This window comes from Mycobacterium simiae (assembly GCF_010727605.1).
Lineage (GTDB): Bacteria > Actinomycetota > Actinomycetes > Mycobacteriales > Mycobacteriaceae > Mycobacterium > Mycobacterium simiae.
In genome coordinates this window covers 2,466,514-2,697,199 of record NZ_AP022568.1, presented here as the reverse complement: position 1 = coordinate 2,697,199, position 230,686 = coordinate 2,466,514, and the positions used below count along the sequence as shown (strand labels likewise).

217 protein-coding genes, 4 tRNA genes and 2 pseudogenes (2 of these 223 running past the window's edge) are annotated in these 230,686 nt (G+C 66.4%); 138 read left to right on the top strand and 85 right to left on the bottom strand.

From position 1 onward, the window contains the following. Nucleotides 1-106, bottom strand: the 5' end (the start) of a protein-coding gene (locus tag G6N33_RS12530) for a hypothetical protein (protein WP_044509072.1). The gene continues 404 nt to the left of window position 1, outside the view; 106 of the gene's 510 nt are visible here — the first part of the coding sequence; the start codon lies at nt 104-106; its stop codon lies off the left edge, out of view. Nucleotides 107-130: 24 nt separating this feature from the next. Continuing rightward, nucleotides 131-1,585 (bottom strand): CCA tRNA nucleotidyltransferase, encoded by a 1,455-nt coding sequence (locus G6N33_RS12525; RefSeq protein ID WP_101528603.1) that lies wholly within the window; start codon nt 1,583-1,585, stop codon nt 131-133. Nucleotides 1,586-1,777: 192 nt separating this feature from the next. On the opposite strand from G6N33_RS12525, the gene G6N33_RS12520 reads away from it, so the two are divergent. The 8 genes from G6N33_RS12520 (at nt 1,778) to G6N33_RS12485 (ending at nt 12,796) form a co-directional block, all read left to right on the top strand. Beyond that, nucleotides 1,778-2,518, top strand: coding sequence for an NUDIX hydrolase (locus G6N33_RS12520; RefSeq protein WP_044509073.1), 741 nt, complete (start codon nt 1,778-1,780; stop codon nt 2,516-2,518). Then, nucleotides 2,515-4,914, top strand: coding sequence for a hypothetical protein (locus G6N33_RS12515; protein ID WP_044509074.1), 2,400 nt, complete (start codon nt 2,515-2,517; stop codon nt 4,912-4,914). The genes G6N33_RS12520 and G6N33_RS12515 overlap by 4 nt, the downstream gene beginning before the upstream one ends. Continuing rightward, the gene (locus tag G6N33_RS12510) at nt 4,911-8,519 is read left to right on the top strand and encodes a murein biosynthesis integral membrane protein MurJ (protein ID WP_044509075.1); all 3,609 of its coding nucleotides are present in this window, start codon (nt 4,911-4,913) and stop codon (nt 8,517-8,519) included. Before G6N33_RS12515 ends, G6N33_RS12510 begins: the two co-directional genes overlap by 4 nt. A gap of 61 nt (nt 8,520-8,580) precedes the next feature. Continuing rightward, nucleotides 8,581-9,252, top strand: coding sequence for an RNA polymerase sigma factor SigM (gene sigM, locus G6N33_RS12505; protein ID WP_044509076.1), 672 nt, complete (start codon nt 8,581-8,583; stop codon nt 9,250-9,252). Then, nucleotides 9,212-9,988 carry a hypothetical protein gene (locus tag G6N33_RS12500; RefSeq protein WP_408632775.1) on the top strand — a complete coding sequence of 259 codons (777 nt, stop codon included), beginning with the start codon at nt 9,212-9,214 and terminating at the stop codon, nt 9,986-9,988. The genes sigM and G6N33_RS12500 overlap by 41 nt, the downstream gene beginning before the upstream one ends. Before the next feature lie 92 nt (nt 9,989-10,080). Continuing rightward, complete coding sequence (gene trxB / locus G6N33_RS12495) at nt 10,081-11,091, top strand: thioredoxin-disulfide reductase (protein WP_044509078.1); 1,011 nt, start codon at nt 10,081-10,083, stop codon at nt 11,089-11,091. Further along, the gene (trxA, locus tag G6N33_RS12490) at nt 11,088-11,441 is read left to right on the top strand and encodes a thioredoxin (protein WP_044509079.1); all 354 of its coding nucleotides are present in this window, start codon (nt 11,088-11,090) and stop codon (nt 11,439-11,441) included. Before trxB ends, trxA begins: the two co-directional genes overlap by 4 nt. A gap of 134 nt (nt 11,442-11,575) precedes the next feature. Next, nucleotides 11,576-12,796 (top strand): N-acetylmuramoyl-L-alanine amidase, encoded by a 1,221-nt coding sequence (locus G6N33_RS12485; RefSeq protein ID WP_044509080.1) that lies wholly within the window; start codon nt 11,576-11,578, stop codon nt 12,794-12,796. Here G6N33_RS12485 and G6N33_RS12480 read toward each other — a convergent pair. The 9 genes from G6N33_RS12480 to rpmH form a co-directional block, all read right to left on the bottom strand. Next, nucleotides 12,793-13,545: an acetyltransferase gene (locus tag G6N33_RS12480; RefSeq protein WP_044509081.1), complete on the bottom strand. Its 753-nt coding sequence runs from the start codon at nt 13,543-13,545 to the stop codon at nt 12,793-12,795. The genes G6N33_RS12485 and G6N33_RS12480 overlap by 4 nt on opposite strands. A gap of 294 nt (nt 13,546-13,839) precedes the next feature. Beyond that, nucleotides 13,840-14,823 (bottom strand): ParB/RepB/Spo0J family partition protein, encoded by a 984-nt coding sequence (locus tag G6N33_RS12475; protein WP_044509082.1) that lies wholly within the window; start codon nt 14,821-14,823, stop codon nt 13,840-13,842. Between the two features lie 22 nt (nt 14,824-14,845). Beyond that, nucleotides 14,846-15,772: a ParA family protein gene (locus G6N33_RS12470; RefSeq protein ID WP_081662365.1), complete on the bottom strand. Its 927-nt coding sequence runs from the start codon at nt 15,770-15,772 to the stop codon at nt 14,846-14,848. A 41-nt stretch (nt 15,773-15,813) separates the two neighbouring features. Beyond that, nucleotides 15,814-16,554 (bottom strand): 16S rRNA (guanine(527)-N(7))-methyltransferase RsmG, encoded by a 741-nt coding sequence (gene rsmG / locus G6N33_RS12465; protein ID WP_044509083.1) that lies wholly within the window; start codon nt 16,552-16,554, stop codon nt 15,814-15,816. Nucleotides 16,555-16,613: 59 nt separating this feature from the next. Further along, nucleotides 16,614-17,186 (bottom strand): Jag family protein, encoded by a 573-nt coding sequence (locus tag G6N33_RS12460; protein WP_044512573.1) that lies wholly within the window; start codon nt 17,184-17,186, stop codon nt 16,614-16,616. Between the two features lie 77 nt (nt 17,187-17,263). Beyond that, on the bottom strand, nt 17,264-18,388 hold the full coding sequence (yidC, locus tag G6N33_RS12455; protein ID WP_101528604.1) for a membrane protein insertase YidC: 1,125 nt from the start codon (nt 18,386-18,388) through the stop codon (nt 17,264-17,266). After that, complete coding sequence (yidD, locus tag G6N33_RS12450) at nt 18,372-18,725, bottom strand: membrane protein insertion efficiency factor YidD (protein WP_081662121.1); 354 nt, start codon at nt 18,723-18,725, stop codon at nt 18,372-18,374. The genes yidC and yidD overlap by 17 nt, the downstream gene beginning before the upstream one ends. A gap of 2 nt (nt 18,726-18,727) precedes the next feature. After that, on the bottom strand, nt 18,728-19,090 hold the full coding sequence (rnpA, locus tag G6N33_RS12445; RefSeq protein ID WP_044512575.1) for a ribonuclease P protein component: 363 nt from the start codon (nt 19,088-19,090) through the stop codon (nt 18,728-18,730). Nucleotides 19,091-19,113: 23 nt separating this feature from the next. Next, a complete protein-coding gene (gene rpmH, locus G6N33_RS12440) occupies nt 19,114-19,257 on the bottom strand; it encodes a 50S ribosomal protein L34 (protein ID WP_003874369.1) in 144 nt (47 codons plus the stop codon). A 588-nt stretch (nt 19,258-19,845) separates the two neighbouring features. Between rpmH and dnaA the strand changes: the two genes are divergently transcribed. From dnaA to G6N33_RS12390, 10 genes are all read left to right on the top strand, one after another. Beyond that, complete coding sequence (gene dnaA / locus G6N33_RS12435) at nt 19,846-21,375, top strand: chromosomal replication initiator protein DnaA (RefSeq protein WP_044512577.1); 1,530 nt, start codon at nt 19,846-19,848, stop codon at nt 21,373-21,375. Nucleotides 21,376-21,878: 503 nt separating this feature from the next. Next, the gene (dnaN, locus tag G6N33_RS12430) at nt 21,879-23,078 is read left to right on the top strand and encodes a DNA polymerase III subunit beta (protein WP_044509085.1); all 1,200 of its coding nucleotides are present in this window, start codon (nt 21,879-21,881) and stop codon (nt 23,076-23,078) included. 10 nt (nt 23,079-23,088) lie between these two features. Beyond that, entirely contained in the window at nt 23,089-24,252 is a 1,164-nt protein-coding gene (gene recF / locus G6N33_RS12425) for a DNA replication/repair protein RecF (RefSeq protein WP_044509086.1), read from the top strand. Further along, nucleotides 24,249-24,812, top strand: coding sequence for a DUF721 family protein (locus G6N33_RS12420; RefSeq protein WP_044509087.1), 564 nt, complete (start codon nt 24,249-24,251; stop codon nt 24,810-24,812). Before recF ends, G6N33_RS12420 begins: the two co-directional genes overlap by 4 nt. 266 nt (nt 24,813-25,078) lie before the next feature. After that, nucleotides 25,079-27,112, top strand: a complete 2,034-nt coding sequence (gyrB, locus tag G6N33_RS12415; protein WP_163771520.1) for a DNA topoisomerase (ATP-hydrolyzing) subunit B — start codon at nt 25,079-25,081, stop codon at nt 27,110-27,112. 85 nt (nt 27,113-27,197) lie between these two features. Beyond that, complete coding sequence (gene gyrA, locus G6N33_RS12410; protein ID WP_044509089.1) at nt 27,198-29,714, top strand: DNA gyrase subunit A; 2,517 nt, start codon at nt 27,198-27,200, stop codon at nt 29,712-29,714. 134 nt (nt 29,715-29,848) lie between these two features. After that, the gene (locus tag G6N33_RS12405; RefSeq protein ID WP_044509090.1) at nt 29,849-30,730 is read left to right on the top strand and encodes a DUF3566 domain-containing protein; all 882 of its coding nucleotides are present in this window, start codon (nt 29,849-29,851) and stop codon (nt 30,728-30,730) included. Nucleotides 30,731-30,792: 62 nt separating this feature from the next. After that, nucleotides 30,793-30,866, top strand: a tRNA-Ile gene (locus G6N33_RS12400). A gap of 163 nt (nt 30,867-31,029) precedes the next feature. Next, nucleotides 31,030-31,102: transfer RNA gene (locus G6N33_RS12395), tRNA-Ala, on the top strand. Between the two features lie 97 nt (nt 31,103-31,199). Continuing rightward, nucleotides 31,200-31,502, top strand: a complete 303-nt coding sequence (locus G6N33_RS12390; protein WP_044509091.1) for a CDGP domain-containing protein — start codon at nt 31,200-31,202, stop codon at nt 31,500-31,502. 12 nt (nt 31,503-31,514) lie between these two features. On the opposite strand, the gene G6N33_RS12385 is transcribed toward G6N33_RS12390, so the two are convergent. Together G6N33_RS12385 and cwsA are read right to left on the bottom strand one after the other, a co-directional pair. Then, nucleotides 31,515-31,727 (bottom strand): excalibur calcium-binding domain-containing protein, encoded by a 213-nt coding sequence (locus G6N33_RS12385; RefSeq protein ID WP_044509092.1) that lies wholly within the window; start codon nt 31,725-31,727, stop codon nt 31,515-31,517. 131 nt (nt 31,728-31,858) lie between these two features. Beyond that, nucleotides 31,859-32,296 (bottom strand): cell wall synthesis protein CwsA, encoded by a 438-nt coding sequence (cwsA, locus tag G6N33_RS12380; RefSeq protein WP_044509093.1) that lies wholly within the window; start codon nt 32,294-32,296, stop codon nt 31,859-31,861. A gap of 137 nt (nt 32,297-32,433) precedes the next feature. On the opposite strand from cwsA, the gene G6N33_RS12375 reads away from it, so the two are divergent. After that, entirely contained in the window at nt 32,434-32,982 is a 549-nt protein-coding gene (locus tag G6N33_RS12375; protein WP_044512578.1) for a peptidylprolyl isomerase, read from the top strand. A gap of 26 nt (nt 32,983-33,008) precedes the next feature. Here the strand turns inward: G6N33_RS12375 and G6N33_RS12370 are convergent, their stop codons facing one another. Continuing rightward, a complete protein-coding gene (locus G6N33_RS12370; protein ID WP_044509094.1) occupies nt 33,009-33,443 on the bottom strand; it encodes a PH domain-containing protein in 435 nt (144 codons plus the stop codon). A gap of 155 nt (nt 33,444-33,598) precedes the next feature. Continuing rightward, on the bottom strand, nt 33,599-33,880 hold the full coding sequence (gene crgA, locus G6N33_RS12365) for a cell division protein CrgA (RefSeq protein ID WP_044509095.1): 282 nt from the start codon (nt 33,878-33,880) through the stop codon (nt 33,599-33,601). 118 nt (nt 33,881-33,998) lie between these two features. On the opposite strand from crgA, the gene G6N33_RS12360 reads away from it, so the two are divergent. Together G6N33_RS12360 and G6N33_RS12355 are read left to right on the top strand one after the other, a co-directional pair. Further along, a complete protein-coding gene (locus tag G6N33_RS12360) occupies nt 33,999-34,742 on the top strand; it encodes a DUF881 domain-containing protein (RefSeq protein ID WP_044509096.1) in 744 nt (247 codons plus the stop codon). 49 nt (nt 34,743-34,791) lie between these two features. Further along, entirely contained in the window at nt 34,792-35,487 is a 696-nt protein-coding gene (locus G6N33_RS12355; protein WP_044509097.1) for an aminodeoxychorismate/anthranilate synthase component II, read from the top strand. Here the strand turns inward: G6N33_RS12355 and pknB are convergent. The 7 genes from pknB to G6N33_RS12320 all read right to left on the bottom strand — a co-directional run bounded on the left by pknB (nt 35,465) and on the right by G6N33_RS12320 (nt 45,414). Beyond that, a complete protein-coding gene (pknB, locus tag G6N33_RS12350) occupies nt 35,465-37,336 on the bottom strand; it encodes a Stk1 family PASTA domain-containing Ser/Thr kinase (RefSeq protein WP_044509098.1) in 1,872 nt (623 codons plus the stop codon). The genes G6N33_RS12355 and pknB overlap by 23 nt on opposite strands. Next, complete coding sequence (locus tag G6N33_RS12345; RefSeq protein WP_101528340.1) at nt 37,333-38,664, bottom strand: serine/threonine-protein kinase; 1,332 nt, start codon at nt 38,662-38,664, stop codon at nt 37,333-37,335. The genes pknB and G6N33_RS12345 overlap by 4 nt, the downstream gene beginning before the upstream one ends. Beyond that, nucleotides 38,661-40,139 carry a D,D-transpeptidase PbpA gene (gene pbpA, locus G6N33_RS12340; protein WP_044509101.1) on the bottom strand — a complete coding sequence of 493 codons (1,479 nt, stop codon included), beginning with the start codon at nt 40,137-40,139 and terminating at the stop codon, nt 38,661-38,663. Before pbpA ends, G6N33_RS12345 begins: the two co-directional genes overlap by 4 nt. After that, entirely contained in the window at nt 40,136-41,545 is a 1,410-nt protein-coding gene (locus G6N33_RS12335; RefSeq protein WP_044509102.1) for an FtsW/RodA/SpoVE family cell cycle protein, read from the bottom strand. Before G6N33_RS12335 ends, pbpA begins: the two co-directional genes overlap by 4 nt. Continuing rightward, nucleotides 41,542-43,050: a PP2C family protein-serine/threonine phosphatase gene (locus tag G6N33_RS12330; RefSeq protein ID WP_044509103.1), complete on the bottom strand. Its 1,509-nt coding sequence runs from the start codon at nt 43,048-43,050 to the stop codon at nt 41,542-41,544. Before G6N33_RS12330 ends, G6N33_RS12335 begins: the two co-directional genes overlap by 4 nt. 132 nt (nt 43,051-43,182) lie before the next feature. Then, complete coding sequence (locus G6N33_RS12325) at nt 43,183-43,650, bottom strand: FHA domain-containing protein FhaB/FipA (RefSeq protein ID WP_044509104.1); 468 nt, start codon at nt 43,648-43,650, stop codon at nt 43,183-43,185. A 108-nt stretch (nt 43,651-43,758) separates the two neighbouring features. After that, nucleotides 43,759-45,414, bottom strand: coding sequence for a DUF3662 and FHA domain-containing protein (locus tag G6N33_RS12320; RefSeq protein WP_044509105.1), 1,656 nt, complete (start codon nt 45,412-45,414; stop codon nt 43,759-43,761). 254 nt (nt 45,415-45,668) lie between these two features. Here G6N33_RS12320 and G6N33_RS12315 point away from each other — a divergent pair. Beyond that, nucleotides 45,669-45,754, top strand: a tRNA-Leu gene (locus G6N33_RS12315). A 73-nt stretch (nt 45,755-45,827) separates the two neighbouring features. Further along, entirely contained in the window at nt 45,828-46,700 is an 873-nt protein-coding gene (locus tag G6N33_RS12310; RefSeq protein WP_049919067.1) for an AbiJ-related protein, read from the top strand. Between the two features lie 290 nt (nt 46,701-46,990). Here G6N33_RS12310 and G6N33_RS12305 read toward each other — a convergent pair. Both G6N33_RS12305 and G6N33_RS12300 read right to left on the bottom strand, forming a co-directional pair. Further along, nucleotides 46,991-48,242 (bottom strand): annotated as a pseudogene (locus G6N33_RS12305) (IS30 family transposase). A gap of 491 nt (nt 48,243-48,733) precedes the next feature. Beyond that, nucleotides 48,734-48,991, bottom strand: a complete 258-nt coding sequence (locus tag G6N33_RS12300; protein ID WP_081662366.1) for a hypothetical protein — start codon at nt 48,989-48,991, stop codon at nt 48,734-48,736. Nucleotides 48,992-49,566: 575 nt separating this feature from the next. Here G6N33_RS12300 and G6N33_RS27190 point away from each other — a divergent pair. Beyond that, nucleotides 49,567-49,839: a hypothetical protein gene (locus G6N33_RS27190; protein ID WP_155945917.1), complete on the top strand. Its 273-nt coding sequence runs from the start codon at nt 49,567-49,569 to the stop codon at nt 49,837-49,839. A gap of 9 nt (nt 49,840-49,848) precedes the next feature. On the opposite strand, the gene G6N33_RS27455 is transcribed toward G6N33_RS27190, so the two are convergent. From G6N33_RS27455 to G6N33_RS12275, 4 genes and pseudogenes are all read right to left on the bottom strand, one after another. Further along, nucleotides 49,849-50,409, bottom strand: coding sequence for a hypothetical protein (locus tag G6N33_RS27455; protein WP_049919069.1), 561 nt, complete (start codon nt 50,407-50,409; stop codon nt 49,849-49,851). Between the two features lie 298 nt (nt 50,410-50,707). Continuing rightward, nucleotides 50,708-51,235 (bottom strand): annotated as a pseudogene (locus G6N33_RS12285) (recombinase family protein). 258 nt (nt 51,236-51,493) lie between these two features. After that, nucleotides 51,494-52,852 (bottom strand): alpha/beta hydrolase family protein, encoded by a 1,359-nt coding sequence (locus G6N33_RS12280; protein ID WP_044509107.1) that lies wholly within the window; start codon nt 52,850-52,852, stop codon nt 51,494-51,496. 38 nt (nt 52,853-52,890) lie between these two features. Then, entirely contained in the window at nt 52,891-53,640 is a 750-nt protein-coding gene (locus tag G6N33_RS12275) for an MBL fold metallo-hydrolase (protein WP_232069470.1), read from the bottom strand. Nucleotides 53,641-53,739: 99 nt separating this feature from the next. On the opposite strand from G6N33_RS12275, the gene G6N33_RS12270 reads away from it, so the two are divergent. The 4 genes from G6N33_RS12270 to G6N33_RS12255 all read left to right on the top strand — a co-directional run bounded on the left by G6N33_RS12270 (nt 53,740) and on the right by G6N33_RS12255 (nt 56,933). Next, complete coding sequence (locus tag G6N33_RS12270) at nt 53,740-54,672, top strand: fumarylacetoacetate hydrolase family protein (protein ID WP_044509108.1); 933 nt, start codon at nt 53,740-53,742, stop codon at nt 54,670-54,672. Continuing rightward, nucleotides 54,669-55,346, top strand: a complete 678-nt coding sequence (locus G6N33_RS12265; RefSeq protein ID WP_049919070.1) for a TetR/AcrR family transcriptional regulator — start codon at nt 54,669-54,671, stop codon at nt 55,344-55,346. The genes G6N33_RS12270 and G6N33_RS12265 overlap by 4 nt, the downstream gene beginning before the upstream one ends. 240 nt (nt 55,347-55,586) lie before the next feature. Then, a complete protein-coding gene (locus G6N33_RS12260) occupies nt 55,587-55,919 on the top strand; it encodes an O-methyltransferase (protein ID WP_155945919.1) in 333 nt (110 codons plus the stop codon). Nucleotides 55,920-56,045: 126 nt separating this feature from the next. Next, nucleotides 56,046-56,933, top strand: coding sequence for an SCO6745 family protein (locus tag G6N33_RS12255; RefSeq protein ID WP_044509109.1), 888 nt, complete (start codon nt 56,046-56,048; stop codon nt 56,931-56,933). A gap of 9 nt (nt 56,934-56,942) precedes the next feature. Here G6N33_RS12255 and G6N33_RS12250 read toward each other — a convergent pair whose 3' ends face one another. The 5 genes from G6N33_RS12250 to G6N33_RS12230 form a co-directional block, all read right to left on the bottom strand. Further along, entirely contained in the window at nt 56,943-58,316 is a 1,374-nt protein-coding gene (locus G6N33_RS12250) for a PPE family protein, SVP subgroup (protein ID WP_044509110.1), read from the bottom strand. Nucleotides 58,317-58,660: 344 nt separating this feature from the next. Then, entirely contained in the window at nt 58,661-59,002 is a 342-nt protein-coding gene (locus G6N33_RS12245; protein ID WP_044509111.1) for a GNAT family N-acetyltransferase, read from the bottom strand. Further along, nucleotides 58,989-59,978 (bottom strand): pirin family protein, encoded by a 990-nt coding sequence (locus G6N33_RS12240; protein ID WP_044509112.1) that lies wholly within the window; start codon nt 59,976-59,978, stop codon nt 58,989-58,991. The genes G6N33_RS12245 and G6N33_RS12240 overlap by 14 nt, the downstream gene beginning before the upstream one ends. A 48-nt stretch (nt 59,979-60,026) precedes the next feature. Next, nucleotides 60,027-61,409 carry an acyl-CoA dehydrogenase family protein gene (locus G6N33_RS12235; RefSeq protein WP_044509113.1) on the bottom strand — a complete coding sequence of 461 codons (1,383 nt, stop codon included), beginning with the start codon at nt 61,407-61,409 and terminating at the stop codon, nt 60,027-60,029. Between the two features lie 92 nt (nt 61,410-61,501). Further along, entirely contained in the window at nt 61,502-61,918 is a 417-nt protein-coding gene (locus tag G6N33_RS12230; protein ID WP_044509114.1) for a WhiB family transcriptional regulator, read from the bottom strand. A gap of 143 nt (nt 61,919-62,061) precedes the next feature. Between G6N33_RS12230 and G6N33_RS12225 the strand changes: the two genes are divergently transcribed. The 6 genes from G6N33_RS12225 to G6N33_RS12200 all read left to right on the top strand — a co-directional run bounded on the left by G6N33_RS12225 (nt 62,062) and on the right by G6N33_RS12200 (nt 66,313). Next, a complete protein-coding gene (locus G6N33_RS12225; protein WP_044509115.1) occupies nt 62,062-62,847 on the top strand; it encodes a helix-turn-helix domain-containing protein in 786 nt (261 codons plus the stop codon). Further along, nucleotides 62,844-63,665 carry a C40 family peptidase gene (locus G6N33_RS12220; RefSeq protein ID WP_101528343.1) on the top strand — a complete coding sequence of 274 codons (822 nt, stop codon included), beginning with the start codon at nt 62,844-62,846 and terminating at the stop codon, nt 63,663-63,665. The genes G6N33_RS12225 and G6N33_RS12220 overlap by 4 nt, the downstream gene beginning before the upstream one ends. 28 nt (nt 63,666-63,693) lie before the next feature. Further along, nucleotides 63,694-64,056 (top strand): DUF4226 domain-containing protein, encoded by a 363-nt coding sequence (locus G6N33_RS12215; RefSeq protein WP_044509118.1) that lies wholly within the window; start codon nt 63,694-63,696, stop codon nt 64,054-64,056. Between the two features lie 134 nt (nt 64,057-64,190). Next, nucleotides 64,191-65,642, top strand: coding sequence for a DUF4226 domain-containing protein (locus tag G6N33_RS12210; protein WP_044509119.1), 1,452 nt, complete (start codon nt 64,191-64,193; stop codon nt 65,640-65,642). Between the two features lie 45 nt (nt 65,643-65,687). Further along, complete coding sequence (locus G6N33_RS12205; protein WP_044509120.1) at nt 65,688-66,005, top strand: ESX-1 secretion-associated protein; 318 nt, start codon at nt 65,688-65,690, stop codon at nt 66,003-66,005. Beyond that, entirely contained in the window at nt 66,002-66,313 is a 312-nt protein-coding gene (locus G6N33_RS12200) for a DUF2694 family protein (RefSeq protein WP_044509121.1), read from the top strand. The genes G6N33_RS12205 and G6N33_RS12200 overlap by 4 nt, the downstream gene beginning before the upstream one ends. Here the strand turns inward: G6N33_RS12200 and G6N33_RS27060 are convergent. Continuing rightward, nucleotides 66,310-66,453 carry a hypothetical protein gene (locus G6N33_RS27060; RefSeq protein WP_169717156.1) on the bottom strand — a complete coding sequence of 48 codons (144 nt, stop codon included), beginning with the start codon at nt 66,451-66,453 and terminating at the stop codon, nt 66,310-66,312. The two genes, G6N33_RS12200 and G6N33_RS27060, sit on opposite strands and share 4 nt — an antisense overlap. Nucleotides 66,454-66,601: 148 nt before the next feature. Between G6N33_RS27060 and G6N33_RS12195 the strand changes: the two genes are divergently transcribed. The 7 genes from G6N33_RS12195 to G6N33_RS12165 all read left to right on the top strand — a co-directional run bounded on the left by G6N33_RS12195 (nt 66,602) and on the right by G6N33_RS12165 (nt 76,430). Then, complete coding sequence (locus G6N33_RS12195; RefSeq protein ID WP_049919076.1) at nt 66,602-68,122, top strand: DUF5631 domain-containing protein; 1,521 nt, start codon at nt 66,602-66,604, stop codon at nt 68,120-68,122. Between the two features lie 112 nt (nt 68,123-68,234). After that, complete coding sequence (locus tag G6N33_RS12190; RefSeq protein ID WP_101528344.1) at nt 68,235-68,591, top strand: hypothetical protein; 357 nt, start codon at nt 68,235-68,237, stop codon at nt 68,589-68,591. 166 nt (nt 68,592-68,757) lie between these two features. Then, nucleotides 68,758-69,087: a DUF2710 family protein gene (locus G6N33_RS12185; protein ID WP_101528357.1), complete on the top strand. Its 330-nt coding sequence runs from the start codon at nt 68,758-68,760 to the stop codon at nt 69,085-69,087. 51 nt (nt 69,088-69,138) lie between these two features. Beyond that, nucleotides 69,139-70,635: a type VII secretion protein EccB gene (gene eccB, locus G6N33_RS12180; RefSeq protein ID WP_044509125.1), complete on the top strand. Its 1,497-nt coding sequence runs from the start codon at nt 69,139-69,141 to the stop codon at nt 70,633-70,635. Between the two features lie 7 nt (nt 70,636-70,642). Continuing rightward, nucleotides 70,643-74,722, top strand: coding sequence for a type VII secretion protein EccC (locus G6N33_RS12175; protein ID WP_044509126.1), 4,080 nt, complete (start codon nt 70,643-70,645; stop codon nt 74,720-74,722). Nucleotides 74,723-74,910: 188 nt separating this feature from the next. Continuing rightward, complete coding sequence (locus tag G6N33_RS12170) at nt 74,911-75,216, top strand: PE family protein (protein WP_231382519.1); 306 nt, start codon at nt 74,911-74,913, stop codon at nt 75,214-75,216. Nucleotides 75,217-75,224: 8 nt separating this feature from the next. Then, on the top strand, nt 75,225-76,430 hold the full coding sequence (locus G6N33_RS12165) for a PPE domain-containing protein (protein ID WP_101528345.1): 1,206 nt from the start codon (nt 75,225-75,227) through the stop codon (nt 76,428-76,430). 4 nt (nt 76,431-76,434) lie between these two features. On the opposite strand, the gene G6N33_RS12160 is transcribed toward G6N33_RS12165, so the two are convergent. Next, on the bottom strand, nt 76,435-77,208 hold the full coding sequence (locus G6N33_RS12160) for a TIGR03084 family metal-binding protein (RefSeq protein WP_044509127.1): 774 nt from the start codon (nt 77,206-77,208) through the stop codon (nt 76,435-76,437). An 11-nt stretch (nt 77,209-77,219) separates the two neighbouring features. Next, complete coding sequence (locus G6N33_RS12155) at nt 77,220-78,515, bottom strand: MFS transporter (RefSeq protein WP_044512594.1); 1,296 nt, start codon at nt 78,513-78,515, stop codon at nt 77,220-77,222. 143 nt (nt 78,516-78,658) lie between these two features. Between G6N33_RS12155 and G6N33_RS12150 the strand changes: the two genes are divergently transcribed. After that, nucleotides 78,659-79,264, top strand: a complete 606-nt coding sequence (locus tag G6N33_RS12150; RefSeq protein ID WP_044509128.1) for a YqgE/AlgH family protein — start codon at nt 78,659-78,661, stop codon at nt 79,262-79,264. Here G6N33_RS12150 and G6N33_RS12145 read toward each other — a convergent pair. The 3 genes from G6N33_RS12145 to G6N33_RS12135 all read right to left on the bottom strand — a co-directional run bounded on the left by G6N33_RS12145 (nt 79,251) and on the right by G6N33_RS12135 (nt 81,905). After that, on the bottom strand, nt 79,251-80,267 hold the full coding sequence (locus G6N33_RS12145) for a bile acid:sodium symporter family protein (RefSeq protein ID WP_044509129.1): 1,017 nt from the start codon (nt 80,265-80,267) through the stop codon (nt 79,251-79,253). The two genes, G6N33_RS12150 and G6N33_RS12145, sit on opposite strands and share 14 nt — an antisense overlap. Nucleotides 80,268-80,306: 39 nt before the next feature. After that, complete coding sequence (locus G6N33_RS12140) at nt 80,307-80,657, bottom strand: hypothetical protein (RefSeq protein WP_044509130.1); 351 nt, start codon at nt 80,655-80,657, stop codon at nt 80,307-80,309. Nucleotides 80,658-80,735: 78 nt separating this feature from the next. Next, on the bottom strand, nt 80,736-81,905 hold the full coding sequence (locus G6N33_RS12135; protein WP_101528346.1) for an LpqN/LpqT family lipoprotein: 1,170 nt from the start codon (nt 81,903-81,905) through the stop codon (nt 80,736-80,738). A 187-nt stretch (nt 81,906-82,092) separates the two neighbouring features. Here G6N33_RS12135 and leuS point away from each other — a divergent pair, with 187 nt between their 5' ends. After that, on the top strand, nt 82,093-85,011 hold the full coding sequence (gene leuS / locus G6N33_RS12130; RefSeq protein WP_101528358.1) for a leucine--tRNA ligase: 2,919 nt from the start codon (nt 82,093-82,095) through the stop codon (nt 85,009-85,011). Here the strand turns inward: leuS and G6N33_RS12125 are convergent. The 14 genes from G6N33_RS12125 to G6N33_RS12060 all read right to left on the bottom strand — a co-directional run bounded on the left by G6N33_RS12125 (nt 84,995) and on the right by G6N33_RS12060 (nt 98,734). Then, nucleotides 84,995-85,675 (bottom strand): SDR family oxidoreductase, encoded by a 681-nt coding sequence (locus tag G6N33_RS12125; protein ID WP_044509132.1) that lies wholly within the window; start codon nt 85,673-85,675, stop codon nt 84,995-84,997. The genes leuS and G6N33_RS12125 overlap by 17 nt on opposite strands. A gap of 57 nt (nt 85,676-85,732) precedes the next feature. Next, entirely contained in the window at nt 85,733-86,239 is a 507-nt protein-coding gene (locus G6N33_RS12120) for a MarR family winged helix-turn-helix transcriptional regulator (RefSeq protein ID WP_044509133.1), read from the bottom strand. Between the two features lie 64 nt (nt 86,240-86,303). Further along, nucleotides 86,304-87,044 (bottom strand): amino acid ABC transporter ATP-binding protein, encoded by a 741-nt coding sequence (locus tag G6N33_RS12115; RefSeq protein WP_044509134.1) that lies wholly within the window; start codon nt 87,042-87,044, stop codon nt 86,304-86,306. Beyond that, nucleotides 87,041-88,834 carry an ABC transporter substrate-binding protein/permease gene (locus tag G6N33_RS12110; protein ID WP_044509135.1) on the bottom strand — a complete coding sequence of 598 codons (1,794 nt, stop codon included), beginning with the start codon at nt 88,832-88,834 and terminating at the stop codon, nt 87,041-87,043. Before G6N33_RS12110 ends, G6N33_RS12115 begins: the two co-directional genes overlap by 4 nt. Nucleotides 88,835-88,885: 51 nt before the next feature. Further along, nucleotides 88,886-89,626: a GntR family transcriptional regulator gene (locus tag G6N33_RS12105; protein ID WP_044509136.1), complete on the bottom strand. Its 741-nt coding sequence runs from the start codon at nt 89,624-89,626 to the stop codon at nt 88,886-88,888. Between the two features lie 112 nt (nt 89,627-89,738). Then, a complete protein-coding gene (locus G6N33_RS12100) occupies nt 89,739-90,554 on the bottom strand; it encodes an LLM class F420-dependent oxidoreductase (RefSeq protein WP_044512599.1) in 816 nt (271 codons plus the stop codon). 27 nt (nt 90,555-90,581) lie between these two features. Beyond that, the gene (locus tag G6N33_RS12095; protein ID WP_044512601.1) at nt 90,582-91,496 is read right to left on the bottom strand and encodes an alpha/beta fold hydrolase; all 915 of its coding nucleotides are present in this window, start codon (nt 91,494-91,496) and stop codon (nt 90,582-90,584) included. 11 nt (nt 91,497-91,507) lie between these two features. Continuing rightward, a complete protein-coding gene (locus G6N33_RS12090) occupies nt 91,508-92,716 on the bottom strand; it encodes a DUF1214 domain-containing protein (protein WP_044509137.1) in 1,209 nt (402 codons plus the stop codon). 2 nt (nt 92,717-92,718) lie between these two features. Continuing rightward, nucleotides 92,719-93,519 (bottom strand): sugar phosphate isomerase/epimerase family protein, encoded by an 801-nt coding sequence (locus tag G6N33_RS12085; protein ID WP_044509138.1) that lies wholly within the window; start codon nt 93,517-93,519, stop codon nt 92,719-92,721. A gap of 4 nt (nt 93,520-93,523) precedes the next feature. Further along, the gene (locus G6N33_RS12080; RefSeq protein WP_101528347.1) at nt 93,524-94,693 is read right to left on the bottom strand and encodes a sulfotransferase family protein; all 1,170 of its coding nucleotides are present in this window, start codon (nt 94,691-94,693) and stop codon (nt 93,524-93,526) included. After that, nucleotides 94,690-95,817: an LLM class flavin-dependent oxidoreductase gene (locus tag G6N33_RS12075; protein WP_044509139.1), complete on the bottom strand. Its 1,128-nt coding sequence runs from the start codon at nt 95,815-95,817 to the stop codon at nt 94,690-94,692. Before G6N33_RS12075 ends, G6N33_RS12080 begins: the two co-directional genes overlap by 4 nt. Before the next feature lie 132 nt (nt 95,818-95,949). Next, nucleotides 95,950-97,047 (bottom strand): inositol-3-phosphate synthase, encoded by a 1,098-nt coding sequence (locus G6N33_RS12070; RefSeq protein ID WP_044509140.1) that lies wholly within the window; start codon nt 97,045-97,047, stop codon nt 95,950-95,952. A 128-nt stretch (nt 97,048-97,175) separates the two neighbouring features. Beyond that, nucleotides 97,176-97,718, bottom strand: coding sequence for a PadR family transcriptional regulator (locus G6N33_RS12065; protein ID WP_044509141.1), 543 nt, complete (start codon nt 97,716-97,718; stop codon nt 97,176-97,178). A gap of 143 nt (nt 97,719-97,861) precedes the next feature. Next, nucleotides 97,862-98,734, bottom strand: a complete 873-nt coding sequence (locus G6N33_RS12060) for a DUF1707 SHOCT-like domain-containing protein (RefSeq protein ID WP_101528348.1) — start codon at nt 98,732-98,734, stop codon at nt 97,862-97,864. A 100-nt stretch (nt 98,735-98,834) separates the two neighbouring features. On the opposite strand from G6N33_RS12060, the gene G6N33_RS12055 reads away from it, so the two are divergent. The 21 genes from G6N33_RS12055 (at nt 98,835) to dnaB (ending at nt 119,591) form a co-directional block, all read left to right on the top strand. Beyond that, nucleotides 98,835-99,269 carry a DUF5318 domain-containing protein gene (locus G6N33_RS12055; protein WP_044509143.1) on the top strand — a complete coding sequence of 145 codons (435 nt, stop codon included), beginning with the start codon at nt 98,835-98,837 and terminating at the stop codon, nt 99,267-99,269. A 160-nt stretch (nt 99,270-99,429) separates the two neighbouring features. Then, nucleotides 99,430-101,856: a transglycosylase domain-containing protein gene (locus G6N33_RS12050; RefSeq protein ID WP_101528359.1), complete on the top strand. Its 2,427-nt coding sequence runs from the start codon at nt 99,430-99,432 to the stop codon at nt 101,854-101,856. Beyond that, nucleotides 101,853-103,517 (top strand): glycosyltransferase family 87 protein, encoded by a 1,665-nt coding sequence (locus G6N33_RS12045; protein WP_044509144.1) that lies wholly within the window; start codon nt 101,853-101,855, stop codon nt 103,515-103,517. The genes G6N33_RS12050 and G6N33_RS12045 overlap by 4 nt, the downstream gene beginning before the upstream one ends. Beyond that, a complete protein-coding gene (locus G6N33_RS12040) occupies nt 103,514-104,155 on the top strand; it encodes a DJ-1/PfpI family protein (protein WP_081662124.1) in 642 nt (213 codons plus the stop codon). The genes G6N33_RS12045 and G6N33_RS12040 overlap by 4 nt, the downstream gene beginning before the upstream one ends. A 188-nt stretch (nt 104,156-104,343) precedes the next feature. Beyond that, nucleotides 104,344-105,306, top strand: a complete 963-nt coding sequence (locus G6N33_RS12035) for a phosphate/phosphite/phosphonate ABC transporter substrate-binding protein (RefSeq protein ID WP_084951494.1) — start codon at nt 104,344-104,346, stop codon at nt 105,304-105,306. Further along, nucleotides 105,303-106,091: a phosphonate ABC transporter ATP-binding protein gene (gene phnC / locus G6N33_RS12030; RefSeq protein WP_044509145.1), complete on the top strand. Its 789-nt coding sequence runs from the start codon at nt 105,303-105,305 to the stop codon at nt 106,089-106,091. Before G6N33_RS12035 ends, phnC begins: the two co-directional genes overlap by 4 nt. Further along, nucleotides 106,088-107,722 carry a phosphonate ABC transporter, permease protein PhnE gene (gene phnE, locus G6N33_RS12025; protein WP_044509146.1) on the top strand — a complete coding sequence of 545 codons (1,635 nt, stop codon included), beginning with the start codon at nt 106,088-106,090 and terminating at the stop codon, nt 107,720-107,722. Before phnC ends, phnE begins: the two co-directional genes overlap by 4 nt. Before the next feature lie 94 nt (nt 107,723-107,816). Continuing rightward, the gene (locus G6N33_RS12020; protein WP_044509147.1) at nt 107,817-108,569 is read left to right on the top strand and encodes a GntR family transcriptional regulator; all 753 of its coding nucleotides are present in this window, start codon (nt 107,817-107,819) and stop codon (nt 108,567-108,569) included. Next, complete coding sequence (locus G6N33_RS12015; RefSeq protein ID WP_101528349.1) at nt 108,562-108,996, top strand: phosphonate C-P lyase system protein PhnG; 435 nt, start codon at nt 108,562-108,564, stop codon at nt 108,994-108,996. The genes G6N33_RS12020 and G6N33_RS12015 overlap by 8 nt, the downstream gene beginning before the upstream one ends. Next, entirely contained in the window at nt 108,993-109,589 is a 597-nt protein-coding gene (phnH, locus tag G6N33_RS12010) for a phosphonate C-P lyase system protein PhnH (protein ID WP_049919078.1), read from the top strand. Before G6N33_RS12015 ends, phnH begins: the two co-directional genes overlap by 4 nt. Continuing rightward, nucleotides 109,589-110,701 carry a carbon-phosphorus lyase complex subunit PhnI gene (locus G6N33_RS12005; RefSeq protein WP_044509149.1) on the top strand — a complete coding sequence of 371 codons (1,113 nt, stop codon included), beginning with the start codon at nt 109,589-109,591 and terminating at the stop codon, nt 110,699-110,701. The genes phnH and G6N33_RS12005 overlap by 1 nt, the downstream gene beginning before the upstream one ends. Then, nucleotides 110,698-112,521: an alpha-D-ribose 1-methylphosphonate 5-phosphate C-P-lyase PhnJ gene (locus tag G6N33_RS12000; protein WP_101528350.1), complete on the top strand. Its 1,824-nt coding sequence runs from the start codon at nt 110,698-110,700 to the stop codon at nt 112,519-112,521. The genes G6N33_RS12005 and G6N33_RS12000 overlap by 4 nt, the downstream gene beginning before the upstream one ends. A 4-nt stretch (nt 112,522-112,525) precedes the next feature. After that, nucleotides 112,526-113,263, top strand: a complete 738-nt coding sequence (locus tag G6N33_RS11995) for an ATP-binding cassette domain-containing protein (RefSeq protein ID WP_044509150.1) — start codon at nt 112,526-112,528, stop codon at nt 113,261-113,263. Beyond that, a complete protein-coding gene (locus G6N33_RS11990; RefSeq protein ID WP_101528351.1) occupies nt 113,260-114,453 on the top strand; it encodes an alpha-D-ribose 1-methylphosphonate 5-triphosphate diphosphatase in 1,194 nt (397 codons plus the stop codon). The genes G6N33_RS11995 and G6N33_RS11990 overlap by 4 nt, the downstream gene beginning before the upstream one ends. After that, nucleotides 114,450-115,289, top strand: a complete 840-nt coding sequence (locus G6N33_RS11985) for an inositol monophosphatase family protein (protein WP_101528352.1) — start codon at nt 114,450-114,452, stop codon at nt 115,287-115,289. Before G6N33_RS11990 ends, G6N33_RS11985 begins: the two co-directional genes overlap by 4 nt. Beyond that, nucleotides 115,286-115,819, top strand: coding sequence for an HD domain-containing protein (locus tag G6N33_RS11980; protein WP_049919080.1), 534 nt, complete (start codon nt 115,286-115,288; stop codon nt 115,817-115,819). Before G6N33_RS11985 ends, G6N33_RS11980 begins: the two co-directional genes overlap by 4 nt. A 132-nt stretch (nt 115,820-115,951) precedes the next feature. Continuing rightward, the gene (rpsF, locus tag G6N33_RS11975) at nt 115,952-116,242 is read left to right on the top strand and encodes a 30S ribosomal protein S6 (protein WP_044509152.1); all 291 of its coding nucleotides are present in this window, start codon (nt 115,952-115,954) and stop codon (nt 116,240-116,242) included. Nucleotides 116,243-116,368: 126 nt separating this feature from the next. Beyond that, on the top strand, nt 116,369-116,881 hold the full coding sequence (locus G6N33_RS11970; RefSeq protein ID WP_044509153.1) for a single-stranded DNA-binding protein: 513 nt from the start codon (nt 116,369-116,371) through the stop codon (nt 116,879-116,881). Nucleotides 116,882-116,933: 52 nt separating this feature from the next. After that, nucleotides 116,934-117,188 (top strand): 30S ribosomal protein S18, encoded by a 255-nt coding sequence (gene rpsR / locus G6N33_RS11965; RefSeq protein ID WP_025738217.1) that lies wholly within the window; start codon nt 116,934-116,936, stop codon nt 117,186-117,188. A gap of 32 nt (nt 117,189-117,220) precedes the next feature. After that, nucleotides 117,221-117,679, top strand: a complete 459-nt coding sequence (gene rplI, locus G6N33_RS11960) for a 50S ribosomal protein L9 (protein WP_044509154.1) — start codon at nt 117,221-117,223, stop codon at nt 117,677-117,679. A 535-nt stretch (nt 117,680-118,214) separates the two neighbouring features. Then, nucleotides 118,215-119,591 carry a replicative DNA helicase gene (gene dnaB, locus G6N33_RS11955; protein ID WP_044512616.1) on the top strand — a complete coding sequence of 459 codons (1,377 nt, stop codon included), beginning with the start codon at nt 118,215-118,217 and terminating at the stop codon, nt 119,589-119,591. A 563-nt stretch (nt 119,592-120,154) separates the two neighbouring features. Here dnaB and G6N33_RS11950 read toward each other — a convergent pair. Then, on the bottom strand, nt 120,155-120,847 hold the full coding sequence (locus G6N33_RS11950; protein WP_044509155.1) for an SDR family oxidoreductase: 693 nt from the start codon (nt 120,845-120,847) through the stop codon (nt 120,155-120,157). A gap of 268 nt (nt 120,848-121,115) precedes the next feature. Beyond that, nucleotides 121,116-121,706, bottom strand: a complete 591-nt coding sequence (locus G6N33_RS11945) for a winged helix-turn-helix transcriptional regulator (protein ID WP_081662128.1) — start codon at nt 121,704-121,706, stop codon at nt 121,116-121,118. 533 nt (nt 121,707-122,239) lie between these two features. Here G6N33_RS11945 and G6N33_RS11940 point away from each other — a divergent pair. The 11 genes from G6N33_RS11940 to G6N33_RS11890 all read left to right on the top strand — a co-directional run bounded on the left by G6N33_RS11940 (nt 122,240) and on the right by G6N33_RS11890 (nt 133,318). Then, on the top strand, nt 122,240-122,623 hold the full coding sequence (locus G6N33_RS11940) for a tautomerase family protein (RefSeq protein WP_044509156.1): 384 nt from the start codon (nt 122,240-122,242) through the stop codon (nt 122,621-122,623). A gap of 124 nt (nt 122,624-122,747) precedes the next feature. Then, nucleotides 122,748-123,062 (top strand): tautomerase family protein, encoded by a 315-nt coding sequence (locus tag G6N33_RS11935; protein WP_231382520.1) that lies wholly within the window; start codon nt 122,748-122,750, stop codon nt 123,060-123,062. A gap of 240 nt (nt 123,063-123,302) precedes the next feature. Next, nucleotides 123,303-123,473 (top strand): hypothetical protein, encoded by a 171-nt coding sequence (locus G6N33_RS11930; RefSeq protein ID WP_155945920.1) that lies wholly within the window; start codon nt 123,303-123,305, stop codon nt 123,471-123,473. Between the two features lie 52 nt (nt 123,474-123,525). After that, nucleotides 123,526-124,548: an alpha/beta hydrolase gene (locus tag G6N33_RS11925; RefSeq protein WP_269210873.1), complete on the top strand. Its 1,023-nt coding sequence runs from the start codon at nt 123,526-123,528 to the stop codon at nt 124,546-124,548. Beyond that, complete coding sequence (locus tag G6N33_RS11920; RefSeq protein ID WP_044509159.1) at nt 124,548-125,405, top strand: SDR family NAD(P)-dependent oxidoreductase; 858 nt, start codon at nt 124,548-124,550, stop codon at nt 125,403-125,405. The genes G6N33_RS11925 and G6N33_RS11920 overlap by 1 nt, the downstream gene beginning before the upstream one ends. Nucleotides 125,406-125,417: 12 nt before the next feature. Beyond that, entirely contained in the window at nt 125,418-126,338 is a 921-nt protein-coding gene (locus G6N33_RS11915; RefSeq protein ID WP_044509160.1) for a reductase, read from the top strand. A gap of 9 nt (nt 126,339-126,347) precedes the next feature. Continuing rightward, entirely contained in the window at nt 126,348-127,832 is a 1,485-nt protein-coding gene (locus G6N33_RS11910; protein ID WP_044509161.1) for a flavin-containing monooxygenase, read from the top strand. 9 nt (nt 127,833-127,841) lie between these two features. Then, on the top strand, nt 127,842-128,651 hold the full coding sequence (locus G6N33_RS11905; protein WP_044512621.1) for a MerR family transcriptional regulator: 810 nt from the start codon (nt 127,842-127,844) through the stop codon (nt 128,649-128,651). A 697-nt stretch (nt 128,652-129,348) separates the two neighbouring features. Further along, on the top strand, nt 129,349-129,780 hold the full coding sequence (locus tag G6N33_RS11900) for an MmpS family transport accessory protein (RefSeq protein WP_044512623.1): 432 nt from the start codon (nt 129,349-129,351) through the stop codon (nt 129,778-129,780). Further along, a complete protein-coding gene (locus G6N33_RS11895; RefSeq protein WP_044509162.1) occupies nt 129,777-132,650 on the top strand; it encodes an MMPL/RND family transporter in 2,874 nt (957 codons plus the stop codon). Before G6N33_RS11900 ends, G6N33_RS11895 begins: the two co-directional genes overlap by 4 nt. Continuing rightward, nucleotides 132,647-133,318: a TetR/AcrR family transcriptional regulator gene (locus tag G6N33_RS11890; protein WP_044509163.1), complete on the top strand. Its 672-nt coding sequence runs from the start codon at nt 132,647-132,649 to the stop codon at nt 133,316-133,318. The genes G6N33_RS11895 and G6N33_RS11890 overlap by 4 nt, the downstream gene beginning before the upstream one ends. Nucleotides 133,319-133,415: 97 nt before the next feature. Here the strand turns inward: G6N33_RS11890 and G6N33_RS11885 are convergent, their stop codons facing one another. Both G6N33_RS11885 and G6N33_RS11880 read right to left on the bottom strand, forming a co-directional pair. Then, the gene (locus G6N33_RS11885) at nt 133,416-134,735 is read right to left on the bottom strand and encodes an NAD(P)/FAD-dependent oxidoreductase (protein WP_163771518.1); all 1,320 of its coding nucleotides are present in this window, start codon (nt 134,733-134,735) and stop codon (nt 133,416-133,418) included. Nucleotides 134,736-134,922: 187 nt separating this feature from the next. Continuing rightward, nucleotides 134,923-135,381, bottom strand: a complete 459-nt coding sequence (locus G6N33_RS11880; protein WP_044509164.1) for a MarR family winged helix-turn-helix transcriptional regulator — start codon at nt 135,379-135,381, stop codon at nt 134,923-134,925. 65 nt (nt 135,382-135,446) lie between these two features. Between G6N33_RS11880 and G6N33_RS11875 the strand changes: the two genes are divergently transcribed. From G6N33_RS11875 to G6N33_RS11865, 3 genes are all read left to right on the top strand, one after another. Then, on the top strand, nt 135,447-135,815 hold the full coding sequence (locus G6N33_RS11875; protein ID WP_044509165.1) for a VOC family protein: 369 nt from the start codon (nt 135,447-135,449) through the stop codon (nt 135,813-135,815). A gap of 329 nt (nt 135,816-136,144) precedes the next feature. After that, nucleotides 136,145-136,567 carry an Hsp20/alpha crystallin family protein gene (locus G6N33_RS11870; RefSeq protein ID WP_044512626.1) on the top strand — a complete coding sequence of 141 codons (423 nt, stop codon included), beginning with the start codon at nt 136,145-136,147 and terminating at the stop codon, nt 136,565-136,567. Nucleotides 136,568-136,580: 13 nt separating this feature from the next. Continuing rightward, nucleotides 136,581-136,904: a hypothetical protein gene (locus G6N33_RS11865; protein WP_044509166.1), complete on the top strand. Its 324-nt coding sequence runs from the start codon at nt 136,581-136,583 to the stop codon at nt 136,902-136,904. A 283-nt stretch (nt 136,905-137,187) separates the two neighbouring features. Here the strand turns inward: G6N33_RS11865 and G6N33_RS11860 are convergent, their stop codons facing one another. Then, nucleotides 137,188-138,219: a fused (3R)-hydroxyacyl-ACP dehydratase subunits HadA/HadB gene (locus G6N33_RS11860; protein WP_044509167.1), complete on the bottom strand. Its 1,032-nt coding sequence runs from the start codon at nt 138,217-138,219 to the stop codon at nt 137,188-137,190. A gap of 303 nt (nt 138,220-138,522) precedes the next feature. Then, nucleotides 138,523-139,005: a MarR family winged helix-turn-helix transcriptional regulator gene (locus tag G6N33_RS11855; RefSeq protein ID WP_044509168.1), complete on the bottom strand. Its 483-nt coding sequence runs from the start codon at nt 139,003-139,005 to the stop codon at nt 138,523-138,525. A 100-nt stretch (nt 139,006-139,105) separates the two neighbouring features. Here G6N33_RS11855 and G6N33_RS11850 point away from each other — a divergent pair, with 100 nt between their 5' ends. The 4 genes from G6N33_RS11850 to G6N33_RS11835 all read left to right on the top strand — a co-directional run bounded on the left by G6N33_RS11850 (nt 139,106) and on the right by G6N33_RS11835 (nt 143,689). Then, nucleotides 139,106-139,729 (top strand): NADPH-dependent F420 reductase, encoded by a 624-nt coding sequence (locus tag G6N33_RS11850; protein WP_101528353.1) that lies wholly within the window; start codon nt 139,106-139,108, stop codon nt 139,727-139,729. Nucleotides 139,730-139,807: 78 nt separating this feature from the next. Further along, a complete protein-coding gene (locus tag G6N33_RS11845; protein ID WP_044509170.1) occupies nt 139,808-140,707 on the top strand; it encodes a TIGR03619 family F420-dependent LLM class oxidoreductase in 900 nt (299 codons plus the stop codon). Between the two features lie 140 nt (nt 140,708-140,847). Beyond that, on the top strand, nt 140,848-141,858 hold the full coding sequence (locus G6N33_RS11840; protein ID WP_044509171.1) for an alpha/beta hydrolase: 1,011 nt from the start codon (nt 140,848-140,850) through the stop codon (nt 141,856-141,858). Between the two features lie 340 nt (nt 141,859-142,198). Continuing rightward, nucleotides 142,199-143,689 carry an amidase gene (locus G6N33_RS11835; protein WP_101528354.1) on the top strand — a complete coding sequence of 497 codons (1,491 nt, stop codon included), beginning with the start codon at nt 142,199-142,201 and terminating at the stop codon, nt 143,687-143,689. A 45-nt stretch (nt 143,690-143,734) separates the two neighbouring features. Here G6N33_RS11835 and G6N33_RS11830 read toward each other — a convergent pair whose 3' ends face one another. Beyond that, a complete protein-coding gene (locus tag G6N33_RS11830) occupies nt 143,735-144,208 on the bottom strand; it encodes a chorismate mutase (protein ID WP_231382521.1) in 474 nt (157 codons plus the stop codon). Nucleotides 144,209-144,629: 421 nt separating this feature from the next. Here G6N33_RS11830 and G6N33_RS11825 point away from each other — a divergent pair, with 421 nt between their 5' ends. From G6N33_RS11825 to gyrB (G6N33_RS11775), 11 genes are all read left to right on the top strand, one after another. Continuing rightward, nucleotides 144,630-145,529: a fatty acid desaturase gene (locus G6N33_RS11825; protein WP_231382522.1), complete on the top strand. Its 900-nt coding sequence runs from the start codon at nt 144,630-144,632 to the stop codon at nt 145,527-145,529. A 4-nt stretch (nt 145,530-145,533) separates the two neighbouring features. Then, the gene (locus tag G6N33_RS11820) at nt 145,534-146,382 is read left to right on the top strand and encodes a transporter substrate-binding domain-containing protein (RefSeq protein WP_231382523.1); all 849 of its coding nucleotides are present in this window, start codon (nt 145,534-145,536) and stop codon (nt 146,380-146,382) included. A 145-nt stretch (nt 146,383-146,527) separates the two neighbouring features. Beyond that, complete coding sequence (locus G6N33_RS11815) at nt 146,528-147,253, top strand: class I SAM-dependent methyltransferase (RefSeq protein WP_231382524.1); 726 nt, start codon at nt 146,528-146,530, stop codon at nt 147,251-147,253. 114 nt (nt 147,254-147,367) lie between these two features. Next, entirely contained in the window at nt 147,368-147,571 is a 204-nt protein-coding gene (locus tag G6N33_RS11810) for a cold-shock protein (protein WP_044509173.1), read from the top strand. Nucleotides 147,572-147,858: 287 nt separating this feature from the next. Beyond that, nucleotides 147,859-148,374, top strand: coding sequence for a DUF5994 family protein (locus G6N33_RS11805; protein WP_044509174.1), 516 nt, complete (start codon nt 147,859-147,861; stop codon nt 148,372-148,374). Beyond that, nucleotides 148,371-148,616 carry a hypothetical protein gene (locus G6N33_RS11800; RefSeq protein WP_044509175.1) on the top strand — a complete coding sequence of 82 codons (246 nt, stop codon included), beginning with the start codon at nt 148,371-148,373 and terminating at the stop codon, nt 148,614-148,616. Before G6N33_RS11805 ends, G6N33_RS11800 begins: the two co-directional genes overlap by 4 nt. A gap of 407 nt (nt 148,617-149,023) precedes the next feature. Next, nucleotides 149,024-150,019, top strand: coding sequence for a glycoside hydrolase family 6 protein (locus tag G6N33_RS11795; protein WP_044509176.1), 996 nt, complete (start codon nt 149,024-149,026; stop codon nt 150,017-150,019). Between the two features lie 66 nt (nt 150,020-150,085). Next, nucleotides 150,086-150,964, top strand: a complete 879-nt coding sequence (locus G6N33_RS11790; protein WP_044509177.1) for a formylglycine-generating enzyme family protein — start codon at nt 150,086-150,088, stop codon at nt 150,962-150,964. Nucleotides 150,965-151,199: 235 nt separating this feature from the next. Next, on the top strand, nt 151,200-151,901 hold the full coding sequence (locus G6N33_RS11785; RefSeq protein ID WP_081662370.1) for a GntR family transcriptional regulator: 702 nt from the start codon (nt 151,200-151,202) through the stop codon (nt 151,899-151,901). Between the two features lie 62 nt (nt 151,902-151,963). Next, entirely contained in the window at nt 151,964-153,316 is a 1,353-nt protein-coding gene (locus tag G6N33_RS11780; protein WP_044509179.1) for an arylsulfatase, read from the top strand. A 12-nt stretch (nt 153,317-153,328) separates the two neighbouring features. Continuing rightward, nucleotides 153,329-155,269: a DNA topoisomerase (ATP-hydrolyzing) subunit B gene (gene gyrB / locus G6N33_RS11775; protein WP_163771517.1), complete on the top strand. Its 1,941-nt coding sequence runs from the start codon at nt 153,329-153,331 to the stop codon at nt 155,267-155,269. A gap of 68 nt (nt 155,270-155,337) precedes the next feature. Here the strand turns inward: gyrB (G6N33_RS11775) and G6N33_RS11770 are convergent, their stop codons facing one another. Together G6N33_RS11770 and G6N33_RS11765 are read right to left on the bottom strand one after the other, a co-directional pair. Beyond that, a complete protein-coding gene (locus G6N33_RS11770; protein ID WP_044509181.1) occupies nt 155,338-155,694 on the bottom strand; it encodes a DUF202 domain-containing protein in 357 nt (118 codons plus the stop codon). Next, nucleotides 155,694-156,044, bottom strand: coding sequence for a YidH family protein (locus G6N33_RS11765; protein ID WP_231382525.1), 351 nt, complete (start codon nt 156,042-156,044; stop codon nt 155,694-155,696). The genes G6N33_RS11770 and G6N33_RS11765 overlap by 1 nt, the downstream gene beginning before the upstream one ends. 271 nt (nt 156,045-156,315) lie before the next feature. On the opposite strand from G6N33_RS11765, the gene G6N33_RS11760 reads away from it, so the two are divergent. The 9 genes from G6N33_RS11760 to G6N33_RS11720 all read left to right on the top strand — a co-directional run bounded on the left by G6N33_RS11760 (nt 156,316) and on the right by G6N33_RS11720 (nt 164,680). Then, a complete protein-coding gene (locus G6N33_RS11760) occupies nt 156,316-157,785 on the top strand; it encodes an ABC transporter substrate-binding protein (RefSeq protein ID WP_044509183.1) in 1,470 nt (489 codons plus the stop codon). A 35-nt stretch (nt 157,786-157,820) separates the two neighbouring features. Next, nucleotides 157,821-158,699: an ABC transporter permease gene (locus G6N33_RS11755; protein WP_081662132.1), complete on the top strand. Its 879-nt coding sequence runs from the start codon at nt 157,821-157,823 to the stop codon at nt 158,697-158,699. Next, nucleotides 158,696-159,472, top strand: coding sequence for an ABC transporter ATP-binding protein (locus tag G6N33_RS11750; protein WP_101528684.1), 777 nt, complete (start codon nt 158,696-158,698; stop codon nt 159,470-159,472). Before G6N33_RS11755 ends, G6N33_RS11750 begins: the two co-directional genes overlap by 4 nt. Next, nucleotides 159,469-159,882, top strand: coding sequence for a hypothetical protein (locus G6N33_RS11745; RefSeq protein ID WP_044509186.1), 414 nt, complete (start codon nt 159,469-159,471; stop codon nt 159,880-159,882). The genes G6N33_RS11750 and G6N33_RS11745 overlap by 4 nt, the downstream gene beginning before the upstream one ends. A 42-nt stretch (nt 159,883-159,924) precedes the next feature. Beyond that, entirely contained in the window at nt 159,925-161,442 is a 1,518-nt protein-coding gene (locus tag G6N33_RS11740) for a SulP family inorganic anion transporter (RefSeq protein ID WP_044509187.1), read from the top strand. Nucleotides 161,443-161,543: 101 nt separating this feature from the next. After that, nucleotides 161,544-162,395 carry a transglutaminase-like domain-containing protein gene (locus tag G6N33_RS11735; protein WP_044509188.1) on the top strand — a complete coding sequence of 284 codons (852 nt, stop codon included), beginning with the start codon at nt 161,544-161,546 and terminating at the stop codon, nt 162,393-162,395. A 45-nt stretch (nt 162,396-162,440) separates the two neighbouring features. Further along, a complete protein-coding gene (locus G6N33_RS11730) occupies nt 162,441-162,770 on the top strand; it encodes a DUF1330 domain-containing protein (protein WP_044509189.1) in 330 nt (109 codons plus the stop codon). Between the two features lie 364 nt (nt 162,771-163,134). Beyond that, complete coding sequence (locus tag G6N33_RS11725) at nt 163,135-163,953, top strand: formate/nitrite transporter family protein (protein ID WP_044509190.1); 819 nt, start codon at nt 163,135-163,137, stop codon at nt 163,951-163,953. A 118-nt stretch (nt 163,954-164,071) separates the two neighbouring features. Then, a complete protein-coding gene (locus tag G6N33_RS11720; protein WP_231382526.1) occupies nt 164,072-164,680 on the top strand; it encodes a hypothetical protein in 609 nt (202 codons plus the stop codon). A gap of 4 nt (nt 164,681-164,684) precedes the next feature. On the opposite strand, the gene G6N33_RS11715 is transcribed toward G6N33_RS11720, so the two are convergent. Together G6N33_RS11715 and G6N33_RS11710 are read right to left on the bottom strand one after the other, a co-directional pair. Then, nucleotides 164,685-166,016 (bottom strand): cytochrome P450, encoded by a 1,332-nt coding sequence (locus G6N33_RS11715; protein WP_044509191.1) that lies wholly within the window; start codon nt 166,014-166,016, stop codon nt 164,685-164,687. 104 nt (nt 166,017-166,120) lie between these two features. Continuing rightward, a complete protein-coding gene (locus tag G6N33_RS11710) occupies nt 166,121-166,696 on the bottom strand; it encodes a helix-turn-helix domain-containing protein (protein WP_044509192.1) in 576 nt (191 codons plus the stop codon). Between the two features lie 261 nt (nt 166,697-166,957). Here G6N33_RS11710 and G6N33_RS11705 point away from each other — a divergent pair, with 261 nt between their 5' ends. Beyond that, complete coding sequence (locus G6N33_RS11705; RefSeq protein ID WP_044509193.1) at nt 166,958-168,013, top strand: ketopantoate reductase family protein; 1,056 nt, start codon at nt 166,958-166,960, stop codon at nt 168,011-168,013. Here the strand turns inward: G6N33_RS11705 and G6N33_RS11700 are convergent. Both G6N33_RS11700 and G6N33_RS11695 read right to left on the bottom strand, forming a co-directional pair. Continuing rightward, nucleotides 167,994-169,481: an FAD-dependent oxidoreductase gene (locus G6N33_RS11700; RefSeq protein WP_044509194.1), complete on the bottom strand. Its 1,488-nt coding sequence runs from the start codon at nt 169,479-169,481 to the stop codon at nt 167,994-167,996. The genes G6N33_RS11705 and G6N33_RS11700 overlap by 20 nt on opposite strands. Continuing rightward, the gene (locus tag G6N33_RS11695) at nt 169,478-169,885 is read right to left on the bottom strand and encodes a hypothetical protein (protein WP_044509195.1); all 408 of its coding nucleotides are present in this window, start codon (nt 169,883-169,885) and stop codon (nt 169,478-169,480) included. Before G6N33_RS11695 ends, G6N33_RS11700 begins: the two co-directional genes overlap by 4 nt. A gap of 95 nt (nt 169,886-169,980) precedes the next feature. Here G6N33_RS11695 and G6N33_RS11690 point away from each other — a divergent pair, with 95 nt between their 5' ends. The 3 genes from G6N33_RS11690 to G6N33_RS11680 all read left to right on the top strand — a co-directional run bounded on the left by G6N33_RS11690 (nt 169,981) and on the right by G6N33_RS11680 (nt 171,939). Next, complete coding sequence (locus G6N33_RS11690; RefSeq protein WP_044509196.1) at nt 169,981-170,538, top strand: TetR/AcrR family transcriptional regulator; 558 nt, start codon at nt 169,981-169,983, stop codon at nt 170,536-170,538. A gap of 4 nt (nt 170,539-170,542) precedes the next feature. Beyond that, the gene (locus G6N33_RS11685) at nt 170,543-170,956 is read left to right on the top strand and encodes a nuclear transport factor 2 family protein (RefSeq protein WP_044512638.1); all 414 of its coding nucleotides are present in this window, start codon (nt 170,543-170,545) and stop codon (nt 170,954-170,956) included. A gap of 101 nt (nt 170,957-171,057) precedes the next feature. Then, on the top strand, nt 171,058-171,939 hold the full coding sequence (locus tag G6N33_RS11680; RefSeq protein WP_044509197.1) for a TIGR03854 family LLM class F420-dependent oxidoreductase: 882 nt from the start codon (nt 171,058-171,060) through the stop codon (nt 171,937-171,939). Nucleotides 171,940-171,963: 24 nt separating this feature from the next. On the opposite strand, the gene G6N33_RS11675 is transcribed toward G6N33_RS11680, so the two are convergent. Next, nucleotides 171,964-172,536, bottom strand: coding sequence for a hemerythrin domain-containing protein (locus tag G6N33_RS11675; RefSeq protein ID WP_044509198.1), 573 nt, complete (start codon nt 172,534-172,536; stop codon nt 171,964-171,966). Further along, nucleotides 172,515-173,975 (bottom strand): MFS transporter, encoded by a 1,461-nt coding sequence (locus G6N33_RS11670; protein WP_081662133.1) that lies wholly within the window; start codon nt 173,973-173,975, stop codon nt 172,515-172,517. Before G6N33_RS11670 ends, G6N33_RS11675 begins: the two co-directional genes overlap by 22 nt. A gap of 128 nt (nt 173,976-174,103) precedes the next feature. On the opposite strand from G6N33_RS11670, the gene G6N33_RS11665 reads away from it, so the two are divergent. Next, nucleotides 174,104-174,823 (top strand): NUDIX hydrolase, encoded by a 720-nt coding sequence (locus G6N33_RS11665; RefSeq protein WP_044512642.1) that lies wholly within the window; start codon nt 174,104-174,106, stop codon nt 174,821-174,823. Here the strand turns inward: G6N33_RS11665 and G6N33_RS11660 are convergent, their stop codons facing one another. Then, complete coding sequence (locus G6N33_RS11660) at nt 174,824-175,903, bottom strand: LLM class flavin-dependent oxidoreductase (protein ID WP_044509199.1); 1,080 nt, start codon at nt 175,901-175,903, stop codon at nt 174,824-174,826. It lies immediately after the preceding gene. 422 nt (nt 175,904-176,325) lie between these two features. Between G6N33_RS11660 and G6N33_RS11655 the strand changes: the two genes are divergently transcribed. After that, nucleotides 176,326-177,216: an SAM-dependent methyltransferase gene (locus G6N33_RS11655; protein WP_044509200.1), complete on the top strand. Its 891-nt coding sequence runs from the start codon at nt 176,326-176,328 to the stop codon at nt 177,214-177,216. A gap of 90 nt (nt 177,217-177,306) precedes the next feature. Next, entirely contained in the window at nt 177,307-178,248 is a 942-nt protein-coding gene (locus tag G6N33_RS11650; protein WP_044509201.1) for an alpha/beta hydrolase, read from the top strand. Between the two features lie 19 nt (nt 178,249-178,267). Here G6N33_RS11650 and G6N33_RS11645 read toward each other — a convergent pair whose 3' ends face one another. Continuing rightward, the gene (locus G6N33_RS11645) at nt 178,268-179,515 is read right to left on the bottom strand and encodes an MFS transporter (protein ID WP_081662134.1); all 1,248 of its coding nucleotides are present in this window, start codon (nt 179,513-179,515) and stop codon (nt 178,268-178,270) included. A gap of 226 nt (nt 179,516-179,741) precedes the next feature. Between G6N33_RS11645 and G6N33_RS11640 the strand changes: the two genes are divergently transcribed. Next, the gene (locus G6N33_RS11640; RefSeq protein WP_044509202.1) at nt 179,742-180,032 is read left to right on the top strand and encodes a hypothetical protein; all 291 of its coding nucleotides are present in this window, start codon (nt 179,742-179,744) and stop codon (nt 180,030-180,032) included. On the opposite strand, the gene G6N33_RS11635 is transcribed toward G6N33_RS11640, so the two are convergent. Next, nucleotides 179,981-180,946, bottom strand: a complete 966-nt coding sequence (locus G6N33_RS11635; protein ID WP_044509203.1) for a 2-hydroxyacid dehydrogenase — start codon at nt 180,944-180,946, stop codon at nt 179,981-179,983. The genes G6N33_RS11640 and G6N33_RS11635 overlap by 52 nt on opposite strands. 119 nt (nt 180,947-181,065) lie before the next feature. Between G6N33_RS11635 and G6N33_RS11630 the strand changes: the two genes are divergently transcribed. Continuing rightward, nucleotides 181,066-182,001: an alpha/beta hydrolase gene (locus G6N33_RS11630; RefSeq protein WP_049919095.1), complete on the top strand. Its 936-nt coding sequence runs from the start codon at nt 181,066-181,068 to the stop codon at nt 181,999-182,001. 52 nt (nt 182,002-182,053) lie between these two features. On the opposite strand, the gene G6N33_RS11625 is transcribed toward G6N33_RS11630, so the two are convergent. Beyond that, nucleotides 182,054-183,271 carry a GNAT family N-acetyltransferase gene (locus G6N33_RS11625; RefSeq protein WP_044509204.1) on the bottom strand — a complete coding sequence of 406 codons (1,218 nt, stop codon included), beginning with the start codon at nt 183,269-183,271 and terminating at the stop codon, nt 182,054-182,056. 123 nt (nt 183,272-183,394) lie between these two features. Between G6N33_RS11625 and G6N33_RS11620 the strand changes: the two genes are divergently transcribed. The 4 genes from G6N33_RS11620 to G6N33_RS11605 all read left to right on the top strand — a co-directional run bounded on the left by G6N33_RS11620 (nt 183,395) and on the right by G6N33_RS11605 (nt 188,547). Next, nucleotides 183,395-184,498: an LLM class flavin-dependent oxidoreductase gene (locus G6N33_RS11620; RefSeq protein ID WP_044509205.1), complete on the top strand. Its 1,104-nt coding sequence runs from the start codon at nt 183,395-183,397 to the stop codon at nt 184,496-184,498. Between the two features lie 288 nt (nt 184,499-184,786). After that, complete coding sequence (locus G6N33_RS11615) at nt 184,787-185,986, top strand: LLM class flavin-dependent oxidoreductase (protein ID WP_044509206.1); 1,200 nt, start codon at nt 184,787-184,789, stop codon at nt 185,984-185,986. A gap of 19 nt (nt 185,987-186,005) precedes the next feature. Next, on the top strand, nt 186,006-187,400 hold the full coding sequence (locus G6N33_RS11610; RefSeq protein WP_044509207.1) for an NtaA/DmoA family FMN-dependent monooxygenase: 1,395 nt from the start codon (nt 186,006-186,008) through the stop codon (nt 187,398-187,400). A 25-nt stretch (nt 187,401-187,425) separates the two neighbouring features. Next, nucleotides 187,426-188,547, top strand: coding sequence for an LLM class flavin-dependent oxidoreductase (locus G6N33_RS11605; protein WP_044509208.1), 1,122 nt, complete (start codon nt 187,426-187,428; stop codon nt 188,545-188,547). Here the strand turns inward: G6N33_RS11605 and G6N33_RS11600 are convergent. The 4 genes from G6N33_RS11600 to G6N33_RS11585 form a co-directional block, all read right to left on the bottom strand. Further along, nucleotides 188,511-189,725 carry an MFS transporter gene (locus G6N33_RS11600; RefSeq protein ID WP_044509209.1) on the bottom strand — a complete coding sequence of 405 codons (1,215 nt, stop codon included), beginning with the start codon at nt 189,723-189,725 and terminating at the stop codon, nt 188,511-188,513. The two genes, G6N33_RS11605 and G6N33_RS11600, sit on opposite strands and share 37 nt — an antisense overlap. 167 nt (nt 189,726-189,892) lie before the next feature. Next, nucleotides 189,893-190,324: a hypothetical protein gene (locus tag G6N33_RS11595; protein WP_044509210.1), complete on the bottom strand. Its 432-nt coding sequence runs from the start codon at nt 190,322-190,324 to the stop codon at nt 189,893-189,895. Between the two features lie 9 nt (nt 190,325-190,333). Continuing rightward, nucleotides 190,334-191,545 carry an acyl-CoA dehydrogenase family protein gene (locus G6N33_RS11590; protein WP_044509211.1) on the bottom strand — a complete coding sequence of 404 codons (1,212 nt, stop codon included), beginning with the start codon at nt 191,543-191,545 and terminating at the stop codon, nt 190,334-190,336. A 25-nt stretch (nt 191,546-191,570) separates the two neighbouring features. Then, nucleotides 191,571-192,182, bottom strand: a complete 612-nt coding sequence (locus tag G6N33_RS11585) for a TetR/AcrR family transcriptional regulator (RefSeq protein WP_044509212.1) — start codon at nt 192,180-192,182, stop codon at nt 191,571-191,573. 158 nt (nt 192,183-192,340) lie between these two features. On the opposite strand from G6N33_RS11585, the gene G6N33_RS11580 reads away from it, so the two are divergent. The 4 genes from G6N33_RS11580 to nrfD are packed head-to-tail and all read left to right on the top strand — an operon-like array spanning nt 192,341 to nt 198,675. Continuing rightward, entirely contained in the window at nt 192,341-193,228 is an 888-nt protein-coding gene (locus G6N33_RS11580; RefSeq protein ID WP_044509213.1) for a fructose bisphosphate aldolase, read from the top strand. A gap of 23 nt (nt 193,229-193,251) precedes the next feature. Further along, nucleotides 193,252-196,635: a formate dehydrogenase gene (fdh, locus tag G6N33_RS11575; protein ID WP_163771510.1), complete on the top strand. Its 3,384-nt coding sequence runs from the start codon at nt 193,252-193,254 to the stop codon at nt 196,633-196,635. Beyond that, nucleotides 196,610-197,593 carry a 4Fe-4S dicluster domain-containing protein gene (locus tag G6N33_RS11570; RefSeq protein ID WP_101528376.1) on the top strand — a complete coding sequence of 328 codons (984 nt, stop codon included), beginning with the start codon at nt 196,610-196,612 and terminating at the stop codon, nt 197,591-197,593. Before fdh ends, G6N33_RS11570 begins: the two co-directional genes overlap by 26 nt. Continuing rightward, complete coding sequence (nrfD, locus tag G6N33_RS11565) at nt 197,590-198,675, top strand: NrfD/PsrC family molybdoenzyme membrane anchor subunit (protein WP_044509215.1); 1,086 nt, start codon at nt 197,590-197,592, stop codon at nt 198,673-198,675. The genes G6N33_RS11570 and nrfD overlap by 4 nt, the downstream gene beginning before the upstream one ends. 2 nt (nt 198,676-198,677) lie before the next feature. Here the strand turns inward: nrfD and selD are convergent, their stop codons facing one another. Beyond that, a complete protein-coding gene (gene selD, locus G6N33_RS11560) occupies nt 198,678-199,655 on the bottom strand; it encodes a selenide, water dikinase SelD (protein ID WP_044509216.1) in 978 nt (325 codons plus the stop codon). A gap of 105 nt (nt 199,656-199,760) precedes the next feature. Between selD and G6N33_RS11555 the strand changes: the two genes are divergently transcribed. From G6N33_RS11555 to G6N33_RS11530, 6 genes are all read left to right on the top strand, one after another. Further along, nucleotides 199,761-199,856: transfer RNA gene (locus G6N33_RS11555), tRNA-Sec, on the top strand. Nucleotides 199,857-199,886: 30 nt separating this feature from the next. Beyond that, nucleotides 199,887-201,227 carry an L-seryl-tRNA(Sec) selenium transferase gene (gene selA / locus G6N33_RS11550; protein WP_101528377.1) on the top strand — a complete coding sequence of 447 codons (1,341 nt, stop codon included), beginning with the start codon at nt 199,887-199,889 and terminating at the stop codon, nt 201,225-201,227. A 38-nt stretch (nt 201,228-201,265) separates the two neighbouring features. Further along, complete coding sequence (selB, locus tag G6N33_RS11545; RefSeq protein WP_101528378.1) at nt 201,266-203,047, top strand: selenocysteine-specific translation elongation factor; 1,782 nt, start codon at nt 201,266-201,268, stop codon at nt 203,045-203,047. Between the two features lie 43 nt (nt 203,048-203,090). Continuing rightward, a complete protein-coding gene (locus G6N33_RS11540) occupies nt 203,091-204,035 on the top strand; it encodes an NAD(P)/FAD-dependent oxidoreductase (RefSeq protein WP_044509219.1) in 945 nt (314 codons plus the stop codon). A 101-nt stretch (nt 204,036-204,136) separates the two neighbouring features. Continuing rightward, on the top strand, nt 204,137-205,465 hold the full coding sequence (locus tag G6N33_RS11535; RefSeq protein ID WP_044512648.1) for a sensor histidine kinase: 1,329 nt from the start codon (nt 204,137-204,139) through the stop codon (nt 205,463-205,465). 312 nt (nt 205,466-205,777) lie between these two features. Then, nucleotides 205,778-207,295 (top strand): SulP family inorganic anion transporter, encoded by a 1,518-nt coding sequence (locus G6N33_RS11530; RefSeq protein ID WP_044512650.1) that lies wholly within the window; start codon nt 205,778-205,780, stop codon nt 207,293-207,295. Nucleotides 207,296-207,297: 2 nt separating this feature from the next. On the opposite strand, the gene G6N33_RS11525 is transcribed toward G6N33_RS11530, so the two are convergent. After that, a complete protein-coding gene (locus G6N33_RS11525; protein ID WP_044512652.1) occupies nt 207,298-208,203 on the bottom strand; it encodes a LysR family transcriptional regulator in 906 nt (301 codons plus the stop codon). Between the two features lie 76 nt (nt 208,204-208,279). Between G6N33_RS11525 and G6N33_RS11520 the strand changes: the two genes are divergently transcribed. The 5 genes from G6N33_RS11520 (at nt 208,280) to G6N33_RS11500 (ending at nt 214,607) form a co-directional block, all read left to right on the top strand. Continuing rightward, entirely contained in the window at nt 208,280-210,646 is a 2,367-nt protein-coding gene (locus G6N33_RS11520; protein WP_101528379.1) for a CehA/McbA family metallohydrolase domain-containing protein, read from the top strand. A 145-nt stretch (nt 210,647-210,791) separates the two neighbouring features. Then, nucleotides 210,792-211,841: an ABC transporter substrate-binding protein gene (locus G6N33_RS11515; RefSeq protein ID WP_232069469.1), complete on the top strand. Its 1,050-nt coding sequence runs from the start codon at nt 210,792-210,794 to the stop codon at nt 211,839-211,841. A 74-nt stretch (nt 211,842-211,915) separates the two neighbouring features. Next, entirely contained in the window at nt 211,916-212,644 is a 729-nt protein-coding gene (locus G6N33_RS11510) for an ABC transporter ATP-binding protein (RefSeq protein ID WP_044512654.1), read from the top strand. Further along, complete coding sequence (locus tag G6N33_RS11505; protein WP_231382530.1) at nt 212,641-213,504, top strand: ABC transporter permease; 864 nt, start codon at nt 212,641-212,643, stop codon at nt 213,502-213,504. Before G6N33_RS11510 ends, G6N33_RS11505 begins: the two co-directional genes overlap by 4 nt. Next, nucleotides 213,501-214,607, top strand: a complete 1,107-nt coding sequence (locus G6N33_RS11500) for a hypothetical protein (RefSeq protein ID WP_044509220.1) — start codon at nt 213,501-213,503, stop codon at nt 214,605-214,607. Before G6N33_RS11505 ends, G6N33_RS11500 begins: the two co-directional genes overlap by 4 nt. Here G6N33_RS11500 and G6N33_RS11495 read toward each other — a convergent pair. The 3 genes from G6N33_RS11495 to G6N33_RS11485 all read right to left on the bottom strand — a co-directional run bounded on the left by G6N33_RS11495 (nt 214,585) and on the right by G6N33_RS11485 (nt 218,172). Next, entirely contained in the window at nt 214,585-214,863 is a 279-nt protein-coding gene (locus G6N33_RS11495) for a hypothetical protein (protein WP_163771508.1), read from the bottom strand. The genes G6N33_RS11500 and G6N33_RS11495 overlap by 23 nt on opposite strands. Nucleotides 214,864-215,038: 175 nt before the next feature. After that, nucleotides 215,039-216,391, bottom strand: coding sequence for an aromatic ring-hydroxylating oxygenase subunit alpha (locus G6N33_RS11490; RefSeq protein ID WP_044509222.1), 1,353 nt, complete (start codon nt 216,389-216,391; stop codon nt 215,039-215,041). A gap of 11 nt (nt 216,392-216,402) precedes the next feature. Beyond that, on the bottom strand, nt 216,403-218,172 hold the full coding sequence (locus G6N33_RS11485) for an N-acyl-D-amino-acid deacylase family protein (protein WP_044509223.1): 1,770 nt from the start codon (nt 218,170-218,172) through the stop codon (nt 216,403-216,405). Between the two features lie 300 nt (nt 218,173-218,472). Here G6N33_RS11485 and G6N33_RS11480 point away from each other — a divergent pair, with 300 nt between their 5' ends. The 5 genes from G6N33_RS11480 (at nt 218,473) to G6N33_RS11460 (ending at nt 222,932) form a co-directional block, all read left to right on the top strand. Further along, nucleotides 218,473-219,591 (top strand): catalase family peroxidase, encoded by a 1,119-nt coding sequence (locus G6N33_RS11480; RefSeq protein ID WP_331271340.1) that lies wholly within the window; start codon nt 218,473-218,475, stop codon nt 219,589-219,591. Then, complete coding sequence (locus G6N33_RS11475; protein WP_044509224.1) at nt 219,588-220,187, top strand: cytochrome b; 600 nt, start codon at nt 219,588-219,590, stop codon at nt 220,185-220,187. Before G6N33_RS11480 ends, G6N33_RS11475 begins: the two co-directional genes overlap by 4 nt. 85 nt (nt 220,188-220,272) lie before the next feature. After that, on the top strand, nt 220,273-221,109 hold the full coding sequence (locus G6N33_RS11470) for a helix-turn-helix transcriptional regulator (protein WP_044509225.1): 837 nt from the start codon (nt 220,273-220,275) through the stop codon (nt 221,107-221,109). A 402-nt stretch (nt 221,110-221,511) separates the two neighbouring features. After that, the gene (locus G6N33_RS11465) at nt 221,512-222,345 is read left to right on the top strand and encodes an MFS transporter (protein ID WP_081662136.1); all 834 of its coding nucleotides are present in this window, start codon (nt 221,512-221,514) and stop codon (nt 222,343-222,345) included. After that, a complete protein-coding gene (locus G6N33_RS11460; protein ID WP_155945922.1) occupies nt 222,342-222,932 on the top strand; it encodes an MFS transporter in 591 nt (196 codons plus the stop codon). The genes G6N33_RS11465 and G6N33_RS11460 overlap by 4 nt, the downstream gene beginning before the upstream one ends. 396 nt (nt 222,933-223,328) lie before the next feature. On the opposite strand, the gene G6N33_RS11455 is transcribed toward G6N33_RS11460, so the two are convergent. After that, nucleotides 223,329-223,709 (bottom strand): hypothetical protein, encoded by a 381-nt coding sequence (locus tag G6N33_RS11455; RefSeq protein ID WP_231382531.1) that lies wholly within the window; start codon nt 223,707-223,709, stop codon nt 223,329-223,331. Between the two features lie 420 nt (nt 223,710-224,129). Beyond that, nucleotides 224,130-224,729 (bottom strand): TetR/AcrR family transcriptional regulator, encoded by a 600-nt coding sequence (locus G6N33_RS11450; RefSeq protein ID WP_044509227.1) that lies wholly within the window; start codon nt 224,727-224,729, stop codon nt 224,130-224,132. A gap of 205 nt (nt 224,730-224,934) precedes the next feature. Here G6N33_RS11450 and G6N33_RS11445 point away from each other — a divergent pair, with 205 nt between their 5' ends. The 3 genes from G6N33_RS11445 to G6N33_RS11435 are packed head-to-tail and all read left to right on the top strand — an operon-like array spanning nt 224,935 to nt 228,807. Further along, a complete protein-coding gene (locus G6N33_RS11445) occupies nt 224,935-227,160 on the top strand; it encodes an acyl-CoA dehydrogenase (protein WP_044509228.1) in 2,226 nt (741 codons plus the stop codon). Nucleotides 227,161-227,181: 21 nt separating this feature from the next. After that, a complete protein-coding gene (locus G6N33_RS11440; protein ID WP_044509229.1) occupies nt 227,182-228,390 on the top strand; it encodes a thiolase family protein in 1,209 nt (402 codons plus the stop codon). A gap of 3 nt (nt 228,391-228,393) precedes the next feature. Further along, a complete protein-coding gene (locus G6N33_RS11435) occupies nt 228,394-228,807 on the top strand; it encodes a Zn-ribbon domain-containing OB-fold protein (RefSeq protein WP_044509230.1) in 414 nt (137 codons plus the stop codon). Nucleotides 228,808-228,850: 43 nt separating this feature from the next. Here G6N33_RS11435 and G6N33_RS11430 read toward each other — a convergent pair whose 3' ends face one another. After that, on the bottom strand, nt 228,851-230,023 hold the full coding sequence (locus G6N33_RS11430) for a sulfotransferase family protein (RefSeq protein WP_044509231.1): 1,173 nt from the start codon (nt 230,021-230,023) through the stop codon (nt 228,851-228,853). Beyond that, nucleotides 230,020-230,686 carry the 3' portion of a DUF1214 domain-containing protein gene (locus G6N33_RS11425; protein WP_101528382.1) on the bottom strand. 455 nt of this gene lie beyond the right edge of the window, so only the last 667 of its 1,122 coding nucleotides appear in the window; its start codon lies off the right edge, out of view; its stop codon occupies nt 230,020-230,022. Before G6N33_RS11425 ends, G6N33_RS11430 begins: the two co-directional genes overlap by 4 nt.

The following is a 230,686-nucleotide window of genomic DNA, read 5'->3' as shown; positions in this document are numbered from 1 at the left end:
TATCCAGTCCGATTGATTCGGGCCGGCCATCATGGTCGAGGTCGAGGTCGGGTTGTCCGTGCCAGATTGCCGCGGAGCCGTCACCGCTGGAAAGGCAATAGTCCATGCGGGTTCTGACGCCCGATCGCCGCTACCCGTTCCCGCGCGCCTTCCACCAGGCCAGCAGCTGCGCGGTTGCCTCTTCTTCGGTGAGCGGCCCGCGGTCCAGTCGGAGCTCCTTCAGAAACCGCCACGCCTCCCCGACCTGCGGACCCGCCGGAATGTTGAGCAACTCCATGATCCGGTTGCCGTCGAGGTCCGGGCGGACTCGGGCCAAATCCTCCTGGGCGGCCAACTCCGCGATGCGCGCCTCGAGGCGATCGTAGTTCGCCTGCAGCCGGGCGGCTCGGCGCTTGTTGCGGGTGGTGCAGTCGGCGCGCACCAGCTTGTGCAACCGGGGTAGCAGCGGCCCGGCGTCGGTGACGTAGCGGCGCACCGCCGAATCGGTCCACTTACCGTCACCGTAGCCGTGGAATCGTAGGTGCAGATAGACCAGCTGGGACACGTCGTCGACCATCTGCTTGGAGTATTTGAGTGCCCGCAGCCGTTTGCGGACCATTTTTGCGCCGACGACCTCATGGTGGTGGAAGCTGACACCACCGTCCGGCTCGTGGCGTCTGGTCGCCGGTTTGCCGATGTCATGCAGTAGCGCGGCCCACCGCAGCACCAAGTCCGGGCCCCCCTCAGGAGGTGGGTCTTCCAGGGCGATGGCTTGGCGCAGCACCGTCAGCGAATGCTGGTAGACGTCCTTGTGCTGGTGGTGTTCGTCAATGGCCATCTGCATGCCACCGACCTCGGGTAGTACAACGTCACCCATTCCGGTCTGCACGACCAGGTCGATCCCGGCCACCGGGTCGGTGCCCAACAGCAGCTTGTCCAGCTCGACGGCCACCCGTTCGGCGCTGATCCGGGCCAGCTGCGGCGCCATCTCCTCGATCGCCGTCCGTACCCGCGGGGCGACGGTGAATCCGAGTTGTGCGACGAACCGCGCCGCCCGCAGCATCCGCAGTGGGTCATCGCCGAAGGAAACCTCGGGAGCGGCCGGGGTGTCGAGCACCCGGGCGCGCAGCGCGGCCAAACCGCCCAGTGGATCGACGAAGTCGCCCGGGCCGGCAGCGGTGATACGCACCGCCATCGCATTGGCGGTGAAATCCCGTCGCACCAAATCGTCCTCGAGGCGGTCGCCGAACCGCACCTCGGGATTCCGCGACACCTGGTCGTAGCTGTCCGCGCGGAAGGTGGTGATCTCGAGCCGGAGGTCACCCTTACCGACCCCCACGGTGCCGAACGCAATGCCGGTGTCCCACACCGCGTCGGCCCACCCCCGCACGATGTGCTGGACCTGCTCGGGGCGGGCACCGGTGGTGAAATCCAGATCGGGACTCAGCCTGCGCAGCAGGGCGTCTCGCACCGAACCGCCGACCAGGTACAACTCATGCCCCGCGGCCTCGAACAATGCCCCCAGCTCGCGCAGCACCTCGGCATGCCGGTTCAGGGTGACGGCGGCTGAAGCCAGCAGCTCCACATCTTGGGCGGCGTCGGACACGTTCGGTCAGCCTAGTCGGGTGACGATGCGGGCCGGGACGGCCCGCGCAGGAACCCGACCATCCAACACCCCCGGGTGACGATGCGGGCCGGGACGGCCCGCATCGTCACCCGACCATCTAGCGCCACCGCCTCGCGCCGTCGGCGGCGAGTATGTCTGGAAGACCACTTCGTGCCAGCTACTATCGCTTGGGTGTCGGATGGCGAACAGGCCAAACCACGTCGGCGCCGCGGGCGCCGTCGCCGTCGTGGCGTCGCCAAAGCGTCAGACAACGACTCGGAAGCCAAGGTAACCGCCAGCCCTCCGGCCAGTAAGACGAGCAACCGACGTCGGTCTCGCACGCAACGTGGGGTGCCCGAGCGGCTGCGCACCGTGCACGAAACCTCCGCGGGCGGCCTGGTCATCGATGGCATCGACGGACCCCGTGATTCACAGATGGCCGCCCTGATCGGCCGCATCGACCGACGCGGACGGATGCTGTGGTCGCTGCCCAAGGGGCACATCGAACTCGGCGAGACCGCCGAGCAGACCGCTATTCGTGAGGTTGCCGAAGAGACCGGGATCCAGGGCAGCGTGCTCGCCGCGCTCGGCCGTATCGACTACTGGTTCGTCACCGAGGGCCGGCGCGTACACAAGACTGTGCACCATTATCTGATGCGATTCTCCGGCGGCGAGCTATCCGACGAAGACCTCGAGGTCGCCGAGGTCGCATGGGTGCCGATGCGGGAGCTACCGTCGCGGCTGGCCTACGCCGACGAGCGCCGCCTAGCCCAGGTCGCCGACGAACTGATCGGAAAGCTGCAGAGCGACGGGCCCGCCGCGCTGCCGCCGCTGCCGCCCAGCGCGCCACGGCGCAATCCGCAAACGCACTCGCGCACTCGACATTCCGACAAACCCCCCGGCCGGCACAACGGCCACGGGCCGGGGTCGTGACCGCGCCGCGCATCCGCTGGGCCGGCTTGTTGCGGCTGGCCGCCGTGGTCGCCCTGGTGGCCGGATGTACCGTGCTGCTCACCGGACCCGTCGGTGTGCCGCGCGCCGGCGCCGACGAGCCCGCGTCGACGCCGTTCATCCGCGTCCGCATCGATCAGGTCACCCCGGACGTGGTGACCACAACCAGTCCGCCCGTCGTCACCGTCAGCGGGATGGTGGCCAACATCGGCGACCGACCCGTACGGGACGTGATGGTCCGGCTCGAACACGCCGCCGCGGTGGACACTTCGGCGGGGCTGCGCACGTCACTGGACGGCGCCACCGATCAGTACCAACCGGCCGCCGACTTCCTGACCATCGCGCCCGAACTGCAGCGCGGGCAGGAGGCCGGCTTCACCCTGTCCGCGCCGCTGCGCTCGTTGAGCAAACCGTCGCTGGGCATCAACCAGCCGGGCATCTACCCGTTACTGGTCAACGTCAACGGCACACCCGATTACGGCGCCCCGGCCCGGCTGGACAATGCGCGGTTCCTGCTGCCGGTGATCGGTGTGCCGCCCGACCGCGCCGACTCCCTGGAATCCGCGGTGGCACCTGACACCTCGAAACCCGTCTGGGTGACCATGCTGTGGCCGCTGGCCGACCGTCCCAGGCTGGCTCCAGGCCAACCCGGCGGCACCGTTCCGGTTCGGCTGATCGACGACGACCTGGCCAGCTCGCTGGCCGCCGGGGGCCGACTCGACATCTTGTTATCCGCCGCCGAGGTCGCCACCAGCCACGACGTCGACCCGGACGGTGCCGTGGGCCGCGCGCTGTGCCTCGCCGTCGACCCGGATCTGCTGGTCACCGTCAACGCGATGACGGCCGGTTATGTCGTATCCAGCTCCCCCGACGGTCCCGCTCAGCAGCCGGGCACGCCCACCCACCCGGGCGCCGGACAGGGCGCCGCGACCGCCTGGATGAACCGGTTGCGGGCGCTGGCGCACCGCGTCTGCGTGACGCCGCTGCCGTACGCGCAAGCCGACTTGGACGCCGTGCAGCGGGTCAACGATCCGCGGCTCAGCACCATCGCCACCACTAGCGTCGGCGACATCGTCGATCAGCTGCTCGACATCGCGTCCACCCGCGGTGCCACGCTGCTGCCCGACGGTCCACTCACCGCCGGAGCGATCGAGCTGCTCAACGCCAACAACAGCACCGTCGCGGTCGCCGCGGCCGATTTGGTCGCCGAGGACTCGCAGTCCTCGGTCGACGGACCCCGCAGTGTCGACACCACTCCGCGACGGCTGTCCCCGCAGGTGGTGATGGCGCCCTTCGATCCCGCCGTGGGTGCGGCGCTGGCCGGGGCGGGTAATAACCCCACCGTGCCCACCTATCTCGACCCGTCGCTGACGGTCCGGCTCACCCACGACTCCAACACCGCGCGCCGTCAGGACGCCCTTGGGTCCATGTTCTGGCACGCCCTGGACCACGACGCCCCACCGCGCACGCAGCTGCTCGTCCCGCCGGCGACCTGGAACCTGCAGGCGGACGACGCGCAGGTCATCCTCACGGCGCTGGCCACCACCATCCGATCCGGGCTGGGCGTGCCCCGCCCGCTCGGGGCCGTGATCGCCGAAGCCGCCGCCCGGACCGAGCCGGGCGCACCGCCCACCGTCCCGGCCCCGGGCCGCGGCCGCTTCAGCGAAACCGTCACCACCGACATCAACGGGCAGACCGGCCGGCTGTCGCGGCTGACCTCAGCGCTGACCACCGATGAGCGCACCGGATTGACCGGCGTCCAGTACACCGCTCCGTTGCGCGAAGACATGCTGCGCGCATTGAGCCAATCGGAGCCTCCCGACGGCCGCAACGAGTTGGCGAAGCAACGGTTGCAGGTAGTCGGTAACACGATCAACGACTTGTTCGGCGCGGTGACGATCGTCAATCCGGGCGGTTCCTACACCCTGGCGACCGAGCACAGCCCGTTGCCGCTGGCCCTGCACAACGGCCTCGCCGTGCCGATCAAGGTGCGCCTGCAGGTCGACGCGCCGCCCGGGATGACCGTGACCGACGTCGGGCAGATCGAGCTGCCCCCCGGCTATCTGCCGTTACGCGTCCCAATCGAAGTGAACTTCACCCAGCGCGTCGCCATCGACGTCACGCTACGCACCCCCGACGGCACCCGGCTGGGCGAACCAGTGCGCTTGTCGGTGCACTCCAACGCCTACGGCAAAGTGCTCTTTGCGATCACCCTGACCGCGGCCGCGGTGTTGTTTGTCCTCGCCGGCCGGCGGCTGTGGCACCGATTCCGCGGCCAACCCGACCGTGCCGACCTGGACCGACCCGACCCGCCCCACCACCAGGCCGCCGACCCGCACGGCGTGGCCATCCGCGTGGACGAAGAGCACCGAGTATGAACCCCGCCTACCGGCGGCCCCATGCACACCAGCCGCCGCGGCGGCACCAGCCGCCACCGACCGGACCGCTGCCACCGGTAACCGAGCTGCCCACGCGGCGGGTGGAGCTGTCCGACTCCGCGCTGGTCTCCCGGTCGTGGGCGATGGCCTTCGCGACGCTGATCAGCCGGATCACCGGTTTCGGCCGGATCGTGGTGTTGGCCGCCATCCTGGGGGCGGCGCTGTCCAGCGCGTTCTCGGTGGCCAACCAGCTGCCGAACCTCGTCGCCGCGCTGGTGCTGGAAGCAACGTTCACCGCGATCTTCGTGCCGGTGCTGGCCCGCGCGGAGCAGAGCGATCCCGACGGCGGTGCGGCGTTCGTACGCCGGCTGGTGACGGTCACGACGACGCTGCTGTTGTTCGCGACCGCGGTGTCGGTGGTCGCCGCGCCGCTACTGGTTCGGTTGATGCTCGGCCACAACCCGCAAGTCAACGAGCCGCTCACCACCGCGTTCGCCTATCTGCTACTTCCCCAGGTGCTGGCCTACGGCCTGACCTCGGTCTTCATGGCAATCCTGAACACGCGCAACGTCTTTGGGCCCACGGCATGGGCCCCGGTCGTTAACAACGTCGTCGCGCTGCTGACACTGGCGGTGTATCTGCTCGTCCCCGGGGAACTCTCGGTCGATCCCGTCCGAATGGGCAACGCCAAGCTGCTGGTGCTCGGCATCGGCACCACATTGGGCGTGTTCGCACAGACCGCGGTGTTGCTGGTAGCGCTGCGGCGCGAACGCGTCAGCCTGCGGCCGCTGTGGGGCATCGATGAGCGGCTCAAGCGGTTCGGCACCATGGCCGCGGCCATGGTGCTCTACGTGCTGATCAGTCAGCTCGGCCTGGTGGTGGGCAACCAAATCGCCAGTACTGCAGCGGCTTCCGGCCCGGCCATCTACAACTACACCTGGCTGGTCTTGATGCTGCCATTCGGCATGATCGGGGTGACCGTGCTGACCGTGGTAATGCCGCGGTTGAGCCGCAACGCGGCGGCCAACGACACCGACGCCGTGCTGGCCGACCTGTCGCTGGCCACCCGGCTGACGTTGATCACGCTGATTCCGATTGTGGCGATCATGACCGTCGCCGGGCCCGCGATCGGCAGCGCATTGTTCGCCTACGGCCACTTCGGCGGGACCGACGCCGGCTATCTGGGCGCCGCGATCGCGCTGTCGGCGTTCACGTTGATCCCCTACGGCCTGGTGCTGTTGCAGCTACGCGTCTTCTACGCGCGCGAACAGCCCTGGACGCCGATCGTGATCATCCTCGTCATTACCGCCGTCAAGATCGCCGGCTCGGTGCTGGCCCCGCACGCCACCGACGACCCGCAGCTGGTGGCGGGTTTCCTTGGGCTGGCCAACGGCATCGGCTTTTTGGCCGGCGCGATCGTCGGCTATGTGCTGCTGCGTCACGCGCTGTTGCCGGCCGGCGGCCATCTGATCGGACGGGCGGAGGTACGGACGATCCTGGTGACGATCGTCGCGTCGATGCTCGGCGGCCTGATCGCACACGTCGTCGATCGACTGCTGGGGCTGGCCGACTTGACGGCGCGCGGTGGTGCGGCGGGTTCGCTGCTGCGGCTGTTGATACTCGGCTGCCTCATGTTGCCGATCATGGCGACGGTCATGGTCCGCGCCCAGGTGCCCGAGGCGCTGGCGGCGCTGGCCGCGGTGCGCCGCCGGGTCGGCGGCCGCTCCCGCATGGCATTGCAATCCGGTCCGCCGGCGACGCCCCGGGGATCGTCTCACCGCGGCCCGGTCACGTACCCTGAGCAGAGGAATTCGTCCCCGCCGGGGGTTGATGCGGTCCAGGAGCCGATCCGGCGTAGGCCTCCGGAACGAGCAGGCAATGCCCGGCTGATGAAAGGACCGGAGGTGACCGATCGCCCCGTCGAAAGCGCCGCACCCGGCCCCGGCGGCGACCGGCCGCGCGCCACTGCCGATGACTTCCAGCCGGACATGCCGACCGCGCGGGAAGCCAGCCCTTCGGTGCCGCGCCCGCCGGAGCAGCGCAACGGTGGCGCCCCCGGGGAGTCGACCCGCGGCGCGATCCCGGTCGATGCGTCCCGCGATCGCGGTGCGGATTCACGCGGCGACGATCCGCACTTGGTTCCCGGCGCCCGCATCGCCGGCGGCCGGTACCGGCTGCTGGTCTTCCACGGCGGTGCCCCGCCGCTGCAGTTCTGGCAGGCGCTCGACACCGCCCTGGACCGCCAGGTGGCGCTCACCTTCGTCGACCCCGACGGCAGTTTGCCCGCCGACGTCCTGCAGGAGATCCTGTCTCGCACGCTGCGGCTCAGCCGCATCGATAAGCCTGGCATCGCGCGGGTGCTCGACGTCGTCCACAGCCAGCAGGGCGGCCTGGTGGTTGCGGAGTGGATTCGCGGCGGTTCCTTGCAAGAGGTGGCCGACACCGCTCCCTCACCACTGGGCGCGGTCCGCGCCATGCAGTCGCTGGCCGCTGCTGCGGACGCCGCTCACCGTGCCGGCGTCGCCCTGTCTATCGACCACCCCAGCCGCATCCGGGTCAGCATCGACGGCGACGTCGTGCTGGCCTACCCGGCGACCATGCCCGACGCCAATCCCGAGGACGACATCCGCGGCATCGGTGCCGCCCTGTACGCCCTGCTGGTCAACCGCTGGCCACTGCCCGAGTCCGGAGTGCGCAGCGGGCTCGCACCGGCCGAGCGCGACGCGTCCGGCCTTCCCGTCGAGCCCAGCACCATCGATCGCGACATCCCCTTCCAGGTCTCGGCGGTAGCCGTCCGAGCGGCGCAGGAGGACGGCGGAATTCGCAGTGCTTCAACACTTTTGAACCTTCTACAGCAGGCCACCGCGGTCGCCGACCGGACCGAAGTGCTGGGGCCGATCGATGATTCGCCGCCCCCGCCCGCCGCCGCGCCGGTCGAACGCGACAACTATGCGACGCTTGCGCGGCGACGGCGCAACCTGCTGATCGGCGGCGCCGCGGCGATCGCCGTGATCGTGGTCGCACTGCTGGTGCTGGCCTCGATTGTCAGCAAGATCTTCGGCAACGTCGGCGGTGGTCTGAACAAGGACGAGCTCGGGCTCAACGGACCGAGTTCGTCGAGCGCGTCGTCGTCGGCGAGTGCCGCGCCGTCGGGAAGCGTCATCAAACCCACCCGCGCCACGGTCTACTCCCCCGACGGCGAAGCCGACAACCCGGGGCAGGCGGCCATGGCAATCGACGGTAACTCCACGACGGGCTGGCAGACCGACATCTACACCGACGCCGTACCGTTCCCCAGCTTCAAGAACGGCGTCGGGTTGATGTTGCAGTTGCCTAGCCCGACGGTCGTTGGCGCGGTGTCCATCGACACCCCCAGTACCGGCACCAAGGTGGAGATCCGCTCCTCGTCCTCCGCGTCGCCGGCCCGGCTGGAAGACACCTCCCTGCTGGTCTCGGCCACCCCGCTCAAGCCCGGGCACAACACCATCCCGGTGCGCTCGGGCGCGCAGACGTCGAACGTCTTGGTGTGGATCACCACCTTGGGCAACACCGACGGGAAGAACCGCTCGGAGCTTTCGAACATCACCATTCAGGCGGCCTCCTGAGGCTCACAACCGTACGGGCAAGTGAAGTGCCGGCGAACGACCGATTGGTTACTGTCCGGCGGTGGGCATCGGCGCAGAGAGACGGCAGCACCGCAGTGACGCCGAGCTGCTCGCGGCCCATGTCGCCGGCGACCGGTATGCCTTCGGCGAGCTTTTCCACCGTCATCGACGCCAGCTACACCGCCTGGCCCGGCTGACCAGCCGCACTCCCGAAGATGCCGAGGACGCGCTGCAGGAGGCCATGCTGTCGGCGCACCGGGGCGCCGGATCCTTTCGCTACGACGCCGCGGTCGGCAGCTGGCTGCACCGGATTGTCGTCAACGCCTGCCTGGATCGGCTGCGCCGCAGCAAGTCTCACCGCACCGTCCCACTCGAGGACGTGTACCCCGCGCCGGACCGCACGGGTCAGGTCGAAACCGCCATTGTGGTGCAACGGGCGTTGCTGCGGCTGCCGGTCGAGCAGCGGGCCACCATCGTGGCGGTCGACATGCAGGGCTACTCGATCGCCGACACCGCGGCGCTGCTGGGTGTCGCCGAAGGCACCGTCAAAAGCCGGTGCGCCCGCGGACGGGTGCGACTGGCCCAGCTGCTCGGTTATCTCGACGCCGACATCCACCCCTCGGCGCGTCCCGCCGGCCAGCTCCCAGGACCGGGGCCCACCCTCGCGCTGCGCATGACGGAGACTGGGGTGGATGGGCGACACGGAAAACCCCCCGAACCAACCGGAGACTGAACAGCCGGAGCCGCACGGGCGGCCGGGGTCGGAACCGGTGCCAGGCGTGGAACTGCTTGCCGACCTGCAGGCCGGTCTGCTGGATGATGAGTCGGCGGCCCGGGTGCGCCGGCAGGTTCGCGACGACCCGGACGCCCACCGCGTCCTGCAGGCTTTGCACCAGGTGCGACGCGACGTCGCCGCGGTCGGCGCGGATCCGGAATCCGCGCCGGAGCCACCCGCCACCACGACCGCCCGCATTGCCGACGCGCTGCGCGCCGAGCGCACCGGCACGGCGACCCACTCCGCCCGCCCCGGCGTCCGCCCCGGCAAAATCCTGGCGGGGGCGGCGGGCATCGGCGCGGTCCTCGCCGCGGCGGGCTTCGGTACCGCTGCCCTGCTGCACGAGCCGCCCTCGGCACCGAGCACACCGACGACTATCGAACACATCACGGTGTCGACACCGCCGATGGCGATTCCCCTGTCGGCAGCCGAGATCAGCGGGCTGCTCGGTCGCGTCCCCGACTACGGTCCGCTGGCTGACGCCTCCCGGCGGGCGTCGTGCCTGGCCGGCCTCGGGTATCCCGCTGCCACGCAGGTGCTGGGGGCGCGGGCGATCGAGATCAACGCGCGCCCTGGCGTACTACTGGTTCTGCCCGCCGATACACCGACCGACCTGGTGGTCTTCGCGGTGGCCCTGAACTGCAGCGCAGCCGATACCGGGCTGTTGGCCAGCACCCAGATTCCACGCCCTTAGAGTGGTGCCACGTGTTGCGCGACACGGCCGGGAACAGCCGCGCCTACGCTGGCGTTCGACACGGTTGAAGAACCTGCATCGGAAAGGCGCCCATGAGCGAGACCGCACATGACACAGTTCACGACGTCATCATCATCGGTTCGGGCCCGGCCGGGTACACAGCGGCTCTGTACACCGCGCGCGCGCAGCTGGCACCGCTGGTCTTTGAGGGGACGTCTTTCGGCGGGGCGTTGATGACGACGACCGAGGTGGAGAACTACCCCGGTTTCCGGGATGGCATCACCGGGCCCGAGCTGATGGACCAGATGCGCGAGCAGGCCCTGCGCTTCGGCGCGGATCTGCGGATGGAGGACGTGGAATCGGTGTCCCTGCAGGGCCCGGTCAAATCGGTCACCACCGCCGAGGGTGAAACTTTCAAGGCGCGTGCGGTGATCTTGGCGATGGGTGCTGCCGCGCGGTACCTGCAGGTGCCTGGCGAGCAGGAATTGCTGGGCCGCGGCGTGAGCGCGTGTGCCACCTGTGACGGATTCTTCTTCCGCGACCAGGACATCGCGGTGATCGGTGGCGGTGACTCCGCGATGGAAGAGGCGACGTTCTTGACCCGCTTTGCCCGCAGCGTGACTCTGGTGCACCGCCGCGACGAGTTTCGGGCCTCCAAGATCATGTTGGACCGCGCCCTTTCCAACGACAAGATCACGTTCATGACGAACCAGAGCGTGGTTGCGGTGGAGGGCGAGGCAACGGTTACCGGGTTGCGGTTGCGTGACAACCTCACCGGTGCGGAGACCGTGCTGCCGGTAACGGGTGTGTTCGTCGCGATCGGTCACGATCCGCGGTCGGCTCTGGTGCGCGACGTCATCGACGTCGACGCCGACGGCTACGTCCAGGTCAAGGGGCACACCACACACACCACGATCGAGGGTGTGTTCGCCGCCGGCGACTTGGTCGACCGTACTTACCGCCAGGCGGTCACTGCCGCCGGAAGTGGTTGTGCTGCAGCGATTGACGCCGAGCGCTGGTTGGCTGAACACGACGAAGCCGAAGCCGGCCAGCCGGAAGCAGGGAATGCGGACAGTACCGATCTGATTGGAGCACCACGATGACCGACGCCGAAAAAGCCGGAGCCACAAAGGAAGTCTCCGACGCGTCCTTCTCCACCGAAGTCTTGTCCAGCGAAAAGCCTGTGCTGGTTGACTTTTGGGCGACATGGTGCGGACCCTGCAAGATGGTCGCCCCGGTGCTCGAGGAGATCGCGGCCGAGCGCTCGGATCAACTGACCGTCGCCAAGCTCGACGTCGACGCCAACCCGGAGACTGCGCGCGACTTTCAGGTCGTGTCAATCCCGACGATGATCTTGTTCAAGGACGGCCAGCCGGTCAAGCGAATCGTCGGTGCCAAAGGCAAGGCGGCGCTATTGCGTGAGTTGTCGGACGCGGTCCCCAACCTGACCTGACAACTATCGCTTTTTAACGGCGGTGCCCCGCCGTTCAGCCTGGCGTTTTCCGGAAATCAAGAAGTATCTGCGACAATACCGGTTAGCTGTAATGCGTTTGTCAGCCTGTCAGTTTGTCCCGGAGGGCCCTTGGTATGTCGAGTCCGCGCCGCGAAAACGGCGACGCGTTGCGCTGTGGTGACCGCAGCGCAGCTGTGACCGAAATCCGGGCGTCCTTAGCCGCTTTGGGGCTATTGGACAATTCCGAAGACGACTTACGCACCGGCCGTCAAGTGGCGTCCGACGTCTTCGATTCCCAACTCGACCAGGCCGTGCGGGCTTTTCAGCAGCACCGCGGCCTGCTCGTGGATGGCGTCGTCGGCGAGGCCACCTACCGAGCCCTCAAGGAAGCCTCCTACCGGCTCGGCGCGCGCACCTTGTACCACCAGTTCGGGGCCCCGCTCTACGGTGATGACGTCGCTACGCTACAGGCCCGGCTGCAAGATCTTGGTTTCTACACCGGCCTGGTCGACGGACATTTCGGTTTGCAAACGCACAACGCGTTGATGTCCTACCAGCGCGAGTACGGTCTGTCCGCCGACGGAATCTGCGGCCCGGAAACGTTGCGCTCCTTGTACTTTCTGAGTTCACGAGTCAGCGGCGGTTCGCCCCACGCCATCCGCGAAGAAGAACTGGTCCGACGGTCGGGTCCGCGCCTGTCCGGCAAGCGGATCATCATCGATCCGGGTCGCGGCGGCGACGATCACGGGCTGATCGCGCAAGGTCCTGCCGGACCGATTAGTGAAGCAGATATCTTGTGGGACTTGGCCAGTCGGCTCGAAGGGCGGATGACTGCCATCGGCATGGAGACTTTCCTGTCCCGGCCGACCAACCGCAGCCCGTCGGATGCCGAGCGGGCCGCGACCGCCAACAACGTCGGCGCGGACCTGATGATCAGCCTTCGCTGCGAAGCGCAGGTCAGCCCTTCGGCAAACGGTGTGGCTTCGTTTCACTTCGGCAACTCGCACGGCTCGGTGTCGACGATCGGCCGCAATCTCGCCGACTTCATTCAGCGTGAAGTGGTGGCCCGCACCGGTTTACGCGATTGCCGAACCCACGGACGTACCTGGGATCTGCTCCGCCTGACGAGGATGCCCACCGTCCAGGTCGACGTCGGTTACATCACCAACCCCGGTGATCGGGAGCGGTTGATCTCGACCCACACCCGGGACGCGATCGCCGAAGGTATTCTCGCCGCGGTCAAGCGGCTTTACCTGCTGGGTAAGAACGACCGGCCCACTGGCACATTCACCTTCGCCGAGTTGCTTGCCCACGAATTGTCGGTCGAGCGGACCACCCGCCTCGGCGGGTCTTAGCCATTCTTCTTGTTCTGCAACGTGTTTCCCGCTGCTGACCCAGCTCCGACCGGCTGTTGCAGCTGAGCATTCGCCAGCAGGCGCTCCAGCGCGGCCTCGACCTCGGCCTTCCAACCGAGGCCCTTGTCCAGCTCGAGCCGCAGCCGCGGGAAGTACGAATGGGGCGCCACCACAACGAAACCCACGTCCTGCAAGAATTCGGCGTCGATGATGCAGCGCTCCACCGAGCAGTCGCAGATGGACTCCAGCACTGGCCGGGTTGCGGTGTCGGCCAGCCGTGGATCGGACAACTCCGACACGGCCGGGGTTCGGCCGAAGGCTTCCAAGGCCCGGACGCCGCGGCGCATCAATTCGTCGATCACCTGGACAAGCAGGCTGTGCGCCAAGTCATCTGCGGCATTTCCGGGTTCGATGCCCATGGACGTCAACAGCACGGCGTCGGCCGAGACCGGTGCGGTGGGGAACCGACGCGCACGCGGTACCGCACCGGGCGGCGCATAGAGCACATACCCGAGGCAGGGCGGCTCGGCCTGACTGCGCTCGTCGGGAATCGCCGTGGCAACCTGGCCGCACGAGCCCCACTCGAGCATCACCATCGACAGCCAGGCTTCCTTTTCGAACTCGGGATCGGCCAGGTGGTCCTGGTCGCCAAGCGTCGCGGGATCGACCTCCCAATACACGCACCGGCGCGCATGTTTGGGAAGCTGCTCGAAAGCCTCGAGCCGCAGTGGCGTGATTCGAGCAGACACTAGCCTCCTGGCCTCCGTGCGTACCGCGGCCGATCGCCGCGGACCGGCTGTTTCCAGCCCGACGTGCACCACGAACCTCTCCAGGATAGGAGAGTTTGTCGGTCCCCGGCCAGTGTTGGCCCTGCCACGTCGCCCCGGCCGCCAAGTTGGCCGGGCGCACGTCGCGGTGCGCTGCGAAGGCGCGGAATCGTTTGCCGCACAGTAGATCTCCGTCTGATCGCGGGCTTCGGGGCAGGATCGCCCGCCCACCAGTCCCGGCTGTGTCACAGTGACGTAATTACAGCGGGTGGCGGGTCACGCCTTAGGCGGGTCTATCGCGTCGACAATTCGCTGCAGATCCTCGACCGAGGCGAATTCGACGACGATCTTCCCCTTGCGCTTGCCGAGGCTAACCGTCACGCGGGTATCGAACGCATTCGAGAGCCGGTCGGCGACATCTTGGAGCCCGGGCATCTGAATCGGCTTGCGCCGCGGCGCTGGGGGCGTTGCCGTGTCGCCGCGGTTGGCCAGCGTTACCGCTTCCTCGGTGGCGCGCACCGAAAGCCCCTCGGCGACGATACGGCTCGCCAATTCCTCCTGCGCCTCCGGGCCGGCCTCCAACGACAACAGTGCGCGGGCGTGGCCGGCGGACAACACCCCGGCCGCGACGCGCCGCTGCACCGGAATCGGGAGCTTGAGCAATCGGATCATGTTGGTGATCAACGGTCGCGACCGGCCGATGCGGGCCGCCAGTTCGTCGTGGGTGACCCCGAACTCGTCGAGCAACTGTTGGTATGCCGCCGCCTCTTCCAAGGGATTGAGCTGTGCACGATGAATATTTTCCAGCAGGGCGTCGCGCAACAGATTGTCGTCGGTGGTCTCCCGCACGATCGCCGGCAGGGTGGCCAGCCCCGCCGCCTGCGCGGCCCGCCAGCGGCGCTCCCCCATCACCAGCTGGTAACGGGCGCCGCCGGGCGACCCAGATACCGCCCGCACCACGATGGGTTGCAAGAGGCCGAACTCGCGGATCGAGTGCACCAACTCGGCCAGTGCCTCGTCGTCGAACACCTGGCGTGGCTGCCGCGGGTTGGGCTCGATGTCGGACGGCGCGATCTCGCGATACACCGCACCCATTTCATTCACGCTCGGCGCGGGTCCGCCGATCAGCACGTCGGCGGCTGCGTCGCCCATTCGGGGACCCAGCGTCGCGGGACCCGAGTCCCCTTCGGCGGGGCCGGTGGGAATCAGCGAAGCCAGGCCCCGGCCGAGGCCACCCTTCCTACGTGATGGGTGTGTCATTGTGGTCCCTTCCCGGATGGGGTTAATCACGCTGTGCGAGTTCACGACTCGCGTCCAGGTAACTCATTGCCCCGCGCGACCCGGGGTCGTAGTCGATGATTGTCATGCTGTAGCCCGGCGCTTCGGAGACTTTCACGCTGCGCGGGATGACGGTCCGCAACACCTTGCTGCCGAAGTAGCGGCGGACCTCCTCGGCGACTTGGTCGGCGAGCTTGGTGCGGCCGTCATACATGGTGAGCACCACGGTGGTGACGTCGAGCTGGGGATTGAGGTGCGCCTTCACCATCTCGATGTTCCGCATCAGCTGGGACACGCCCTCGAGGGCGTAGTACTCGCACTGGATCGGAATCATCACTTCCGGGGCAGCGACAAGCGCATTGATTGTCAGCAGTCCCAGCGACGGCGGGCAGTCCACGAAGACGTAGTCGAAGTCGAAACCCTCGAGCTGTGCGAGTGCGGTGCGCAGCCGGTTCTCCCGGGCGACCATGCTAACCAATTCGATTTCGGCGCCGGCCAGATCGATGGTGGCCGGGACACAGTACAGGCGGTCGCTGTGTGGACTGCGCCGCAACGCGGATTCCAGCGTCTCCTCCCCCAGCAATACCTCGTAGGACGAGGGGGTACCCGATTGCCGTTCGGTGATGCCCAGCGCCGTGCTGGCGTTGCCCTGCGGGTCGAGGTCGATGACGAGAGTCTTGAGCCCTTGCAGCGCCAGCGCAGCCGCCAGGTTCACTGCGGTGGTTGTCTTACCGACGCCGCCTTTCTGGTTCGCCACGGTGAACACCCGTCGGTGGGACGGCTTGGGTAGCGGTGGATACGTAGTGTGCAGCACCCGCATCGCCCGCTCCGCCGCGGCGCCGATCGGGGTGTCGAATTCGTTCGATGTTTCACGTGAAACATCCGTGGCCCGTGCCGTCGTGTGCGGCGGCACCGTCGGCGGGGATTGCATGCCTTGCGGCGTCTCGCTGTCGGCCCAATCCTGAGGCGAGCTCACGGCCTTCTCCTGTCCGCCCGCGGTGTCGTGACCCGCCGCGGCCGTGCTGCGCGCTGCGCTACCACCACGGTTGCGGGCGGACACAAATAGCTCGCGCCACATGTCACCACCCTGACATCAACTGAGTCCAGCGCCGTCATCACACGCCGGTGCTCCTCTACTTCCTCGGGGGCGCGCTCCCCCTTGATCGCGATCATCCGTCCGCCGGGGCGTAGCAACGGCATGCTCCACTTCGTCAGCTTGTCCAGTGCGGCCACGGCACGGGATACCGCGGCATCGCGGTCTCCGCACTCACTGCGCACCAACGGCTCTTCGGCGCGACCGCGGACCACCTCGACGGTCAACCCTAGTTCCGCGACCACCTCTTTGAGAAACTCGCTGCGGCGCAGTAGCGGTTCGATCAAGACGACCGACAGATCAGGTCTCGCGATCGCCAGCGGTATCCCCGGCAGTCCGGCTCCGCTGCCGATATCTACCACGCGCTCACCGTGGCCGAGCAGCTCGGCCACGGCAGCGCTGTTCAGTATGTGGCGGCTCCAGATTCGCCCTATTTCACGCGGTCCCAACAGGCCTCGTTCCACCCCCACGGTCGCGAGCACCTCCGCATAGTGGGCGGCGATCCGGACGCGGGTTCCGAAAATTTCCGTCGCCGCAACCGGCGGGGGCCCTGCCTCCATCGCGCCACCGCTCGTCCCGTCCTCCGGATCGGAACCCCCGCCATGTTTCACGTGAAACATTCCTCCGGTCTTGGGGATTAACCGTGCGAACGAACTACACCGCTGTAATCCTCGGGCGGTTAGTCGTGCAGGACAACGACCCGGCGCGAAGGCTCCACGCCTTCACTCTCGCTGTGCACCCCGTCGACGGCGGCAACGGCATCGTGCACGATTTTCCGCTCGAACGGCGTCATCGGCTTGAGCTCCTCGCGCTCCCCTGTTTCCAGCACGCGTCGGGCGACCTTGTCGCCCAAGGCGGCTAGTTCCTCGCGGCGGCGGCGGCGCCAGCTCGCGATATCGAGCATCAGCCGACTGCGCACACCGGTTTTTTGATGCACTGCCAGCCGCGTCAACTCCTGCAGCGCATCGAGCACCTCGCCGCCGCGACCAACCAACTTATTCAGGTCGTTGCTGCCGTCAATGCTCACGACCGCTCGGTTGCCTTCGACGTCGAGATCGATGTCGCCGTCGAAGTCCAACAGATCTAACAGCTCCTCGAGATAGTCGCCGGCGATTTCGCCCTCGGCAACCAAGCGCTCCTCGAGGTCGTCGCTCTCGTCGGCGCCACCCAGCGCCGCGTCGGTCTCCTCGTTTACATCCTCGACCGCCGGCTGTGGCTCCACGTCCCGCTCGGTGGTGTCAGCATCCGTCATTTTCTCTCCCTCATCCATGGGTCCGCCCCTGTCTCTTTCGAGTCACTCTTCGGCGACGGCCCGGTAAAGCTGTGGCGCTAGCGCTTCCGTTTCTTGGGTCGGGCACCCGGTCTGGGTGTCCGGTTCGCCGCACTATTACTGCCCCGCGCTACGTCCGGGGCGGCAGCGCTCCCCGTCGACTTTCCGTCGGCTCCATCGGCATCCGGCGCGGACGTCTGGCCCCCGGCCGTCTGCTCGGCCGCGGTCTCATCGCCAGGCGGGGCGCTGCCGTTCGCCGGCGCGCCCTTCCGTTTCGGCTTCGCGCCCGGCTGCGGAGCATTCGCCGCGCGCCGCTGCAGAGTCTCCTGTTTCTTCGCCTCGTCCTCTTTCTCGATCATGCTGAACACGTAATGCTGCTGCCCGAACGTCCAGATGTTGTTCGAGAACCAGTACAGGATGATCGCTATCGGAAGGAACGGACCGCCGACCACCACACCGAGCGGAAAAACGTATAGCGCAAGCTTGTTCATCATCGCCGTCTGCGGATTGGCCGCAGCTTCCGCACTTTGCCGCGCAATCGATGCCCGGCTGTTGAAGTACGTCGCGATGCCCGCCAAAATCATCACCGGCGCGCCTACCGCGATCACTGCCGGGCGGCTGAAATCGATGAAGGCATCCAACCCGGTGCGCTGTGTCATCGACGCGCCGATCGGGGCGCCGAACAGGTTCGCATCCAGGAAGTGCCCAACGTCGACCGGGCTGAACATATAGTTGCCCGTGGCACGGTTCTGCGCCACCGACATCTGTGGCTGGCCGAATCCACCCGTGGTGCGGTTGAACGAACGCAACACGTGATAGAGCCCAAGGAACACCGGGATCTGCGCAAGCATCGGCAAGCACCCCAGGATCGGGTTGAACCCGTGTTCGCGCTGCAGCTTCTGCATCTCGAGCGCCATCCGTTGGCGATCCTTGCCGTACTTCTTCTGCAGCGCCTTGATCTGAGGCTGGAGTTCCTGCATTTGTCGGGTGGTGCGGATCTGGCGCACGAACGGCTTGTACAGCAACGCCCGCAGGGTGAACACCAGGAACATCACTGACAGGGCCCAGGCGAAGAAGTTCGACGGCCCCAGCAGGGCCCCGAAGAGCTTGTACCAAACCCACATGATCCACGACACCGGGTAGTAGACGAAGTCGAGGCTGAACACGTCAAACAAAAGATCCACTCTCCCCTCGCGGCGCCAGGACATTCCCGACGGCGCTGGTGCCTTCACCGTTCACCCGACAAGTCCCGTCTGCGGAGCCGCGCTCGGGTATTGGATCCCATCCTCCCCGATGCCACGGTCCGCACTTGGCGAGCCTGACTATCGCCAACCAACTTCCCCGCAACAAGCCGTACTCGGTGAGTACTTCGACCGCGTACTGACTACAGGTCGGCATGAACCGACACGTCGGCGGGCGCAACGGCGACACCAGGTGGCGATACAGCTGAATCACGAACACCAGCCCGCGCACGATGGTCGCGCCCGCACCGGCGACGCGCTGGCGTCCCGGCACCGTCACGCTCAACGGCTCGACCCCGCTTGTTCAAGAACCCGCCGTAGACCGCGTCGCAGTTCCTGCTCGAGTCGGGCCGACGATGCTTCCCGGCTACCCGGCAGCGCACGAATCACCATCCGGTCGTTGTGTTCGAGGTCGGTTAGCATCCCGCGAGCGGCGTGCCGCAGCCGGCGCGAAACGCGATGCCGGTCGACGGCCGAACCCACCGACTTGCCGACAATCAGCCCGACGCGCGGCCCCGGCCCTGTCTCGTCTTCGGTGTCTCGCCGCATATGGACAACAAGATCGGGCTGCGCCGCACGCACCCCATATTTCACCGTCGCGTCGAATTCCCGTGACCGCCGCATGCGGTTACGCGCGGGAAGCACCGCCAACAAGCCTGTCGGTCAGATCAGGCAGAGAGCGCGCGGCGACCCTTGCGGCGACGGCCAGACACGATGGCACGCCCGGCCCTGGTCCGCATCCGCAGGCGAAAGCCATGCACGCGGGCGCGGCGGCGGTTGTTCGGCTGGAAAGTCCGTTTGCCCTTGGCCACGGCGTTCTCCTCGTTGTGTCTCGCTAGAAGCTTTCCCAGCCCTCCGGCCGGGTCACGTTTGGCTCAGCCAGATTGCTTCGTGTCGGTCGGAACGTGGTCTTGCTGCTGGCCGGCGCGGTCCCCGGGGAACTTAACTCCTGGGTCGCAGCCGTATCGCCGACTTTCGGGCGACTGTATGAGGGTACTGACGCAGATTCGCTGGGTCAAACTTGGCCTGTGCCAACAAGACGCGGGCTCAATCCTGCACCGACCCTGCACCCACGCACCGCCGCGCGGCACTTCGCCAGCTTGACCCTAAAGAACGTGATTGGAATGCAACAGAACTGTTGGCAGCCGAACGGAAAACTGTTAGCTTCGGGCAATGCCGTTTCAGACCTGGGACGGCGCTCGACAACGAAGCATGATGGCGGATCTACTGGCCGTGTAGGTGACCTAGCCCGGGTTATCTCCGGCCCGAAGGTTGCGAGCTGTCACCGATAGGTTGCGGCCCGCATCCGTCTATCCTGTCCACACCTGTGTATAACTATGTGGACAGTCGCTTTGTCGGCAAATGGTTAGGGTTTGACGTCGGACCAGGGAGATGCGTCGTTGACCGATGACCCCGGTTCTGGTTTCACGACCGTGTGGAACGCGGTCGTCTCCGAACTCAACGGCGATTCCGACGGAGACGGTGCAGCAAGTAACCGCACGACACTCGTCACTCCGCTGACCCCGCAGCAGCGTGCGTGGCTCAATCTCGTCCAACCGCTGACCATCGTTGAAGGTTTCGCGCTGCTGTCGGTGCCGAGCAGCTTTGTGCAAAACGAAATCGAACGCCACCTGCGCACCCCGATCACCGACGCACTCAGTCGTCGGCTCGGGCAACAGATCCAACTCGGAGTGCGCATCGCGCCGCCGGCCGACGACACCGAGGAACTGCCCCATCCGCAAGGCGACACCTTCGCCGACGACCCCGGGCAAGAAACGTCAAGTGACGTCGACGAGGCTTACGAAAGCAGCGAGAACGGCGAAGTCGTCGGGGCCGAGCAGAACTGGCCCAACTACTTTGCCGAACGGCCACTGGCCGCCGACACCGGCGCTGCGGGCGGCACCAGCCTCAATCGGCGCTACACGTTCGAGACTTTCGTCATCGGTGCCTCCAATCGATTCGCCCATGCGGCGGCCCTCGCCATTGCAGAAGCGCCGGCCCGCGCCTACAACCCCCTGTTCATTTGGGGCGAGTCGGGCCTGGGCAAGACTCACTTGCTGCATGCCGCAGGCAATTACGCGCAGCGGCTGTTTCCCGGGATGCGGGTCAAGTACGTCTCGACCGAGGAATTCACCAACGACTTCATCAACTCGCTGCGCGACGACCGCAAGGTCGCGTTCAAGCGCAGCTACCGCGATGTCGACGTGCTGCTTGTCGACGACATTCAGTTCATCGAGGGCAAGGAAGGTATCCAGGAGGAGTTCTTCCACACCTTCAACACGTTGCACAACGCCAATAAGCAGATCGTGATCTCGTCGGACCGGCCGCCCAAGCAGCTCGCGACGCTGGAAGACCGGCTGCGAACCCGGTTCGAATGGGGCTTGATCACCGACGTCCAACCGCCCGAGCTGGAAACCCGCATCGCGATTCTGCGCAAGAAAGCACAGATGGAACGCCTCGCGGTCCCCGACGACGTCCTCGAATTGATCGCCAGCAGCATTGAACGCAACATCCGTGAACTCGAAGGCGCACTGATCCGGGTTACGGCGTTCGCGTCCTTGAACAAGACGCCGATCGATAAATCGTTGGCCGAAATCGTGCTGCGGGACCTGATCGCCGATGCCAGCACCATGCAAATCAGCGCGGCGACGATCATGGCCGCTACCGCGGAGTACTTCGACACCACCGTCGAGGAGCTGCGCGGCCCCGGCAAGACTCGAGCGCTGGCCCAGTCGCGCCAGATCGCCATGTACCTCTGCCGCGAACTGACCGATCTCTCGCTACCGAAGATCGGCCAGGCGTTCGGCCGTGACCACACCACGGTCATGTACGCGCAACGAAAAATCTTGTCGGAGATGGCCGAGCGACGTGAAGTCTTCGATCACGTCAAAGAACTCACCACGCGGATCCGACAGCGCTCCAAGCGCTGAACCGCCCCGACGCGCCGCATCTGGCGGCGAATCACCAACTATTTTCCCAAAAACTTCTCGCTCATTTGTAACTCCAACCACACCGCCGACATGTGCGCAGCGTTGTGCACAACCGTGCCAACTGTCGGTGCAGTACTCGGCACCGACGTGCACACGCCCGCCTCATCCCCAGTAGCCCAACATCGGCTGCACAGGTGTCAAGACAGTCATCCACAGGGCGCCCACCGCGCTAGCTGCAGCAAGTCGCGGCTGTCCCCAAACTGCACAGGCCTTAATACTGGTACTGAGATCTCTGGGTTGTTTCTTCTTTGAAGAACAGCCTTGGGGACGCGTCGCTGCACAGCGCGCTCTCGTCGTCACCCACTCGGGTTGTCGGCCTTTGCGATTAGCTTTCAAGATGGGCGCGGAAGCTCTACGGTTGTTGTTCGACTGCCGTTGTGGATGTCGTGGCGCGGCGCAGAGGCAAGCCGCCGATTTCGGATTTGGGTAGGTGAAGGGACGCTATGGACGTGGCGACGACGAATGCTGGCCTCACCGACCTGAAATTTCGGCTGGTCCGAGATTCTTTCGCCGATGCCGTGTCATGGGTGGCGAAGAACCTGCCCTCCAGGCCTGCGGTGCCGGTCCTCTCCGGCGTGCTGTTGACGGGCTCGGATGAGGGCCTGACCGTCTCTGGATTCGACTACGAAGTCTCCGCCGAGGCGCAGATTGCAGCCGAAATTGCTTCTCCCGGAAGTGTTTTGGTGTCGGGACGGCTGCTGTCGGACATTGTCCGGGCGTTACCGGACAAGCCGATCGATTTTTATGTCGACGGCAACCGGGTGGCATTGACCTGCGGTAGTGCGAAGTTTTCGTTACCGACGATGGCCGTCGAGGATTACCCGACGTTGCCGACGCTGCCGGAAGAGACCGGCAGCTTGCCGTCGGATTTGTTCGCCGAGGCGATCAGTCAGGTTGCGATCGCCGCCGGTCGGGATGACACGCTGCCGATGTTGACCGGTATTCGGGTCGAGATCTCCGGCGAATCGGTCGTTTTGGCGGCCACCGACAGGTTCCGTCTGGCCGTCCGGGAACTGACCTGGTCGGCATTGTCGCCGGATATCGAAGCGGCTGTGCTGGTGCCGGCCAAGACCCTGGCGGAGGCCGCGAAAACCGGCACCGACGGTTCCGATGTGCGGCTGTCGCTGGGCAGTGGTTCGGGCGTCGGCAAAGACGGGCTGCTGGGCATCAGCGGCAACGGCAAGCGGAGTACCACCCGGCTGCTGGACGCCGAATTCCCCAAGTTCCGCCAGCTGCTGCCGGCCGAACACACCGCGGTGGCCACCATCAACGTGGCCGAACTGACCGAGGCGATAAAGCTTGTCGCGTTGGTCGCGGACCGGGGCGCACAGGTGCGGATGGAATTCTCCGAGGGGACGTTGCGGCTGTCCGCTGGCGCCGACGACGTCGGTCGGGCCGAGGAAGAACTCGCCGTCGACTTCGCCGGCGAACCGTTGACCATCGCGTTCAACCCGACTTACCTGACCGATGGACTCGGATCGGTACACGCCGACCGCGTGTCGTTCGGCTTCACCACCCCCGGAAAGCCGGCGTTGCTGCGGCCGGCATTCGATGCGGATAGCCACCCCACGGGCGCCGGCCCGTTCTCGGCGTTGCCCACGGATTACGTCTACCTGTTGATGCCAGTCCGGTTGCCCGGATAGGGCCGAGTAGGTGTACGTCCGGCATTTAGGGCTGCGCGATTTCCGGTCCTGGGCGCACGCCGACGTTGATCTGGCGCCAGGCCGCACGGTGTTTGTTGGGCCTAATGGCTATGGAAAGACGAATCTGATTGAAGCACTGTGGTATTCGACTACGTTGAGCTCGCATCGGGTCGGCATGGACGCACCGCTGATCCGCACGGGCAGTAGCCGGGCGGTGGTATCGACCATCGTGGTCAACGAGGGCCGGGAATGCGCGATCGACATCGAGATCGCCGCCGGGCGCGCCAACAAGGCCAGGCTGAACCGCTCGCCGGTGCGCAGTACCCGCGAGGTGGTCGGGGTGTTGCGCGCGGTGTTGTTTGCCCCAGAAGATCTGGCACTGGTTCGCGGTGACCCGGCCGATCGCCGCCGGTACCTCGATGATTTGGCAACGGTGCGTCGCCCGGTGCTCGCCGCGGTGCGCGCGGACTATGACAGAGTGCTGCGGCAGCGCACCGCGCTGTTGAAGTCGCTCGCCGGGGCACGCTATCGCGGCGACCGCGGCGCCTTGGACACCCTCGACGTGTGGGATGCGCGGTTGGCCGAACACGGTGCCGAATTGATGGCTGCGCGTACCGATTTGGTGAATCAGTTGGCGCCCGAGGTGGAGAAGGCCTACCAGTTGTTGGCCCCGGGATCACGGCCGGCCGCGATCGGCTATAAATCGAGCACCGACCGCATGGGCGTCGAAAGTCCTGGCGACGGGAGCGGCGGCCGCGAAATTTTGGAAGCCACGCTGTTGGCCGCGCTGGCGGCACGCCGGGACGCGGAATTGGAGCGGGGGGTCTGTCTGGTTGGCCCGCACCGCGACGACCTGGAGCTACGGCTTGGTGATCAGCCGGCGAAAGGCTTTGCCAGCCATGGTGAATCGTGGTCGTTCGCGCTCGCACTGCGGCTGGCGGCCTACGAATTGCTACGGGGCGACGGCGGTGAACCGGTGTTGTTACTCGACGATGTGTTCGCGGAACTGGACGCGGCGCGCCGTCGGGCGTTGGCCGCGGTGGCGGAATCCGCCGAACAAGTATTGGTGACCGCGGCGGTGCTGGAAGATATCCCCGCGGGCTGGGACGCTAAGCGGGTGCACATCGATCTGCAAGACGATGACTCGGGACGGATCTCGGTGATGCAATCATGACCGGCAGCGGGCAGGAACCTGACGCGGTCCCTCCCCCGGCACTGAGCGAAGTCCGCGGAATCGACCTGGTGCGGCGCACGCTCGAGGAGGCTCGGGCCGCGGCGCGGGCGCAAGGCAAGGATGCCGGGCGTGGCCGCAGCGGTGGTATGGCGCAGCGACGGGTAGCCGGCCAGCGGCGCAGCTGGTCGGGTCCCGGACCCGACATTCGCGACCCGCAACCGCTGGGTCGGCTCACCCGTGAGCTCGCGAAAAAGCGCGGCTGGTCGGGGCGCGTTGCCGAGGGCACCGTGCTCGGCCATTGGGCGACGGTGGTCGGCCAGCAGATCGCCGATCACGCCACGCCGACCGGGCTGCACGACGGCGTGCTTAGTGTGGCCGCCGAATCGACCGCTTGGGCCACCCAGCTGAGGATGATCCAGACACAGTTGCTGGCCAAGATCGCCGCGGCGGTCGGCAACGGGGTGGTGACGTCGTTGAAAATCACCGGTCCGGCTGCGCCGTCATGGCGCAAGGGTCCGCGGCACATCTCTGGTCGCGGGCCGCGCGACACCTACGGGTGACACAATTCGGGGGTGCTGAGCACCGGTTGGTACCGGTCGGCGACGGGGAAATGAGCGGCGGCTCAGAGCCGCGAGAACGAAACGGACCCCCACGACGCACGTCCGGACGCACCGTCAATAAAGAAATTGGGCACACGGCGCGTCCAGATAGGCAGAAACGCGCCCGGAGAATCGGTCCCAGGCCTCAATCACGGTAGAGTGGACTGATGCGACTGCTGCGGTGACTGGAACCGCCCGCATGAAACCCCAAGGAGAGCATTCCGACCGTGGCTGCCCAGAAGAAGAAGGCGCAAGACGAATACGGCGCGTCAGCGATCACCGTGCTCGAAGGGCTGGAGGCTGTCCGCAAACGCCCCGGCATGTATATCGGGTCGACCGGTGAGCGGGGCCTGCACCACCTCATTTGGGAGGTGGTCGACAACTCGGTCGACGAGGCGATGGCCGGCTACGCCACCCGCGTCGATGTCCGCATCCTCGACGACGGCAGCGTCGAGGTAGCCGACGACGGGCGCGGCATCCCGGTGGCCATGCACGCCACCGGCGCCCCCACCGTTGATGTCGTCATGACGCAGCTGCACGCCGGCGGCAAATTCGGCGGGGAGAACAGTGGCTACACCGTCAGCGGCGGGTTGCACGGGGTCGGAGTGTCGGTGGTCAACGCCCTGTCCACCCGCCTGGAAGTCAACGTCAAGCGTGACGGCTATGAGTGGTTCCAGTACTACGACCGGGCGGTGCCCGGCACCCTCAAGCAAGGCGAGGCGACCAAGAAGACCGGCACCACGATCCGGTTCTGGGCCGATCCTGAGATCTTCGAAACCACCCAGTACGACTTCGAGACGGTGGCGCGCCGGTTGCAGGAAATGGCGTTCCTCAACAAGGGCCTGACCATCAACCTCACCGACGAACGTGTCGAGCAGGACGAGGTGGTCGATGAGGTGGTTAGCGACACCGCCGAGGCGCCGAAGTCAGCCGAGGAGCAGGCGGCCGAATCGGCCAAGCCGCACAAGGTCAAGCACCGCACGTTCCACTACCCGGGTGGGTTGGTGGATTTCGTCAAGCACATCAATCGCACCAAAAACCCGATCCAGCAGAGCGTCATCGACTTCGACGGCAAAGGAACCGGGCACGAAGTCGAGATCGCGATGCAGTGGAACGGTGGTTATTCGGAGTCGGTGCACACCTTCGCCAACACCATCAACACCCATGAGGGCGGCACCCACGAGGAGGGCTTCCGCAGCGCGCTGACCTCGGTGGTGAACAAGTACGCCAAAGACAAGAAGCTGCTCAAGGACAAGGATCCCAACCTCACCGGCGACGACATCCGAGAAGGGCTGGCCGCGGTGATCTCCGTGAAGGTCGCCGAGCCGCAGTTCGAGGGCCAGACTAAGACGAAACTCGGCAACACCGAGGTCAAGTCGTTTGTCCAGAAAGTCTGTAACGAACAACTCACTCACTGGTTCGAGGCGAACCCGTCGGAAGCTAAAACCGTTGTAAACAAGGCGGTTTCGTCGGCCCAGGCCCGCATTGCGGCGCGTAAGGCGCGGGAGTTGGTGCGGCGTAAGAGTGCTACGGATTTGGGTGGGTTGCCGGGCAAGTTGGCTGATTGCCGCTCGACGGATCCGCGGAAGTCTGAGCTGTATGTGGTGGAAGGTGATTCCGCGGGTGGGTCGGCGAAAAGTGGGCGTGATTCGATGTTCCAGGCGATCTTGCCGCTGCGCGGCAAGATCATCAACGTCGAAAAGGCCCGCATCGATCGGGTGCTGAAAAACACCGAAGTCCAGGCCATCATCACCGCGCTGGGCACCGGCATCCACGACGAATTCGACATCACCAAACTGCGTTACCACAAGATCGTGTTGATGGCCGATGCCGACGTCGACGGTCAACACATCTCCACGTTGTTGCTGACCCTGCTGTTTCGGTTTATGCGTCCGTTGATCGAGCACGGGCATGTGTTTTTGGCGCAGCCGCCGCTGTACAAGCTCAAATGGCAGCGCAGCGATCCGGAGTTCGCTTATTCCGACCGGGAACGTGACGGGTTGCTGGAGGCGGGGCAAAAGGCCGGGAAGAAGATCAACAAAGACGACGGTATCCAGCGCTATAAGGGGCTGGGGGAAATGGATGCCAAGGAATTGTGGGAGACCACCATGGATCCCTCGGTGCGGGTGCTGCGCCAAGTCACCCTCGATGACGCCGCCGCCGCCGATGAACTGTTCTCCATCCTGATGGGCGAAGACGTCGACGCCCGCCGCAGCTTCATCACCCGCAACGCCAAAGACGTCCGCTTCCTCGACGTCTAAGACGTCTAACCAACATCCAACAGACGCCCAACACCAGCCCCAACAAACGCCGAACCCGTTGTGCGACTTCTAAAAAGAGGACTACATGACTGACACGACGCTGCCACCAGGCGACGACTCCGTCGACCGGATCGAGCCGGTTGACATTCAACAGGAGATGCAGCGCAGCTACATCGATTACGCGATGAGCGTGATCGTGGGCCGCGCGTTGCCGGAGGTCCGCGACGGGCTCAAGCCGGTGCACCGCCGGGTGCTGTACGCGATGTACGACTCCGGGTTCCGCCCGGATCGCAGCCACGCCAAGTCAGCCCGTTCGGTCGCCGAGACGATGGGTAACTACCACCCGCACGGCGACGCGTCGATCTACGACACGCTGGTGCGCATGGCGCAGCCCTGGTCGCTGCGCTACCCGTTGGTCGACGGCCAGGGTAATTTCGGTTCCCCGGGTAACGACCCGCCAGCAGCCATGAGGTACACCGAGGCGCGGCTGACGCCGCTGGCGATGGAGATGTTGCGCGAAATCGACGAGGAGACAGTCGATTTCATCCCCAACTATGACGGCCGGGTGCAAGAACCGACCGTGTTGCCCAGCCGGTTCCCCAACCTCCTGGCCAACGGTTCGGGTGGCATCGCGGTCGGCATGGCCACCAACATTCCGCCGCACAACCTCGGCGAGCTCGCCGAGGCCGTCTTCTGGGCGCTGGACAACTACGACGCCGACGAAGAAGCGACGTTGGCCGCGGTCATGGAGCGGGTGAAAGGCCCCGACTTCCCGACCTCGGGGTTGATCGTCGGTTCGCAGGGCATCGCCGACGCCTACAAAACCGGCCGCGGGTCCATCCGGATGCGCGGCGTCGTCGAGGTTGAAGAGCTCAGAGGCAGAACATCTTTGGTAATCACCGAGCTCCCCTATCAGGTCAACCACGACAACTTCATCACCTCGATCGCCGAGCAGGTCCGCGACGGCAAGCTGGCGGGCATCTCGAACATCGAGGACCAGTCCAGTGACCGGGTGGGGCTGCGTATCGTCATCGAGCTCAAGCGCGATGCCGTCGCCAAGGTGGTGCTGAACAACCTCTACAAGCACACCCAGCTGCAGACCAGCTTCGGGGCCAACATGCTGTCGATCGTCGACGGGGTGCCACGCACGCTGCGTCTCGACCAGATGATCCGCCTCTACGTCGAACACCAGCTCGACGTGATCGTTCGTCGGACCACCTACCGGTTGCGAAAAGCCAACGAGCGCGCCCACATTCTGCGCGGTCTGGTCAAGGCCCTCGACGCGCTCGACGAGGTCATCGCGTTGATCCGGGCTTCGCAGACCGTTGACATCGCCCGCGCCGGCCTGATCGAGCTGCTCGACATCGATGAAATCCAGGCCCAGGCAATCCTGGACATGCAGCTGCGTCGACTGGCCGCCCTGGAGCGCCAGCGCATCGTCGACGACCTGGCCAAGATCGAAGCCGAGATCGCCGATTTGGAAGACATTTTGGCCAAGCCGGAACGGCAGCGCGGGATCGTGCGCGACGAGCTCGCCGAAATCGTGGAAAAGCATGGCGACAAGCGGCGCACTCGCATCATTGCGGCCGACGGCGAGGTCAACGACGAGGATCTGATCGCCCGGGAGGACGTCGTCGTCACGATCACCGAAACCGGATACGCCAAGCGCACGAAGACCGACCTGTACCGCAGCCAGAAGCGCGGTGGTAAGGGGGTCCAAGGCGCCGGGCTGAAGCAGGACGATATCGTCGCGCACTTCTTCGTGTCCTCGACGCACGACTGGATCTTGTTCTTCACCACCCAGGGCCGGGTATACCGCGCGAAGGCCTACGAACTGCCCGAGGCATCCCGGACCGCCCGCGGTCAGCACGTCGCCAACCTGTTGGCATTCCAACCCGAGGAACGCATCGCACAGGTCATCCAGATCCGCAGTTACGAGGACGCGCCCTATCTGGTGCTGGCCACCAAAAACGGGCTGGTCAAAAAGTCCAAGCTGACCGACTTCGACTCCAACCGCTCCGGCGGCATCGTCGCGATCAACCTGCGCGATAACGACGAGCTGGTCGGGGCCGTGTTGTGCTCGGCCGAGGAGGACCTGTTGCTGGTCTCTGCCAACGGGCAATCGATCCGATTCTCGGCGACCGACGAGGCGCTGCGGCCAATGGGCCGCGCCACCTCCGGCGTGCAGGGCATGCGGTTCAACGAAGACGACCGGCTGTTGTCGCTGAATGTGGTCCAGGAGGGCATGTATCTACTGGTGGCCACCGCGGGCGGGTACGCCAAGCGGACCGCGATCGAGGAGTATCCGGTCCAGGGCCGCGGCGGCAAGGGCGTCCTCACTGTTCAATACGACCGCCGGCGTGGCAGCCTGGTGGGAGCGTTGATCGTCGACGACGACAGCGAGCTGTACGCGATCACCTCGGGCGGCGGCGTCATCCGCACCGCCGCGCGGCAGGTCCGCAAGGCCGGACGACAGACCAAGGGCGTCCGGTTGATGAACCTGGGTGAGGGCGACACGCTGCTCGCGATCGCACGTAACGCCGAAGAAAGCGCTGAGGACGACGTCGAGGAAACCGACGGCACCGACGAGTCCGGGAGTTAGCCCGGTAAGCGTCGGTATCCAGCAGAGGCCTGCCAACGGAGTGCCGCCGGACGCGGGCATTAGACTCAGCGCGACCAGGACCATACGAGTGCCACCAACCGGGCGGCCTGGGCAGCAGAGGTAAGGAGGCTCCGGTGACCTCACCGAGCGAGCCGGGCGCCCCCAGACAGGGCGACAGCCCGAACGGCGACGTTGCGGCGGAGCGGGCCGGGGCGCACCAGCGTGGCGTGCCTCCCCACGTCGGCCGTGGGCCCGACACTTCGGATTCGCCGCCGTGGCAGCGGGGGGCGGCCCGGGCCGCCAATCCCGGAAATCGGCAGGGCGATCCGCCGTCCGAGGTGCGACCGCAAGGACCGCCGTCCGGGGTGGACGCCAGGCTGACTCGGTTCGGTTCGGGCGGCGGCGCGCCGACGACCGGCGGGCAGGGCCAACCGAAGAACCCCGAATTTGACGCGTCGCCGCGCGGTGACGGGCCATCGCACGAGGTTTACGCCAGCGAGTTGCCGGATCTTTCCGGCGGGCTGCCGCGAGGAACGCAGCGCAAGTCCGCGCCCGACCGCGGGGAGGCGTCGCAGTCGAGTGTTCGATCGACGACGACCGGAGAATCCCGCGAAGGCCGCGACAACCTGGTTCAAGTCTCGCGGCGACGCGGCGGCCCCGTCCGGGCCAGCATGCAGGTCCGCCGGATCGATCCGTGGAGCACGCTGAAGGTGTCGCTGATGCTGTCGGTGGCGCTGTTCTTCGTCTGGATGATCGCCGTGGCTTTCCTCTACCTGGTGCTGGGCGGCATGGGCGTGTGGGCCAAGCTCAACAGCAACGTGGGCGACCTACTGAACAACACCAGCGGCAGCAGCGGCGAACTGGTGTCCAGCGGCACCATCTTCGGCGGTGCCGTGCTGATCGGATTGGTCAACATCGTCCTGATGACGGCGATGGCCACCATCGGTGCGTTCGTCTACAACCTGACGACGGACCTGATCGGGGGCATCGAAGTGACGCTGGCGGATCGGGATTAGTTGGGGGTTTTGGGGTGGGGCGGCCAGTGCGGTAATCTCGTCGCTCGGCCGTACGCGTGTACGGGCCTATAGCTCAGGCGGTTAGAGCGCTTCGCTGATAACGAAGAGGTCGGAGGTTCGAGTCCTCCTAGGCCCACAACCATGTGCCCGTCAAGACGTTGTGTGAGACTTGCAGTGCCGTTAGCACTGATTGCGTTGGTGGCAGCGGTGGTGCGGTCACGACGCGGCGTCGAGGTCTGGCACGTGGCAGTAGTTGATCCCGCACCCATTGATCCGCCCGGCAGGCCCGGCGGTCAACCGGGGCCTTAGCTCAGTTGGTAGAGCACCGCCTTTGCAAGGCGGGTGTCAGGGGTTCGATTCCCCTAGGCTCCACAATCGGAAATTGTGGCCGAATCCTGACCGCGGCGCGGTACGGACTCGCAGGTCACCTACCGCGCGCTTGCAGATCCGGAGTTGTATTCTGCGGATCATGATGAAACTGGCGTGGTGCGGCGCCGCCGCTTTGCTAGGGGCGGCATTGACGATCGGCGGATTGGGAACGGCACCGAAAGCCTTCGCGGGCTGTCAGCCCGGCTTACTGCCCGGAGAGTCGTACTGCGACAAACCGGTTGCGCCGGACGGGACCTGGGAGCGATGCCATCAAGGCGCCAGCTACCCGGTTTACGGCGGCAAGGGAGTGATCGAGGACATCACCCCGCCGCCGGAGTGCTACCCGGTTGATCCGACGCAGCCAATGCCGCTTGGGCAGCCGTCCAACCACATCGACGACTAAATCCTCGGTCGCTCAGCGCGATTCGCAGGCGATGCCGTCGTTGTCGCGATCGAGCTTCTGCTGGTAAGCGGGATCACCACGCGGGATGTTGTAGCGCCCGTCTTGCGCGGCCGCCTTGCAATTGGCGTACGGCGGGTCAGCTTGCGCTGCGGGCGCGACCGTCAGACCGATCGCGAGCCCGGCGGCGACCGCGGCCAGCACAACCACCGTGTGGCGAATGTCCATGCCTCACACACCCTTCCCTGCGGGTTGTGAGATTACGACCTGCACGCGATCCGCGGGCGAAAATCGATTAGACAGCGCCAAGCCGTTCAGCGCTGCGGGTACGCCAACGGCTACAAGGACAATCCACTAGCTCAAGGACGTGGCTGCACATCCACGCTCGGCGGCCGCGGCGAAGGTTCGGGCGTGCCGCGGTTGACCGAGCGCCGAACGATGCTGAACGCGGCAGCACCGCCGGCTAGCACTACGACGGCCGCACCCACGATCAGCAGGGGCCGCTTGCCCCGGCGTCGCCGCGATTTACGTGCACTCTGCAGCGCCTGGGGCAGACTCGCAACGACGTCCTGTGCGGCGGCCAGCTCTTGGGCGAGCGTCTCCTGGGCCGCGGCGATCTCGCGGGAGAGCCGGCCGTGGCGGTAGCGGCGGCGCAACTCCGACGCGGTCGATTGCGCGGAGTCGACGCCGAGGCCGATGAGGCCGCGGGTGACATCCACGGGACCCACCGCGGAGTAAGTCAGGCCCCGAGACAGTCGCTGCCTTGGGGTCAGCCGGGATTGCGCGTTGGCACTCATCTGCCGCCTCTCTGTGCCGCTTATGGAACCTACAGACTGCCACCAACGCGAGACCGGCGGGCCTATTGCGGGTCGACGTCGGCAATTTCGGCACCGGGCCCGCCGGGTGGCACCGGGTGCGGCGGGGCGGGCGGCTAGTGGCAGACTCTGGTGTCGTGACCAACAGCCCGCATCAGACTGCCACTGCCACACTGCACACCAACCGAGGCGACATCAAGATCGCCCTCTTCGGAAACCACGCGCCCAAGACGGTCGCTAACTTCGTCGGCCTGGCGCAGGGCACCAAGGAGTACTCGACGCAGAACGCATCGGGCGGTCCGTCCGGGCCGTTCTACGACGGCGCGGTTTTCCACCGCGTGATCCAGGGCTTCATGATCCAGGGCGGCGACCCGACCGGTACGGGCCGCGGCGGCCCGGGGTACCAGTTCGCCGACGAGTTCCATCCCGAACTGCAATTCGACAAGCCCTACCTGCTGGCGATGGCCAACGCGGGTCCGGGCACCAACGGCTCGCAATTTTTCATCACCGTCGGCAAGACCCCGCACCTGAACCGTCGGCACACGATCTTCGGCGAGGTCACCGATCCCGACTCGCAGCAGGTCGTTGAAGCGATCTCGACGACGCCCACCGACGGCAACGACCGTCCGACCGAGCCGGTCGTCATCGAGTCGATCACCATCTCCTAGTCGAGGCGTTCGCTGCGCCAGCCTCGCTAGGCCGGTTCGGCCCCGTTTCGGCCCGCGTATCCGGCGGCGGTGAGGGCGTCGAGCACGTCCAGCGGGTCGGTGCCCAGATCCCAGCGGGACAACAACGAAAGCCCGCCGTCGGCCGTCTCGAGTTCGAGGAAGCGGACCTTTCGCCCGAACCGACGGAACTCGGTGATCCGGATGATCTTGATGTCGGATTGCTGCAATACCTGCGTCCGGAACCACCCTCGGATGGTCAGGCCGGCAGGGGTAATTGCCAGCTTTGGCCGCGCGCGCCACGTCCCGCCCGCAAACACCAGCAGCCCTATCCCGGCAACGCCTGCCAGAACGCGGCCCGGCGGGTCTGTGACCACGGTCACACTGATGGTAGCCATGAGAACGCCAGCGAGGCCGCAACCAGCGATTCCCCCGGCGTGGGGCTCCCAACTTGTTTGCTGCATGCGCTCGTCAACCCCTCTTACCACCGCCGATGCGGTTATCCACATCAGCTATCAACAGTGGGGATAAATCACACGCGTGTGATTGGGTGCTCACAAGGTTGCTGGCTCAGGCGCCGATCCACCCGGAAATAAATTCATTCCGCGGCTGATCTGGTTCAGTGCCAGCGCATGGTGAGCAACAAACCGGTGATCATGAAAGCGAACGCGATTGCGTAGTTCCAGGGACCGAGTTGGGCCATCCAATGCAGGGCGGTCGGTGCCTGACTGCCGACCGCCGCCAACTGAAACACCATCAGCCAGACCAGACCGATCAGCATGAGACCGACGAACAGCGCAACGAACCACACGCTGGACGGCCCGACCTTCACCTTGACCGGTGTCCGGCTGACCGCGCTGACGGTGAAGTCGTTCTTCTTGCGGACCTTGGACTTCGGCATGACTACCTCGGGATCACGGTGAACGGGACGGGGTGCAACGATAGCGGTTGTAGCGACACGCAAGACTTGGCTACGAGATTAACGCACCTGGCGGCCGGGGCAGGACATCGGAGACGCTATGAGACAGATCCGCCGCTCCCCCTGGAGCTTCGGCGTCCCCCTGGTTTGCCTGCTGGCTGGCCTGCTCATCGCCGCCACGCACGGCGTGGCCGGTGGGGCGGAGATCCGGCGCAGCGACGCACCCCGGTTGGTGGACCTGGTGCGGGAGACGCAGGGTTCGGTGGATCGCCTCAAGGCCGAACGCGACGGGCTGGTCGGCAAGATCGATTCGACGCATCTGAAATCCCCCGATGCGGCGTTGGCGGCCATGCTGAGACGCTCGGCCGAACTGGCGGCCGAGGCGGACATGACGCCGGTCCACGGGCCGGGGTTGATCGTCACCCTCGATGACGCCCAGCGCGACGCCAACGGCCGCTTCCCGCGCGACGCCTCGCCCGACGACCTGGTCGTGCACCAGCAGGACATCGTCGCGGTGCTCAACGCCCTGTGGAGCTCCGGGGCGGAGGCAATCCAGATGCAGGACCAGCGGATCATCCCGACCTCGGTGCCGCGCTGCGTGGGTAACACGTTGCTGCTCAATGGCCGAACCTATAGTCCGCCCTACACCATCACCGCCATCGGCAATGCGCCGGCCATGCAGGCCGCGCTGGCTGCGGCGCCCCTGGTGATCCTCTACAAGCAATACGTGGTGCGATTCGGGCTCGGCTACCACGAGGACGTCAAGCCGGACGTGCAAATCGTCGGGCACACCGAACCGGCGCGCACTCATTATGCTGAGCCGGACGCGCCGATCGGCTATTGAGCGACCACTAGAAAGTGGCAGGCCCGCGGCCGGACGGTAACCTGACACGATGCGGATCCTCGTTGTCGATAACTACGACAGCTTCGTGTTCAACCTCGTGCAATATCTGGGGCAACTCGGAGTCGAGGCCGACGTGTGGCGCAACGATGACCCCCGGCTGGCGGCACCGCCGGACGGTCACGCCGCGATCGCCACGGAATTCGACGGCGTGCTGCTTAGCCCGGGACCGGGCACCCCGGAGCGCGCCGGCGCATCCATCGACCTGGTAGGCGCGTGCGCCGCGTCGGCCACTCCGCTGCTCGGGGTCTGCCTGGGCCACCAGGCCATCGGGGTGGCATTCGGCGCCACCGTCGACCGCGCGCCCGAGCTGTTGCACGGCAAGACCAGCAGTGTGCAGCATTCTAATACCGGTGTGTTGCAAGGACTTCCGGATCCCTTCACGGCGACGCGCTACCACTCGCTGACCATCCTGCCCGAGTCGTTGCCCGCGGAATTGCAGGTGACCGCCCAGACCCGCAGCGGGGTCATCATGGCCGTGCAGCACACCGAGTTGCCGATCCACGGCGTCCAGTTCCACCCCGAGTCGATCCTCACCGAGGGTGGGCACCGAATGCTGGCCAACTGGCTCAGTTACTGCGGATGGTCGCGCGACGACACCCTGATCCGCAGGCTGGAGAACGAGGTCCGCTCGGCGGTGCGGCCGTATTTCCCCGAGCCCGCGGTTACTGACCGAACTTCAGCGTGATGATGCCGTCCCGGTTCACCCCGGAACCGGCCGGCGGGTTCTGATAGACGACTCGGTGCGACTGGGAGCCGCCGGCGTCGACGTCGGGGCCCTTGTCGAGCACACCCGTCCAGCCCAGCGCGCGTAACCGCGGTTCGGCGTCGGTCCAGAACATGCCCGTCAAATCCGGCATGGTGAATTGGTTGCCCTTGGACACCTGCAGCTCGATGATCGAGTCCACCGGGACGGTTTGGCCCTTGGGCGGATTGGTGCCGACGACCTCGCCGGCGGGGCGGATGCTGTCCACTTGCGCCTGGGTGACCTTGGTGAAGCCGTAGACGGTCAGGTTCTTCTGGGCGACGTCAACGGTTTGGCCGGCGACGTCGGGAACCTGCTTCGTCTCGGGTCCCGACCCCACGATGACCGTGACGACGTTGGTGATCGCCGACGTCTGGTTGGCGGGCGGGTTGGTGCCGATCACCTTGCCCAGCAGCTCCGGGGTGGACGGCGAATTCGCCTGCTTGAACTTGCTGAACCCGGCGGCCTTCAGCTTGCTGACCGCCTCGGAATAACTCAGCGAGGACACGTCGGGCACCTCGCGTTGCTCGGGTCCGGTGGAGACGTTGATCGCGATTTCGTCGCCCGCGGCCACCGACGCGTTGGCGCCGGGGTCGGTGCTGATCACATGGTCGGGCGGAATCGTTGAGTCGGGCTTCTGCAGCGTGCGGGTCTTGAAGCCCCGATTCTGCAGCGCCGCAACGGCATCCGCGGACACTTGGCCGCGCACGTCGGGCACCTGAACGTCTCGCGTCGACCCGCCGAAGGTGTTGAACGCGATGACGACGACGATCGTCAGCACCGCCAGCACAGCGACCGCGACGACCCAGCGACCGACCGGACCACCCATTCGGTCGGGGTCGACGTCGGTCAGACGCTGCCGGGGCAGCGGGTCGGTGCGCGGGCCGTGTGCGCCCGACGCCAGCAGCGAGCTGCGTTCGGCGTCGGTAAGAACCTTGGGTGCCTCGGGGGCTTCGCCGTTGTGCACCCGAACCAGATCGGCCCGCATCTCCGCGGCGGTCTGATAGCGGTTGTCCGGGTTTTTGGCCAATGCCTTGAGCACGACGGCGTCAAGGTCGGCCGAGATGCCCTCGTGCCGCTTGGATGGCGGCACCGGATCTTCCCGAACATGTTGGTAGGCAACAGAAACCGGTGAGTCGCCGGTGAAAGGAGGCTCGCCCGTCAGGATTTCGTAGAGCACGCAGCCCAGCGAGTAGACGTCGGAGCGGGCGTCCACAGAGTCGCCGCGAGCCTGCTCGGGCGAAAGATATTGAGCCGTCCCAATTACCGCCGCCGTCTGGGTGACGCTGTTGCCGCTGTCGGCGATCGCGCGGGCGATGCCGAAGTCCATCACCTTGACGGCATTGGTAGTGCTGATCATGATGTTCGCCGGCTTCACGTCGCGGTGGATGATGCCGTTCTGGTGACTGAAGTTCAGGGCTTGGCAGGCGTCGGCGATGATCTCGATCGCGCGCCGCGGCGGCAGCGGGCCGTCGTTGTGCACGATGTCGCGCAGCGTGACCCCGTCGACGTATTCCATGACGATGTAGGGCAACGGCCCCGCCGGGGTCTCGGCCTCCCCGGTGTCGTAGACCGCGACGATCGCCGGGTGGTTCAGCGCCGCGGCGTTCTGCGCCTCGCGGCGGAACCTCAAATAGAAGCTGGGGTCGCGGGCCAGATCGGCACGCAGCACCTTGACCGCGACGTCGCGATGCAAGCGCACGTCGCGGGCCAAGTGCACCTCGGACATTCCGCCGAAACCGAGGATGTCGCCTAATTCGTAACGGTCGGACAGGTGCTGCGGGGTCGTCATTGCGGTGTCTCGTATCGGGCCGGAGACAGGTTGGGCGTCAGGGGGTTCGCCCAGCTCAGTTCGGGTGGCCTGCTCTGGAATCCAGAATTGCTCACCGCCGGGCCCCGCGTCCAATCCAGGCCCAGACCCGGGCCCGAACCCGTGGGTGTCTTGGACGGCGGCGGTGCTGTGGTGGGCGGGATACCGGTGTCGGTGACGGTCGGGGGAGGCGGCGGCTGCTGTTGGGTGTCGGCGCGAGAGTTGATCACGATGAGCACCGCGATGATGATCGCCAACGCCCCGAGCACCCCCGCGGCCCACAGTAGGGCGCGCTGACCCGAGGAAAACGTGCGTCGCGCCGGCGGCGGACGATGACCAGTCGAGGACGGGCGGGCGCGGCGCTGGGCGGCACTGCGGGTGCCGGCCGCGGCGGCCGCTCTGGTCGCCGGGCTCGACGGGATGGCCGCCGGCGAGGCCCGGCCCGGCGGTGGTGTCTGACTGGGCCGGGGTGGTCGGCGGCCGGCGCGCACCGCGGCGACAGCGTCGGCGAACGGTCCCCCGCTGCGGTAACGCATACCGGGATTCTTGACCAGGGTGATCTCGATCAGTTCCCGCACATTGGGGGGCAGCTCGGGCGGCAGCGGCGGCGGCGGTTCCTTGATGTGCTTCATGGCAACAGTCAGGGCGCCGTCACCGGTGAATGGCCGCTTGCCTGAAACCACTTCGTAGCCAACGACTCCCAGTGAGTAGACATCGCTGGCGGGGGTGGCGTCGTGGCCCAACGCCTGTTCGGGAGCAATGTACTGGGCGGTGCCCATCACCATGCCGGTCTGGGTCACCGGCGCTGCGTCAACGGCCTTGGCGATGCCGAAGTCGGTGATCTTGACCTGGCCTGTCGGAGTGATCAGGATATTGCCCGGTTTGACGTCGCGGTGGACCAGCCCGGCGGCGTGGGCGACCTGCAACGCGCGGCCGGTCTGCTCCAGCATGTCCAGGGCGTGCCGCAGCGACAGCCGGCCGGTGCGCTTGAGTACCGAGTTCAGCGGCTCCCCGTTGACCAACTCCATCACCAGGTAGGCGGTGCGCCCCTCGCCGTCCATTTGGCTTTCGCCATAGTCGTGCACGGCGGCGATCCCGGGGTGGTTGAGCATCGCGGTGGTGCGCGCCTCAGCACGGAACCGCTCGATGAACTCGGGGTCCTGGGAGAACTCACCCTTGAGCACCTTGACGGCCACCCGGCGCCCCAGTCGGCTGTCCACGGCCTCCCAGACCTGGCCCATGCCACCGGTGGCGATTAGGCGCTGCAGCCGGTACCTGCCCGACAGCGTCACCCCAACTCGTGGGCTCATGGGCCCCCCTGCAATGCGGCCTGGATGACGGCGCGTCCGATCGGCGCCGCCAGTGCGCCGCCCGTTGCCGACAGGCGATCCGCGCCGTTCTCCACCAGCACGGCCACCGCCACCCTCGGCGCTTCTGCGGGCGCAAACGCGATGTACCACGCGTGCGGCGGAGTGTTGCGCGGGTCGGTGCCATGCTCCGCGGTACCGGTCTTGGATGCAATCTGCACGCCGGGAATAGCCCCTTTCTGCTGTGCGTCCTTCTCGGCTCCGACCATGAGCTCTGTCAGCTTAGCGGCGATCTGCGGCGTTACCGCGCGGCGCTGCTGATATGGCGCCGTCGTGGTGATGTTGGCCAAGTCCGGTCCTTTGAGGCTTTCGACCAGGTACGGCTGCATCGTCACGCCGTTGTTCGCGATGGTCGCGGCGATCTCCGCGTTTTGCAGCGGGGTCAGCGCCACATCCTTCTGCCCGATGCTAGACATCCCGAGGGCGGCCCCATCGGCGATTATCCCAACGGTCGACTCCGAGACCTGCAGCGGAATCACGCTCGGGGTGCTGTCCAGGCCGAACGAGCGCGCCATACTGCGCAGGGCCTCGGCCCCGGTGCGGATGCCCAGCTGCACAAAGGCGGTGTTGCAGGACTTGGCGAAGGCCTGGCTGAGCGTCACCGTCGGCTGGTCGCCGCACGGGGTTCCGCCGTAGTTCTCCAGCGTGGCGGTGCTGTTGGGCAGCGGGATCGTCGGCGCCGCCGTCAGCTGCTCGTTCTCCGTGGCCCCGCTTTGCAGCGCCGCGGCGGTGGTGATCACCTTGAACGTGGAACCGGGCGGATAGGTCTCCGAGATCGCCCGGTTCACCAGCGGGTCGTCGGGATCGTCGCGCAACCGCTGCCACGCCTGCGCCTGCACCTCGGGGTCATGAGACGCCAGCAGGTTGGGGTCATAGGACGGCGACGACACCATGGCAAGAATTTTGCCGGTGGACGGTTCCAGGGCGACGACGGCTCCCTTGCACGGCGGCCCACCGCACCCCTGCTGCATCGCGTCCCAGCCGGCCTGCTGCACGCGGGGGTTGATGGTGGTGTCCACATTGCCGCCGCGCGGATCGCGGCCGGTGAAGAAGTCGGCCAGCCGCCGGCCGAACAGCCGCACGTCGGAACCGTTGAGTAGCGAGTCCTCGGCCCGTTCCAGCCCGGAGCTGGAATAGCGCAGCGAGTAGAAGCCGGTCACCGGGGCGTACACCGCAGGGTTGGGGTACACCCGCAGGAAGCGGAAGTGGCTGTCGGTGGCGACCGAATAGGCCAGCAGCTGGCCACCGGCGATGATTTGACCGCGCTGACGCGAGTACTCGTCCAGCAGTACCCGTTGATTGCGGGGGTCGGCGCGCAGGCCGTCGGCCGCAAAGACCTGGGTCATCGTGGCGTTGAGGAGCAGCAGCACGATCAACGCCATCACGGTCACCGAGATCCGTCGCAGTGAGGCGTTCATACTCGCTCGATCACCTCGGTGCCGGCGGCCGCGATCGGCGCAGTGTCGCGTCTCGGGGTGCGCAACGGACGGCGGGCGCTGTGCGAGATGCGTGCCAAAATGCCGAGCAGCACATAGTTGGCCAGCAGCGAGGATCCGCCGTAAGACATCCACGGGGTGGTGAGTCCCGTCAGCGGAATCAGTTGGGTGACACCGCCGACCACAATGAACAGTTGGATAGCCAGCGTGGAGGCCAGTCCCGCGGCCAGCAGCTTGCCGAAGCTGTCACGGGTCGCGATTGCGGTGCGTAAGCCGCGGACGATAACGATGGTGTAGAGCATCAAGATGCTCGCCAGCCCGACCAGGCCGAGCTCCTCACCGAACGCCGCGATGATGAAGTCGGTGGATGCCGCCGGCACGGTGTCAGGCTGACCGTTGCCAAGCCCGGTACCGAAGATGCCCCCGGTGGCGAAGCTGAACAGCGACTGCACGCTTTGGTAGCCGTTGCCGTCGGGATCGGAGAACGGGTCCCACCACATCTGCACCCGAACCCGGACGTGCGCGAAAATGAAGTATGCGACAACGCTTCCTGCGGCGAACAGCACCAGCCCGATGACCACCCAACTGAACCGTTGGGTGGCCAGATACACCACGACCAAAAACGACGCGTAAAGCAATAGCGAAGTGCCCAGGTCCTTTTCGAAGACCATGACGCCGATCGAGATCACCCACGCCGCCAACAGGGGCGCGAGGTCCCGTGGCCGCGGCAGGGTCATCCCCATCAGATGCTTGCCCACGCTGGTGAACAGACCGCGCTTGGCGACCAGCACTGCAGAGAAGAAGATCAGCAGCAAAATCTTCGAGAACTCGGCGGGCTGAATGGAGAAGCCCGGCAACCGAATCCAGATTTTGGCGCCGTTCTGCTCGGACAGCGACGCCGGCAGGATGGCCGGGATAGCCAGGAACACCAGGCCGGTGAGTCCAAAGATGTAGCCGTAGCGGGCAAGCTGACGGTGGTCTTTGAGGAATGTGACGACGAGCGCGAAAGCGGCCACGCTGACCAGCGTCCACAGCAGCTGCTGGGTCGCACTGGGATGATGACGTCCGCTGAGCTCACCGCCGACGAGGTCGAGCCGGTGGATCATGACTAAGCCAAGACCGTTGAGCAGCGCCACAATTGGCAGCAGTAGCGGGTCGGCATAGGGCGCGAAGCGCCGCACCGCCACGTGCGCGCTGCCGAAAACGGCCAGAAAGATCAACCCGTAGCCGACCAGATCCAGGCGCAGGCCGCGCCCCTGGTTGGCCTCGACAATCAGTAGCGCGGCGACGGTGATCAGTGCGGCGAAGCACAACAACAGCAGCTCGGAATTGCGCCGAGTGGGCAGCGGCGGGGTCACCGCGACCGGCGGTTGGACCTGTGTGGTCATGCAGCCGCCCGGCAATCGATGCCCGGCTGAGGAGGGATTGGCGGGAGCGCGGTCACCGTGGGGGTGGGAGGCGACGAGGACGCGGGCGCCGCGGGGGAAGTGCTTGTGGGAGTGGTGCTCTGGGGCGTGCTGGTGGGAGGGGTGCCGCTGGAAGGGGTGGGGGGCGCTGTAGCGCTCGGCGGAGTTGTCCCGCCGGTCGCCGGGGTCGGCGGCGCCGGCGGCGAGGTCGCCCGCGGCGGCGGACAGGGCGGCAGCAGGTTGCTGGCGGCGAGCTCTTTGAGCTGTGATTCGGCCTGATCCAAGGTTCCGGCCGGAAGCCCGGCCAGTACTTGGGCGCGAGCGGCGGGCCGCAGGTCCTGCAATTGCAAGAGCCGGCAGTCGAGATGACCGCCGGACTGGCTGTAGCTGATGATCGATAAGTCGTTGCGCGCGTTCAGGCAACCCGCCAGATGCGGCTCGTGCAGGGACATGCCCAGCAGCGACCCCTGAATCCCCCGCATGATCGACACCATGCCGTTGTATTCGGCGACGTAGTAGTTGCTCCGGATGATCGCCCGACCGATGGCCAGGCCGGCGAGCGCCAGTAGCACCACCAACGTGACGACGATGAATGTCCTCCGCCACGCCCACCGCGAGCGGGGGGCGGGTTCTTCTTGTGCGGCAATGGGTTTAGCGGCGGGTTTTCGAGCGCCGATGGCCGATGCCCGGCCCGCCGAGGTGTTGGGCAGCGTCAGCTGGTCTTCCTCGCCGGAGACCGCCCCGGCCAGAATCGGCTGAGTTTGTCCGTAGTCGTAGTCCACGACGTCGGCGACCACCACTGTCACGTTGTCGGGCCCGCCGCCGCGCAGCGCCAATTCGATGAGGCGATAGGCACTTTCGGCAACATCGGGGATTTGCAGTGCTTCGTAGATGGTCTCGTCGCTAACCGGGTCGGACAACCCGTCCGAGCAGAGCAGGTAGCGATCACCGGCGCGGGCCTCGCGCATCGTCAGCGTTGGCTCGACCTCATGGCCCGTTAACGCCCGCATGATCAACGATCGCTGTGGATGGCTGTGCGCCTCTTCCCGCGTGATCCGACCCTCGTCGACCAAGGTCTGAACGAAGGTGTCGTCCTTGGTGATTTGGACCAGCTCGCCATCGCGGAGCAGATAGCCACGCGAATCACCGATGTGCACCAATCCAAGACGGTTGCCCGCGAACAGGATTGCGGTCAGTGTGGTGCCCATCCCCTCGAGCTCGGGCTCCATCTCGACCTGCGCCGCGATCGCCGCGTTGCCGGCGCGCACCGCCGCGTCGAGCTTGGCGAGCAGGTCGCCACCGGGTTCGTCGTCGTCGAGGTGGGCGAGCGCGGCGATCACCAGCTGCGAGGCCACCTCGCCGGCGGCGTGGCCGCCCATGCCGTCGGCCAGTGCCAGAAGTCGAGCGCCCGCGTAAACCGAGTCTTCGTTGTTGGCGCGTACCAGTCCGCGATCGCTGCGGGCGGCATATCGCAGGACCAGGGTCACGGGCGCAACTCCTCGACCCCGGCTGGCATCAACGCCAAGCCGGCCTCTTCGTCGTGTGCGCGGGTCACGGGCGCAACTCCTCGACCCCGGCTGGCATCAATGCCAAGCCGGCCTCTTCGTCGTGTGCGCGGGTCACGGGCGCAACTCAATCGCCGTCTTGCCGATCCGGATCGGCGTTCCGATGGGAACTCGTGCCGCAGTCGTCACCTTCGCCCTGTCAAGGTAAGTGCCGTTGGTCGATCCTAGATCCTCGACGTACCACTCCGAGCCGCGCTGCGACAGCCGGGCGTGCCGCGTCGAGGCGTAATCATCGGTCAACACCAGCGTCGAGTCGTCGGCCCGACCAATCAACACCGGTTGCCCGCTGAGCGTGATGCGCGCACCTGCCAACGCTCCCTCGGTCACCACCAAATACCGAGCGGCATGGCGGCGTTGGCGGGACGACAGCAAACTGCCGCGCAACGCCAAGCCACGGCGAACCATGACCGCACCCGTGGGTGCGTAGATATCAGTCTTCAAGATGCGAAGAACGGACCAAATGAATACCCACAACAGCATTAAAAAGCCGGCACGCGTCAGCTGCAGTACTAGTCCCTGCATCTGGCGTCCTTTCCGTCCTGGCGCCGCACCTCGTGAAACCAAGCAACGTCACGATACTTGGAGGGCGTTCGACGCGGGGCGAAGCACGGCAGCTTGAGCCCGGTGCGTTCAGTGGATCCGAACGATGATCTCCGAGTGGCCCAAACGAATCACGTCGCCGTCGGCCAACTGCCACTCCTGCACCGGCGCGTTGTTCACGGTGGTTCCGTTGGTGGAGTTGAGGTCGGACAGCAGCGCGACCTGTCCATCCCACCGGATCTCCAGGTGCCGGCGCGACACACCGGTGTCGGGCAGCCGGAACTGGGCGTCCTGGCCGCGGCCGACGATGTTGGAACCTTCACGCAGCTGGTAGGTCCGGCCGCTGCCGTCGTCGAGTTGCAGCGTGACCGCGGCTCCGGCCGCTCCGTAACCGCCTTGGCCGTAGCCGCCATAACCGCCGGCCTGCTGGCCGTAATCCGCGGGCTGGCCGTACTCGGGCTGCTGGCCGTATTCGTAATCACGGTGGGCCGTCTCGGGGTAGCCGCCGCCCTGCGGACCGTAACCGCCGACCGGAACGTTCTCCGCGTACTGGGTGTAGTCGCCGCCGGCGTACTCCTGCTGACCGTAACTCGGAGCACCCTGCTGGTAGCCCTGGTCGTATCCGCCCTGCTCCGGGTAGGACGGCCGCTGCTCGGGCGCGGGCGGGGCCGCGTAGCCGGTCTCCTCGGGACGAGCCGGTCCTCGACCGTAATCGCCGCCGTAGCCGCCGTAGCCCTGCTGCCCGGCACCCGGTTGCCCGGCGGGAGGTGGAGCGTAGCCGCCACCGGGGCGGTAGCTCTGGTCGTACGCCTGCCCGCCCTGGTCGTACCCCTGGCCGCCGTGGTCGTAGCCGGGCGCGCCGTAGCCACCGGCCGGTGGCCGGTGCTCGTACGGGGGCTCGTAGGGAGGCGGGTAACCACCCTGCCCTTGCTCCGGGTAGCCGCGGCCCTGGTCCGGGTACCCGCCCGGGCCCGGGTAGCCGCCCTGCGGGGGGTAACCGCCCTGCTCCGGGTAGCCGCCGCGCTGTTCTTGGTAACCACCTTGCTCGGGGTAGCCACCACGCTGGTCCTGATAGCCGCCCTGGCCCTGGTCGGGGTAGCGCGGAGGCTGGTAGCCCCCCTGCGGTGGGTGGCCGCCCTGCTCCTGCGGATACCCGCCGCGCTGGTCAGCTCCGGCCTGCGGGTCCTGGCCGCCGCGCTGGTCGTCTTGCGGACGCGCGTAATACTCGTCGCCGGGACGCCCCTGCCCCTGACCGCCGCGGTAGCTCGAGTTGTCAGTCATCGGTGGTACTCCTGGTTCTGCGCTGAACGCCTGATTTGATTGTGGCCGGACGGGATCGTTGACCGTCGGGCGGGGCTCGACGTCGGGGTTGACAGCGCCGCGGGCGCGGAACTGGCCGGTATGCAGGTTCGGCAACTGCTCGAACCGGACGACGACATCACCATACGTTTCCCACCCCTGTTCCTGGAGATAGTCAGCCAGGTATCTCGCGAAAGCGCCCGACGTGAGATCCGGGTCGGCGGCCACCCGCTCGAAGTCGTGCACACCGAGGGTAATGACGTATTCGTTGGGCGCCAAAAGGCGGTTGCCGTGCAGCGGCCGGACACCGTCTTCGGCTTCCCGGCGCAGCAGGGCCTCAATCTCCTGCGGGACTATCGATCCCCCGAACACGCGGGCGAATGCGTCACCGACCGTTGACTCGAGCTTGCGCTCGATCCGCGCGGCAAGCCCCTTTTGGCTACCCATACGTCAGCGCTCGCCCGCACTTGTCGCGGTGTATCGCCGGCGCGAGGCAAACGGCTCACCCGCGTGTCGCATCACTCATGCATGGTATCGGGACACCGCCGCGCCGCGTCACCGTGAGAACTCTGAGAATCGCATCCCCGCACGTCACCCCTGGTCGCGGGCGCAGCGGTCCGGTCCGCTCAAGACCGGGCGGCCCGCGGGAGCGGTTAGGGTGAAGGACTACTACAGTGATATGGTCCTTCGGTTGTTTCCCCGGGCGAGTGGCGGAATGGCAGACGCGCTGGCTTCAGGTGCCAGTGTCCTTCGGGACGTGGGGGTTCAAGTCCCCCTTCGCCCACCACGAGCGGTTCTACGAACGGCGGCCCCAAAGGTCACGAACTCGAAATGGTTCGTGACCTTTGTGTTTGGTGAGGATGCTGGCCGCGGACGCGACTTTCATCGCGATCGGGGACACGGTCTCGCTGATCCCCATAATCCTTGAAGGGCACCCGATCCACCGGGTCGGGTGCCGGCCACAAAGGAGTTGTAGGGGCGTGGCGACGAAGCGCATCACCCAAGTGACGCTCCGCAGGATCTTCGACACCATCAACCTGTCGAAGGTGCTATTGGAGGGAAGGTTGGAAGAGCCCGACTTCTTGGCGCGCATCCACGACTTGGATTCAATGTCGAGCACTGCATCGAGGTACAAGTCCGCTGCGGGTGATATCTGGCAGCATCGCGTCAACAACCCTCAAGACTGGCCAGACGACTCGGTAGGTACCGACAGCCGCTTTGGGTTGCAACATGGCGACGACGAGTTCGCCCTGCGATTCCTCGCAGAGATGCTGCACCCCGTCGTGAGACCTGATGAAGAGGAAGTTGCCGGACTCCTTAAGTCATTCAACGAAGCACTGGCGAGAGACGGCTGCGAGCTCTACGCGGCTGATTGGATCAGTGGCCATGCCGTCTACGGATGGCGTCGTCGGGACTCCTTTCTCGACCTACGGCCCAACGGGCTCGTCGGACGTGTCGTCACCGGGGTCGATGACAACGGTGAGATCGTCACCGAGGAATTCGAGCACTCCAGCGGTGAAGTGATCACTGAAGGCACTACCTTCACCGATGGCTACGGCGAGAACCCCACGCAGCGGGCACAGTTCATCGTCAGCGTGATCCGAATTCATCTGGCCCGTCAAACCTGCCGTCACCACCGCGCCGACGTGGCGGCGCTTCGCGATGTCCTCGGTGAGCAGGTGCGGTGGTGCCCATCCTGCGGAGCCCACCTCGGTCCAGGAGCGGCCACATGACCCGCCACGCAGATCGCTGTACCTTTCAGGTGGCGTGGTCGGATGCCGACGGTGAATATTGTCGGCACCGCCGTGGAGTTCGGTGCGCTGTCGCACCGCCCATCCACCGCACAGGGAGCATTGGCAGGCATCCAGTAGCTCGCCGGCGAGGCCGCTGATGCCCGGGATGCCGATGAAGAGCGTGCGACGAAAGGCACTGTCCCATACCGTGTCTGATCTGCGCCAAGGCGATGGTGGCGTCTGTCGGCTCCGGTCGAAAAGTGAGCAGGTAGTTCCGGGGTGGGTTCTAGTCAACGTCGCAACACCGACGGACTTTCTGAGGCTAGCAGGGTGGCGAATAGGTCCGCGGGACAACGGTCTTGGAGGATCATTCGTGGACGGTTGTTGAGCTCGTTCTCGACGGCCAGTAGGTGCTCGGGTGAATGGCCCCGGAGGGTGACGCCCTTGGGGAAGTAGTCGCGCAGCAGGCCGTTGGTGTTCTCGTTGCTGCCACGTTGCCATGGTGAGCGGGAGTCGCAGAAGTAGACAGGAGCGCCGAGCTTGTCGGCGGTGGCTAGGTGACGCGCCATCTCGGTGCCTTGATCCCAGGTGATCGAACGCATCAGCTCCCGCGGCAGGTCCTGCATTCGCGCTACCAGCGCGGCGTGGACCGAATCGGAATCGGCGCGAGGCAGGTGCACAGCCGCAGCATCCGACTCTGCCGTTCGACCAGTGTGCCGATCGCTGACAGATGATTGTCGCCGATGATGAGATCCCCTCCCAGTGGCCGGCCTGCGACCGGTCAACGGGCGGGAACGGCCTGTCGTGAATCGTCAGCATCGGCTGCTGAAACCGCGGCCGCCGACGCTGCTGACATTGGTGGGCTCGGCGGTGATCCCGCCCGGTGCGCAGCGGTGACCGCCGGTGCGGGGCCAATCGCGACGGTCGCAGGAAACGCGAATTCGGTTGGTAAACCGCTTGATAAATACTCTCATGGCACAACCGCATCGACGGATCACCGGGAAAGCGCAGACGCAGGTTACGGCTGATCTGCTGCGGACTCCAGCGCCGACCGAGTAATTCGGTGACCACCGCGCTGAGGTCGTCGTTGGTGTCGAGCCGACGTCCGTGATGACGCGCTCGACGCGCGGCGGCGCGCCGATGAGCCTCGAAGGGCTGATATCGGCAATCGGCTGCCGCGTTGCGGCGTAGCTTTCGCGAAATAGTCGATGCTGCCCGACCGACCAGAATGGCAATCGCGCGGATGCTCAGCCCGCAACGACGAAGATCGGCGATCTTGATCCGTTCGTCCTGCGACAGGTAACGCGGGCTGATCTCGCGGACCGCCAACCGATCCAGCGGCGGGACGAAACCGACTACGACGCCATTGCGGTAGGTCTTGTAGCCGCGCGCACAATTCGTTGCCGCCGACCGGGACACACCGACTTCGCGGGCCGCGGCACGCACACTCCACCCACGAGCCCGCAATTCCATGAACCGTTGACACTTGGCGGACTGCGGACGTCGCCCCGGCCCCTTCTTCACCCGACGCGACGATGCCAACACAACCTCCAGAATCTAGGGAAGTGTTGCGACAACCCCTAGAAACCACCCCGGAGCAGGCTGCTCAGGATTCAGCCGGAGCCGACAGGCGTCCCCGTCATGCCGGACCGACCCCTGCGACGGCGTTACCGCCCACATTTTCGGCAATTACGGGCCCGTGGTGTTCGATCCGATGGATGACGCCAACTGGCTGCAAGCGGTGTTGTGCGACAGCTGTTTACATTCGACCATCACCGCCGGACGCGTTCTATTTGTGTCACGTTCACCCGGGCCACCGCCGCCAACGTATCGGATTGCCACCTCCGAAACCCTCCGAAGGCGTGAAACGGGCCCCCGATTCCCCTTGAACGCGATGCGAGGGAAAGCAAACTACGTTGCGATTTCGCCCACACCGCCGAAATGCTGTCGTGTTTCAAGCAACCGCGATGTCTGGGTTCTTGTCCCACCGAGCCGCCGAGGTGATGGCGACCCTGTCCTGGGCGACTCGGTGTTTACCTGTGTATCGGCCAGGCTTCGAGGAAAGCCTTGACGGCGCGCTCAACGGCCAACCCATGGTCGTTTGGGCTGTAGTCAGGTCCTAGGCTCCATACCACCGCGTCGGCGAGTGCCCGGTTCACACCTTCGCGCTGTTCAAGTGTTGGTTCAGTCGCGTCGCGAAGGTCGGCCAGCAGAGCAGGGTCGCGGTGTGAGAGTTCTTCCACAATGACATCGCGGTGCTCCGGTGCAACGGCATCAAGGACAGTCCCCATCACTGCCTCCATCCGTCGTGGTTGTTAGCCCAGCATGTCACCACTTGCCCATTTTGGTTCAACACGACTGTCGCGTCTTTGCCGTCGTAAACGTAAGCACCACCGCCCTGTTCGTCCAACTTAAACCGGGGCGGATTGAGGGGGTGCTCGACGGCGTCCTGCAGCGCGCTGTCGTTCACGCCGTGGCCGTCATGCTCGTCAGCGCTTTCACGCCCATGGCTTGTGAATCCGTTGATTCGGGTGCGGAGGTGGTGTGCGAGTCGCGCCGGCTGTCGATTATCGGGCATGTCACAGTTGCCACCACAACCACTGCTTCGGCGCGACCACCCCACCTGGCTCCCGTGGTCAGCTGTCCTCCGGCACCCGAGACAGCGCAAAAATCACCGGGAGAAATCCAATAAAAACCCTGGACAGCGATGCGAGAAATCCGGATCGACCATGCGGTGTTAACCGCCCACCATTGTGATGAGTCGGGTCATGGGTGACAGATGTCTCGCGTCATGGGTGACAGATTCCCCGGCCATCGGCCGGGTTTTGTTTTGGTTGCGCCAGTAATTTTTGTTGGGGTCGATGTGGTGGCTGCTGAGGACGTGGTGGCCGGTTTTGCTGATGACGGTGACGGTGTGGGTGGTCACCAGGATCAGGACTGGAGTGTGGGCGCAGGTGCGGCCGATGCCGAGGTGGTGCAGGCGGCTGCCGCGGCGCAGGGTGAGTTGCCGAATTGGTCGATGGTGTCGTGGCGGATGCGGAAGTGTCCGGTGGGGTTGTGTGGGGGGCTGGCTTTGGGTCGGGCGGTGTGGGCCTGGGCGGGAGTTGGTGCCCGCCCCTGCTCAACCGCGCAAATCTAGTCGGGGTGTTTACGAGAACCGTTCCTCGATCTGGGGGTCGTAGAGCCGTAGCCCGAGGTGATGCATGGCGTCGATGATCATGTTCGCGTGTTCGGGTTCCCACGCGTAGCCGACAAACTCGACGAGCTGCTTGCCGATGGATACATCGAACGCTGGCGCACCGTCAGGGTCTGCTCCCGGTGGTTGCAGGATCTGCCCGTCCCAGCGCCAGTCGGGCAGATACTCTGCGATCGCCGTCAAGACGAGTTTCCGGTCCACCACATCAACTTCAACAACATGTTGGCCGCCGTTTAGCTGCCGATACACCTGACCGGGATCGAGATCATTCGCTCCAGACCAAAACGCAAAGTTGTAGCTCACGCCGATCAGTTTGCCCGGTATCGCCGGCCATCCAAGAGTGCCGACCTGTAGTGGTGCGTCGTCGGGGTTGGAGTTGATTCTGTCGACGTAGCTGCGCAGCGTCGTTGTGAGTTCTGTGCCGCTCAGGTTGTCGATGACGGTCGGCTGTAGCGATCCGTCGCGGTCAAGAGTGAAGCCAAGTGGAGCGAAGGCCTGTACGAGCTGGGTCACTCTCGCACTGCCGGCATAGCTCTCGTTGCCAGGGGTGAAGCCTCCGTGAGCCCGACACAGCGCTACCAGTTCTCGGGCCAACGGCAGTCCCGCAGTGCGGTGTGTGCTGCCGGTGAGACAAAGACATGGCGGACTCGCTTCATCTTGCCTAGGTGAGATCCGTTCGGTGTCCTTCCGTCTGGCGCCGGGCCCAGGTGGCTGAGGCCGTGGCGGGTGAATGCATCGCGGAGCTGCTGATGTGAGGGGCTGCCGGGGACATCGAAGAAGGGGCCAAGGGCCGCACCCAGCTCGGTCAGATTCACGGTTGCCTCGACTCCAACGCTGGGTTGTTCACGGATGCGGAGAGGTACCGATACGCCGTCGCTCGGCTGATGCCGAACGCTTTAGCGCAAGTTCGTGAACGGGTTCTCCGGTATCGGCGAGACGACGTAGCTGTCGCTGTCGCTCAATAGTGAGTTTGGCGGGCTTGGTGGCCGGTAGGTGGCGTGCTCGTCTGGAGTCACGAGAAGCAGCGCGACGCTCACGCCCAAGTTCGAGCTCGAGCTCAGCCAGGGTGGCCATGATGGCGGCCACCGCGCGACCAGTCGGAGTGGCGGTGTCAACGCCTTCTTGCAAGGCTCGCAACAGGATTCGCCGACTATCAAGGTCGGCTATGGTGCGTGTGACCTCGGCGGCTGACCGTCCTAGACGGTCAATGGCAGCCACCACCACAACATCGTCGGACGGGCATAGTTGAGCAGGGCAACCAAGCCGGGCGCTGTGTGCCCACAGCGCCCGAGAGTTCGTCGGTAAACAGCCGATCGGGATCTACGCCAGCGGCCGTCAGCGCACTGCGCTAAGCATTGAGGTCTTGGCCGGTGGTGCTGACGCGGGCGTAGCCCAGGATCGCGGTCATGCCCATGACTGTCTCACCTGGCGGTGACAGCGGGGATTCGAGACACGCGGTGTGAGACACGATATGAGACACCGCGACCTGGCATTACTCGGTAAAGGACTGGCACCCCAAGGGGTGTCTCGTTTCTCTAGATGTGAGACAACGCTAGAGGGAACACGGGCGAGTCCTTTCTCGGTGCCGCATCGCGCCCTAGTTCGCGGTGACTGGGATGTGTTCCATCAGCCAGTGCTGTGAGTAGTCCAGCCATTGGCGGTAGTGGCCCATCGCGCAGTGGTCGTCGTCGGGGTACAGCAGCAGGGTGGCGTTGGCGGCGGCGTGGGCCAGGTCGCTGCTGTCCTGGGTGCTCATGAGGGTGTCGTGGTCTCCGTTGATCACCAGCAGCGGCATAGTTATGCGGGAGTAAAGATCTCGGATGGACAGCGCTTTGAGCTTGCGCACCAGGTCGATGGGGTGGGCCGCCCCGACGGTCTTGGCCAGGGCGTGCAGGATGATCTGCGGAGTGCCTAGTGCGCCGCCGTGGAAGGACCGGTGTGTCGGGGCCCCGCAGGCGATTGCGCAGGCCAGCCGGTCGTTGGTAGCGGCCAGGCGTGCGGTCCAGTAGCCGCCGAAGCTGACCCCGACCATCGCGATCCGGTCGGCGTCGAGCCGTTGGTCGTGGGCGAGGTGCTCGATGATGCGGTGGTAGACCGCTTCTGACTCAGGCTGCATGGGATGGGTGTAGGCGTAGCTGCCGGGCATTTCCATCAGGAACATCGCCATGCCGGTGTCGCGGTAGCGCAGCTGTGGGATGGCGAGTTCCTGGGCGGTGCCCTCCAGTCCGTTGGTGGTCAGCACCACCGGGTGCGGGCCTGAGCCGGGCGGCAGGACGAGGTAGCCGCCGACGGTGTCGCCGTCGGTGAGCGGGATGTCGACGTGTTCGACGGTGAGGCCCAGTGTGGGCACCAGCGCACCGATCAGAGCGTCGAAGAGGTGCCGTGAACGCCAATAGGCCTTCATGCGGTGGGGGTCGTGGCCGGGGAAGGCGCTGACCTGGTAGTAGGTGATGGCCTTCACCCACGCGTCAATTGCACTGAAAGCCAGGGTGATTCGCTCGCGATCACCGGCAGGGGCGTGTTCGTCGACGAGGGCGGTGAGCGCGCGGGTGTCCGGCTGTGGTCCGTGGTCGGCGAAGAGCGCTGCCGCGGGGGCGATCCACGCGGTCAGCCCGTCGACGTTCTCGGCGGCGGTCGCGGCGCTCGGGTCGGTGAGGTCGGGCACGGAGGCGGCGTCGGTGCCGGCCAGGCTGCGCAGCACGTTCCTGGCGCGCCGGGCGTGGGTGTCGGCGATGCGGTTCCAGTAGCCACACCAGCGGTCGTCGCGGAAGGACCGGGCGCCGCGGATCTGCGCGGCGAACAGGGTGTGGTCGAGTCCGCCCATGTTGGCGTAGCGCAGCACGAACAGCGCAGGCAGAAACGGTGCGGCGCCGGTCCAGCGGGCCGCCAGATCCGTGGTGCGGGTGACCGCGCACGCGGTGACGAACAGCTTCTGCGGCAGGCTGGCCTCGGTCATCGGGGGTCCCTTCAGAGTGTGGTACTGGGGCGGTCGCGTCAGAGTCGGTTCGTCGTGCGGGCGTTGCGGCGGGCTTGTTCGGCGGCGTCGGACGGGGTTCCGCGCCATGGATCCCCGTGGCCGGGAACGAGGATGTCGGCGGCGATGCCGGTCAGGGTCTGTAGGGCAGCGTCGGCGTCGGCGGGGGCGTGGGCGAAGAACGGCGGCACCAGTTGTGGGCCGCTGACCGGTGACAGCGGGTGACCGGTGACCAATGCGTCCCCGGTGACCAGGACACCCTTGTCGGGCAGGTGGAAGGCGCTGTGCCCGCAGGTGTGTCCTGCGCAGGCGACGGGCACCGGGGCCCCGGGTAGGTCGAGTGCCCCCGCGCCGGGGAAGGGCTGCGCATGTGGCAGCTTCACGGGTTTGAGCGCTCCGGCGGCCATGATGCGTGCGGTCCAGCGCAGCGCCGACGGCCGGTAGCAGCGTTCGATGATGTCGGCAGGCGTCGCTTGTTCGAGGTGCCCGTCGCGGGCATGGACGACTTCGGCTCCGCTCATGAACACCGGTGTGTCGTAACGCCGGTGGAAGTGGTTGATGGCGCCCATGTGGTCCAGGTGGGCGTGGGTCAGCAAGATCGCCTGAACGTCCATCGGGTGCCGGCCCAGCGCCCGGATCGAGTTCTCCACCCGTCCGGTGTCTCCCGACCAGCCCGCATCGATGAGGGTGAGGTCCGCGCCGTCGCGCAGCAGCACCCAGTTGACTGCGGTGCCCGCCACGCAGAACACGCCCTCGGCGACTTCCTGCACGCCCACCTCCTCACCAATCGGAACGATTGTTCCGACGATAGCACCGTTCCGCGGTACAGTGGAACGACTGTTCCGCTCCGATGTGAGGATGGTTCCCCGGTGAAGCTCAGACGTGTGCGCACCGTCGAGGGTCTGCAGTTGCAGACCTTCGGCGCCGACGGCTCTTGGCAGGCGAGCACCGACCCGACCCCGTTGGGTGGTCGGGTCTTCGACCGTGACTGGGAGCTTGCTCGCATCGACGAGCACCGGCAGCACAGTGCGGTGTTGTTGCCGTTTCAGCCGGTGTCGTTTCGCGACTTCATGCTCTACGAGCAGCACGTCTTGGACGCCAGCCGGGGTCTGGTCCGTCGGTTCCATCCCGGTCAGTACCGGCTCGTCGAGACCGTCGAATTGCTCACTCGGCGCACGTTCCCGCTGTTGAAACCCAAGCCGCTGTTCTACGCCCAGCCGATGTACTACATGTCGAACGCGATGACGTTCATCCCCTCACGCACGCCGATCACGGCACCCTCCTACAGTCAGGCGCTCGATTACGAGCTGGAGATCGGTTTCGTTCTGGCGCGGGGCCTGTTCAATGCCACCCCCGCCGAGGCGCTCGACGCGATCGGCGCGTTCGTCGTGCTCAACGATTGGAGTGCCCGCGACGTGCAGCGGGCCGAAATGGACAGCGGGTTCGGTCCGCAGAAGGCCAAGCACTTCGCCAGCTCGCTGTCGGAGGTCGCCGTCACCGCCGACGAAATCCTTCCTCGTATCGACGCGCTGCGCGGAACGGTGTCGATCAACGGTTCTATTGTGTCGACGGTCTCCAGCGCCGGCATGCAGCACGATCTGGGTGAGGTTCTGGCCCACGCCTCCCGCAGTGAACACCTCTATCCCGGCGAGCTCTTCGGCACCGGGACACTTCCCGGCGGCAGCGGCATGGAAACGGGGCACTGGCTGGGCCCCGGAGACACCCTGGAACTGACCATCGATGACATCGGCTACATCGAACACACCGTCACCACGCCGTCGACGCGGGGAATCGATTCATGACAAGCCCCGCAGCAGCCGACCCGCCCCCGCCTGCCTCGCGTGAAGCCAACCGCGAGAAGCTACGTGATCGGCTGCTCGACAGTGCCGAAGAACTCTTCGCCGACCGCGGCTACTTCGGTGTCAGCGTCCGTGACATCACCGACCACGCCGGCACCCGCCTCGCCGCGGTAAGTGACCAATTCGGCGGCAAGGAGGCCCTCTTCCGCGCCGTTCTGCTGCGTCGCATCCAACCCCTCAACGACGACCGCCGCACCAGGCTGGCAGCAGTGCCACCGCGCGGCACCCGAGCACAGCGACTGCGCGCTCTCATCGGCGCATTCACCGAACCCATGCGCCAACGAGCGGGTGATCCGGGGTGGGACAACTACTTTCGCTTCATCGCGCAACTCGCCAACTCCGCACACCCCATCGGACGCTTCATCGTCGAGGACTTCAACGCCATCGCCGCCGACTTCATCGCCGCGCTACAGACCCTGTTCCCCGCCACGGACGAGGCGGCCATCCACGACGCCTACCTGCACCTACTGGCAGCCACCTTGCACACCTACTCCAACAACCTGCGCCTAGACAGCCTCACCGACGGCCGCATGCACACCGGCGACATCGACGAACGCCACCAGGCACTCCTACGCTTCGCCGAAGGCGGGATCACCGCCCTGGCGACGACGCCATAACGAGCGCGACCCGCGTCGGATACGGGACCGCGCACACGCTGGGTCGCTGGGGAAGCTGCGCGCACAGTTCCGCAGGGATCACCACGATGCGCACGTCGGTATCGCCGTGGCAACGGTGGGCGTGTTGGAAGCCTGGCGGCGTCCAGGTCACCGATTCGCTGGTGCGACCCAGGTTCCGTACGAGGTGGTGGTCGCCAGTGCGCCGCTGGCGCAATACACCAGCTGACCTTCGGCGTGGCGGTGAGCGCCGAACGTGCGCAGGCAAATCTGACCGACGCGGGACTAGCTGACGTGGTCGACATTCGCATCGGTGACGCGTTGGAGACGCTGCGGGACGGCATCGAGGACGGTATCGACCTAGTGCTGCTCGACGGCGCGTGGAGCCTGTACCTTCCGGTGCTACAGATCCTCGAATCACGCCTGGCGCCCGGAGCGTTGGTGATTGCCGAGAATGCCGTCGACGAGTCGGGCGACTACCTCACCTACGTGCGCAACCCCGACAACGGATACCGCTCCCTACCCCTGCCGTTCGAACCCGGCCGCGGCAACGAGATGTCCGTCTACACCGCCTGACGCGACCCGCCCCGACAGACCCACCCGTTGCACCTCACCGGCAGCAGAAGTTGTCCCATCGTTGGTCGATGCTCGCACGACATAATCGGGATTGGCCGCGTCCCACGGGAATGATTAACTGCAAGCGTGCGCAGACAACCGGAACTGGCGCGACGCTTCTTCGATCGATTCGAGCCGGTGCATGCGGTGACGTATTTCGCGCCGGAGGCCCGCGCTGCGTTCGACCAGCTGGGTTACCGGGGCTTCTGGATGGGCTACTTCGCCGCCCGCTCCGCTCCGCTCGGCCCGGTCGCACCCGAGGTGGTCACCGCCGTCTTCTACAACTTCGCTCCCCAGCGTGTGGCCAAGGCGTTGCCGGCGGCGTGGCAGATCGCCGGTCCGGAAGCAGCCCTGCGCGCCCGCCTGGACTCGGCGGTCGCGACGCTGCGCCGGTACGGCCTCAAAGAGGATGAAAACGTCTGCACTGCAGCGGAATTAGCGGCCAAAGCCGCCCGCCGGGCCCCCGCTGACGGCCGCGCGCTGTTCGCCGCCAACCGGGCGCTGCCCTGGCCGGACGATCCGCTCGCGGCGCTGTGGCATGCCACCACGCTGCTACGTGAGCAACGCGGGGACGGCCACGTGGCGGTACTGACCGCCGCCGGCATCTCGGGCCGGGAATGCAACGTGTTGCACGCCGCCGCGAACCGTGTCCCACGCGAATACATCGCGCGCACAAGAGATTACGACGACGACGAATGGCACCGTATCGAGCGGCAGCTGGGCGCCCGGGGCCTGCTCGGCGAGGACGGGTCGCTCACCGCGGCGGGCCGGGCGTTGAAGGAACAGGTCGAATCGAGCACCGATGCACTCGCCCTGTCCGCGCTCGAGCCGCTCAGCGACGACGAGGTGGAGGCGCTGTTCCAGGCGTTGACGCCGATCACCCGGGCGGTGGTCGAGGGCGGTGACGTCCTGGCCGTTACCCCAATGGCGTTGCGACGCGACGAATTACACGACACCAGCGCACATTTGGCCTAAGGCCGGCTGCTACGGATCACGCGGCAACAGGCGCTGCTTCTGCTCGACGAATTCGTCTTGGGTGAGAATGCCCGCATCCCGCAGCGACGCCAATTCCCGAAGCTCGGCGGCAATGCTCGTGATCGGCCCGCCGAGCCGAGCCTGCGGCGCCTCGGTGGCCTCCGGTGACTTCGCGTCTTTGGGTTTACGCCCGGGCACGCCGATGCGCTCCTTGGCCCCCGTGCCACCGCCGCCGGTGGCACCGGCCATCGCGCGTCCAGCCATGCCCGCCAATGCCAGCTGGCTGAACAGGCTGCCCGCGCTGGAGCCGGTGGCTTGCGCGGCGGCTCCGACAGTGGCGGCCGGCAGCGCGGTCGTCATCGCGCGCAACTCCGGTGCCGCGGCCGCCCATCCCGGCGGCACCGACAACCGACCGACCGAGCTCGCCTGGTTGAAGCCACCGGTAACCGTCTCGGTCGGATTGGTGAGCACCGGAAATGACGTCGGCGGGACGGATGTGTTGCCCGGCCAGGGTTGGACGCCCGCCCAGCCGCTGACGATGTCGTCGGTGTGCACACCGGTGTAGTAGCCGCCGACGTCGTAGGGAAGTGCGGTGGTTCCCAACGAGGTGTCGGCGGCCAGGCTCGCTGCCCCGAGCTCGGGATCGAGGAACACCGCGCTCAGGTCCGCGGCCAGGCCGAGCGCATCCCGCCCGCCGAACCCAAAATCCGGCAAGGCCAAGTCGGTCGCCGCCAGGTCGCTCACTTCGGGGCCCGCGGCGAAGGCCTGCGGCAGTGACCCCACGGCACCCTGCGCATCGCCGGCCGCAGTGTTGGCGGCGGCGCGGACGGCCGCGGCTTGGCCCGCGGCCCCCTCGCTGGTGGTGTTCGAGGGCGGGGATTGGAACGGTTGCAAACGGCTGGCCGACGCCGCGGTCGCTGCATAAGTCTGCATGGCACCGGCGTCCTGGGCCCACATCTCGCCGTACTGCGCCTCCGTCGCCGCGATCGCCGCGGTGTTCTGACCGAAGAAGTTGGTCGCCACCAGTGCGGCCAGCAGGCTGCGGTTGGCCGCGACGACCGGCGGTGGCACGGTTTCGGCGAAAGCGGCCTCGTAGGCGGTGGCCGCGAGCATGGCTTGGCTGGCAGTCTGCTCGGCCTGCGCGGCGGCGGCCGTTGCCCAGGACACGTATTGATCGGCCGCGGCGGCCATGGTGGTCGCGGCGGGACCGAGCCAGGGGCCGGCAGTCAGCTCGTTGATCGCCGATTGATAGGAGGTCGCCGTCGAATGCAGCTCCGCGGCCAGGGCTTCCCATGCCGACGCGGCGGCCAGCATCGGCGCGGAACCAGGCCCGGCATAGATGCGCGCGGAATTTATTTCCGGCGGCAATGATGCGAAGTCCATGGTGTTCCCCTCCGACAAAAGGTGGCCGCGCCGCCGACGGCTAGGTGTACGGCAAACGAACGAAATTATCGCCCGCGCCTGAGTACCCCGTGCCACCGGTTTTGCTTGCGGAAATCTTTTGTCGTCGCATCGCGACAACAATCTCCGCCGAGGAGCCTGGGATCGGTGTTGCTGGCAGTACCCAGTTACTCGGCTGTCCTGGTAGGACAGGTTAAGCCATACGGCGCAGCGGTCCACGAGGCACAGGCGAACCGTATCGCGCCAGCGGAGCTCGAACAGTTCGCGGTGCGCGAGCCCCGCGGCGCCGATTTGCGTCGCCCGGCGAAGGTGGTCTAGCGGCCCCGCTAGTTGCTGGGTTGGGTTTGCACCCAGCCCCGCACCTCGGCGGTCACCGGGTCGGTGAGCTCGTCAAACTCCGGATGCTTCTTCAGCACCGTGCCGACCATCGAGCACACCGGCACGATCCGCTTGCCGGCGTCACGGGCGCCGTTGAGGGCCGCTTCGACGAGGATGGTCGCCAGGCCTCGTCCGCCGTACTCGGGGTCGACCACCGTGTGATAGAAAACACGCTGGTTAGCGCGGTCCGCGTAGTCGGCGTGTCCGACGGTCTTGCCCTCGACAGCGATTGCGTAGGTTTGGTGACCCTCGGTGACGGTGGTTTCCGCGCCGGTCTTATCGGTCGTCATTGGTGTCCCTCTCTCTCGTTGCATGCGGTAATGGTCGGGGCCGCAGTCGGGTGGTCGGCAGCGGCGGGGCCGGCAGCCTCGCGACTGAGCCCTGATAGCCCGCGACAGCACCGAAGCGTGCGTCGGCGTCCTGCCACAGTTCGCGATAGCGAGCAATCTCGTCGTGATCACGCCCGACGAAGTTCCACCACATGAGTAGCTCCTCGACAAACGGGGCGCCTCCCAACAGCACTACCCGCGCCGGCTCCTCCCCAAAATTACGCAACCGCAGGACGGGGCTGCTCGGCGCCTGGTAGCCCAGCTCGCCGGCGGCCAGCGGGGTGGCGTTCATCTGCACATCGCCGGCATCGCAGAGGACGCCGTGCTCGAATGTAGGGTCGATGTCCAGCTGCAGTTCAGCCTTGCCGTCGAGATCGAGCTGAGCGCCCAGCAGCGGAGTGAAGGTACGCACCGGGGATCGGCTGCCGGCCAGCTCGCCGAGAAACACCCGCGCCACCGCGCCCGGTAGCGCCACCGGTTCGGGCACATAGTGCGCGAAGCCTCGTCCGGTGTCACGGTCGGCGTCGGGCAGCGCGACCCACAGTTGCACCCCGTGCAGCACGGCGTCCGATTCGACCGACACTTCGGAATGGCAGATGCCGGCACCGGCGGTCATCAAGTTCAGTTCGCCGGGCCGGACGAAGGCGTGCACTCCTGCACTGTCGCGGTGCTCCACTTCCCCACTGAACAGCCAGCTCACCGTTTGTAGTCCCGTGTGCGGGTGGGGCGGCACGTCCATGCGTACGGTGGCCGGGCCATAGTGGTCGATGAAGCACCAAGCGCCGATCAGCGAACGCTGCCGTTGCGGCAGGGTCCGTTGCACCCGGATCGCCCGCGGTCCGCCCAACGGAACCTCTCGTGGCTGCAGCACCTCCGTGTCCGTCGCGCTGGAGGCGCTGCACGCGACTTCGGTCGGGGCGGTCTCGAGATTGCTCACCGGGCACCCTTCGTTGTGGGCTGGCTAGGGCGACCGTACCGGGCCGGCCTACCTGCCGGGCGGCCGCAGCACCTTCATCGCGGCCCGCATGACCGGTTCGGGGAGCCGGTCCTTCATCGACAGCGCGGTGTCGGCTGCCCGTGAGCGCAGGGGCGTCCCCCGCCCGAAGATCCGGTTCAGCGGCCCGCCGGAGGGCTCGAGCACGACGTGCAACGGCGGGGTTCCCACCGATGCGCCCAACGCGTTGGCGATGACCATCCGTTGGATTTCGCTGGTGCCCTCAAAGATGGTGTACAGCTTGGCATCTCGATACCACTTCTCCACCGGGTGGTCAGTGATGTAACCCCAGCCGCCCATCGTTTGAATGGCGCGCTCGGTGGCTTTGATCGCGACCTCGCTGGCGGCGAGCTTGGCCATCGAGCCTTCACCCCGTTCGAACGCGACGTTATTGGCTGCCATCCAGGACGCCCGCCAGGTCAGCAGCCGGGCCGCGTCGATCTGCGTTGCCAGGTCGGCCAGCGGAAAGGCGATGCCTTGGTTGTCGATGATGGGGCCGCCGAATGCCTCTCGCTCGGTGGCGTAAGCCGTTGCGTACTCCAGCGCGGCGCGAGCAATGCCGATCGCCTGGGCCGCGACCATCGGCCGGGTCTGCTCGAAGGTGCCCAGCGTCGCCGAGCCCGAGCGCTGTCCACCGGCGACGAGCTCACGCGCCTTGGCAAGTTTGTGCTCCAGCTTCTCTTGTCCGCCAAGGAGATTCGCCCCCGGAACGCGGACGCCGTCGAAACGCAGCTCGGCGGTGTGGGATGCGCGGCAGCCCAGCTTGTCCAGCTTGCGCACCAGCTCCAGGCCGGGGGTGCCGCCGGGCACCACGAACAGCGCCTGGCCGCGGTGGCCGAGCTCCTCGTCGACGACGGCATTGACCACGTGCACGTTGGCGATGCCACCGTTGCCGATCCACATCTTGTGGCCGTCGATGATCCAGTCCTCACCGTCGCGGCGTGCCCGGGTGCGCAGATTGCGGACGTCGCTGCCGCCTTCCGGCTCGGAGATGGCGAGTGCCGCGAGCTTGAGATCTCCTGGCGTGCCGAAACATTCGGGAGCCCACTGCAGCATCTGCTCGGGGGAGGCGGCCTGCCCGATCGCCGAGAGGGCCAGCGCCGGCATCACGATGGCCAAACCGATCCCGGCGCAGCCCCAGAACAGCTCCTCCATGAACATCGGCAGCGACAGTCCGGACGGATCGCCGATCAGGTCGCGGTAGAACAACGGACTGTAAAACCCGCGCTGGGCCGCCTCCTCGAGGACCGGCCACGGAAACTCCTGTCGTTGGTCGTAGTCAAGTGCGACCGGACGGATGACCGATTCGGCGAACTCGTGGGTGCGCCGGGAAAGGTCGTGCTGCGCTGCGGTTGGTGTGAGGCTGAACGTCATGGCTGGGCCTTCGGGTCGACGGTCTGGTGTCCCGCCGCGTTCGACTACCCCGTCCATTGGGTGAACAAACGTTCACGATGGTGCGCCCTCGTCTAGGCCGCCGTGCGCGGGCCCACCTGCGCGGTCGGTAGGTGCAAGACGACTGCCGGCTTCGGGATGGGCTGATGCTCGCTGCGGGCAAGCAAGGCGGCGTTTTCAGGCAGCTGCCGGGGGCTGATCTCGCCGGCGGCGATGCGGCGCAAGACGTCGTGTGCCTTGGCCAACTCATCCCGCTTGCGGTACTGACCGCCGGGCAGCTTGACGCCGGCCCACACGCCGTATTCCTCGCGATGGGCGATGGCGTATTGCGCGCACCGTCGTTGCTGGGCCAGCGGACAGCGGCGCAGGCACTGCAGCCGCGCCTCGGTGGCCGATCGTTCGTAGGCGCGCGCCTTGGCCGCGCCATCACCACTGTCGTCATCGGGATAGCCAAACCACAGTTCCGGATCGGTTGCGCAGGGGTGTCCCATGGCGATCTCCTTGTCTGAAATGAAACGTAGGCGAAAGCGTATACGCCCAACGTCGGCCCGCGCAAGAGAAACGAGATAAAAACGTATACGCTTAGCGATAAGTGCCGGCCTGTGTAATATCCGCCCTATGGGCGGAGCCCGCGGTGAGCCGTGAGTCGGCAGGCGCGGCGATCCGTGCATTGCGGGAGTCCCGCGACTGGTCCCTGGCCGACCTCGCCGCTGCGACCGGCGTCAGCATCATGGGCCTGAGCTATCTCGAGCGCGGTGCCCGCAAACCCCACAAAGGCACTGTTCAGAAGGTCGAAAACGGTCTCGGCCTGCCACCGGGCACGTACTCGCGGCTACTGGTGGCCGCGGATCCGGATGCCGAGCTGGCCCGACTGCTGGCCGCGCAACCGCCGCAGCAGATGTCTCCTGCACGCGCCGGAACGGTGGTTGTCGACCGCCACAGCGATACCGAAGTGTTGGAAGGCTACGCCGAAGCGCAGCTGGATGCGCTCAAATCCGTGATCGACCGATTGCCGGCGACGACATCAAACGAATATGAGACGTATATTCTGTCTGTGATCGCGCAGTGCGTGAAGGCCGAGATGCTCGCCGCCAGCTCCTGGCGGGTGGCGGTCAACGCCGGCGCGGACTCAACGGATCGACTCATGCAGCATCTGCGAGCGCTCGAGGAGACGCGCGCCGCACTGCTAGAACGGATGCCGGCCAGCGTCAGCGCACGATTCGACCGGGCCTGCGCGCAGGCTTCGTTGCCAGAGACGATCATCGCCGCGCTGCTCGGCGTCAGCAGCGACGACATGTGGGACATCCGCAACCGTGGCGTGATCCCCGCGGGGGTCCTACCCCGCGTGCGCGCGTTCACGGAGGCGGTGGAGTCGAGTCACGGCAGCGCCGACCAGGTCAGCGGTGAGGGGGACGAATGACCGAGACCGATGTCGAGGCGCTGCGGCGCGCTCATGAGTTGTTCACCGGCGGCACCCGATCGGTGCCGTTCGACGCCGCACCCGTGTCCGGGCGCGTTGCGCCGCCGAATCCCGTTGGGAGACAACATGCTTACCAGGCGCAGGCAACGCGCAGCCACGATGCACTGCTCGCGGCGGCTCGCACGGATGCCACGGCCGCAGGCGTCATCGCGGGAGCCCATCGCGATCGAGCCCAGGCCCGTGAGCTGACCAAGACCGTCCTCGATGAGGCGCGCGCCGATGCCGCTACCACCCCGAACACCCCGATGGCGCAGCGCGAGGCAATGCGTCGCCGGGTCGCGCGGCTGCGCGCGCAACGCGCCCACATCTTGACGGCCCGGCTCCGTGCGCGACGGCGGGCAGCGGCGTTGCGGGCGTTGCGCTACCGGATGCGGCGCCCCCTCGGTACGCCGCCGGCCGGGCTGCGCCTGCCAGCGCCGGGTTCGCGCGCCGGCATCGCGGTGCGCGCGGCGCTCTCCCGCCTCGGCCGCCCCTACGTCTGGGGTGCGACCGGCCCGGACCGATTCGACTGTTCCGGCTTGGTGCAGTGGGCGTATGCGCAGGCTGGCGTCCATCTGGACCGCACTACGTATCAGCAGATCAACGACGGGGTGCCGGTGCCCCGGTCGCAAGTCAGACCTGGCGATCTGGTCTTTCCCCACGCCGGCCACGTGCAGATGGCGATCGGCAACAATCTTGTCGTCGAGGCGCCCTACCCGGGTGCGTCGGTGCGAATCAGCCAGCTGGGCAGCAACATCGCGATACGCCGGCCGATATGAGTCGTCGCTACGAAGTGAGGTTGAACGCATGGCCGAACAAGCCGGACCATCACTAGCAGCCATTCGGGCGCAGCAGTCGGCCCTGGCGACTCGGCACCATTCGCTCGCCGACGCCGACCGGACGCTGATGGACGTGCTGGCGGCCGCCCACGCCGCGATCCGGGACAGCATCGGCCGCCTGGATGCGATCGCCGACGAAATCGAGCGCGCCGTCCCGGCACACGCGAACCTGGCTGTCGATACACCGCTGGGAGCGCGAGAGTTTCAGAAGTTTCTGGTGGCCAAGCAGCGCGAGATCGCCGCGGTGGTCGCGGATGTGCGCGAGCTGGATCGGGCCAAAGCTGCTGTGCTGCAACGGCTGCGGGGAGCCTACGGCACCCCGGCTGGATAGTCGGCCGCCGTGGGCTGTTCATCCACAGCCGCACGGCGGTGAATTGTCGCGACCACCGGCCCGCACTACTCTCAGCCGGCATGGAGGGGTCGCGACACCGCCCGTGCTGGGGCGCAGCGCAGTTGGCCTAGCCGGTGTCCACCTACGACGAGATGCTGGCCATGGTGCGGGCGGTGCGCGACCGCACCGGTGATCCCAACGCGTGGCAAGCCGGGCTGACCCCAACCGAGCTGGCGGCGGTGATCACGCCAACTACCCGGCCGGAACGGCTCGAGATGATCATGGCCAAAATCCGTCAGCAGCATCCCGAGGTTTTCGATCCTGCCTCCGGTGCGGTCAACCCGCCGCGGTCCGGGCCGGCGCAGGGGCCACCGGATCGTTCTGCGGGCGCCGCCGCGGAGGCCATCGCGAACGCCGAAGCCGCTCTAGCGCATCAGAATTCGGCTAGTGCGCAGCTGGATCTGCAAGTCATTTCGGCGATCATGAACGCTCACTTGAAAACCATCGACGGCGCGGAGGCCCTGAGCGCGCTGCAGCGGGAGACCGAAGTCGCGGTGCGGACGCGTTCGGATCTGGATACGCCGGCGGGCGCGCGGGACTTCCAGCGCTTCCTCATCGGCAAGCTCCGAGACATTCGGGCGGTGGTCATGAACGCCAGTCTGGATGACACGTCGAAGTCGGCGCTGATGGCCGCGTGGACTTCGCTGTACGGCGCATCAAACAGCGGCCAGAACGGCGGCCAGGGTACGTCCGGCGAGCCCGTGACAGCACCGGTGGCCGCGGCGACCACGCCGGCGCTGAGCACGGGTCAGCCGTTGCCCGGCCCGGATGCCGGGGCCGACTGGGATCCGCTGCTGGATTCGCTGCTTCTCGACGATCCGGGAGTGCAAGCCGGCGCTCCGGCGCCCGGTCCGGCCGAGGGCGCCCCCGCCGCCGCACCACCACCGGCGTTGCCGAGCCTGCCCAACGTCGGGCTCGGGCCCGCGCCGGGATCGATGGGCGGATGGGGCGCGCCGAGCGGCTTTGCACCGTCCGGGCGCCAGGAAGCCGACGCGCCCGATCCGGGTCTGCAGGAGCTGGCCGACGACACTCTCGGCGAGGATCCGGCCGACTCCGATTCAGACCACCCTGACGAACGCAAAGACGAAGACGGACAGGACATCTCAGGGGCCGAGTCCCCACCGTCGGGCCCCACCTCGGTGACCCTGCCCGATGGTGAGACCGTGACGGCCGCCAGCCCGCAGTTGGCCGCCGCCATCCAGGCCGCGGTCGGGGGTGCATCCATCCCGGATGCGTTTCACCAGCAGGGCATCATCATTCCGGCGCCGGGGACCGCCGTCGCCAACCCGATCGACCCAGTACAGGTCGCGCCCGGGGACATCGGGATCTTCACCGACCGCCATGCTCTCGGCCTCGGTCACAGCAAGGCATTGCTCGACGGCCAGATTCAGCACATTGCCACCGTAAGCGGGCCGAGCTTTCTAGGCTGGGAGCATCCACCGGTTACGTCGACCGCCACCGCCCCAGCGACAACCGAGGCACCGACACCGACCCGGCCGGCGGCCACGCCGACCACGCGAGAATAGTGAACTCGCCGGCCCGCCCGGCGGTGCAGGAACAGGAGACACCCGATGGCAGATCGAATCCAGGTGGCGCCCGCGCACTTACGCGAAGCCGCAGCCCATCACCAGGAGACCTCGGACTACTTGCGGACCATCCCGTCTTCGCATGCGGCGATCCAGGAAAGTCTCGATTCGCTCGGCCCCATTTTCGGCGAACTCCGCGAGGCCGGGCGCGAACTGCTGGAGCTGCGACGACAGTGCTACGAGGCGCAGGCGGACGACCATGCCGACATGGCGCACAAACTGACCGTATCGGCCACGACGTGGGATCAGCACGAACAAGACGCGGCCGGCGCGCTCGGCCGGGTCGTCGACGGCGGTCGATGACAGACGCCAATCCCGCCTTCGACACCGTTCACCCGAGTGGGCACATCCTGGTCCGCTCCTGCCGCGGTGGGTACATGCACAGCGTCGCGTTGAGTGAGGAGGCGATGGATACCGACGCCGCGACCCTCGCCCAGGGCATCCTGTTGACCGCGGACGTGTCGTGGCTCAAGGCGCTGCTGGAAGTTCGACAGGAGATCGTTGCGGCCGGACACACCCCGTCGGCGGAGGTCCCGACGCCGCACGATCTCGACGCGGCAATTGAGAAGCTGCTGGCGCACAAGTTGCGCCGCCGTGACAGTACGGATTAAATCAGCCAGGGCTTCGCGGCGTCGGGATCCGGCGCGATATCGCTCGGTGGCTCGATCGGGTTGGCGCCGAACAACTCTCGCGCCCGGCCGAGCAGGGCGCGCACCTCATCGAGTTGTTGCTGCAGCGCGGAGTCGGCCATGAGTTCACGGTACCGAGCCCGTCGTCGTCGCACAATTCACCTTTGCTCAAGCGCGTTGCCGGGCGGTCGGTAGTCTGGCCGGGTGGCGATCTTCGGTCGAATGACGGCGCGCCAGCGCCTCCGGAGAGCTACCCGGGAATCATTGTCGATGCCGGCCTTCAGCTCTCCCACCGATTGCACCCCGTGGGTGATCGGTGGTCTCTGGCCTGCCGAATTGGCGGCGGTGACCGACGAAACCGCCCCGCTCGCAGGGTATCTCGAAAAGGACCTGCAACGCATCGTCAGCAGCGCCAACAAGCAGCTCGGGATGGTCAAGCGTGCGGGACTCACCCAGGAGGGTCGCCAGGCCGCCGAGACCCGCATCGTCGAGGAGGCGCGTGCGCGGGCTGTCCGGCGAGTCGAATCGACGATGCGCCAATTGGACCTGATGAAGACGCAGCTGCATGCGGGTCGTCGCAGCGCCTCGGCCGAGAGCCGGGATAGCGGAGTCGATCTGGACAAAACGCAGATCATCCCCACGGTTCCGCCCCCGCCGCCGCCCGCCCCTGACCGGGCGCTCGAGGAGACGCAGGTCATCCCGGTGGTGCCGCCGCGGCCGGAAATTGCCCGGCCGGCCGATGATCGCACCGATGTGATTGTCACCGGACAACCCGCGCCCGACGAGTCGACGACCGTCGAAAAGCCGATCACCGAAACTGTCGGCGGCGACGACAAGCGCGACGCCTCGGCGGGTAAGCATCGTGCCCCGTCGCGGGCCGAAACGAAGGTGGTCAGCATCCCGCCCCAGCCAGCACCCGAGCCGCAGCCGGAACCCGAACCTGAGCCGGTGGCCGCCGCCGCGCCGGTGGTCGATGTGCTTGCCGAGGATCACGATGACACCGGAGCCGACGAGGGTCGGCATCGGACGACCGGCGAGGCCGCCGCGGGGCCGGTCGTCAGCGAACCGGAAGCCGAGCCGGAACCGGTGCCCGAGCTGGAACCCGAGGCCGAGCCGGAACCGGTGCCCGAGCCGGAACCCGAGGCCACCGAAACCGAGACCGAGAAGTTGCAGCGCCTGTTGGCATTTGTGGTCCGCCAAGAACCACGACTGAACTGGGCGGTCGGAGCCCTCGCGGACGGCACCCCGCTGCTGGTGACCGACCTGGCGCACGGCTGGATCCCGCCGTTGATCGAGCTGCCGCAGGGTGTGCGACTGCTGCCGCCCGGCCGCCGCGCGGGCAGGGCGTCCGCGCTACTCGGTGACGTTCGACTGACCGCCACCTATACCCCCGGCGACCCGATCGGCCGGCCAGCCGACTTCGCCGAGACGCAGCCTTCGGTCGCGCCCCGCGACCTTCCCGCAGTGCAAGATCTGGGCTGGGAGCTGAGCCGACTCACCCACTGGCGTGACGGGTTACCACGGTTGGTACACACCCTGGCCAAGGCCGCTAGCGCGGGAACCGGCGTCGTCGAAGAAGAAGCCGACCTGTTGCGCGTCCACCTCGACACCGCCCGCTACCAGCTGTTGAGCCAATACCCCGACGTCGACTCCGCGCTCTTGCTGAACTGCCTGCTGCTGGCGGCTACCGACAGCAGCGTCGCCGGCGACGCGGTATCGGCGAACTATCACCTGGCCTGGTTCCAGAAGCTCGACGAACCGCCCACCAGCCGATGGGCCGCCGACACCTGACGCGTCGGCGTGCGGGTGCACAACACAGGTAGTCGACTACGCATGTGCGCTGGGCGAGGGCTGCATAGATTCTGATCGACGTCCGGAGCCACCGGCCGCAAACCTCACCCAGGTGATCGAAATGCTCGTCATCCCGAAATTCGCAGTGCCGGCACGCGATAACGCTGCGCCCCGGCATCCCAGCTATCCCGCGACCGCGGCCACCGCGGCAGCACACCCCCCGCCGAATGCACTCGCCGAGCCTGTCCTGATCACCGAAGGCCAGGTGCTGCTCGCCTCGGCCATCGCCCGCCCGACCCTGCGGCCCACCCCAGGCCTGCGCTCGCGGCTCACCGAGCTCTGGCACCGCGTGGGGCTGGCAGCCAACCTGGCCCCCGAGATGGAACACCAGCCGCCGCGCCGGTACCCGCCACGGCGGCTGCCCTACTTCGAGCGGGCGGCGATGGCCCGCGAAATGGACCGGCTGTGAACGAGCTGCTGCTGGTCGCCGAAGGCGCCGTATTGATCGTCATCAGCATCGGGGTGCACCACCTCTCCGCGTGGCTGGAGCGCTGGGATTACCAACGCCATTGCGAGGACTGACGCCGCCGGCAAACTGTGAATTGACGCTGGTTGGAGGGGTCGATGATACTTACCTGGTGTCGGGGTCGGGCGGTCGCAGGGAGCACAGCGACCTCAAAGACCGAGACCTCGTCGAGGCGGTACTACGTGAACTGAGCGAGGCGGCCGACAAGTGGGAAGCCCTCGTCGCCCAAGCCGAGACGGTCACGTACAGCGTGGACTTGGGGGACATTCGCGCCGTGGCAAATTCCGACGGCAAGTTGGTCGAGCTGACCTTACATCCCGGCGTGATGACCGGCTACGCCCATTCGGAGCTGGCTGACCGGCTGAACCTCGCCATCGCGGCGCTCCGCGAAGAGGCAGAAGCCGACAATAGGGCGAGGTACGGCGGCGAGCTGCACTGACGACAATGTCGATGTAGCAACGTTGGGGCGACCGCCGAAAGGAGACGAACCGTGCCGCTCAATCTGTCCAACCGGGATCAGAATTCGGGGCACCTGTTCTACAACCGGCGACTACGCGCGGCGATCACCCGGTTCTCGGTGCGAATGAAGCACGACGACCGCAAACAGCAAGCGGCGGTGGCGTTGTCGATTGTGCTCGTTCTCATCGGCGTCGGCTGGATGGCGCTGCTGCATGTCATGAAGCCCTCCGGGCTGATCGGGCAGTCGTCGATCATCGGTGATCGCGACACCGGTGCGATCTACGCGATGCTCAACGGGCGGCTCTACCCCGCCCTCAATCTGACCTCGGCACGCTTAGCGGTCGGGAGTGCGGGAAGCCCAACCTGGGTCCGGGCCAGCGAGATCGCGAAATACCCGACCGGCCCGATCATCGGCATTCCGGGCGCGCCGGACAGTCTGCCCGTTACCGCTAGTGCCGAGTCGGCCTGGTCGGTCTGCGACACCGCCGCCACCCGGGGCAGCGGAACCGCGCCGGTGGTCACCGCGATCGCCGGCCAACTCTCCCCGCTCGATCGCTCGCAGCCAATGAGCCCGAAACAGGCGATCCTGACCACCCACAAGGGCGCGACCTATGTGATCTGGCATAACCAACGGTCCCGCATCGACCCCGCGGACCGATCGGTGACCTTCAACCTGGGACTGGACCCCGGCACGACGTACCCGATCGAAATCTCCAACGCGCTGTTCGACGCGATGCCCTCGACCGAACCCCTTGTGCTGCCCACCATCCCCGGACGTGGCACACCCTCGCGGTGGCTGCCCGGCTCGATCGTGGGCAGGGTCCTGGAAACCCGGGACGCCAACGGCACCGTCAACGGGTTCTACGTACTATTGCCGGACGGCGTGCAGAAGATCACCAGCTTCGTCGCCGACCTGCTGCGGACCGCCGATTCCGAAGGCTCAGCGACGCCCACCCTCGTCGCCCCCGACAAGCTGATCCATATCCCGATCGTCGATGTGCTCGACGTCGACTATTACCCGTCGGAAAAGTTGGAATTCGTTGACACCAATGCTAATCCGGTGACATGCGTGGGGTGGGCGAAGCAGAGCGGCGACCCGCAGGCGCGGATCGCGGTCCTGACCGGACACGGGTTACCGGTTCCGATCGGAATGGATCCGCGGGTGGTGCATCTCGTCCGCGACGACCGCGACGCCAATTCCGTTGAGGCGCAACAGGCATTGATATTGCCCGGGGCGGCGAACTTCGTGACGACGACCAGCGGTGTCGCCACGGCGGACAGCCGGGAGAGCTTGTATTGGATTTCACCGCAAGGTGTCCGATATGGAATCCAATCCGACCATGCGACCCTGCAGGCGCTGGGCTTGGACCCCAAGCTTGCCGTGCAAGCACCCTGGCCGATTGTGCGAACCTTCGCGCCCGGGCCGGCGATCGGCCGTGATGCGGCCCTGGTGTCACGCGACGCCGTCACCGGCGGCGGCGCTGTGGCACCCATTCCTGATCTCAACGGCTTGGCAGGCGGGGGGTAGAACAGCGATGTCCAAACGAGGTTTCGTCCGAGGCGCCCGGCAGCCGGCGCCGAACGTTCCGCCGGTGCGGATCGCCGTCGCCGCACCGCTGGCGCTGCCTGAGCGCGAGCCCCGCAACATCTTGTTGATGATCGCGGTCCCGGCGCTTCTCGTCGGCATCATCGGCACCTTGGTGGTGATGTACGCCTCGGGGATTCGGTCTCTGCAGTCGGGGTTCTTCCCAATGATCGGGCTGGTCGGATTCGGCACGCTGATGTTCAGCGGACGCCTCGGGCGGGGCCGCCGGATCAGCTGGGGCGAGCAGGAAAAGCAGCGCCGCAGTTACCTGCGCCAACTCGACGAGGACCGCGACGAAGTTCAGCGTGCCGCTCAGCGCCAGCGGCACAGCCAGTTGTTCGTGCATGGTGATCCGCAACAGCTGGACACCGTCATCGGCGGGCCGCGGATGTGGGAGCGCCGGGCCGCCGACCCCGACTTCCTCGATGTGCGGCTGGGAATCGGGGTCCAGCAAGCCAGCGAATCGGCGGTGTCGCTGCAGTGGCCTGACGTTCCGATCGGCGAAGAACTCGAACCCGTAACAGGCGGCGCACTAAGGGATTTCATCCTTGAACAAAGCAAGATCCGCGGGATCGGCAAGGTGTTGAGCCTGAGGGCGAAGCCCGGATTCAGCTTCATTGGCGACGATCCCGCCGAACTGCACAGCCTGGCCCGATCGATCCTGTGTTCGCTCGCCGTCTACCACAGCCCCAGCGACCTCAAAGTCATGGTGGTCACCCGCCATCCGGAGCTGTGGTCGTGGCTGGTCTGGTTGCCGCACAACCAGCACGACGAGATGTTCGACGCCTGCGGGCTACGCCGGTTGGTGTTCACCTCCCCCACCGAACTCGAAGAAGCGCTCGACGCCGAGCTGCACCGCAAGGGTCGTGGCCCATGGACACCGCCGGTCGGAATGAGCCCGACGTCGATGCCGTCGCCGATCGAATTGAGCACCGGCCCGGCGTTGGGCCCGCATTGGGTGATCGTTGACGACAACGTCGGCACCCCCGAGCAATGGGAGGGCGTCACCGGGCAGAAGGGCATGGCCGGAATCACGGTGCTGCGGTTGGCGACCCGGACAGGGGTAGGCGTCGGATTCACCGACGACACTGAGCGTTTCCAGCTGCGCGAAGGCCGGCTCAGTCACCGCGGCGCGTTCTACGCTGTCGCCGACACACTTGCCGAGAGCACGGCCAACCGCTACGCACGAGCGCTGGCCCGGTGGTCTCCGATGAGCGCCGGGGAGCTCTCCGAGACCGACAGTCAAGGCGGTGAACTGCTGCGCGCGCTGGGTATCGGCGATCCGCGCGAACTGGACGTCGACAGGCTCTGGGGCGAAAGCCGGGGACGTGGCGACCACAAATGGGCGATGGTTCCCGTGGGCGTCAAGCAAGGCGGCGACCTCCAACATATCATCCTGCGCGCCAAGGACTTTGGCGGCTTCGGATTCCACTCGGTGGTGATCGGTACGTCCGGGTCCGGTAAGTCGGAATACTTCCTGTCGCTGTGCACCGGCATCGCGTTGACCCACTCCCCCGAGACATTCATCGTGATTTTCGTCGACATGAAGTTCGAATCGGCGGCCCAGGACCTGCAGGGGTTCCCGCACGTCGCGGGGTCGCTGTCCAACCTGGGCAAGGATGATCGACACCTTGCCGAACGCATGCGCAAAGCCGTTAACGGCGAGATAGCCCGGCGCTACCGGCTTTTCAACGAGGCCGGGGCGCGTGACGCGAATGAGTATGAGGAGATGCGGCTCGCTGGGCGCGATTTGGAACCCGTGCCGATCTTGCTGGTGATCATCGACGAGTACCTCGAACTGTTCATCCACCATCCGGAGTGGATCGACCTGGTCATCCACATCGGTCAGGAAGGCCGCGGCTGCAACGTCTTCTTCACCCTCGGCGGACAGCGACTCGACTTGTCGTCGCTCAGTAAGGTCAAGAGCAACATTGCATTTCGGGTCGCCCTGCGCGCGGAGACAGCGGAGGACTCCCGCGACGTGATCGGCAGCGACGCGGCGTTGCACCTGCCGTCGAAGGAAAACGGTTACGCGCTGCTCAAGGTGGGGCCACGCGACCTCGAGCAGTTCCGATGCTTCTACGTGTCCGCCCCGTTCGTGGTGCCCAAGCGGGTCGTCAACGTGAACAAGACAGTGGACGTCAGCTTTTCCCAACCCCGAGCGCTGACCTGGGCCTACCAGCCGCTCAGCGAGGCCGACAGCCAGGCGCTGGCCGTCGCCGACGAACCCGACGAACCCGACGAGTTCCTGTTCCACGCCGACGGGTTCCGCAAGAAGAAGCTCGTCGACGTCATCCGCGAGTCACTGATCACGCACAGCGCGCGTCCGCCACACCAAATCTGGCTGCCGCCTTTGGAAGACAGCGAGCCCATCGATGCGTTGGTGGCGAGCTGGCGGGGCAAGCCGTGGTACGTCGACTACGGACAGAACCCGGGCCTGGTGTTCCCGGTCGGAGTTGTCGACATACCCGAAGAGCACGCCCAGCGCGTGCACGCCATCGACGCGGAGATGGACAACATCATGGTGGTGGCCACCGCTCAGCGCGGCAAGTCCACCACGCTGATGTCGTTGATCACCTCGGCGGCGCTGATGTACCGGCCGGAGCGGGTCACCTTCTTTTGCATCGGGGCCTCGCTGTACCCGGTCGAAGACCTGCCGCACGTCGCCTCGGTCGTCAGCCAGACCGACAACGAGGGCGTCTCGCGAACCGTCGCCTCGATCGAAGGCTTGATCCTGGCCCGGGAGGCCGCGTTCAAGCAGTACCAAATCGACATCTCCGAATTCCGGGAACGGCGGTTCGGAACCGAGCGGGAAGGGGGCACCGACCCGGCCGACAAGTTCGGTGACGTCTTCCTCGTCGTCGACAACTTCAGCGACCTGTACGACAAGGACGCCGCGATGGGCGACCGGTTAGTGTCCATAGCCCGCCAGGGCTTGTCCTACGGGGTGCACGTCGCCACCACCGCGACCGCGTGGCTGGTCGGGCAGAAACAGGCCCTGGTTAACGTGTCGAATGCGCGTATCCAATTGCGGCTGAGCAATCCGGACGAGACCCAGATGGGCGAGGGCCTGGAGCGACGAAAGGCGGCCCGCAACACGCTGGATCGGCCCGGGTTCGGCGTGACCCGGGAAGGCCATGAGTTGCTCATCGGGGTTCCGGAGATCACCGCCGCCACCGGGGAGCGGATCCCGACGCGTCAGCTCGGCGCTGTCATCGCCGAGGTGACCGGTGTCGGCAGGCTGGAGAAGCTGGCGCGACTGCCGGAACGGATTCAGCTCACCCAGATCATCGAGGTCTTCGCGCAGACCGACGTGGCCGGCGATCCGTTCAACATTCCCTTCGCCATCGGCGAAAGCGCGCTGCAGCCAACGTATTTGCCGAGCCGAACGGTACCGAGCATGTTGGTGTTGGGTCGGCAGTTGTGCGGCAAGACGACGACGCTGGCCGCGTTCGGGCAAGCGGTGATGAGCCGGTTCAGCCCGGAGCAGGCGCAGATCACCATCATCGACCCGAAGACCTCGCTGATCGGAAAGATCCGGGGGCCGCATGTGCGGGCATACGCATACACCGCCGACGACATCGACGCGGTGATCGAGGAGCTCGCCGCGATGATGCGCGACCGGCTACCTCCCTCGGGCCTGAGCCAGGAAGAGTTGCTCAGCCGCAGCACCTGGGCGGGCCCGCACCATTTCCTGCTGATCGACGACGAGCAGGAGCTGCGGCCGCACGGTGCGATCGGCAAGAACGCGGCGAGCGCACCGCTGTGGGGATTGATCGAACGCAGTCGCGAAATCGGTCTGCACGTGATTGCGTCGCGACTACCCGGAAACTGGGCGGGCGTCTCGGTGACCAATCCGTTCCTGCAGAAAATGACGAGTTCGCGGGCCCCCACCCTGTTCATGGACAACGACCCGGCGATGGTGAAAGTGTTCGGCCGGGTGAGCGCCCAGCAACTGCCCCCCGGCCGAGGCTTGCTGGTCACCACCGACGGGGCAATCGAAGGAGTGCTGGTAGGAGCACCGGAATAGGCCGGGCAGGTGGCGGGCCGAGTTTGGCAAAAAAGGTGAATCGACACCCGCGACCGGTCACCATAGAATCGGGCCATTCCGCGTCGATACGCGGACCCAACTTGCCTGGTGGGGAGTCAGTCAAACGGGGGTATTCCCCGTCGGATGAAGCCAGGCTCGAGAAATAGTTGAGAATTACGGAGGGCGAAATGGCTGGGCTGTTCGAAATGGTGCCGGGTGCCGTTGACTTGTCGTCGGTGACCGAGGGCGCGATCAGTGAGGAGATGGCGGCCACCACCGCGGCCGGTTCGGCGGCGCTCACCGGCGTGCTGCCGATGGCACCGGACGCCGATTCCGCCGAATTCGCCGCCGCGCTCAATGCCACGGGCGCCGCGTATCTGGCAACCGCGTCCGAGCACGCCGGGCAGCGGTCCGCTTTCGCCGGCGCCCAGGGCCTCGCGTCGGCCACCAATGTTGCCGCCGACGCGGCGAGTGCCGTCGCGAGCGCGCTCTAACCCCGCCGATGCCCGATCCCAGGTGGACTGGTCCGCCCGAGATCGTCGCGGCGATCTTCGAGGCGGGCAACCCCGCGTCGGTGCTGGCCAACAACGCGGTCTGGGTTACCGAGACCGCGAACAAGGAAGTTGCGACCGGGATGTCGGCGGTCAACACCTTGATGACGGCCGCGCAATGGCAGGGTGTGGGCGCGGTCGCCTCGGTGGTGACCTCGACCGGGCTCAACGCCGGACTGCAAACGTTGGTGGGCTGGACCGCCGAAAAGATCGGCATCACGACGGCCGCCGTCGAAGCCTTCATGATTGCGCGGTCTTCGGTCATCCCGTCACTGATCTCGCAGACCAACAGGGATGAGTGGACGGTGCTGAACGCCACCAACTTCTTCGGGCAGAACACCCCCGGCATCGTCGAGCGGGACACCGAGTACTTCGGTGAGCACTGGCCGCACAATTCCAGCATCGGCTGGACCTACTCCGGCGCGCTGGCCGCCCTCGTCGCCGCGTTGGCCGTACCGCCGCCGGTCGCGCCGATGGGGGCTTCCCCTGCCGCACCGGCGGCCGCGGCGGCGACGGTGGCCCAAGCCGCGGCGCAGAGCGGTATGAACGGCGCCGCACAGGTGTCCGGCCAGGCGACCCAGGGCGCGGGCCAAGCCGCGGCGGCGCCCGCCGAGGGCGGCGGCCAGCTCAGCTCCCTGCTGCAGCAACCGCTGCAGATGATCTCCGGCGTGACCGAACCGCTCCAGCAGGCTGTCAAGGCGCCGATGGATGCGTTGCAGGGCCTGGGCAGCATGCCGCAGGGGTTGCTGTCGTCGATGACGGGCGCGTTCTCGTCGGCCGGCGGTGCCAATGCCTCGGCGGCCGGCGCCGCCGAGCCCATCCTGGCCGGCGCGACCGGGCCGCTTGGCGGCGGCGCGTCGGGAGCCGGCGGCGTCGGCGGCGGCTTCCCGGGCGCCGGTCTGACCAGTTACACCCGACCGACCAGCAGTTTCGAGCCTGAGACGGGTGGTCGCCCGACCAGCCTGCGGGCCGGTGTTCTCAATGCGTCCGAGCTGCGCGGCCCCGCGTCCCCAACGACCACCGGCATGGGCGGCTCGCCCATGCCGATGTCGCCGGCGGGCATGCTGGGCCACGGCAAGGAAGGCCAAGCCAACGACAAGGATGTCGCGAAGGCCCGCGTCGTCGTCGGTGCGGACCCGAACGACCAGCAGGTCTAGCGCCCTATCGTCCCGGCCCGGGTGGACCGGCGAAGGCCTGTGCGATTTCCAGCCAACGCTGCGCGTCCGCCCCTTCCGCGCTGACGTCGAGGGATTGCAGCGGACGGCGTTGGGTGATCAGAAAGCAGAAGTCCTCCGCGGTGCCACTAACTCGCTGGGCCGCGTCCGCCGGACCCCAGCACCAGCTGCCGCCTCCCGGGGCGCGTAGCTCCACCCGAAACGGCTCGGCCGGCGGTGTCAGCTCGTTGATCAGGAACGCGTAATCGCGGGTGCGGACCCCGAGGTGGGCGATCGACTTCAGCCGCGCGGTGGGCGGCCGTCGCACGCCCAGGGCGTCGGCGACGTCCAGCCCGTGTGCCCAGGTCTCCATCAGCCGCGCGGTCGCCATCGACGGCGCACTCATCGGCGGCCCGAACCAGGGCAACTTCCGGCCGTCGGCCACGGTGAGCAGCGCGTCGTGCAGCCACCCGCGGGTGGTCCGCCACTGATGCAGCAGCTCGGCCGGTGGTGTCGCCGCCAGCTCCTCGGCAGCGGCGTCGACAAATCCCAGCGGGTCCCCCGTCGCCGCCGCGAGCACTTCGCCGAACGCCGCTTCGTCGGTCACCGACAGCAGGGCGACCCGGTCCGTCCACCACAAGTGCGCGATCTGATGCGCGATCGTCCAGCCCGGCGCGGGCGTCGGCTCCGCCCACCGGCCGGTGTCCAGTGGCGCGACCAGCGCGTCCAGGTCGTCGCTCTCGGCGCGCAGGTCAGCCACTATCGGCCCGGGGTCCGCCATGATGACCTCCTTTACTCCGCCGGCTTTACCCCCGCCGGCTGACCTCGCCGGCCGACGACCAGGTGCACGACGAGTCCCGCCAAATACAGCGCCGCACCGAACATGACGAACGTCGGCGCCCGGCCGTCGGGTGGGATCAACAAGGCCGCCACCGTGATCGAGATGATGAACGACACCCAAAACAGCGCGTCCTGCACTGCGAACACGTGGCCGCGCAGCGCGTCGTCGACATCGATCTGCATCGCCGAGTCGGCGCACAGCTTGATCATCTGGCCGGTGATGCCGAGGAAGAAGCTGCATGCCACCATGACCGGCAGGATCAATCCCGCCCCCGACACCTCGATCAGCGCGGCCGCGACCAGGGCGCCGTTGGCCGCCGCGTACCTGCCCCAGCGGCGCACCGTCGGCGGTGTCAGCAAGGTGGCCAGGAAGGATCCGAGCCCGGACGCGGCGAAGAACACCAGCGCAATCCCCAGGCCGCCGACCGCCGGGTTTTGCGTGTGGTGAGCCAGCAACAGGATCACCAGCGAGTTGATGCCCACCACCATCCGGTGCGTGGCCAGCGCGGACAGCACCGCCGCCACCGTCGGCGTCGACACCACCGTGCGGGCGCCGTGCACCCATCCGGTAACCACCGCGTAGCCGGCGGACCCGTGGATCGCCCGCCGGCTGTCGTCCGGACCGAGCACTCGGGGCGCGAAGCGCAGAGACAGTAGCAACGCGACCGACACCGGCACGAGGGTCATGAAGATGATGACCGACGCACCCCGGTCGCTCGCGCCGACGAACCAGCGCGGGATGAGCATGAAGTTCGCGCCGAAGAACGCGGCGATGGCGCCCGCCGCGGTGGCCAGCGAGTTCATCGTCACGACCTGATCGCGGGGCACCACGTGCGGCAGCGAGGCCGACAGGCCCGAGGCGACGAATCGCGAAAATCCGTTAGCCAGCAGCGCGCCCAGCAGCAGCGCCATTTCGCCGGCGTGGACCGCAAGAATCGTGCCGATCGCCACGATGACAACCAGCCGGCACACGTTCGCACCGACCAGCACCAGCCGCCGGTCCCAGCGGTCCATCAGTGCACCGGCGAACGGTCCCAACAGCGAATACGGCAAGAACAGCACCGCGAAGGCAAAGGCGATCGACAACGGGTCGGCGGCCCGGTCCGGATTGAACAACAGCGCGCCGGCGACCGTCGCCTGGAAGAGTCCGTCCCCGAACTGGCTCGCCATGCGCACCGCAATGACCCGCCGCAGGTCCGGCAGAGCGCGCACGGACTGCCACAGCTCGGCGGGTGCGCGCGCGGGCATCCGGGTTTGGAACACAGGACCGACTTCCACGAGGGGGCTGGGGCAAGGATCGTCGCACTCGACGTCGCTGCATTAACAGTACAAATCTTTAAGGGTGCGGTTGTTTGTGCCGAACGATGCTACGGGAGTGCGATGATGGACGGATGGCTCAGCCGGAAGATCCCGAAGACTTCATCGCACCCGCTGCCCAGCGGGTGCGTGCGGGTACGTTGCTGCTTGCCAACACCGATCTGCTCGAACCGACGTTCCGGCGCAGCGTCATCTACATCGTCGAGCACAACGACGGCGGCACCCTGGGTGTAGTGCTCAACCGCTCCAGCGAGACCGCGGTCTACAACGTCTTACCGCAGTGGGCGAAGCTGGCCGCCAAGCCCAAGACGATGTTCATCGGCGGGCCGGTGAAGCGCGACGCGGCGCTGTGTCTGGCGGCGTTGCGGATCGGCGCTGACCCGCAGGGGGTGCCGGGGCTGCGGCACGTGGCCGGCCGGATCGTGATGGTCGATCTCGATGCCGACCCGGACGTGATCGCACCGTTGGTCGAGGGTGTGCGAATTTACGCGGGGTATTCGGGCTGGACCATCGGGCAGCTCGAGGGCGAGATCGAACGCGACGACTGGATTGTGTTGTCGGCGTTGCCATCTGACGTCCTTGTCGGAACCAAAGAGGATTTGTGGGGGCAGGTGCTGCGTCGGCAGCCGCTACCGTTGTCGCTACTGGCGACCCACCCGATCGACGTCAGCCGGAATTAACCTCCTCCCCCACCGCCGACTGCTCATCGGCCTTGCGGCCCAGCCTGCTTGCGATCACCGCGCACACCACGAGTTGCACCTGGTGATAGATCATCAGCGGCAACATGGTCAGGCCGACGGTCGCAGCCGGGAAAAACACCAGCGCGATCGGCAGCCCGGAGGCCAGGCTCTTCTTCGATCCGCAGAACAGCAGCACGACCGCATCGCCACGGTCGAGGCGGGTCAGCCGGCCGATCGCCGCGGTGGCGGCCAACACCACCGCCAGCAGCATCAGCGTGACGAGGAAGACCAACACCAGCCGCCACGGATCGACGCTGCTCCACAGACCCTCCACCACGCCCATCGAGAACGCCGCGTACACCACGAGCAGAATCGATGCTCGGTCGACGACTTTGACCACCGCGCCGTAGCGGATGAGCAGCTCCGCGATCCATGGTCGCGCGAGTTGGCCGGCGCCGAACGGCAGCAGCAGCTGGACCACGATGTCGCGGAGCGCGCCGCCGTCCACCCGGATTGCGCCGCCGGTATTCATCAGCAGCACCACCAGCAACGGTGTCAAGACAATGCCGAGCAGGTTCGACAACGACGCGCTGACGATGGCGGCCGACACGTGCCCGCGCGCAATCGACGTGAACGCGACCGACGACTGCAGGGTCGACGGAACCAGGCAGAGAAACAGCACGCCCCGGTACAGGTCAAGGGTCAGGACGGACGGCACCAGTGCCCGCGCGGCCAGCCCCAGCAGCGGAAACAGCACGAACGTGGCGGCCAGCACCAGCAGGTGCAGTCGCCATTGCCGGACGCCGTGCCAGGCCTGCTGCGGGGACAGCCGGAGCCCGTAGAGAAAGAACAACAGCGCGATCGCGACCTCGGCAGCGATCGATGCCGCATGCCCGGCGGCACCCCGGGCGGGCAGGAGGGCGGCGAGCACCACGGTTATCGCGAGACCGATCAGCAGGGGATCCAGCAGCGGAGCCAGTAGCGGTGATAGTCGAGCGCGCATCAGTGGGTTACCGCACGTCGGCGGGTCGGCGGGCCGCGGCTAGCGGCAGGACTGCGCGCAGCCGCCGCACGCGCCGGCACAGCTCGGCGGCGAGGCGGCTTCCCGGCGCAGGGCGAACCGAGCGCTCTGCCAGGATCCGGCGGCCAAGGTGCCCAGCGCCCCGGTGACGCAGACGATCAGCACCACCAACGCGGTGTGCGCAGATGCGGCCAGCGCCACCACACCACCGGCGGCCAGCATTACCGCCACGGCCAGTTGCGTCGGGGCCATCGCCCGCAGCGCCAGTTGCGCGGCGTCCGCTTGAGCGGAGTGGTTGTGAGACAACGACCATGCCCCGAACCCCGCCGAGACCACCGCCGCACACACGCACACCACCCCAGCGATCAACATGGCCTCACAATACGATCCCGACCGTCGGTTCGCGCGCCGGGCTCCACAGCGTCTGTGGCGCCTGGAATCAGGCCCGAATCAGCGGGCGCCGAGATTACTGAAGTTCGGTAGCGGCGGCAGGCCGGGCACCAGGGACAGCAGATTGGGCATTGGCTGCGGGGCCTGGTTGGGTATCGCCGCCGGTGCGGGAAGTCGGGCGGGTGCCCCGACGGGAGCAGCGGGCACCTGCGCCGGAGCCACCGGAGCCGGCGCCGAGACTGGAGCGGTCGCCGGCGCAGGCGCGGCGGTCGCGGGTGTCTGCGCGACAGGGGTGGCCGCTGCTGTCTGCCCGACCGGGGCGGGTGGCTGGGTAACCGGGGCCGCCGGTGCCGGGGCGGCGGCTCCGGGCGCGGTCACGTGGAACCCGTTGATGATGGCGTCGGTGGCCGGGGCGTCACCAACCGCCACCGCGCGGTCGGTCGTCACCGACAGTGACACCAGGTAGTTCTCGTTGCCTGATTTCGCGATGATGTGCCGCCGCGAGGTGTTCAGCGTCATGTCGCCTTCGCGGTAGGTGCCCTCGATCACCGACGACGGGAATCCGTCGAAGTCGGCCATCGAGGCGTTGGTGGACTGCCAGGCCAGCAGCTTCTGGCTATCGACGTAGCCGTGCGAAATCGCTTCCCGGGGATCGAAGGTGCCGACCAGCTTGTACACCACCACCTGCGCGTTCGAGCTGTACACGCTGTTGCCCTGCCGGTCGGCGATCACCGCGAAGGCGTCGGGCACGTTGGGATCGGGCACCGTCGTCCACCGCGGCGGCACCGGCAGCGTGATGTCGAGCGCCTTGAACCCCTGCGGCTTCTGCGGCTCGAGCTTGACCCCCTTGGACTGGAAGTAGTCGCGCAAGGTCCCCGAGGAGGCGGGCGTCACGGTCTGCACCGGTGCGACCGCGGCGGCGTTGGGCGCCGCGGCTGGGGCGGCGTTGGGTGTGACCGCGGGCGCGGTGTTGGGTGTGGCCGGCGCGGAGGCCAGGCTCGGCGGCGCGAACGGATTCGCCGACGGCGGGGTGGGGAAGAACCGGTTGCTGCTGGCGGCGCCGGGGGCGGCCGGGATGTACTGATTCGCCGGCACCGGGACGATGGGGCCCGGCGGTACGGGGGCCACAGGATCGGCCGAAGCCGTACCACCCGCGAATAGGGCGAACCCGACCACACCGGCGGCGAACCCGCCTGCGATAACGCGCCATGGGGCGGCGATCTGAGTCATCTCTGTCGGTCCTTCCGAATGGCTGGGCAACCAGCATCCGTCGTCTAGAGGCCGACTGTAACCAGAGGTCAAAGGCCCTGGACAGGGCCGAAATAGAGCTGGGATGAAGCTCTGACCGGCACGCAATGCAACCTTTATCAACCTGTGGCCGGCGGGGCGGCCGAGCCTGCCCTTATACGCTGTGCACGTGACTCAATCGCCGACCGACTCGTCTAGGAGCGGCCCCGCGGGTGCTCCGACGGAGACTGACGCGCCGCCATTCCGTTACACCGCGGCGCTGGCCGGCCGTATTGAGCAAAGCTGGCAGGACAACTGGGCGCGACTGGGCACCTTCAACGTGCCTAACCCCGTCGGCTCGCTGGCCCCGACCGACGGTTCCCCGATCCCCGACGACAAACTGTTCGTTCAGGACATGTTCCCGTATCCGTCGGGCGACGGGCTGCACGTTGGACATCCGCTGGGTTACATCGCCACCGACGTCTACGCCCGCTATTACCGGATGCGTGGCCGTAACGTGTTGCACGCGCTGGGGTTCGACTCGTTCGGTTTGCCAGCTGAGCAGTACGCCGTCCAGACCGGCACCCATCCGCGCACTCGCACCGAAGCCAACATCGTCAATTTTCGACGACAGCTGGGCCGGCTGGGTTTGGGACATGACAGCCGACGCAGCTTCTCGACCACCGACGTCGACTTCTACAAGTGGACGCAGTGGATTTTCCTACAGATCTACAACGCGTGGTTCGACACCGCGGCCAATAAGGCGCGCCCGATCTCGGAGTTGATCAGGGAATTCGATTCCGGCGCACGGGCTCTGGATGACGGGCGATCGTGGAAAGAGCTGACGGCGGGGGAGCGGGCCGACGTCATCGATAACCACCGGCTGGTCTACCGGGCCGACTCGATGGTCAACTGGTGTCCCGGGCTGGGCACGGTGCTGGCCAACGAAGAGGTCACCTCCGACGGCCGCAGTGACCGCGGCAACTTCCCGGTATTCCGGAAACGGTTGCGGCAGTGGATGATGCGCATCACTGCCTATGCCGACCGACTGCTCGACGACCTCGAGGTGCTGGACTGGCCCGAGAAGATCAAGACCATGCAGCGCAACTGGATCGGTCGCTCCACCGGTGCCGCCGCGCTGTTCTCGGCGACCCTGTCGAGTGGCGAACGCGCCGGCTCCGCCGTCGACATCGAGGTGTTCACCACGCGCCCGGACACCCTGTTTGGCGCCAGCTATCTGGTGCTGGCGCCCGAGCATGACTTGGTCGACGAATTGGTCGCCGAGGCGTGGCCGGACGGCGCCGACCCGCTCTGGACGTACGGTGCCGCCACGCCGGTTGAGGCGGTCGCGGCTTACCGGCGCGCGATCGCGGCGAAGTCCGATCTCGACCGTCAGGAGAACAAGGAGAAGACCGGCGTCTTCCTCGGCAGCTACGCCACCAACCCGGCCAACGGCAAACCAGTACCGATTTTCATCGCCGACTACGTGCTGGTGGGGTATGGCACCGGGGCCATCATGGCGGTGCCCGGTCACGACCAGCGGGACTGGGACTTCGCCACCGCGCTGCACTTGCCGATCGTGGAAGTGATTGCCGGCGGCGATATTTCCGAAGCTGCCTACGCCGGTGACGGTGTGCTGGTGAACTCCGGCTACCTCGACGGCCTCGACGTGGCGACGGCCAAACAAACCATCACCGCACGCCTGGAGTCCGAGGGCCGTGGCTGGGCCCGCATCGAATACCGGTTGCGGGACTGGCTTTTCGCGCGACAGCGCTATTGGGGCGAGCCGTTTCCCATCGTCTACGACAGCGACGGACGCCCACATGCGTTGGACGAGTCGGCGTTGCCGGTCGAGTTGCCCGACGTGGCCGACTATTCGCCGGTGTTGTTCGACCCGGACGACGCCGACAGTGAGCCGTCACCGCCGCTGGCGAAGGCGACCGAGTGGGTGCACGTGGAGCTGGATCTGGGCGACGGCCTGCAACCCTACAGCCGCGACACCAACGTGATGCCGCAGTGGGCCGCCAGCTCCTGGTACGAGCTGCGCTACACCGATCCGCACAACTCGGAACGCTTCTGCGCCAAGGAAAACGAGGCCTACTGGATGGGCCCGCGACCGGCCGAGCACGGCCCACAAGACCCCGGGGGTGTCGATCTGTACGTCGGCGGCGCCGAACACGCGGTGCTGCACCTGCTCTACGCGCGGTTCTGGCACAAGGTTCTCTACGACTTGGGTCACGTCAGTTCCCGCGAACCGTTCCGCCGTTTGGTCAACCAAGGCTACATCCAGGCGTACGCGTACACCGACGCCCGCGGCTCCTACGTTCCCGCCGCCGAGGTGATCGAGCGTGACGGCGGCTTCGTCTACCCGGGACCCGACGGCGAGGTCGAGGTCTTCCAGGAATTCGGCAAAATCGGTAAGAGCCTGAAGAACTCGATCTCCCCCGACGAGATCTGTGACGACTACGGCGCCGACACGCTGCGCGTGTACGAGATGTCCATGGGCCCGCTGGAGGCGTCGCGCCCCTGGGCCACCAAGGATGTCGTCGGCGCGTACCGCTTCCTGCAGCGCGTCTGGCGGCTCGTGATCGACGAGAGCACCGGCGACAGCCGGGTCGTCGACACACATGGGCCGCTCGACACCGATACCCTGCGCGTCCTGCACCGCACCATCGCCGGAGTCACGGAAGACTACGCGGCCCTTCGGAATAACACCGCGACGGCAAAACTGATCGAGTACACCAACCACCTGACCAAAGCGCATCGCGACGCGGTGCCCCGTGCGGCGGTCGAACCGCTGGTGCTGATGCTGGGCCCGCTGGCGCCGCACCTCGCCGAGGAGCTGTGGGCCCGGCTGGGACATGCCACCTCGCTGGCGCACGGACCGTTCCCGCAGGCAGATCCGAGCTACCTCGTCGAGGACACGGTGGAGTACCCGGTGCAGGTCAACGGCAAGGTACGCGGACGCGTGGTGGTGGCGGCCGACGCCGACGAGGAAAGCCTGAAAGCCGCGGCGTTGGCCGACGAAAAGGTGCAGGCGTTTTTGGCCGGCGCCACACCGCGCAAGGTCATCGTGGTTGCCGGCCGGCTGGTCAACCTGGTGGTCTAGCCGCTTGGCGTAGCACAACCTCGTGTAGGTGCCCGTCGCGTGGTGTAGCCACCGCGTGCGCGACTGCGGCGGCGACGGTTTCGGGTCGCAGGAATGCGGCCGCGTCGTACTCGCGGCCCTCGTACGCGATGAGGTCGCGCTGCATGCCGGTGTCGGTGCGACCCGGGAAGATCGTGGTGACCCGCAGGTCCGGCTCGTCGGCGCGCAGCGCATCGGCGAACGCGCGCAGCGCGAACTTGCTGGCTGAGTAGGACGCCATCCCCGACAGCGCCGCCCGCCCCGCCCCGGAGTTGATGAAAACCACCTGGCCGCGGGCGCTCCGCAGGGCCGACAGCAACTGCAGCGTAAGTGCCACCGCCCCAAAGACATTCACCTCGAAGGTAGCTCGCCACTGGCCAATGTCCGACTCCGCGACCCGGGCCGGGATGGAAAGTCCCGCATTGTGCACCAGGACGTCGAGTTCGTCGACCACCTCACACGCCGACTCGATCTCGGCGACATCGGTCAGATCCAGGGGGAAGGTGGTGGCGCCGAGTCGCTGCGCGACGGCGTCGAGCCGTTCGGAGGGTCGACCGGCCAGCAGCAGCGTGTGGGTAGGCGCCAGCGCCGTGGCGATCGCAGAACCGATGCCGCCGCCGGCTCCGGTGATGAGTGCAGTTGGCATGCGGCCAGTTTACGGGCAGCGCCAATGTCCCTGAAAACTACTGTGGAGCAGGTACTTTCACGCGCGCTTGCGCGCGGGGGATTCCCCTCCCGCGGGACCCGACGTCGGTTCGCCGGAGGCCAACCGCTCCAGCGGTGCCAGCGCCGCGGTCAGCGTGTTCAGCTCCTCCTCGGTGAGTTGGCTGAGCATGGCGGCCAGTGCGGCGTGCCGGTTGGCCAGCGACTCGGCGTGCACCGCCCGGCCCCGCGGGGTGATGTCGACCAACACCGCACGTAGGTCGGACGGGTCCCGAGAACGTTTCACCAAACCGATTTTCTCCAGCCGGCGGATCGCCACGGTCGTGGTGGGGGTGCGCACCCGCTCGTGGGCCGCCAGGTCTGTCATCCGGATGGGACCCTGATCGAGCAGGGTGATGAGGATCGACAGCTGCGCCAAAGTCAATTCGCCCGCCACGACACCGCTGGGGTCGCCGCGGCGCAGTATCGAAAACAGTTTGGACAGCGCGCGGTGCAATCCCTCCGCAAGCTCCGTCACTTCGGCAGTGGTGGCTTCGCTGTCCGCCATAAGTCGGCAGTCTAACCCGATATGGGCAGGGTACGAGATAGCTACGACAACTATTTTTAGCTCGTCAAAGCACTTGCGAAAGGAATCGCTGCAGCCGCTCGGTCTCCGCCGCCTCGAAGATTCGCTCTGGCGGCCCGGATTCCACGACTTTGCCGTGATCCATGAACACCACGGTGTCGGAGGCCGACCGGGCGAAACCCATCTCGTGGGTCACCACGATCATCGTCATGCCGGCGGCGCCGAGATCGGCGATGAGTTGCAACGCCCCCTTGACCATTTCGGGGTCCAGGGCCGAAGTCGCTTCGTCGAAGAACATCACCTGAGGCGCCATGGCCAGCGCACGGGCGATCGCTACGCGTTGTTGTTGCCCGCCGGACAACATACTGGGGCGGGCACTGGCCTTGTGCTTCAGGCCAACTCGGTCCAGCTGCGTCAGCGCGACATCACGGGCGGCGTCGGCGGACAATCCGCGCAATTTCCGTGGCGCCAGCGCAACGTTTTTCAGGATGCTCAGATGAGGGAACAGGTAATAGTTCTGAAAGACCATCCCGATGCGCTGCCGCAGCTTGTCGGGATCGTCACGCAGCACGGACCTCCCGTCGAGCAGGATGTCGCCACTGTCGGGTTCGTGCAGACGATTCAGCGCCCGCAGCAATGTCGACTTCCCGGAACCGGACGGTCCGATGACGGCCACTGTGGTCCCCGCGGGTGCCTCGAAACTCACCCCGCGCAATACCTGTGCGCTGCCGAGTTTCTTGTGAACGTCCTTGGCCTCCAATGAAACCGATGTCCGCGCGACGGTCATGTCATGCCCTGCCCGACTGTGGAGGTGACCACCGTGGGATCCTCGGCCTCCTTGGCGGGAGTGCCGCGGCGCAGCCGGGTGTCAATGTAGTTCACCAAATGCGTCAACGGAATTGTCAGCAACAGGTAGCACAGACCCGCCGCCACCAACGGTGAAAGATTGCCGGTCTGCGCGTTGAGGTCGCGGCCCACTTGGAACAGCTCCCGCTGCCGGGCAACCAGACCCAGGAAGTACACCAGCGCGGAACCTTTCAGCAGTGCAATGAACTGATTCACCAGCGCCGGCAGCACCCGGCGGACGCCTTGCGGCACCACCACCAAACGCATCGCGGCCGGGTAGCTGAATCCCAACGCGCGAGACGCTTCCAGCTGGCCGGCGTCGATACTCTGGATACCCGATCGCAGAATTTCGCCGATGTAGGCGGCCGCCATCAACCCCAGCGCGGCGATGCCCAACGGGTAGGGATTGTTGTCGGTCAACCCGCCCACCAATGGGCCGACGCCCATCCCGATGATCAGGATGATCACCACTTCGGGCAGCCCACGGAAGATGTCGGTATAGACCCGCGCGGGCCACCGCATCCAGCGCGAATGCGACAACCCGGCCATCGCCAGCACCATGCCGAAGACCAGCCCGATGACGCTGGCGCTGACGGTCAAGGTCAAGGTATTGGGCAGACCAGTCGTCAGCAACGCCGGGATGGCTTGCTTGTAGAGGTCCCAATCCAGGAATTGGGAACGCAGTTGCGCGAGTGCGGATTTGGGCGCGGCCGGGCCAACCACCTCGCGATGGTTACTCGCCGCTATCGCGGCGAAGTCGGGTAAGTGCGGAGTGGGAGCAGCCTTTGACCCGGGTTTCCAGCCGGGCGGCAGCTGGCGTGGCACCCATTGGGAGTACAGCTGTGACCAGGTGCCGTCGGCGATCACCGCGTCCAGCGCGGAGTTCAATGCGGCGATCAGCGCGGGGTTGTCATTGGCGACCGCATACGCGACGAAGTCTCCGGGCGTGAACGCGTTCGCGACCACCACCGCCGCGTCGCCCGGCCGCATCAGGTTGGCGGCCAGCGCGGCCGGGGCCACCCAGGCGTCGATCTGGTGAGTCTTGAGGCTGGCGTACACGGTGGCGAACCCGGGATATTTCACCGGCTGCAGGTGCAGGGTCTCGACGACGTAGGCCTCCTCGACGGTGCCCTGCACGACGCCGATCCGTTGCCCGGCCGTCAGATCGTCGAAGTCATCGATCGGCGACCCCGGCGGCACGATGAGCGCGTAGTAGCCGAAGTCGTAGCCGTTGGTGAACCCGACGGTATGACGCCGGGCGGCGGTAGCTTTTACCGACGCCGAACCGATGTCGAAGCGGTGCGAGGCCACCTCGGCCAGCAGCGCGGAAAAGTCGGTGCTGGCAAAACGAACTTGTAGACCCAGCTTTTTGGCCATCGCGCGCAGCAACTGATTATCGAAGCCGCTGTAGGTGCCGGTGGCGTCGACGCAGGTGGACGGTGGCGCATCCGAAAGGGTGCCGACGTTGAGCACCCCCGGGGTGCCCAAGCCCAACGCGTCGACGTTGACCGAACTGAGCGGGGCGGTGGTGGGGGTCGTGTGATCGTCGTCCCGACCGAGGTCGTTGAGGGTGGCCAAACCCTTTGGCAGGGCGGCGGCGCTGTTGGCTCCGCCTGGTGCGCATTGGTTTCTGTCGGCGAGCGCGGGCCCGGCCATCACCAAGCCGCAGACGATCAGGATTGTCGCGGCCAGGCCGAACAGCTTTGCGCGCCGGCTTTCGCACGGAATCATCACCCGCAACCGTAACGATCGCGCGGTGACTCGGCGCGGCGAGCGCCGGTTTCAGAGTGCCAACGACGGTTCGGGGCAGACGGCGTCGGATGCCGCGAGTACGTGCAGCGGGGGCGCAGCAACCGGGCGGGGGTCGTCCGGCGCGGCGAAAACCCTGCGTCGGAAGAGTTCGGCCAGCATCGTCTGCGCCATCAGGTAGGAGCGCCCGACGCACGCCGACCGCGCGGCGTCGGGATCGTGACGGTGGATCGCCGCGGTTTCCTCCTCGTAGTACGGCAGCATGTCGTCGCGATTGTTCTGATACGTCATCCAGAACGCGCGTGGGATGAGGTTCTGCGAGGCGCGAATCGTGGCGCGCAGCCGTGGTCCGGCGTACTCGTCATTGACGGTGTGCCGGTACTCGGTGGTGAGCTCCGCAAACGCACGGGCGTCTTTGGCGGCGCGCATCGCGCGCATCAGGGCATCGAGCTGGCCGAGGATCCGCGGCGTCGGACTGGTCGCGGCACGGGCCGAGGCGATGCCGTTCAACATGCCGTCGAGTTCGTGATGCTCGAGGACGGTGGCCTCGTCGAACCGCTCGACGAATGCGCCCCGGTGGTAACGGGTCGACACGACGCCGTCGTGCTCGAGTTGGACCAGGGCCTCTTGGATCGGGACACGACTGACGCCCAACCCGGCGGCGATCTCATTGCGGTCGACCCGGTCACCGCTGCGCAGCTTGCCGGTCAGCACCATGTTCAGGACATGGTGCACCACCTGGTCCTTTTCTTTGACCCCATATTTCTTCGGCATGCGCCTCTTTCACGTCGGTTCGGCCCCGCTGCAGCGATCAGCGCAGGAAAGTTTCTCACGACTGCTCGCCTTCGTTGAGGTGTTTCGCCGATGATTTGCCGGCAAACTCACATCACCGGGTATCGCGCCACCGGCATAATGCCTCGGCTGCGCTCAGGTCGTAATCGGGACCGTTGACGCCGACGGTCAGCAACGTCACTCCCAACGCAACCAAGCCCTCGGCATTGGTGATCAGCCCGTCGAGGCCTTCGCCGCGGCGCACACCGGTGTTGTCCTCTACACCGGCCGACCTTTCGATCGTCGACGGGTCGCGCCCGACGGCGGCACAGTGCTCTTCCAGTACGGCGGCCGCCTGCGGATAGGTGTCGATGGTGGTAAAGCCGTGCCAGATGTCGCCGTATTCGGCGACCAGCCGCAGGGTCTTGCGGGGACCCTTGCCGCCGATCAGGATCGGGATGTCGCGGGTGGGCGGCGGATTGAGTTTGGCCAGCCGCGACGTGATCCGTGGGAACGCGGCCGCCAGATCGTCGAGCCGGCTGCCCGCCGTGCCGAACTCGTAGCCGTATTCGTCGTAGTCCCGTTGTTTCCAGCCCGATCCGATGCCCAGGATCAACCGGCCGTCGGAAATGTGGTCGACGGTGCGCGCCATGTCGGCCAGCAACTCCGGGTTGCGGTAGGAGTTGCACGTCACCAAGGCACCGAATTCGATGCGCGACGTCTGCTCGGCCCACGCGGCCAGCAGGGTCCAGCATTCGAAATGGGCGCCGTCGGGATCGCCGTAGAGCGGGAAGAAGTGATCCCAGGTGAAGGCGACGTCGACCCCTAGGTCCTCGCAGCGGCGCACGGCATCGCGGATATGTCGGTATTGCGGGGCGTGCTGAGGCTGCAGTTGCACACCGATGCGGACGGGACGATCGACAGAGGTCATGGCTTCCACCGTAGGAGCCGCGGTCTTTCAGTGGGTAGCAAGTATCCCGCGCAACAGATCGATCAGCGCTCGGGGCTGGTCGCTTTGGACCGAGTGCCCGGAGTTCTCGACGACATGCGTCTGCCGGAAATACCTTGCGCGGGTGGCGAGTTCGGCGGCGTCGTGGTCTGTCACAAACGGCGACGAGCCACCACGGACCAGGGTGACGGGCGTAGTCAGTGCATCGACGTCGTTCCACAGGTCGCCGAAGTCGGGGACGACGCGGATGGCGTCGTAACGCCAGGCCCAGTTGCCGTTGTCGAGCCGGCGCGAGTTGTGGAACACGCCGCGGCGCAGTGCCTTGACGTCGCGGTGTGGTGCGGCCGCGACGGTCAGGTCGAGCATGGCCTGGAAGCTGGGAAATTCACGCGCACCCTGAACCAGCGCGACCGTGCCCTGCTGTTCGGTGGTCAGCTCGGCGTACCGGTGCAGCGCCGACGGGGTGACGTCGACGAGCACGAGTTCGCGTACCAGGTCGGGGGCTATCGCGCCGACCCGGATCCCGGTCAGCCCGCCCAGTGACATGCCTACGACCAGGTCGGCGTCCGGCGCGAGCTCCCGCAGGGCCGGCGCCACCGCCTCGGCGTTGTTCCGCGGCGAGTAGTCACCGTCGGCACGCCAGCCGGAGTGTCCGTGGCCGGGAAGGTCGACCGCCAGCGCCGGTTGGCCAAGACCGACGACGACGGTGTCCCAGGTGTGCGCGTTTTGCCCGCCACCGTGCAGGAACACCACCCGCGGCGACGCCGAGCCCCAGCGCAGCGCGCTGACGCGGCCGGCCGCGGTCTCGGTTGCCACGCGCGTGACCTCGGGCAGCGGACCCGCGACACCGGCCTGCTCGGCGTTTTCGGACAGCAACGAGAATTCGGAGAGTCCGACCAGGTGGTCTTCGGGTATCTCGGTCACGGCCTTTGACACTAGAGGACATACCGACGGCGAATGCCGTGGAATCGCTCCCACATGGCAGAGCTGCGTTCATCGGCGGTAACGCTGGCGGTATCCGGCGGCAGCGCGTGCGGAATGTCGTCGTGCTTGATGACTTTGGTGTCCAGCACGGCGGGCTCGCCGTCCAGCATGTGACGGTAGGTCAGGTTTCCCCGCGTGAAGCCCTGAGTGTCCAGCCAGTTGTGGACATTCGGATCACGATGCGCCATGACCAGACGGATGCGTCCATCGCCGTCCACCCTGGTGCGGCTCGGCGTATAGCTCACCGGCCGGTAGAGGTAGTCCATGCTGTTGAAAAACACCCCCATGTTGGTCAGCATCCACAGGCCGTCGTGGGCGTCGAATTCGACGATCAGCGCCTCGTCGTCGCCGAGCTCCCAATACATGTTGGCGGCGGCGCGGCCGCGTTTGGTGTCCGCGTCGCTCGCTCCGACGCGCGGGAAGGTGTTCGGGTGTGCGGCATCCACACCGCCGTAGGTGAACGGAAACTCCGGCCAGTCGGCCATCAGGCCGGTGATGAAGTCACCGGCCCAGGCCATGGCGTCGACCATGGTTTCGGGGGTGGGCAGCGGTTTGGGCGTGGCCATGTCGATCCGCTCGATGCGTAGTTGCGCCGGTAGCTCGCCCCACGCATCGAAGCCCTGACGGATGAACAACTTTCGGGATTTGTCGGTGGTGGGCAACCAGTTGGGGCCGCGCTCGGGGCCGCCGAGGTAGATCTCGACGTCACCAGTGTCGCCGAGGCTGAGTTGGTGGCCGAACAGATTGGCCTCTGGGGTGTCGCCGAACGGTTCATGCAGAACGCCGGGCCCGGGGACCCGCGCTCCTTGCACGGTGATGTTGAAAAACCGTGCGGTTCCGCGGTTGCCGGACAGCCGGTAGCTGCAACGCCCGTCGATCCAGGCCTGCTGGTAGGTGAAGTCGGCGCAGTCGCCGCCGAGCTTGCGGGTGGGCCCGCAGAAGGTGTGCAGCGCGGGGTATTGGGTGTCGCGGGTCTCGAGCGCCAGGTCGAATGACTGGCCCAGGTTTTGGGTCAGGAAGCGGAACGCGTCCACCCGCTGCGCTCCGGAGGTGGCATTGGCGTCCTTGAACACCTGATCGCCGGCCCGCTGCAACCGTGTGCAGAATTCGGCCCACGCCGCCCGCAGCGCCGCGTCGTGTGCACCGTCGCCGAAAGCCATTGTCACGCACCCAATCTGTCCAACATGGCTCCGATGGTGCTGCAGGCACGCCGGGCCGATTCGAGGCCGCCTTCGCGGTCGATGCGCGGCCCGATGAGTTCCAGGTCGAATCCGTGCGGGTACCCGCCGGCCAGAGCCTGGGCGAGAAACGTCTGGATCGGAATCGCGCCGTCGCCCGGGACGGCCCGTCCCGGCAGGGCACGATCACCCAGGACGTAGTCGCTGAGCTGGATCAGCTCGGTGCGCGGCAGGGCACGCTGCACCATCGCGTCGAAATCGCCTTCCGCCCAACAATGAAACAGGTCGATGCAGACGCCCACCTCGCTGCGTTCGGCCAACACGACGGCATCGCGCAGCGTGTGCGCGAGGTGGATGTCGGCGTACAGGGCGGAGGCGTTCTCCAGCGCCAGCGCCACCCCGGCCTGCCGCGCATGCGTCACGCACGGGGCGATCCCGGTGGCGAACCGGTCCGCGGCCTGCGCCCAACTCAGGGTGTCCCGGCCACCGGTCAACAGGTAGACCACCCGCGCACCCACCTCGGCCGCGGCGTCGATCACCGCCAGCAGCGCATCCCGCGCCGGCTGCGGCGCGGTGGTCAGCCGCCCCCGCGCAAAGACATGGCATACGGCCTCTACTGTGTAGTCATTGCGCTGCACCAGCTTTGGCAACGCCGGGTCCAGCAGCTGATCATCCAGGACGCTCAACCGGGATACGCCCAAATCCGCCCAATAGCGTTCCAACTCGGCGAGCGTGGCGCCGTAGAAGGTGACGTTGTGCACGGACAGTCGTTGATGAGCCGCCATCGGATCAGCCGCGATTCTCGATCTCGACGCCGAAGCGCGCACGGAACGGCCGGAACTCGGTGTGCAATGCGTCGAGGCTCTCGCCGATGTCGACCAACAACTGGGTGGAGTACCGGAACTTGCCGTAACGGTCGCCGCGATTGTTGGCCAGGTAATCACGCATCGCGACCTCGGCATCCGGTGTGACCCGGCGGCCGGCGAACCGGTAGTAGCGCCGCACGGTCGCGATCGGGTCGGCGATGAAGTCGGTGTAGCGGACGTGCAGGATGCGCGGGTCGTCCACCATGGGATTGCTCATGGTGTTGGCGACGCCGGCGCGGGTCAGTTCCAGATGTATCTTCGCCAGGGCGTGCAGGTCGACATCGCCGACCATTCCCTCGGCGATGTCGGCCATCATCATCGTGCGCGACGCCGCGACCTGCACCGGGTCGCGGTGCAGCCAGACCAGGGTCGCATCGGGGTATTCTTCGAATAGCTCTTTGAGCCGGAACCCGTGAAAACCCTTTAGCACCCAGTACTTTCGTGGTCGCTGGTACTGCAGCTGCTGCAGCATCGCCTTGTGCAGCCGGTATTGGGCCGCCGGATCGGTGGCCAGACCGGCGACCAGTGACTGCATCGGCACCCGCCACCATGCCGTCGGCGTCATGACCCGGAAGTCGAACGCCCAGGTGCGTTCGTCCTCGGGGAGTCCGTCGCCGAGCATGTCGTTGTACGGATGACTGTGCAGCCACTTGGGCAGCTTCGCGTTGATCTCGCGCCAGTCCGCGTCGGCGTGGGCACGGCGGGGATCGTCGGCCGCGGCCAGACCCGGCGGCGGCGACGGATACATCACCTCCCAGAAGCGCAGTGCCCGCGCATGCGGATCGACGGCCATCAACGCGTGCATCAGCGTTGTGCCGGAACGGGGTTCGCCGGTGACGAACATCGGTGCCGCGATGGTCTCGTCGCCGATGGGGTAACGGTTGCGGTCCTCGATGAACTCCAACCGCGACGTCAGTAACCACCGGCACACCCCCTCGGCGGCCCGGACGCCGTCGGCGTCCAGGCCCAAGGCATTCAGGTGGTCGGCGGCGGCGGCGAATCGTTCGGGCAATGTGGGGTCGCCGTAGTCGTGTAATCCGGTTGCGGCCTCGGCGGCGCGCAGCAGTTCGGCGGCGTCCAGCCGGGCGGTCACGACACGTCTCCGCACAGCCGCAACAACTCGTCTTCTGCGGCACGGACATTCGCGGCCGACGATTCGGCGTAGGCCAGCCCGGCCATGGCGCCGTAGTCGAGGATTTTCGGGACTCGCAACCCTGCGTCAACGTACGTCTTGATGATCTTCGCCACCTCGCCCGGGGTGCCGTGCGGGACGACGGCCAGCAGCATTTCGGGCTGCGCGTCGTCGAGGAAGGCCAGGATCCGCTCGCGGGTGAGCACCGCGGGGTCGATGTCTTGGAACCCGCGCCAGTTCTCACCCATCGGATGCTCAAACCCGAAGCCCCGCAGGGTCTTTGCCGATACCTGCAGCAGAAACGCCGTCACCAGCGGTGCCTGCACGATCTCGGCCAGGGCGGCGTCGTCGGCGCCGATCAGGCACACCTGCATGAAGCCCGGTGTGATCGCCATCGGGTCGCGCCCGGCGCGCTCGGCGGAAGTCCTTACCGCCGAGAGCATCTCGGCGTAGTGCTCCGGTGTCCAAGCACCGGCGGGCCACCAGCCGTCGGCGTGGCGGCCGGCGATGTCGAGCATGCGCGGACCGCTGGCCCCAATCCAGATCTGTGGATGCCGACCCTGATACGGCTCGGTGTCCAGCCGCGCGTGCCGCAGTGTGTAGAACTGCCCGTCGAAGTCGACGGGCCCGTCGCTTTCCCAGAGCAGCCGGATGACCGTCAGCGCCTCCTCGAATCGGCTGACCGGGCGGGCGAAATCGAAGCCGTACGGCAGCGTGTTCTCGCTCTCGCCGCTGCCCAGGCCAAGGATGAATCGGCCCTTGGCGAGGTGGTCGATGGTCAGCGCAGTCTGGGCGAGTAGGGCCGGATGGCGCCGCACCGTGTCGACCACGGCACTGACCAACGGCACCCGCTCGGTGAGGACGGCGGCGGCCGCCGCCACCGCCAGGCCGTCGAGGTGGCGATGCGGGGACGGCGACGCGGTGGCGAGGTCGGTGAATTCGGGTGTCCAGATCGAGTCGGGCCAAAAGCTGACCATGTGGTCGGGCAGCCAGATCGAGTGGTAGCGCCCACCGTCGAGGTCGCCGAGGCGCGACAGATCCAGGGGCAGGGTGGTGCGCAGGAACGCGGCGGGCTGAACGTGCATCGAGAGATGATGCTAAGCACTCGCACAGCGCTATGTCGATGATTTCGAGACGATGCGCCGAATGTGCGCCCTAGGTACGGGACCGCGCCCGAATTCGTCCCTAGGGCCCACACTCGACGGTGGAGAAGGTCGTTAGCCCGAGATGATGAACTCTTCGAGCTGGGTGCGCGCGATGTCGTCGGGCAGCTGCTGCGGCGGGCTCTTCATCAGGTACGCCGACGCCGGCACCACCGGGCCGCCGATGCCGCGGTCCTTGGCGATCTTGGCCGCCCGTACGGCGTCGATGATGACGCCCGCCGAGTTCGGCGAGTCCCACACCTCGAGCTTGTACTCGAGGTTCAGCGGCACGTCGCCGAACGCGCGACCCTCCAGCCGCACGTAGGCCCACTTGCGGTCGTCGAGCCAGCCGACGTGGTCGGACGGGCCGATGTGCACGTCCTTGGTCTTGAACTCGCGCTGCACGTTGCTGGTGACGGCCTGGGTCTTGGAGATCTTCTTGGACTCCAGCCGCTCCCGCTCCAGCATGTTGAGGAAGTCCATGTTGCCGCCGACGTTGAGCTGCATGGTGCGGTCCAGCTGCACGCCGCGGTCCTCGAACAGCTTGGCCATCACGCGGTGGGTGATCGTCGCGCCGACCTGGCTCTTGATGTCGTCACCGACGATCGGGACGCCGGCATCGGCGAACTTCTTGGCCCACACCGGGTCGGAGGCGATGAACACCGGCAGCGCGTTGACGAACGCGACGTTCGCGTCGATGGCGCATTGGGCGTAGAACTTGTCGGCCTCCTCCGAGCCCACCGGCAGGTAGGACACCAGCACGTCGACCTGGTTGTCCTTGAGCACCTGGACCACATCGACGGGGTCGGCGTCGGACACCTCGATGGTGTCGGCGTAGTACTTGCCGATGCCGTCGAGGGTCGGGCCGCGCTGCACCGTCACGTTGGTCGGCGGCACGTCGGCGATCTTGATCGTGTTGTTCTCTGACGCGAAGATGGCCTCGGACAGGTCGAAGCCGACCTTCTTGGCGTCGACGTCGAACGCGGCGACGAACTTGACGTCGCGGACGTGGTAGCGGCCGAACTTCACGTGCATCAGGCCGGGCACGGTGCTGTTCTCGTCCGCGTCGTAGTAGTACTGCACGCCCTGAACCAGCGACGACGCGCAGTTACCGACGCCGACAATGGCGACTCGTACCTCGGTCGACGCCTGCGAAGCGTTGTGCTGAGTCATAGGGCGTTCTCCTTACCTAATTACCTATGTCCGGTGGGTGGCTGTTGGGCTTGGGATTTGTTGGGGGTCGTACCGGGTGGTGCGGGGTCGTGCTGGTCCTGCGAGGGGTCTGGTTGGGTCTGGCGGGGTTATGTCTGCTCGGTGAGCCCGGGTGCTGCCCGTTCCGCGGCGATCAGCTCGTTGAGCCACTTCACTTCGCGCTCGCTGGACTCGAGCCCGAGCTGATGAAGCTGCCGGGTATAGCGGTCGAGTGAGCTGCTGGCCCGCGCCACGGCTTCACGCAAGCCCTCCCGGCGCTCCTCGACCTGCCGGCGGCGGCCCTCGAGAATGCGCATCCGCGCTTCTGCCGGAGTCCGGTTGAAGAAGGCCAGATGCACCCCGAAACCGTCGTCGGTGTAGTTGTGCGGGCCGGTGTCGGCCACCAGCTCGGCGAAACGCTGGCGACCCTTCTCCGTTAGTTCGTAGACCCGGCGGGCACGCCGGACCGGGGTACCGGCCGGCGCGGCGTTCTCGGCGATCAACCCATCCGCCTGCATGCGCCGCAGCGCCGGATAGAGCGAACCGTAGGAAAACGCACGGAACGCGCCGAGAAGGCCAGTCAGCCGCTTGCGCAACTCGTAGCCGTGCATCGGCGACTCGATGAGCAGGCCAAGGATGGCGAGTTCCAGCATCGAGTCACCTCCTCTGCACGGCTGTTACGACGGGCCGACGCCTCGCAGCATCGTATCGGGTCGATATATTTGCCACAACACTACCGAATGTTGGCGTGCGGTTAATCACGGCAAAACCCGTCCGCAAGGCGGGGCAGCCCGGATCAGCTGGAGGGGTAACTCACCCGTTTGGTAGTGCCGTCACCAGCGAAATCGATGGAACCGCTGCCGTAATCGCTGGATACGTACACCGACAGGGTCAAAGCTCCCGGCGCGGTCGGGTCCTTGGCGGGTTCAACGATCAGATACGTGGATTTAACGTCCGAGGTCTTGATGCCCAGCGTCTCGGGAGCCCCGCGCAAGATGCCGACCGCGGCTTTGACGTCGAACTTGCTCAGGTCGGCCGCGACGGCCTTGGGATCCGACTTGGCGGAGGTCGTCGGGTCGTCCCAGCCGCCGCGGTAGTCGTAGTCCAGCACGCGGCGGTCGTCGGTCGGGTCCGGGCGATAGAAGCTGGCGTAGGTGGGGTAGACCAGCAGCCGGTAGCCGATGGTGTCGCCGAATTTCTTCCGAGCCTGTTCCAGCAGCCCGGTGAGGCCGCCGAGCGAGTGCAGCTGCTTGGGCGGGGTCAGCACCACCGGCGCGATCCCGTCGGGCTTGGCGCCCGGATCGCTGGTGAAGTCCAGCGGCGAGCTGGTGTTTCCATACAGGCCCCAGCCCAGCCCCATGCCGAAGAGCACCGACACCACCAACGCGGCGATCGCGATACCGCGTCCGCCGACCCGGGGCACGACTTTGCTCGCGCGCAGCCGCGCCGGTGTGTGGTTGCCCTGCAGATCGGACAGGAGCTGTTTGAGATCTCCGAGCGTCACCGCGTTGGTGGCCCTGCGGATGCGCTCGCGGTGTTCCTCGCCGGACAGTTCGCCGTCGGCCAGCGCGTTGTCGAGCAGCGTGCAGGTCTCTTGTCGGTCGGTGTCTTTGGCGCGGGTCGCGGTCGTCACACCGCCGCCAAGTGGTGCGCCCAGCCATTTCGCCATGGGGATGATCGTAGAAGTCCCCGGGTGTTCGCGCGGCGCAGCGGCGCGGACGGCATTGGTTGCGTATCGGCGGTGCCGACGGCGACGTACTCTGGTCAACGTGCGACTGCAGCGACAGGTGGTGGACTATGCGCTTCGGCGGCGCTCACTGCTGGCCGAGGTGTACTCGGGCCGCACGGGTGTGTCCGAGGTCTGTGACGCCAACCCGTATTTGCTGCGCGCCGCGAAGTTTCATGGCAAAACCAGCCAGACGATGTGCCCGATCTGCCGGAAGGAACAGCTCACGCTGGTCTCCTGGGTGTTCGGCGATCACCTCGGTGCCGTGTCCGGTTCGGCCCGCACGGCAGAAGAGTTGGTCATGTTGGCGAGCAAGTTCGACGAGTTCTCGGTCCACGTCGTCGAGGTTTGCCGGACATGCAGCTGGAATCACCTAGTCAAGTCGTACGTGCTCGGCGCGGAGCGTCCGGCACCCTCGCCCAAGGGAACCCGGTCCTCGCGGACGGCACGCAACGGCGCCCGCACGGCCATTGAATAACGAGGGGCGCCACGATCAGTCGCCCGATGACCCGAGCGGGGTTGACGGTCTGGCTGAGCGAATCGGCGAACATGGCACTCCCAACCGTCCGGACGATAGCGATCGCCCGGGTCAACGCGGCGATGCCGGACACCGGCGCAGGGTGGCGCCGGACGACCGGATGACGACGATCCTGCCGCCGGTGGTCGACGACCGGTCGCCGCGGCGTTCCGATCCCCTCGACGAGGTGCGGGCCGCGCTGGCCGGTCCACCGGCAAAGCCCGGTTCGCGTGCCGCCCTCGACGAGGTGAAGGCCGCACTCGACGGCCGCGCGGCGACGGCACCACGGCGCCCGAGCGGCCCGCCACCGCCGCGCCCCCCGCAAGGACCGCCGCCACCGCGGCGTCCCGGCGCAGCGGGCGGTCCGGACCAGCCGCACCGCCGCGGCCCCGGCTCGGGGCTGGACTGGCGCTGGGTCGAGCAGATCAACTGGCGCTGGGTGCGCCGGGCCGCCTACCTCACCGCGGTGGTGTTGGTGTTGTTGCCGATCGTCACCTTCACGATGGCGTATTTCATCGTCGACATTCCCAAACCGGGCAACATCCGCACCAACCAGGTGTCGACCATACTGGCCAGCGACGGCTCGGAAATCGCGAAAATTGTTCCGCCCGAGGGTAACCGGATCGACGTCAACATCAGCCAAGTGCCCGTGCACGTGCGCCAGGCCGTCATTGCGGCCGAAGATCGCAACTTCTACTCGAATCCGGGATTCGACTTCACCGGCTTCGCGCGGGCCGTAGAGAACAACCTGTTCGGCAATGGCGACCTGCAAGGCGGTTCGACGATCACCCAGCAATACGTCAAGAACGCGCTGGTCGGTTCCGCGCAGCACGGATTCGCCGGCCTGATGCGCAAGGCGAAGGAACTGGTGATCGCCACCAAGATGTCGGGGGAGTGGTCCAAAGACGACGTGCTGCAGGCCTACCTGAACATCATCTACTTCGGTCGGGGCGCCTACGGGATCTCGGCCGCGTCGAAGGCGTACTTCGACAAACCCGTCGATCAGCTGACCGTCTCCGAGGGCGCGCTATTGGCCGCGCTGATCCGCCGACCCTCCTCTCTGGACCCCGCGGTGGATCCCAAGGGCGCGGAGGCGCGGTGGAACTGGGTCCTCGACGGCATGGTGGAAACCAAAGCCCTGTCGGCGAACGACCGTGCCGTGCAGACATTTCCCCAAACCGTGCCGCCCGATCTGGCCCGCGCGCAGAACCAGACCACCGGCCCCAACGGCCTGATCGAACGTCAGGTCACCAAAGAGCTGATGGAGCTGTTCAACATCGACGAGCAGACGTTGAATACGCAGGGCCTGCAGATCACCACCACAATCGACCCGAAGGCGCAGCAAGCCGCCGAGAAGGCGGTCGCGAAGTACCTCGACGGCCAGGACCCCGACATGCGTTCGGCCGTGGTGTCGATCGACCCGCGCACCGGCGCGGTGCGCGCGTACTACGGCGGCCCCGACGCCAACGGCTACGACTTCGCGCAGGCCGGGCTGCAGACCGGGTCGTCGTTCAAGGTGTTCGCGTTGGTGGCCGCGCTGCAGCAGGGCATCGGATTGGGCTACCAGGTCGACAGCTCACCGCTGACGGTTGACGGCATCAAGATCACCAACGTCGACGGGGAAAACTGCGGCACCTGCAATATCGCCGAAGCGCTCAAGATGTCGCTGAACACGGCCTACTACCGGCTGATGCTCAAGCTGAAGAACGGACCCCAGGCCGTCGCCGATGCCGCACACCAGGCCGGTGTGGCCAAGAGCTTCCCCGGCGTTGCGCACACACTGTCCGAGGACGGCAAGGGCGGTCCACCCAACAATGGAATCGTGCTGGGCCAGTACCAAACTCGGCCCATCGACATGGCATCGGCGTACGCCACGCTGGCCGCGTCCGGGGTGTACCACCCGCCGCACCTGGTGCAAAAGGTCGTCAACGCGGACGGCCAGGTGCTTTTCGACGCCGGGGATTCCGATAAGGGCGCCGAGCAACGCATCGACAAGGCGGTCGCCGACAACACCACGGCGGCCATGGTGCCGATCGCGGCCTATTCGCGCGGCCATGCTCTCTCGGGTGGCCGGCCATCGGCGGCCAAGACCGGCACGGTGCAGCTGGGCGACACCCAGGCCAACAAGGACGCGTGGATGGTCGGCTATACCCCGTCACTGTCGACGGCGGTCTGGCTGGGAACCGTACAAGACAACGTTCCGCTGGTAACCGCTTCGGGCGCAGAGGTTTACGGTTCGGGACTGCCGTCAGACATCTGGAAGGCGACCATGGACGGTGCCCTGAAGGGCACGTCCAACGAGAGCTTCCCCAAGCCGACCGAGATCGGCGGCTACGCCGGTGTGCCTGCACCACCTCCGCCGCCGCCCCCGCCGGCGGAGACCGTCATCCAGCCCACGATCGAGGTGGCCCCGGGCATCACCATCCCGATCGGACCACCGACCACGATCACCGCGGCGCCGCCCCCGCCGCCGGGCGCGCCCTCGGGTCCGTTCGGGCCGCAGCCACCGGCACCGCCGGCTCCGCCGTTCGGGCAACCGCCCCCGTGACCGGCGCTCAGCGGGAGAGCGCCACCATTTCACCGCGGCCGCTGGCGCAAGATCTGCGTAGTGCCGACAACCGCGATTGCCCAAGCCGCACCGACACTTTGGGCGCCGCCTTCGCCGACGTGATCGGCGGACCAGTGGGACGGCACGCCTTGATCGGCCGGGCCCGGCTACTGACCCCGCTGCGGGTGATGTTCATCATCGCGCTGGTATTCATGGCCCTGGGCTGGTCGACGAAGGCGGCCTGCCTACAGAGCACCGGAACGGGACCGGGCGACCAGCGCGTCGCAAACTGGGACAACCAGCGCGCCTACTACGAATTGTGCTACTCGGACACGGTCCCCCTGTATAGCGCGGAACTGTTGAACCAGGGCAAGTTTCCGTACAAGTCCAGCTGGGTCGAAACCGATGGCAGCGGGACGCCGCAGATCCGCTACGACGGCAAGCCCGCGGTGCGTTATATGGAATATCCCGTCCTCACCGGGGTCTATCAGTACGTGTCGATGGCGCTGGCCAAGACTTACACGGCGCTGAGCAAGATGGCGCCGCTTCCGGTGGTCGCCGAGGTGGTGGTCTTCTTCGACGTCGCGGCCTTCGGGCTGGCGCTGGCTTGGCTGGCGACGGTGTGGGCCACGGCGGGGTTGTCCGGCCGGCGCATCTGGGATGCCGCGCTGGTGGCCGCTTCGCCGCTGCTGATCTTTCAGATCTTCACCAATTTCGATGCGCTGGCAACGGGTTTCGCAATGGCCGGCCTGCTGGCCTGGGCGCGGCGGAGGCCGGTGCTGGCCGGAGTGCTGATCGGACTGGGCGCGGCGGCCAAGCTGTATCCCCTGCTGTTTTTGGGTCCGATGCTGGTGTTGGGTCTGCGAACGGGGCGCCTGGGCACGCTGGCGCGCACGGCCGTTGCCACCGCGCTGACTTGGGCCGCCGTCAACCTGCCTGTGCTGCTGCTGTTTCCGCGGGGCTGGTCGGAGTTTTTCCGGCTCAACGCCCGCCGCGGCGACGACATGGACTCCATCTACAACGTGGTGAAGTCGTTCACCGGCTGGCGAGGCTTCGACCCCAAGCTCGGATTCTGGGAGCCACCGACGGTGCTCAACGGTGTGGTCGCGGTGTTGTTCCTGAGCTGTTGTGTGGCAATCGCTTACCTAGCGCTCACCGCGCCGCGGCGGCCGCGGCTGGCCCAGCTGCTGTTTCTGGTCGTGGCCGCGTTCTTGCTGACCAACAAGGTGTGGAGCCCGCAGTTCTCGCTGTGGTTGGTGCCGCTGGCGGTGTTGGCATTGCCGCATCGGCGGGTGCTGCTGGCGTGGATGACGGTCGACGCGGTGGTCTGGGTACCGCGGATGTATTTTCTGTACGGCAACCCGAACCGCTCGCTGCCGGAGCAGTTCTTCACCACAACGGTGTTGCTGCGCGATCTCGCGGTCGTGGCGCTGTGCGCTTTGGTGATTCGCCAGATCTACCGGCCCGCTGAGGATTTGGTGCGTTGGGGCGGCCGGGTGGACGATCCGGCGGGCGGGCCGTTCGACCGCGCTCCCGACGCCCCGCCGGGCTGGCTGCCGGACTGGTTGCGCCCGGCCCGGCCGCGGCGGGAGGCTGTCCCCGAAACTCCCGTCGACGCCGAGAGTGAATCCGAGACGACGACCGGTCAAAGGCAGGCATGATGCTGGTCGCCATCCCGCTGTTTCCCCGCTTCACCGCACTCGACGCCGTCGGGCCTTACGAGGTGTTGCAACGCATTCCGTCCATTGACGTGAAGTTCGTCGGACTCACTCGCGGTGAGGTGCGCACCGAGAACGGGCTGTTGGGCGTCTGCTGCGATGCCACCTTCGATGAGATCGACGCACCCGATGTGCTGGTGGTCCCCGGCGGCATCGGAACCCGCAAGCTGATTCACGAGGAACCGCTCCGCGCCTGGCTGCAGGCGGTGCACCCGACGACTAGGTTCACCACGTCGGTGTGTACCGGCGCCCTGCTGCTGGCCGCCGCCGGATTGCTCGACGGGCTCACCGCTACGACGCATTGGGGGGCCGCGGATCTGCTCAACGAGCTGGGCGCCCAGTATGTGCCGGACCGGGTCGTCGAGCATCTGCCCGAACGAATCATCACGGCGGCGGGCGTGTCCAGCGGCATCGACATGGCCCTGCGGCTCACCGAGCTCCTGGTCGACCGGGTGGCTGCGCAGGCCGCGCAGCTGCTCATTGAATACGACCCGCAGCCGCCGTTCGACTCTGGTGCGCTCGCCAAGGCCGACGAGGCCACGAAGGCCAGGGCCGCGGAATACCGTCACCAGCGTCACTGACCCGACCGCTCGCCCCGCGATCACGCCAGCGGCGTGGCCGCGAACTCGTACGGTCGAATGGAGCTATTCCACAACCGAAGTTCGCTCTCCGGTAACCGTCCCGTCCCCTCAACTGCACCGGCCCACAGAACCATTCGGTCGTCTGCTGTGCTCGTCTGCCCAGTCGCTTGCCCAAAAGGAGATTCCGGATGTTGACTCGCCCCCGACGCCCGTTCGGCCTCGCCGCGCTGGTGGTGCTGACGGTGGTGTTGCTGACGGCGTGTGGCCAAAGCGCCAACGCCGGCCGGAAGGGCAGCGGTTCGGCCGGCGGCCGCAACCCCGACGAGCTGGTGTTCGCCGCGGTGCCGTCGGAGAACGCGCAGAGCCTGCAGCAGGCCTACCAGCCGCTGTTGACGTTGCTGCAGAAGGCAACCGGCAAGCCGATCCGGTTCCAGAGCGCCACCAGCTACTCGTCGGCCATCGAGGCGCAACGCGCCGGCAAGGCCGACTTCGTCCAGTACGGCCCGTTCTCGCTGGTGACCGCGCAGCACAGCGGAGTGAAGGTCACGCCCATCGCTGCGGAGACGGTCGCCAAGGGCACCCCGCCTGGCTACCACTCCTACGGCATCACGCGGCCCGGATCCGGGATCAACAGCATCGCCGACTTCCGGGGCAAGAAGATCTGCTTCGTCGACGAGAACTCGACCTCGGGCTACCTGTATCCGTCGGCGGGTCTGATCAATGCCGGCATCGATCCGGTGAAGGACGTTACCCAGGTCATCGCCGGTGGCCACGACGCGTCGGCGCTGTCGGTGCTCAACGGCCAGTGCGACGCCGGATTCGCGCAGGAAAGCATGATCGACACCACCCTTCCGGCCCGCGGTCAGCTCAAGCCGGGCCAGCTGTCGGTGGTGTGGAAGTCGGATCTGATCCCCGGATCGCCGATCGGCATCAGCGATGATCTCGCGCCGGATCTCAAGGCCAAGATCATCAACGCGTTCCCGAACGCCAACATCGACTACATGAACGCCAACGGCATCTGCACCCCGGCGTGCGCGCACCTCGGCGAGATCAATGGCTGGGGTTACGCGACGGTGGACAACGCGTTCTACGACGGTGTCCGCAACGTGTGCCGCACCACCCACGCCAAGCAGTGCGCGGGGCAGTCATGACCGGGGCCGTTGCCGTTCAATTCGAAGGCGTCACAAAGACTTTCGGGCCCCAGATTCGGGCGTTGGATGACGTCTCGTGCAGCGTCGCGCGCGGTGAGATCGCGGTCCTGCTGGGGCTTTCGGGTTCAGGCAAGTCCACCCTGCTGCACCACGTCGACGGTCTGCAAACCCCGACCTGCGGCACGGTCACCGTACTGGGTACAGACGTGGGCAGCGCCACCAGCGCCGAGCTGCGACGCCTGCGACGCCGAATAGGGTTCGTGTTCCAGCACTTCCACTTGGTCGGCCGGCTCAGCGTCTTGGAGAACGTGTGCACCGGTGCCCTGGGCCGACTGCGCTGGCCGCGGCTGGGACTTTTCAGCTACCCCCGCGAGGTGCGGCGTGAGGCACTGGCACACCTGGAACGAGTTGGCTTGCGAGAGCGAGCCTTTCACCGTGCCGACACGCTGTCCGGCGGCCAACAGCAACGGGTAGCGGTGGCGCGGGCGCTCATGCAGCATCCGGAGATCCTGCTCGCCGATGAGCCGGTGGCATCACTGGACCCCGAGTCCGCCGCGCAGGTGATGCAATTGATCCGGGAAATCAGCACCGAGCAGCGATTGACCGTGCTGTGCAGCCTGCACCAGGTTGGACTCGCCCTGAACTGGGGCGACCGAGTGATCGGGCTGCGAGCCGGGCAGGTGGTACTCGACCGGCCGGTGGCGGGGCTCGACCATGACGACGCAATGTCGTTGTACGCCAGCGTGGATGCGAGCTCACTGCTCGCCGCTGGCACTCCTGCGTGACCACCGCCACCGCCTCGCGGGAGCACCGCACGCTGGCGGCACCGCGGGTGGGCAGTACCGCGGCCTGGCTGGTCATGGGCGCCCTGGTGCTGGCGGGTTGCTGGGCCGTCACCGACCTGCGGATCAACGTCGCGACGTTCACCGACGGTGCCCACAACGCGTTGGATTTCGCCGAACGCATGCTGCCGCTGGACTTTCCACCCGTCGGGGAGTTGTTGATACTGTGCGGACAGACCTTGGCGATCGTCATCTGCGCGACGGTGTTGTCCGTGGGCATCAGTGTGCCGCTGGCGATCCTGGCAGCGGCCAACACCACGCCCGGCCCCCGGTCACGGTTCGCCGCGCGTGCCGCGATCGTGATGGTGCGCTCCGTCCCGGATGTGGTGTTGGCCATCGTGTTTTTCCGGATCTTCGGCCTCGGCGCGATGACAGGCGTGCTGGCCATGGGACTGCACTCGGTGGGCATGGTCGCCAAGCTCTACGGCGACGCGATCGAGCACGTCGATGAGGGTCCGCGGGCGGCGATGCGCGCGACCGGGGCGCGGCCGGGACAGGTGCTGACCTCCGGCGTGCTGCCGCTGGTGTTGCCGGCGTTCGTGGCGACGGCGCTGCATCGCCTGGACATCAATCTGCGAATCTCGGTGCTGCTCGGGTTCGTCGGCGTCAACGGCTTGGGGTATGCGATCGCCACGGCGTTCAAGCAGTTGGACTACCGCCGCGGAATGGCTTTGGCCGCACTGGTCCTCGTGCTGTGTATCCTCGTCGAGCTGCTGTCCGGGGCGATCCGGCGGGCGTTGCTGCGCAACACCGACGGGCACGGCAGGGGCAGCGCCCCGCTACATACCGGTGGCCAGGTCAATCCGCCGTGGACGGCGGCGCGGATGCGCCGCGCCGGGTACTTCGCGTTGACCGTGCTGGTGGTGCTGGCGTCGGCGTGGGGCGCGGATCTCAATCCCATCCATTTCGTGGATTCGCTGCGCGGGACGTTGAAGAACGCCGAACTGTTCTGGCCGCCGAGCACCGCAGGCATGTGGGGCCAACTGTGGTCCGATTTGTGGCTGACCGTCAAAATCGCGCTGGGCGCCACCATGATCGGCGCCGCGGTGGCGCTGCCCATCGGTTGCCTGGCCGCGCGCAACGTCGCACCTAATCCTGGTGTGGCTCAAGCATTTCGCATCTTCGTGGTGGTGATCCGCGGTATCCCGGAGCTGGTCCTGGCCGTGGTGTTCGTGGTGATAACCGGGCTCGGTGCGGTTGCGGGCACGCTGGCGCTGAGCGTGGGCGCCATCGGGTTGCTGGGCAAGCTGGTCGCCGATTCGTTAGAAGAAGTCGATCCGGGTCCCGAGCAGGCCATCCGTGCCACCGGCGCCGGCCCCTGGCAGGTGTTCTTCGCCGGAACGCTGCCGCAGGCCGCGCCGAGCTTCATCGGCCACGTGCTCTACCAGCTCGACGTGAACGTTCGCTCGGCGACGCTGCTCGGCATCGTCGGAGCGGGTGGTATCGGCTTCGACCTGCTCAGTGGCGCCCAGATCCTTGAATTCGGCTTGGTGACAACGATTTTGTTGATGGTATGCGTCACCGTACTGGCGGTGGAGGCGCTGGCAGTGTGGCTGCGGCACGAGATGAGCTGATGCTGTGACAACTGTTCCAGATGTTCACCTCCGGTCGCGCCGTCGTTGGCCGTCGCGAAGTTGTTCGGACAACCTGCCGCACCACCGTGATGGCGTGACATCAGCGCGATATCTGGACATCGCCGACCAATTGGCCAGCGAGCTAGCCCAGTGCGAGCCGGGTACCCGGGTGGCCAGTGAACCGGAGCTGGCCACTCGTTTCGGTGTCGGGCGCGCCGCGGCACGCTCGGCCCTGCAGGAGCTGGAGCGCAGGCTGTTGGTTCGCCGCATCCAGGGGGCCGGCACCTTCGTCAACCGGCGCATCGACTATGTGATTTCGCGATCACGGCCGCCGTCCTGGCATGCCACGGTGTTGGCCAGCGGTGCGGTCCCGCGCTCGCAGACCAAGGCTGTCGAGCGCATTCAGCTGGCCGCCGAGGATGCCGATCAACTGGGTTGGCCGGTGGGCGCCCCGACGTACCAGATCGTGCGGCACTTCTACATCGACGACCTGCTGGCCTCGATCACCCGAGAACTTGTCCCGATCGACGCCGTCCCCAACCTGGACATCGCGTTGCAAAGCGTCGAATCGGTGAACCTCGTGCTGTGCCAGTTAGGCGGTTTGCGGCCGGTCCGGGCCTGGTGCCGGGCAAGCCTGGACATCCCGCCCCGCGAGGTGTTGCAAAGCCTCGGCATCGAGGCGAGCGACCCGGTGTGGCGCATCGACAGCATCAGCCGCGACGCCGAAACCGGTGACGTGCTGCTCAGCAGCAGCGCCTGGACTCGGGGTGACGCGGTGCGCGTGGTGGTCGAACTCGAAGACTGCGCCGGCGCCGGCGTCGGCGCGGAAGGGGACCAGAATGACTGAGCCTCTGAGCCGCGCCCGCCACTGCGAATTGCTGGCCGTGGCCGAGCCCGACGAGCTGCGCAGCCTCGCCGATGCGTGTCTGGCCGACGGTGTTGAGGTGCGCATCCTCGTCGCGCCTGAGGTAGGTGTCGTGTCGGCGCAGGTTCGTGAGCCGGTCGCGCAGGAACGGTTTCTGCTCGGTGACGTGCTGGCCTGCCGCGCCGAGGTCGAGTTGGCGGGTCACCGTGGCTGGGCGATGCGGCTGGGCGACGACCGCGCCGCCGTCCTGGCCGCCGCCTTGCTCGACGCCGAGGTCCAGGCGGGCCGCTCCCACGCCGCCGACGTGGACCGGCTGTGCCACATCGTCGCCGTCCGCAAGGCCGAGCGCGAGGCGCGGGAATGGGCCGAACTCGCCCCCACCATCGTCGAATTCGAGGAGTTGGCGTGACCGCGCAGCCCGTGACCGCGCAGACGGTGACCGCACTGCCACCCACGCAGTCGCAGCAGGCGTTCCGGGCGATGCTGGAAGCGCTGGCCCGCCCCGGCACGCCGATGGCGTTGCCCCGCGAACCGCTGACCATCCTGGCGCCGGCGATCGTCCCAGTCCTCGCAGTGGCGGACTTGAGCACCGGCGTGTGCGTGCTCGAGCACGACGGTGACCGCTGGGCCGAGGCCGTCGCCACCGCCACGTCCGCGCCCACCTGGCCGGCCGAGATGGCGCGGCTGGTGGCTGCGGTCCGCCCGATCGACGAGGAGGATCTGCGGGGCTTTACCCGCGGCTCCGCCTACGCGCCGGAGGACGGGGCCCTGGTGGCGCTCAGCGTGCGCGATGTGCAGGGCGGTCCGCTGCGGTGGACGCTGTCGGGGCCGGGCATTCGCGACACCGCCCGCATCGCACCCCAGGGACTGCCCGCCGGGTTCGTCGCCGCCCGGGCCGATGCGGTCGCGGCGTATCCGGCCGGCATCGACATCCTGCTGGTGACCGACGACGGACGGGTGGTCGGCCTGCCGCGCACCACCACGATCACCGAGGAGAACTGATGGGATATTCGGGAGCCCGCGGTGGCCTGGAAGCCATCCTTGCCGCGGAGGAATTAGTCTGCCGGGCACGCGATTTCGCACCGGTGCCGTGGGCCGGCACCGAGCAGATCGTGGCACGATTCCGGCTTGCCGTCGACCGGGTGATGGGGGAGGCGGGGCTGTACGACGAAACCGCCGCGGCCGCTGCGCTGCGTCAGGCCGAGGGCGATCCGCTGGAGGCCGCGCACCTGTTACGCGCGCACCGCTCCACGTTGCCACGGCTGGCCGTCAGCGAACCGATCGACCCGGACCGCATCACGATCATGCGCCGGATCGTGCCGGCCTTCCGCGAACCCGACGGGCCGCAGCTGCTGGGTCGCACCACCGACTACACCCGCAGGCTGTTGGACAAGTCAGCCGCCGCGCCCGCGGCCCCGACGGATCCGTCGTCCGAAGCCGCCGCGCGGCCACGCACCGCCGAGCAGCGCAGCCCGCGGCGATTCCTCGAGCTGCTGCGCGAGGCCGGCCTGGTCGTCGACCACCGCACCGGTGAGGATCCGGAACCCTTTGACATCACCCGGGTTCCGCCGCGGCCGCCCGCGCCGCGCTCGGCGGTGTTGGCCGCCATGGCACGCGCAGAGACCGGCGCGCTGGTCGGGCTGTGGTACCGCTCGATCCTGGGCCCCGACGGCGACATCCACGAGGTCACCCTCGGTGAGGTTCGGCACGGGCGGCTGCCGCTGGAGGTCAAGCATCCGCACACCGGCGAACAGGTGAGCATCGGGGAGTTCCGGGTGACCGAGGCCGAGGCCATCGAGGATCTCGACGGTGCCGACGAGGACCGCAGCCGCTTCGATGTCGGCTACGGAATGTGCTTCGCGCACAACGAACGCAAGGCGATCGCGATGGCGAACCTCGACATTGCCAACCGCCGGTTCGGCCGGTCCGGACCGCTGGAACAGCTGTTGCTGCTGACCACCGACGGCCTGGACTCCGGCGGATTCCTGGACCATCTCAAGCTCCCGCATTACGTGACGTTCCGTTCCATGGTGGAACGCAAGCAGGCGCTGCAGGAGGCAGGCGCTGTGCGCAGTGCCCGCATTCCCGAGCCCGCCGGAAGGGATTGCGAATGACCACCATGGGCGAGCTGCTCGCCGAGCTGACCAACGACGAGCCGCCGTCGGGAATTCTCGACGAGAGCGGAAAGCGCGAAATCCGGCGCGCCGCACTGACCGCGGTGTGTGTGCCGGGCTACCAAGTGCCGTTCGGGTCGCGGGAAATGCCGGTGGCTCGGGGCTGGGGTTCGGGCGGGCTGCAGGTGACGCTGTCGGTGATCGGCGCGGGCGACACCGTGAAGGTCATCGACCAGGGTGACGACGGCGGCGTCAATGCCTCGAACCTGCGCCGGATGATCGCGGCCACCACGGGATGCTCGGAGTCGGCCGACACCCGGGAGTCGACGGTGGTGCAGACGCGTCACCGCGTTCCGGAGGAGGCGCTGGGAGAGGGCAACCTGTTGGTGTATCAGGTGCCGGTGCCCGAGCCGCTGCGCAAGGTGCAGAAATCCGTCGCCGAATGCGCGCGTATGCATGCCGAAAACGATTACGCGGCGCTGTGGGTCGGTCTCTACGAGGACATCGTCCGCAATGGCATGATCACCCGGACCACGGGGTATCCGGTGCTGGTCGCCGGCCGTTACGTGATGGCAACCACCCCGATCCCACGGTGGGACGTGCCGCGGCTGCACCGATGCGAGCACATCAATCTGTTCGGCGCCGGACGGGAAAAGCGGATCTATGCTGTTCCGCCACACACCGACGTGGAACCGTTGACGTTCGACGACGTGCCGTTCGAGGTGGAGTACTCCGCCGGCGCGGTCTGCCGGTTGTGTGGCAGTGACGACGTTTTCCTCGTCGAGGCCGGGCCCGGAGGCGGTTTCGTGTGCAGCGATACCGAATGGTGCGCCCGGGTTCGTGCCGGTGACGCCGACCGCGCCGCGCATCGCGAACGCGCCCCGCTGCATCTGCTGCCGGACCCCGACAATCGGGCCGGCGGCGTTACAACCGCGCCGCGCCGAGCAAAGCCGCTGCACCAGAGCGACTTTCAGGCGAATTCGGCCGAGTGGATGCTGCGCGTTGATTCGATCGGCAAGGTGCACGGTGCCGGTGGCGTCTACGCCGTCGACGGCACCGGACCCGACTACGGGACCGCTATCAGCCCGGCCACGGGCGCGGTCGTCGCGGCATGGGATGTGTCGTTCGATGTGGCCCCAGGTGAGGCACTGGGCATGATCGGGGAATCCGGTTCAGGCAAGTCCACCGTGTTGTCGTGCATCATCGGCGACGAGCGGGCGACCACCGGCGCGGTGCACGTGGCCAGCGTCGACGACGGGGACACGGACCTGCTCACCCTGACCGACGCGCAGCGACGTAGGCTGCGCGTCGACACGATGGCCGCGGTGTACCAGAACCCCGCCGACGGACTCGACCTGCGGATCAGCGCCGGCGGCAATATCGCCGAACGGCTTACCGCCGCCGGCTGGCGGAGCTACCGCGACATCCGGGACCGGGCCGCGGAACTGCTTGACCGCGTGGAGGTTCCGCTGGCGCGGATGGACGACCCGGTCGGCACGTTCTCCGGTGGTATGCGGCAACGCGTGCAAATCGCCAAGGCGTTGGCGACCGAGCCGCCGGTATTGCTGCTGGACGAGCCGACCACCGGCCTGGATGCGTCGGTGGCCGCGGGCGTGCTCGACCTGCTGCGCGGGCTGCTCTTGGAACGCGATATCGCCGCTGTCGTTGTCAGTCACGACTTTTCGGTGATCGAGGCGCTGACCGACCGCGCTGTCGTCATGCAGCTGGGGCGGGTGATCGAACGCGGACTGACCGATCAGTTGTTCTGTGACCCGCACCAGCCCTACACCCAGCGGCTGGTCGCCGCGGCCAGGAGGTGATCACGTGCCACCGGTGCTGACCGTGCGCGCGTTGCGTAAATCGTTCACGTTGCACACCATTGACGGTCGGGTCGTGCACTCACTGCACGGCGTCGACCTCTCGGTGCGGGCCGGCGAGCATGTCGCGCTGGCCGGTCCGAGCGGGGCCGGCAAGTCGTCGTTGCTGCGGTGCATTCACCGCACCTATCTACCGGACTCGGGCTCGGTGACGCTGCGCACTGCGACCGGCGAACACATCGAGCTGACCGACTTGTCAGACCGGGCGATGGCCAGGTTGCGCGGCCGCGAATTCGGTTATGTATCACAGTTTTTGAACGCCCCGCCGCGCACCAGTCCACTGGATTTCGTGGCGGCCACCGCCCGGCGCCGCGGCATCGCTCGCGCCGAGGCGCGTGAAGCGGCGGCCGACGCGCTGCGGCGGCTCAACCTCGACGAGGTGTTGTGGGACGTGGACTGTTCGGTGCTCTCCGGGGGAGAGCGTCAGCGGGTGAACCTGGCGGCCGGAACGGTCCGCCCGCCGCGGCTGCTGTTGCTCGACGAGCCGGTGTCGGCGCTGGACCCGGCTAACCGAGACGCGGCACTGGAACTGATCGCGTCGTTAACGGCGCGACATGTCGCGGTGCTGGCGGTGTTTCACGATCTGGACGCCATCCGGCGCCTGGCATCTCGGGTGGTGCTGATGGGCGACGGACGCGTCGTCAAAGACGGTGCCCCCAGCGAAATCCTCGAGGGAGCGGCATGACAACCGAGATTTTCGAACGCACCGTCCAGCACTGGCCGCTGGCGGCGCCGCCCGCCGACTACGTGCTCGGCCACGTCCGTGCCGTGCTGCCCGACGGCGTGATCGATGACGCGGTGGTGGCCGTGCGCGACGGCGTCATCGCGGCGGTCGAACCGCATCCGGCGGGACTGTCCGCCGACGTGGACGGTCAAGGGCTGGTGTGTATTCCGGGTCTGGTCGACACGCACAGCGACGGGCTGGAGAAGGAGCGACTGCCGCGTCCGGGCGCGGAGCTGCCGATGGAGTTCGCGCTGCTGTCGTTCGAGGGTAAGTTGCGGGCGAGTGGCCTGACGACGGTGTTCCACGGCGCCGCGTTCGAACAGAGCATGGGCCGCGGCACCCCGCGCACCATCGAGGACGCCAACCTGTTCTGCGACACCATCGAAGCCCGGCCCGACGGTCTGGTGGACCACCGGATCCTGTACCGCCTCGATGTCCGCAGCCCGGAAGGCCTTGCGGCACTTCAACAGCGGCTGGAGGGTCAAGCAGGCGTCCCGCTCGTTTCACACGAAGACCACACGCCGGGGCAGGGCCAGTACGCCGAACGCGCCTATTACGAGCGCTACATGATGGGCTCGCGCGGCATGAGCGCGGAGCAGGCAGCCAGCCACGTCGACAACCTCATCGCCGAGCGCAGCGGCCGGCTCGGCATCCGCGAGGAGGCGATGGCGTGGCTGACCGAGCAGGCCCGGCCCGGCCGCATCCGGCTGCTCGGCCACGACCTGACCTCGGCGGAAGAGGTCGACGAATTGGTGGCCCGCGGCGGCGCGGTCGCCGAATTCCCGACCACGACCCAGGCGGCGCAGGCGGCGCGTGACCGCGGGCTGCCGGTGGTGATGGGCGCGCCGAATGTGCTGCGCGGAACGTCGCACAACGGCAACGCGTCGGGTCGCGAGCTGATCGCCCGCGGTCTGGTGACCGCGATGGCGTCGGACTACCTGCCGTCGACGCTGCTGGCCGCGGCGTTCACTTTGGTCAACGACGGGGTCATCGAACCGGCCGCGGCCATCGCGCTGGTGACGTCCGGGCCCGCAGAGGTCGGGGGGCTGACCGACCGCGGGCGGCTGCAGCCCGGCCTGCGTGCGGACCTGGTGCTGCTGGCCGCCGGCCGCTGGCCGGTGGTGCGTTCGGTGTTGGTGAGCAGTCGATGACGCGCATCGAGTGGCGGGTGCCCGAGCCGCAGCTGCCGGACGGCACGCACCCGGCGCTGGCCGATGCGGTCCGCGCCGCCGCGACGGCGTTCGGCGCCGCCCGTGCCCGCTACGACCGCGCGGCCCTGGCCGAGAAGGTTCAGATGGGCGCTGACGGCACGCCGACGATGCGGCTGGACATCCTCGTCGACACCGCGGTGGCCGAGGTGACGAATCGACATCGGGTCAATCTGCTCAGCGAGGAAATCGGCGTCATCGACAACGGTTCGGCGGTCACCTTGGTGGTCGACCCGGTCGACGGCACCGCCAACGCCGCGGCCGGTGTCCCGCTGTCGGCGTTCGCCGGGGTGGTGGCCGTGGACGGCCACCCGACCGAGGCGTTGACGTGCTGGTATGACACCGGGCGCTGTTGGCATGCGGTCGCGGGCGAACCCGTGCCGTACCGCACCAGCGGACGCCGGGACCTCGACGGCGCGGCGGTCAGCCTGCTGCGCCCGCACGGCCACGACGACGCCGCGTGGTGGCGGGTGGCCAAACGGGCGGCCCGGGTGCGGATCCTGTCGACGAGCTGCCTCGAGGCGGCGCTGGTCGCGGAGGGCTCCACCGATGCGTTCGCCGACGCCGGCTCCGACACGCACCGCATCATGGACCTGGCGGCCGCGCTGGTGATGGTGCCCGCGGCGGGTGGCGCCGTGCTGGACGTGCACGGCCGGCCGCTCGAGATCGACCACGACCTGAGCCGCCGCTGGTCGGGGGTGGTGGGCGCGACGGTCGAGCTGGCCGAAGAGTTGGTCAGCACATTGCGCGGGACGCCGCGCACAGAGGAGCTGCCGTGACCCTTACCCGCGACATGCTGGCCGCCCTCATCGATGGCCTGGCCGGTCTGCCGTACGGCGGTGAAGTCGTCGACCAGCGCGCGCACGCGCTGCAAAGCGGTTGGCAGGCGGAGCAATTCGGCTGCGACGACGAGTTGCTGTTGGCGGCCACGCTGCACGACATCGGCCGGGCGAAGCCGGTGGCCGCGCAGTGGCCGGACCTGCCGCATGAGTTGTCCGGCGCCGAGTTCGCCCGCATGCACCTCGGCGCGCGTGCCGCCTGGGTCATCGCCCAGCACGTCCCGGCCAAGCGGTACCTCGTCGCCACCGACCAGGACTACCGCGAGCACCTCAGTCCCGCCTCGATCACCTCACTGCACCGGCAGGGCGGTCCCATGAGCAAGGCCGAGGCCGCCCGATTCAGCGCCCAGCCCGGCGCCGCCGAGGCAGTCATGGTGCGCCGTTGGGACGACAACGCCAAGGACCCGCACGGACCGCAGATCAGCCTGGACCGGGTGCTGGAAGCGCACGACCGGTTGACCCGGCGCTGAGGCCCACGATAAAAAGCGCGATTTCGCAGCTCAGTGATGATGCTGTAGCCTGATCCGGTTGCCGACGCAGGCGACCCTCCTGCCACGGAACGCCCGTGGCCGCTTGAGACCAGAGGAGGTGGTGAGGTTTCCATGCGTCCATACGAAATCATGGTCATTCTTGACCCCACACTCGACGAGCGCACCGTTGCTCCGTCGCTGGAGACGTTCCTCAACGTCGTCCGCAAAGACGGCGGAACCGTTGACAAGGTAGACATTTGGGGCAAGCGGCGGTTGGCCTACGAGATCGCCAAGCACGCCGAAGGCATCTACGTGGTCGTCGACCTCAAGGCGGAGCCGGCCACCGTGTCCGAGCTCGATCGTCAGCTGAGCCTCAACGAATCGGTATTGCGCACCAAGGTCATGCGCACCGACAAGCACTAAGTCTGGTAGCGGGTCTGGTAGCGAGCCGCTCCCCGTCGTCGGCGCCTGTGCGTAGGCTCAGCGTGGACATGCTCATGACCGTTTCCCGTCTCCAGGCGAGAGCCAGGACGGAACCAGGAGGACACAGTGGCTGGTGACACCACTATCACCGTTGTCGGAAACCTGACCGCCGACCCTGAACTGCGGTTCACGCCGTCGGGTGCCGCCGTCGCCAACTTCACCGTGGCGTCGACCCCGCGGATGTACGACCGCCAAAGCGGAGAGTGGAAAGACGGCGAGGCATTGTTCTTGCGATGCAACATCTGGCGTGAGGCCGCCGAGAATGTCGCGGAAAGCCTGACCCGCGGATCCCGCGTGATCGTCACCGGCCGGCTCAAGCAGCGTTCGTTCGAGACCCGCGAGGGCGAGAAGCGCACCGTCGTCGAGGTCGAGGTCGACGAGATCGGGCCGTCGCTTCGGTACGCCACCGCCAAGGTCAACAAGGCGAGCCGCAGCGGCGGCGGCGGAGGCGGTTTCGGCAGTGGCGGCGGATCCCGCCAGGCGCCGGCGCAGTCCGGCGGCGCACCGGCCGACGACCCGTGGGGCAGTGCGCCCGCGTCGGGCTCGTTCGCCGGCGGCGACGACGAACCGCCGTTCTGACGCCAGAACCGCCAAACCACAAGACCATTAGCAAACGGAAAGAAAGAAACACATGGCCAAGTCCACGAAACGGCGCCCGGCTCCGGAAAAGCCGATCAAGACACGCAAATGCGTCTTCTGCGCCAAAAAGGGTCAATCGATCGATTACAAGGACACCACCCTGCTGCGCACGTACATCAGCGAGCGCGGCAAGATCCGGGCACGTCGTGTCACGGGTAACTGCGTGCAGCACCAGCGCGACATCGCGCTCGCCGTGAAGAACGCCCGCGAGGTGGCCCTGCTGCCCTTCACTTCGTCGGCCCGCTGACCGCCGACGTCCAAACCGAAAGTACGAAAACGATGAAGCTGATTCTGACGGCCGACGTCGACCATCTCGGGACCGTCGGCGAGACTGTCGAGGTCAAGGACGGGTACGGCCGTAACTTCCTGCTGCCGCGTGGCCTGGCGATCGTGGCGTCGCGCGGTGCCCAGAAGCAGGCCGACGACATTCGCCGGGCCCGCGAGAGCAAGGCCGTGCGCGACTTGGGGCACGCCAACGAGATCAAGTCCGCGATCGAGGCGCTGGGTCCGGTGTCGCTGCCGGTCAAGACGGCGGCCGATTCCGGGAAGCTGTTCGGTTCGGTGACCGCCGGCGATGTCGCCGCGGCCATCAAGAAGGCCGGCGGCCCGAATCTCGATAAGCGCATCATCCGGTTGCCCAAGGCGCACATCAAGGCTGTCGGCAACCACCCGGTCGAGGTGCGCCTGCACCCCGAAATCAGCGTCGAGGTCGTCCTCAACGTCGTCGCGGATAACTAACTCCGCGCCCTTTCTTGACGTCCGGCGGCCGCCGCAAATCGGTGGCCGCCGGATATTTGTCGTGCCTGTTAATTATTTCCGGCGCCGCAGGAAATGCTGGTAACCAGCCGACAGCTGGCGAACTATTTCAGCGGCCTTACCGTTGGGGCTCCTTAACCACCTCGTAACGTTGCGAAAATCTGGCCGAAAGCCAACACGCCCGGCGCAGTAACCTGCGACGACACGCCGAAGAGATTGTTCTCCACACCAAATGTGTAGTGGTGTACTGCGCGTATCTGCGGAGATGTTCGACCGCCACGTTTTGATCCACAGGTTCTCCACAACCCACTCAACACAGGTGTCGAAGGATATGCACACCCGATGCACAGCCTTATGAACAACGCCGCTTTCACCTACCGACCAGCAACGCTTACGGTCTTCCCGGTGCGAGGCTTACGGGTGCTTGTCTTCGGGGTGTGCGAGGGCCTGACCTACGCTGCAAGTGTCGTCTATCGAATGTATGTTCGTATGCATGTTGCAGAGGGAGGTTGAGCCCGTGGCGGTCTTGGATGACCGGGCGCCCGGCATGGACGCCTCACCGCCGAACGAGGAATTCAGCCGTCAACCGCCCCAGGACCTCGCCGCAGAGCAGTCGGTGCTGGGCGGGATGTTGTTAAGCAAGGACGCGATCGCCGACGTCTTGGAGCGGTTGCGGCCCGGCGACTTCTACCGTCCGGCGCATCAGAACGTCTACGACGCGATCCTGGACTTGTACGGGCGGGGGGAACCGGCCGACGCGGTCACGGTGGCCGCCGAACTGGACCGTCGCGGGCTGCTGCGCCGGGTCGGGGGCGCACCGTATCTGCACACCTTGATCTCGACGGTGCCGACGGCTGCCAATGCGGGCTACTACGCCGGAATCGTGGCCGAGAAGGCGCTGCTGCGCCGCCTCGTGGAGGCCGGAACGCGGGTCGTCCAGTACGGCTATGCGGGTGCCGAGGGTGCCGACGTCGCCGAGATCGTGGACCGCGCGCAGGCCGAGATCTATGACGTGGCGGAGCGGCGAACGTCGGAGGATTTCGTTCCGCTCGAGGACCTGCTGCAGCCCACGATGGACGAGATCGATGCCATCGCATCCAACGGCGGTGTGGCGCGCGGTGTGCCGACCGGTTTCACCGAGCTCGACGAAGTGACCAACGGTCTGCACGCCGGACAGATGATCATCGTCGCGGCCAGACCTGGAGTCGGGAAATCGACACTGGGATTGGATTTTCTGCGCTCATGTTCCATCAAGCACCGGATGGCCAGCGTCATTTTCTCGCTGGAAATGAGCAAGTCCGAGATCGTGATGCGGCTGCTGTCGGCGGAAGCGAAGATCAAGCTGGCCGATATGCGGTCGGGTCGGATGAACGACGACGACTGGACGCGGTTGGCGCGTCGGATGAGCGAAATCAGCGAGGCGCCACTGTATATCGACGACTCACCAAACCTGACGATGATGGAGATCCGGGCCAAGGCGCGCCGGCTCAAGCAGAAGGCCGACCTGCGTCTGGTCGTGGTCGACTATCTGCAACTGATGTCGTCGGGCAAGAAGGTCGAGTCGCGGCAGCTCGAGGTTTCCGAATTCTCAAGGCATCTCAAGCTATTGGCGAAGGAGCTCGAGGTTCCCGTCGTCGCGATCAGCCAGCTGAACCGTGGTCCCGAGCAGCGCACCGACAAAAAGCCGATGCTGTCCGACCTGCGTGAGTCGGGATCGCTGGAGCAGGACGCCGACATGGTCATCCTGTTGAACCGGCCGGATGCCTTCGAGCGCGACGATCCGCGCGGGGGAGAGGCGGATTTCATTCTGGCCAAGCACCGCAACGGCCCGACCAAGACCGTCACCGTCGCCCATCAGCTGCACCTGTCGCGCTTCGCCAACATGGCACGGTAAATGTAGGTTCTTCTTCGCGGCGGTAGCAGTTTTCATTGCGTGAGAATGTTGCGTTGCTTGCTTGTAGAGTCGCCGCGGTGGCGATCAGCTTTGACGGTGCTGCCATCACGAAACGGCTAACTTTTTGATGTAAATGCGCTCTGGATTTCCCATATCCTAACTACGGTTGAGTGGGGCGAGTCCAGGTACTCGTATCGACGAATGGCCTGCGCGAAGGCATGCTGGCGTGGGGGCTTGCATGAATCTGAAGAAAGTGGTGCTAGGCCAATTGAAGCCGTCACAACACTTTTCGGTTCAAATCGTCCTCGTGGTTATCCCTCCTATTCAAGCCACTACCCAAATCCTTGACCCCAAGGATGGTTACACACAGTAGGTGTCACAGTCTCAAGCGTCAGACGGGAGCTTGTGGATCCTCAATTTCTGGACAATGCCGCTGATGCGGATCATTGTCACCGACCGTATGCGCCGAGGCCGCGATGAGCCGGACCGGCGAACCGTGCTGCCAGACTCAACGTGTCGAGACGCGCCAATCATCGCGAGCCGCGCCTCCACACCCGACCGGTCTAAGCGAAACGCAGGGCTTCTGCAGGGCCGGACAACTCGGCCTTGAAGTGACGGGTTTCGTTGTCGGCCAGTACTTCTGTGGCCCCGGCGTCGATCCCATCGACGATGTGGCGGGCGACGTCGGTCGGGTCATTCTTTGCGACATCGAACGGTGCTGTCATGTCGGTATCGGTGTAGCTCAGATGTGCCCCGATGACCTGCGTGCCCTGGCCTGCGAGTTCGATGCGTAGCGAGTTGGTCGCCGACCACAGCGCGGCTTTGGATGCGCCATAGCCGCCGAATCCGGCGACCCAGGACAAAACGGATGCGACGTCAACCAGGGCGCCGCCACCGTTGCTGGCTAAGACGGGCGCGAAAGCTTTTGCTACCCGCAGGGCCCCGAAAAAGTTGGTTTCAAATTGTTCACGGACCGCGTCGATACCGCTACCGAGAAAAGTCAGCGCGCCAGCGATGCCGGCGTTGTTGATCACAATGTTGGCGTCATCGGCGACGGCAGCCAAGGCGGCAACCGATTCGGCGTCGGTGACGTCCAACGAAACGGTGACGACGCGGGGATCGTCGGCGGGGCGGGGGTTGCGGGCAGTGGCGTAGACCTTCGTCGCCCCGCGCCGCAGGAGTTCAGCGACGATAGCCTTACCGATGCCACGTTGTCCTCCAGTGACGACGACAGTGGATCCCGCGATTTGTACCATAGTGAAGTTCCCCTTCGCTGGCCGATGCAGTTCAATTTTTGGTGCCGGCAACCCGGCTGCCGTGATGTCTCAAAAAGACTGTGAGGCAACCTGTTCCCGGGACTTTTGTTGATCCGCTAAAGATGCTGGCTGGCGTCACGAATGTGAGGTGACATTGATTGCTTGTTGATGCTGTCCCTCCCTGAGGGCATTCGGCTGCAACCGAAATCCGAAGTACGAAGGACCCATTCAGTTCCAATGGCATTGTGCTGGTCGGTGGTTCGCGTTGTCACCGCGTCCTATTCGCCGCGCGTGTCGTTGGGGTTGCCCGCTTGGTGACGGTGCTGGTACTGCGCCGCCCGGCAGGACGTTGTGGCCGAGCTCTGTACGCCTGGCTGCGTTGCTGGCGTTCTGCTGCGTATTCGGGAGTCGGTTCGGCGTCCAGGTCCGATATCGGCACCCTTTCATCGCATGTCGGGCACACGCCGTCCAGGCCGACTTCGGTTCCGCACGTGCGATGCGTGGTGCGTATCGCCAGCGGTTCGTCCTCGCTCTTGCACCATGTCTCGGCCCACGCCCGATAGGCAAGCATGACGGGAAAGAAGTCGCGTCCCATCGGGGTCAGCACGTACTCATAGCGTGTCGGGCGCCGGCTGTAGATGCGCCGTTCGACCATCCCGTCGGCCTCCAACCGTTTGAGTCGAGCCGAGAGCATCTGGGCCGTGGCGCCGGTTTGCGCGTGCATCTCGTCGAAGCGACTGCAGCCTGCGAACAGTTCCCGCACGATCAGCATGGTCCAGCGATCCCCGACGATGGCTGTCGATCGTGCGACCGGGCACAACGTGTCCGCCTCGGCGCCGCCCCATCTCGCTGCGCCCATCCCTTTACTCCACTCTGCCTAGTCACTTGTAACTATGATTTTCATAGTCTACCCTCGGTGCCTGGGTGTCAATACGACTCGAGATCGGGCTCGGTCTCGCGCAGGCTGCCCAGGGGGTAACAGTGAAGGAGTATTCGAGATGCAACTGATGGCCACGGCCACCTGGAACCCCGAGGGACCGCAGGGGCCCCGCCCACCGGCCTCCGAGAGGCCGAATTCCAGGCGTGCGTGCCCTTTACATGGACGGATTCATCCAGCAAAGCTGGGTGTACGTCGACGGTTCGGGCTCCTCGATGATCGTCGAGGCGCCCTCAGCTACCGTCGCCGCGGACAGACTCGACACGCTGCCAATGGTCCGCGGCGGCTACCGCACAGCACCCACGATCGTGGCGCCGGCTCCCCCTGGGGCTTCGGTCCACGCAGCTGACGCTGTGACTACCTGCGACAGTCCCTGCCCTACACTCCGGCGCACAGCTCCGCCGATACGGAAAACATTGCTGCGCGATCTATTACGCGCATGAAAGGATATACCAATGCCATTCGCTCGAATCGACCTCGTAGAAGGGCAATCCGACGAGTATCGCCAAACGATCGGCGATGTCGTCTACAACGCGATGGTCGACACACTCGGCGTGCCTGAAGGGGATCGCTTCCAGGTAATCAGTGAACATCGCGCGCAGAACTTCATCTTTGACCCCCACTACCTCGGCATCAGCCGGTCGAATGACTGCGTGTTCATCCAGGTGACGCTGCTGGCCGGCAGAACCGTGGACAAGAAGTCAGCGTTTTACAAAGCCATCGCGGACGGCTTGCACGAGCGTCTCGGGATGCGACGCGAGGACATCGTTATCAATCTGGTGGAGAACACCAAAGATAACTGGTCCTTTGGCAACGGTGAAGCTCAGTACGCGACATAGGCCAGCTGATTCAGAGCCGACAAGGGATGTCATGCCGTCACTGCAGATAGATGTGCCCGCTCGTCTCGAGTCCGGGCCTAAACGCTTGCTGGCCAAACGATTCGGGCTAGCGTACGCGGCCACAATGGACGCTGATCCGGAACTGGTTACGGTCTCGATACACGATCTGGGTGAGGGGTCCGTGTGGCGCTGCACCGCCGACGAACCTCACCCACACACCTTGATCATGTGCGACGTTCGCCGCGGCCGATCAGCCGAAACTCGCGCCGCACTGGCGCGCCAACTCATCGAGATTTGCGCCGATGTCCTGGGCCTGGACCGCTGCAGTGTCAAAGTGGAGTTCACCCAGCACAGTGGAGATGAAATGTTCCATCCCCACCTCGGCGGATTCAACACCGACTGGACAGCGCCCAACCCCAACACCTCCGACCCGACGTAACAGGCCGGTGGCTAAGGTCGCACGCGGCAACAACCGGCGGTTGGAGATCAGCCCAGTGAAATGATCGTGATTTCGATGACCACGACGAATACCCTCGACCCCGCTATCGCCGATCACCTTTCGCCGTGAACAACTGTGATCTCGACGCCGCCATGAGCACGTTGGCTCGCGATGCGCTGCTCAACGGCAACAGGCGCGAATTTGGAGGCACCAGCACATCGGTGCGTTTTTCGCTAAAGCGTGCTAGACGTCGTCGACAACGCCGGAATATGGTGCCTGCGTTGTAAATTCGACGGCGACTACGACAAAGCCGGACTGCCCGACCCACTGATCATGACGACTGACGTCCGTGTGCGCGATGGTCTGATCGTCACGCTGTTCATCATCACCAACACCACCCCGCAGTACTAGCCGGCGCCAGATCGAACCGCAACCCTGCACCGAAATGTCTACAGTGCAAACTGTGACATTGACAAATGGCACTATTGGTGGTGGTGTTTCCACCGTGACGACCACCGAGATACCGCGCCGTCCCACCTTGCGTGCCGTGGCGGCGGCGACGATCACGCGCTGGACGCTGGGGTGCCTGACGAGCGTGATTCCCGCGAACGAACCGGGCGTCTGGTTCGGACGCGGGTTGATCGCCACGATTATGGCCGCGGGTGGGTCCATGCCGGCCGGGGCGAAGATCATCCCGGTGCGCACGCCGCGGGTGCGGGGCGAATGGGTCCTGGGTCCGGGGGTCCAATTCGGTTCCCGGGCAGGCTATTACGTGCACGGAAGCGCCTTCGTGCTGTGCTCTACCGCGACCCACCGCAAGCTGGTCGCCCGGCTGTCGGAGGCCACAGGACTGCCGTTCTTCGTCGTCGACTACCGATTGGCGCCCCGGTATCGCTTCCCGACGGCTGCCGAGGACGTCGAAGCCGGCTACCGGTGGCTGCTGGCGCAGGGCTACGCAGGATCGGACGTCGTGATCGGCGCCGACTCGGCGGGCGGGCACCTCACCTGTGACATGTTGCTCGCTCATGCCCGCCACGTCGCCTTCCAGCCCGCGGCAGTGGTGCTGTTCTCGCCACTGATCGACCTGACCATGACGTTGGCCAAGCAGCAGGAGAAGACGCGCCGCGACCCGGCGATGTCGGCGGACGCGGCCGCCAGGATGGTGGGGCTCTACACCCACGGCCAGGACCCGCTCCATGTGCGGCTGCGCCTGCGCTTCACCGACGCGCAGCTGCTCCCACCGATGCTGATCCAGGTCGGCAGTTTCGAGATGCTTAGCGCCGACGCACGCCATTTGCACGCCGAACTCCAAATGTCCGGCGGCCGAAGCACCTTGGAGGTGTGGCCGGGGATGGTGCACGTCTTCCAGGCACTGCCCAAGGTGGCACCGGAAGCGACCGCAGCGCTGCGCCGGGCAGCCGCCTTCGTCGCCGAACACTTAGCCGACGGCCAACACCGGGTCGATGAGCTTCAGGAGATGGGCTAATGCTTGGAATCGACACCGCGCTTCGCGCGCTGCGCGGCCCGAGACGCACCACCGCCGCGAACGCGGTAATCACCGGCGCGGGCAGCGGCATCGGACGGGCGTTCGCCCTCGAACTGGCCCGCCGTGGCGGCCGCGTCGTCTGCGCCGACATCGACTCGGACCGCGCCGCGGATACGGTCACGCTGATCGAGGCGCTGCCCACCGGCACTGGACACGCGGTGCAGTGCGACGTGTCCGACCGCGCCGCGGTCGAACTCCTGGCCAAGCAGGCGCAGCAGATCTTCGACGGCGCACCGACGCTGGTGATCAATAACGCCGGCGTCGGCATTGGTGGAAAACCCGTCGGCGACATCGGATTCGACGATTGGGACTGGGCGCTGGGGATCAACTTGTGGGGGGTGGTCTACGGATGTGAGGTCTTCACTCCGATGCTGCGCACCGCCGGTCGCGGTGGCATCATCAACGTGGCCTCGGCAGCGGGTTTCGCTGCGGCACCGTCGATGGCCGCCTACAACGTGTCCAAGGCCGCGGTGATGTCGCTGTCGGAGACGCTGGCCGCCGAACTGAGCGGCACCGGGGTCGCGGTGACGGTGCTGTGCCCGACCTTCGTGAAAACCAACGTGTTCCAAGACGGCCGCATCACCCCGTCCTCAATGAGCCTGAGCCAGCAGCTGGCCCGCCTCACCGGGCTGTCGGCCGACAACGTCGCCGTGCGCACTCTCGACGCCCACGACCGCGGCCGGCTCTACGTCGTCCCGCAACTCGATGCCACCGTCATCTGGCACCTCAAACGCCACTTCCCGGCGCTCTACGTCCGCGGCGCCGGACTGCTCGGCCGCCTGCTCCCCGACGACTGAAAGGAACCGCTTGTGGCGATGGATCTGGACAACATGCTGCAGAAGATCAAGGACAAGCAGTGGGCCCTGGTCGACATCGACTGGGACGCACCCGGTGCCGAACTCGTCGACGACGAATTGTGGGCCAAGCTCAAACCGTTCATGACCGACCTGATGTGGATCGAGAACGTCGGCGCCCGCGGATTCGCCGCGCTGGCCAAGAAGGCCCCCACCCCGACGCTGAAGAGCATCTACGAGCACTTCCACGCCGAGGAACAAAAGCACGCCAACGCCGAACTGGCCCTGATGCGCCGCTGGGGCATGCTGGACAACGACGAGATCCCGCCGCCGAGTGTCAACGTGCAGCTGGTAATCACCTGGCTGGACAAATTCTCCGACGGCATGTCGCTGTCGATCCTGGGCACCGTCATCCCGATGCTCGAAGTGGCCCTCGACGGCGCACTGATCAAGTTCATCACCGACGAGGTCAAAGACCCGGTGGCCCAGGAAGTGTTCAAACGCATCAACTCCGACGAATCCCGGCACCTGGCCGTCGATTTCGAGGTGATGGACATCCTGGGCCACGCGACCGCGCGCAAACTGGCTGTCGAGTTCGTCGGCAGCTGGATGAACCCAGCGCTTCTCATCGGCACCCTCAGCTACTTCCCGCTGCTCAACAAGATGCGCGACAACATCGTCGCCATGGGCGTCGATGAAGAGAAGCTGTACCAGGCCATGCGTCGATTCCGCAGTGTCGGCCAGCGAAGCGACTTCGTGTACCGGGTTCCCATGTACCGATTCATCTCCTGGCACAGCAAGAAGGTGATCGATCGTGGTTCGAAGTACCACTGGCTGGCGGACTCGTTGGTGAAGATCACCGGCGTCATCCCGATGCCGTTGGTGCGCTACACCCCGACGTGGTCGGACGAACTCACCTACGAGCCCGTGGCATAGGAGACGCTGATGACTCTCACCGTAGCGATCATCGGCGCCGGTTTTGCGGGCATCGGCGCGGCCATCCGGTTACAACACCAGGGCATCACCGACTTCGTCATCTACGAACGCGACACCCGGGTGGGTGGCACTTGGCGGGACAACACGTATCCGGGTGCGGCCTGCGACATCCCGTCGCGGCTGTACTCCTATAGCTTTGCGCCCAACCCGGATTGGTCACACACCTACTCGGCCAGTGGCGAGATCCTGCAGTACATCGAGCGGATGGTCGAATCGGCCGGGCTGGCCGCGCAGATCCGCTTCGAACACACCGTCACCGGCGTGGTGTACGACCAAGCCGCGGGGGAGTGGGCGGTGAAGTTCAAGGGCCGCAAACCGGTACGGGCCCGCACCGTGATCGTGGCTTCTGGGCCACTGGCCAACCCCAGCCTGCCCGACATCCCGGGCATCGAGACCTTTGCGGGCAAGACGATCCACAGTGCCCGTTGGGATCACGACTACGACTTCACCGGCAAGAAGGTCGCCGTCGTCGGTACCGGCGCCAGCGCCGTGCAGATCGTCCCAAAACTGGTCAAGACCGCCAGATCTGTCAAGGTGTTCCAACGCACGCCGGGCTGGGTGCTTCCGCGGGTCAACACCCGCACCGCCGACTGGACTCGGCGCCTCTACGCCACGGCGCCCTTGGCGGAGAAGGCCGTGCGGTCGGCGTGGTTCTGGGGTCACGAATCGGTGGCCCTCGGCGTGGTGTGGGAGAGCCCGTTCACCCGCCTGGTGGAAGCGATCAGCCGGGCCAATCTGCGCCGACAGGTGAAAGATCCGTGGCTGCGCCGCCAATTGACACCGGACTTCGCGGCGGGGTGCAAGCGGCTGCTGATGACCAGTGATTACTACCCGGCCCTGCAGGCCGACAATTGCAAGCTGGTCACGTGGCCGATCGCCCGGCTGTCGCCACGGGGGATTCGGACCGTGGAGGGCATCGAGCACCAGTTCGACGCCATCGTGTTCGCCACCGGCTTCGAGGTGTCCAAGGCCGGCACGCCGTTCGCGATCTCCGGCGTCGACGGGCGGAGCCTGGCGTCGGAATGGAGCCGCGGCGCCTACGCCTACCGCAGTGTGGCCGTGTCGGGGTACCCCAACCTGTTCTTCACCTTCGGGCCGAACTCCGGTCCCGGACACAGCTCGGCGCTGGTGTATATGGAGGCCCAGATCGGCTACATCGTCGAGGCGATCGGCACACTGCTTCGGTTCGGGTGGAAGGCGCTCGACGTCCGCCGCGAAGCGCAGACCCGCTACAACGACGACATCCAGCGCAAGTTGCGCTCCACCACGTGGAACTCCGGATGCCAAAGCTGGTACCTCACCGAGGACGGCTTCAACGCCACGATGTACCCCGGTTTCGCCACCCAGTACGTCGGGCAGCTCAAGACACTGGATTTGCAGGACTACAAGATCATCGCGGACGATCGCCACGGTGCACCCGTGCTGACCGCCTAGCATGCGATGGTGACTGAATACCGGATCGACGACCTCGCCCGGGAGGCGGGGACGACGACCCGCAACGTCCGCGTCTATCTGGACAACGGTTTGCTCCCCCGACCCCAGCGCCGTGGACGCACCGCCATCTACACCGACGAGCACCTCACCCGGTTGCAGGCAATCATCCGGCTGCTCGGCCAAGGCTTCACCGTCAAGCACATCTTGAAGTTCATCACCGGGGTGCAGCGTGGTCAGGGTCTCGTGGAGGTGCTCGACCTTACCGACCTCGGTGAACTCGTGACGGAGCCGTTCTCGCGCGCGAAGCCGCTCACCATGACACGAGCCCAGCTGGAAGCACGCCTCGGCCCGCTGTCGGACGCGACCGTGCAGCAGTTGATCGCCAGTGACATCCTCGAATCCACCGACGACGGGGAGTCCTATCTCGTTCGCGATCGCGATCTGATCGATGACTTCGCCAAGCTGGTCTCACGCAACATGCCGTTGTCAGCCATCTTGGCCACCACCGCAGCGGTCGATCAGAAACTCGACGAGGCGGCCCACGTCCTGTCGGCAGCCGCGCACGCCGAGGTGGTCCGACAACGCGGAGCCGGCTGGTATCCGGTCCATGACACCGAATTCGCCTGGGCGGCTGATCTCGTCGACGTGATGCGCCGGGTGGCCCGACGACGCGCCCACGCCAGTATGGACCGGGCACTAGACCGTGCGACGCGAGCCCAACTACGGCAATACAGAAAGCAACACGATGACGCGACCACCGAAGCGTCCAGATACGGACCCGATGATCCCAGCGCATCGATCGGCGCACCGAACACGTAGGGGACAGCTGAAGGTCCACTGCCAAACCGAATCATTACGACGTCGGTGTTGGTAGGTCTGTTCGGCGATCCGTCGAACAGCCGTGCGGGTGACCGGATTACGGCAGCGCGTGCGACCGTATCGGTCAGCTGGCCATGCCGGCGAAGAACGCGCCGGCAATGAGACCGATGATCATGGCGACTAGCACCTGCCCGAGGGCGGCGAACACGAAGACCGCACTGGTCGCCGCTATGAACAGCATCCATAGCATGCTTATCCAGAGCCGATGCGCGGTAATCAGCGTCCCCGCGGTTGGGGACACACCGACAATTCCCGCACGGTCCTGCCTTCGGATCATCGACCACCTCGACTATGAGTTCCGTCATAACTTACACCTGTCAGTGCGCTGTGTCACAGCAGTGCCAGATCGCTGCTGAACGGCCCCGCCCGTGGGGGAAAGCGCAGCATATGGGGTCTTTCGACGACGTCTCGCCGGTGCGGCAGTTGTAGAACTTTGGCCTTTTCACCGTGCCGCTTCAGGCAGCCGCGTCCGGCCTCAGTGATGCCGCCCCCGCGCGTTGGCGGGGTGTCGGCCCGTTGTGAGGTAGGTTTCCAACGGTCCGGACAAGGAACTCGGGTTCCGTCATGGCGAGCGGTGTGGCAACTCGACTGCGATGTGTCTGGATGCGAACGCGAAGGGGGCAGGAGGCATGCAGTGCTGTACCGGCTGATGAAGCGCTTCTGGATTCCAATGCTTCTTGTGGTCGTGGTCGCGCTCGGGGCCTACGCCATCGTCCGTATTAACGGGTCCGCGGGTCCGCGAGCGCCGAAGTCAGCTGAGGGATCAGGGATTACCGCGAACTTCAACCCGAAGCACATCACGTACGAGATCACCGGGTCCGGGGGCACCGCGAATCTGAACTACCTCGATGAGAACGGTCAACCGCATCTCATCGAAAACGCCTCACTGCCTTGGTCGTTCACCATCGTGACAACACTGCCGTCCATGTCGGCCAACATCATGGCGCAGGGTGACCGAAACGTCAGCGACCTTCGATGCCGGGTCACCGTCGACGGCGACGTGCGCGACGACCGGACCAGCGTCGACTTAGTCAAACCGTTCATCTACTGCTTGGTGAAATCCGTATGAGTACCCAACATTCGAAGCCCCATCGCCCATTCTTGGGGCGGATGGTCCGGATCTTCTCGCTGCCGATCATCGTGTTCTGGGTGCTCGCCGCCGTCGGCCTGGGCATCGTGGTGCCGTCTCTCGATGAGGTTGCAGCGAGCCGGTCGGTGCCGATGAGCCCGACCGATGCGCCGTCCTATCAGGCGATGTTGAACATCGGCAAGGTCTTTCAGCAGTACGACTCGGATTCTTCGGCGATGGTCGTGCTCGAGGGGAAGGACAAGCTCGGCGATTCCGCGCACAAGTTCTACGACGAGATCGTCGAAAAGCTGACTGCCGACCACCAGCATGTGCAGAACGTTCAGGATTTCTGGAGTGATCCGCTGACTGCGGCAGGCTCGCAGAGCGTGGACGGCAAGTCCGCGTACGTGCAGATCTTCCTCAACGGCTCGCAGGGCACTAGTGCGAGCCATGAGTCGGTGGCCGCTGTCCGTCAGATCGTCGCTTCGGTGCCGGCGCCGCCGGGTATCAAGGCCCACGTCGCCGGCAACAGCGTTCTCAACGCCGATACCAGTGTCGCCGGCCATCAAAGCATGGCGACGATGGAGTTGGTGTCGGTCGCCGTCATCATCGTGATGCTGCTCGCCATCTACCGCTCGGTCGCGACGATGCTGGTGTCCATGGTCATCATCGGGCTGGAACTTTTTGCCGCGCAGAGTGTTACCGCCGCAGCGGGTTATCTGAACATCATCGGTTTGACCCCGTACGCGGTGAGCATGGTGACCATGCTGGCCCTGGCCGCCGGAACTGATTATGTGATCTTCCTGCTTGGCCGATATCAAGAGGAAAGAGCAAAAGGCCTAGATCGCGAGGATGCGTTCTACGTGGCCTATCACGGTGTCTCGCACGTCATTTTGGGTTCCGGTTTGACGATTGCGGGTGCCACCATGTGCCTGACCTTCACCAGGATGCCGTACTTCAATACCATGGGTTTGCCTTGCGCGATTTCGGTCCTGGTGATCATCGCGGCGGCGCTGACGCTGGCACCGGCGGTGCTCACGGTAGGGTCCAAATTTGGTTTGCTCGACGCCAAACGTGACCTTTCGACGCGGGGTTGGCGAAAGGTCGGCACCGCGGTCGTCCGGTGGCCAATTCCGATCATCTTTGTGACCACGATGGTGGCCGTCATCGGTTTCGTCAGCCTGTTGACCTATGTACCGCAATACAACGACCAGAAGTTCACCCCGGCCAACATGCCCGCCAACCTCGCAATGGGCGTCGCAGACCGGCACTTCTCGCAGGCTCGGATGAACCCCGAATTGTTGATGCTTGAGGCCGATCACGACCTACGCAACCCCGCCGACATGCTGGTCGTCGACCGAGTCGCCAAGAACGTCGCGCATATGCGGGGTATCGATAGGGTACAGACCCTGACCCGCCCATTGGGTTCGCCGATCGAGCACAGTTCGATCCCATTTATGCTCGGTGCGCAAAATGCCGGCACCTTGCAGAGCGCCAAGTTCAACAACGACAACTCGGCTCAAATGCTTGAGCAGGCCGACGAGCTGAGCAGGACCGTCGCCAGCATGGAGCGAATGTACGCCCTCACCAAGGAGCTGACCGAAACCACGCACAGCATGGTCGGCCGCACACACGAGATGGTGGATACCACCAAGGAGTTGCGTAACAACATCGCCGATTTCGAGGATTTCTTCCGGCCACTGCGTAGCTATTTCTATTGGGAGAAGCACTGTTTCGACATCCCGATCTGCTGGTCACTGCGCTCCATCTTCGACACCATCGACGGCATCGACACGCTCAGCGACCAGCTGCAGGGGCTCACGACGGATCTGGACCGCTTGGATCAGTTGATGCCACAAATGTTGCCAATTCTGAAGTCGACCATCGACTCGATGAAGAAGATGCGCGATTTCATGATCGCGACCCACAGCACCATGGCCGGTACCCAGGCCCAGCAACAGGAATTAGCCAAGGGCGCGACCGAGATTGGCCTGTACTTCGACCAGGCCAAGAACGACGACTTCTTCTACCTGCCACCGGATGTGTTCGGCAACCCTGATTTCAAACGTGGCCTCAAGATGTTCGTCTCGCCCGACGGCAAAGCGATCCGCTACATCATCACACACCAAGGTGACCCCGCCTCAACCGAAGGCATCGCACACGTCCGCGACCTCAAGGGTGTCGTGGCCGACGCGGTCAAGAACACCCCACTATCCAATGCGAAGGTTTCGCTTGCCGGCACCGCGTCGATGTACGCCGATATGCAGGACGGCGTCAAGACCGACCTGATGATCGCTGTCATCGCGTCGATGATCCTGATCTTCGCGATCATGTTGGTGATCACCCGTAGTTTGGTGGCGGCACTGGTGATCGTCGGCACCGTGGCCGCTTCACTGGGCACCGCATGCGGGCTATCCGTGCTGCTGTGGCAGGACATCGTGGGCTTAGGCGTGCAATGGATCGTGATCCCGCTGTCCATAGTGATCCTGCTGGCAGTCGGCTCCGACTACAACCTGCTCGTCGTCTCGCGCCTCAAAGAGGAGATACACGCGGGACTCAACACCGGTATCATCCGCGGCATGGGAGCAACCGGACGCGTCGTCACCGCAGCCGGGATGGTGTTCGCGTTCACCATGATGTCGATGATCGTCAGCGACCTGCGCGTCATCGGCCAACTGGGCATGACCATCGGCATCGGCCTCGTCGTCGACACACTGATCGTGCGTGCGTTCATGACCCCATCGATCGCCGCGGCACTCGGCCGCTGGTTCTGGTGGCCGCTGAACACCTTCAAAATCGTCAAGAGGACGCGTCTCGGGCAGCATTCAGATGACAGCACCGCGCCAATCCCACGGCTCCAAACCATATGAGTGGCACCCGAACGTCTGGTCGGCCCGCGTTCACCGCCGAACCCCAGTCCAAACTCCGCCAACGCACCAATGGGCGCCTGGACCGGTCACGTGATCCCGCAATCCTCAACGCTGCCTTGCAGATTCTTGCCGAACACGGCTACAACGCCACCAACATGAACGACATCGCCGCACGGGCCGGTGTCGGTAAAGCCGCTATCTATCGCCGCTGGTCATCCAAGACGGCATTGATCACCGACGCGTTGGTCTATTGGCGACCCGATCTGTTGGACGACGAGCCGCCCGATACCGGCAGCCTATCGGGCGATCTGGAGGTCATCGTCGAGCGCGCAGCCCGCAACGACGACGACCTGATCTCCAATGATCTGATCCTGCGCGTCGGGTTGGAAGCTGCTCAGGATCCCGATCTGGCTCCTGCGCTTGATGATTTGATTCTCTGCAAAGGCCGCCGCGTGCTGTCAGCCATTTTCGCCCAAGCTGCCGACCGCGGCGAGATACCCGGGGACCGCGATTGGTCACTGGTCGCCGACGTGCTCGTGGCGATGGGTCTGCTACGGGCTGTGAGCGGACAGACCGTCGACGCCGATTTCGTGCGGAACGTCATCAATACGCTTGTGCTGCCGGCAGTCACCTGCCCCACCGGGGCGGCCGGATCCGATCGCCGGTAAGAAGTCGGCACTTGCCGCCACCAGTTGGGCGTTGCTGGGCATGCTGTCGCTCTGCCCCACCGGTGCAGTCGGCACCGCGCGCCCGCGCGACGCGCGGTCAGTGACGGGGTGTGGCAAGCCGGTCCGTGCGCCGGTCCACAGCGCCCAGGGCAGCGGTGATTGCATGAACACCGATCCACCGCAACGGATCAGGGGGCATGGGCAGCCGACGCCGCTTCGCCAATACCGACGGTGCCTCGGCTCCGGCGGTCGCCATGTCCGCGGCAACGGTTCCCAACAAGCCTGCCAGTGCCACGCCGTGGCCACAATATCCCAGCGACGCAACCAGGTTCTGGTGCTTGCCGACTTTTCCGATGAACGGCAGAAAGTTCAGATTCATGGCCACATGTCCCGACCAGAATCCTGCAATCTCGACGTCATCCAGTTCGGGGAAGCGATCGCGGAAATGACCCTCGATCTTGGCGAACGTGCGCGGCTGATGGTCTGCGAAAAAGCCACCGCCCCACCGATACCGAATGTGTCGCGACCCACCCGTAATCCGGCCATCCGCGGTGAGGCGATAGTTCTCCAGCGACTCGTGGGTGGTGTAGATACCTTCCGCGCCGCCCCAGGCGATCCGCTCACGCTGCTCGGGTGTCAGCGGCTCGGTGACGAACATGCAGTCGTTGACAGGGGTGACGTTGCCATAGCGCAACCCGAGCTGGGGCGTATGGGCATTGGTGGCGATGATGGCGCTGCGCGCCGACACGGACCCGGTGGGAGTGTCGATCAGCACACCGCGCCGGTGGTCGATGACCTCCAACGCCGGTGTGTTTTCGAAGAGTTTGGCACCTGAGTCGATCGCGGCCGCGCGCAGGCCCAGTACGTACTTTCCCGGATCCAGCACGCCTCCTCGTTCCTCGAGTGCGGCGCAGTTGACGAAGTTGGGGATGCCGCGCGCGTCGAGTTCGTCACGCTCGAGCATGCGGACTGCGGCTCCGAGCTCACGAGCTGCCGCAGTGGCTGCACGCAACCGCTCTTCGTGGCCTGGATGGATGCCGGCAATGATGTTGCCATGCGCAACGTAGTCGCAGTCGATGCGATGCTTGCTGATCATCGCCTCGGTGTGTTCGACGGCAGCATCCGCCAAACGTGCTAGCTGACTACCGGTTTCGCGGCCATAGATCTTCAAGACGCTCGGCAGATCCTTGCCAATCGTCGGGGTGAGATGCCCGGCGTTGCGGCCGCTGGCACCGAAGCCCGCGTACTGGCTCTCGATCACGACCACGTCAACCCCGGCCTGACCGAGCGCTATCGCCGCGCTCAGACCGGTATACCCGGCGCCGATGACGACAACATCGCAGATGAGATCTGCTGCAAGACAAGGGTTCGCAGCTGGCAATTGGCGCAGCCACACGCTGGGTACATAGGTGGTCACGATCTCACCGTAAGGTGTCATCGTTGACCGGAAGCCCGACGCAACTCGGTCTGTCCGACAGAACCACATCGCTGTCCGGTTTCGCCCCAAACCGACCGACGTACCAAGCGATCGCCCCACGGCCGGTTCTATGACCTAGGCGCGGCCATGAGACAACGTGCGGCGCAGTCACCGTGAAGACAGCGCGTTATGCGTCGTCGTTGCGCTCGCGCAGGGAGTGGACCATGCTCTGCAGGATCCGGAACGCATCTGACTGCTCGGCCTCGGTAAGGCCGGCCAGCATTCTCACTTCGACGGAGCGGACCGCCGCCGACGCCTTCTCGAGGCTCCGTCGCCCGCGGGGGGTGAGCCGGGCGGGAAGGACCTTTCCGACGGGTGCCTGCGCGGGCCTGGTCACAAAGCCGTCGCGCTCCAGGGCCTGAAGCAGCACGTTCATCGACTGCCGTGTTACGAACGCGCCTCGCGCCAGCTCGGAGTTCGACAAGCCCGGTCGTTGAGCCAGCAGCTCGAGGCACGAGTAGTGCGTCACGCTCATCCCGAGCGGGCGCAGCACTTCCTCCATGGCTGCGCGAAGGGCACTCGACGCTTCTTTGAGCAGGTAGCCCACTGACGTCTCCAAGTCGACGCCGACACCGCCTTGACTCATGTCAGCATTCTGACATACAGTCTACTATGTCAGGAAACTGACACATAAGTCGAAGGAGTTTTCTCATGTCTGCCACCGGTCCTGACTTCATCTCTCTTCAAACGCGCGACCTCGACGCATCCCGGGCCTTTTACGAGCAATACCTCGGCCTCGTCCGCTCGCAGGCCGGACCTGCACACGCCGTCGTCTTCGACACGAAGCCGATCGCGTTCGCGCTGCGCGACCTCGTGCCCGGCACCGACCTGGCATCCGTGGCGCAGCCCGGCATCGGTGCCGCGATCTGGCTCCACGCCACCGACGTCCAGGCCATCCATGATGCCCTCGTCGCCGACGATCACACCATCGTCTCCGCACCGATCGACGGCCCCTTCGGTCGGACCTTCACCTTCGCTGACCCCGATGGCTACCAGATCACGCTGCACGACCGCGCCTGATCGGAAAAACGTGACCGGACGACCCTCAGCCAGTTGTCGATGACAGCAAGAGGTCGGCGGTGCCGACCTACCTGAGGTTCTAATAGGCGGCTGACGCTCGCTGGTTCGGCGCGCTCACCAAACTCATGATTCTCGGTGGGCCGACGGCCTGCGGTGCCGCCGCGGTGGTCCGCCATAAGCCCGGCAACCCATCGATGACGCTGTGGCAGAAGTTTTTCCAGCGATCGCTTGCCACGCTCGCCCATCCGAGCTATATAGAAATGTATGCCGTAAGGCACAGATAATCGATGTAGATGACCAGATAGACGGGAGTGTTGGAGGTGACGGCTATGTTGATGCGCAGCGATCCGTTTCGTGACCTCGACCGCTTCACTCACCAGGTGTCAGCTACCGCGGCGCGTCCCGCGGTGATGCCGATGGATGCCTGGCGCGACGGCGAGCAGTTCGTCGTCGAATTCGATCTGCCGGGAATCGACGAACAATCGCTGGACATCGATATCGAGCGCAATGTGGTCACGGTGCGAGCGAAACGCCCCGATGTCGATCCAAGCCGGGAGATGCTGGCGACCGAGCGGGTGCGGGGTGTCCTCAGCCGACAGTTGGTGCTCGGAGACAATCTCGACACCGACCACATCGACGCGCGCTATGACGCGGGGGTCTTGCGATTGCGCATACCGGTCGCGGAGAAGGCCAAACCACGTAAGATCCCGATCAAACACGACGACAGGCAGCACGCGGCCATCAGCGCGTAGATCGGCCGGTTCGATGCTGACAGAACGGAAGTCGGTCACAACGTACCGCAGCACCGGGGCGGCGGCGACGCCCTGCACGGTCGCCGAGGGTTTCGCAATCCCGCCCGTCACGCTCCTGCTGGACGAGGACCCAGAGTTGGGCGAGTTGATCGCCGAGGTCGACGCCATCTTGCGTGATGCGGTGGCGAGGCTGCTGCGTAGGCCACGATCGCGCCAAGTGACAGGTTGTTGCGCGGCGGCCGCGCCCCGGTCGCCGAGTCGATCCTGGGCGGTGATGCTGCATCGCTGGAGTGCTCCGGCGCCCGACGTGCGCGCCGTGCAGCGCAGCCCTCCGTGACCAACATCTGCGAAAGATGGCGACACAACTGAGAAGGAAGGCAGGTGATGGCATTACAACGAGGATGACCGGGCCAGCCCGCCGGCCGGGCGCCATTCGGGGCGCTGCCTGACTCCCGATGGGGAACAGGCACGCCACTGCCACAGCCAGGCGACTCGTCTCCGGGGCGGGCGGCCCGCCCTCACACATTCCGATATGCTGTCATCGAAGCCGAAACCGTTGCGACTCAGCGCTATTCGCGAGTATCCAAATCCGGCGGGGATGATGCGATGCGCGAAGGGACTCAGCGGAAGCGGATACTCAGCGTCGCCAGGCCAAAGATCTTGCGGCCCGCCGACTTTGCACCGACGATCACGACGCCCGTGCGGGCCTCCGAGTCCAGTGACTTGATCCTGCCGCTGTATTCGATGTCGGCTCCCTGGGACGCCGACACGATCACCGGCTGGGACAGGCGCACCGCGTAGCGGGTGACCGCACCGGGATCGCCCGACCACGCGGAGCCGTATCCGGCGCCCAATGCCATGGTGAGCATTCCGTGCGCGATGACATCAGGCTGCCCCGCCATTCTGGCGAGGTTCTCGTCCCAATGCAGCGGGTTGGCATCGCAGGCCACTCCGGCGTAGTTCACCAGGTCGCCGCGGGACAGTCGGGCGTGGTGGACGGGCAACTCGTCGCCGACCGTCACGTCATCGAAGGATGGTGTTCCCGGGACGCGGGTCGTGCCAGCGTCGGCGATGCGAACCGTGCCCGCCGGGCGCACCGTCCTTTGGTAGTCCGCGTCGGAGTAGTCGATTCCGGCGAGGTTTACATCGTGCATCATTACTTGCTGCGCGACCGTCCTGATCGCCGGATCGACATCCTCAGCGGTGACGCCGACGACGGTGGTGTGCAGCGTGTGCACCCGCTCGCCGGCGGTATCGGTGAACGTATTGGTCACGGTGATCAAGTCCCTGCCGGCGATCCTGCGCACCGCCGACAGTTCGACGTCAATGTGTAGTTCGTCGCCAGCGACGATCGGTCGGTGCTGTTCGAAGACCTCTTCGGTCTGCAGATACATCTCGTAACCGATGACCACCGATTCGAACAGGTACCGGTTGGCTGCCATCGCAGGGGCCGACGTGAACGTCAGCGGAGCAACCAGATCTGAATACCCCAGCTCAGCAGCCGCGGCGAGTTTCCAGTGCGCAGGGTGATAGTCCTGCACGGCACGGGCGAACTCGCGCACCTTCTCGCGGCCGACTTGATACGTGTCGTCGATTTGGTAGTAATGGCCGACCCGCGCTTCGAGCGCCGACGCCTCTGCTGCTGCGGTCATGTATGTCCCACTTTTCTACCGGCCTGTTCACGGAGGCCGACGTACGCACACTAACGTGCCGGCCCCGGGCCACCGGAGGCCGCGACACACAAATCCAGCCCTGCCCGAGCGAGTTACCGATGACCGATGGCGTATGTCCGATGTTGCCGACACCTCTCGTCGACCGCGTAGACGATCACCTGCCTTTTCGCCCTGTTGCCGTCGATCCCGCCGAGTGCCACCCCTCCAACTGAACCACAGTACGCCGCAAGCGATTTCAGCGTAATCCGATTGACGGGGCAATGCAGCCGACGCCATTGAAGGCTAGGAGAGGTCGTCTTCGGTGACAGAGTCGTCGTTTATGGCGAGGTGGTGCAGGACTCGTTCGTGCAGGGCGGCGAGCATGTCGAGCTCGGCCGGGGTGAGCAGGTCGATGAAGTTCCGGCGGACGTCCTCCACATGCCTGGGCGCCGCCCTTTCGATGGCGGCGCGGCCCGCCGGCAGCAGCCGGACCAGGGTGCTGCGGGCGTCCTCAGGGTTGGGCTCACGGGTGATCAGCCCGTCCTTTTCCATGCGCCGTACCTGGTGGGACACCCGGCTCTTCTCCCAACCCAGTGTGGTGCACAGCTCGTGGGCAGGCATGCGGTCGCCGTCGTGCCCCGAGAGCACCGCCAGGACCTCGTAGTCGGCGCCGGACAGCCCCGATGCATGCAGGCGCCGATTCAAGTGCACGTCGAGCTGATGATGCGCGTGCTGAAAAGCCCGCCAGGCGCGGTCTTCCTGAGGGTTCAGCCAGTTCGGGTCCATCGGCCCCCATACTAGCCCCAATTGGTTGACGCGTCACCAAAGTCTCTATAAGGTAGACACGTCAACCTTTCCAGCCTCAGTCTAAGGACAGGACAACCTCATGAGCGGCATCAGCATCATCGGCACCGGAAATATGGCTCGAGCCATCGGGACGCTGGCAGTAGCGGGCGGCAACACTGTGGAGGTCATCGGCCGCGATCAGGCCAAAGCCGCCGACCTGGCCAAGGAGCTCGGCGGCGACGCCACCACGGGAGAGTTCGGCGCCGTCCCGGCCGGTGACATCGTCATTGTGGCCTTGTTGTACGCCAGCGTCGTTCCGGTCGTCGCCCAGTACGGAGACGCCCTAGCGGGCAAGGTCATCGTCGACATCAGCAACCCGTTCAATTCCGCGGCGGACGGGCTGGCCATCCCCGAAGGGACGTCGATCGCACAGGAAGTTGCCAAGGTCGCCCCGGCCAGCGCCAGTGTGGTGAAGGCCTTCAACACGATCTTCGGTGTTGTCCTGGCCCTGGGCCGCCCGCTCGACGTCTTCATGGCCGGCGACGACGTGCGCGCCAAGGCGGACGTCGCGGCGTTCGTCGAGAGCCTTGGCTTGCGCCCGCTCGACGTCGGCGGCTTGAACATGGCGCACTGGCTGGAAGCAACGGGGCTGGTGGTGATGGGTCTCGCCCGCCACGGAATGGGCAACTACGACTTCGCCCTGGGCGCCGGCGTGCCCGCCTGACCGGCACCGCAGGACCTGGTACGGCCGGGGCGTCGCACCCCAACGATAGTTGATGTATCACCGAAAGGAATCCTCGTGATGAAGCTTGGCTTCGCACTTCCGATAGTCGGGCCCGCTGTCAACAGCGCCGCTGGTCTCAGCGCGTTCTGCGGCGGACTCGAAGACCTCGGCTACGACACGCTGTGGGTCGGCGATCGCCTGGTCACGCCCGTTGAGATGCATAGCGTCTATCCGGGCAAAGAGCAGCCGTATCCGGCGCAGATGACTCGTTACCTGGATCCGGTGCTGCTGTGGACGGTCGCCGCGACGGCGACCAGGCGGGTGCGGCTCAACGCCAGCACGCTCAGCACCTTCTACTACGAGCCGGTGCACCTGGCCCGGCTGCTGACCACGCTCGACGTGCTCAGCGAAGGCCGCCTTGACGTCGGCGTGGGGATCGGGTGGATGAAGGACGAGCACGACATCGCCCGCGGCGCGGACTGGCGCCGACGCGGACGGATGCTCGATGATCTGCTGGCGTTCCTGCAAAAGTGGTGGACGACCACCCCGGTGTCCTGGGAGAGCGAATTCTTCTCCCTGCCGCCGGTCCATGCCGACCTGCGCCCGGTCCAGGCCGGCGGTCCACCCATTTGGATCGGCGGTGCCAGCGAAGCCGCGATGCGCCGGGTCGGTCGCGTCGGCACGGGCTGGCTCGGGGTCGAGGGGCTGCAGGGCGAGGTCACCGACCATTTGTGGTCGATTGCGCGCCGTGCGGCACAGGACGCCGGCCGCGATCCCGAGGCACTGAAGACGGCCATGCGGATCAACCTGGAACCGGGCACCTCCGTTGACTCTGTTGCCGGCAAGCTCGAGCGCCTTGCCGAGTCCGGTGCTGACGAGGCGATCGTGGATGCGTTCGCAATGTTCCCCACCCTTGATCAGATGCTTGACTTCGCGGGCCAGATAATCGCCCGATGGAGTGGTCATGGGCCGGCTTGATGACCTCACGCCACACCGTTTTGAGCCAGCAATCTGGCACCGCAGCACGACAGGCAGTGGGGTACGCGAGGGGGACCAATGCGCGGGTCACGCGGCTACCCTCGTCGTAGATTGTTGGCTTTGACATGAGGGGCACGGCAGTGGACTACGTTCTTGATCCCGAGCTCGCGGCCGTGGCGGCAGTGCTGCCGAAGCTGGATCTCGCTGATCTGGCGTCGGCGCGTGCGGTCGAACGACTCATTGTCGAGCAGCTGCCCAAGTACGAGGCTCGAATCCCCCTGTCTGTCCGAGACTTCACCGTTTCCGCTCACCATCACGCCGCGGAGGTCCCAGTTCGCGTCTACGCCTCCGCCGAGGTGGAGGTGCCCGCACCGGCGCTGCTCTATCTGCATGGCGGCGCCTTCGTGATGGGTGGTCTGCCGATGTCGGACTACATGGCACGGCTGCTCGTCGAGCGGGCCGCTGTGACGGTCGTGGCGGTGGACTATCGGCTGGCGCCGGAGCACCCGTATCCCGCCGGTTTGGAGGACTGCTACGCGGTTTTGCAGTGGGCCGTCGCCAACGGCACCGAACACGGAATCGATCCGCAGCGCTTGGGTGTGCTGGGCGAGAGCGCCGGGGGCGGCCTGGCCGCGGCGCTAACGCTGCTTGCTCGCGATCGCGGTGGCCCGCGCTTGGCCGCTCAGTTTCTCGACGCCCCGACCATTGATGATCGCTTGGATACTCCGTCCATGACAACGCTTTTCGACACACCGGCGTGGCAGTCGGTCAACTCCCCGCTCAGCTGGCGCTACTACCTGGAAGGCACCGCGCAACCTGGAGGCGACGATGTCCCGATCTACGCCGCCCCGGCCCGCGCCACCGTCGAGAACCTAACCGGGCTGCCGCCGGCCTATGTCACCGCCTACCAGATCGATCCGACCCGGGACGAGGGACTCGACTACGCACGCCGCCTTATCCAGGCGGGAGTGCCCACGGAGGTGCACCACTACCTGGGCGCGTTCCACCTCGCACACATCATCCCGGGGACCGCCATCGGCGCCCGGATGATCGACGACCGCATCGAGGCCGTGCGCCGACTGGTACACGCGAATTCTGTCCGGCACCGCAACGGCGCGACCGACAGCGCGACCGCCGCTCACCGGCCATAGCTGCCGCGCTTCCGCTTCTTTCAGCAAATGCATCGCGCTGGGTTCGCGCGGCACTGCCATGCTGGCGCGGAATCATGTTCGGCCGCATCGCACTGCACCAAATCAAAACTCGCTGCCCATTTTTGACCTGCCGGCGTCGAGTCATGACGGGATCGAATTCGCTTTGACAACACGGTTAGTCGTTCGGTGCGGTCACACCGCCGTGACAGCCGGGTAACCTCCGCTTGGCAGGGTGCTGCGCGTAATCGGTATCGATCGAAGGACACCGACGGGCTGCGCCACCTGTGTCGAGGGCTGGTGTCGGCGACGCAATGATGGTGTCCGCCACGCAAGGAGCGGTATGGCGAAGCGCTGGAACATGTCTCGGCGAGGATTGCTGACGCTGGCGGGCGCGGCCGCGGGTGCGGCCGCCGTAACAGGAGTCGTTGCCGAGCTGCCCCGTACCCCCGCCGCAGCACCGGCGCGTCCCCCGCGGACCATCGCGGAGGCCGGCGCGATGCTGCGGGACCGCCGCACCACGTCGGTCCAGCTGACCCAGGCAGCCCTGGCCGAGGCGAAGCGGCTGCAGCCACAGCTGAACGCGTTCATCACGCTGACCGACAAACAGGCGCTGGACGCCGCGGCAAAGCTCGACGCCGAGTTGGCCCGCGGCACCGATCGTGGCCCGCTGCACGGCATTCCGATCGTCTGCAAGGACCTCTACTCCACCGCGGGTGTGCTCACCTCGGTCGGCTCGCAGGTCTTCGCGCATCGCGTGCCGACCGAGGACGCGGCCGTGATCACCCGGCTGACGGACGCCGGTGCGGTGAGCATCGGCAAGACCAACCTCAACGAGTTCGCCGCGGGCATCGATGGCAAGAACGTCTATTACGGCGACGCGCACAACGCACTGCGCTCGGAGCGATCGCCCGGCGGCTCCTCGAGCGGGACCGGTGCCGCGGTGGGCGCGGGCATCGTCGCGGCCGGCATCGGCAGCGACACCGGCGGCTCGGTGCGAGTCCCGGCCGCATGGAACGGCATCGTCGGAATTCGGCCCACGCACGGCCTGGTCAGCCTGTACGGCGCCTTCCCGCGCGCGCCGCGGTTCGACGTCGCGGGCCCGCTCGGCCGCACCGTGCACGACACCGCGGTGATGCTCACCGCCATGGCGGGTCAAGACCCTCGCGACCCGTATTCTCGGCCGGCCCCGAAAACCGACTACCTGGCCGCGCTCGACAAGGGCGTCGCGGGTTTGCGGATCGGGCTGATCGAGGACTACAGCCTGAGCGGTCTGGATCCCGACGTGGAGGGGGCGGTGCGCCGGGTCTTGCCGCTGCTCGAGCATCTCGGCGCGCAAGTCACCACCGTGAAGGTCGAAAACCTCTCCACCATTATGGATTTCACCCCGGCATTCACGATCCTGCGCTGGGAGTTTGCTCAGGCGATGCGCGACGTCTACGGCCCGGTCGCCGACAAGAGCGTCTTCGGGCCGGTGGTACGCGCCGACATGGCCGCGGCCGCCAAACTCACCCAGGCCGACTACGACGCGGCGGTGGCGCGACGCGCGTCCGACGCGGCACCGCTGCGCTCCACACTCGACCACGTCGACCTGCTCCTGACGCCGACGATGCCTACCGTGGCGCCGCGGCTGGACACCCGGTCCGACGAGTTCACCCGCGGCCGGCGCTACACCATTCCGTTTACCTATGCGGACTTGCCGTCGATCTCGGTACCGTGTGGCCGCGGCGCCGAAGGGCTCCCGGTGGCGGTACAACTCGTGGGTCCCGAGTTCGGTGAGGCGACGCTGTTCCGCGCCGCCGCGGACATCGAGCGTCACACCAGCGATTGGTAGCCTGCCCGCGGTTACAAGCCGTTCCCGCGAGCGTATTGCATATTGCTACGCGGAATCGGCGATTCCACAGTAGGAGTGGGTGGCGTAGATCAGTGCCCGTCGGGAAAAGTCGTCGAGCCGGCGTGCCAGCGCCACTGAGTTTCTCGCCTCATCCAAATAAGTGCCGCACGCCGATGAGTGCAACGAATCCCATTGCGCCGCGATCTCATCCACCAGGATCCGATCCAGCCGGTCTATGACCGTGCGGATTTGCGCCAGCTCGGGGGCGTTCGCCGGGGCTGCACCGGGGGCGAGCCGCCACTCGGCGAATCGAAAATGTTCGATGGCGTTGGTGGCGTCAATCTGATCACGAAACACCGCTGCGACGTAGTCCGGATCGATATTCTTCCCAGCCGCCGCCGCGCTCGCGCGGTCGATCACGTGGTGTTCGCGCACCGGATCGTCCACGGCGCCGCCGGTCCTGAACTTCACGGCGGCCACGACGTCGGCCGTCTGGAGCCGGCGCGCCGCCGCGTCCACCAAAGCGTAAAGACGGCCGCAACTTTCGTTGTTCGATGAGCCCGTGGCGACCGGATGCGCCGACTCGTGCCGCCGAAACTGTCCGGGCATGAAGGTGCGTCCTCTTCTGGTTTTGTCAGCGCGTTCAGCTGTGACACAGCGTAGCGGTTGGACACGACGACGACCGGCGTACGCGTGTTTTACATTGCGCTGTCGAATGTTTCGCCAGCGCTGTCGTCAAGATCACCTACTCAGGAAGCCCCTCGAATAGGAGAATCGGGGCGTGATTCCTGCCGAAAGAACGGGGTCACGTTCTAAGCCGATGCGCTGGAGGGGGTCGCGGGCAGTGCGACGGGGCGGGCGGGGACAGCGTCGAAGGCAGTCGGGCCGACTAGATGACGACCCGGCACGTCGATCTGGTCAGATCGTTTCCGCCATCCTGGTGGCGAGCGCGTTGGCCGGGCTGTGTCTGCAGCTCGCGGTCGTGCCACTGTGGCTGCTGCCGGCGAATCCGGCCTGGGGTTGGCTCCTGGTGGCGATGGTGCCACTGACAACGCCGTTTTGGTCGCTCATCCATGAGGCGATCCACGGCAGCCTGCAGCGGGAAAGGGACCGCAACGATCGGCTCGGGCGAGTGCTCGCTATCGGCTACGGGGCGCCCTTTTCGCTGCTCAAAACGGGCCACCTGCTCCACCACCGGTACAGCCGCACTCGTCGGGATCGGACCGAGATCTACGATCCCGCCACCACGGGATGGACGACCATGGCGCCCGGTTACTATTTTCGGCTCCTCGGCGGGCTCTACTTTGCCGAAGTAGGCTCCCTGCTGCTGGTGGCCGCACCGCGTCGGTATTGGTCCCACCTGGCGCGCCGGCTCGACACGCCCGACACGGTCGCCGGCCTGGTACTGGACAGCATCAGCCGACGACACCTGCGGCAATTCCGTCTGGACGGGACAGCGGCGATCCTCCTCTACGTGGCCGCGGGCCTAGCGTATGGCCCGCACCTGTGGATGCTGGCCGCCGCCGTTGCCGCTCGCGCCGTACTGATCTCGATCGCGGACAACGCCTTTCACTACGGCACATCGTTGGATGCGCCGCTGGAGGCCATGAACCTGCGGCTGCCCTTACCGCTGGAACGATTCGTTCTCGCGTTCAACTTACATAGTGTCCACCACCGTCATCCGGGCCTGCCATGGTACGAGCTGCGGTCCGCCTTCATGGCTGACGATGACCGCTTTCACCTGGGCTGGTTCGGTGCCGTCGCGCGGCAGTTCCGTGGCCCAATCTCGGCCGAGGCGCGTACCCTTTCAACCGTCGCCGTCAACCAGACCGCGCCCTGAAGCGATGACTGTGCTTCACCGGCCGCGCGGCCACCCCAACCCGATGGGCCGACTAGTGAAGTTGCTGCTGAGTGCGGTTTTAGCGGCGTCGACCGCCCTGGTTGCCGCATGCCACTCACCGCGGCCGGACACGCATGCCGACAATCTGGACGGCATAGTCCACGCGCGCATCGTGCGTGTTTGTAGCACCGGGGATTACGAACCGTTGACTTACGTTGACTCACAAGGGCAATGGAGCGGGTTGGACATCGACCTCGCCCACGACCTGGCCAACCGGCTCGGGGTAGCCCTACAACTCGTCCAAACTACCTGGTCGAACGTCATCAATGATCTCGACAACCGCTGCGACCTCGCCATGGGCGGCATCAGCATCACCCTCGACAGGGCGCAAAAGGCACGGTTCTCCCAGCCGTACCTGCAGGACGGAAAGGCTGCCATCGCGCGGTGCGCCGAAGCCCCGAAGTACCGTGCGCTGGCAGATATTGACCAACCGGGTGTCCGAGTCGTCGTCAATCCCGGAGGAACGAACGCGGACTTCGACCGGGCCAATCTACATCGCGCGACCATCGTCGACTACGCCGACAACACCACCATCTTCGACGAAATCATCACCGGCAAGGCCGATGTGATGATCACCGACGCCACCGAAATCCGCTGGCAGGCAAAGCAACACCCTCAGCTCTGCGGTGTGGACGTCGACAAACCCTTTAACTTCGCGCAGAAGGCGTACATGATTCACCGCGGCGCAACGATGTTGCAGCAATGGGTGAATCAGTGGCTCAACCTGGTCATGCATGACGGCACCTACGCCACGATCAGTCAGAAGTGGCTGGGTATGGTGGTCGGACCGTAAGATGGCCCCAGACGAGACCTCCCCCGCGAGCAGTCAGTTCAGTGATGCAATTCGGTTGCAACTGAACAGGAATCAGCGTAATTGGGATGCCAGAACACCAATACACGTCAAGAGTAGGTTCTACGGAGTCGGCGAACGCGACCCGATGAGTTGGTTCGCCCCGTTCGAGTGGACGGACCTCGGCGAGCTCGCCGGTCGTCGGGTGCTGCACCTGCAGTGCCATTTGGGCACCGAAACGATGGCGTTTGCGCTCAAGGGTGCCCGGGCCACCGGCTTGGATTTCTCCGGCGCCGCCGTCCAGGAGGCGAAGCGGCTTGCCCGCGCGGCGCACCTGGCGATCGACTATCGGCACGCCGATGTCTACGCCGCCGTCGAGGCGCTGGCGGGGCAGCGGTTCGACATCGTCTACACCGGCAAGGGTGCGCTGTGCTATTTGCCCGATTTGGCGGGGTGGGCACGCGCGGTGTGGGAACTGCTCAGGCCCGGCGGATTTCTCTACCTGGTGGAGTTTCACCCGCTGCTCAATGCGCTCGGCCCGACCAAGGGCCAGGACGAGACGGACGATCTGTTGCTGCGCCACGACTACCTCGAGGGCCGCGGAGCCATCGAACGCGACAGTTCGCACACCTACACCGACGGACCGCCGCTGTCCGGCGACAGCGTCCACTATGAATGGCGGCACGGTCTGGGGGAGGTCGTCACGGCCCTTGCGCGCTGCGGGTTTGTCATCGACAGCCTTACCGAGACCGAGCTCTTGCCCTGGCCGCGCTGGCCGGCGATGGTCCGCACCGATTCCGGCTGGTGGGCGCTGCCGCCCACGCAACCGCGGTTTCCGGTCATGTATGGGCTCAAGGCCAGCCGGCCGGGCTAACGAACAATCCGAAAAGCCTTGTGCGACAACGGAAGGAATTTCTCACGCGGTACCCGTGCTACGCTGACCCGGGATGCCCATCGGCATCTATCCAGAATGAGAGAAGTTGAAGGTATGACACAGGGAACTGTGAAATGGTTTAACAGCGAAAAAGGCTTCGGTTTTATCGCTCCGGACGGCGGCGCAGCAGATGTGTTCGTCCACTACTCGGAAATCCAGGGCAACGGCTACAGGTCGCTCGAGGACAACCAGCGAGTCGAGTTCAACATTGAGCAAGGGGCCAAAGGCCCGCAGGCAGTCGGAGTAACTGCCGTTTAATCTGTCTCTACTGCTCGTTGAAGGGCTCCCGCACGCAGCCGATGAGGCGTACCATCAACAGCATTGGGGTCTAAGGCCTTGGTACCGGGGTCTATCGATTGCCGGTAGTTTTCTCGCCGAGAAATGTTGGTGTACAACCTTTTTCACTGGCCTTTACGTTGCAGTGGGATGCGATGTGCATTGGGCCGGCGGTATGCCGCGCGCGTTCAGCGCAGATGGCGTCGCCGCCGCCTCAATGAAACTTGGCCGGCTCGTGGCCAACTAGTTGTCAAGACAGGATCGTCACTATGACACGACACGTCGGCCGCGCGGTGTCCGGTGGCCACCACGCAGGACCGCAGAACACACCGCGGCTGCGCATGAAACCCAAGGCGCGTATGTCCGGCCACGTCGATGGCGCATGGTGGCCGCACAGCGACGACCTCCCGCGTGAACTTCCCAATCTCTTGGCGGTGCTGTCGGTGCGACTCGGCTCGGTCGAGCGGGTGATGTACGACCTCGCCGAGTGGGCGAACGCGCCGAGGAGATTGGCAACCGGCGGGCGATCCGTGCGACTTGACGGGTTTAGGCACCAACCGGCCAACACCCTGGACGTGCGCGGAGTTGGCCGCGAAGGCATCCGGCTGCTTGTGGTGCCGCCCAGCACAGATCCAGACACCGCACACAAGGCGATGATGACCGCGGCCGCGCCGGGCAACGTCGACTCTGTGGTCGACATGCTCGGGATCGGCGGCCGGCACGAATTCCCGGCTGCGTGCTACCGGCCGACGTTGCACGGTCGGGCCCGGAGGTCTCGACCATGACGGTCACGGTGACACTGCCCGACGGCGGAATCGACAAGTACCTGCGGTTTGGCGACGTATACGTCGAGCACACCGACGGCACATTAGACGTTTTCCGCGGTGGGGCAAAGCAGGCGCACAGCTACGCCAGCGGCGAGTGGGCCGGCGTTGATGGCGACCGCAAGCGGTTCAAGACGCGCGGTTTCTGGGGGCAGTTCAAGGCCACCGGCCGGTCGGCTCGACGCGGCCTCTTCGGTTTCTGACCCACGGGTGTAGATTGGTTGGCAAGTCATTCGTTTCGACCCGCCTGACGACATCCCAGTCTGGGTGCGTAAGCGCACGAATGACTACCCTTCTCTCGACAGACCATGCGTTCGGTGAGACCGGACAAAATTAAGGATCTGCCCATGAACTCATCGGAGTTGTTTTCCCACTGCTACGAGCCACCGGTGGTGTCACACAGTCATCAGGATTCCGAACCGGTGCAACTACCTGTTTTTTCGGACCGTCCTAACAGAAGTCATCCCGCGGCATCGGACTAGTCAGCGCCGACAGAGTTTCGGACTGCGGCTGTCAGCCGACTCGATAACTGAGGTGCCACTGGCTGCAGCTGGTAAACGACGCCACCCCGGCGTCGCGCTCGAGGGAGTGAAGCACTAATTTCCTTCCCGTGATGTTCTTGGCTGCTCGTGCCTTCGTGCGGTGGATTACCTCGTTTCTGACTGTTGCTGGTGTCGTCTTTGTGGCGGTGGCCGTCGACCCACCCCGCACCTCGGATGTGCGGTTGATCAGTGACGGCAACCCCCTGGCGGGGGCGCCGTTCTACGTCAACCCCACATCAGCGGCCATGCGTGCCGCCCAGAGCGCCGATCCGCCCAGCCCGGAGTTGACGTCGATCGCCAACACCCCGCAGGCGTACTGGGTCGTGCCGGGCGGTTCGGCGGGCACGGTGGGGAAGTACGTCGGGGACGCCAACGCGGCCGGCGCAATCCCGGTGTTGTCGCTGTATGGCATTCCGCACCGCGACTGCGGTAGTTTCGCCGCGGGCGGTATGGGGTCGGGCGCGGATTACCGCGGCTGGATCGACGGCATCGCGGCCGGTGTCGGCGCCTCGCGGGTGGCAATCGTCGTCGAACCCGATGCGCTTGCCATGGCCGACTGCCTGTCGGGCGATCAGCGTCAGGAACGCTTCGACTTGATTCGGTACGCCGTCGACACCCTGACGAAGGACCCCAATGCGGCCGTCTACGTCGATGCCGGTCACCTGCGCTGGCACAGCCCGGACGACATGGCCGCCCGACTCAACCAGGCCGGTGTGGGCCATGCGCGCGGGTTCAGTGTCAACACCGCGAACTTCTTCACGACCGAAGACGAAATCGGTTATGGCGAAGCCATTTCCGGGCTCACCAACGGATCGCACTATGTGGTCGACACGTCGCGCAACGGTGCCGGCCCCGCACCCGACGGCGACCTGAACTGGTGCAACCCCAGTGGCCGGGCATTGGGCGCCGCGCCGACCGCGTCCACCGCGGGCGCCCACGCCGACGCCTATCTGTGGATCAAACGTCCCGGTGAATCCGACGGCTCCTGCGGCAAGGGCGACCCCCCGGCGGGCACCTTCGTCAATCAGTACGCGATCGATTTGGCACGCAAGGCGAGCCAGTAGCCGGGCACTTGAAACCGCCACCATCGCCGTGTGCCGAGGAAGTGCTCGACGGAATAACCTGTCGTGATGCTTACCGAGTTGATCGAGCTGCCCGGTGGCACCTTTTCGATGGGGTCCGACGACTTCTATCCGGAGGAGTCACCAGTACACCAGGTGACCGTCGAGCCGTTTTCCATCGAGCGTCACCCGGTGACCAATGCGCAGTTCGCCGAATTTGTCGCGGCGACGGGCTACGTCACCGTCGCCGAGCAAGCCTTGGACCCGGTGGCATTCCCAGGGGTGCCACCGGCGGATCTGGTGCCGGGTGCGCTCGTGTTCACACCGACCTCGGGACCGGTTGATCTGCGGGTGTGGCGGCAATGGTGGACGTGGATGCCCGGGGCATGCTGGCGGCACCCGTTCGGACCGCAATCCTCGATCGAGGATCGCCTCGACCATCCTGTGGTGCAAGTGGCCTATCCCGACGCCGCCGCGTACGCGCAATGGGCGGGAAGACGACTGCCCAGCGAGGCGCAGTGGGAGTACGCCGCTCGCGCCGGTGCGGAGTCGACGTACGCGTGGGGCGACGAGGTCGCACCGGGCGGCCAGCTCATGGCCAACACCTGGCAGGGCCGCTTTCCCTACCGCAACGACGGCGCGAACGGATGGGTCGGGACCTCCCCGGTCGGCACGTTCCCACCCAATGGGTTTGGGCTGGTCGACATGATCGGCAACGTCTGGGAATGGACCACCACCCGCTACAGCGCAGGCCACCACGGGGGAGCCGGCTCGCCGAGCTGCTGCCCGACCCCGGCGACCGGTGATCCGAACGTCATGCAGACCCTCAAGGGCGGCTCGCATCTGTGCGCACCGGAGTACTGCCACCGGTACCGCCCGGCCGCGCGGTCGTCGCAATCGCAGGACAGTGCCACCAGCCACATCGGGTTCCGCTGCAGCGTCGGCTGATCTACGCCCGGGGTGAGTGGCGAAACATTTCCGGTAACGCCGCGCTATATGCCCTGGCCTAGGGCTTAACGCAGCGGTCAGGTGGCGTAACATCCCGCTAACCGCCACCCACCGTGTCCGGTGGCAAAGTGAGCGCATGCCATCGCGTCCGCACGTACCCCCCAAGGACTTCCCGCGTCCTGTGACCCGGGAGTACGCCGGTACCCGCGCCGACGCCGCGCGATGGGTTCGCGACGTGTTGCGCAGTCAAATCCTCGAAGGCGCTTACGGCGGCCTGGCCGCGGCGCGACCGGCGCTGCCGTCGGAATCCGAACTAGCCGCCGAGCTCGGGGTCAGCCGCAACGCCATCCGCGAGGCGCTTGAACTGCTCCGCGGTGAAGGTTTGATCACCCGGGTGCAAGGCTCAGGCACCTTTGTCACCGGCGCGAAGCTGCGCCAGCACCTCGACCGGCTAGAGGGCCTGGCCGAGTCGCTGGCCGGGCACCGGCTGCCGGTCGACAACCAGGTGCTGTCGGTGCGTGAAGCCACCGCCACCCCGTTCGTGGCGGCCAAATTGCGGCTGCCCGAGAACTCGCCGATTCTGTTCATCGAACGGCTGCGGTCGGTGGGTGGGCTGCCGTTGTCCCTGGACACCACGTCGTTGCGCATCGGCGCCATCCCGGTCGATGCCAAACTCGACCAGCAAGATGTCTTCGCCCTCATCGAGCAGGAACTCGGTGTGCGGCTGGGCTGGGCGGAAATCACGGTGGAAGCCGTTTCGGCAGATGCCAAGACCGCCGAGCTCCTGCAGATCCGGCCCGGCGCGCCGTTGCTGTTGCTGCATCGCCTGACTTATCTGCGCGACGGCACACCGTTCGACCTGGAGACCGTGCGATACCGCGGTGACCGATGCTCGCTGGTCACCACCGCCACGCGGGAGGACCCTCCGCCGCAGTAGTAGTCATCAGTTCTGTTCTCTTACAACGCTTTACCCCAAACCCAAGGAGAGGTAATACCGTCATGCCCGAACAACCCAACATCGTGTACTTCCACGTCGACAACCTCGGCATGGGGGAGCTCGGCTGCTACGGCGGAGGGATTCTGCGCGGCGCCGACACTGCCCGCGCCGACGCCTTCGCCGCCGAGTCGCTGAAGCTGTCGCACTTCGTCGTCGAACCACAGTGCACCCCAACCCGTTCGGCACTGATGACCGGGCGCTATCCCATCCGGTCGGGCAATCACACCATCGCGTTGGGCGGAAACGGTGGCGGGATCGTCGCCTGGGAACGCACCATGGGCGACATTCTCTCCGAAGCCGGTTACGCCACCGCATGTTTCGGTAAATGGCACATCGGCGCCGAGGACGGCCGTTGGCCCACCGACCACGGCTTCGACGAGTGGTACGGCCCGGCCCGCACCTACGACGAGTGCCTGTGGCCCGACGACCCGTGGTACGACGGTGAGCGCGACGGCTACTCGTACATGTACGAGGGCACCAAGGCTGACGGGGTCACCGCCACCGACCAGCAGCTGACGGTCAAGCTCAAGGGTGAGATGGACGGCGAATACGACCGCCGTGCCAAGGCGTTCATGAAACGCAGTGTCGAGGCAGGCAAACCGTTCTACCTGTACCACAACCACTCGTTGATGCACTTCCCGATGGAGGTCCGCGAGGAGTTCAAGGGCAAGAGCACCAACGGCGCGTGGGGTGATTCGCTGCTGATGCTCGACCACGACTTCGGCAGCATCCTCGACTATCTGACCGAGCTGGGCATCGAGGAGAACACGATCGTGGTGTTCGCCGGCGACAACGGCGCCGAGGACCACCTGGCCGGCCGCGGCACCGCGGGCTTCTTCGACGGCTCCTACTTCAGTTCGGCCGAGGGCGGAATCCGCACCCCGTGCCTGATCCGCTGGCCGGGCAAGGTCAAACCGCGCGAGAGCAACGAGATGGTGCACGTCACCGACATGTTCCCGACGCTGCTGCGCTGGGCCGGCTGCGACGTCCCCGACGACCGCATCATCGACGGCATCGACCAGCGCGAGTTCTTCGCCGGCGCCGACGAATCGAACCGCGAGGGCTGCATGGTGTGGCTCAACGAGGAGCTACACGCGGTGAAGTGGTCACAGTTCAAGATCAACTTCAAGCGCCAGCAGCACTTCCATGACCCGGAGATCCCGCTCGGCTTCGCCCGCATCACCAATCTGCTGGAGGACCCGAAGGAACGCGAGGCGGTCAACCAGACCTGGGTGCGGTGGTGGGTAATGCAACACGCCTACCGGTTCATCCAGGCATTCGACGAGAGCGTGAAAACCGAGGAGCTGATCCCGGCCGGGGCGCCACTGGACTTCGTTCCCACCCGCACCACCTAGGAGGTATGACCGATGGCCGATGGTGTTACTCCCAACGGTTATGGCGCAGCATCGATCACCATTCTGGAAGGCCTCGACGTCGTTCGGAAGCGGCCCGGGATGTATATCGGGTCCACCGGTGAACGCGGTCTGCACCACCTGATCTGGGAGGTCGTCGACAACGGTGTCGACGAAGCCATGGCCGGTCATGCCCGCCGGGTCGACGTGACGTTGCTGGCCGACGGAGGAGTCGAGGTTACCGATGACGGGCGCGGAATCCCGGTCGCGATGCATGCAACCGGGATTCCCACCGTCGACGTCGTGATGACCCAACTGCACGCGGGGGGCAAGTTCGATTCCCAGTCCTACAGCGTGTCGGGCGGATTGCACGGGGTTGGCGTCTCGGTCGTCAACGCGCTGTCCACCCGACTCGAGGTCCAAATCTGCCGGGACGGTTACCGATGGTCCCAGCATTACGAGCAATCCGTGCCCGGCACTTTGACGCGCGGCGCCGCGACGACACAAACCGGCACCACGGTCCGCTTTTGGGCCGACCCCGAGGTCTTCGAAACCACGACCTACAGCGCCGAGACGGTGGCCCGCCGCCTGCAGGAGATGGCCTTCCTGAACAAGGGCCTGCTGTTGACCTTGACCGATCGACGCGCCAACGCCCAGGGCAACGGCGCCGCCCGCACGTTTGTCTACCCGGGTGGTTTGGTCGATTTCGTCAAGCACATCAATCGCACCAAAAACCCGATCCAGCCCAGCATTATCGAATTCACCGGCGGGGAACCGGGATACGAGGTGGAGATCGCGATGCAGTGGAACGAGGGCTATTCGGAGTCGGTGCACACCTTCGCCAACACCATCAACACCCATGAGGGCGGCACCCACGAGGAGGGCTTTCGGGCGGCCCTGACCAACGTGGTCAACAAGTACGCCAAAGACAAGAAGCTGCTCAAGGACAAGGATCCCGGCCTCACCGGCGACGACATCCGAGAAGGCCTCGCAGCAGTGATTTCGGTCAAACTTGCCGAGCCGCAATTCGAGGGCCAGACCAAGACCCGGCTGGGCAACGCATCGGTGCGATCCTTCGTGCAGAAGATGTGCCACGAGAAGCTCACCCACTGGTTCGAGGCGAACCCGGCCGAAGCCAAGGTCATCATCACCAAGGCGACGTCATCCGCGCGCGCCCGCATTGCGGCGCGTAAGGCGCGGGAGTTGGTGCGGCGTAAGAGTGCTACGGATTTGGGTGGGTTGCCGGGCAAGTTGGCTGATTGCCGCTCGACGGATCCGCGGAAGTCTGAGCTGTATGTGGTGGAAGGTGATTCCGCGGGTGGGTCGGCGAAAAGTGGGCGTGATTCGATGTTCCAGGCGATCTTGCCGCTGCGCGGCAAGATCATCAACGTCGAAAAGGCCCGCATCGATCGGGTGCTGAAAAACACCGAAGTCCAGGCCATCATCACCGCGCTGGGCACCGGCATCCACGACGAATTCGACATCACCAAACTGCGCTACCACAAGATCGTGTTGATGGCCGATGCCGACGTCGACGGTCAACACATCTCCACGTTGTTGCTGACCCTGCTGTTTCGGTTTATGCGTCCGTTGATCGAGCACGGGCATGTGTTTTTGGCGCAGCCGCCGCTGTACAAGCTCAAATGGCAGCGCAGCGATCCGGAGTTCGCTTATTCCGACCGGGAACGTGACGGATTGCTAGAGGCGGGGCAAAAGGCCGGGAAGAAGATCAACAAAGACGACGGTATCCAGCGCTATAAGGGGCTGGGGGAAATGGATGCCAAGGAATTGTGGGAGACCACCATGGATCCCTCGGTGCGGGTGCTGCGCCAAGTCACCCTCGATGACGCCGCCGCCGCCGATGAACTGTTTTCCATCCTGATGGGCGAAGACGTCGACGCCCGCCGCAGCTTCATCACCCGCAACGCCAAAGACGTCCGCTTCCTCGACGTCTAAGACGTCTAAGACGTCTAACCAACATCCAACAGACGCCCAACACCAGCCCCAACAAACGCCGAACGGCCTCAGACGCCCAGCATCAGGTAGGTCACCACCAGCAGGGACAACGCCGCGACCGAGCCGCCGACCGGCAGTATTGCTCGCCGGGGGCGATCCGGCCGGGGCAGCGGCGACACCGTGAGGGTACGACGGCGCATAACCCCCATGGCGAACACCGCGAGCGCGACAACTGCCGTGGTGCCGACGATTCCGAGCCGGGCGGCGCATCCGCCCGGATCGACACCCGGATCGACAAGGGCACGGTTCCTGAGCAGAATCAGCACACCGGAGACCACGACCGACAACGAGGTCCGCGTCCACGCCAGCGCCGTTCGTTCGGCCTGCAGACCCCGGTCCGACGAGGACGCTTGCGTGCGGGGCATCAGCTTGCGCCGGTCGCCGCGAGCGACAACACGACCGTGACCAGACCGACCACGACCAGGGCCACCGCCAGATAGATAGGGGTAGCCGGCCGGGGCAGCGGCAGATTACGGCGAATCGCGTGATCGACTTGACTCCAACGAAGCAGCCCCGCAACCGAGGTCAGCACCGCGACAACGCCGATTGCCCCGCCCAGGATGTGCCGCAGTCCCGGGATCGCCAACTCCGGCAGGAATTGCACAACACCGACCGCCGCAGCAAGCAAACCAAGCGCGGTGCGTTGCCAGGCCAAAAATGTGCGCTCATTGGCGAGAGTGAACCGGTAGTCCGGTTCGGCTGGCGTGGGCGCCACAGTCTCCCGCGTGTGCAAACCGGCTGAAAGACTTGTGCTCTCCACAGTCGTCCAGTCTTTCGCGAAGGGGAGCGCAACGCTAGTTTCTTGGCGGTGGCGTAACTCAGGATTCACCTGCCCCACAGGCTATGCCACATCCGTCGTGGCGAACTTTACCGAGACGCGCCTCGCTAAGAACTGTGACCTCCGGCACGTGATGAAGCCAGATGGCGTAACTGTGGTGCAACGTGCAGTGACCAAGCGGTAATAGACGGGCCGGACCCTGGATTGCGTGTACGACAAAAGACAACCGGCCCGCGCCGGGTCCGCGCGACGGTGGCGTGCCCGTGCCGTGGTCGCGGCGGCCTCGGTCCTGGTGCCCGCGGCGCAGCTGCTCAGTGGGTGCGGGCTGCTCACCGAAAGCATCGTTGTGGTCAACGTCGGCTACCAGTCCAAGACCATCAACACCGTCAACGCCGGCACACTGCTGCGCGACCGCGGCGACTTCGAGAAAGCACTGAGCCGGCTCGGCATGTCGACCGGCAAGAAGTACCGCGTTGTGTGGCAGGACTTTGCCTCCGGCGCGCCGCTGACCGCGCAGATGATCGCCACCCACGTCGACATCGGGTCGATGGGCGACTACCCGCTGCTCACCAACGGATCCAAGACCAAGAAGTACAGCGACGCCCAGACGGAGCTGATCGCGACCACCGGCTACAGTCTGCGTGGCTCGTTGAACCAGGTCGTCATCCCCACCGGTTCCGCCGCGCGCACGCTGGCCGACCTCGCCGGCAAGCGGGTCTCCACCAGTCTCGGATCGGCCGGCGACGGCATGTTCTCGACAGCGTTGCAACGCAATGGGATCGACGCGGGCGCAGTGCGCAAGGTTAACCAGGACCCGTCCATCGGAGCATCGGCCATCCAGGGCGGACAAGTGGACGCGTTCGCGCAGTTCGTGCCGTGGCCGCAGCTGGTGATCTTTCGCAACCAGGGCAGGCTGCTCTACGACGGTGGCGACAACAATGTGCCCACCTTCCACGGTGTTCTCGTCCGCAAACAATTCGCCGATGCCAATGGCGACGTGATGGCCGCGTTCATGCAGGCGATGAAATCGACCACCGACTACATCGTCGCCAATCCGCTGCAGGCGGCGCTACGGGTGAGCAAGCTGACCGGCATCGAACCCGAGGTTGTCTACCTCTACAACGGCCCCGACGGACTGGTGTCCTTCGACATGACACTGAAGAGCCAGTTTGGACTCACCCTCGACAAGATCAAGGACTTCCTGGTTGCCAGGGGCGCGGTGTCGCCAACCTTCAGCATCACGTCGTTCACCAACGACCGCTATTTACAGGAGCTGTTCGGCGCGGATTATCAACGCCGCCGCGCTGACGTCACCAACCCGATCACGCTGACCGGCTATGACGACCTGTGCGGCCTGCCCGTCGGCGATCCGACCGAGGCCTCGGAGCTATGGAAGCAGGGCGCCGACACCACCGTCGCCGCCGCGACGCCGACCTGCCTGCTGCGCCGGGTGGCCGCCACCGCCTCGGTGCGTGCCGCGTACGTCCCCGACACCGAAACCGGCGTCAAACTCTTCGCGAATCATGCTGTCTGGCTGGATGATCCGACCGCTCCCCCCACGCAACGGTTCAAACCATTCGCCACCGAGGCCGCCGCCGAGGCTTATCACGCTCGCCACCCGGCGACGATCCCGCTCACCTATCCGGCGGCCGTAGCGCAGTTGCGCCCGTCGGGATAGCGACACCAGACCCAATTAAGTAAGGAAGGAAGCCCGTGACCACCACACTCACCCGCGGCCAAGCGGCCGTCGGACCCGCCTCCACCGCCCGCGTGCTCCGGCCCCGCGGACGGATTGGTGCCCGCATCCCCCGCGTTGTGCAGCGCCGCGCCGCGGCACTGGTCCTACCGCTCGTCCCGATCACCGCGTTCGTCGCGCTGTGGCAGATCCTCACCGCCCACAACGTTGTCGCCTGGCTGCGATTCAACCGGATGCCCACCCCGATGAGCGTCGTCGATTCATTGGCGTCGCGGATCAGCTCCGGCGGGTACTACGACGACCTGCTGGCCAGCTTGCAGCGCATCCTGCTCGGGTTCGCGCTGGCGGCCGCGGTCGGCGTCGCGTTGGGCATCCTGGTTGGCCGTTCCCAGACAGCGCGAATGATGCTGCGTCCCTTCATCGAAATTCTGCGGCCCATCCCGGCGATCGCCCTGGTTCCGCTCACGATCCTGCTGTTCCCCACCAGTGAGCAAGGCATCGTCTTCATCACGTTCTTCGCGGCGTTCTTCCCCGTGGTCGTCAGCACCATCCACGCCATGGACTCACTGCCCAAGGTGTGGGAGGAAGCGGCCAAAACCATGGGGGCGAGCCGACTTTCGCTGCTGTTGCATGTGATCGTTCCCGGTGCGATGCCCGGAATCTTCACCGGTTTGTCCGTCGCAATGGGAGTGGCCTGGATCTGCGTGGTCAGCGCCGAAATGATCTCCGGGCAGTTCGGGATCGGCTACTACACCTGGCAGTCCTACGGCCTGCTGGATTATGCCGGAGTCGTCGTCGGCATGATCTCGATCGGAGCACTCGGGCTGATCACCGCGTGGGCGGTGGAGCGCGTCGGCCGTCGCGTCAACCACTGGTTGCCGAGGGCCGCCCGATGAGTGCGGGCGCCGTCCACCTGGACGGGTTGAAACTGGGCTTCAACGGCGCCCTCGCCGCCGACATCACCCTGGACGTCAACCCCGGCGAGGTCGTGGTCTTCCTCGGCCCATCCGGATGTGGCAAGTCGACCATCCTGCGCGCCCTGGCTGGGTTGCTCCCCCCGATGGGTGGGCACGCCACCGTCGACGGGGCGGCCGTCACGGGCAGTACTGCCCAGTGCGCCATGGTTTTTCAAGAAGATGCGTTGTTCCCGTGGCGCACCGCACTCAAAAATGTGATGTACCCGATCCGGCTGCGCGGGGTGCGCGGGAAGGACGCCAAGGCCGCCGCGCAAGACCGCCTCGACCAGGTGGGCCTGGGCAGTTACGGTGGCCATCTGCCCAGCCATCTGTCCGGTGGCATGCGGCAGCGCGTCCAACTGGCCCGCACCCTGGCGTGCGAGCCGAAGGTAATGCTGATGGACGAACCGTTCGGCGCGCTAGACGCACAGACCCGGCTGGAGATGCAGCAGCTGTTGTTGACGGTCTGGGAGCAGCAGAAGATGACCATCCTGTTCGTCACCCACGACGTCGACGAGGCGCTGCTGCTGGCCGACCGAATCGTCCTGCTGAGCCACCGGCCGGCGACCGTCGCCGACGTCATCACGATCGAGGAACCCCGCTCGCCCGAAGCGCAATTCACCGATGCCTATCGGCGCAGCCGCTACGACATCCTGCAGTTTCTGGGGCATGCACCGTCGCTGAACCGCGCCGCCGAAGGTGCCCAGCGATGACGATCGAAAGCGACCTCAGATTCCCGCGATTCACCCCGACTACGTCCCGCGGCCGTCGCTACCTGGCCTACGTCCGCGAACAGAGTGCCCCGGCGGCCGGGGACAAGATCCCCGGCCGGTCCGGACCGCCATGCCGGAGCTGCTCCTCGGCGCCGGCGAACCACGCCGACGTGGTCCAGGCCGCGCTGTTCGCGGACATGCTGCGCGCCGAGCATGCCGAGTTGGGTGCCGTCACGCGGGCTCAAGGGCCGGACGCCGGCTCTTTCGCCGACCAGTTGCTGGTGGTACAGGCGCGCATGAAAGAGATTCGCCGACTGCTTGAGGCCCTGGAGAGGCGGTTCGGCGAGTTCATGGTCGACAAAACAGACACGCCGCCAACGCCACTCGAGCGCCACGACCATCGCCGCTGAGACGAATCTTCGATACGAGTCCAGAGGACAGCACCGAACACCATGAGCATCACCATGCCGCGTACTCGCGCGCCCGGGACCAGCCCCGACAACTCTGTTCGCAGCGTGTTACGCAGTCCCGGACGGTTACGGACCGAAATCCTCGCCGGATTGGTCGTCGCGCTGGCATTGATCCCGGAGGCCATCGCGTTCTCGGTCATCGCCGGCGTTGACCCCCGTGTCGGACTGTTCTCCTCGGTCACTATGGCGCTCACCATCGCGGTGGCGGGTGGTAGGCCGGCGCTCATCTCCGCGGCAACCGCCGCCGTCGCTCTCGTCGTCGCACCGATCGGCCATCAATACGGCGTCAACTACCTGGTCGCGACGATCGTGCTGGCTGGCATCTTTCAGGTGCTCCTCGGGCTGGTGGGTATCGCGAAACTGATGCGGTTCATCCCGCGCAGCGTGATGATCGGGTTCGTCAACGCGCTGGCCATCCTGGTGTTCGTGTCGCAGCTGCGGCACTTGGTGGACGTGCCATGGCTGGTGTACCCGCTGGCCGCGGCCGGTATCGCGATCATGGTCGTGCTGCCCAAACTCACCACCGCCGTCCCGGCACCCCTGGTGGTGGTGTTGGCCTTGACGGCGACCGTGGTGGTCTTCGGTTGGCACGTCCCCGACGTGGGAGCCCAGGGCGCACTACCGCATTCGCTGCCGTCGCCGGCGATCCCGCACGTGCCGCTGACGTGGGCGACGCTGCAGCTCATCGCTCCGTACGCGATAGGCGTCGCCCTGGTCGGACTGTTGGAATCGCTGATGACGGCCAAGCTCATCGACGACATCACCGAGACCCCGTCGAACAAGACCCGCGAAGCTTGCGGTCAGGGTCTGGCCAACATCATTACCGGCATCTTCGGCGGCATGGGTGGCTGCGCGGTGGTCGGGCAGACCATGATGAACGTCAAGGTCGCCGGCGGACGCACCCGCATGTCGACCTTGTCCACCGGGGCATTCCTGTTGCTGCTGATCCTGTCGCTCGGCGACCTGGTCGGCCGGATACCGATGGCGGCGCTGGCCGCCGTCATGATCGTGGTCTCCGCCGCGACCTTCGACTGGCACAGTGTGGCGCCGCGCACGCTGAAAGTGTTGCCGCGCAGCGAGACCGCCATCATGATCATCACCGTGGTGGCCACCGTGGCCACCGGAAACCTGGCCGTCGGAGTGATCCTTGGGGTGCTCACCGCCATGGTGGCGTTCGCCCGTCGGGTCGCCCACCTGACGATCGTGGAATCAGACGGACCGCGCACGCCCGACGACTCCGGAACGCGCACCTATCGCGTCCGAGGCGAACTCTTCTTCGCGTCCAGCAACGACCTTGTACATCAATTCGACTATGTGAACGATCCGGACGACGTCCTCATCGACATGTCCGGCACCGACGTGTGGGATGCGTCCGCGGTAGCCGCTCTCGACGCGATCCAGCACAAATACCGGCTCCGCGGTAAGACCGTGCGCATCAGCGGTCTGGATGGAGCCAGTCTCGAGCATCTCAACCGTCTGACCGGCCGATTGGGTGTCTAACACGCGCGCCCGCGCGGGTTGTGCGGTAGAACAGTGCCTACGCGAAAGGCCTGCCAAGTAGCGAGCGGGATTCGACTGGCTCAGACGAGAGGGCCCACCGTATGCCTGCATGGAGACGCCGGGGTGCGACACACGACGGCACAGCCGGGGCCGGCCGCACCGTCGGTGCCGAAATCGGAGTCGAGGTCATCGAACCGACGGTGCTCGACTTCCAGATCGCGGTCAGCCGTCAGTCCGGCATCGAGGTGAGCGAATCGCTCACGATCAAGCGGAACGGCAAGGTGGTGCAACCGCGTGAAGTTGTCGGCCCGCATCGGACGCGGATTCACGTGGTGCCGGCCGACAAAGGGACGGTGACCTTGTCCTACGCGGCGACGGTCGCCGGACAAGCGGACCCCGCGCCGGTCAGCGATATCGACGCCATCACCTATCTGCGTCCGAGCAGGTACGCCGAAGCCGACAAATTTTTCGGCTTCGCCGCCACGGAGTTCCGGCAGTACGGCACGTCGGTCACGTTGCTCGAGAAGGTCTCATCGTGGGTCGGCACCCGGCTCGACTACGTCCCGGGCACCAGCGACCCGATCGACGGGGCCGCCGATACGTTGCTCGCCGGCGCCGGTGTGTGCCGCGACTATGCCCACCTGGTCATCGCGCTGCTGCGGGCCGTCCACGTCCCGGCCCGGCTGGCCGCCGTGTATGCGCCCGGCTGCCAGCCGATGGATTTTCACGCCGTGGCGGAGGCGTTGATCGACGGGGTCTGGCGGGTCGTCGACGCCACCTGTTTGGCTCCCCGGCAGTCGATGGTCCGCATCGCCACCGGGCGCGACGCCGCCGACACAGCCTTCCTGGACAACCACGGCGGCGCCATCACCTTGCAGAACATGACGGTGACGGCGGTGGTCGACGGCGAACTGCCCAGGGACTCGGTCGAACAGCTTGTGAGCTTGCAGTAGAGGTGGCTCGTCATAACCCAGGGTGGAACCGTAACGTCGGCAGCCATGAGCGTCTATGCCTTGAATCTCTTTGATGTTGCCGATGCCGACGAGTACCGCGCCTATTCACGACGATCGCCCGCCGAGGTGGCCAGGCACGGTGGCCGCGTGGTTGCGCTCGGTAGTTTCCAGGATGCGATCCTCGGCGACATCGAGCCGCGTCGAGTGCTGATACTCGTCGAGTGGGAATCGCGTGAAGCCTTTGACAATTACTGCAACGATCCCGAACTCGCCAGCCTGCATCCACACCGCGAGAACGGATCATCGAAATACATTTGGCACCTCTTCGACCGGCTGGACGATCTGCGTCCGATCCTGAACAGCCAATCGAGTTAGCGGTGCGCCGCCATCCGCGGGTTCTCGTCGCGGCGAGGGTGCCGGTATCGCGACCGAATTCGATGGTTTGACCAGGGCGGAAGCGGGTATTTTCACCGCACGGTTGACTAGGGGGCCTATAGATGACGGCAGTAGAGCAGGGTCGCGCGCGTTGCCCGCGGTGCGCGGCATGGGCCGAGTATCAGTTTCTGGAGCTCGGCGGCGACAGGCTGGAATATCAGGTGCACTGTGGCAGCTGCCGACACGTGTACTCCGAGGTCAGCCCGATGCTGGCTCCTGGCGCGGCGGCTGCCTAGCCGGCGCGCTCACACGTTGCGCGACAGCACATCCCAGCCGGGCAGCGGTAGTCTGCGCGGTCTACCCGATGAGTGAGAGCACGCAGCGCGACCTCGGCGCGTCCGACAGCCCCATCGAAGACAAGCTGGAAGATGCCTTCGTCAGCATGCTGAGCGAAGGCGCCCAACGCCTGCACCGCAGCTGGCGCGGAATCTTGGTCACCGGCTTTTTCGGCGGCACCGAGGTCGCGCTGGGCGTGCTCGCCTACCTGGCGGTGCTGGACGCAACCCACCGGCCCCTGCTCGCCGGCGTCGCGTTCTCGATCGGTTTTCTGGCGTTATTGCTGGGCCATAGTGAGCTTTTCACCGAAGGGTTTCTGGTGCCCGTCACCACGGTGGCGGCCAAGCGGGCCAGCCTGCGCCAGCTGTTCAAACTGTGGGGCGGCACGCTGTTCGCCAACCTGGTCGGCGGCTGGATAATCATGTGGCTGATCATGACGGGCTTCCCCGAGCTACGCGGACAGACCTTCGAATCGGCGGAGCACTTCGTCACCGCACCGGTGTCGGCGCATACCTTCGCGCTCGCCGTGCTGGGCGGGATGGCGATCACGTTGATGACCCGGATGCAGCACGGGACGGAGTCGGTCCCGGCCAAGATCGCGGCGGCCGTCGCGGTCGCATTCCTGCTGGCTGGGTTGCGGCTGTTCCACTCGATCCTGGACTCGCTGTTAATCTTCGGCGCGCTGGTGGCCGGTCGGGCGCCGTTCGGCTACCTCGATTGGCTGGGCTGGTTCGGCTACACGGTGGTCGGCAACGTGGTGGGCGGGTTGTTCTTCGTGACGCTGTTGCGACTGGTGCGCAGCAGCGACCGCCTTCGACAGGAACGAGTGGCCGCCGAAACGTCGTGAGGACGTCGCGATAAGCGAAGCTTATCGGTCCATCGCAACCTAATCTTGGACAAAGCCCGCAGGTAGGACGACTCTGTTAGGCGATGGGCAAACAGATCGACGCAACAGGAGCTAGGCCATGACCACCGTGTCACCGAAAGTGCAGTACCAGGGCCGCGGCTTGGCGCGGCGGCTGTGGACGCTCGCCGTCGTCGTCGGCGGCGGCGTCGTCGCGGCGGCAATGCTCATGACCCTTACCGCCCACCGCCCGGCGGTGGCGCTGGCGTCGGAGGACTCGGTCGACATCGTGCCCGGTGTCGCGATCATCCCGGCGCCCGGCTGGACTGTCGCGGATCGGGGTCCCAACTGGGTGGCGCTGTCCAACGCCGATTCCAGCGCGCAGCTGCAAATCGCGGTCAAACCCGCGAGCGCGCCGGATGCCGTGGCCACCTTGCAGGCCGACATCGACCAGTTGAGTGCGACGCCGGGCGCGGGCCTGACCAACGTGAAGACCTTGACCGCACCCAAGACGAAGGCAGTGCAGGGCAACAACTTTCAGCAGGAAGCCTTCATCGACTACACCGCGACCGCAGCCGCCCCGCAGGGCCCGGTACCGGTGCTCGGGACCTTCAGCGAACTGTGGAACAACTCGAGTCGGCAGACGGCCTTCGTCTACTACCGGCAGAACGACAACGCGACGTCTCAGGCCGCCGACGATGGTGGGGCGATGATCTCGTCGATGCTCTGACGAATTAGCCGGCGCGACGGCGAGCGATGATGCGGGCGCCGTGGGCGGGGATGTACACGACGTGACGCGCGCGGGCCTTCTCAGGCCGGGCCCGGGCGGCCGTCAAGCGGTAGTTACGCAGCACCTCACGAAGGATCGCTGTGGCTTCCATCATGGCGAATCCGCCTCCGAGACAACGGCGTACGCCCGCGCCGAATGGCAACCAGTTGGCGGCGGTGGCAGAGCCGTCGAGGAACCGCTCGGGCCGGAACAGGTGCGGCTCGCAGTGCTGCCCCGGGTCGGTTTGCACGGGTTGGATGCCGGCGAACACGGTGTAACCGGCGGGCACGCGATAGCCGCCCAGTTCGACATCATGAGTGAGTCGCCGTGCCACGGCATAGAACACGGGGTGTAACCGCATCGACTCCTTCACGACGGCCTCGAGGTACTTGTCGTCGCCGGCGTCGACCGCGGCAATGGTCTTGTCCTGCAAGGCCGGGTCGTGCGCCAGGTCATGCAGGGTCCACGACAACGTGATCGCGGTGGTTTCGTGACCGGCCAGCAGCAGGGTGACCATCTGGTCGCGAAGCTCGGCATCGGAGAGCCGGTCTTCGTCGACTTCGGTCGTGATCAGCCGGGACAGCACGTCGTTGCGTTCGACGGTGTCCGTGGCGCGGCGGCGGCGGTGGATCTCCGCGTAGAGCAATTCGTCGATGCCGGTAAGTAATTGGCGAAAGCGCTTCCAGGGCCCGAACCGTTGCAATGGCGTCACGACTTCGCCCGCGTAAACCGCCATGGGTGCCGACACGAGTCGCGAGAACGGGATTCGAAGGGCGTCGAGCTGAGGTCCCTCGCACAGACCCAGGACCACGCGCAACATCATCTCCAGCGTCACCGCGTTCATCCGCGGTTGTGCGGCGAACGGGGTGCCGAGCGGCCAGCGGCCGACCTCTTTGGTGGCGAGCTCGTTCATCATGTCTCGATAGCCGCGTAGCGCGGCGCCGTTGAACGGCGGTACCAGCAGTTTGCGCAGCCGTTGGTGGTCGGCTTCGTCGGTGGTCACCACCGAGCGCTCGCCCATCACGTTGCGGATCCCTTGAATTCTTCCCTCGCCCGCGTGGAAGGTGGTCGGCTCGCCACCCAGCACGGCGCGGTTGAGCTCGGGACTGCACAGCAGGACCGACGGGCGGCCCAGCACCGAGACGGCGATGACGTCGCCGTAGTGCTTGCGCAACCAGGGGGTGACGCGGTCCCGATGGGAGAACAGCGCCGTCTGCAAGACCCCGGGCAGCCGCGGGCCGGGCGGGAGCGGGAGCTGCGCCAGCCGATCGGCCACGGCGGGTGTCGCGGGATTCATATCAGCTCGCCCAACCGGTGTGGGACATCAGCGCCTCCTCGGGGCTTAGACGCTCACCCACACTACCGAGCATCGGCCACTTCCGAATGTCGAAGCGGTGACGCTCAATGCGGCTGCGAGAGCCGGCCCATCGCGGCAAAAATGGTCTCCCGCAGTTTCTCTCGAGGCAAATCGTTCAGTCCGGTCGCCGAGCGGACGAACGGCTCAAAGAGCTGCCAACCCAGCAGCAATGCGATCGCGTTTGCCGCCGCCAACCGGGCGCTCTCCTCGTTGTCATGCTGGGGCCGGAGGCCGTCGAGCAACCTCGCCGCGGCGGGGAAGCTGGACTGCAGTTGCCCGACCGGGTAGCCATCGAGTAGCGCCCGCGCGATCACGCGTAACTGGCGTGTGGTGGCCGCGTCGATCTCGGCGGGCGCCGCCGCCCCGTCAGCCAGGGCGGTTGTGCTGGCGGCCACGTGATCGAGCACCGCGGCCACGAGTTGCTCCTTGGTGCCGAAGTGGCGAAAGACCAGGCCGTGGTTGACGTGAGCCCGGGCCGCGATGTCGCGAATAGAGGCGGCCGCCGGCCCGCGTTCGGCGAACATGTCCGCGGCGCTGTCCAGGATGGCGGCGATCACCTCGTCGCGGCCGGTTGGAACGGTGTCTCGCGTCCCGGCGAGGCTTGCGCTGCGTGTAGTCATATGTCTACACTACCACCGTAGTCGATCGACTACGTACCCGAAGGAATGAGCGAAAGCGGGTCTTTGTCACGGGTTGCTGGTCGCGGGGTGCCAGCAACTTCGGAAACGAGGCCCGCTTCCTCGTGCTGCCCGGCCGGCGCGTGCGGGCACCACAGCGGCCTCATAGCGGTCCCTCATAGCGGTCTCTCACAGCGGTCCCTCACAGCGGTCGTAGTCTCGCGCAGGGGAGATCGTGAGCCGAGCTGACAGGGGGCTGACCAATTGTCTGCACGAGACGAACGCCGCTACGTGATCATCGGTGCCGGCGCGATCGGCGGCACCGTCGGCGGGGCGCTGACCCGGGCCGGTATCCCGGCTGTGCTGGTGGCTCGCGGCCGCCATGCCGAGGAGCTGGCGAGCAACGGCATCACCTTGAAGACGCCCGACGGCACCTTCCGCACCGCTGTCACCGCCGCAGCTCGGCCCGAGGATGTCCGGTTGGGCGAGCGCGACGTGCTGGTGTTCGCGACCAAGACCCAGCAACTCGATGCGGCGCTGCAGGACTGGGTGGACCGACCGGTCCATGGCCCCGCCGGTGTCATCGGGACCGCGGGCGAACGGTTACCGGCGATGACGGCCACCAATGGCGTTGCTGCAGAGGACAACGCGCTGCGATATTTCCGGCGGGTGTATGGCATCTGCGTATGGCTGCCGGCCGTACACCTCGAGCCGGGTCAGGTGATTGTGCGGTCGTGGCCCGTGGTCGGCCAGTTTCACATCGGGCGCTGGCCCGCAGCGCTGCACACGCCCGACGACAGCGAGCTGTTGGCAACGCTGGCCCGGACGTGGGGCCCGGCGGGCGTGCGGGTGCGAACCCCCGACGATGTCGCCCCGTGGAAGTACAACAAGTTGCTGAGCAACCTCGGCAACGCCGTAGGTGCGCTGACCGCCGACGAGACCGGCAACATCGTGGCCGCGGTGCGGCGGGAAGGCGAAGAGGTATTGCGGCAAGCGGGGATCGAGTTCACCTCGTTCGAGATCTCGACGGCGGCGCGGGCCGATGGGCCCGCGATCCGTCCGGTGCCGGGATCGGATACCGGCCCCAGCAATTCCACCTGGCAGTCGCTGAGCCGGCAAACCGGCAACGTCGAAACCGACTTTCTCAACGGCGAAATCGTGCACATCGCCCACCGGCACGGCGTGGCGGCACCGGTCAACGCCGCGCTGGCGCGTGCGGCGCGTGCAACGGTGCGCGACGGTCGGGGGCCCGGGCGTTATACGGCCGCCGAGCTGGCGGATTTGCTGGGCGTCACCGAGGTCAGCGCGTCTGGCAGCTGAGGCGTTCGGCGCCGGACTGGCCGGTCCACCGGGCCAGCGTCGCGGCCCATGCGAAGCGGTCGGCGGAATCGCCCGCCCAGGCGATGTAGCCATCCGGGCGCACCAGCAGTGCCGGGCCGGTGTCGGCCCGCTCGGCCTGGGGTAGCCGACCCGCGTCGACGACGGGCGCGCCGTTTTCGCGAATCAACACAAAGCCGGCTGTTCGTTGCAACTCAGCTATTCGCCCCTGCCGCAACGGGATCCGTGATGCCCGGGTGCCCACCAGAGACGCCTCGCCACTGCGGTGCGGATAGCGCAGGGTTGTCCCGGCGAAGCTGCCGGCGACCGCGTCACGCACCTGCGGAATCCGAAGTAGGCGTGGTGCCAATAGGTTTCGCATACCGCGGGCGATCCGCGGGTACAACGTGATGCCGCGGGCCATCAGACCGGATTGCAGCAGCACCCGTCGCGCGATTGGATGGCGTTCGTCATGGTAGGTGTCCAGCACGGCGTCATCGGCGCCGCCGAGCACGGCGTCGATCTTCCAGGCGAGGTTCGCCGCATCCTGAATGCCGGTGTTCATACCCTGCCCGCCCATTGGCGAGTGCACATGTGCGGCATCACCGGCCAGAAAGACCCGGCCATGGCGATACTGTTCGACTTGACGCTCGTCGCAATGGAATCGGGATCTCCAGCCCACCTCCAGCAGACCGGGGTCGGCGCCCATCGACCGCGCCAGGACGCCGGCAATTTCTGCGTATCCCGCGGGCGCGCTGTCGGGCAGCTGATTGTCACGGTCCCACACCATCGTGCGATACCACGCTCCGTCGGCGTCGCGGGCGTCGTAGGGTGCCAGGAACGCGAACACTTTTTGCGTGCTGCTCACCGTCAGGCCGCGCCCGGTCGGGCCGTGCGCCAGCTTCACGTCGGCGAGAACGATCGACGACAGAATCGTCCGTCCAGGAAAATCCGCGCCCACCAGCTTGCGCACCGTGCTGTGTGCCCCATCGGCAGCGATGAGATAGCGTGCGCGCCAACACGTTTCATCGACGCTACCATCGCCGTGCGACTGTGCGGTCACGGTGACCCCATCGGGATCGGCAGCCACGTCGACGACTTCGACACCGCGCCGCAGGTCGGCGCCCTGCACGGCGGCGTACTCGGCCAGCGCCCGGTCGATGTTGGTCTGCGGGGTGATCATCACGAATTGATAGGGCGAGTCCAGATGCGTGAGATCAATGCGGGCACCGCCGAAAAGTGTGACACCCGGGGCCCGGTGCGACCGGGCCAGCAGATCGTCGGCCAGCCCACGAGCATCGAGCACCTCGAGCGTGCGAGCCATGGTCGCGAATGCGCGGCTGGACGGGTTGATCGTGGGGCGGCGCTCCAGCACGGTGACCGAACGGCCCGCGCGGGCAAGGTCGCCGGCGGCGATCAGCCCCGTCGGTCCCGCGCCGACGATCACAACGTCGACGTGCGCAGTGGTCATCGTGCCACCGCCTGGGGGTGCGGATACCAGCGACGGATGTCGTCGGGGGTCGCGACGGCCGCGCGGTTGAAGACGAAACGACACCCCGGTTGGGTGAGGTGAGCGGCGTTGACGATCGATTCGAACAACAGTGTGTTGCTGGCAACCAGTCGCACACCGGCCCCGATGAGCACCGCGTCGTATCGCTTGGCCCGCAGCCACTGCCGCGCCTTGCCGGCCCCCGCCTCGCCGAACTCGATCAGGCAGTTGTCCACCTCATACCCGGCGGCGCGCAACGCGGCGACGTTGTCGTTGTTGGCGGCGCGCAGCTTGTCCTTTGACAGGCCGGCGAATTGAGCAAAATCCGGCGAGGAGTAGTCGATCACCTCGGGGTCGAGTCCGATTTGGATGGCTGTGACGGCCATGGCCGCACCCCCTCATACAGAGTTCAACAGTTGTTGAACTCAAACGGTAGACCCCCGCGGAGGAGGTGTCAACAGTTGTTGAATACACTGCGGGCATGCCGCCCAAGGCACGCGATGGAGAGGCCACCCGGTCGACGATTTTGCGTACCGCGCGGACACAATTCGGCAGCCACGGCTTCGAACGCACCACCATTCGTTCAGTGGCCGCGGCGGCCGGCGTGGACCCGGCGCTGGTCATGCACTACTTCGGCAGCAAGGCGGAGCTCTTCGCGGCGGCCTCGCGCTTCGACGTCACGTTTCCCGAGCTGTCCGGCGTGGCCCCCGACCGGGTGGCCGAGCTGGTGTTGCCGATGTTCATCGCTGTCTGGGGACCGCACGGCCCGATGCTGCCGATGTTGCGGGCGGCGGCAACCAACCGCACGGCCGCCGACGCGTTGCTCGCGGTGTTCGTCGACCAGGTGGCTCCGGCGCTGGCCGCCGTAGTCCCGGACCGGGCTCCTGAGCGGGCCGCCCTGGTCGGATCGCAGATCCTGGGCCTGGCGACGGCCCGCTACATCCTGGGCCTGCCGCCCCTGGTCGACATGGACGACGCCCGGCTCGTCGAGTGGCTGCGACCGGTGTTCGTGCATTACCTCACCGATCCGGCACCATGATGTGATGCATCCGTTCCGCAAAGCGGTCGAGGACCGCGATGAGGTAGCCATTCAGGCACTGCTGGCCGACAACGTGGTGTTCACCAGCCCGGTGGCGTTCAAGCCGTACGTCGGCAAGCCGATCACTGCGGCGATTCTGCGCGGCGTGCTGCGGATCTTCGAGGACTTCCGCTACGTCCGGGAGATCGCCGGCGCCGACGGCCGCGACCACGCCCTGGTCTTCGAGACCGTGGTGTCGGGCAAGAAAATCAACGGCTGCGATTTCCTGCACGTCGACGAGAACGGCCTGATCGACGACTTCATGGTCATGGTGCGTCCGCTCTCGGGGGCGACGGTGCTGTCCGAAGCGATGAGCGCGCAATTCGAGCGCATCCAGGCCGAGGCGGTGCAGCTGGCCGAGAAGTTCGCTCCGAAGTAAGCAACCAGCGACACCGGCACAAACGGCGCCCGCGGCGTGTTGGCTTGGGTATGTCGACGGTATGTCGACGGTATGTCGACCAGACACGGACGGAGGCGCTGGTGAAGATTCGCTTCGGGGTGAGCCTGGGGGCGGACAGCGCGCCCGACCAACTGTCAGCCATTGTCGATCATCTGGAGGCCAACGGCGTGGACTCCCTCTGGTTCTCCGAGCTCATCTACGCCCCCACGGTCGACCCCATTGTCGGCATGGCCTACGCCCTCGCCCGGACGACCCGCTTGAAGGTGGGCACTTCCGTGGCAGTGCTGCCGGGTCGTCATCCGGTGTTGGTGGCCAAACAGCTGGCGTCGTTGGCGGCCGTCGCGCCCAAACGGGTGCTACCGGTCTTCGGACTGCGTTCGGCGATACCCGCCGAGCGGGAGATCTTCCCGGTTCCCGACGGAGAGCGCGCGGCGGTGTTCGACGAATCGCTGCGCGTGTTGCGTGCGGCGCTGGTCGAAGATGTCGCCACCTACCATGGCCGCTACTTCAGCGTCAGCGGTGCGGTAATTACACCCAAACCCGCACCCCCACTGGATATTTGGCTGGGTGGCTCCGCGCCAGCGGCATTTCGACGCATCGGCGCGTTGGCGGATGGCTGGTTGGGTAGCTTCCTCACCCCGGCCGAGGCCCGCGCCGGGCGTCGGGCGATCGAGCAAGCCGCCGAGCAATCCGGCCGACAGATCGAGCCCGATCACTTCGGCATCTCGCTGGCCGTTGCCGAGGGCGAGTTGTCTGCGGAGCTGGTCGCCGCGGCCCGGCGACGTCGCCCCGACGTCGATCCCGCGGAGCTGATCGCCGCGGATTGGGATCGGCTGCACCGGCAGCTCGACGGTTACCTGGAGGCGGGATTGACGAAGTTCGTGATCCGGCCCGCCGGCGGCGCAGCGGTGGACGGCTTCATCGACCGGTTCGTCACCGAGCTGGCGGGCCGGCAGAACTGAATTCGGGATCGGCCCCGGCCCGCTTCACAAGCCCTTCAGGCTGCCAATCCCGAGCGAGGAGTCCGAGGGCTTGGGATCCGGTTGCGCCACCTCTTCGAGGTAGGCCTCGGGGTCACGGTCGACGATCTCGAGTCCTTTGGTGGTCGGGTGCTGGGCCATGAATTCCCGGTATTGCCGTCCGAGGGCCTCGCGCAGGCCGATCGGGGCGTTGCGCCGGAAGTCCGCCAGGCCTTCGCGTTCTTCCTCGCCCATGTGGTCGTCGTTGGCTTTACGGGTGCGGCCGACGGCCTGCCACCACAGTTCGGTCCCGATGCCGACCGTATTGGCGTCGCGCACGCCGTCGCGGATGTCATTGTGATCGCCGATGGCATCCAGCGTTTCGCCTTCGGGATCGTCGGAGCCGCGCCGGAGCAGTTGCGGGTAGAAGATCTTCTCCTCGATGTAGGCGTGCACATCGAGTTTGTCGGCAAGCGGACGCCACACCCGCTCGAGCGCCCGGATGTTGAGCGGTGTCTGGGCCTGCAGATCGTCCAGCCGGGCGAACTGTTCACGGAACCAGTCGTGGTCGGCGAGGATCAGCCTGGTGATGTCAGGCATTGCACCTCCCCGGCTCCTGCGCCCTGCGGTTCATCGTGTCCGACGCCGGCGGATACCGTCAACCCGCTGCCCGTGGCCTTCCACCAGACTGCCAGCGCCACGGCGATCAGTGCCGATGCCGCGGCGGCCGCGACGATGAACGCCCATCCTCGCCGGATCGCGGTCAAGTCGATCCCCGGTTGGTAGATCATCGTCAGGATCGCGGTGCCGAACACCGTCCCCAACTGGCGGGCGGTATTGGTCAGCGCCGAGCCTGCGCCCCACCGGTGTGCCGGCAGCACCAGGCCGCTGACCGCGGAGAGGCTGGGCATCACCAGCCCCACTCCGGCGCCGGTAAACAATTGGCCCGGAAGGAAATCCGTGAGGTAGTGCGGCTCGGGGCCGACCCGGAACAGCCAGATCACAATCCCGGCCGCGTAGAGCGTCGCCCCGGTCGCGGCGACCACAGCAACCCCGTATTTTCCGATCAGCCGGTGGGCGAACGTCAGCGAAACGAACACGACGACCACCGGACCGGGCGACAGGCACCAACCCGCGGCGGCCGGCGGCTTGCCCCACACCGACGTCAGCAGCATGACGTTGCCCAGCAGCATCGCGCCGAACGCCGCGGCGAACAGCAGCAGGGCCAGGCAGCTGGACCAGATCGGCACCACCCGCACGGCAGCCAGATCCAATGCCGGCGACGGATGGCGTAGCGAACGCCAAATGGTCAGGGCCAGAGCACACCCGGCGCCGACGAGCGCGACGACGACCCTGGGCACGCTGGTCACGGGCAGTTCGATCAGCACCCACACCAGTGCCCCGACACCCAGCACCAGGGCGAGTGCACCGAACAGATCCGGGACCCCGACGCCGCTGCCTGCCGTTCTGGCCAGCACGTAACGCCCGGCGACCAGCGCCAGCACTGCTACCGGCAGGTTGACGAAAAAGATCCAACGCCAAGAAAATTCGACGAGCCACCCGCCGACGGGCGGTCCCATTGCGGCTGCCATCGCGGCCACCGCAGACCAGGTGCTGACGGCGAGCGCGCGCCGCGAAGCGGGAACCGCAGCCAGCAGCAGCGCGAGCGAACTCGGCATCAGCATGGCCGCCCCGAACGCCTGAACGACACGGGACGCCAGCAACAGATCAAACGATTCCGCTACCCCGCAGGCGGCGGATCCGAGAGTGAAGACGGCCAAGCCGATTTGGAACACTCGGCGATGGCCGTAACGGTCGCCGAGGCGGCCGGCCGGAGTCAGGAACGCGGCGAACACCAGTGTGTAACCGTTGAGGATCCACGACATCGCGCCCAGGTCGGCGGTATGGAAGGCGCCGCGGATGTCCGGGAAGGCGATGTTGACGATGAACAGGTCCAGGCTGGCCAGGAAGGCCGCGGCGGAGACCACTATGACTGTCGCCGTCGCGCGGGCGTCCGATACCGGCGCCGTCGTTGCCAAGATTGCCTCACCGGGATGGTTGCTGATCGATCGACGAGCTCGGCCGCCGCCGACATCTAAGTATTGTCGACTATACCTGGGCGTACCGGCCCGCTGCTGTGAGAAGTGTCTCGGCCTAGGCTCGAGCCGTGCCCATCCCCTATGACGAGGCGCTGCGGGAACGGATCCGCGAGCACCTGGTCGGCCACGAACGCCGCGTCGTAACCGACCCGACCAAGCGGCACGCCGCCGTCGCGGTGGTGCTGGTCGATTCCGAGGTGGGTGAGGACCGGGTCGATCCGGTGTCGGTGGCCGACTGGAACGCCGGGCGGCCAATGCCGGCGACCCACTTGGACGGACGGATGGTCGACGTCTCCGGCGGTGCGGCATTTCTGCTGTGCCGCAGAGCTTCTCGTCTCACCTCGCACGCAGCGCAGTGGGCGCTTCCGGGTGGCCGCGTCGATCCCGGTGAGACGGCGACCGAAGCAGCGCTGCGTGAACTGCGCGAAGAGGTCGGTGTGGAGCTGCCCGCGGTGACCGTGCTCGGTCTGCTCGACGATTACCCGACCCGCTCGGGCTACGTGATCACCCCGGTGGTGCTGTGGGGCGGCGGGCGGCTCGATCTCCAGCCCGCCCCCGACGAGGTGGTGGCGGTGTACCGAGTCGGGTTACACCAGCTGCAACGCTCCGACTCGCCCCGGTTCATCACCATCGCGGAGAGTCCGCGACCGGTCGTGCAAATCCCATTGGGCAATGACCTCATCCACGCGCCCACCGGCGCCGTGCTGCTCCAGCTGCGTTGGCTGTGCCTGGAAGGCCGATCCGATCCCGTCGACCAACTCGAGCAGCCCGTCTTTGCCTGGAAGTAGTTACCCGACAGGCACTTGCGGCACTTCCCGGATCTGCTGCGCAATGAGCGGGCGACTGGGAATGCGCTGCCGAAGCACGGGAGCGACCTCGGACTGAAAGAGTTCAAAGCTGCGACGCTGCTGGCTGGACGACACCCCATCCGCATCGGCGGACAGGTGCATCACTTCGTGCCCGAGCTGCTCGTGGTACCGACCGACCTTGTCGATCACCTGCTCGGGACTGCCGACCAACGCCGAACTGCGCTCGAGGAAATCTTCGATCGACTCGAACACGACCGGCAGTCCGGCGCGGCGCGCAAACTGCAGACGCGCCTCGAACATCGGTCGATAAGTGTCGACCGCTTCCTGGGACTTGCGCGTGATGTAAAAGCCCGCAGTGCCGGCGCCGACCAGGGCGTCCTCGGGTCGACGACCGTAGAACTCCCAGCGCTGCCGATAGTGGCGCACCAGCTCGGCGTACGGCTCGACGGATTGGATGACGTTGGCGGAGAAGAGCGGATCACCGTGACGGGCCGCGAGGTCGACGGAATCTTTACTCGTCGCGCTGCCGTGCCATATCCGTATCCGCTTCTGCAGCGGTCGGGGGAGTGCTTTGACGTGGTCCAGTGGTGGGCGGAACCGCCCCGACCAGGTCACATCCTCACTCTCCCAGAGCAATCGGAACAGCTCGTAGCCCTCGCGGTTGCGCTCCCATTGGTCCTCGGTCGTCACGTTGAACAGCTGAGCCTGTGCCGCGCCGTTGCCCTTGCCGATGATCAACTCGAGACGGCCGCCCGAGAGGTTGTCGAGAGTCGAATAATCCTCGAACGCGCGGACCGGATCCAGCAGGCTCAACGTCGTAACGCCGGTGAACAGACTGATTTTCGAGGTGCGCGCGGCGATGTTGCTCAGTACCACCGGCGGCGACGACGAGATGAACGGATCCTCATGGCGCTCGCCGACGGCAAAGCCGTCGAAACCCAACTCCTCGGCAAGCACCGCCTTGTCCAGCACATCGCGCAGCCGGTCCGCCGTGCTCTTCCGCTCACCCGACACCGGATCCGGGACATGGGTGATCAGCGTGATCAACAAAAACTTCATCCGAGATCCTCACCGGTGGGCGACTGTCCGAACGGATGCCGGCCGCTGCTGCCGCTTCTCCATGGCGCCGGCAGCCGCGACTGTACTCGCACTGCGCCGCAATAGCGCTCGCTCGTCCGCACGCCGGCCTCCCCTGCGCCGAGAAGTCTTACCCCAAGCCAACCAAGGCACCGTCCGCCGCATTCCCGCGCCCTGATCCGGCGGGCCCCGGCCGCCGCCCGCCTTTGCCGCACCATGCCCGTTCGCCGAACGATGCCGGCGGATTCGCTTGCAAAGCGGCTGATTTCGCCGCGACCCGTCTGCCTCGCGGCCGCGGTAGCCAGCTGCGTTCCGCGTGTACAGTTTTCGTCAGTTGCCCGAACTTCGTTTCTAGCCCGGCAGGGCGCGGTGCCTCGGGTTTCTTACTCGACGAGGGAGGACGCATGTCCCGAACAGCCGGTGACACCTGGGACATCGTGACGAGCGTCGGGCTTACCGCGCTGAGTGTCTGCGCCGGGCGTGCCCTGGATGCCGCGCTGCAGCCGCCATTGGCGAACGACGAGTTCGCGGCGGGCTTTGTCGCCGCGGCGGGCGAGCCGACTCTCGCAGCCGCCGTTGCCACCAACGATGTGGACAGCGCGGCAGGGTTCAATGCGCGGTGGGTGGGGGTACGCACCCGATTCTTCGACGATTTTTTTACGCAGGCAGTGCAATCCGGGACACGTCAGGCCGTCATCCTGGCGGCGGGTCTGGATTCTCGCGCCTACCGGCTGCGGTGGCCGGCCGACTACACGGTGTACGAAGTCGACCGGCCGCAAGTCCTGGAGTTCAAGCAGCGGGTTCTCGACGAGCGGGGCGTCACCGCCCTGACCCAGCGAACGGTCGTCGCGACCGACCTGCGCGAGGACTGGGCGGCAGCTCTTCTCGCGGCGGGCTTCGACCCGCGATTACCAACGGCGTGGGCACTGGAAGGACTGCTGCCGTATTTGCCCGGTCCCGCTCAGGACGCGCTGTTCGAAAAGCTGCACGAACTCTCGGCGGTCGGTAGTCACGTCGCCACCGAGTTGGGGCCGGAGCCGGGTGAGGTGAAGGAATTCGCCGAGGGCGCCGCCACGATCAGGCAGCTCGCCGCGCTGCCCCCAGTCGCCGAGCTGTGGTACGACGACCCGCGGGTGGACACCAAGAGCTGGCTGGCCGACCGGGGTTGGACGGTCACCGGAGTCGACCTGATGGCCAAGGCGGCGCATGAATACGGGCGGGAATTGCACGGACTGCCGCCGATCTTCGAGCGCCTGCTGCGGGACAAATTCTTCACCGCCGTCCGCACCCGCTGAGCCGGCGCCGATCGCATTGCCCTAGCCAGACGGCTAGGGCGACGGCAAGATACTGGGCAACCGTGCCGCCGAGCGATTCAGGAGTGCCGCATGACGACGTACGCGTTCGACCCGGAAATCGGCGCGGTGGTTCCGTACTTGCCCGACCTCCCGGGCGGCGACCCGGTGGCCATCCGAGCCTCGTTGTCGGACATGGTCGCCCAGTTTCCGCCACCGGACACCACCGGAGTGCGGATCGAGAATCGGCAAATACCGGGTCGCAGCGGCGATCCCGAGGTTCCCATTCGCATCTACCGACCCGAGCAGCGCAGCGCCCCGGCGGGGGTTTACCACCTGCATGGGGGCGGGTTCATCGCCGGCGACCTGGAGACCGAACATGCCTTCAATGTCGAATTGAGCCGGCAACTCGGCATCGTCGTGGTTTCCGTCAATTACCGGCTAGCGCCCGAAACTCCATACCCCGGCGGGCTGGAGGACGTCTACGCCGGGCTGGTTTGGACGGCGGCCCACGCGGACGAACTGGGCATCGACCCGCAACGCATCGCCATCCAGGGCACCAGCGCCGGCGGGGGACTGGGTGCGGCGCTGGCGCTGCTGGCGCGCGATCGGGGCGGACCGCACATCGCGTTTCAGTTTCTCTCGGTCCCCGAACTCGACGATCGGCTCACTACGGCCAGCATGACCGACTTCGTCGATACACCGCTGTGGAGCCGGCCCCGAGCGGTCGTCAGTTGGGACTGTTATCTGGGTCCCGGTCGGGCCGGCACCGCGGATGTGCCGATCTACGCCGCACCCGCTCGAGCCACCGATCTAGCGGGCCTGCCACCGGCGTACGTGTCGGTCATGCATTTCGACCCACTGCGCGACGAAGGCGTCGCCTACGCGCTCGCCATGCTCGCCGCCGGCGTCAGCGTCGAACTACATTTGTTTCCAGGCACTTTCCACGGCTCGGCGGTGATTCAGGACGCCGCGATCTCGAAGCGAGAGCAGGCCGAGAAGCTGGCGGTGCTGCGTCAAGCACTCGCGTTATAGCGTTCGCGGGTCGGCGGGATCAGTTGCGCCGGTGGGGGTCTCGTTGCAGTCGCATGGCCCGACCGGCGGCCGCCGCAAGTGCCAGCACCGCTAGCACCGCCAGAATGATGGCGTCACGGCGGGCGGACCCGACGGTGCTCAACAGCATCGGCAGCCCGAAACCGAGGTAGCTCACCGTGTAGAAGGCTCCGGTCAAGGCGCCGCGCAGGCGTTGCGGCGCAGCGGCTTCCAAGTCGATTAAGCCTTCGCGTAACAGCAGGCCCGACGCGCACCCGAGAATCACCTGCAACGGCAGCGCAACCGCCAGCGACATCGTCGGCAACGCCACCGCGGTCGCCGAGTAACCGATCGCGGCCAATACGGCACCGACGACGCCGGTGCGCGGCCCCCACCGGCGGGCGCGGGCAACCAGCTGAATTGCACCACTGACGCCGTTAGCAATCAGCGCGGCGCTGCCGGCGGCGAGCGGGGCGGCGAGTCCGGTATGCACGTGCGCAGGAATCGTGACGAAGGCAAGCGTCACCGACGAAAAGACCCACGGCGCCAGCGGTAGCGCCCAACTCAATGCCTGGCCGATCCCCCTTCGCTCTGCGACCGGCTCCACGCGGGGCCGCGTAGCTACCGTCACCACGGGTGAGCGGTACGCCGCCACCACGGCGGCGATGGTTGCCAGAATGATCAGCACGGCGGCGATCACAAAGGACTGCCACAATCCCGACTGCCCTGCCGATGCAACCAGCCCGGCAACGAAAGGGCCGACCGCGAAACCGGTCGTCAGGAGCGCCCCCGCGATGCCCGCGCCCGCCGGCCCTCTCATGTCCGATGCCCACGCGGTACACGAGCTGATCACCAGTCCCACACCGGCACCCACCACCAGTCGGCCAGCGAGCAGAACGTCGGCATGCTGCGAGACCAACATTGCGACCGTGCCGGCCAGCGACGTGATCGACCCCGCCCATGCCACCGATTGCCGGCTCAGCAGATCGGAGGCACGCCCGCCGACGATCAGCCCGGGTAGCAGTCCGACGGCATAGATCGCGAAGATCGCGTCGAGCGTGGAGCGACCGAGATGCTCGCGAGCACTGATGACGGGAATCAGCCCGACGAAGTGATTGGCCACCCACCCCGTCGCCAGGAGGACCGCCAGCACCGAGCCGAACAGCAGCCCGGATCCATCGCGCCCGTCACCTCCGTGCGGTGTGATCGGTCCCGGGTCCACTCCATGGACCACTGCCACATTGGCCTTGCACACTGCTTTCCTCCCCATGTTCGCACCCGTCTTTGCGCGCCTGAACGTACGAACTGCAAGTTGCGGTGATATCGGCCACTTCCGCGAGCTTCCGTTCTGCGTGCAGAGCGGCGCGGATCAATCGCTTATTCCCGTATGGGATACAACATCGATTGTCAGATCGAGTCTGCCCAGTCGGAGCGGATTTGAATCATGACCGAGACAAAGCTAGTGGCTCGCCGACGCGGTTTCCAGGCCTCCCCGGGTGCAGCCGACCAACCCGGCGCCGGCTCGGGTGTCTGTGGGTGACGTCGACCGCACCCGCGGAACGCGCCCCGTGCGCCACGGCGTCGACGTCGGGTACTTGCTGATCGACAGCCAAAACACCTGTCGCAGCGAGGTCATGCAGCTGGCTATCGGGCTGTTCGCCGGGCCGGACAAGCCCAGCGACGTGATACTGGGCGCTGTCCAGCGGCGGCTGCCGCGCCGGCGGGAGCGCCGCCGCTATTTGCCTGGACGCAGCACGGGCGTCACCAATTTGCCTGTGCTCAAATAGCTCTCGAGATTGCGAATTGCCAGCAACGCCATCGCCCGGCGGGTGCGGGCCGTGGCGCTGCCGATGTGCGGGAACAACACCACATTGTCCAAATCGAACAGCGCCTCCGGCACCCGGGGTTCGTCGGCGAACACGTCTAGTCCGGCTCCGCCCAGACCACCGCCGGCAACCAACTCCACCAGTGCATCCTGATCCACCACGCTGCCGCGTGCGATGTTGATCAGGTACCCCTCGGGCCCCAATGCCTCCAGCACTCGGCGATTGACCAGGTGGCGCGTGGCGGCATCGCCGGAGGTGGCAACGACCAGCACATCGACCGACTCGGCCAACTCGAGCGGTGACTCCGCGTAGCGATAAGGCACGCCGTCGATCCGGTGTCGGTTGTGATAGGCGATGGCACAGTCGAATCCGAGCAACCGCGTTGCGATCGCTGAACCGATACGGCCCAATCCCAGGATGCCGACCTGAAGGCCACTGACATCTCTGGCATACCCGAATGGCCCCTCCCGCGCCCAACGACCCGCGCGCACGTAGCGATCGGCGGCCCCGAAACGGCGCAACGTCATCAGGATCAGTCCCAGCGCGGTGTCGGCGACGGTGTCCGACAAGACATCCGGGGTGTTGCTCACGCCGATACCCCGGCGCCGCGCGGCCTGCAGATCGATCCGATCTACTCCGGCCCCGTTGTTGACGATGGCCTGTAGATTTGGCAGAGCGGCTATCGTGTGGGCGTCGACACCGCCCAGGCCCGAGGTCACCACGACACGAAATTGTTCGCCTCGCGCGGCGAGAAACTCCGCCTGTTCCGGACCCGCTGGGAGCGAGGGGATTTCGTACCGTGCCGACAGTTCCTGCTCAAAGGTGGGTTCGAAGATGCCGATCCGCAACACGTCGTCTGCCTTCTTGGCCGTCATCCGTGCATTATCTCCCGCCGTCACCGAGCCCGGGAAAACGTGAGCTCCGCAGCGACGCGCCGTTGTCGTAATAGCCTCACTATGCCGCCACGCACGGCGCTTGGCCGCACAATAGCGCGATGCGGGCAGTGTGGGAGATCTGGAAGACCGGCGTGTATGTCGGACTGCTAGCGGTGCTGGTGGGCTGCGCCGCAGTGAACCATCGTGGCGCAACGGCATCCGGTGGCGGTGACTTCGCCGGCCCGATCGACATCGGCAACGGACGGCACATGTACCTCGAATGTCACGGAAGAGGTTCGCCGACAGTCATTTTGGACTCGGGCTATCACAATTCGTCGGATCCCTGGGGCCAGTCCGACGCGGCCGCCCCGGCGGTGGGGCCCGCGGTGCTGCCTGCGCTGGCCGACGAACATCGCGTCTGCGCCTACGACCGGCCCGGCACGCTGCGCTATCCCGACCCGCCCAGCATTACCGACCGCAGTTCGCCGGTTCCGATGCCACGTAGCGCGCGGGACGTGGTCGAAGACCTGCATGCGTTGCTGGCCGCCGCCCATATCCCCGGTCCGTATGTCCTGGCCGGACATTCGTTGGGCGGGCTGTTCGTCCGCCTTTATGCGCAGACCTACCCCGAGCAGGTGAAGGGTGTGGTGTTCGTGGATGCTTTCGGCGCCGAGATACCCGGCCTGCTGGGATCGGCGTGGCCGATCTACCGCCAGCAATTGGATGAACCGTTGCCGCAGTTCGCGGCTGCGCCCACGTTCGAGGTGATCGATATCGACAAGAGCGTCGCACAGATTGCCGCGGCACCGCCGTTCCCGCCGGTTCCGACCGTGGTGTTGACCAGGACCGAACCGTTCGCGGTTCCCGGCACCGTGTCGGCCGAACAGAGTGCGCAATTGGAAGATGCCTGGCGGGGCGGCACGGCGGCGCTGATCGGGCTGCGGCCGCAGACACCGCACCTGATCGCGACGGGCAGTGATCACTTCATCCAAATTCACCAGCCCGACCTGGTCGTGGCCGGGGTGCGGCTGGTGATGCAGCGCTGTGCCCCCTGACGTATCCGGGTCACGGGCCAGTGTCAAATCAGGTCCGGCGGGGAAAGCGAGGTCAGAAGAACGTCCCGGCGTAGGGTGCGTCGGGCGCCGCAAACAGTCGATCGGCCACGGCCACCGCGTGCTGATCGTCGGTCCGGGCCAGCCCGGCCAGGGCGAGACTGCGCCAGGTCGTGCCACCGAGCAGCACGGCGCCCAGGCCCTCGATGCCGACGTGCAGATCGGCCCGGTGGGTGGTCGGCTGGGCGCCGTCATCGCTGATCGCGAAGGTTGCCGAATTCCCGGGCAGCAGCGGGTCGTTGACGGCGATCGTGACGGCCCCGCCGCCAGAGTAGCTGCGTGCCGCCAGCGCACGCTCGGCATCGACGACACGTAGCCAGGTTTCGTCGAGCATGGCGGTCACCGTGACCGCACGGCGGTCGACCAGCAACGACGGCAGCGGATCGTCGACGGGCAGCATCCAAAACCTCACCCGGTCAATGAGATCCAGGCCGAGCAGGAACCGCAGCAGACCGAGGTACGCATCGGTGGAGGGGGCGAAGAAGTCCTCGACGACGATGGTGCGCTGGTTGCTGACGAACCACCTCTCGGTGTCGACGGGGCGGTAACGGACGAATCCTGATTCGGCCCCCGGGGCGCCGTGCACCGCGACATACCAAGCGCCCGAGGATGATTCGGTGCGTAGCCGGACACCCTCCCACCAGACACCGGGGCGAGCGATGGTGCCGGGCCGGGACGGGCGATGCGTGTCATAGATGCGCGGCAGGCTGTCCCAAGCTTCGGCGGCCGGCAGTAACCGGACCGGACCGCCCGAACCGACGCCGGGGCGAAATGTTGCCCGCGCCGTCTGAATCTCAACGCTCTGCGCCGAACTGGCCACACCGTACCCGTATCGCTCGTAGATCGTGGCCTCCGATGCCCGCAACGACGCCACTACCTCACCGCGTGCCGCGATGTCGTCGAGCTGATGGCGGATCAGGCCGGTGGCGACTCCTCTGCGGGTGAACGTCGGCAACACACCGATATGTGTGACGGCGGCGTGGTCCACCACGGCGCCGCCGGGCAGGGTCATCGTGCTCGTCGCCGCGTCCGCGGTGCCGGCCAGTTGTCCGTCGACGAATGCGCCGACGGTACGGCCCGGATCGAGCAGTTTGGTGATTTGCCCGGGCGGCAGATCCGATATGGGCGGGAAACCCACCATCGCGGCGCGAAACACGTTGGCCGCGGCCAGAAGCTCTTCTTCGCCGTCGAGAACCCGGATCTCGGTCGTCATCGGGCAATCATGACGCGCGCAGCACGGCTGGCAACGATCGCCCCGCACGGGAGTGGCAAGGCACCGGTCGGACCCGTGGAGCCAATTTGTTCTCCGGCTGTCCGACCCCTAGCTTGGCGATTGATGGCTCCGAAATTTTTCTGGTTTCTGCCGACCACCGGCGACAGCCGCTCGATCGTCGGCGGGTCACATGCTTCGTCGAATCGCGATCTGCCGGACGGGTATCGCGCGCCGAGCCGGCGCTACCTTGCCGAGGTCGCTCGCGCGGCCGACCGGCTCGGTTACGAAGGCGTGCTGACGCCGACCGGGACTTGGTGTGAGGACGCATGGCTGACCTCGGCCGCATTGCTGGCCGAGACCGAGAAGCTGAAGTTTCTCGTCGCGTTTCGTCCCGGGTTGGTGCCGCCGACGCTGGCCGCGCAGCAGACCGCGACGTTGCAACGATTTTCCGAGGGCCGGGTGTTGCTCAACGTCGTCAGTGGTAGCGACGATGCCGAGCAACGCCGTTTCGGCGACTACCTCGGTCATGACGAGCGTTATGCACGCACGGCCGAATTCCTCCAGGTCGTCACCTCGGTGTGGACGCAGGAATCGGTCAACTTCGCCGGCAAGTACTACACCGTCGAGGATGCTCGGGTGTCGGCCCCGCCGGATCCCCTGCCCGGGATTTATTTTGGCGGCTCCTCCGCCGCCGCCCTGCCGATCGCGGGTCAATTCGCGGATGTTTATCTGACCTGGGGCGAGCCGCCGCAGGCCGCCGCGGCCAAGATCGACAAGGTCAGGATGGAAGCCGCCGCGCACGGCCGCAACATCCGGTTCGGGATTCGCCTGCACACCATCAGCCGCGACACCTCCGCCGCGGCCTGGGCCGTCGCCAACGACTTGCTCGACGACCTGACCGCAGAGCAAATCGCCAAAGCCACGGCGCTGCACGCCAAATCCGAATCCGAGGGCCAGCGGCGAATGACGGCGCTGCACGGCGGCCGCCTCGACAAGCTGGAGATCTACCCGAATTTGTGGGCCGGAGTCGGCCTGGTCCGCGGTGGTGCCGGGACCGCGCTGGTGGGCAGTCATCGAGAAGTTGCCAACCTGATCCGCGAATATCACGCGGTGGGCTTCGACGAATTCATCCTCTCCGGCTACCCGCATCTAGAGGAGGCGTACTGGTTCGCCGAGGGTGTGCTGCCCCTGCTGGCCGAAGACGATCTCCGCCGCGCTTCGGCGTAGCGGGAACACGCCCGCCGGGTCGCCGGCCACCAGTTGCGATCCGCATGATTTCAACACCGCCGCTGCGTAACGGGCGGATACAGCGCTCGCGGTCCCCGGCGCGATCCCGTCGCGCTGGCTACAGTTGGGTTGCGTAGCAGCGACAAGCCGAAACAGCGGGAGGCACCGATGCGGATTGCCCTGTGTTGTCGGCCGCCGGCACGTCTTGCGTGCGCGGCGGCCAGCTAGCACCAACGGACGACCCCGCCGGGGAATCCGGTCGCATCGATTACGAGAGCGGTTCTGCCGATGCCCGATTCGTCGAGTCTCATCCACCTTGCCGTGGCGTTGAACGGTGCCGGCTGGCACCCCGCGGCGTGGCGAGAGGACGACGCCCGTCCCGACGACCTGTTCAGCGCGGGCTACTGGGCCGACCTGGTCGAAGAAGCCGAACGCGCAGCGCTGGACTTCGTGACGATCGAAGATGCGCTGACACTGCAGTCCGACGACCCTGTCGAGCCCGACGACCGCACCGACCGGGTCCGTGGTCTGCTCGACGCGGTGCTCATTGCCTCCCGAATCGCGCCGCGCACCAAGGGAATCGGGCTCATACCGACGGCGATCGTGACCCACACCGAGCCGTTCCACGTGTCGAAGTCGATCGCGACTTTGGACTATGTCAGCACCGGACGGGCCGGAGTCAGAATCCAGGTCTCGGGCCGCCAGGACGTGGCCGCAAATTTCGGGCGCCGCACGCTGCGCCACCTGACCGCCGGTGCGGTCGACGATCCCGCGGCAGCCCGGCAAATCGGCGAGTTGCTCGCCGAGGCAGCCGATTATGTCGAAGTAATGCGCCGGCTGTGGGACAGCTGGGAGGACGACGCCGAAATCCGGGACGTCAGCACCGGACGGTTCATCGACCGGAACAAGCTGCACTACATCGACTTTGCGGGCCGATGGTTCTCGGTCAAGGGCCCCTCGATCACGCCGCGTCCACCCCAGGGTCAGCCGATCGTCGCCGCACTGGGGCACGGCACCGCGTCCTATCAACTCATCGCCGACGGCGCCGACGTCGGCTTCGTCACGCCGCACACCGCGGCGCAGGCGATCGACATCACCGCCGAGATCGGCGCGCTGCAGCGGGGTCCCCGGGCTGACCCAGTACACGTCTTCGCGGATCTGTTGGTGTTCCTCGACGATTCTGCCGCAACGGCGCAGGCTCGGCGCAGCCGACTCGACGCCCGCGCCGGTGGTGAATACCACAGTGATGCCGAGACTTTCGTCGGGACGCCGGCGCAACTGGCGGAGTTGTTGACGGAGTGGCACGCGGCCGGACTCTCGGGGTTCCGGCTACGCCCCGCCGCGCTGCCGCATGACCTCATCCAGATCACCGAGGTGCTGATACCGGACTTGCGTCGACGGGGGCGGTTCCGGGACGGCTACGGCGCCAGCACACTTCGCGGGCTGCTCGGATTGCCCCGGCCCGCCAACCGCTACGCGACCGCCTGAGACAGCCGAGGACCTTCGAATGACCGAGCCCATCAAGCAAATCCACCTCGCGGCGCATTTCCCGGGTGTCAACAACACAACGGTGTGGAGTGACCCGGCGGCCGGAAGTCACATCGAGTTCAGCTCGTTCGCGCAGTTCGCGCAGACCGCGGAGCGCGGCAAGTTCGATTTCTTGTTCCTCGCCGAGGGGCTGCGGCTGCGGGAACAGAACGGCCAGATTTACGACCTCGACGTGGTGGGGCGTCCCGACACCTTCACTATCCTTGCCGCACTCGCCGCGGTGACCGACCGGCTCGGGCTGACCGGCACCATCAACACGACCTTCAACGAGCCCTACGAGGTGGCGCGGCAATTCGCGTCCCTGGACCATCTCTCCGCCGGCCGTGCCGCCTGGAATGTCGTCACCTCGTGGGATGCCTTTACCGGCGAGAACTTCCGGCGCGGCGGCTTCTTAGCGGAAGACCAACGATACGAGCGGGCCAAGACGTTTCTGCAGACCGCCAACGAACTCTTCGACTCCTGGCGCGGCGACGAGATCGAGGCGAACAAGCGGACCGGCGTCTTCCTGTCCGACCCGCAGGCCGGCGCGTTCGCCCACAAAGATGGGCACTTCGACATTCGGGGCCGATTCAACGTTCCGCGCAGTCCCCAGGGCCGGCCGGTGATCTTTCAGGCCGGCGATTCCGAACAGGGTCGCGAGTTCGCCGCGGCCGCCGCGGACGCGATCTTTTCCAGGCATAGCACTCTGGGTGCCGGACAAGCGTTTTACGAAGACGTCAAGGGGCGGCTCGCCCGCTACGGTCGCCGGCGTGCGGACTTGCTGATCCTGCCCGCCGCGACCTTTGTGATCGGTGACACCGACACCGAGGCCGCCGACATCGCCTACGAGGTGCGTCTTGCCCAGGTGTCGCCGCAAACCGCGATCAAGTTCCTCGAACAACTCTGGAATCGGGACCTCTCCGACCATGACCCGGACGGGCCGTTACCCGCGGTCGATCCGGTGGTCGGCGAGAACACCATCTCGCGCGGACGGGCCAGCGTCCGCATGTTCGGCGACCCGATCGCGATCGCCAACGAGTGGCGAGCCAAGGCCGAGGCGGAGAACCTGACCACGCGCGAGCTCATCGTCGAGGTGACCGGGCGCCAGTCATTCATCGGGTCAGCGCAGACCGTCGCCGCGACGATCAATGATTTCGTGCAGGCTGATGCCAGCGACGGATTCATCCTCGTCCCGCACATCACGCCCGGCGGACTCGATCCGTTCGTCGACCGGGTGGTACCGCTGCTTCAGGAGCGGGGCGTGTTCCGCGCCGACTACACCGGCACCACGCTGCGCGAGCACCTGGGCCTCGCCCCGCTGCCGCTTCCGGACCGATCCGGGACTTCGAATGCCTCGACCGGGGTGGCCTCATGACACGCAACCCGCCCGCCCGCGCGCGATGACGACGCAACTGGGGGTCCTCGACCTGGTGCCGATCTCGTCGGGATCGACTGCGGCTCAGGCGTTGCGCAACAGCATCGACCTTGCCCAGAACGCCGAACGTCTTGGCTACGTTCGGTATTGGTTCGCCGAACACCATCTCAACCCCGGCGTCGCCGGTACCTCTCCCGCCGTGCTGTTGGCGCTGACCGCTGCCGAAACCACGACGATCAGGCTTGGTTCGGGGGCGGTGCAGATGGGACACCGCACCGCGTTGGCCACGGTGGAGGAATTCGGATTGCTCGATGCGGCCCACCCCGGACGGTTCGACCTCGGTCTGGGGCGCTCCAACGGTAAGCCGCGCGAGCCGAGATCCGCCGCGCCGGCCGCGTCGCGCCCGGTGAGCAACGGGCGCACCGCAAATGGATTGCTGATACCCGCCCCGTTCGATCCGAGGCCGCTGCTGAAGTCGCCGCGCTTCGCGCTGCAGCAGGCCTTGCTGCAGTTGCCGGGAGCGGAGTCCCAGGATTACACCGAGCAGGTCGACGACATTCTGGCATTGGTCGCCGATACCTACTCCGCCGACGGCGAAGAGGCGCGGGTGGTACCCGGTGGAGGTGCCGACCTGCAGGTGTGGATTCTGGGCAGCAGCGGCGGCGAGAGCGCCGCCGTCGCCGGGCGCCGAGGTCTGCGATTCGCCGCAAACTACCACGTCGCCCCTGCGGCCGTCCTGGAAGCGGTCGACGCTTATCGCGCCGCGTTTCGGCCCTCCGCCGAGCTCGACCGGCCCTACGTCGCGGTGTCGGCGGATGTCGTCGTCGCCGACGACGACGCCACCGCTGGTGAACTGGCGGCCGGATACGGGCTGTGGGTGCACAGCATTCGCACCGGTGCCGGTGCGATCCCGTTCCCGACCCCGGACGAGGCGCGGGCGCACCGCTGGACCGCCGCCGAACGCGAACTGGTCGCGGATCGAGTCGACACGCAATTCATCGGTTCCCCGGTGCACGTCGCCGATCAGCTGGAGCGGCTGCGCGACGCAACCCAGGCCGACGAACTGATCGTGACCACAATTACGCACGATCACCGGGACAGGGTGCGGTCCTATCGGCTGCTGGCCGAAGAGTGGGCGCGGCGATGAGTCTGCGCGGCGCGCTCGGCGGACAGCACCGGCAGTAGCAGCAGCGCTGCCGCCACCCACGACACCGCCGGCAGCCAGGGTAAGGCGGACGCCACCGCGGGGACTCGATCCCCGTGCGCGGTCACCAGCGCGATGCGCGCCATCGTCGCGACCGCGAACATTGAGAAGAGGCCTCCGGCTGCGGTGCCCGCCCTGCCGCGGCGGCCGATCGCCAACGCCGCAACCACTGCGCCCACCATCACGCAACCCCAGGAGGCGCCGCAGATGAACTGGGCGATCGCGAGCAAGACCACATTGGTGGCTAGGGCCGCGGCACCGGCGGCGCCGGCGGCCAGCACAGCTGCCGCCAGCGTCACACGGGCGCCGCCGACGTGGACGACCAGCTGGGAGGCGGCCGGCGTGCACAACGCGAAGCCGATCCAGAACACCAACAGCAGGCTCAGATGTTGGCCCGGACCGGCGAACTTGGCGAACAACACCGGCGAGTTGACCGAGTTGTGCAATTGAAACCCGGTTTGCGCCAACAGCATCGCCGCCAAAAACACGATCAGCAGGCGCGCAGAGAACTCGGTGCGCTCGGGCTCGGGTGGCGCCGAATAAGCGAGCGTCTTTTCGGCCCAGACAATTGACAGGGTCACGGCCAAGACGGCGGTAGCCGACGCGGCGAAGAGGATCCGCGGATCGTAGGCCGCGATGCTTTCGGTGAGCAACGGCGTCGAGGCGGTGGCCAGCCCCCCGCCGGCCACGAACAGCGAGGACAGCCAGGGTTGCCGACCGGCCGGTGCATAGCGGCCGAGCAGCGTCAGCGGTGGCGCGCGCAGGGCGGATGAAGTGATAGCCCACACGACGATCAGTGCGACGAATAGCAGTGCGCTGCAACGTGATACGAGGGGAAGTAGCAAAAAGGCCAGCGTCGAGATCGCCGTCAGTGCCGCGACGATCCTGCCGACCCGCCCGATCACCCGGGCCACGCGGTCGGTCGCCGCACCGGCCACGCCGTCGCACACGGCGAAGATGAGTTGGTCGAATACCAATAGCCATCCGACCACGCCGGGCTTGATTCCGGCTTGTGTTGCCAGGCGGGGGAGGTAGATGACGTATTCCACCCAGGCCAGCCCCAAGACGAGCTGGAGCAATCCGAAATAGAGCCCGACTCTGGTCGATACGACGCGGGGCATGCTCGTCCTTTCTGACGCGGATACCTGCACGAAGGAATACGGAGCGGGCGTGCCGGAGTATTCGGGGCGAGACGGTTTACGTCGTCAGAACAGACAGAAAGCGAAGTTGCGGTCGGCGGTAGCTCTTCGCGCTCGCGGCGCGCACGGAATCCGGCTGGCGCGCATCCCTATCCGAGGGTCTTGATGCCCGCCGCGGCGATCGTGAATCCGTGGCCCGAGGACACAGTGCAGGTGACTCCGTCGGGCTTGGACATGCAGCTGAACGGGCCGAGACCGGCGGTTTGGTCATAGGCCAGGGTGGGTGTGCCTTCCCCCGCGTTACCCAGGCAGGAGACACCCGTGCAGCTGGTGACCACTCCGGCTGCGGACAGCCGCACCGACTGCGGCGGATCATTGGTCTGGCAGTAGGCCTCGTCGCCCATCGCGGGCTCACGCTGGTAGTCGATCTCGCAGCTGATGTTGCGGGACGGAGACAGGAACGCACACATCGAGGCGGTGCAGGCCGGGTTGTCCGCCACCGCCGCCGGCTCGGTGGTCAAGCCGGCGGTCCAGCACCCTGCCACGATGATCCCGGTTGCCGCGACGAGCGCACCCTTCATGTGCTCAAACTAGCGGATGGGCAGCCCGGTCAGGGCCCGCGAGATCACCAGGCGCTGAATCTCGCTGGTTCCCTCGAAAATGGTGAAGATCTTCGCGTCGCGGTGCATCCGCTCGACCGGGTAGTCCCGCGTGTAGCCGTTGCCGCCGAGGATCTGGATGGCCTCGTCGGTGACGTAAACCGCGGCCTCGCTGGCCACCAGCTTGGCCATCGAGCCCTCGGCGGAGTCAAAGTTCTGGTTGTTGCGGGCCATCCACCCGGCCCGCCACACCAGCAGGCGGGCCGAGTCGACCCGGCTCTTCATGTCGGCCAGCTTGAACGCCACCGCCTGGAACTCACCGATCTTGCGGCCGAATTGCTCACGCTGGCAGGCGTAGTCGAGCGCGTACTCGTACGCGGCGCGGGCCACCCCGACGGCCATCGCGCCGACGGTGGGCCGGGTCCGCTCGAACGTTTTCATCGCGGCTTGCCCACCGGTCGACGCGCCGGACTTGACCCGGGCGATGCGGGACTCGAACTTCTCCCGGCCGCCGAGAATGCAGTCTTCGGGCAACCGGACATTGTCGAGGACCACCTCGGCGGTGTGCGAAGCCCGGATTCCGTGCTTCTTGAATTTCTGGCCCTGGCTCAACCCCTTGGTTGCGGGCGGGATGACGAAGGATGCCTGACCACGGGCGCCGAGTTCGGGATACACCGACGCGACCACGATGTGCACGTTGGCGATACCCCCATTGGTCGCCCAGGTCTTGGTGCCGTTGAGCACCCATTCACGGCTCGCCTCGTCGTAGCGGGCCCTGGTGCGGATAGCGCCGACGTCCGACCCCGCGTCGGGTTCCGACGAACAGAACGCGCCGAGCTTGGGATCGCCGGTGGTGCCGAACATCTCGGGCAGCCAACGGCCCAGCTGTTCGGGAGTTCCGTTGCCCGCCAGCGCCGCCGCGGCCAGCCCGGTGCCCATGATGGAAAGGGCGATTCCGGCGTCGCCCCAGAACATCTCCTCGAACGCGGTGAGAAAGCCCAGCCCGGTCGGCTCGGCGGCCTGCTGCGCGAAAAAGTCCGGGGAGTAGAGACCGACCTTCGCGGCCTCCTGAATAACCGGCCATGGGGTCTCTTCGCGTTCATCCCATTCGGCCGCGGCGGGACGGATCGTCTCGGCGGCGAACTGGTGCACCCAGTCGCGTACCGCGATTACGTCGTCGCTCAATTGCAGGGAGAAAGTCACCGTTGGCTCCTAAAGTCCGGTTCGGTCAGTGTTTTCGGGGTTTGGTGTGTTGCGCGAGGACGCTGACCGTCTGGTCGACCCACGCCTCGAAGTACCGGTCCTCGTCGACGTTGCCCGGCAACCGGCCCGACAGCGCCCGCAGCGTCGCCGCGTAGGACAGAGATGCGATCGCCACGGCCGCGGCGGCCTCGGGATCGGGAATGCTGGTCCGGCCGGAGCGATTGGCTGCGCTCAGTTCGTCCGCGAACCGCTGATAAGCGTTGTCGGTGATGACCTGCCACGTTTTCTCGTCGAGCTCGCCCAGTTCGTCGGGCTCGCGCAGCATGACCTTGAGCAAATCCTCGCCGTGGTTCAGGTTGCTCCAGATCAGTTGGCCGGCGGTGCGCACCGCCTGCTCGACGCTGCCCGGCTGGCCGGCGTCGTACTGCTCGCGGGCGGCGACGATGCTGTCGATCCGGTGCGTCACCGCTGCCTCGAGCAGCTCGCGCTTGGAGGAAAAGTGCTTGTACAACGCGCCTGACCCGGGAGCCAGGCCCGACGCCCGCTGGATGTCGGCAACCGACGTCGCCGCATAACCCTTGGCGGCGAAAAGCTTCAGCGCCTCGGCCAGCAACCGATCGCGTCCTGAATCGGCCATGGTGAGAGAGTACTCACTCACCATGGCGATAGCAAACCCGTCGCGGGGTGCGGCCGCACCGGCGGGCGGTAGCCGGAACGGCCGGCGGTGCGCAATGCTGGGTCGTGGGTGAACGGTCCAGGACCGGGCCCGCATCCAGCGACGACGGAGGGATCGCAGTGAACGAAGAACAGCGCAACGCGATGGCGTCGGGACAAGGCTTCATCGCCGCTCTGGATCAAAGCGGCGGGAGCACGCCGAAAGCTCTCAAGCTGTACGGAATTGCCGAGGACGCCTACGACGGCGACGAGCAGATGTTCGACCTCATCCACCAGATGCGCACCCGATTGATCACCAGCCCCAGCTTTTCCGGCGACAAGGTGATCGCGACGATCCTGTTCGAGCAGACCATGGATCGCTCCATCAACGGCGAGGACTCCGCCGCGTTTCTATGGAAGCAAAAGCACATCGTGCCCTTCGTGAAGGTCGACCAGGGGTTGAGTGAGGCCGACAACGGCGTTCAGCTGATGAAGCCGATGACAAAGCTCGACTCGCTGCTGGATCGTGCGGTCGGCAAGGGCATCTTCGGCACCAAAATGCGTTCGTTTATCCAGGAGCCGAACGAGAAAGGCATCGACGCGATCGTCGACCAGCAATTCGAATACGCCGACACGATTGCCGCCCGCGGCCTGATGCCGATCATCGAACCCGAGGTCAGCATCGACAGCCCCGACAAGCCCACCGCGGACGCCCTGCTGGTCTCGGCGCTGCGCGCCCGACTCGACGAGCTGCCCGGCGACAGGCAGGTCATGCTCAAACTGACCCTGCCCGACGAGGACAATCTGTACGCGCCGCTGATCGCTCACCCGCGGGTGATGCGGGTGGTCGCCCTGTCCGGCGGCTACAGCCTGGCCGAGAGCTGCACGGTGCTGCGCCGCAACCGCGGCCTGATCGCCAGCTTCTCGCGGGCCCTGACCGAAGGGTTGACCGCCCAGCAGAGCGACGAGGATTTCGACCAGAAACTCAGGTCCAATATCGAGGACATCTACGTGGCGTCGATCACTTAGCCCCGCCTACTAAGCTGCAGGTCATGCCTCCCAAGCTGCCCTCGCCGAAGATCTTCCTGGAATGGCCCGTGCTGCGTCAGCTCCGGTCCGGCGACGTGTTCGGCCGCGGCCCCGCGGTGACCTCCAAGCACACCCGTGCCATCACGCCGCGCACCACGACGGCCGACCGGGTGGTGCAGAGCGTGTGCCCCTACTGCGCGGTGGGCTGCGGTCAGAGGGTGTTCGTCAAGGACGAGAAGGTGGTGCAAATCGAGGGCGATCCCGATTCGCCGATCTCGCGTGGCCGGCTCTGTCCCAAGGGGTCGGCGAGTGAGCAGCTGGTCAACTCCCCGGGGCGACAGCTGGAGGTGCTGTACCGCGCACCGCGGGCGACCGAATGGCAGCGCCTTGACCTCAACACCGCCATCGACATGGTGGCCGACCGCTTCTGCGAGTCCCGTCGCCACACCTGGCAGGACATCGACAAGAAGGGCAACCTGCTGCGACGGACCATGGGCATCGCCGCGCTGGGTGGGGCAACGCTGGACAACGAAGAGAACTATCTGATCAAGAAGCTCTTCACCGCCGCCGGCGCGATTCAGATCGAGAACCAAGCTCGCATTTGACACAGCTCCACGGTTCCCGGTCTGGGAGCCTCCTTCGGGCGTGGCGGTGCCACCCAACCACTGCAAGACATGGCCAACGCCGATTGCATCATCATCCAGGGCTCCAACATGGCCGAGTGCCATCCGGTGGGATTCCAGTGGGTTGAGGAAGCCAAGGCGCGCGGCGCGAAGGTAATTCACGTCGACCCGCGCTTCACCCGCACATCGGCGGTGTCGGACAAGCACATTCCCATCCGCGCGGGCTCGGACGTGGTGCTACTCGGGGCGCTGATCAACCACGTCCTGCAAAACGACCTGTGGTTCGAGGAGTACGTGGTCGCCTACACCAACGCGGCCACCCTGATCAACGAGGACTTCCGGGACGCCGAAGACCTCGGCGGCTTGTTCTCCGGTTTCGATCCCGCGACCGGCCAGTACGACCAGTCGACGTGGGCGTACGCCACCGCCGACGGCGACGGCGCCGAAGACGGTATCGCCGGTCCGGGCGACCTGCACGAGCACGGCTCGTCGGCCTCCGCGCGCGCGGCGGGCGACCAGCACGGGATGGGCGGCCCCGCGCTGGCACACGCCCGGGTGCTGCGCGACGAGACCCTGCAGCATCCGCGGACGGTGTTCCAGATCCTCAAGCGGCATTACGCCCGCTACACCCCGCAGATGGTGACGAACCTCTGCGGCATCAGCCGCGAGGATTTCGACTATCTCGCCCGCAGCATCGTCGAGAACTCCGGCCGCGAGCGCACCACCTGCTTCGCCTACGCCGTCGGGTGGACTCAGCACACGCTCGGCGCCCAATTCATCCGCACCGCAACGATTTTGCAGCTGCTCCTGGGTAACATCGGCCGCCCCGGTAGCGGGATCATGGCGCTGCGCGGTCACGCCAGCATTCAGGGTTCCACCGACATCCCGACGCTGTTCAATCTGCTGCCCGGATACCTACCGATGCCCTCGGCCGGCGTGCACAACACCCTCGCCGACTACCTGGAGGGGGTGGGCTCCAAGCAGCAGAAGGGCTTCTGGGCCAACGCCGATGCCTATATGGTCAGCCTGCTCAAGGCGTGGTGGGGCGACGCGGCCACCGCGGACAACGACTGGGCCTACGACTACCTGCCGCGCCTGTCGGGACCGCACGGGACGTACCAGACCGTGATGGGGATGCTCGACGACGAGGTCGAAGGTTATTTCCTGCTAGGGCAGAACCCCGCGGTCGGATCGGCCCACGGCCGCATGCAGCGGCTCGGCATGGCGCACCTGAAGTGGCTGGTGGTGCGCGACCTCAACCTCATCGAATCGGCCACCTGGTGGAAGGACGGGCCCGAAATCGCGTCCGGCGAGTTGAAGACCGAGGACATCGAGACCGAAGTGTTTTTCTTCCCGGCGGCCACCCACGTCGAAAAGGCCGGTTCGTTCACTCAGACCCAACGGCTCCTGCAGTGGCGGCACAAGGCCGTCAATCCTCCCGGCCAATGCCAAAGCGAACTCGAGTTTTTCTACGAGCTCGGCAAGCGGATCAAGGAACGGTTGGCGGGTTCGACCGAGGAACGCGACCGGCCGCTGCTGGACCTGACGTGGGACTACCCGACCGACGCGCACGGCGAGATCGAGGGTGAGGCGGTGCTGGCCGAGTACAACGGCCATCACCTCACCGGTCCAGACGCCGGCCGGCCGGTTTCCTCGTTCAACGAGCTGCGCGCGGACGGGTCGACGGCGTGCGGTTGCTGGATCTACGCCGGGGTCTACGCCGACGGCACCAATCAGTCGGCCCGCCGGGTGCCCCACGGCGGAACCAGTCCGAATCAGGCGGAGTGGGGTTGGGCCTGGCCGGAAGACCGGCGGATCCTCTACAACCGTGCCTCGGCCGACCCCGCCGGCCGACCGTGGAGCGAGCGCAAGAAGTACCTCTGGTGGGATCCCGACGCGGACGGCGGCAGCGGTCGCTGGGTTGGCTACGACGAGCCCGACTTCGTCGCCGACCGCGCCCCGGGCAGTCGTCCCGACCCCGACCTGGGTGGACCGGACGCCTTGGCCGGCGACGACGCGTTCGTGATGCAGGCCGACGGCAAGGCGTGGCTGTTCGCCCCGAAGGGCGTCGTCGACGGGCCGTTGCCCACGCACTACGAGCCGCAGGAATCGCCAGTCGCCAACGCGCTGTACCCGCAACAGCAGAGTCCTTCGCGAATCTTCTTCCCCCGCAAGGACAATCTGAGTGCGCCGAGCGCCGGAGACCCCGGCGTCGACGTGTACCCGTACGTGTTCACCACCTACCGGCTCACCGAGCACCACACCGCCGGCGGGATGAGTCGATGGCTGCCGTATCTGTCCGAGTTACAGCCGGAGATGTTCTGCGAGGTCTCCCCGGAGCTGGCCGACGAACGCGGGCTCGAGCCCTACGGGTGGGCCACCATCGTCTCGCCGCGTGCGGCAATCGAGGCGCGGGTGCTGGTCACCGAGCGGATGACCCCGCTGCGGATCGGGGGCCATACCGTGCACCAGATCGGGCTGCCCTACCACTGGGGCGTGGGCAGCGACGCGGTGGTCAGCGGGGACGCGGCCAACGACCTGCTGGGCCTCACCCTCGACCCGAATGTGCAAATCCAGGAGTCCAAGGCCGGGTCCTGCGACATCCTGCCCGGCCGGCGACCGCAGGGTGACGCGCTGCTGCGGTTGGTGGCCGAATACCAGTCTCGCGCCGGCGCCACGGTCGAGACCGACAATGTACGAGTCACCCCACAGGTCTGGGACGTCCTCGAATCCGCGGGTGGGCACAGAAAGGACGCCGATGGGCCAGCTGACCGGACCGAGTGACCCGGCCGCGGCTGCTGGCTGGTCAGATGCCAAGCCGCGCAAGGGTTTTTTCACCGATACCTCGATTTGTATCGGTTGCAAGGCCTGCGAAGTGGCGTGCAAGGAGTGGAACCGCAACCCGCGGGACGGCGACCTGGAACTGCTGGGCTCGTCCTACGACAACACCGGGGCGCTCGGTGCGAGCACCTGGCGGCACGTGGCTTTCATCGAACAGGGACGAGACCGCATCAAGGAGGCGCGCGAATCTGGCCGTGCGCTCATCAGTTTGGGGATGCCGGCAATGCCCGGCTCGGCCGAACAGGCCGACAGCGAGCCCGACCTCAGGCCGCCGGACACCCCGGAGTTTCGCTGGCTGATGTCCTCGGACGTCTGCAAGCACTGCACGCACGCCGGGTGCCTCGACGTGTGCCCCACCGGGGCACTGTTCCGCACCGAGTTCGGCACGGTCGTGGTGCAGCACGACGTCTGCAACGGCTGCGGGACCTGCGTGGCGGGCTGCCCGTTCGGCGTGGTGGAGCGGCGCAGCGACGGCACCTACGCGACGCCCGTGGAACGCCCGGGCCGCCCCAAAGAGGAATTCGTCACCGGTGTCGCCCAAAAGTGCACGCTGTGCTATGACCGCCTGGTCGAAGACCAGACGCCCGCATGCGCCCAGACCTGCCCGACCACGTCGATCAAGTTCGGTAATCACGACGAGTTGGTGGTCCAGGCGCGCGCGCGGGTCGCCCAACTGCACGCCGAAGGGCGCACGGAGGCAAGGCTTTACGGCGCCAACGAGGACGACGGCGTCGGCGGCACCGGCTCGGTGTTCTTGTTGCTCGACGAGCCGGAAGTCTACGGATTGCCCCCCGACCCGCGGGTGTGCACCGCCGACCTGCCGACCATGTTCAAGCGGGCCGGCATGGCGGCGGCCGGCATGATCGGGGCGGCCGCGTTGGCATTTTGGAGGAATCGGTGAGCACCTCCGAATTCGACAGCTTCCGGCCGCCGCCGCCCCCGGGCGGTAAGCGCCGAAAAGGTAAGCGCGGCGGCCAGCGCGGCGGCAACGACGGCTCACGCGAGATGCCGATGGTCCCCGACGCCGAGTTCACCTCCTACTACGGGCGTCCGGTGGTCAAGCCCGCGCCGTGGGGACACGAGGTGGCGGCGTACCTGTTCCTCGGCGGGGTGGCCGGCGGATCCGGACTGCTGGCGGCCGGCGCCCAGTTCACCGGTCGAAACACGTTGCGCCGCAACACCAGGTTGTCCGCGCTGGTCGCGGTGGCCCTCGGCGCGGTCGCGTTGGTGCTCGACCTGGGCCGGCCGGAGCGGTTCGTGAACATGCTGCGCACCATCAAGCTGACGTCGCCGATGAGCATCGGCTCATGGATCCTCAGCCTGTTCAGCGGCGGCATCGGAGTCGCGGCCGTCGCGGAAATCGACAAGATGACCGGCGAGCGAATCCCGTTGGGCCCGTTGCGTCCTGCGTTGCGCGCGGTCGAAGCGCCGGCCGGGATCGCGGCGGGTGCGTTCGCTGCACCGCTGGCGGTCTACACCGCGGTGCTGCTCGCCGACACTGCGACTCCGACATGGAATGCCGCGCACAAAGACCTGCCGTTCGTCTTCGTCAGTTCGGCGAGCCTGGCCGCATCGGGGTTGGCGATGATCACCACCCCGGCTGCCGAGGCGGGGCCGGCGCGCACGCTGGCGGTGCTCGGTGTGGCCGGTGACCTGGTCGCGACCAAGCTGATGGAACGCCGGATGGACCCGGTCGCCGCGGAGCCGCTGCATCATGGCGAGCCCGGGCGCATGCTGCGGTGGAGCGAGCGCCTCGCCGTCGCCGGGGGATTGGGCACGTTGCTGGGCGGACGCCACCGCGGCGTGGCGGCGGTGTCGGGTCTGGCGTTGCTGACCGCGTCGGCGCTGACCCGGTTCGGCGTGTTCGAGGCCGGTAAGGAATCGGCCCGGGACCCGCGTTACACGATCGAACCGCAGAAGCGACGGCTGGCCGCCCGGCGTGCGGCCGGCATCACCGACGACTCGATCACCACCGCCGGCTGAGCTCAGCGGATCTCGATCCCCGCACCCGCGGTGGTGTGCCCGATCACCGGATGACCGGGAAGTTCACCCACCACCAGCAGACCACCCGAGGTCTGCGCATCGGCGAGCAGCAACAGATCGTCTTCGGTCACACCGGAACCTGGCCGCAGCTGCGGCCGGACCCAATCGAGATTGCGCTTCGTCCCGCCGGAGACGAACCCGTCGCGCAGCGCCGCCCGGGCCGCGTCGATCACCGGCACCGCGGCGCGGTCGATCACGGCGCCCACCTTCGAGGCCCGGCACATCTTGTACAGGTGGCCGAGCAACCCGAAGCCGGTGACATCGGTCGCGGCGCGCACATCGTGGGCCAGCGCGGCCTCGGCGGCGGCCCGGTTGAGTCGCGTCATTGTGGCGATCGCCTCGGCGAACACCTCGCCGGTCTGCTTGTGCCGGTTGTTGAGCAGCCCGACACCGAGCGGTTTGGTGAGGGTCAGCGGCAGGCCCGGCTCGGCGGCATCGTTGCGCAGCAATCGAGCCGGATCCGCCACACCGGTTACCGCCATGCCGTACTTCGGTTCTGGGTCATCGATGGAATGGCCGCCGATCACCGGGCAGTTCGCCTCCGCGGCCACCGCCAGCCCGCCGCGCAGCACCTCGGTCATCAGCTCCAGCGGCAGGACATCGCGCGGCCAGCCGACCAGGTTGATCGCGACCACCGGGCGGCCACCCATGGCGTACACATCGGAGAGGGCGTTGGCCGCCGCGATCCGTCCCCAGTCGTAGGCGTCGTCGACAACGGGGGTGAAGAAATCCGCGGTGGACAGCACTGCCAGGTCGCCGACCAACACCGCGGCCGCGTCGTCGCCGTCGTCCAGTCCGACCAGAACATGATCCCCGGCTTGCCCGGTCAGGCCGCGGACCGCCTCCTCCAGCTCGCCGGGCGGGATTTTGCAGGCGCAGCCGCCACCATGCGCGTAGCCGGTCAGCCGGGTCGGGGTCATGGCACGAGCCTACGAGGGTGGGTTCACCCGCCCCGCGGATGTGGCGGATCTGACAAGACCGCTACGGACGACTCGGTATTGCTACTGACCAGCTACGTTGTCCATGGAGGCGTTTGGGTTCCTGGTGGTCCCCCCGGTCTTCAAAACCGGTGAGGTCGAGTATCTCGGTCTGGCGGGTTCGATTCCCGTCCGCCTCCGCCAGACGCAGACCCGAGGAGGTCGAGGAGGTAAGTGACACAGGTCGACCCGCGCCGTCTGATTCCGCGCACCGACGAATTGCTGTCGCTTCCGTCGGTGCGGGAGGCACGAAACCGGTTGGGCCAGGACGCCGTCCGGGCCGTGGTGCGCGAAATCCAGGACCGGGCTCGCCGGGGCGTTCTGCCGCCGGACCAGGTGCCCGACGCGGTGGTGGCGACGCTAGCGGCCCAGCGCAGTACGAGGTTGCGGCCCGTGCTCAACGCCACCGGCGTTGTTGTGCACACCAACCTGGGTCGCGCGCCGTTGTCCGGTGGAGCGGTCGATGCGCTGGTTTCGGCGAGCGGCTATGTCGACGTCGAACTCGACCTGGCCAGCGGCACCCGGTCGAAGCGGGGGGTCGCCTTGCGCGAGGCGCTGCTGCAGGCTTGCCCGGCGGCCGAGGATGCGCTGGTGGTCAACAACGGGGCCGCGGCGCTGGTGTTGGCGACCACTGCGCTGGCGGGCGGTGGCCAGGCCGAGTTCGACGTCGGCGAAGTCGTCGTGAGCCGCGGCGAACTGATCGAGATCGGCGCCGGGTTTCGGCTGCCCGACCTGATCGCGTCCACCGGGGCCCGGCTGCGCGAGGTCGGCACCACCAACCGCACCCACCTGAAGGACTACGCCGAGGCGATCGGCCCGCAGACCGGATGCGTGCTCAAGGTGCATCAAAGCAACTTCCGGGTGGAAGGTTTCACCTCCGCCGTGTCGGTGTCTGAGCTGCGGGCGCTGACCGCTGAGAAACAGCTGCCGCTGGTGGCCGACCTGGGCAGCGGGCTGCTTGCACCCGAGCAGCTGCTACCCGGCGAGCCGGACGCCGCGACCACGCTCGCCGACGGCGCCGACATCGTGACGGCCAGCGGTGACAAATTGCTGGGCGGGCCCCAAGCGGGCATCGTGCTGGGCCGCGCCGAGGTAGTCCAGCGGCTGGCCCGGCATCCGCTGGCGCGCGCGGTCCGCGCCGACAAGCTCACCCTCGCCGCGCTCGAGGCCACGATCCGGGCCGGCGGGTCGCCGGTCGCGCAGGCGCTGCACGCCGATCCCGGGCGGCTGCGCGAGCGAGCGCAGCGTCTCGCCGAGACGGTCGGCGCCGCCGTCGTCGCGCACGACGGGCGGGTCGGCGGCGGCGGCGCTCCGGGGGTGCCGTTGCCGGGCTGGGCGGTCCAGCTGCCCGTAGCCGCCGCGGCAGCCCTGCGCGTCGGCGAGCCCGCGGTACTGCCGCGCGTGCACGACGGCGCGTGCCTGGTCGATCTGCGCTGCATCCCGGAGTCCGACGACGACCGCTTGCTGGCCGCCGTGTCCGCCGCGCTGGCCGCGATATCCGAGGCGGACCGCTGAGCACCACGGTTTCTGCTATCTCTGCTGTCTCTCGTGTCGTGGCCACCGCCGGCCACGTCGATCATGGCAAGAGCACTCTGTTGCGCGCCCTGACCGGCATGGAGCCGGATCGGTGGGAAGAGGAGCAGCGGCGGGGCTTGACCATCGACCTGGGCTTCGCCTGGACCACCTTGCCGTCCGGCCGTGAGGTGGCCTTCGTCGACGTGCCTGGCCACCAACGCTTCCTCGCCAACACCCTGGCCGGCCTCGGGCCCGCACCGGTGGTCTGCTTCGTTGTCGCCGCGGACGAGGGTTGGCAGGCGCAGTCCAGCGACCACCGCGACGCACTCGCGGCGCTGGGTATCGAGCACGGACTGATCGCGGTCACCCGGGCCGATCGAGCTCCCGATCGCGCCGCCGCAGTCCTGGCCCAGGCCCGCGACGAGCTGGCCGGCACCGGGTTGTGCGATGCGCCCGGCGTCGTGGTCTCGGCCGTCACCGGGATCGGGCTGACCGAGCTGCGTGACACCCTCGACGAGGTGCTCGCGCGGCTGCCCGCGCCGGAGACCACCGCGCGGGTGCGTCTGTGGGTGGACCGATCGTTCACCATCACCGGCGCGGGCACCGTCGTCACCGGAACCCTCACGGCCGGGACCGTAGCCACTGGCGACCGGCTCGAGCTGCTCGGTGCCGAGCAGCGTCAGTCGGTGGTGATTCGTGGTTTGCAAAGCCGCGGCGAGCCCCGCCCCGCGCTGGGTCCGGTGGCGCGCGTCGCGCTGAATCTGCGCGGAGTATCCCGTGCGGTCGTTCAGCGCGGGCACGCGCTCGTCACCCCCGACGCATGGCCGAGCACCGGCACCCTCGACGTTCGCCGCACCACCGGCGGCCCCCTGACCGAAGCGCCGGCGCAACTCGTCGTGCACGTCGGGACCGCGGCCGTGCCGGCGCGGCTACGGCCGTTCGACGCAGACCACGCCCGGCTCACGTTCGGCCGGCAGCTGCCGCTGGTGCTGGGCGACCGGCTGGTGCTGCGCGACCCGGGCGGCCACCGGGTACTGGGCGGTGCCCGGGTGCTCGACGCCGACCCGCCGGCGTTGCGCCGACGCGGCGACGGCACCCGCAGGGCGGTAACCCTGAGCGGAATGGACGCCGCCGGAGACCTGGCGTCGGAGGTGGCCCGCCGTGGTGCGGTGCGAGCAAGCCATCTGCGTCGGCTGGGTTTACCGGCGTTGCAGACCACGGCGCCAGCGGGGGTGCGGATCCTGGACGGCTGGTGGGTACACGGCGCGACGTATGAAGCCTGGCAACATCGCCTGCGCGCCGCCGTTGAGGAGCTGCATGCTCGAGATCCGTTGGCGGAAGGGATTTCTCGCGGCGCCGCCCGCGATCTGCTGGCTCTGCCGGACGCGGCGCTGCTGGATGCGGTCATCCGGGACGCGGGCCTTGAGCAGCAGGGCGGCCATATCCGGCTGGCCGGCGCACGCGACGATCTGGGCGACGCCGAGGTGGGGGTGCGGAAGTTGGAAGAGCGGCTGGGTGCCGATCCTTTCCATGCACCGGAGGCCGACGACCTGGCGGCATGGCGGCTGTCCGCCCGCGAATTGGCGGCGGCCGAGCGGGCCGGCCGGGTGCTGCGGCTGCGCGACGGAGTGGTCCTGCTGCCCACCGCCCCCGCGCTGGCAATGCGCGAGCTGGCCCGCCTCGAGCAGCCGTTCACCACCAGCGCGGCCCGGCAGGCACTCGGCACCACTCGACGGGTGGCCATTCCGCTGCTGGAACACCTCGATACGCGGGGCTGGACTCGCCGTGTGGACGCCGGTCACCGCGAGGTGGTGCGATGAACCGGAGTTTGGTTGCCGCATCGGGCATTGACGAGGCTGTCGGATGATCGTCGTCGTCGGGGCGGGGATATGCGGGCTGGCCGCCGCCTACGAATTGTCCCGGGGCGGCGAGCGCGTGGTCGTCTTTGAGCGCGGCGAGCCCTTCGCCGAGCAGTCCGCGGGACTGGCACGCATCTTCCGCATCGCCCATCGGCGCCCAGCGCTGTGCAGGCTCGCGATGCGGGCCCGTGACGGTTGGCGACGTTGGGAGAGCGAGTTGGGTGCCGGGCGGCTGCTCGGGTCCGAAGGTTTCATCGCGGCGGCCCCGCCGGCGGCGACGGTGGCGGCGCTGACCGAGGCCGGCGCCGACTTCTCCTGGCTCGACGGCCCCGGCATCCAAGCTCACATCCCGTTCGTGGCAGCTCACTGGGCGGCCGGGGTCTTCGATCCGCTGGGCGGCAGCCTGCGCATCCGCCGGGCACTGACGGCATTGGCCGCCCGGGTCGAGATTCGGCGTGACCGCGTGGTCTCACTCGGCGACGACGGCTCGGTGCGTCTGGCGGATGGCGCCGTCACCCGTGGCGACGGAGTTTTGGTATGCGCAGGCGCCCAGACCACGGAACTGCTGGGTCCACTCGACGTCGAGTTCGCGCCGCACACGCGATTCACCTACCAAGGCGCCGACGCCACCGGCGCCGCCTGCCTGTCGGCGCCCGAAGGGTACGGGCTGCCGCTGGGCAGCACCGGCCGTTGGGCGTTTGGACAGGAGTCGCCGGACCCGGCCGGCGTGCGGGCGCTGTTCCCGTCGCTGTCCCCGGTGGGGCAGGTCGACTGCGTCACGGTGCGTGCGCCGTGGCTCGATGCGGGCGGTGACGGATGGCTGGCCGTTCGCCGGGGCCGCGTGGTCGGGTTCGTCGGCAGCAACCTGATGAAATTCGGGCCGGTGTTGGGCGAACTGCTCGCACAAGCCGCACTCGGCGACGGGCTGCCCGGTGAGTTGGCCCTCTGATGAGCCCGAGTCGGTCGGACGCGACGACGATAATGGGCCGGGATGGCCGCCAATCAGCAAGGGAGCACAACATCCGCTCGTTGAAGAAGATCCGGCTGCCGATGCGTGTGCTGTCGTTGCGCACGATTGTCATCGTCGCGCAGTTGGGCGTGATCGCCCTCGTCGTCACGCTGGGCGTCTGGGTATGGGTGGGGGTCACCAATGACCAATACAGCCAGCTCGATCGCCGCCTGGATTCCGTCAGCAGCCTCGGGGATATCGACACGCTGCTCAACAGCCCCCAGCAATCCGGCCCCAATCGGCCCACGCCGGACGGCAACCTGGTTCGTACGGTGCGCGTCGGGCCCGTGACGGTGTCGTTGCCCAGCGACATCGTGCTGCCCAAGCTTGCCAACGGATATGCCAACACCACTATCAACGGTGTGCAGTACCGCGTGCGCACCTTTGAGGCCGGGCCGGCCTCGATCGCGTTGGCCGCACCGTTGGCAGAAGCCCAGCACCGCATCAACGAACTGCACTTGCGTGTGCTGCTGATCTGTGCCGGCGTCATCGGCGGCACGTTCCTGGTCGGCTGGGTGATCTCGTTGATCATGGTCAATCCCTTTGTGCTGCTTGCCCGGCAAGCCCGCGCGATCAACGCCCAGTCGAGTCCGGACGAGGTCCAGGTTCGCGGGGTGCGGGAGGCCGTCGAAATCGCCGAGGCGGTCGAACAGATGCTGGCCCGCATCGGCAACGAGCAACAGCGCACCCGCGCGGCACTGGAGTCGGCACGCGACTTCGCCGCCGTCGCCTCGCACGAATTGCGCACCCCGCTGACGGCAATGCGCACCAACTTGGAGGTGCTGTCCACCCTGGAGTTGGCCGCCGAGCAGCGCCAGGAGGTCATCGGCGACGTCATTCGGACCCAGAGCCGCATCGAAGCGACGCTGACGGCACTGGAACGCCTGGCGCAGGGTGAGCTGACAACCGTTGATGACTTCGTCCCGTTCGACATCACCGAGCTGTTGGATCGAGCCGCGCATGACGCGCTGCGTATCTACCCCGACGTGGAGGTGTCGCTGGTGCCGTCGCCCACGGTGTTGATGGTGGGCTTGCCTACGGGTCTGCGGCTGGTGATCGACAACGCGATTGCCAACGCCGTCAAACACGGTGGTGCCTCCAAAATTCAACTCACCGTAGGCAGTTCCAGCAAGGGTGTGGAAATTGCGATCGACGACGACGGTGCCGGCGTTCCCGAGGATGAACGCACCGCAGTATTCGCACGCTTCTCCCGCGGCTCGACGGCGTCGCGTTCGGGTTCGGGGTTGGGCCTGGCGCTGGTGGCTCAACAAGCCGAATTGCACGGCGGGACGGCATCTCTGCACGCCAGCCCGCTGGGCGGGACGCGACTGTTGTTGCAGCTGGCGGGTGACGGTCGCGGTCCCGCTTGACGGGGTGTGGTCGAAATCAACAGCGTTGCAAAGGATTCAAAGTGATGGCGGTTATTTGTCACGGGTAATTGCGAATTTATAACGACTCGGCCAAGAAGATTTGCATTCGATATGTGCCCGGCTAGTCAGGTTGACCCGCGTCGCAAGCGCACATACCGTCGACCAGAACCCAGGCGTGGCCCAACAATGATGTTGGTGGACTGTGTATTCGCCTGTGTGTGAGCGTGTTACGCCGATGTCGACTAGCACGAGTCGGGGCGCCTATCGGAACGTCCCCCAGGTAAACGACCGAGGGAGGGACCGATGCAACTCATGGAGCAGCCCGAGCGACGGGCGACGCAGCGACGGTCCGCGTCGTTGCGGGAGCGGTTGGACCCGGTATTTCGCCACGACTTGTCCGCGTCGCTGGTGGTCTTCCTGGTCGCGCTGCCGCTGTCGCTAGGAATCGCCATCGCGTCCAACGCGCCGGTTCTTGCCGGTCTGATCGCTGCGATCGTCGGCGGGATCGTGGGCGGAGCTATCGGCGGTTCGCCGTTGCAGGTCAGCGGCCCGGCAGCAGGCCTGACTGTCGTGGTGGCCGAGCTGGTCGGCCAATTCGGCTGGAAAATAACGTGTTTCATCACAGTGTGTGCGGGGATCATGCAGGTTCTACTGGGCCTCAGCAGGGTGGCACGGGCCGCGTTGGCGATTTCGCCCGTCGTCGTGCACGCGATGCTGGCGGGGATCGGGATCACTATTGCGCTTCAGCAAGCGCACGTATTGCTCGGCGGGGAGTCCAAAAGCACGGCTTGGAACAACGTCGTCGAGCTGCCACACCAGATCGCCAATGCGCACAAGCCAGGAGTCCTGTTGGGATTGGTTGTGATTGGCATCATGGTGGCTTGGCGGTGGATGCCCGCCAAAGTGGCTGCCGTGCCCGGTCCGCTGGTTGCGATCGTGGTGGTGACGGCCGTTTCACTGGCGTTCCCGTTCCGGGTTTCCCGGATCGAGTTGGACGGGTCGGTGTTGGAAGCGGTGCAGCTGCCGGGGATACCGCAGGGGAATTGGGCCGCCGTCGTCGTCGGCATCATCACGGTGACGCTCATCACCAGCGTGCAGAGTCTGCTGACTGCGGTATCGATCGACCGACTGCACCACGGCCCGCGCACCGACTTCGACCGCGAGTTGATTGGGCAGGGTGCCTCCAACATCGTTTCCGGTGCGCTTGGGGGACTTCCCATTGCTGGAGTCATAGTCCGCAGCGCGGCAAATGTCCACGCCGGCGCCAAGACTCGCGCGTCAACGATCATGCACGGGGTCTGGATCTTGGTGTTCGCATTGCCGTTCGCCGGATTGGTGGAGCAGATTCCGACCGCGGCACTGGCCGGGCTGTTGATCGTCATCGGGATGCAGCTGTTGCAGCCCGCGCACATTGAATCCGCAATGAAGACAGGCGATTTCACTATCTATCTGGTGACCGTCGCGGCGGTTGTCTTTCTCAACCTGCTGCACGGGGTCATGATCGGCTTCGCCCTGGCGATCGCCCTCACCGGTTGGCGGGTAATCCGCACCAGGATCGATGCCCAATTCGCGGACGACGAATGGCGGGTGGTCGTCGAGGGAGCGTGCACTTTTCTGGCTCTGCCTCGGCTGACTCGGGTGCTGTCGTCGATCCCGGAGCGCACCAATGTCACCGTCCACCTGCTGGTGAGTTATCTGGACCACGCCGCGCATCAGGCGATCAGCGATTGGCAGCGACAGCACCACGCGACCGGCGGCACCGTGGAGATCCACGGTGCGGTGGAGGTGGGACGCTCGATGCCGCCGCAACCCGCCCGGGAGGGGTCCTAGAGTCAGGCCGTCGCCTTGCGGGCGATGTGTTCGTGCACGCAATCGATGAACGCGTTCGTTGCCGCGGAACGTAGCGCCGCCTGTGGTGCGACGAGATGAACCTCTCTGCGCAGCACCGCGCCCTGTACCGGAATCAGGACGAGGCTGGCATTGGTTTGCGCCCGATTGCGTGCCACCGATTCGGGCAGCAGCGCCACGCCGAGGCCCTGGCACACGAAATGTATGACCTCGTCGACGCGGGTGACTTCGAATGCGACGCGACGCTGAATTCCGGCAAAGCCGCGGTCGGTCTCGTGACGGAGCCCATAGCCCGGCGGGAAGTCGATGAAGGGCAGCTCCGCCAACTCACCGAGTGAGACCGACGGGCGGGCGGCGAGCAGATGTTGTATCGACAGCACCGCGACGAGCGACTCGGAGAACAAGTGGTCGAAGGAGATCTGGTCGCCCGATCGCGCCACATTCGAGCCGACGATGGCCACATCGAGCTTGCGGTCGCGGGTGGCTTGGACGAGAAGGTCGCTGCCCCCGCTGCGTAGCGTCACCGACACGTCGGGATAGCGCGCGTGGAACATGGCCATCAGGGCGGCCATGTCCAGGCTTTCCGACGGGATCTCCATCATCCCGACGGTCAGTCGCCCCGTCACCGTTCCGCGCAATGCCTGCGCATCCACGATGATCTGATCGACTCCCGCGATGACCTGCCGCAACAACGGGACAAGGGATTCGCCGGCCGGCGTCAGCGAGACCGATCGCGTGGTGCGGTTGAAGATCTGCACACCCAACTCGCTCTCCAGCTTGCGCACCTGCTGACTCAGCGCGGATTGGACCACAAAAAGACCGTCCGCCGCTCGGGTGAAACTCCGTGTTTCAGCCACGGCCAGCACGTAGCGCAGCTGCTGCAGATTCAAATTAATCACCTTCAATGATTGATCAGATCATATCTATGCGCTGGACGCCTTAGTAGCGGGCATCGAGAATTGGCGCATGTCCTTTGCTGCCTCGCGCGACGACCGGACAGCACCCCGGGTTGCCGTACGCGCCCAGGGCGGCTTACGCACCAATGACTGCTCGTCGGTCGGGGTGCGCGAAGGCGTCGAGGCCGAGCTGCGGGCGTTGCCCTTTCTCGGCACGCTGACCTGTCAGACCAAGACGGTCACCGCGGGCGCGGTCGAGGAATTGACGTTCATCTACACCGTCGGGCAATCGGGTATCGCCGACAGCGGATGGCTCAAGCTGTGTTTCCGCTATTACTCCGACTGGGACCTGCAGACCACCGAGCCGGCCGGCCGCGATTTCGCGAGCGCAAGGCTGATCAGTCGGTCGGTGATCGGGGGAGCGTCGCCGGATAGCGCAGCCACCGTCCAGCGGCTGACCACCCGCTACGACGTCAAAGGCGGCGAGCGGCCGTTCCAGAAGTCGCTTTTGGTGCACGTCGAGGACGGCTACCTGCGGCCGGGCGATGTCATCGAGATCCGGCTGGGCGACCGGCGTTTCGGCGGCCCGGGCACCCGGGTTCAGACCTTCGTCGAGGACGACTTCGAGGTGCATCTGTTCGTCGACCCGCTCGGTACCTCGCGCATGGCGCACGCGGCCGTCGCGACACTTGCGGTCGTTGCGGGCCCGCCCGTCGCGATCGAGGTCCGCGGGCCGCGAGTGGTGGGTCCGCGCACGACGACGGTGCAGCTGCACGCGCACCTACGGGACCGTTGGGGCAACGCCTGCCGAGACGTGGCCGCGCGGGTGCGGGCGCACGCCGCGGGCGCGGCTGACGAGGCGCCGTTGGCCACCGCACGCACCCCGGTGGTGGGGTGGGCCCATGCCCGGCTCAGCGTGCCGGTGCACGCGGGTGCCATCGAGGTGAGCGCGCGAACGGAGATGGCGACGTTCGGGCCAACCCCCGCCGAGATCGACGTCGTCGCGGATCTGCCGGCACCGCGCGCGTTTTTCTGCGATCTGCACGTGCACTCCAACGACACCGTCGGCACCCAGAGCACCGACTGGAACCTGCGCTACGGGCGGGACATCGGCGGTCTCGACGTCCTCGGCTACACCGCGAACGATTTTCAGATCACCGACGGCGCGTGGTCGGCAGTGGTCGAGGCGTGCCGCGCGGTAGCCCAGGACGGTCGGTTCGTGTGCTTCCCCGGCGTGGAATGGTGCGGGAACGCCGGTGTCGGCGGCGATCACAACGTCGTCTTCCTGGGCGAAGACACCACTGTCGCTAGGTCTTTGGAGTGGCGCCAAGGCATGTCCGCGACCGCGCCGGTGCCGCAGACCTGGCCCATCACCGAGCTGTACGCCGCATACGAGAAGGACCCCGACGCGTACTTGTTGATTCCCCATGTCGGTGGCCGCCGCGCGGTGCTCGATTGGCATCATCCGGAATTGGAGCGGCTGATCGAGGTGCATTCCAGCTGGGGCAGCAGTCCGTGGTTTTTCGAGGACGCACTCGCCCGCGGACTCAAGGTCGGCGCCAGCGCCGCCAGCGACGAACACCGGGGCCGGCCGGGCGGTGGCGCGCCCGGCGCCAACATCTTTGGCGGCCACGGCGGTTTGACCGGCGTGCTCGCCGAGCAACTCACCGCCGAGCACGTCGGTCGTGGGCTGCGGTCGCGGCGCACCTGGGCGACCACGGGCAGCCGGTCGGTGGCGCTGCTGCGCAGCGGAGACGACTGGATGGGGGATGAAATTCTCACCGCTGCCGACGAACTCGACATCACCTACGCCGCGTACGGTAGCGCCGGCTGGGATGAGCTGGCGATCCACGACACCCACGGTCCGCTGTGGCGGCGTGATCTCAACGCCGAGTCCGGATTATCGGAATCACTGTTGCGGATTCGCTGGGGTGGTGCACGGCACCGCGACCGTTACCGCTGGGCGACCTGGACGGGCCGGCTGCGCGTCACCGGCACCGAGCTCGACACGGTCACGCCTTGGGCCGCAGTGCATCCCGAACAGGCGCTCGAACGTAGCGGTCAATCGGTCAGCTGGCATACCGCCACCTACGGTGCCGACATCGGCATCATTGTGCGCGTCGCAGACCTCGCCCGGGCGACCCTGCACCTCGACACCACGGTGATCGAAGACGATCACCACACCACCATGACCATCGCCGGTTCCGAACTGATCGAGCGGTCGTGGCGCGAGCAACGCGCGGGCGGACTCAATCTGCGCATCCGGGCCGAACGCATCGCCGACCCGGCAACGCTGCCCAGCACCGTCACGGGGGCGCTCACCATGAGCCTGCCGCGCCAGCACAGCGCGGTCTACCTGCGCGCCAGCCAAAGCGACGGACACCAGGTCTGGACCAGCCCGCTGTTCGTGACCCGGCACACGGGGGAGCGACGGTGACGCGGCATTCCGTATTGACGCGGCGCCGCCACGTCGATTTCGTCCGTGTCACCTGCGCCTCGTGTCCCTGTTCGGCCGCCGGCCGCTGACCCTGCCCGGCGCTCCGGACAATCCCAAATACCCACGAACATTCTCGGGAGATCCCGTGTCAATCTCGAAATATGCCTATGCGACAGTGACTTTCGCGACTTTCGCGACTTTCGCGACTTTCGCGATAGTCGCGGTTACGGCCCTGGCCGGATGCGGCGGGAAATCCCCGACATCGACGTCGTCCCACGTCACGCTGCGGCTTGGCTATCTGACCCGAATCACGCACGCGTCCGCGCTCGTCGGCATCGACAGCGGGGCATTCGCGCGCAACCTCGGCCCCACCGTCGACTTCGCCCCGCAAGCCTTCAGTCAGGGCACCGCGGAAACCACCGCGTTGTTGTCGGGTCAACTGGACGCCGCCTACATCGGGCCGAACCCGGCGTTCAACGCCTGGCAGAAGTCCAACGGCACCGCCGTCAAAATCGTCTCCGGATCCGCCGCGGGTGGCACCTCGATGGTCGTGAAGCCGGGCATCACCTCGGCCGGCGACCTGCGCGGCAAGACGGTCGCCGATCCCGCGCTCGGCGGCGCCCAAGATGTCAGCCTGCGGGACTGGCTGCGCAAGAACGGGCTGAAAACGAATCCGCAGGGCGGCGGGGACGTCCACGTCAAACCCACCACGCCCGAGTCGGCCATCGTCCAACAGTTCATCAGCAATCAGATCGACGGCGCCCTCGAGTCCGCGCCCTACGATGTGCAGCTGGTCAACGCCGGTGGCGTGCGATTGTGGTCGGACCCGAATACCATCACGATTCTGGTTGTCCGCCAAGAGTTTCTGTCCGCCCACCCCGGTGTGGTCGCGGGTCTGGTCCGCGGTCAGATCGCGGCCAACGACACGATTCACAGCAACTCTGATGCGGCCGCCCGATCCGCCAACGCCGTCCTGGCCAAGGCGTTGGGTACCGGGTTGTCGCCCGAGGTGCTGAGCGCATCGTTTCAGGAGACGACCTTCACCAACGATCCGGGCGTGCAGTCGCTGCGCGATCAGATCGACAAGGGCGTTGCCGTGGGCCTGTTACAGCCGCTCAATCTCGATGGCATCTTCGATCTCGGCCCGCTCAATCGCGAGCTTGCGGCGGCCGGCCAACCGGCGGTGGCGGTGTGAAAACCGCGGCGGCAGTGGCGGACATGGCCGAAGCTGGCGCGGTCGGGCAGCAGCCGCCACGGCAGCGCCCGGCGCTGCGCTTGGACCACGTGGCCAAGCACTATGGACGGGGTCGGACGTCCGTCGCCGCGCTGGGGCCGTTGTCACTCACCGTCGGGATCGGTGAGTTCGTCTGTGTGGTAGGTGTTTCCGGCTGCGGTAAAAGCACCTTGCTGTCGCTGATCGCCAAGCTCGACAGTCCGTCCTCCGGTTCGGTCGACACCGGTGCACACCGGGTCGCGATGATGTTCCAGGAGCCCGCGCTGTTCCCTTGGCTGACCGCCGCGGGCAACGTCGAACTCGCGCTGCGCGCACGTGCGGTGTCCGGCCGGCAACGGCGAGAGCGTGCCCGCGAGTTGCTGGACACTGTCGGCCTGGCGGACTTCGCCGACAGGCGGCCGCACCAGTTGTCCGGCGGCATGCAACAGCGGGTGGCGCTGGCGCGTGCGCTGGCCCAGGATGCCGACGTGTTGTTGATGGACGAACCGTTTGCCGCCCTGGACGCGCTGACCCGCGATCGCCTGCAGGGCGAGCTCGAACGAATAGTGCTGTCCCGCAACCTGACCGTGGTCTTCGTCACCCACAACGTCCGCGAGGCGGTGCGGCTCGCCGACCGGGTGGTCCTGCTCAGCGAGAGACCGGCGACCGTTGTCGAAGAGTTCGCCGTGCCGCTGCCGCGCCCCCGGGACATCAACACCGCGGAGGTCGCGCAGCTTGCCGCATACGTCACGGCGCGACTCGAGCATGGCGGTGTCCGACCGTGACGGCGAGCACGGACGCCGCCGGCGTCATCGATGGGGCCCGGCCCGCCGAGGCCGGACGGCGCGCGAGCAGCCGGCCGAGTCTGCGCATGGTGGCGCGGGCCGTCGGTCCGAAGGTGGCGGCCATCGCGGTGTTCGCCGGGATGTGGCAACTGCTGGTGTACAGCGGATGGCAGCCCTCGTTCGTGCTGCCCGGGCCGGTCGCGGTGGCGCAGAATCTTTGGCACCAACTGCATGGCGTGCTGCTCTGGCAGGCCATCGCGACCACGATGAGCCGCGCGCTCGCCGGATTTGCGTTGGCGGCCGCGATCGGCTCGGTTACCGGAGCGCTCATAGCTCGAAATCGACTGCTGCGCGCCGGCATAGGTCCGTTGGTCACCGGCTTGCAAACCATGCCCGCGATTGCCTGGTTTCCGTTCGCCATCATCTTCTTCGGCCTGCACACCTCGGCGATCCTGTTCGTCATCGTGATCGGCGCCGCGCCTTCCGTTGCGGTTGGAGTGGTCTTGGGCGTCGATCACATCTCGCCGCTGTTGCTGCGCGCCGCAACGGCGCTGCAGCTGCGATCGATCGCCCTGTACCGGCACGTGATCCTGCCCGCCGCGCTGCCGATGTTCGTCGCCGGTCTCAAGCAGGGTTGGGCCTTCGCCTGGCGAAGTCTGATGGCCGGTGAACTCGTTGTGCTAGTGGCCAATACGTCGTCGATCGGCGTGTTACTCGAGACCGCGCAGAACCTCACCGACATGCCTTCGGCGATCGCGATCATGACGGTGATCCTGATCATCGGAATCGTGGTCGACGCCGTGTTCAGCATCGCGGATCGGCAGGTCCGCCGGCGCTGGGGCCTGCTGGTCGAGCGATGACAGGCAAGGACAAACCGCTGCGGCTCTGGGCCTTCGGCGACGCACACGTGGGCACCGACAAGACCCATGGTCGAGACAGCCTGGCGGAGGCCATCATTCACTCCGAGCGCGGAGGGCCCGATGGCGCGCCGTCCTTCGACTGGGACGTGGCCATCGACGTCGGAGACATGTCGGGCGCCCATCACAGCCTGCCCGACGACAGCGAGGGCCGCGAGGTCGCGGACCAGTTTCGTGCGCTGCGGCGGCACCGCCGCGAGGATGTCTACAGCGTGTGCGGCAACCATGACCGCAGTGGCCTCAAGGAGCCCGAGGCGTGGTGGTGGCGCAAGTGGGTGGACCCGCTGGGCGAGCACACCGAAACCTCGGGGGTGGATGCACGGGCACGTCGTTATCCGATCACGGGCAGCTGGGAGCGTTACTCCTTCCGGGTCGGCAATCTGCTTTTTCTCATGATGAGCGACCGCAACGAGCCGACCCAGCGCGTTGGCCGGGGAACGCTGGGCGGAAATCCCGGCGGGGTGGTCAGCGGCGAGACCTACCGGTGGTGGCAGGACATGGTTTTGGCGCACCCCGACCTCAACATCGTGACGGTGCACCACTACGTCCTCAAGGACACGACCGTCGCCTCGGGGGAATGGGAAGGCGTGCGCAAGGGCGACGACGGGCGGTGGCACGAGCACTACCACCGGCCGTTTGCCGACGGCACCCCCAACGGTGCGTCCTATCTCTACTGGGTCGACAGCCGGCCCGACTCCGCGCGATTCGAGACGTTCCTGGCCGAGCAGCCGGGTCGGGTGGCGATGTGGCTTGCTGGGCACACCCATACCCATCCCGACGACGACCACGGTGGCAAGACCCACATCGAACAGCGGTGGGGCACATGGTTCCTCAACGTCGCCTCATTGAGTCGGCACCACATGCCGCTGACCACGCTGCCGATCAGCAGGTTGTTGACCTTCACCCCGGGTAGCCGTGCGGTACGGGTGCAGTGCTACCTCCACACCAACCAGCACGCGGCGCAGGGCTGGTATCCGCCCGCGCAACGCATGATCACCTTGCCCCGGCCGTTCCGCTGGTGCGTTACAGCGGCGCCTGGTCGGTGAGGTTGAGCATCACGTAGGCGAGGCAAAACAGGAAGTTAAGCACGAGCAGGATCATCCCGGCGAACAACAGGGAGCGGGTGCCCTGGCGTTGCAGTTGCCGCAGCTTCGCGTTGCGTTCGTCGCGTTTCATCCGGGTCGCGATCAGGGCGAAATTGACGTCCGTGACTTCCTCGTCGCTCACCGGCATGCCGGCGAGCATCTGCTGCAGCCGAACCGGCCCGGTGTCGACACCGACGTCCGCGAAAGACCGGCACATGCGCCGCGCCCGGCGCTCCCCAACGATCTGATATCGCATATGCAACCGATGCGGTAGCTGTCCTCGTCCGTTACCACAGGGATTCGACGCGGTCGTCACAAGCCGGAAGTCTAGACCCGATCGTGACTTTTCGCGGCCCGCTCGCCGATTAATTCAACCGGGTGAATTCGCCGGGTTACGGTATGCCGCCGTGCATCCGGTCCGCCTCCGGCAGGTCTAGGTAGCGCTCCAGATTGCGGTGCATGTTGATCACCCGACGCTCCTCGCTGGAGAGCACGACGTGGGTGAATCCGGGCTGATGCATGCCGCGCTGCAGGCCGGCCAGGACACGGATGTCCTGGGTGAGCACCACCCCGGGCTCGGACTGTTCGGCGGGCACCCGGACATCCGCCGGCTTGCTGCGCACCGCGCCCGGCGGCATCCGGGTCATCAAGAACATGACCAATTCCCCTTTGTCGGGATTGAGCTCGGTGCCGGGGCGTGAGCACATGACGGTCAGGTGGTCGGCGTTGGCGAGCAGGGTCATGTTCGGGAACACGTTGTACTGGTGCAGCCTGGTGATGCGATCGGTGTCGGCCCAGTCGAGGTTCACGCCGCGGCTGGCGGCAAATGCCCGGGTGTGCGCGGCGATCAGGTCCGCAACGGTTTGACCGGCCCGACGTTCGTGGGCCGGGAAGGGCGTCCCCGCGGCTGCGCCCATCAGTGCTCCCTGTGTGTAAACGTATGCGTCCCAGACCTCTTCGTCGGAGAGCGCGCCGTCAAAGCGCGGGCTTGGCACACCGTAAGGCTGGTCGGACTTGCCCGTATGGCCCCAGATCTGTTGCGGGGCATGGATGTCGTCAACGCAGCGCAGCAACTCCGGGTGCAGGGTCTGTATGTGGTAGGTCTCGCTGTAGCCGTCGGCGATCGTCTTCCAATTCGCGTCGACCTCGACGCACAGCGTCGCGTAGCAGCGGAAGTCCTCGAGGTGACACCACGCGATGTCGTCGGGCATCGCTTCCAGATACTGAAGTAACGGCATCGCGTCGGGGTCCAGATTGACGAAGACCAGCCCCGCCCACGTCTCCACCCGCACGGGCACCAATGGGAAGTCGGACATCCGCAACGCGCCGAAACCTTTGCGGTTGGGCACGCGCTTGAGTGTGCCGCCCAGGTCCCAGGTCCACCCGTGATAGCCGCACTTGAGTTCGTGAAGTCCCGAACCCGACCCGGCGCACAGCGAGTTGCCACGATGGCGGCAGACATTCTGGAATGCGCGCAGGCCGGCGCCGGGGGCCTGCGGGTCGTGCACGATCAGCACCGCGTACGGGCCGCAGCGGTACTCGAAGTAGTCGCCCGGCTGCGCGACATGATCGACCATGCAGGCGAGCTGCCACACCTTCGGCCACAGTCGGTCGGTCTCGAGTTGGGCGAAGGCGGGCGAGTAGTAGCGCTCGGCCGGGACCAGCGTCGGACTCTCAGGCGGTGTGCCGATCGCATCCTGTCCGACGCGCGCGCGGGTGGATGCCGGGTTGCCCGCCGCTGCCATCGGGCCGGGCCTCAGCGTGCTCCGCGCACCAGCCGGCCGGGCCGGGCACCGGTGTCGACATCCATGCGCCGGGTCACGGTGCCGCTGACGATGGTCGCCGCGTAACCGGTTGCGCCCTGCAGGATCCGGTTACCGCCCGCCGGCAGGTCGAAGGCCATCGCGGCGGGATGTAGCGTCAGCGCGTCCAGGTCTATGACGTTGATGTCGGCCTTTTTGCCGGGTTCGATGGTGCCGCGGTCGGTCAGCCCGAACAGGTAAGCCGTGTCTCGGGATTGCTTGCGGATCACATACTCCAACGCCAGCTTGTCGCCTCGGTGCCGGTCGCGCGCCCAATGGGTGAGCAGGAAGGTCGGGTAGGAAGCGTCGCAGATCATTCCGCAGTGGGCACCGCCATCGGAAAGGCCCAGCACCCCGGCGGGGTGCAACAGCATCTCGCGGATCGCATCGTGGTTGCCGTCAGCGTAGTTGAACAGCGGCAGCATCAGCATCGCGGTCGCGTTCCGCTCGAGCATCAGGTCATACAACGTAGACAGCGGATCCTCGCCGCGTGCCTCGGCGATCGCCGCGACGGTGCGGTCGGGTGTCGGCTCGTAGTCGGGCGGGTCACCGAGGGCGAAGAGTCGTCCCAGGGAATGCTGCACCAGCGCGAACATGCCGTCGAACAGCAGCGTCGGGTCGGCGGGCAGGTCGTGTTCGGCCAGAATGGCGGACTTCACCGCGGGATCGGCCAGGCGCTGTGCGAGCTCCTCGCGCCCGCACTCGGCCCTCAGCCGTCGATAGGTGGGACGGTGGCTGAAGCCGTGGTGGCCCTGGAACCCGATCATCATGCCGAACGGACGCGCGGCGACCTGCGGGTACAACCGGCTGCCGGCGGCGTGCGCGTCCGCGGAAAGGTCCAGCATGTCGCGCCACAGGGTGGGGTCCGCGTCGACCTGGATCAGCGCGAACGACACGGGCCGATCGATCTCGCCGCTGAGCCGGCGCATCCAGTCCAGTTCTTTTTTGGGGGCGACGATGTCCTCACCGGCGGACCCCTGCGGGGCCAGCTCGAAAACCGCTTGGCCGCCGGCGGCCATGGCGCGGCCCAATCCGAACAATTCGTCCTCGGCGGCAAACGTGCCTGGAACCGGCTCGCCGTCCATGGCGCGGTGCCCCATCGTTCGTGATGTCGAGAAGCCGAGTGCGCCGGCTTCGATCGCCTCCCGAACCAGCCGCCCCATCGCCTCGATGTCCTCGGGTGTGGCCGGCTCGTTGCGCGCGCCCCGGTCGCCCATCGCATAGGCGCGGATGGCCCCGTGCGCGACTTGGCTGCCCACGTCGATCGAGAACTGCTGTTTGCCGATCGCGTCGAGGTACTCGGGGTAGGTCTCCCATCCCCAGGTGATGCCTTCGGTCAACGCGGTGCCGGGGATGTCTTCGACACCCTCCATCAACTCGATCAGCCACTGTTCGCTGCCGGGGCGTACCGGGGCGAAGCCGACGCCGCAGTTGCCGGTGACGATCGTCGTGACGCCGTGGCCGCTGGACGGCTCGAGCAAGCTGTCCCAGCTGACCTGCCCGTCATAGTGAGTGTGGATGTCGACGAAGCCCGGGGCCACCACACGCCCTGTCGCATCGATAGTTTCGGCGGCCTCTGCGCGGTCCAGGCCGCCGGTCCCGGAGTCGGTCCCGCGGCGAACGACGTCGACGATCCGGCCGCCCTTGATGGCGACGTCGGCGAGGTAACGCTGCGCACCTGTCCCGTCCACGACAGTCCCACCGGTGATCTTGAGGTCGAGCACGGGTCTCCTCCGAGTGTGTTCGGGGTCGCCATGGGCTGGCAGGCCGGAGTTGGTGGACGCGAGACCGGGGGGCGCCCGGCCTCGGTCAGCTCATTACGCTACGCCTCGTTGCGTAAATAGTGAAGATTTCGAGAAGAGTTGAACCAATCCGGCCGCCGAGTCGTACTTCCCGGTTGGGTGCGTTGACAGCCCTGTACAAGTTGCACCCACACCAGCTGCATGGATGAATTGCCCTCAGCCACTTGGTTCGACGCTGTGTGGCGTTTCAGGCTGTGCGGCGCAATGGAAAGGACGGTGGGCATGGGGCCCGCTGATCGCGAACAGGAGCCGGCCGAAGGGTCTGGCGAAGCACCACCCGAGCAGCGCCATTTCGCGCTCACCCGCCGTGGTGCGCTGCTAGGCATGGGGGCGGTCGCCGGTGTCGCCGCCGTCGACGTCGGCGGATTCGCCTACGCGGGCGGATGGTTACGGCCCGACGACCTGACACCCCCACGCTTCGCCGATCGTTTCGAACAGGTCTTCGGCCGGCACGAAGGCTTCCGCCGTAACCATGCCAAGGGGCTCAGCGCGACCGGATCGTTCGCCAGTACCGGTGCGGGCGCAACCATCTGCCGAGCCGCGGTCTTCCGGCCCGGCAGCGTCCCGGTGGTTGGCCGGTTCTCGCTGGGCGGTGGTGTGCCCAACCAGAGCGACAAGCCGGACACGGTCCGCGGTTTGGGGCTGATGTTTCAGACCTCCGACGGTCAGCAGTGGCGCACTGCGATGGTGAACTTCCCGGTGTTCACCGACCGCACCCCGCAGGGCTTCTATGAGCGGTTGCTCGCATCCAAACCCGTTGCGGCGACGGGCAAACCGGATCCGGAGAAAATGGCCGCATTCCTGCAACAGCACCCGGAGACGGCCGCGGCGTTGAAGATCATCAAGCAGACGCCGCCCAGCATCGGGTTCGTGGACACCACCTTTCACGGTCTGAATGCGTTCTACTTCACCAACAGTGCCGGTGAGACGGTTCCGGTGCGCTGGACGGCCGTGCCACAGCAGACCGGCCAGCCGGCGTCGACGGGCAAGGACTATTTGTTTGACGACCTGATCCACGCCGTGGCGCAGCGGCCGCTGGCGTGGAAGCTCATCCTGACCATCGGTGAACCGGGTGACCCGACCAACGACGCCACCAAGCCCTGGCCGCAATCGCGGCGGACGATTGAGGCCGGCACCATCAACATCACCGCGGTGCAGACGGAGGAAGCCGGCAACGCGCGCGACATCAACTTCGACCCGACGGTGCTTCCCGACGGCATCACCATTTCCGACGACCCGCTGCTGGCTGCGCGATCCGCGGTGTACGCGCGGTCGTACACCCGCCGCGCCGAAGAGTCGAAGTCGCCCAGCGAAGTCAACGTGGGCCAGGTGCTGTCATGACCGAAGAAAAACTCGAGACAGCCTCCACCGCAGCGCGATTCACCATCCCATCGCGCTTCCTGCACTGGACGATGGCCCCGATGGTCATCGGCCAGCTGTTGATCGGTGTGATCATGATCGCGTCGCTGGCGTACTACCCATTGCTGTTGGCGATCCACCGTCCGCTGGGCGTCGCGATTCTGATCTTCGCCGTGGTGCGGCTGGTCAATCGGCTCACCCACCGCCCGCCGGCGTTCCTGGCGACCATGAGCCGCGCCGAGCGCAAGGTCGCGACGTTGTCGGAATATGCGTTGTACGCGCTGCTGCTGACCCAGCCCGTGATCGGTTGGGCCACACTGTCAGCTGCCGGGCTGCCGGTGACCATGGTCGGCCCTGTTCGTCTACCCGCCATCGCGCCGCGCAACGCGGATCTGTACGCGGTATTGCGGGAGTGCCACGGCATCTTCGCCTTTCTGTTGTTCGCCGCGTTTACCGCGCACATGTTGGCGGTCCTATTTCACACGCTCGTGCTACGGGACCGATTGCTCGATCGAATGGCGCTGTGGCCCAGCCGGTTCAGCGGTAGACGCGATGACGAAGACCTAAACGGCGCATGAACGACGGTCGACGGAATCCGGGCAACACCCTTCCTGGTAGCGTCGCGGCTACCCTGTGCCACAGGGCTAGCGCTATCGTCGCTGTATGCCCGATGGTCAGTCGCTGGCAACGTTTTTACGAGCCCGCCGCGATTTGCTGAAGCCGGCCGATGTCGGCCTCGCCGAAGGGGAGCGCCGGCGGGTGGCGGGGCTGCGCCGCGAAGAAGTGGCAATGCTGGCTGGCATCAGCGCCGAGTACTACCTCAGGCTCGAGCAAGGGCGGGAGCGTCAGCCATCCGATCAGGTGCTGGAGAGCTTGGCCAGTGCCCTACAGCTCAATGACGATGCCACCCAATACCTGCGCAACTTGGCTCGGCCCGCGCCACGGCGCCGGCGCCGGGCCGCGACGTCGGCCGAGAAGGTCGACCCCGGTCTGCAGACCTTGATCGACAACTGGCACCTGACCCCGGCCTACGTGCACAACCGGAATCTGACCATCGTCGCGTCCAACGCGATGGCGTGTGCCCTGACGCCGTTCTTCGCGCGCGGGGTCAACCATTTACGGGCAGTTTTCCTGGAGCCCTCGTTGCGCAACTGGATCGTCAATTGGGAAGAGGTCACGGCGATCCTGGTGTCGTCGCTGCGGTTCAACATCGCCGAAGACAAGTCGAATGATCCCGAACTTCAAGCGTTGATCGGCGAACTCAGCATCGCCAGCCAACGGTTCCGCACGCTATGGGCCCGTCAGGACGTGAGGCAGAAGACCAGCGGCCCGGCGATCGGCGACCACCCGCAAGTGGGACTGCTCGAAATGCGTTACCGCACATTCGTATTGCCCGAGAATGGGCAGGTGCTGGTGACCTACTATGCCGAACCGGGCAGCACCACCGAGGACAGGCTCCGATTGCTGTCCACCCTTGTCGAACCGCGGCCGTCGCTCTGAGACACCGCATCCACCGGCTGATCGTCGTCGGGCTGATCATCCATACCTGCGTCGAGGCGACCATGCGATTCGGCGCTGAACTCCGCTAAGCCAGCTCGATCCTCACCACCGAGGAAGTGGTGCACAGGATCTCGGTATTGACCGATCGGTCGACCACCGGGTCGGCCCAGCCGCCGAGTCGTTCGGACAACCTCGATGAGATCGGCTGTCAATATTCACCTTTGATCCACCTCCGCGAAGCCAACGCGCCAGTGGCTGGCCAGACGGTTGAGCAGCGGCCGGGGCTGAGAGGGAGATAGACATGATCAAATTGGCTTGCCTGGACATGGCGGGCACTACCGTGGTGGACTCCGTCGCCGACCTTGCCGCCTGCATCGCCGCGCACAACCACGGGGCATCGCGATGACGATGGCGACTACCCGCGGGGTCCGAGCTGGGCTCGACGAAGCGCCGGTGAGCCGGTTCCACCTCAAGGCCGCGGTGACCGCGGGCATGGGATTCTTCACCGACTCCTACGACCTCAACGTCATCGGCACCGTCACCCTGCTCGTCAAACCCGAGTTCCATTTGTCGGCCGGCCAGGTCGCAGCGCTGACTAGCTCGACCCTGCTGGCGGTCGCGGTGGGTGCGTTCCTGTTCGGCCGCCTGGGCGACCTACTGGGCCGGCGCCGGGTCTACGGGCTGGAAGCGGTGTTGATGATCGTCGGTGCACTCGCCTCGGCCGTCGCCCCGACGTTTACCGGCCTGCTCGTTGCGCGCGTCGTCCTGGGGATCGGCATCGGCGGCGACTATCCCGCCTCCGGGGTGATCATGACCGAGTACGCCAACCGGCGTAATCGCGGCCGGCTGGTCGGATTGACCTTCCTGTTCTACGTTCTCGGTCAGGTTGCGGCGGACCTAGTCGCGCTGGCGGTCGTGGCCGTGGGCACCTCGCCGACACTGGCCTGGCGGCTAATCCTGGGTTTGGGAGCGATCCCGTCGTTGCTGGTGTTGTGGAATCGCCGCCATATGCCGGAATCGCCGCGGTGGACGTTGGTGGTCGCCGGCGACGTCGGCAAGGCCGCGCAGGATCTCGCCGCTTCTCCGGGCAAGCCGTACGGGCCAGTGACGCTGACCACATTCCGACGGTGGTCACGCTGCGCAAAGCGTTGCGCTCGCGGTCTTTTCAACTTACCCTGCTGGGCACCGCCGGAAGCTGGTTCTTCTTCAACGTCGCCGTGTACGGGAACGCGGTGAGCCAGCCGTTGCTGATCAAGAGCATCGCACCGCGCACCAGCATCGTGACGAACATGGCGGTCAACGCCGCACTGGTCGTGTGCTTCAGTCTGGTCGCCGCCCTCGTCGGTTTGGCGTTGTTGGACCGGGTCGGCCGTAAACCATTGCAGATGTTCGGTTTCGGTCTCTCGGCACTGTCAATGGGCCTGATCGCGGCGATACCGGGGTTGACGTCGACGGTCGCGCCGTTCGCGGTGATCTTCGGATTGTCGCTGTTCGGAATCGCCGTGGGGCCGAACTACACGACCATGCTGCTGGCCGCCGAGTCTTTTCCGACCGCGATCCGCAGCACGGCACACGGGATCTCGGCGGGCATCGCCAAGGTAGGTGCGTTCTTCGGCGCCCTGATCACCCCGATCGCCCTCGCCCACCTCGGGCTGCGCCCCACGCTTCTGATCGCCGGCGCAAGCTTCGTGCTGGGCATCGTGGCCACCACGCTGGTCGCCGAACCCAGGGGCGTCGCGCTGGACAGCGCCGGAACCGCGGACCCGAACGGACCCGCCGGCAACGAGATTGCGTCGTCGACCTCGCAGCCGGTGTCGGCATGACGGCGGTCAACGGCGCGGTGGAAGGCCGGTACGCACGCTGGGACGGGGTGGGTAAGCCGATCACCGTGGTATCGACCAGTGGGCGACCGATCCCGGCACCACCATCGTCGCGGTGCCCGACAGTGTCCCGGACCCGGCGCGGCAGGAAACGGCCGGCCGCGCCCGTGGCCGACCTGGTCATCGGCGATCCCGCGGAGGCGCCGCTGGTTGACGTCGCCCTGGAACTGTCGGGCCACCCCGCCGCGGTGCAGGCCTGCATTACGCATCTGGACGTCGGGGGTCGGGCCGTGCTGGCAGGATCGGTGGCCGCCGCCCCGTGCATCTGCGCGCGGCCGTCGACTTCCTCACTGCTCACCACCGCCTCAATCAGTCTGTCCCACAGCGTAATCCGCTCGACTAGTACGGCGAGGACTGCTGGGCCAGGTTCAGCAGCGCGTAGGCGGCGCAGAGCAGGAAGTTCAACGCCAGCAGCGTCATCCCGGCGATCAACAACGAGCGCATGCCCTCGCGCCTCATCTCGCGATACTTTGCGCTACGGCTTTCCCGGTCGATCTTGGCCGCGATCAACGCAAATCTGACATCCGCTTCCTCACTGGCCGCGACCGGGGCGCCGGCCAACATGGCCCTGAGCCGATCCGGGGAGGTCTCGACGCCGACGCGTGCGAAGCGGTCACAGAGTTTCCGCGCCCGCCGACGGCCGAGGACTTCGCCGCGCATGTCCAATTGATGCGCGAGTTTCCCTCGCTCACTTCCCCACGAGGCAGGCCGATTCATCATATGCCGGAGCCTATTTCGGTTGCCGACTTGCTGGGGAGGTTGTGGCACTACCACCCTTGGGACAGTAGTAATTGCCGATGCCCTCGACGGTCCAATCCCGTGTCGCGGCGTACGAATTCCCCGCTTGACCAATAGAAAGATCCATTGCTGGACTCCTGGATTGCTGTCCGATTGACGCGTTGATCGGATCTTTACATTCGCCCGCGACGAGGTCCAATCCGAATTCGTGATGATGGCAATCGGGATTGATGATGCTGTAGCTCAGTAATTTTCGCACACGTCAGAACGGGCACGGGGGTGATGTTCTGCGGCGCCGTCAATTTACGGCGCGAACGCGAAAACGCCTCGCTTGTCTAACTTTTCTGCGTCCGTTCCCGGCGTGCCGCAACCTCGAGCCGCACCGTCGGAGTGCGGGTTAGTTCAGAGTTTGCGCGCTAAAGACTCAACAATCAGTCGCGTCGTTAGCTCCGCCCGCCGGCGCGAGTATTGCGTGGCGTCCGAGAGAATCGGATATACCACTCCGCCCACGATGGCGTCCGCCGCCGACGTGGCCGTGTGTGCGTCGATGCCGTCGGCCAGCAGTCGGGTGCGCACACTCTCGTGCAGGGGCACGCTGAACCCGGCGCGCAACTTGACCGCGGTCTCCTCGTGCTCCATGCCGGCCACCGTCAACGTGCGCAGCATGGCGGAACCGCGCTCCGTGGTCAGGGTGGTGGCCAGCTTCCGCACCCAGCCGACCAGGTCGGCTGCCAGATCGTCGGTGTGATCGACCGACGACAGAATCTTGTCGGCATCTTCGAGCAGTACGTCGGCCACCAATGCCGGACGGCTCGGCCACCAGCGGTAGATCGTCTGCTTTCCCACCCCGGCCCGCGCGGCGACCGCCTCGATCGTCAGTCCGTCGAAGCCGCGCTCGAGCAGCAGTTCACGCGTGGCGGTGACGATCGCCGTCCGCGATTTCTCGCTGCGGCGCCTTGGCGAGCCGGATCGCGGATTCGCCTGACTGAGATCGGTTGGCATCTAATGATCCTCGTCGCTCGGGTGCCTCGCCGTTGGAGGGCCGTCGGTCGGTCTCGGCCGGCCTCGGTCCGCGGACGCGGGGCCGCTTTACATCGCGCGACCCACGCCGGTAACCTCTTCACAAGACGAGACGGTTCGTCTTGTACGCGAGAGGATATCAGCCGGTGCGGCCGAAGCCCATGACCGCTGCTGCGCGGTCCCGATCATGACGCTGGGACTGACCCCCGAGCAGCATGATCTCAGCACCGCCGTCGGCCAATTCGCCGGGCGCCACGCTCCGATCGCGGCGACGCGCGACAATTTCGACGCCGTCGCGGCCGGTCGCCTGCCCGGCTGGTGGGACGCGCTGACCGCCAATGGTTTTCACGCCGTGCACCTGCCCGAGCGGATCGGCGGCCAGGGCGGCCGATTGATGGACGCCGCGTGCGTGATCGAATCCGCCGCCAAGGCGCTGCTGCCCGGGCCGCTACTGCCCACCGTGCAGACCGGCGCCGTTGCGCTGCAGGCGGATCCGACGCCGGCCGCCGAGTCACTGCTGAGTGAACTTGCCGCTGGATCTGCGGCAGCGCTGGTCCTACCGAACGACGGCGATTTCCGGGCGCACACCGATGGCCGGCGCTGGCAGATCTCCGGTGCCTCGGCGGTCACCGCCGGCGTGCGGGCGGCAGCGGTGATCCTGGTCGGCGCCCGCGACGAACACGACGAGGTCGTCTGGGTGCTGGTCCGCACCGAAAGGCCGACCGCGATGATCCAATCCGTTGCCGGGACCGACCTGGTGACCGATGTCGGCATACTGCGACTTGACGAGTACGCCGTCGATGAGTCGGACCTCCTCACCGGTATCGACAGCGACCGCGCCGAGTGCGTGGCGGTGAGTCTGGTAGCCAGTGCCGTCGCCGGTATCGCGCAGTGGTGCGTCGAAGCGGTCACCGCACACTTGAGGATTCGTGAACAGTTTGGCAAGGTGATCGGCACCTTCCAGGCCCTACAGCACAGCGCGGCCATGCTCTTGGTCAACAGTGAGTTGGCCACCGCGGCGGCATGGGACGCCGTTCGCGCCGTCGACGAGTCGATCGATCAGCACCGGCTGGCGGCTGCGGGCGCGGCCGTGCTGACGATTTCACCCATGCCGGACCTGGTGCTGGACGCGTTGACGATGTTCGGCGCGATCGGCTTCACCTGGGAGCACGAACTGCATCTGTATTGGCGGCGGGCGATCAGCCTGGCGGCCTCGATCGGTCCGGCCAACCGCTGGGCGCGCCGGTTGGGGGCGTTGACCTGCACCCAGACGCGGGACATGTCGGTCAACCTCGGCGACGCGGAAGCGCAGTTCCGGTCATGGGTCGGCGAAACCCTCGATACGGCACTCGAATTGCGCAATGACAAACCTGGACGGCAAGGTGACTACGAGTACTTCGAGTCGGGTCCGCAGCGCACGCTGATCGCCGAGGCCGGGCTCATTGCGCCGCACTGGCCGGCGCCGTGGGGGGTGGACGCGGGCCCGTTGAAGCAGCTCATCATCGACGAGGAGTTCGCCAAGCGGCCCGCACTGGTCCGGCCCTCACTGGGCATCGCCGAGTGGATACTGCCGTCGATACTGAGCGCCGGGTCAAAGGAGTTGCAGGAACGGCTGATTCAGCCCACCCAGCGTGGTGAGCTGGCCTGGTGTCAATTGTTCAGCGAGCCGGGTGCCGGTTCGGACCTGGCCTCGCTGGCGACCAGGGCGACCCGGGTCGAGGGTGGCTGGAAGATCAACGGCCACAAGATCTGGACGTCTATGGCGCACCGCGCTGACTTCGGGGCGTTACTCGCGCGCACCGATCCGGAGGCGAGCAAGCACCGCGGCATCGGTTACTTCATCCTCGACATGCAAACGCCCGGCATCGAGATCGAACCGATCAAGACCGCGACCGGTGACGCGCACTTCAACGAGGTCTTCCTCAACGACGTCTTCGTTCCCGACTCGATGCTGCTGGGCGGCCCCACTGACGGCTGGGCGCTGGCGATCGCAACGATGGCCGAGGAGCGTTCCGCCATCAGCGGCTACGTCAAATTCGACCGGGCGGTCGCGATCCGGCGGCTGGCGGCCCAACCCGGACCCGACCGTGACGACGCGACGCGGGAGCTCGGAGAGCTCGACGCGTACACCAACGCCATCCGGGCGCTCGGGGTACGCGAGACCATCCGGCTGCTGGACGGACAGGCCTCCGGCCCCGCGTCCAGCATCGCCAAGGTGGCGATGAATGTGCTGCTGCGACGAACGTTTCAAGCCACCCTGCAGTTGACCGGCCGGGTGGCCATGGTGGCCGACGCCGACCCCGCCGTCGTGGAGCCCTATCTGCACTTGCCTGCCGAGCTGATCGGCGGGGGGACTAGAGAGATCCAGCTCAACATTATCGCGCAGATGATCCTCGGCCTGCCCCGCAAGTAACCACGAAAACAAGGACGCACCATGGGATTACGCGGTGAAGCCGCGATCGTCGGATATGTCGAGCTGCCACCGGAACGACTGAGCAAGGCCTCGCCGGCTCCCTTTGCCCTCGAGCAATGGGCCGAGCTGTCCGCCGCCGCACTGGCCGATGCGGGCCTGCCGGGCGAGGTCGTCAACGGCATCGTCGCCTCGCACCTGGCGGAGTCGGAGATCTTCGTTCCGTCCACCATTGCCGAATACCTGGGCATAGGAGCGCGATTCGCCGAGCATGTGGACCTCGGCGGAGCCAGCGCCGCGGCGATGGTGTGGCGGGCAGCCGCGGCCGTCGAACTGGGAATCTGCGACGCCGTGCTGTGCGCACTGCCGGCCCGCTACATCACGCCGTCGTCGAAGCAAAAGCCGCGCCCGATGGTCGACGCGATGTTCTTCGGCTCCTCGAGCAATCAATACGGCTCGCCGCAAGCAGAATTCGAGATCCCCTACGGCAACCTCGGCCAAAACGGGCCGTACGGCCAAGTGGCCCAGCGGTATGCGGCGATCTATGGGTACGACGAGCGGGCGATGGCCAAGATCGTCGTGGATACGCGCACCAACGCCAATCACACCGACGGGGCGATCTGGAAAGACAAGCCGCTCACCGTCGAAGACGTGCTGGCCAGCCCGGTGATCGCCGATCCGCTGCACATGCTGGAGATCGTCATGCCGTGTGTTGGCGGCGCCGCGGTGGTGGTCGCCAGCGCCGAGCTGGCCAAGCGATCGCGCCATCGGCCGGTGTGGATCAAGGGTTTTGGCGAACACGTGCCGTTCAAGACGCCGACCTACGCCGAAGACCTGCTGACCACACCCATTGCGGCCGCCGCCGACACCGCCTTCGCCATGACCGGCCTGACCCGCGATCAGATGGACATGGTCTCGATCTATGACTGCTACACGATCACCGTGCTGCTGTCGCTGGAAGACGCAGGATTCTGCACGAAGGGCAGCGGCATGGAATTCGTCGCCAACCACGACCTGACATTCCGGGGCGACTTTCCCCTCAACACCGCCGGCGGTCAGCTTGGTTTCGGTCAAGCCGGCCTCGCGGGCGGCATGCACCACGTGTGTGACGCCACCCGTCAGATCATGGGCCGCGCCGGCGCGGCGCAGGTCGCCGACTGCAACCGTGCCTTCGTGTCCGGCAACGGCGGCATTCTGTCCGAGCAGACGACCCTCATCCTGCAGGGAGACTGACCGATGAACTTCGAGCGCCCGATGCCTGTCAAAACCCCTACCACCGCGCCGTTTTGGGACGCGCTGGCCCAGCGTCGGATCGTCATCCAGTACTCGCCGTCGTCGAACGCCTACGTGTTCTACCCCCGCGTGCGCGCACCGCGCACCCTGGCCGACGACCTGCAGTGGCGCGAGATATCGGGCCTGGGAACGCTGTACTCGTTCACCGTGGCACGCCGGCCGGTCAGCCCACACTTTGCCGATGCCGTTCCCCAGCTGTTGGCGATCGTCCAATGGGACGAGGGCCCAAAGTTTTCCACGGAGATGGTCAACGTCGACCCGGGCGACCTGCGCGTCGGCATGCGGGTACGCCCGGCGTTCTTCGACTATCCCGAGCACGAGGTGACGATGCTGCGCTACGAGCCCGCCCCGCAGTAGCACGTCGACTGCCGGGGCGCCGCTCGGCCAGAGCAGCTAACGCTTAGCGCACCTCTTCGGTCGGCACGTGGTAGCGCTGCCGGTAGGCACGCACCCGCTCTCGCACTTCTGCCGCGTCCAAGCCGGTGTCCGACCAGGTGTAGCGGCCGCGGCCGCCATCGCCGGGGTGTGCGGCGAGAAAGTCGCGCATCTTCTGCTCGGTCTCCGGACGCAATTGTCGGCCCAGTTTGTGGTAGATCCCGGCGATCGTGGTCCACGGGTTTTGCATGAAATCGGCGAACTGAACGTCGACCATCCGGTCGGCGGCCGCGATCGCGCTGTCGCGCCAAGCCATTCCGCGTTCGAGCCCCACCACGATCTCCTCGTAGGACTGTGCCGCGCATTCGGCGATGTTCGACTCGTCGCTGCCCATTCGCCGCAAGTGATGCGTCAGGGCGGCGATCGACGAGATGACGTTGAGCGGATCGCGATGCGTCTGCACGATCAATGCGTCAGGGTATTCGGCGATCAGTTTGTCGAGCTGCCACAGATGTGCCGGTGATTTCAGCAGCCACTGTCCGGCAACGCCGGACTGTAAGTGTTGCAAGAAGATTCGGTGGAAACGGTAGGCGCCAGTGTGGTCCGCGTCGTACAGCAGCCAGCGGGAGTAGCTCGGCAGGCGGTACTGCACCGAGAAGATCATGCTGGTGAAGTCGCTGGCCGTGATGCGCACGCACTCCTGGCCGACGAGAGCGCCCATGGGATGAAACTTCAAGAACCCGGGGACGATCTGCTCGGACATCTCGATGCTGGCCTGGGCCTGCGCGATGCGTGGATCGATGTGATAGGTCTCGGGCTGCGGTACCGGACAGGGCGCGTCGACCTCCCAGGTCAGCGGGGCGCGCAGGTCGGGGTCCTGGGCCAGCAAGTCGTAGAGGATCGTCGTGCCGGTGCGGGGCTGTCCGACGATGAAGATCGGCGATGTGATGGGCTTAGCGGCGATCTCGGGATGATCCTTGCGCCATGCGATCACCCCGAGCCGGTTGGTCAGAGCGCGCAGCAGGTCCAGGTGCGCGATCTCCACACCGATCGGCGACAGCCGCGCCTCGTTGACCAAACCGTCGGCGACCCGCTCCAGTCCGGGCCGCCAGCCCTCATCGCCGAAGTCGTCGCTACCCGCCCGCTCGCAGGCGAGCGCGATGAGGGCGTCCGGGTCGAACCGTTGCTCGAGCGTCATGCGCCTGCGTTGCCTTCGCGGGTTGAGTGCACCGAAACGCTGACATCGGGCGGGCTGGGATTGTCCAGCCAGCGCAGCACCACGAAGCCGCGGTGCCGACCGCCGGTGTCCAGCCAGTGCCCAAACCCGAAGTCCTGTGCCGAGATCGCGATCTGCACCCGACCATCGGCGTCGGGCGCTATGGCGCGATTGGTCACCGAGCTGTGTCGCCGGCGCGGCTCCAGGCATTCGTGCCAGATGCTTTCCAGCGTGACGTTCCAGTACCGGGTGTCCGGCGGCGCGATGTCGAGCACCAGCGCTTGATCGGGCTCGAGTGAAAAAGTACCCAACATGTACAGATTGTCCGGGGTGGTGTCGGCCGCACCGAGATCGGCCGCCTCGGCGGTGAATAACGTGTTGGGTTTCTGCAGCAACTCGGGCTTGATGGTGCGGTGCAGCGTGGTGAGTTTCATCAGCGACCACGCCATTGCGGTGAACTGCTCGGCGAGTTCGCCGTCGTAGAGCACGCCGACCGGGTCGGGATCGAGTGCCTCGATCTGCAGGGTGGCCGGACGTTCGGCGTCGCGATCGCCGATGTACTCGCGGACCACGATCGAAGAGGCGTCGTGGGGGATCTGGACCCATTGCGCGCCTTGAAGATCTGGGCGCTCGACGGGCTGGTCG

Coding starts and splice junctions, on each gene's coding strand:
- G6N33_RS12510 (WP_044509075.1), top strand. CDS start 4,911: ATGAACCCCGCCTACCGGCGGCCCCATGCACACCAGCCGCCGCGGCGG.
- G6N33_RS12500 (WP_408632775.1), top strand. CDS start 9,212: ATGGGCGACACGGAAAACCCCCCGAACCAACCGGAGACTGAACAGCCG.
- trxB (WP_044509078.1), top strand. CDS start 10,081: ATGAGCGAGACCGCACATGACACAGTTCACGACGTCATCATCATCGGT.
- trxA (WP_044509079.1), top strand. CDS start 11,088: ATGACCGACGCCGAAAAAGCCGGAGCCACAAAGGAAGTCTCCGACGCG.
- G6N33_RS12485 (WP_044509080.1), top strand. CDS start 11,576: ATGTCGAGTCCGCGCCGCGAAAACGGCGACGCGTTGCGCTGTGGTGAC.
- G6N33_RS12475 (WP_044509082.1), bottom strand. CDS start 14,823: ATGACACACCCATCACGTAGGAAGGGTGGCCTCGGCCGGGGCCTGGCT.
- G6N33_RS12470 (WP_081662365.1), bottom strand. CDS start 15,772: ATGCAATCCCCGCCGACGGTGCCGCCGCACACGACGGCACGGGCCACG.
- rsmG (WP_044509083.1), bottom strand. CDS start 16,554: ATGTTTCACGTGAAACATGGCGGGGGTTCCGATCCGGAGGACGGGACG.
- G6N33_RS12460 (WP_044512573.1), bottom strand. CDS start 17,186: ATGACGGATGCTGACACCACCGAGCGGGACGTGGAGCCACAGCCGGCG.
- dnaN (WP_044509085.1), top strand. CDS start 21,879: ATGGACGTGGCGACGACGAATGCTGGCCTCACCGACCTGAAATTTCGG.
- G6N33_RS12420 (WP_044509087.1), top strand. CDS start 24,249: ATGACCGGCAGCGGGCAGGAACCTGACGCGGTCCCTCCCCCGGCACTG.
- gyrA (WP_044509089.1), top strand. CDS start 27,198: ATGACTGACACGACGCTGCCACCAGGCGACGACTCCGTCGACCGGATC.
- G6N33_RS12390 (WP_044509091.1), top strand. CDS start 31,200: ATGATGAAACTGGCGTGGTGCGGCGCCGCCGCTTTGCTAGGGGCGGCA.
- G6N33_RS12385 (WP_044509092.1), bottom strand. CDS start 31,727: ATGGACATTCGCCACACGGTGGTTGTGCTGGCCGCGGTCGCCGCCGGG.
- cwsA (WP_044509093.1), bottom strand. CDS start 32,296: ATGAGTGCCAACGCGCAATCCCGGCTGACCCCAAGGCAGCGACTGTCT.
- G6N33_RS12370 (WP_044509094.1), bottom strand. CDS start 33,443: ATGCAGCAAACAAGTTGGGAGCCCCACGCCGGGGGAATCGCTGGTTGC.
- crgA (WP_044509095.1), bottom strand. CDS start 33,880: ATGCCGAAGTCCAAGGTCCGCAAGAAGAACGACTTCACCGTCAGCGCG.
- G6N33_RS12360 (WP_044509096.1), top strand. CDS start 33,999: ATGAGACAGATCCGCCGCTCCCCCTGGAGCTTCGGCGTCCCCCTGGTT.
- G6N33_RS12355 (WP_044509097.1), top strand. CDS start 34,792: ATGCGGATCCTCGTTGTCGATAACTACGACAGCTTCGTGTTCAACCTC.
- pknB (WP_044509098.1), bottom strand. CDS start 37,336: ATGACGACCCCGCAGCACCTGTCCGACCGTTACGAATTAGGCGACATC.
- G6N33_RS12345 (WP_101528340.1), bottom strand. CDS start 38,664: ATGAGCCCACGAGTTGGGGTGACGCTGTCGGGCAGGTACCGGCTGCAG.
- pbpA (WP_044509101.1), bottom strand. CDS start 40,139: ATGAACGCCTCACTGCGACGGATCTCGGTGACCGTGATGGCGTTGATC.
- G6N33_RS12335 (WP_044509102.1), bottom strand. CDS start 41,545: ATGACCACACAGGTCCAACCGCCGGTCGCGGTGACCCCGCCGCTGCCC.
- G6N33_RS12325 (WP_044509104.1), bottom strand. CDS start 43,650: ATGCAGGGACTAGTACTGCAGCTGACGCGTGCCGGCTTTTTAATGCTG.
- G6N33_RS12320 (WP_044509105.1), bottom strand. CDS start 45,414: ATGGGTAGCCAAAAGGGGCTTGCCGCGCGGATCGAGCGCAAGCTCGAG.
- G6N33_RS12310 (WP_049919067.1), top strand. CDS start 45,828: ATGCTGGCCGCGGACGCGACTTTCATCGCGATCGGGGACACGGTCTCG.
- G6N33_RS12300 (WP_081662366.1), bottom strand. CDS start 48,991: ATGGGGACTGTCCTTGATGCCGTTGCACCGGAGCACCGCGATGTCATT.
- G6N33_RS12280 (WP_044509107.1), bottom strand. CDS start 52,852: ATGACCGAGGCCAGCCTGCCGCAGAAGCTGTTCGTCACCGCGTGCGCG.
- G6N33_RS12265 (WP_049919070.1), top strand. CDS start 54,669: ATGACAAGCCCCGCAGCAGCCGACCCGCCCCCGCCTGCCTCGCGTGAA.
- G6N33_RS12250 (WP_044509110.1), bottom strand. CDS start 58,316: ATGGACTTCGCATCATTGCCGCCGGAAATAAATTCCGCGCGCATCTAT.
- G6N33_RS12245 (WP_044509111.1), bottom strand. CDS start 59,002: ATGACGACCGATAAGACCGGCGCGGAAACCACCGTCACCGAGGGTCAC.
- G6N33_RS12235 (WP_044509113.1), bottom strand. CDS start 61,409: ATGACGTTCAGCCTCACACCAACCGCAGCGCAGCACGACCTTTCCCGG.
- G6N33_RS12230 (WP_044509114.1), bottom strand. CDS start 61,918: ATGGGACACCCCTGCGCAACCGATCCGGAACTGTGGTTTGGCTATCCC.
- G6N33_RS12220 (WP_101528343.1), top strand. CDS start 62,844: ATGACCGAGACCGATGTCGAGGCGCTGCGGCGCGCTCATGAGTTGTTC.
- G6N33_RS12215 (WP_044509118.1), top strand. CDS start 63,694: ATGGCCGAACAAGCCGGACCATCACTAGCAGCCATTCGGGCGCAGCAG.
- G6N33_RS12205 (WP_044509120.1), top strand. CDS start 65,688: ATGGCAGATCGAATCCAGGTGGCGCCCGCGCACTTACGCGAAGCCGCA.
- G6N33_RS12200 (WP_044509121.1), top strand. CDS start 66,002: ATGACAGACGCCAATCCCGCCTTCGACACCGTTCACCCGAGTGGGCAC.
- G6N33_RS27060 (WP_169717156.1), bottom strand. CDS start 66,453: ATGGCCGACTCCGCGCTGCAGCAACAACTCGATGAGGTGCGCGCCCTG.
- G6N33_RS12195 (WP_049919076.1), top strand. CDS start 66,602: ATGCCGGCCTTCAGCTCTCCCACCGATTGCACCCCGTGGGTGATCGGT.
- G6N33_RS12175 (WP_044509126.1), top strand. CDS start 70,643: ATGTCCAAACGAGGTTTCGTCCGAGGCGCCCGGCAGCCGGCGCCGAAC.
- G6N33_RS12170 (WP_231382519.1), top strand. CDS start 74,911: ATGGCTGGGCTGTTCGAAATGGTGCCGGGTGCCGTTGACTTGTCGTCG.
- G6N33_RS12165 (WP_101528345.1), top strand. CDS start 75,225: ATGCCCGATCCCAGGTGGACTGGTCCGCCCGAGATCGTCGCGGCGATC.
- G6N33_RS12160 (WP_044509127.1), bottom strand. CDS start 77,208: ATGGCGGACCCCGGGCCGATAGTGGCTGACCTGCGCGCCGAGAGCGAC.
- G6N33_RS12155 (WP_044512594.1), bottom strand. CDS start 78,515: ATGCCCGCGCGCGCACCCGCCGAGCTGTGGCAGTCCGTGCGCGCTCTG.
- G6N33_RS12150 (WP_044509128.1), top strand. CDS start 78,659: ATGGCTCAGCCGGAAGATCCCGAAGACTTCATCGCACCCGCTGCCCAG.
- G6N33_RS12145 (WP_044509129.1), bottom strand. CDS start 80,267: ATGCGCGCTCGACTATCACCGCTACTGGCTCCGCTGCTGGATCCCCTG.
- G6N33_RS12140 (WP_044509130.1), bottom strand. CDS start 80,657: ATGTTGATCGCTGGGGTGGTGTGCGTGTGTGCGGCGGTGGTCTCGGCG.
- G6N33_RS12135 (WP_101528346.1), bottom strand. CDS start 81,905: ATGACTCAGATCGCCGCCCCATGGCGCGTTATCGCAGGCGGGTTCGCC.
- G6N33_RS12125 (WP_044509132.1), bottom strand. CDS start 85,675: ATGCCAACTGCACTCATCACCGGAGCCGGCGGCGGCATCGGTTCTGCG.
- G6N33_RS12120 (WP_044509133.1), bottom strand. CDS start 86,239: ATGGCGGACAGCGAAGCCACCACTGCCGAAGTGACGGAGCTTGCGGAG.
- G6N33_RS12115 (WP_044509134.1), bottom strand. CDS start 87,044: ATGACCGTCGCGCGGACATCGGTTTCATTGGAGGCCAAGGACGTTCAC.
- G6N33_RS12110 (WP_044509135.1), bottom strand. CDS start 88,834: ATGATTCCGTGCGAAAGCCGGCGCGCAAAGCTGTTCGGCCTGGCCGCG.
- G6N33_RS12105 (WP_044509136.1), bottom strand. CDS start 89,626: ATGCCGAAGAAATATGGGGTCAAAGAAAAGGACCAGGTGGTGCACCAT.
- G6N33_RS12100 (WP_044512599.1), bottom strand. CDS start 90,554: ATGACCTCTGTCGATCGTCCCGTCCGCATCGGTGTGCAACTGCAGCCT.
- G6N33_RS12090 (WP_044509137.1), bottom strand. CDS start 92,716: ATGGCTTTCGGCGACGGTGCACACGACGCGGCGCTGCGGGCGGCGTGG.
- G6N33_RS12085 (WP_044509138.1), bottom strand. CDS start 93,519: ATGGCGGCTCATCAACGACTGTCCGTGCACAACGTCACCTTCTACGGC.
- G6N33_RS12075 (WP_044509139.1), bottom strand. CDS start 95,817: ATGCACGTTCAGCCCGCCGCGTTCCTGCGCACCACCCTGCCCCTGGAT.
- G6N33_RS12070 (WP_044509140.1), bottom strand. CDS start 97,047: ATGACTCAGCACAACGCTTCGCAGGCGTCGACCGAGGTACGAGTCGCC.
- G6N33_RS12065 (WP_044509141.1), bottom strand. CDS start 97,718: ATGCTGGAACTCGCCATCCTTGGCCTGCTCATCGAGTCGCCGATGCAC.
- G6N33_RS12060 (WP_101528348.1), bottom strand. CDS start 98,734: ATGGCGAAATGGCTGGGCGCACCACTTGGCGGCGGTGTGACGACCGCG.
- G6N33_RS12050 (WP_101528359.1), top strand. CDS start 99,430: ATGACGACGATCCTGCCGCCGGTGGTCGACGACCGGTCGCCGCGGCGT.
- G6N33_RS12040 (WP_081662124.1), top strand. CDS start 103,514: ATGATGCTGGTCGCCATCCCGCTGTTTCCCCGCTTCACCGCACTCGAC.
- G6N33_RS12035 (WP_084951494.1), top strand. CDS start 104,344: ATGTTGACTCGCCCCCGACGCCCGTTCGGCCTCGCCGCGCTGGTGGTG.
- phnC (WP_044509145.1), top strand. CDS start 105,303: ATGACCGGGGCCGTTGCCGTTCAATTCGAAGGCGTCACAAAGACTTTC.
- G6N33_RS12015 (WP_101528349.1), top strand. CDS start 108,562: ATGACTGAGCCTCTGAGCCGCGCCCGCCACTGCGAATTGCTGGCCGTG.
- G6N33_RS12005 (WP_044509149.1), top strand. CDS start 109,589: ATGGGATATTCGGGAGCCCGCGGTGGCCTGGAAGCCATCCTTGCCGCG.
- G6N33_RS12000 (WP_101528350.1), top strand. CDS start 110,698: ATGACCACCATGGGCGAGCTGCTCGCCGAGCTGACCAACGACGAGCCG.
- G6N33_RS11990 (WP_101528351.1), top strand. CDS start 113,260: ATGACAACCGAGATTTTCGAACGCACCGTCCAGCACTGGCCGCTGGCG.
- G6N33_RS11985 (WP_101528352.1), top strand. CDS start 114,450: ATGACGCGCATCGAGTGGCGGGTGCCCGAGCCGCAGCTGCCGGACGGC.
- rpsF (WP_044509152.1), top strand. CDS start 115,952: ATGCGTCCATACGAAATCATGGTCATTCTTGACCCCACACTCGACGAG.
- rpsR (WP_025738217.1), top strand. CDS start 116,934: ATGGCCAAGTCCACGAAACGGCGCCCGGCTCCGGAAAAGCCGATCAAG.
- rplI (WP_044509154.1), top strand. CDS start 117,221: ATGAAGCTGATTCTGACGGCCGACGTCGACCATCTCGGGACCGTCGGC.
- G6N33_RS11950 (WP_044509155.1), bottom strand. CDS start 120,847: ATGGTACAAATCGCGGGATCCACTGTCGTCGTCACTGGAGGACAACGT.
- G6N33_RS11945 (WP_081662128.1), bottom strand. CDS start 121,706: ATGGGCGCAGCGAGATGGGGCGGCGCCGAGGCGGACACGTTGTGCCCG.
- G6N33_RS11940 (WP_044509156.1), top strand. CDS start 122,240: ATGCCATTCGCTCGAATCGACCTCGTAGAAGGGCAATCCGACGAGTAT.
- G6N33_RS11935 (WP_231382520.1), top strand. CDS start 122,748: ATGGACGCTGATCCGGAACTGGTTACGGTCTCGATACACGATCTGGGT.
- G6N33_RS11920 (WP_044509159.1), top strand. CDS start 124,548: ATGCTTGGAATCGACACCGCGCTTCGCGCGCTGCGCGGCCCGAGACGC.
- G6N33_RS11910 (WP_044509161.1), top strand. CDS start 126,348: ATGACTCTCACCGTAGCGATCATCGGCGCCGGTTTTGCGGGCATCGGC.
- G6N33_RS11895 (WP_044509162.1), top strand. CDS start 129,777: ATGAGTACCCAACATTCGAAGCCCCATCGCCCATTCTTGGGGCGGATG.
- G6N33_RS11890 (WP_044509163.1), top strand. CDS start 132,647: ATGAGTGGCACCCGAACGTCTGGTCGGCCCGCGTTCACCGCCGAACCC.
- G6N33_RS11880 (WP_044509164.1), bottom strand. CDS start 135,381: ATGAGTCAAGGCGGTGTCGGCGTCGACTTGGAGACGTCAGTGGGCTAC.
- G6N33_RS11875 (WP_044509165.1), top strand. CDS start 135,447: ATGTCTGCCACCGGTCCTGACTTCATCTCTCTTCAAACGCGCGACCTC.
- G6N33_RS11870 (WP_044512626.1), top strand. CDS start 136,145: ATGTTGATGCGCAGCGATCCGTTTCGTGACCTCGACCGCTTCACTCAC.
- G6N33_RS11865 (WP_044509166.1), top strand. CDS start 136,581: ATGCTGACAGAACGGAAGTCGGTCACAACGTACCGCAGCACCGGGGCG.
- G6N33_RS11860 (WP_044509167.1), bottom strand. CDS start 138,219: ATGACCGCAGCAGCAGAGGCGTCGGCGCTCGAAGCGCGGGTCGGCCAT.
- G6N33_RS11855 (WP_044509168.1), bottom strand. CDS start 139,005: ATGGACCCGAACTGGCTGAACCCTCAGGAAGACCGCGCCTGGCGGGCT.
- G6N33_RS11850 (WP_101528353.1), top strand. CDS start 139,106: ATGAGCGGCATCAGCATCATCGGCACCGGAAATATGGCTCGAGCCATC.
- G6N33_RS11845 (WP_044509170.1), top strand. CDS start 139,808: ATGAAGCTTGGCTTCGCACTTCCGATAGTCGGGCCCGCTGTCAACAGC.
- G6N33_RS11835 (WP_101528354.1), top strand. CDS start 142,199: ATGGCGAAGCGCTGGAACATGTCTCGGCGAGGATTGCTGACGCTGGCG.
- G6N33_RS11820 (WP_231382523.1), top strand. CDS start 145,534: ATGACTGTGCTTCACCGGCCGCGCGGCCACCCCAACCCGATGGGCCGA.
- G6N33_RS11815 (WP_231382524.1), top strand. CDS start 146,528: ATGAGTTGGTTCGCCCCGTTCGAGTGGACGGACCTCGGCGAGCTCGCC.
- G6N33_RS11810 (WP_044509173.1), top strand. CDS start 147,368: ATGACACAGGGAACTGTGAAATGGTTTAACAGCGAAAAAGGCTTCGGT.
- G6N33_RS11805 (WP_044509174.1), top strand. CDS start 147,859: ATGACACGACACGTCGGCCGCGCGGTGTCCGGTGGCCACCACGCAGGA.
- G6N33_RS11800 (WP_044509175.1), top strand. CDS start 148,371: ATGACGGTCACGGTGACACTGCCCGACGGCGGAATCGACAAGTACCTG.
- G6N33_RS11790 (WP_044509177.1), top strand. CDS start 150,086: ATGCTTACCGAGTTGATCGAGCTGCCCGGTGGCACCTTTTCGATGGGG.
- G6N33_RS11780 (WP_044509179.1), top strand. CDS start 151,964: ATGCCCGAACAACCCAACATCGTGTACTTCCACGTCGACAACCTCGGC.
- gyrB (WP_163771517.1), top strand. CDS start 153,329: ATGGCCGATGGTGTTACTCCCAACGGTTATGGCGCAGCATCGATCACC.
- G6N33_RS11770 (WP_044509181.1), bottom strand. CDS start 155,694: ATGCCCCGCACGCAAGCGTCCTCGTCGGACCGGGGTCTGCAGGCCGAA.
- G6N33_RS11750 (WP_101528684.1), top strand. CDS start 158,696: ATGAGTGCGGGCGCCGTCCACCTGGACGGGTTGAAACTGGGCTTCAAC.
- G6N33_RS11745 (WP_044509186.1), top strand. CDS start 159,469: ATGACGATCGAAAGCGACCTCAGATTCCCGCGATTCACCCCGACTACG.
- G6N33_RS11740 (WP_044509187.1), top strand. CDS start 159,925: ATGAGCATCACCATGCCGCGTACTCGCGCGCCCGGGACCAGCCCCGAC.
- G6N33_RS11735 (WP_044509188.1), top strand. CDS start 161,544: ATGCCTGCATGGAGACGCCGGGGTGCGACACACGACGGCACAGCCGGG.
- G6N33_RS11730 (WP_044509189.1), top strand. CDS start 162,441: ATGAGCGTCTATGCCTTGAATCTCTTTGATGTTGCCGATGCCGACGAG.
- G6N33_RS11725 (WP_044509190.1), top strand. CDS start 163,135: ATGAGTGAGAGCACGCAGCGCGACCTCGGCGCGTCCGACAGCCCCATC.
- G6N33_RS11720 (WP_231382526.1), top strand. CDS start 164,072: ATGACCACCGTGTCACCGAAAGTGCAGTACCAGGGCCGCGGCTTGGCG.
- G6N33_RS11715 (WP_044509191.1), bottom strand. CDS start 166,016: ATGAATCCCGCGACACCCGCCGTGGCCGATCGGCTGGCGCAGCTCCCG.
- G6N33_RS11710 (WP_044509192.1), bottom strand. CDS start 166,696: ATGACTACACGCAGCGCAAGCCTCGCCGGGACGCGAGACACCGTTCCA.
- G6N33_RS11700 (WP_044509194.1), bottom strand. CDS start 169,481: ATGACCACTGCGCACGTCGACGTTGTGATCGTCGGCGCGGGACCGACG.
- G6N33_RS11695 (WP_044509195.1), bottom strand. CDS start 169,885: ATGGCCGTCACAGCCATCCAAATCGGACTCGACCCCGAGGTGATCGAC.
- G6N33_RS11690 (WP_044509196.1), top strand. CDS start 169,981: ATGCCGCCCAAGGCACGCGATGGAGAGGCCACCCGGTCGACGATTTTG.
- G6N33_RS11685 (WP_044512638.1), top strand. CDS start 170,543: ATGCATCCGTTCCGCAAAGCGGTCGAGGACCGCGATGAGGTAGCCATT.
- G6N33_RS11675 (WP_044509198.1), bottom strand. CDS start 172,536: ATGCCTGACATCACCAGGCTGATCCTCGCCGACCACGACTGGTTCCGT.
- G6N33_RS11660 (WP_044509199.1), bottom strand. CDS start 175,903: ATGAAGTTTTTGTTGATCACGCTGATCACCCATGTCCCGGATCCGGTG.
- G6N33_RS11655 (WP_044509200.1), top strand. CDS start 176,326: ATGTCCCGAACAGCCGGTGACACCTGGGACATCGTGACGAGCGTCGGG.
- G6N33_RS11650 (WP_044509201.1), top strand. CDS start 177,307: ATGACGACGTACGCGTTCGACCCGGAAATCGGCGCGGTGGTTCCGTAC.
- G6N33_RS11645 (WP_081662134.1), bottom strand. CDS start 179,515: ATGGGGAGGAAAGCAGTGTGCAAGGCCAATGTGGCAGTGGTCCATGGA.
- G6N33_RS11635 (WP_044509203.1), bottom strand. CDS start 180,946: ATGACGGCCAAGAAGGCAGACGACGTGTTGCGGATCGGCATCTTCGAA.
- G6N33_RS11630 (WP_049919095.1), top strand. CDS start 181,066: ATGCGGGCAGTGTGGGAGATCTGGAAGACCGGCGTGTATGTCGGACTG.
- G6N33_RS11625 (WP_044509204.1), bottom strand. CDS start 183,271: ATGACGACCGAGATCCGGGTTCTCGACGGCGAAGAAGAGCTTCTGGCC.
- G6N33_RS11620 (WP_044509205.1), top strand. CDS start 183,395: ATGGCTCCGAAATTTTTCTGGTTTCTGCCGACCACCGGCGACAGCCGC.
- G6N33_RS11615 (WP_044509206.1), top strand. CDS start 184,787: ATGCCCGATTCGTCGAGTCTCATCCACCTTGCCGTGGCGTTGAACGGT.
- G6N33_RS11610 (WP_044509207.1), top strand. CDS start 186,006: ATGACCGAGCCCATCAAGCAAATCCACCTCGCGGCGCATTTCCCGGGT.
- G6N33_RS11605 (WP_044509208.1), top strand. CDS start 187,426: ATGACGACGCAACTGGGGGTCCTCGACCTGGTGCCGATCTCGTCGGGA.
- G6N33_RS11600 (WP_044509209.1), bottom strand. CDS start 189,725: ATGCCCCGCGTCGTATCGACCAGAGTCGGGCTCTATTTCGGATTGCTC.
- G6N33_RS11595 (WP_044509210.1), bottom strand. CDS start 190,324: ATGAAGGGTGCGCTCGTCGCGGCAACCGGGATCATCGTGGCAGGGTGC.
- G6N33_RS11585 (WP_044509212.1), bottom strand. CDS start 192,182: ATGGCCGATTCAGGACGCGATCGGTTGCTGGCCGAGGCGCTGAAGCTT.
- G6N33_RS11570 (WP_101528376.1), top strand. CDS start 196,610: ATGGGCCAGCTGACCGGACCGAGTGACCCGGCCGCGGCTGCTGGCTGG.
- selD (WP_044509216.1), bottom strand. CDS start 199,655: ATGACCCCGACCCGGCTGACCGGCTACGCGCATGGTGGCGGCTGCGCC.
- G6N33_RS11540 (WP_044509219.1), top strand. CDS start 203,091: ATGATCGTCGTCGTCGGGGCGGGGATATGCGGGCTGGCCGCCGCCTAC.
- G6N33_RS11535 (WP_044512648.1), top strand. CDS start 204,137: ATGCGTGTGCTGTCGTTGCGCACGATTGTCATCGTCGCGCAGTTGGGC.
- G6N33_RS11530 (WP_044512650.1), top strand. CDS start 205,778: ATGGAGCAGCCCGAGCGACGGGCGACGCAGCGACGGTCCGCGTCGTTG.
- G6N33_RS11520 (WP_101528379.1), top strand. CDS start 208,280: ATGTCCTTTGCTGCCTCGCGCGACGACCGGACAGCACCCCGGGTTGCC.
- G6N33_RS11500 (WP_044509220.1), top strand. CDS start 213,501: ATGACAGGCAAGGACAAACCGCTGCGGCTCTGGGCCTTCGGCGACGCA.
- G6N33_RS11495 (WP_163771508.1), bottom strand. CDS start 214,863: ATGTGCCGGTCTTTCGCGGACGTCGGTGTCGACACCGGGCCGGTTCGG.
- G6N33_RS11490 (WP_044509222.1), bottom strand. CDS start 216,391: ATGGCAGCGGCGGGCAACCCGGCATCCACCCGCGCGCGCGTCGGACAG.
- G6N33_RS11480 (WP_331271340.1), top strand. CDS start 218,473: ATGGGGCCCGCTGATCGCGAACAGGAGCCGGCCGAAGGGTCTGGCGAA.
- G6N33_RS11475 (WP_044509224.1), top strand. CDS start 219,588: ATGACCGAAGAAAAACTCGAGACAGCCTCCACCGCAGCGCGATTCACC.
- G6N33_RS11470 (WP_044509225.1), top strand. CDS start 220,273: ATGCCCGATGGTCAGTCGCTGGCAACGTTTTTACGAGCCCGCCGCGAT.
- G6N33_RS11465 (WP_081662136.1), top strand. CDS start 221,512: ATGACGATGGCGACTACCCGCGGGGTCCGAGCTGGGCTCGACGAAGCG.
- G6N33_RS11455 (WP_231382531.1), bottom strand. CDS start 223,709: ATGATGAATCGGCCTGCCTCGTGGGGAAGTGAGCGAGGGAAACTCGCG.
- G6N33_RS11450 (WP_044509227.1), bottom strand. CDS start 224,729: ATGCCAACCGATCTCAGTCAGGCGAATCCGCGATCCGGCTCGCCAAGG.
- G6N33_RS11445 (WP_044509228.1), top strand. CDS start 224,935: ATGACGCTGGGACTGACCCCCGAGCAGCATGATCTCAGCACCGCCGTC.
- G6N33_RS11440 (WP_044509229.1), top strand. CDS start 227,182: ATGGGATTACGCGGTGAAGCCGCGATCGTCGGATATGTCGAGCTGCCA.
- G6N33_RS11435 (WP_044509230.1), top strand. CDS start 228,394: ATGAACTTCGAGCGCCCGATGCCTGTCAAAACCCCTACCACCGCGCCG.
- G6N33_RS11430 (WP_044509231.1), bottom strand. CDS start 230,023: ATGACGCTCGAGCAACGGTTCGACCCGGACGCCCTCATCGCGCTCGCC.